The 230,686-nt window shown below is 70.6% G+C and carries 192 protein-coding genes, 2 tRNA genes, 14 pseudogenes and 1 riboswitch (1 of these 209 cut by a window edge); of the genes and pseudogenes, 126 read left to right on the top strand and 82 right to left on the bottom strand.

Annotated elements, in window-relative coordinates:
- Positions 1-791, top strand: the 3' portion of a protein-coding gene (locus E4N62_RS36095) for a hypothetical protein (RefSeq protein WP_230221327.1). Its footprint begins 724 nt before the window's first position; 791 of the gene's 1,515 nt are visible here — the last part of the coding sequence; the start codon falls outside the window, past its left edge; its stop codon occupies positions 789-791.
- 261 nt (positions 792-1,052) lie between these two features.
- Positions 1,053-1,580 (top strand): hypothetical protein, encoded by a 528-nt coding sequence (locus tag E4N62_RS36090; RefSeq protein ID WP_230221325.1) that lies wholly within the window; start codon positions 1,053-1,055, stop codon positions 1,578-1,580.
- Positions 1,581-1,586: 6 nt separating this feature from the next.
- On the opposite strand, the gene E4N62_RS36085 is transcribed toward E4N62_RS36090, so the two are convergent.
- On the bottom strand, positions 1,587-2,000 hold the full coding sequence (locus E4N62_RS36085; protein WP_230221323.1) for an ATP-binding protein: 414 nt from the start codon (positions 1,998-2,000) through the stop codon (positions 1,587-1,589).
- Entirely contained in the window at positions 1,993-2,361 is a 369-nt protein-coding gene (locus E4N62_RS36080) for a hypothetical protein (protein ID WP_230221321.1), read from the bottom strand. Before E4N62_RS36080 ends, E4N62_RS36085 begins: the two co-directional genes overlap by 8 nt.
- 347 nt (positions 2,362-2,708) lie before the next feature.
- Here E4N62_RS36080 and E4N62_RS36075 point away from each other — a divergent pair, with 347 nt between their 5' ends.
- Positions 2,709-4,160: a helix-turn-helix domain-containing protein gene (locus E4N62_RS36075; protein ID WP_230221319.1), complete on the top strand. Its 1,452-nt coding sequence runs from the start codon at positions 2,709-2,711 to the stop codon at positions 4,158-4,160.
- 51 nt (positions 4,161-4,211) lie between these two features.
- Here E4N62_RS36075 and E4N62_RS36070 read toward each other — a convergent pair whose 3' ends face one another.
- Together E4N62_RS36070 and E4N62_RS36065 are read right to left on the bottom strand one after the other, a co-directional pair.
- Positions 4,212-4,883, bottom strand: a complete 672-nt coding sequence (locus tag E4N62_RS36070) for a hypothetical protein (RefSeq protein WP_230221317.1) — start codon at positions 4,881-4,883, stop codon at positions 4,212-4,214.
- Between the two features lie 141 nt (positions 4,884-5,024).
- Positions 5,025-5,843, bottom strand: a complete 819-nt coding sequence (locus E4N62_RS36065) for an alpha/beta hydrolase (RefSeq protein ID WP_230221315.1) — start codon at positions 5,841-5,843, stop codon at positions 5,025-5,027.
- A gap of 211 nt (positions 5,844-6,054) precedes the next feature.
- Between E4N62_RS36065 and E4N62_RS36060 the strand changes: the two genes are divergently transcribed.
- Positions 6,055-6,534 carry a hypothetical protein gene (locus E4N62_RS36060; protein ID WP_230221313.1) on the top strand — a complete coding sequence of 160 codons (480 nt, stop codon included), beginning with the start codon at positions 6,055-6,057 and terminating at the stop codon, positions 6,532-6,534.
- Between the two features lie 19 nt (positions 6,535-6,553).
- Here E4N62_RS36060 and E4N62_RS36055 read toward each other — a convergent pair whose 3' ends face one another.
- Positions 6,554-7,876 (bottom strand): hypothetical protein, encoded by a 1,323-nt coding sequence (locus tag E4N62_RS36055; RefSeq protein WP_230221311.1) that lies wholly within the window; start codon positions 7,874-7,876, stop codon positions 6,554-6,556.
- Between the two features lie 192 nt (positions 7,877-8,068).
- A complete protein-coding gene (locus tag E4N62_RS36050; RefSeq protein ID WP_230221308.1) occupies positions 8,069-8,308 on the bottom strand; it encodes a helix-turn-helix domain-containing protein in 240 nt (79 codons plus the stop codon).
- Between the two features lie 241 nt (positions 8,309-8,549).
- Between E4N62_RS36050 and E4N62_RS36045 the strand changes: the two genes are divergently transcribed.
- The 3 genes from E4N62_RS36045 to E4N62_RS36035 all read left to right on the top strand — a co-directional run bounded on the left by E4N62_RS36045 (position 8,550) and on the right by E4N62_RS36035 (position 11,250).
- The gene (locus E4N62_RS36045; RefSeq protein ID WP_230221306.1) at positions 8,550-9,668 is read left to right on the top strand and encodes a hypothetical protein; all 1,119 of its coding nucleotides are present in this window, start codon (positions 8,550-8,552) and stop codon (positions 9,666-9,668) included.
- A 104-nt stretch (positions 9,669-9,772) separates the two neighbouring features.
- Positions 9,773-10,375, top strand: a complete 603-nt coding sequence (locus tag E4N62_RS36040) for a TIR domain-containing protein (RefSeq protein ID WP_230221304.1) — start codon at positions 9,773-9,775, stop codon at positions 10,373-10,375.
- Between the two features lie 2 nt (positions 10,376-10,377).
- The gene (locus E4N62_RS36035; RefSeq protein WP_230221302.1) at positions 10,378-11,250 is read left to right on the top strand and encodes a macro domain-containing protein; all 873 of its coding nucleotides are present in this window, start codon (positions 10,378-10,380) and stop codon (positions 11,248-11,250) included.
- 42 nt (positions 11,251-11,292) lie between these two features.
- Here the strand turns inward: E4N62_RS36035 and E4N62_RS36030 are convergent, their stop codons facing one another.
- On the bottom strand, positions 11,293-11,646 hold the full coding sequence (locus tag E4N62_RS36030) for a hypothetical protein (RefSeq protein ID WP_230221300.1): 354 nt from the start codon (positions 11,644-11,646) through the stop codon (positions 11,293-11,295).
- 132 nt (positions 11,647-11,778) lie between these two features.
- Here E4N62_RS36030 and E4N62_RS36025 point away from each other — a divergent pair, with 132 nt between their 5' ends.
- Entirely contained in the window at positions 11,779-12,105 is a 327-nt protein-coding gene (locus tag E4N62_RS36025; protein WP_230221298.1) for a hypothetical protein, read from the top strand.
- Positions 12,106-12,169: 64 nt separating this feature from the next.
- On the opposite strand, the gene E4N62_RS36020 is transcribed toward E4N62_RS36025, so the two are convergent.
- Both E4N62_RS36020 and E4N62_RS36015 read right to left on the bottom strand, forming a co-directional pair.
- On the bottom strand, positions 12,170-12,559 hold the full coding sequence (locus E4N62_RS36020; protein ID WP_230221295.1) for a hypothetical protein: 390 nt from the start codon (positions 12,557-12,559) through the stop codon (positions 12,170-12,172).
- A 443-nt stretch (positions 12,560-13,002) separates the two neighbouring features.
- Positions 13,003-13,485, bottom strand: coding sequence for a GNAT family N-acetyltransferase (locus E4N62_RS36015; protein ID WP_230221293.1), 483 nt, complete (start codon positions 13,483-13,485; stop codon positions 13,003-13,005).
- 22 nt (positions 13,486-13,507) lie between these two features.
- On the opposite strand from E4N62_RS36015, the gene E4N62_RS36010 reads away from it, so the two are divergent.
- Positions 13,508-14,362: an exodeoxyribonuclease III gene (locus E4N62_RS36010; RefSeq protein ID WP_230221291.1), complete on the top strand. Its 855-nt coding sequence runs from the start codon at positions 13,508-13,510 to the stop codon at positions 14,360-14,362.
- A 57-nt stretch (positions 14,363-14,419) separates the two neighbouring features.
- Here the strand turns inward: E4N62_RS36010 and E4N62_RS48270 are convergent, their stop codons facing one another.
- Complete coding sequence (locus E4N62_RS48270; protein ID WP_268270198.1) at positions 14,420-14,911, bottom strand: zinc ribbon domain-containing protein; 492 nt, start codon at positions 14,909-14,911, stop codon at positions 14,420-14,422.
- Positions 14,912-14,974: 63 nt separating this feature from the next.
- On the opposite strand from E4N62_RS48270, the gene E4N62_RS36000 reads away from it, so the two are divergent.
- From E4N62_RS36000 to E4N62_RS35985, 4 genes are all read left to right on the top strand, one after another.
- The gene (locus E4N62_RS36000; protein WP_268270197.1) at positions 14,975-15,271 is read left to right on the top strand and encodes a transposase; all 297 of its coding nucleotides are present in this window, start codon (positions 14,975-14,977) and stop codon (positions 15,269-15,271) included.
- A 72-nt stretch (positions 15,272-15,343) separates the two neighbouring features.
- Entirely contained in the window at positions 15,344-16,201 is an 858-nt protein-coding gene (locus E4N62_RS35995) for an IS3 family transposase (RefSeq protein ID WP_230221284.1), read from the top strand.
- 197 nt (positions 16,202-16,398) lie between these two features.
- Positions 16,399-16,938 carry a SigE family RNA polymerase sigma factor gene (locus E4N62_RS35990; RefSeq protein WP_230221282.1) on the top strand — a complete coding sequence of 180 codons (540 nt, stop codon included), beginning with the start codon at positions 16,399-16,401 and terminating at the stop codon, positions 16,936-16,938.
- On the top strand, positions 16,938-17,762 hold the full coding sequence (locus E4N62_RS35985; RefSeq protein ID WP_230221280.1) for a hypothetical protein: 825 nt from the start codon (positions 16,938-16,940) through the stop codon (positions 17,760-17,762). The genes E4N62_RS35990 and E4N62_RS35985 overlap by 1 nt, the downstream gene beginning before the upstream one ends.
- A gap of 58 nt (positions 17,763-17,820) precedes the next feature.
- Here the strand turns inward: E4N62_RS35985 and E4N62_RS35980 are convergent.
- Positions 17,821-17,943, bottom strand: a pseudogene (locus E4N62_RS35980) (response regulator transcription factor); the annotation flags it as partial.
- Positions 17,944-18,016: 73 nt separating this feature from the next.
- Between E4N62_RS35980 and E4N62_RS35975 the strand changes: the two are divergent.
- Entirely contained in the window at positions 18,017-18,280 is a 264-nt protein-coding gene (locus tag E4N62_RS35975) for an integrase core domain-containing protein (protein ID WP_230221278.1), read from the top strand.
- A 477-nt stretch (positions 18,281-18,757) separates the two neighbouring features.
- Here the strand turns inward: E4N62_RS35975 and E4N62_RS35970 are convergent, their stop codons facing one another.
- The 3 genes from E4N62_RS35970 to E4N62_RS35960 form a co-directional block, all read right to left on the bottom strand.
- Positions 18,758-19,015, bottom strand: a complete 258-nt coding sequence (locus tag E4N62_RS35970; RefSeq protein ID WP_230221276.1) for a hypothetical protein — start codon at positions 19,013-19,015, stop codon at positions 18,758-18,760.
- Between the two features lie 252 nt (positions 19,016-19,267).
- Entirely contained in the window at positions 19,268-19,561 is a 294-nt protein-coding gene (locus tag E4N62_RS35965; RefSeq protein WP_230221274.1) for a hypothetical protein, read from the bottom strand.
- Between the two features lie 768 nt (positions 19,562-20,329).
- Complete coding sequence (locus tag E4N62_RS35960; RefSeq protein WP_230221702.1) at positions 20,330-20,956, bottom strand: MerR family transcriptional regulator; 627 nt, start codon at positions 20,954-20,956, stop codon at positions 20,330-20,332.
- Positions 20,957-21,180: 224 nt separating this feature from the next.
- On the opposite strand from E4N62_RS35960, the gene E4N62_RS35955 reads away from it, so the two are divergent.
- Genes E4N62_RS35955 through E4N62_RS35940 form a run of 4 tightly spaced genes read left to right on the top strand, consistent with a single transcriptional unit; the run spans position 21,181 to position 24,966 of the window.
- Complete coding sequence (locus tag E4N62_RS35955) at positions 21,181-22,740, top strand: NAD(P)/FAD-dependent oxidoreductase (protein ID WP_230221272.1); 1,560 nt, start codon at positions 21,181-21,183, stop codon at positions 22,738-22,740.
- The gene (locus tag E4N62_RS35950) at positions 22,737-23,672 is read left to right on the top strand and encodes an alpha/beta fold hydrolase (protein ID WP_230221270.1); all 936 of its coding nucleotides are present in this window, start codon (positions 22,737-22,739) and stop codon (positions 23,670-23,672) included. Before E4N62_RS35955 ends, E4N62_RS35950 begins: the two co-directional genes overlap by 4 nt.
- Positions 23,669-24,676 (top strand): SDR family oxidoreductase, encoded by a 1,008-nt coding sequence (locus E4N62_RS35945; RefSeq protein ID WP_230221268.1) that lies wholly within the window; start codon positions 23,669-23,671, stop codon positions 24,674-24,676. The genes E4N62_RS35950 and E4N62_RS35945 overlap by 4 nt, the downstream gene beginning before the upstream one ends.
- Complete coding sequence (locus E4N62_RS35940) at positions 24,667-24,966, top strand: hypothetical protein (RefSeq protein ID WP_230221266.1); 300 nt, start codon at positions 24,667-24,669, stop codon at positions 24,964-24,966. The genes E4N62_RS35945 and E4N62_RS35940 overlap by 10 nt, the downstream gene beginning before the upstream one ends.
- A gap of 136 nt (positions 24,967-25,102) precedes the next feature.
- Here E4N62_RS35940 and E4N62_RS35935 read toward each other — a convergent pair whose 3' ends face one another.
- Entirely contained in the window at positions 25,103-28,453 is a 3,351-nt protein-coding gene (locus E4N62_RS35935; RefSeq protein WP_230221264.1) for a S41 family peptidase, read from the bottom strand.
- Positions 28,454-28,718: 265 nt separating this feature from the next.
- Between E4N62_RS35935 and E4N62_RS35930 the strand changes: the two genes are divergently transcribed.
- From E4N62_RS35930 to E4N62_RS35920, 3 genes are all read left to right on the top strand, one after another.
- Positions 28,719-29,324 (top strand): TetR/AcrR family transcriptional regulator, encoded by a 606-nt coding sequence (locus E4N62_RS35930; RefSeq protein WP_230221261.1) that lies wholly within the window; start codon positions 28,719-28,721, stop codon positions 29,322-29,324.
- A 169-nt stretch (positions 29,325-29,493) separates the two neighbouring features.
- Complete coding sequence (locus E4N62_RS35925; protein WP_230221259.1) at positions 29,494-31,800, top strand: MMPL family transporter; 2,307 nt, start codon at positions 29,494-29,496, stop codon at positions 31,798-31,800.
- Between the two features lie 250 nt (positions 31,801-32,050).
- The gene (locus E4N62_RS35920; RefSeq protein ID WP_230221699.1) at positions 32,051-32,542 is read left to right on the top strand and encodes a DinB family protein; all 492 of its coding nucleotides are present in this window, start codon (positions 32,051-32,053) and stop codon (positions 32,540-32,542) included.
- 56 nt (positions 32,543-32,598) lie between these two features.
- Here the strand turns inward: E4N62_RS35920 and E4N62_RS35915 are convergent, their stop codons facing one another.
- Positions 32,599-32,970 carry a cupin domain-containing protein gene (locus E4N62_RS35915; protein ID WP_230221257.1) on the bottom strand — a complete coding sequence of 124 codons (372 nt, stop codon included), beginning with the start codon at positions 32,968-32,970 and terminating at the stop codon, positions 32,599-32,601.
- A 178-nt stretch (positions 32,971-33,148) separates the two neighbouring features.
- A complete protein-coding gene (locus E4N62_RS35910; protein ID WP_230221255.1) occupies positions 33,149-33,613 on the bottom strand; it encodes a hypothetical protein in 465 nt (154 codons plus the stop codon).
- 59 nt (positions 33,614-33,672) lie between these two features.
- Between E4N62_RS35910 and E4N62_RS35905 the strand changes: the two genes are divergently transcribed.
- Positions 33,673-34,203 (top strand): hypothetical protein, encoded by a 531-nt coding sequence (locus E4N62_RS35905; protein WP_230221252.1) that lies wholly within the window; start codon positions 33,673-33,675, stop codon positions 34,201-34,203.
- A 21-nt stretch (positions 34,204-34,224) separates the two neighbouring features.
- On the opposite strand, the gene E4N62_RS35900 is transcribed toward E4N62_RS35905, so the two are convergent.
- A complete protein-coding gene (locus E4N62_RS35900; RefSeq protein WP_230221250.1) occupies positions 34,225-35,100 on the bottom strand; it encodes a hypothetical protein in 876 nt (291 codons plus the stop codon).
- Between the two features lie 247 nt (positions 35,101-35,347).
- Between E4N62_RS35900 and E4N62_RS35895 the strand changes: the two genes are divergently transcribed.
- Positions 35,348-36,229, top strand: coding sequence for an intradiol ring-cleavage dioxygenase (locus E4N62_RS35895; protein ID WP_230221248.1), 882 nt, complete (start codon positions 35,348-35,350; stop codon positions 36,227-36,229).
- Here the strand turns inward: E4N62_RS35895 and E4N62_RS35890 are convergent.
- A complete protein-coding gene (locus E4N62_RS35890) occupies positions 36,213-37,010 on the bottom strand; it encodes a histidine phosphatase family protein (RefSeq protein ID WP_230221697.1) in 798 nt (265 codons plus the stop codon). The two genes, E4N62_RS35895 and E4N62_RS35890, sit on opposite strands and share 17 nt — an antisense overlap.
- A gap of 114 nt (positions 37,011-37,124) precedes the next feature.
- Positions 37,125-37,469, bottom strand: coding sequence for an SsgA family sporulation/cell division regulator (locus tag E4N62_RS35885; protein ID WP_230221246.1), 345 nt, complete (start codon positions 37,467-37,469; stop codon positions 37,125-37,127).
- A gap of 286 nt (positions 37,470-37,755) precedes the next feature.
- Here E4N62_RS35885 and E4N62_RS35880 point away from each other — a divergent pair, with 286 nt between their 5' ends.
- From E4N62_RS35880 to E4N62_RS35855, 6 genes are all read left to right on the top strand, one after another.
- The gene (locus E4N62_RS35880) at positions 37,756-38,835 is read left to right on the top strand and encodes an energy-coupling factor ABC transporter permease (protein WP_230221244.1); all 1,080 of its coding nucleotides are present in this window, start codon (positions 37,756-37,758) and stop codon (positions 38,833-38,835) included.
- Position 38,836: 1 nt separating this feature from the next.
- Positions 38,837-39,598, top strand: a complete 762-nt coding sequence (cbiQ, locus tag E4N62_RS35875) for a cobalt ECF transporter T component CbiQ (protein ID WP_230221242.1) — start codon at positions 38,837-38,839, stop codon at positions 39,596-39,598.
- Positions 39,586-40,383, top strand: coding sequence for an energy-coupling factor ABC transporter ATP-binding protein (locus E4N62_RS35870; protein WP_230221240.1), 798 nt, complete (start codon positions 39,586-39,588; stop codon positions 40,381-40,383). Before cbiQ ends, E4N62_RS35870 begins: the two co-directional genes overlap by 13 nt.
- A gap of 143 nt (positions 40,384-40,526) precedes the next feature.
- Positions 40,527-41,000, top strand: a complete 474-nt coding sequence (locus E4N62_RS35865; RefSeq protein WP_230221238.1) for a MarR family winged helix-turn-helix transcriptional regulator — start codon at positions 40,527-40,529, stop codon at positions 40,998-41,000.
- Between the two features lie 155 nt (positions 41,001-41,155).
- Positions 41,156-41,614: an organic hydroperoxide resistance protein gene (locus E4N62_RS35860; RefSeq protein ID WP_230221236.1), complete on the top strand. Its 459-nt coding sequence runs from the start codon at positions 41,156-41,158 to the stop codon at positions 41,612-41,614.
- 104 nt (positions 41,615-41,718) lie between these two features.
- Positions 41,719-42,960: a serine hydrolase domain-containing protein gene (locus E4N62_RS35855; RefSeq protein WP_230221234.1), complete on the top strand. Its 1,242-nt coding sequence runs from the start codon at positions 41,719-41,721 to the stop codon at positions 42,958-42,960.
- Positions 42,961-43,328: 368 nt separating this feature from the next.
- Here E4N62_RS35855 and E4N62_RS35850 read toward each other — a convergent pair whose 3' ends face one another.
- From E4N62_RS35850 to E4N62_RS35830, 5 genes and pseudogenes are all read right to left on the bottom strand, one after another.
- Positions 43,329-43,604: a DUF1876 domain-containing protein gene (locus E4N62_RS35850; protein ID WP_033532019.1), complete on the bottom strand. Its 276-nt coding sequence runs from the start codon at positions 43,602-43,604 to the stop codon at positions 43,329-43,331.
- Between the two features lie 213 nt (positions 43,605-43,817).
- Positions 43,818-44,018 (bottom strand): annotated as a pseudogene (locus E4N62_RS48915) (hypothetical protein); the annotation flags it as partial.
- Complete coding sequence (locus E4N62_RS35840) at positions 44,015-44,368, bottom strand: DUF6247 family protein (protein WP_230221232.1); 354 nt, start codon at positions 44,366-44,368, stop codon at positions 44,015-44,017. The gene E4N62_RS35840 and the pseudogene E4N62_RS48915, both read right to left, overlap by 4 nt.
- A 96-nt stretch (positions 44,369-44,464) precedes the next feature.
- Positions 44,465-45,310 (bottom strand): DMT family transporter, encoded by an 846-nt coding sequence (locus E4N62_RS35835; RefSeq protein ID WP_230221230.1) that lies wholly within the window; start codon positions 45,308-45,310, stop codon positions 44,465-44,467.
- Positions 45,307-45,840 carry a YbaK/EbsC family protein gene (locus tag E4N62_RS35830; RefSeq protein ID WP_230221228.1) on the bottom strand — a complete coding sequence of 178 codons (534 nt, stop codon included), beginning with the start codon at positions 45,838-45,840 and terminating at the stop codon, positions 45,307-45,309. Before E4N62_RS35830 ends, E4N62_RS35835 begins: the two co-directional genes overlap by 4 nt.
- A gap of 289 nt (positions 45,841-46,129) precedes the next feature.
- Between E4N62_RS35830 and E4N62_RS35825 the strand changes: the two genes are divergently transcribed.
- Entirely contained in the window at positions 46,130-46,789 is a 660-nt protein-coding gene (locus E4N62_RS35825) for an alpha/beta hydrolase (protein WP_230221225.1), read from the top strand.
- Between the two features lie 74 nt (positions 46,790-46,863).
- Here the strand turns inward: E4N62_RS35825 and E4N62_RS35820 are convergent, their stop codons facing one another.
- From E4N62_RS35820 to E4N62_RS35810, 3 genes are all read right to left on the bottom strand, one after another.
- On the bottom strand, positions 46,864-48,633 hold the full coding sequence (locus E4N62_RS35820; protein ID WP_230221223.1) for a penicillin-binding transpeptidase domain-containing protein: 1,770 nt from the start codon (positions 48,631-48,633) through the stop codon (positions 46,864-46,866).
- A gap of 338 nt (positions 48,634-48,971) precedes the next feature.
- Positions 48,972-50,606, bottom strand: coding sequence for a penicillin-binding transpeptidase domain-containing protein (locus tag E4N62_RS35815; protein ID WP_230221221.1), 1,635 nt, complete (start codon positions 50,604-50,606; stop codon positions 48,972-48,974).
- Positions 50,607-50,813: 207 nt separating this feature from the next.
- Complete coding sequence (locus tag E4N62_RS35810; RefSeq protein ID WP_230221219.1) at positions 50,814-52,553, bottom strand: dolichyl-phosphate-mannose--protein mannosyltransferase; 1,740 nt, start codon at positions 52,551-52,553, stop codon at positions 50,814-50,816.
- A gap of 205 nt (positions 52,554-52,758) precedes the next feature.
- Here E4N62_RS35810 and rsmI point away from each other — a divergent pair.
- The 14 genes and pseudogenes from rsmI to E4N62_RS35745 all read left to right on the top strand — a co-directional run.
- Positions 52,759-53,610, top strand: a pseudogene (gene rsmI, locus E4N62_RS35805) (16S rRNA (cytidine(1402)-2'-O)-methyltransferase).
- Positions 53,611-53,920: 310 nt separating this feature from the next.
- Complete coding sequence (locus E4N62_RS35800) at positions 53,921-54,337, top strand: hypothetical protein (protein ID WP_230221216.1); 417 nt, start codon at positions 53,921-53,923, stop codon at positions 54,335-54,337.
- A gap of 66 nt (positions 54,338-54,403) precedes the next feature.
- Positions 54,404-55,279 (top strand): TatD family hydrolase, encoded by an 876-nt coding sequence (locus E4N62_RS35795; RefSeq protein WP_230221214.1) that lies wholly within the window; start codon positions 54,404-54,406, stop codon positions 55,277-55,279.
- 155 nt (positions 55,280-55,434) lie between these two features.
- Positions 55,435-56,517, top strand: coding sequence for a ubiquitin-like domain-containing protein (locus E4N62_RS35790; protein WP_374117146.1), 1,083 nt, complete (start codon positions 55,435-55,437; stop codon positions 56,515-56,517).
- Complete coding sequence (locus E4N62_RS49795) at positions 56,514-56,744, top strand: transglycosylase family protein (RefSeq protein WP_374117145.1); 231 nt, start codon at positions 56,514-56,516, stop codon at positions 56,742-56,744. Before E4N62_RS35790 ends, E4N62_RS49795 begins: the two co-directional genes overlap by 4 nt.
- 252 nt (positions 56,745-56,996) lie before the next feature.
- Complete coding sequence (rsmA, locus tag E4N62_RS35785; RefSeq protein WP_230221212.1) at positions 56,997-57,875, top strand: 16S rRNA (adenine(1518)-N(6)/adenine(1519)-N(6))-dimethyltransferase RsmA; 879 nt, start codon at positions 56,997-56,999, stop codon at positions 57,873-57,875.
- Positions 57,876-57,936: 61 nt separating this feature from the next.
- Positions 57,937-58,866: a 4-(cytidine 5'-diphospho)-2-C-methyl-D-erythritol kinase gene (locus E4N62_RS35780; RefSeq protein WP_230221211.1), complete on the top strand. Its 930-nt coding sequence runs from the start codon at positions 57,937-57,939 to the stop codon at positions 58,864-58,866.
- Positions 58,867-58,933: 67 nt separating this feature from the next.
- Entirely contained in the window at positions 58,934-60,355 is a 1,422-nt protein-coding gene (locus tag E4N62_RS35775) for an acyltransferase (RefSeq protein ID WP_230221208.1), read from the top strand.
- 239 nt (positions 60,356-60,594) lie between these two features.
- Entirely contained in the window at positions 60,595-61,374 is a 780-nt protein-coding gene (locus E4N62_RS35770) for an MHYT domain-containing protein (protein ID WP_230221695.1), read from the top strand.
- Between the two features lie 136 nt (positions 61,375-61,510).
- On the top strand, positions 61,511-63,526 hold the full coding sequence (locus E4N62_RS35765; protein WP_230221206.1) for a nitrate- and nitrite sensing domain-containing protein: 2,016 nt from the start codon (positions 61,511-61,513) through the stop codon (positions 63,524-63,526).
- A gap of 341 nt (positions 63,527-63,867) precedes the next feature.
- On the top strand, positions 63,868-65,682 hold the full coding sequence (locus tag E4N62_RS35760) for an ABC-F family ATP-binding cassette domain-containing protein (RefSeq protein ID WP_230221204.1): 1,815 nt from the start codon (positions 63,868-63,870) through the stop codon (positions 65,680-65,682).
- Between the two features lie 265 nt (positions 65,683-65,947).
- Positions 65,948-67,750, top strand: coding sequence for a PQQ-binding-like beta-propeller repeat protein (locus tag E4N62_RS35755; protein ID WP_230221202.1), 1,803 nt, complete (start codon positions 65,948-65,950; stop codon positions 67,748-67,750).
- Positions 67,751-68,236: 486 nt separating this feature from the next.
- Positions 68,237-69,781: a PQQ-binding-like beta-propeller repeat protein gene (locus E4N62_RS35750; RefSeq protein WP_230221200.1), complete on the top strand. Its 1,545-nt coding sequence runs from the start codon at positions 68,237-68,239 to the stop codon at positions 69,779-69,781.
- 292 nt (positions 69,782-70,073) lie between these two features.
- Positions 70,074-70,751: pseudogene (locus tag E4N62_RS35745) on the top strand (LuxR C-terminal-related transcriptional regulator); the annotation flags it as partial.
- A 44-nt stretch (positions 70,752-70,795) separates the two neighbouring features.
- Here E4N62_RS35745 and E4N62_RS35740 read toward each other — a convergent pair.
- The 4 genes and pseudogenes from E4N62_RS35740 to E4N62_RS35725 all read right to left on the bottom strand — a co-directional run.
- Positions 70,796-71,821 carry a serine hydrolase domain-containing protein gene (locus E4N62_RS35740; protein WP_268270228.1) on the bottom strand — a complete coding sequence of 342 codons (1,026 nt, stop codon included), beginning with the start codon at positions 71,819-71,821 and terminating at the stop codon, positions 70,796-70,798.
- On the bottom strand, positions 71,781-71,972 hold the full coding sequence (locus E4N62_RS35735) for a hypothetical protein (RefSeq protein WP_230221198.1): 192 nt from the start codon (positions 71,970-71,972) through the stop codon (positions 71,781-71,783). Before E4N62_RS35735 ends, E4N62_RS35740 begins: the two co-directional genes overlap by 41 nt.
- Before the next feature lie 70 nt (positions 71,973-72,042).
- Entirely contained in the window at positions 72,043-72,243 is a 201-nt protein-coding gene (locus E4N62_RS35730) for a DUF397 domain-containing protein (RefSeq protein WP_230221196.1), read from the bottom strand.
- A gap of 5 nt (positions 72,244-72,248) precedes the next feature.
- Positions 72,249-72,827 (bottom strand): annotated as a pseudogene (locus E4N62_RS35725) (DUF5753 domain-containing protein); the annotation flags it as partial.
- Between E4N62_RS35725 and E4N62_RS48910 the strand changes: the two are divergent.
- From E4N62_RS48910 to galK, 10 genes are all read left to right on the top strand, one after another.
- Positions 72,748-73,152, top strand: coding sequence for an ATP-binding protein (locus E4N62_RS48910; protein ID WP_308186092.1), 405 nt, complete (start codon positions 72,748-72,750; stop codon positions 73,150-73,152). The pseudogene E4N62_RS35725 and the gene E4N62_RS48910 overlap by 80 nt on opposite strands.
- Before the next feature lie 32 nt (positions 73,153-73,184).
- A complete protein-coding gene (locus E4N62_RS35720; RefSeq protein ID WP_230221192.1) occupies positions 73,185-74,063 on the top strand; it encodes a hypothetical protein in 879 nt (292 codons plus the stop codon).
- A 151-nt stretch (positions 74,064-74,214) separates the two neighbouring features.
- A complete protein-coding gene (locus E4N62_RS35715) occupies positions 74,215-74,454 on the top strand; it encodes a DUF4351 domain-containing protein (RefSeq protein WP_230221190.1) in 240 nt (79 codons plus the stop codon).
- Positions 74,455-75,029: 575 nt separating this feature from the next.
- Positions 75,030-75,542, top strand: coding sequence for a GntR family transcriptional regulator (locus E4N62_RS35710; protein WP_230221188.1), 513 nt, complete (start codon positions 75,030-75,032; stop codon positions 75,540-75,542).
- Positions 75,539-76,486, top strand: a complete 948-nt coding sequence (locus E4N62_RS35705; RefSeq protein ID WP_230221185.1) for an ABC transporter ATP-binding protein — start codon at positions 75,539-75,541, stop codon at positions 76,484-76,486. The genes E4N62_RS35710 and E4N62_RS35705 overlap by 4 nt, the downstream gene beginning before the upstream one ends.
- Complete coding sequence (locus E4N62_RS35700; protein WP_230221183.1) at positions 76,483-77,517, top strand: ABC transporter permease subunit; 1,035 nt, start codon at positions 76,483-76,485, stop codon at positions 77,515-77,517. The genes E4N62_RS35705 and E4N62_RS35700 overlap by 4 nt, the downstream gene beginning before the upstream one ends.
- Before the next feature lie 122 nt (positions 77,518-77,639).
- Positions 77,640-81,023, top strand: a complete 3,384-nt coding sequence (locus E4N62_RS35695) for a S8 family peptidase (protein WP_230221181.1) — start codon at positions 77,640-77,642, stop codon at positions 81,021-81,023.
- Positions 81,024-81,207: 184 nt separating this feature from the next.
- Positions 81,208-82,269 (top strand): galactose-1-phosphate uridylyltransferase, encoded by a 1,062-nt coding sequence (galT, locus tag E4N62_RS35690; protein ID WP_230221179.1) that lies wholly within the window; start codon positions 81,208-81,210, stop codon positions 82,267-82,269.
- Positions 82,266-83,267 carry a UDP-glucose 4-epimerase GalE gene (gene galE / locus E4N62_RS35685; protein WP_230221177.1) on the top strand — a complete coding sequence of 334 codons (1,002 nt, stop codon included), beginning with the start codon at positions 82,266-82,268 and terminating at the stop codon, positions 83,265-83,267. The genes galT and galE overlap by 4 nt, the downstream gene beginning before the upstream one ends.
- Before the next feature lie 175 nt (positions 83,268-83,442).
- The gene (gene galK / locus E4N62_RS35680; RefSeq protein WP_230221175.1) at positions 83,443-84,603 is read left to right on the top strand and encodes a galactokinase; all 1,161 of its coding nucleotides are present in this window, start codon (positions 83,443-83,445) and stop codon (positions 84,601-84,603) included.
- A 36-nt stretch (positions 84,604-84,639) separates the two neighbouring features.
- Here the strand turns inward: galK and E4N62_RS35675 are convergent, their stop codons facing one another.
- Positions 84,640-85,083, bottom strand: coding sequence for an N-acetyltransferase (locus tag E4N62_RS35675; RefSeq protein WP_230221173.1), 444 nt, complete (start codon positions 85,081-85,083; stop codon positions 84,640-84,642).
- 261 nt (positions 85,084-85,344) lie between these two features.
- Here E4N62_RS35675 and E4N62_RS35670 point away from each other — a divergent pair, with 261 nt between their 5' ends.
- Complete coding sequence (locus E4N62_RS35670) at positions 85,345-86,121, top strand: response regulator transcription factor (protein WP_230221171.1); 777 nt, start codon at positions 85,345-85,347, stop codon at positions 86,119-86,121.
- Here E4N62_RS35670 and E4N62_RS35665 read toward each other — a convergent pair.
- Complete coding sequence (locus E4N62_RS35665) at positions 86,080-86,577, bottom strand: MarR family winged helix-turn-helix transcriptional regulator (RefSeq protein WP_215455947.1); 498 nt, start codon at positions 86,575-86,577, stop codon at positions 86,080-86,082. The genes E4N62_RS35670 and E4N62_RS35665 overlap by 42 nt on opposite strands.
- Before the next feature lie 154 nt (positions 86,578-86,731).
- On the opposite strand from E4N62_RS35665, the pseudogene E4N62_RS35660 reads away from it, so the two are divergent.
- From E4N62_RS35660 to E4N62_RS49785, 5 genes and pseudogenes are all read left to right on the top strand, one after another.
- A pseudogene (locus E4N62_RS35660) lies at positions 86,732-87,549 on the top strand (trans-aconitate 2-methyltransferase).
- The gene (locus tag E4N62_RS35655) at positions 87,546-87,914 is read left to right on the top strand and encodes a glyoxalase (protein WP_230221169.1); all 369 of its coding nucleotides are present in this window, start codon (positions 87,546-87,548) and stop codon (positions 87,912-87,914) included. The pseudogene E4N62_RS35660 and the gene E4N62_RS35655 overlap by 4 nt, the downstream one beginning before the upstream one ends.
- A gap of 83 nt (positions 87,915-87,997) precedes the next feature.
- A complete protein-coding gene (locus E4N62_RS35650) occupies positions 87,998-88,864 on the top strand; it encodes a PaaX family transcriptional regulator C-terminal domain-containing protein (RefSeq protein WP_230221167.1) in 867 nt (288 codons plus the stop codon).
- Between the two features lie 452 nt (positions 88,865-89,316).
- On the top strand, positions 89,317-90,561 hold the full coding sequence (locus tag E4N62_RS49790; protein ID WP_374117144.1) for a glycosyltransferase family 4 protein: 1,245 nt from the start codon (positions 89,317-89,319) through the stop codon (positions 90,559-90,561).
- Between the two features lie 156 nt (positions 90,562-90,717).
- Entirely contained in the window at positions 90,718-91,359 is a 642-nt protein-coding gene (locus E4N62_RS49785) for a hypothetical protein (protein ID WP_374117143.1), read from the top strand.
- A 244-nt stretch (positions 91,360-91,603) separates the two neighbouring features.
- Here E4N62_RS49785 and E4N62_RS35640 read toward each other — a convergent pair whose 3' ends face one another.
- Together E4N62_RS35640 and E4N62_RS35635 are read right to left on the bottom strand one after the other, a co-directional pair.
- Entirely contained in the window at positions 91,604-92,281 is a 678-nt protein-coding gene (locus tag E4N62_RS35640) for a TetR/AcrR family transcriptional regulator (protein WP_230221165.1), read from the bottom strand.
- Positions 92,278-93,309, bottom strand: a complete 1,032-nt coding sequence (locus E4N62_RS35635; protein ID WP_230221163.1) for a fatty acid desaturase — start codon at positions 93,307-93,309, stop codon at positions 92,278-92,280. Before E4N62_RS35635 ends, E4N62_RS35640 begins: the two co-directional genes overlap by 4 nt.
- Before the next feature lie 380 nt (positions 93,310-93,689).
- On the opposite strand from E4N62_RS35635, the pseudogene ppc reads away from it, so the two are divergent.
- A pseudogene (ppc, locus tag E4N62_RS35630) lies at positions 93,690-96,420 on the top strand (phosphoenolpyruvate carboxylase).
- A 168-nt stretch (positions 96,421-96,588) separates the two neighbouring features.
- Here ppc and E4N62_RS35625 read toward each other — a convergent pair.
- The 7 genes from E4N62_RS35625 to E4N62_RS35595 all read right to left on the bottom strand — a co-directional run bounded on the left by E4N62_RS35625 (position 96,589) and on the right by E4N62_RS35595 (position 102,323).
- Positions 96,589-97,122, bottom strand: coding sequence for a hypothetical protein (locus E4N62_RS35625; protein WP_230221161.1), 534 nt, complete (start codon positions 97,120-97,122; stop codon positions 96,589-96,591).
- A 78-nt stretch (positions 97,123-97,200) separates the two neighbouring features.
- The gene (pth, locus tag E4N62_RS35620) at positions 97,201-97,803 is read right to left on the bottom strand and encodes an aminoacyl-tRNA hydrolase (RefSeq protein WP_230221158.1); all 603 of its coding nucleotides are present in this window, start codon (positions 97,801-97,803) and stop codon (positions 97,201-97,203) included.
- A gap of 74 nt (positions 97,804-97,877) precedes the next feature.
- Complete coding sequence (locus tag E4N62_RS35615; protein ID WP_230221156.1) at positions 97,878-98,471, bottom strand: 50S ribosomal protein L25/general stress protein Ctc; 594 nt, start codon at positions 98,469-98,471, stop codon at positions 97,878-97,880.
- Positions 98,472-98,706: 235 nt separating this feature from the next.
- Positions 98,707-99,681: a ribose-phosphate diphosphokinase gene (locus tag E4N62_RS35610; RefSeq protein ID WP_230221154.1), complete on the bottom strand. Its 975-nt coding sequence runs from the start codon at positions 99,679-99,681 to the stop codon at positions 98,707-98,709.
- A gap of 109 nt (positions 99,682-99,790) precedes the next feature.
- On the bottom strand, positions 99,791-101,239 hold the full coding sequence (glmU, locus tag E4N62_RS35605) for a bifunctional UDP-N-acetylglucosamine diphosphorylase/glucosamine-1-phosphate N-acetyltransferase GlmU (RefSeq protein ID WP_230221152.1): 1,449 nt from the start codon (positions 101,237-101,239) through the stop codon (positions 99,791-99,793).
- A gap of 136 nt (positions 101,240-101,375) precedes the next feature.
- Positions 101,376-101,448 (bottom strand) — tRNA-Gln (locus E4N62_RS35600).
- Positions 101,449-101,462: 14 nt separating this feature from the next.
- A complete protein-coding gene (locus E4N62_RS35595) occupies positions 101,463-102,323 on the bottom strand; it encodes a hypothetical protein (protein WP_230221150.1) in 861 nt (286 codons plus the stop codon).
- 168 nt (positions 102,324-102,491) lie between these two features.
- Here E4N62_RS35595 and E4N62_RS35590 point away from each other — a divergent pair.
- Positions 102,492-103,849, top strand: a pseudogene (locus E4N62_RS35590) (sensor histidine kinase).
- Between the two features lie 216 nt (positions 103,850-104,065).
- Here E4N62_RS35590 and E4N62_RS35585 read toward each other — a convergent pair.
- Positions 104,066-104,560 carry an SUKH-3 domain-containing protein gene (locus E4N62_RS35585; RefSeq protein WP_230221148.1) on the bottom strand — a complete coding sequence of 165 codons (495 nt, stop codon included), beginning with the start codon at positions 104,558-104,560 and terminating at the stop codon, positions 104,066-104,068.
- Between the two features lie 117 nt (positions 104,561-104,677).
- On the bottom strand, positions 104,678-105,178 hold the full coding sequence (locus E4N62_RS35580; protein WP_184893165.1) for a YwqJ-related putative deaminase: 501 nt from the start codon (positions 105,176-105,178) through the stop codon (positions 104,678-104,680).
- A gap of 324 nt (positions 105,179-105,502) precedes the next feature.
- Between E4N62_RS35580 and E4N62_RS35575 the strand changes: the two genes are divergently transcribed.
- The 3 genes from E4N62_RS35575 to E4N62_RS35565 all read left to right on the top strand — a co-directional run bounded on the left by E4N62_RS35575 (position 105,503) and on the right by E4N62_RS35565 (position 110,450).
- Positions 105,503-106,489, top strand: coding sequence for an SMI1/KNR4 family protein (locus tag E4N62_RS35575; RefSeq protein ID WP_230221146.1), 987 nt, complete (start codon positions 105,503-105,505; stop codon positions 106,487-106,489).
- Positions 106,490-106,496: 7 nt separating this feature from the next.
- Positions 106,497-109,328, top strand: a complete 2,832-nt coding sequence (locus E4N62_RS35570; protein ID WP_230221144.1) for an SUKH-4 family immunity protein — start codon at positions 106,497-106,499, stop codon at positions 109,326-109,328.
- A 261-nt stretch (positions 109,329-109,589) separates the two neighbouring features.
- Positions 109,590-110,450: a DivIVA domain-containing protein gene (locus E4N62_RS35565; protein WP_374117142.1), complete on the top strand. Its 861-nt coding sequence runs from the start codon at positions 109,590-109,592 to the stop codon at positions 110,448-110,450.
- A 253-nt stretch (positions 110,451-110,703) separates the two neighbouring features.
- Here E4N62_RS35565 and E4N62_RS35560 read toward each other — a convergent pair whose 3' ends face one another.
- From E4N62_RS35560 to E4N62_RS35550, 3 genes are all read right to left on the bottom strand, one after another.
- On the bottom strand, positions 110,704-112,287 hold the full coding sequence (locus E4N62_RS35560; RefSeq protein WP_230221691.1) for a cation acetate symporter: 1,584 nt from the start codon (positions 112,285-112,287) through the stop codon (positions 110,704-110,706).
- Between the two features lie 107 nt (positions 112,288-112,394).
- The gene (locus tag E4N62_RS35555) at positions 112,395-112,643 is read right to left on the bottom strand and encodes a DUF485 domain-containing protein (protein WP_230221142.1); all 249 of its coding nucleotides are present in this window, start codon (positions 112,641-112,643) and stop codon (positions 112,395-112,397) included.
- A gap of 446 nt (positions 112,644-113,089) precedes the next feature.
- Positions 113,090-113,473, bottom strand: coding sequence for a hypothetical protein (locus E4N62_RS35550; protein WP_374117141.1), 384 nt, complete (start codon positions 113,471-113,473; stop codon positions 113,090-113,092).
- Positions 113,474-113,880: 407 nt separating this feature from the next.
- Here E4N62_RS35550 and E4N62_RS35545 point away from each other — a divergent pair, with 407 nt between their 5' ends.
- Together E4N62_RS35545 and E4N62_RS35540 are read left to right on the top strand one after the other, a co-directional pair.
- Positions 113,881-114,669, top strand: coding sequence for an ABC transporter ATP-binding protein (locus tag E4N62_RS35545; RefSeq protein WP_184893186.1), 789 nt, complete (start codon positions 113,881-113,883; stop codon positions 114,667-114,669).
- Entirely contained in the window at positions 114,666-117,245 is a 2,580-nt protein-coding gene (locus E4N62_RS35540; protein ID WP_230221139.1) for an ABC transporter permease, read from the top strand. The genes E4N62_RS35545 and E4N62_RS35540 overlap by 4 nt, the downstream gene beginning before the upstream one ends.
- 94 nt (positions 117,246-117,339) lie before the next feature.
- Here the strand turns inward: E4N62_RS35540 and E4N62_RS35535 are convergent, their stop codons facing one another.
- Positions 117,340-118,806 (bottom strand): DUF2079 domain-containing protein, encoded by a 1,467-nt coding sequence (locus tag E4N62_RS35535; protein ID WP_230221137.1) that lies wholly within the window; start codon positions 118,804-118,806, stop codon positions 117,340-117,342.
- A 376-nt stretch (positions 118,807-119,182) separates the two neighbouring features.
- On the opposite strand from E4N62_RS35535, the gene mfd reads away from it, so the two are divergent.
- The gene (gene mfd, locus E4N62_RS35530; RefSeq protein ID WP_230221134.1) at positions 119,183-122,716 is read left to right on the top strand and encodes a transcription-repair coupling factor; all 3,534 of its coding nucleotides are present in this window, start codon (positions 119,183-119,185) and stop codon (positions 122,714-122,716) included.
- 124 nt (positions 122,717-122,840) lie between these two features.
- Positions 122,841-123,560, top strand: a complete 720-nt coding sequence (locus E4N62_RS35525) for an HNH endonuclease family protein (protein ID WP_230221132.1) — start codon at positions 122,841-122,843, stop codon at positions 123,558-123,560.
- A 36-nt stretch (positions 123,561-123,596) separates the two neighbouring features.
- Here E4N62_RS35525 and E4N62_RS35520 read toward each other — a convergent pair whose 3' ends face one another.
- Positions 123,597-124,334 (bottom strand): hypothetical protein, encoded by a 738-nt coding sequence (locus E4N62_RS35520; RefSeq protein WP_230221130.1) that lies wholly within the window; start codon positions 124,332-124,334, stop codon positions 123,597-123,599.
- Between the two features lie 237 nt (positions 124,335-124,571).
- Between E4N62_RS35520 and E4N62_RS35515 the strand changes: the two genes are divergently transcribed.
- The 15 genes and pseudogenes from E4N62_RS35515 (at position 124,572) to E4N62_RS35445 (ending at position 142,453) form a co-directional block, all read left to right on the top strand.
- Entirely contained in the window at positions 124,572-126,602 is a 2,031-nt protein-coding gene (locus E4N62_RS35515; protein WP_230221128.1) for an N-6 DNA methylase, read from the top strand.
- A 207-nt stretch (positions 126,603-126,809) separates the two neighbouring features.
- Positions 126,810-127,418: a hypothetical protein gene (locus E4N62_RS35510; RefSeq protein ID WP_230221126.1), complete on the top strand. Its 609-nt coding sequence runs from the start codon at positions 126,810-126,812 to the stop codon at positions 127,416-127,418.
- Between the two features lie 102 nt (positions 127,419-127,520).
- A pseudogene (locus E4N62_RS35505) lies at positions 127,521-128,983 on the top strand (protein kinase).
- A 137-nt stretch (positions 128,984-129,120) separates the two neighbouring features.
- A complete protein-coding gene (locus E4N62_RS35500; RefSeq protein ID WP_230221124.1) occupies positions 129,121-129,792 on the top strand; it encodes a SurA N-terminal domain-containing protein in 672 nt (223 codons plus the stop codon).
- 153 nt (positions 129,793-129,945) lie between these two features.
- A complete protein-coding gene (locus E4N62_RS35495) occupies positions 129,946-130,863 on the top strand; it encodes a nucleoside triphosphate pyrophosphohydrolase (RefSeq protein WP_230221122.1) in 918 nt (305 codons plus the stop codon).
- A gap of 1 nt (position 130,864) precedes the next feature.
- A complete protein-coding gene (locus E4N62_RS35490) occupies positions 130,865-131,356 on the top strand; it encodes a hypothetical protein (RefSeq protein ID WP_230221120.1) in 492 nt (163 codons plus the stop codon).
- Positions 131,357-131,440: 84 nt separating this feature from the next.
- Entirely contained in the window at positions 131,441-132,763 is a 1,323-nt protein-coding gene (locus E4N62_RS35485; RefSeq protein WP_230221118.1) for a cytochrome P450, read from the top strand.
- Between the two features lie 195 nt (positions 132,764-132,958).
- Positions 132,959-133,984 carry a transglycosylase family protein gene (locus E4N62_RS35480; protein WP_230221116.1) on the top strand — a complete coding sequence of 342 codons (1,026 nt, stop codon included), beginning with the start codon at positions 132,959-132,961 and terminating at the stop codon, positions 133,982-133,984.
- Positions 133,985-134,166: 182 nt separating this feature from the next.
- Positions 134,167-134,367: riboswitch (cyclic di-AMP (ydaO/yuaA leader) on the top strand.
- 4 nt (positions 134,368-134,371) lie between these two features.
- The gene (locus E4N62_RS35475) at positions 134,372-135,055 is read left to right on the top strand and encodes a transglycosylase family protein (protein WP_230221114.1); all 684 of its coding nucleotides are present in this window, start codon (positions 134,372-134,374) and stop codon (positions 135,053-135,055) included.
- A gap of 423 nt (positions 135,056-135,478) precedes the next feature.
- Positions 135,479-136,774 (top strand): phosphopyruvate hydratase, encoded by a 1,296-nt coding sequence (eno, locus tag E4N62_RS35470; RefSeq protein ID WP_230221689.1) that lies wholly within the window; start codon positions 135,479-135,481, stop codon positions 136,772-136,774.
- Positions 136,775-136,927: 153 nt separating this feature from the next.
- Complete coding sequence (locus E4N62_RS35465; protein WP_230221111.1) at positions 136,928-137,410, top strand: septum formation initiator family protein; 483 nt, start codon at positions 136,928-136,930, stop codon at positions 137,408-137,410.
- A 58-nt stretch (positions 137,411-137,468) separates the two neighbouring features.
- Positions 137,469-138,020: a DUF501 domain-containing protein gene (locus E4N62_RS35460; RefSeq protein WP_230221109.1), complete on the top strand. Its 552-nt coding sequence runs from the start codon at positions 137,469-137,471 to the stop codon at positions 138,018-138,020.
- Positions 138,017-138,958: a Ppx/GppA phosphatase family protein gene (locus E4N62_RS35455; RefSeq protein WP_184893215.1), complete on the top strand. Its 942-nt coding sequence runs from the start codon at positions 138,017-138,019 to the stop codon at positions 138,956-138,958. The genes E4N62_RS35460 and E4N62_RS35455 overlap by 4 nt, the downstream gene beginning before the upstream one ends.
- A gap of 481 nt (positions 138,959-139,439) precedes the next feature.
- The gene (locus tag E4N62_RS35450) at positions 139,440-140,822 is read left to right on the top strand and encodes an NAD(P)/FAD-dependent oxidoreductase (RefSeq protein WP_230221107.1); all 1,383 of its coding nucleotides are present in this window, start codon (positions 139,440-139,442) and stop codon (positions 140,820-140,822) included.
- A 329-nt stretch (positions 140,823-141,151) separates the two neighbouring features.
- Positions 141,152-142,453, top strand: a complete 1,302-nt coding sequence (locus E4N62_RS35445; protein WP_230221105.1) for a class I SAM-dependent methyltransferase — start codon at positions 141,152-141,154, stop codon at positions 142,451-142,453.
- A gap of 82 nt (positions 142,454-142,535) precedes the next feature.
- Here E4N62_RS35445 and E4N62_RS35440 read toward each other — a convergent pair whose 3' ends face one another.
- Both E4N62_RS35440 and E4N62_RS35435 read right to left on the bottom strand, forming a co-directional pair.
- Complete coding sequence (locus E4N62_RS35440) at positions 142,536-145,076, bottom strand: ABC transporter permease (protein ID WP_230221103.1); 2,541 nt, start codon at positions 145,074-145,076, stop codon at positions 142,536-142,538.
- A gap of 116 nt (positions 145,077-145,192) precedes the next feature.
- Complete coding sequence (locus tag E4N62_RS35435; protein ID WP_230221101.1) at positions 145,193-145,963, bottom strand: ABC transporter ATP-binding protein; 771 nt, start codon at positions 145,961-145,963, stop codon at positions 145,193-145,195.
- A 512-nt stretch (positions 145,964-146,475) separates the two neighbouring features.
- Here E4N62_RS35435 and E4N62_RS35430 point away from each other — a divergent pair.
- A tRNA-Leu gene (locus E4N62_RS35430) sits at positions 146,476-146,558 on the top strand.
- Between the two features lie 538 nt (positions 146,559-147,096).
- On the top strand, positions 147,097-147,978 hold the full coding sequence (locus tag E4N62_RS35425; RefSeq protein WP_184893225.1) for a Bax inhibitor-1/YccA family protein: 882 nt from the start codon (positions 147,097-147,099) through the stop codon (positions 147,976-147,978).
- 107 nt (positions 147,979-148,085) lie between these two features.
- Here E4N62_RS35425 and E4N62_RS35420 read toward each other — a convergent pair whose 3' ends face one another.
- On the bottom strand, positions 148,086-148,316 hold the full coding sequence (locus E4N62_RS35420; protein ID WP_033524870.1) for a DUF4287 domain-containing protein: 231 nt from the start codon (positions 148,314-148,316) through the stop codon (positions 148,086-148,088).
- Positions 148,317-148,419: 103 nt separating this feature from the next.
- Here E4N62_RS35420 and E4N62_RS35415 point away from each other — a divergent pair, with 103 nt between their 5' ends.
- A complete protein-coding gene (locus tag E4N62_RS35415) occupies positions 148,420-148,731 on the top strand; it encodes a hypothetical protein (protein ID WP_184893227.1) in 312 nt (103 codons plus the stop codon).
- Between the two features lie 67 nt (positions 148,732-148,798).
- Here the strand turns inward: E4N62_RS35415 and E4N62_RS35410 are convergent, their stop codons facing one another.
- The 3 genes from E4N62_RS35410 to E4N62_RS35400 form a co-directional block, all read right to left on the bottom strand.
- Positions 148,799-149,581 carry a hypothetical protein gene (locus E4N62_RS35410; protein WP_230221687.1) on the bottom strand — a complete coding sequence of 261 codons (783 nt, stop codon included), beginning with the start codon at positions 149,579-149,581 and terminating at the stop codon, positions 148,799-148,801.
- A 296-nt stretch (positions 149,582-149,877) separates the two neighbouring features.
- On the bottom strand, positions 149,878-151,095 hold the full coding sequence (locus E4N62_RS35405) for an acetyl-CoA C-acetyltransferase (RefSeq protein ID WP_230221098.1): 1,218 nt from the start codon (positions 151,093-151,095) through the stop codon (positions 149,878-149,880).
- Positions 151,096-151,623: 528 nt separating this feature from the next.
- Positions 151,624-152,718 (bottom strand): SGNH/GDSL hydrolase family protein, encoded by a 1,095-nt coding sequence (locus tag E4N62_RS35400; RefSeq protein WP_230221096.1) that lies wholly within the window; start codon positions 152,716-152,718, stop codon positions 151,624-151,626.
- A 159-nt stretch (positions 152,719-152,877) separates the two neighbouring features.
- On the opposite strand from E4N62_RS35400, the gene E4N62_RS35395 reads away from it, so the two are divergent.
- On the top strand, positions 152,878-154,272 hold the full coding sequence (locus tag E4N62_RS35395) for a cystathionine beta-synthase (protein ID WP_230221094.1): 1,395 nt from the start codon (positions 152,878-152,880) through the stop codon (positions 154,270-154,272).
- Between the two features lie 472 nt (positions 154,273-154,744).
- On the opposite strand, the gene E4N62_RS35390 is transcribed toward E4N62_RS35395, so the two are convergent.
- Positions 154,745-155,194 (bottom strand): hypothetical protein, encoded by a 450-nt coding sequence (locus tag E4N62_RS35390; RefSeq protein ID WP_230221092.1) that lies wholly within the window; start codon positions 155,192-155,194, stop codon positions 154,745-154,747.
- A gap of 170 nt (positions 155,195-155,364) precedes the next feature.
- Here E4N62_RS35390 and E4N62_RS35385 point away from each other — a divergent pair, with 170 nt between their 5' ends.
- From E4N62_RS35385 to E4N62_RS35375, 3 genes are all read left to right on the top strand, one after another.
- Entirely contained in the window at positions 155,365-157,002 is a 1,638-nt protein-coding gene (locus E4N62_RS35385; RefSeq protein ID WP_230221090.1) for an aromatic amino acid ammonia-lyase, read from the top strand.
- Positions 156,999-157,862 (top strand): MurR/RpiR family transcriptional regulator, encoded by an 864-nt coding sequence (locus E4N62_RS35380; RefSeq protein WP_230221088.1) that lies wholly within the window; start codon positions 156,999-157,001, stop codon positions 157,860-157,862. The genes E4N62_RS35385 and E4N62_RS35380 overlap by 4 nt, the downstream gene beginning before the upstream one ends.
- A gap of 122 nt (positions 157,863-157,984) precedes the next feature.
- Complete coding sequence (locus tag E4N62_RS35375; RefSeq protein ID WP_230221085.1) at positions 157,985-158,554, top strand: hypothetical protein; 570 nt, start codon at positions 157,985-157,987, stop codon at positions 158,552-158,554.
- 54 nt (positions 158,555-158,608) lie between these two features.
- Here E4N62_RS35375 and E4N62_RS35370 read toward each other — a convergent pair whose 3' ends face one another.
- The 7 genes and pseudogenes from E4N62_RS35370 to E4N62_RS35340 form a co-directional block, all read right to left on the bottom strand.
- A complete protein-coding gene (locus E4N62_RS35370; protein WP_230221083.1) occupies positions 158,609-159,970 on the bottom strand; it encodes an APC family permease in 1,362 nt (453 codons plus the stop codon).
- 96 nt (positions 159,971-160,066) lie between these two features.
- Entirely contained in the window at positions 160,067-160,780 is a 714-nt protein-coding gene (locus E4N62_RS35365; RefSeq protein ID WP_230221081.1) for a lipoprotein, read from the bottom strand.
- A gap of 107 nt (positions 160,781-160,887) precedes the next feature.
- Complete coding sequence (locus tag E4N62_RS35360; protein ID WP_184893246.1) at positions 160,888-161,262, bottom strand: hypothetical protein; 375 nt, start codon at positions 161,260-161,262, stop codon at positions 160,888-160,890.
- 393 nt (positions 161,263-161,655) lie between these two features.
- Positions 161,656-161,883: pseudogene (locus E4N62_RS49780) on the bottom strand (roadblock/LC7 domain-containing protein); the annotation flags it as partial.
- A gap of 161 nt (positions 161,884-162,044) precedes the next feature.
- On the bottom strand, positions 162,045-163,082 hold the full coding sequence (locus E4N62_RS35350; RefSeq protein ID WP_374117140.1) for a hypothetical protein: 1,038 nt from the start codon (positions 163,080-163,082) through the stop codon (positions 162,045-162,047).
- Complete coding sequence (locus tag E4N62_RS35345) at positions 163,079-163,477, bottom strand: hypothetical protein (protein ID WP_009327980.1); 399 nt, start codon at positions 163,475-163,477, stop codon at positions 163,079-163,081. Before E4N62_RS35345 ends, E4N62_RS35350 begins: the two co-directional genes overlap by 4 nt.
- Positions 163,478-163,801: 324 nt before the next feature.
- Positions 163,802-165,223 carry a diaminopimelate decarboxylase gene (locus tag E4N62_RS35340; protein WP_230221685.1) on the bottom strand — a complete coding sequence of 474 codons (1,422 nt, stop codon included), beginning with the start codon at positions 165,221-165,223 and terminating at the stop codon, positions 163,802-163,804.
- Between the two features lie 158 nt (positions 165,224-165,381).
- Here E4N62_RS35340 and hutU point away from each other — a divergent pair, with 158 nt between their 5' ends.
- The 4 genes from hutU (at position 165,382) to hutI (ending at position 171,257) form a co-directional block, all read left to right on the top strand.
- Positions 165,382-167,100, top strand: a complete 1,719-nt coding sequence (hutU, locus tag E4N62_RS35335) for a urocanate hydratase (protein WP_308186077.1) — start codon at positions 165,382-165,384, stop codon at positions 167,098-167,100.
- 275 nt (positions 167,101-167,375) lie between these two features.
- Complete coding sequence (locus tag E4N62_RS35330) at positions 167,376-168,581, top strand: allantoate amidohydrolase (protein ID WP_230221078.1); 1,206 nt, start codon at positions 167,376-167,378, stop codon at positions 168,579-168,581.
- Positions 168,578-169,918 (top strand): formimidoylglutamate deiminase, encoded by a 1,341-nt coding sequence (locus E4N62_RS35325; protein ID WP_230221076.1) that lies wholly within the window; start codon positions 168,578-168,580, stop codon positions 169,916-169,918. Before E4N62_RS35330 ends, E4N62_RS35325 begins: the two co-directional genes overlap by 4 nt.
- Positions 169,919-170,042: 124 nt before the next feature.
- On the top strand, positions 170,043-171,257 hold the full coding sequence (hutI, locus tag E4N62_RS35320; RefSeq protein ID WP_230221073.1) for an imidazolonepropionase: 1,215 nt from the start codon (positions 170,043-170,045) through the stop codon (positions 171,255-171,257).
- A gap of 39 nt (positions 171,258-171,296) precedes the next feature.
- On the opposite strand, the pseudogene E4N62_RS35310 reads toward hutI, so the two are convergent.
- Positions 171,297-173,311 (bottom strand): annotated as a pseudogene (locus tag E4N62_RS35310) (ricin-type beta-trefoil lectin domain protein).
- A gap of 243 nt (positions 173,312-173,554) precedes the next feature.
- On the bottom strand, positions 173,555-174,457 hold the full coding sequence (locus E4N62_RS35305) for an RNA polymerase sigma factor SigF (protein WP_215457863.1): 903 nt from the start codon (positions 174,455-174,457) through the stop codon (positions 173,555-173,557).
- 247 nt (positions 174,458-174,704) lie between these two features.
- Here E4N62_RS35305 and E4N62_RS35300 point away from each other — a divergent pair, with 247 nt between their 5' ends.
- The 4 genes from E4N62_RS35300 to E4N62_RS35285 all read left to right on the top strand — a co-directional run bounded on the left by E4N62_RS35300 (position 174,705) and on the right by E4N62_RS35285 (position 178,038).
- Positions 174,705-175,073, top strand: coding sequence for an STAS domain-containing protein (locus E4N62_RS35300; RefSeq protein WP_230221066.1), 369 nt, complete (start codon positions 174,705-174,707; stop codon positions 175,071-175,073).
- A gap of 390 nt (positions 175,074-175,463) precedes the next feature.
- Positions 175,464-175,979, top strand: coding sequence for an ATP-binding protein (locus tag E4N62_RS35295; protein WP_230221064.1), 516 nt, complete (start codon positions 175,464-175,466; stop codon positions 175,977-175,979).
- Between the two features lie 169 nt (positions 175,980-176,148).
- Positions 176,149-176,886, top strand: coding sequence for an LPXTG cell wall anchor domain-containing protein (locus tag E4N62_RS35290; RefSeq protein ID WP_230221062.1), 738 nt, complete (start codon positions 176,149-176,151; stop codon positions 176,884-176,886).
- 87 nt (positions 176,887-176,973) lie between these two features.
- Entirely contained in the window at positions 176,974-178,038 is a 1,065-nt protein-coding gene (locus E4N62_RS35285) for a hypothetical protein (RefSeq protein ID WP_230221681.1), read from the top strand.
- A gap of 211 nt (positions 178,039-178,249) precedes the next feature.
- Here the strand turns inward: E4N62_RS35285 and E4N62_RS35280 are convergent, their stop codons facing one another.
- A complete protein-coding gene (locus tag E4N62_RS35280; protein WP_230221060.1) occupies positions 178,250-179,755 on the bottom strand; it encodes a peptide MFS transporter in 1,506 nt (501 codons plus the stop codon).
- Positions 179,756-180,233: 478 nt separating this feature from the next.
- Between E4N62_RS35280 and E4N62_RS35275 the strand changes: the two genes are divergently transcribed.
- Both E4N62_RS35275 and E4N62_RS35270 read left to right on the top strand, forming a co-directional pair.
- Positions 180,234-180,911: a response regulator transcription factor gene (locus E4N62_RS35275; RefSeq protein ID WP_230221057.1), complete on the top strand. Its 678-nt coding sequence runs from the start codon at positions 180,234-180,236 to the stop codon at positions 180,909-180,911.
- A 208-nt stretch (positions 180,912-181,119) separates the two neighbouring features.
- A complete protein-coding gene (locus tag E4N62_RS35270; RefSeq protein WP_230221055.1) occupies positions 181,120-182,388 on the top strand; it encodes an ATP-binding protein in 1,269 nt (422 codons plus the stop codon).
- 185 nt (positions 182,389-182,573) lie between these two features.
- On the opposite strand, the gene E4N62_RS35265 is transcribed toward E4N62_RS35270, so the two are convergent.
- Positions 182,574-183,116, bottom strand: coding sequence for a GtrA family protein (locus tag E4N62_RS35265; RefSeq protein WP_230221053.1), 543 nt, complete (start codon positions 183,114-183,116; stop codon positions 182,574-182,576).
- A 270-nt stretch (positions 183,117-183,386) separates the two neighbouring features.
- On the opposite strand from E4N62_RS35265, the gene E4N62_RS35260 reads away from it, so the two are divergent.
- From E4N62_RS35260 to E4N62_RS35245, 4 genes are all read left to right on the top strand, one after another.
- Positions 183,387-184,547: a 5-(carboxyamino)imidazole ribonucleotide synthase gene (locus E4N62_RS35260; protein WP_230221051.1), complete on the top strand. Its 1,161-nt coding sequence runs from the start codon at positions 183,387-183,389 to the stop codon at positions 184,545-184,547.
- Positions 184,544-185,077, top strand: coding sequence for a 5-(carboxyamino)imidazole ribonucleotide mutase (gene purE, locus E4N62_RS35255; protein ID WP_230221049.1), 534 nt, complete (start codon positions 184,544-184,546; stop codon positions 185,075-185,077). The genes E4N62_RS35260 and purE overlap by 4 nt, the downstream gene beginning before the upstream one ends.
- 43 nt (positions 185,078-185,120) lie before the next feature.
- Positions 185,121-186,305, top strand: coding sequence for a dipeptidase (locus tag E4N62_RS35250; protein ID WP_230221047.1), 1,185 nt, complete (start codon positions 185,121-185,123; stop codon positions 186,303-186,305).
- A 164-nt stretch (positions 186,306-186,469) separates the two neighbouring features.
- On the top strand, positions 186,470-187,771 hold the full coding sequence (locus tag E4N62_RS35245; RefSeq protein WP_230221044.1) for a dipeptidase: 1,302 nt from the start codon (positions 186,470-186,472) through the stop codon (positions 187,769-187,771).
- Positions 187,772-187,907: 136 nt separating this feature from the next.
- Here the strand turns inward: E4N62_RS35245 and E4N62_RS35240 are convergent, their stop codons facing one another.
- Positions 187,908-188,267, bottom strand: a complete 360-nt coding sequence (locus E4N62_RS35240; RefSeq protein ID WP_230221042.1) for a VOC family protein — start codon at positions 188,265-188,267, stop codon at positions 187,908-187,910.
- Positions 188,268-188,377: 110 nt separating this feature from the next.
- On the opposite strand from E4N62_RS35240, the gene E4N62_RS35235 reads away from it, so the two are divergent.
- Complete coding sequence (locus E4N62_RS35235) at positions 188,378-188,884, top strand: CGNR zinc finger domain-containing protein (RefSeq protein ID WP_230221040.1); 507 nt, start codon at positions 188,378-188,380, stop codon at positions 188,882-188,884.
- Between the two features lie 154 nt (positions 188,885-189,038).
- Here the strand turns inward: E4N62_RS35235 and E4N62_RS35230 are convergent, their stop codons facing one another.
- Positions 189,039-190,382, bottom strand: a complete 1,344-nt coding sequence (locus E4N62_RS35230; RefSeq protein ID WP_230221038.1) for a UDP-glucose/GDP-mannose dehydrogenase family protein — start codon at positions 190,380-190,382, stop codon at positions 189,039-189,041.
- A 230-nt stretch (positions 190,383-190,612) separates the two neighbouring features.
- On the opposite strand from E4N62_RS35230, the gene E4N62_RS35225 reads away from it, so the two are divergent.
- The 4 genes from E4N62_RS35225 (at position 190,613) to E4N62_RS35210 (ending at position 193,403) form a co-directional block, all read left to right on the top strand.
- On the top strand, positions 190,613-191,770 hold the full coding sequence (locus tag E4N62_RS35225; RefSeq protein ID WP_268270192.1) for an acyl-CoA dehydrogenase: 1,158 nt from the start codon (positions 190,613-190,615) through the stop codon (positions 191,768-191,770).
- Between the two features lie 164 nt (positions 191,771-191,934).
- Positions 191,935-192,279: a helix-turn-helix transcriptional regulator gene (locus E4N62_RS35220; protein WP_230221033.1), complete on the top strand. Its 345-nt coding sequence runs from the start codon at positions 191,935-191,937 to the stop codon at positions 192,277-192,279.
- A 4-nt stretch (positions 192,280-192,283) separates the two neighbouring features.
- Positions 192,284-192,721, top strand: a complete 438-nt coding sequence (locus E4N62_RS35215; protein WP_230221031.1) for an SRPBCC domain-containing protein — start codon at positions 192,284-192,286, stop codon at positions 192,719-192,721.
- Positions 192,722-193,037: 316 nt separating this feature from the next.
- Positions 193,038-193,403 (top strand): four-helix bundle copper-binding protein, encoded by a 366-nt coding sequence (locus tag E4N62_RS35210; RefSeq protein WP_184893288.1) that lies wholly within the window; start codon positions 193,038-193,040, stop codon positions 193,401-193,403.
- A gap of 99 nt (positions 193,404-193,502) precedes the next feature.
- Here the strand turns inward: E4N62_RS35210 and E4N62_RS35205 are convergent, their stop codons facing one another.
- On the bottom strand, positions 193,503-194,780 hold the full coding sequence (locus tag E4N62_RS35205; protein WP_230221029.1) for an LCP family protein: 1,278 nt from the start codon (positions 194,778-194,780) through the stop codon (positions 193,503-193,505).
- A gap of 135 nt (positions 194,781-194,915) precedes the next feature.
- Positions 194,916-196,277 (bottom strand): LCP family protein, encoded by a 1,362-nt coding sequence (locus E4N62_RS35200; protein WP_374117159.1) that lies wholly within the window; start codon positions 196,275-196,277, stop codon positions 194,916-194,918.
- Between the two features lie 222 nt (positions 196,278-196,499).
- Between E4N62_RS35200 and E4N62_RS35195 the strand changes: the two genes are divergently transcribed.
- Positions 196,500-197,528, top strand: coding sequence for a glycosyltransferase family 2 protein (locus tag E4N62_RS35195; RefSeq protein ID WP_230221025.1), 1,029 nt, complete (start codon positions 196,500-196,502; stop codon positions 197,526-197,528).
- A 104-nt stretch (positions 197,529-197,632) separates the two neighbouring features.
- On the opposite strand, the gene E4N62_RS35190 is transcribed toward E4N62_RS35195, so the two are convergent.
- The 4 genes and pseudogenes from E4N62_RS35190 to E4N62_RS35175 form a co-directional block, all read right to left on the bottom strand.
- Positions 197,633-199,198, bottom strand: coding sequence for an LCP family protein (locus E4N62_RS35190; protein WP_230221023.1), 1,566 nt, complete (start codon positions 199,196-199,198; stop codon positions 197,633-197,635).
- 430 nt (positions 199,199-199,628) lie between these two features.
- Positions 199,629-201,380, bottom strand: coding sequence for an LCP family protein (locus E4N62_RS35185; RefSeq protein ID WP_230221021.1), 1,752 nt, complete (start codon positions 201,378-201,380; stop codon positions 199,629-199,631).
- A gap of 244 nt (positions 201,381-201,624) precedes the next feature.
- Positions 201,625-202,819, bottom strand: a pseudogene (locus tag E4N62_RS35180) (LCP family protein).
- A 237-nt stretch (positions 202,820-203,056) separates the two neighbouring features.
- The gene (locus E4N62_RS35175; RefSeq protein WP_230221019.1) at positions 203,057-203,812 is read right to left on the bottom strand and encodes a TIGR03089 family protein; all 756 of its coding nucleotides are present in this window, start codon (positions 203,810-203,812) and stop codon (positions 203,057-203,059) included.
- Positions 203,813-203,932: 120 nt separating this feature from the next.
- Here E4N62_RS35175 and E4N62_RS35170 point away from each other — a divergent pair, with 120 nt between their 5' ends.
- Together E4N62_RS35170 and E4N62_RS35165 are read left to right on the top strand one after the other, a co-directional pair.
- Positions 203,933-205,387: a peptidoglycan recognition protein gene (locus E4N62_RS35170; protein WP_230221679.1), complete on the top strand. Its 1,455-nt coding sequence runs from the start codon at positions 203,933-203,935 to the stop codon at positions 205,385-205,387.
- A 201-nt stretch (positions 205,388-205,588) separates the two neighbouring features.
- The gene (locus tag E4N62_RS35165; protein ID WP_184893301.1) at positions 205,589-206,671 is read left to right on the top strand and encodes an NDP-sugar synthase; all 1,083 of its coding nucleotides are present in this window, start codon (positions 205,589-205,591) and stop codon (positions 206,669-206,671) included.
- A gap of 217 nt (positions 206,672-206,888) precedes the next feature.
- Here E4N62_RS35165 and E4N62_RS35160 read toward each other — a convergent pair.
- The 4 genes and pseudogenes from E4N62_RS35160 to E4N62_RS35145 all read right to left on the bottom strand — a co-directional run bounded on the left by E4N62_RS35160 (position 206,889) and on the right by E4N62_RS35145 (position 211,040).
- Positions 206,889-207,887, bottom strand: a pseudogene (locus tag E4N62_RS35160) (DNA-3-methyladenine glycosylase).
- Between the two features lie 169 nt (positions 207,888-208,056).
- Entirely contained in the window at positions 208,057-209,355 is a 1,299-nt protein-coding gene (locus E4N62_RS35155; RefSeq protein ID WP_230221677.1) for a coenzyme F420-0:L-glutamate ligase, read from the bottom strand.
- Between the two features lie 74 nt (positions 209,356-209,429).
- Positions 209,430-210,389, bottom strand: a complete 960-nt coding sequence (cofD, locus tag E4N62_RS35150; RefSeq protein WP_230221016.1) for a 2-phospho-L-lactate transferase — start codon at positions 210,387-210,389, stop codon at positions 209,430-209,432.
- A 117-nt stretch (positions 210,390-210,506) separates the two neighbouring features.
- Complete coding sequence (locus E4N62_RS35145) at positions 210,507-211,040, bottom strand: cysteine dioxygenase family protein (RefSeq protein WP_230221014.1); 534 nt, start codon at positions 211,038-211,040, stop codon at positions 210,507-210,509.
- 627 nt (positions 211,041-211,667) lie between these two features.
- Here E4N62_RS35145 and E4N62_RS35140 point away from each other — a divergent pair.
- From E4N62_RS35140 to E4N62_RS35130, 3 genes are all read left to right on the top strand, one after another.
- Entirely contained in the window at positions 211,668-211,931 is a 264-nt protein-coding gene (locus E4N62_RS35140) for a WhiB family transcriptional regulator (protein WP_003975777.1), read from the top strand.
- A gap of 201 nt (positions 211,932-212,132) precedes the next feature.
- Complete coding sequence (locus E4N62_RS35135; RefSeq protein WP_230221012.1) at positions 212,133-215,762, top strand: glycosyltransferase family 2 protein; 3,630 nt, start codon at positions 212,133-212,135, stop codon at positions 215,760-215,762.
- Complete coding sequence (locus E4N62_RS35130; protein WP_230221009.1) at positions 215,759-217,261, top strand: DUF5719 family protein; 1,503 nt, start codon at positions 215,759-215,761, stop codon at positions 217,259-217,261. Before E4N62_RS35135 ends, E4N62_RS35130 begins: the two co-directional genes overlap by 4 nt.
- 186 nt (positions 217,262-217,447) lie before the next feature.
- On the opposite strand, the gene E4N62_RS35125 is transcribed toward E4N62_RS35130, so the two are convergent.
- Positions 217,448-217,903 carry a metallopeptidase family protein gene (locus E4N62_RS35125; RefSeq protein WP_230221675.1) on the bottom strand — a complete coding sequence of 152 codons (456 nt, stop codon included), beginning with the start codon at positions 217,901-217,903 and terminating at the stop codon, positions 217,448-217,450.
- Positions 217,904-218,248: 345 nt separating this feature from the next.
- On the opposite strand from E4N62_RS35125, the gene E4N62_RS35120 reads away from it, so the two are divergent.
- From E4N62_RS35120 to E4N62_RS35080, 9 genes are all read left to right on the top strand, one after another.
- Entirely contained in the window at positions 218,249-218,671 is a 423-nt protein-coding gene (locus E4N62_RS35120; protein WP_086804662.1) for a DUF3499 domain-containing protein, read from the top strand.
- Positions 218,672-218,919: 248 nt separating this feature from the next.
- Complete coding sequence (locus tag E4N62_RS35115) at positions 218,920-220,536, top strand: L-lactate permease (protein ID WP_230221007.1); 1,617 nt, start codon at positions 218,920-218,922, stop codon at positions 220,534-220,536.
- A 117-nt stretch (positions 220,537-220,653) separates the two neighbouring features.
- Entirely contained in the window at positions 220,654-222,018 is a 1,365-nt protein-coding gene (locus E4N62_RS35110; protein WP_230221004.1) for a phosphomannomutase/phosphoglucomutase, read from the top strand.
- A gap of 230 nt (positions 222,019-222,248) precedes the next feature.
- The gene (locus E4N62_RS35105) at positions 222,249-222,419 is read left to right on the top strand and encodes a Trm112 family protein (RefSeq protein ID WP_230221002.1); all 171 of its coding nucleotides are present in this window, start codon (positions 222,249-222,251) and stop codon (positions 222,417-222,419) included.
- Between the two features lie 99 nt (positions 222,420-222,518).
- A complete protein-coding gene (locus tag E4N62_RS35100) occupies positions 222,519-223,646 on the top strand; it encodes an SIS domain-containing protein (protein ID WP_230221000.1) in 1,128 nt (375 codons plus the stop codon).
- 106 nt (positions 223,647-223,752) lie between these two features.
- Positions 223,753-224,904, top strand: a complete 1,152-nt coding sequence (gene manA, locus E4N62_RS35095) for a mannose-6-phosphate isomerase, class I (protein WP_230220998.1) — start codon at positions 223,753-223,755, stop codon at positions 224,902-224,904.
- Between the two features lie 199 nt (positions 224,905-225,103).
- The gene (locus E4N62_RS35090) at positions 225,104-226,081 is read left to right on the top strand and encodes a cation diffusion facilitator family transporter (RefSeq protein ID WP_230220996.1); all 978 of its coding nucleotides are present in this window, start codon (positions 225,104-225,106) and stop codon (positions 226,079-226,081) included.
- A gap of 353 nt (positions 226,082-226,434) precedes the next feature.
- Entirely contained in the window at positions 226,435-227,892 is a 1,458-nt protein-coding gene (ahcY, locus tag E4N62_RS35085; RefSeq protein WP_184893324.1) for an adenosylhomocysteinase, read from the top strand.
- 147 nt (positions 227,893-228,039) lie between these two features.
- Positions 228,040-228,654, top strand: coding sequence for a hypothetical protein (locus tag E4N62_RS35080; protein WP_230220993.1), 615 nt, complete (start codon positions 228,040-228,042; stop codon positions 228,652-228,654).
- Between the two features lie 20 nt (positions 228,655-228,674).
- Here the strand turns inward: E4N62_RS35080 and E4N62_RS35075 are convergent.
- Positions 228,675-229,665: pseudogene (locus E4N62_RS35075) on the bottom strand (RDD family protein).
- Positions 229,666-229,823: 158 nt separating this feature from the next.
- Here E4N62_RS35075 and E4N62_RS35070 point away from each other — a divergent pair.
- The coding region (locus E4N62_RS35070; protein WP_230220991.1) for a stage II sporulation protein M at positions 229,824-230,686 on the top strand (863 nt) is incomplete at its 3' end.

Genomic DNA, 230,686 nt, shown 5'->3' with positions numbered 1-230,686 from the left:
AGGTTGACCCTGTTGCACAGCCGGCTGATGCCTCATCGTTGCCTGTAGCCGTGGTCGGCATCTCGGATATCGTTCCGGCACCCGTAGGATCTTTCGCGCTCGCAGAAAAACTTGACATGAGCGACGAGGAACTCGCTCAGTTCAATACGAACGTCTACTCTCAAACCGCCGGGTACTCATCCTGGTTTAAAGAAAATGAAGCGGTGCCCGTCGACTCGCAGGATTTTAGCCCCATTGCGACCATCACGCTAAGCGGCAATCTTCAAGAAGAGGTTCGCATCACAAATATGAAGGTTATCAAGGAGTGCGGACCGCCCCTTGGCGGCACGTATTTCAGCCCTTTTAGCCAAGGGTCACCTGATAATCTCAGCATTGGATTCAACCTTGACGAGGGTGACCCCATTCCCCAGGACACAAGTAGTGAACCTCGAGGCACTGGCGAAAGTTTCTTCAATTCTCATCCTATTACGCTTGAACCTGGAGAAAAGGAAACACTTAGTCTCGGATTCTTCTCACAACAATACTTTTGCGAATTCACCCTTCGGCTGTTCGTCGCCACATCGGGAGGATCGATATATCAGGATATTGACGCTAGCGGGAAGAATCGAGATCTCGAGAACACTTCTACGCCATTTTCTCTTACGGCTCTACCGTCAGGTAATTCGAATACAGCACATCGCGGCTGGGGGAGAGTCTACGGAATGGCTGACTGGCTCGATGAGAATGATCAATTCCATCGAGAGTGGGTGCGGGTCGATCCCAAGTCAGGCAAATACGCAATCCCTGATTAATCGGGAGACTTCATGACGAGGAATCGGTTGGTTGCTCTGGTGGTCTCCCTATGTGTTGTAACCTCTGTCGTTACGCTATCCATCTTGGTTTTCTTTTCGTCAGATTCCACTAACACGAGGGATGACGATTCCTCGGCTCAGAGTGGTGAGCCGAGTAGCGCTTCCTGTACCGATCAGTCATGTGGGTCGCTTGGTGATCGCAACGGGGACTTCGACGGAGACGGCAAGCAAGACAAGGCAAAGCTCGTTGCAGTCGACAAGATGCTTGAAGAGAATGCGATCCAAGTTGACATTGAGTTCGGCAACGGCAAGAAGCACAGTCAGCAGTTGGTCCAAGATGGCACTCTCACGAATCCCAACTGGCTGGGTGTCAGCGATGTCAACAACGATGGTCAAGACGACCTCTTCGTGACTGGCCTGTCCGGAGGCACAGCCATTCTCATCTGGCACTTCGAGTACCGAGATGGAAAGTTCCGCTCTCTTCGTGGCATGGGCGATGACTACTGGTTCAACCATGGAACTTTGGGAAATTCGACGGGTATCACTTGCCAGGAGCGCAACAACCAAGCGGAACTGGTATTCGTGACCCTGAATTCCGAGTGGGATTCTTCAACGAAGAAGGAGCTCTACACAGGGAAGAAGACGGTCTACCGAGCCAACGGCGAGGGAGAGTTCCGTAAGGCTTCCGAGGAAGATCTCACCTATCCTCGCTCCAGCGGTGGTTGGCCATCCGAACTGGCCCAGTACGAGGGGCTCAATTGCCCGGGTCTCGCATATCCCGAATGGTGAACCCTCTCACCCCAGCCCCACCCGACACCACACCACCTTGCCGCCGCTCAGCGGCTGGAAGAATCCCCACTCCTTGGCGAGACTCTCCACAATGATCAACCCCCGGCCGTTCTCGGCCTGGGGGCTGACAGTCCCCTTGCGGACTGGCGGTTGGTAGAAGCCGTCTGCTACCTCGACGACCAGCTCGCCAGGCATGTAGATCAGCGTCAGCGAGATGCGCGCCACCGGAGCGCCCAGAGTCTCCTCGGTGATGAGCACTGCGTTCGTCACCAGCTCGCTGACGCACAGCTCCACCGTGTCGATCCGCTCCGGCACCAAGCCCCAGGCGCTAAGGACATCACGGGTGTGGCGACGAGCCCAGGGGGAGGCGTCCCGCTGAGCGGCAAGCTCCAGCCGGCTGACAAGTCGTCGGTTACTCACGGCCCGCCTCCTGGCTCTGAGGTGCGGTCTCCTCGAACGGCTCGACCAACCAGAGCTGGCCGCCAATCTCGCGTTCGACCTCGTCCTTCATGATCTCCGCCAAGACCGGGATCTGGTGGAGGTGTTCGGGCGAGGGCATGACGACGTGGGTCACGTTCTTCGCGCGGCAGTGGGTTACAACTTCCGCCCACGCCTTGAGTTGCTGCCACTGGGCCTCGACGAACACGTCTGCGAGAACCAGTCCGTTGTTCTCGGCGAAGACCACCAGGTCTCGTTGGAGACGTAGAACGTCGTCGATGCCGAGCCCCGGCAGCACCCGGAGGTAGCCGTAGGCAAGTCGTCGGGGTGAAGCGGGTCGCATGGTCGGCTCCTTGCCCCGTCCGCTGGACGGGTGGGAAAACGGGGGACTACCGAGCCTGCTTAGGTCTCCCACCTGCGCCAACTACGGCCACGCATACGCTGGAATACGTCCAGCGTATTGCCGCCCACGGGCCCCGTATGGCAATACGCTGGGTTGGGTAAAACCAGTGGCAACAGGGGCGGGAGTACAGCGGTATGGCACCACAACCACCAGCCCGCTTTTGCCAGTGCGGTACCCGCCTGGCCAGGGATAACGCCGGAGATCGCTGCGGGGCCTGCGCCCGCCAGGAGCGCGGTTCAGCCGGCCAACCACCCGTTCTCCCTGCCGAGTTCTGGCAGCACCCGCAGATGCGCGAGGCCCTGGAGAGCTGGCACTTCGGGAAGGTTCTGTACGCCTACCGCACCCATTCACACCACGAACGCCCCATCTCCCAGGGAGCCGTCGCCAACTGGCTCGGCTTGACCCAGGCGCAGCTCAGCCGCATCGAGAACGGTCCAGCCCCGCAGGACCTATCCAAGCTCATGAGTTGGGCGCATAGCCTCGGCGTTCCGGCCGAGCTACTTTGGTTCAAGCTCCGAGGTATCGAACGTCAGTTCGCCGCTCCCGCGAATCCGCGGGAAGAGACCGACCGCCCCAAGCCAGAGCAGTCGTCCCAGACCCAGGGCTCGACGCTGCTTCCCGTCGTGGTCGACGGACAGACCGTCTTCGTACCCATCGACGCCTCCACGCTGGCGACCAGCGGCCTCGGCAGCCTGTCGGCAATCCCAGCCGACAGCACCACGAGCGCAGAACACGAGGCCATGAGTCCGCTTCACCGTAGAACCCTGCTCAGCGGCATTGCCGCTGCTGCCCTCCCGGGTCTGGGCCTGGAAGAACTCCAGCGAGTAGCCAGCTCCCTGGACGATTCCCGCCGCTACCAGGGCGGCCCGATCGTCGACTACTTCCGCACCCAGCTGGATTACGCCAAGCGCGACGACGGGCGCTTGGGCCCCAAGAAGACTCTGCCGGTCGTCCTCGGGCTGCTCGGTGCCATTGAGCGGCACGCCCGCGATGTGAAGCCGCGGGCCCGTCGCGAGCTGCTGTCGGTCGGGGCGGATGGTGCCGAATTTACCGGATGGCTGTACCGCGACATCCACCAGCCCGGACAGGCCGGCTTCTGGTACGACCGAGCCATGGAGTGGGCTCAAGAAGCCGACGACGCCGCTATGCAGGGGTATGTTCTGCTCAAGAAGTCCCAAATGGCCTACGATGACCGTGATGCCCTGCGGGTGCTCACTCTGGCCCAGGCAGCTCGTCACGAGCGGTGGCAGTTGCCGACACGCGTCCATGCGGAGGTCACCCAGCAAGAGGCCCTCGGCCTGGCCATGACCGGCGAACCGCTGGACGCCGTCAAGCAGAAGCTCGACGAATCGCGCAGCCTGCTGACCGAGGTGCCCAGCGACGACCCGAACCCGCTCGGGGCGTACTTCGCCGAAGACACCCTCATGCTCCGCAACGCCGTCACGTACACCGAGGCGGGCAAGCCGAGCATGGCCGTGGACCTGTTCGGCGAGGCGATCTCCTCCGGGACGCTGTCGCGGCGTGACACGGGGTTCTTCACCGCGCGGCGGGCGGCTGCTGTGGCGCTGTGTGGCGAGCCCGACGAGGCCGCCGAGCTCGGCCGAGCCTCTGCTGAGGTGGCGCACACCATGAAGTCAGAGAGGACTCTGCGCGTCCTCGGTGAAGTCCTGCACACCTTGGATCGCTGGAGTAGCCGGCCCGCGGTACGAGACTTCCGCGAAGCTCTGCGGGCTTCGTGAGGGTCGCGCATCCTGGCTGGGCCGGGTGAGGGCCGGTATTAGAGCGCTCAATTAACCGTCGACAACACTGAAGTCATAGGATTCAGACCCGTCGACACCCCAGTCGGTAGTTACGTCGGCAGTAAGTCGGTACTTCCCGACCTCGTCAAGGCTGTCACCAAAATTGAACATGGTGATTCCGCCCGAGCGGCAGGCGCCACTCCTCTTAGTTTGAATCGATTCCTCCTGCCGATACAGCGTCCACTGAACATAGCAACCGTTCCTAAGTTGACCGCTCGAGTCGAAAACGTCCGTATTAGCTCCTGGTCTAGATCCTTTGCTCCATGTATCCACACCCACTTTCCCTTTCTCGCCCATCTCGATGTTGATGATCAGCGGGCCTGCATGCTCGGATTCGGTTGGGGACGGCTCTTGTATAGCTTCGTTCTTTTCGACGCTCGTGCGTGTTGGAACTGGGCTTGTTGGATCCTCTGTAGTGGGGGTCTCGCTGTTGGTTTGCGGAGGGTCACTCAGGCTTTGTGGGGCTGAGGGCGAAGGAGAATCTGACGTCTCATCGAGTGCTGAGGCTGAGGCCCCAGGAGGCTTAGCCTCAGCACCCTCCGATTCACTGAAAATAGCTCCAAGGGATGCCTTACCCGTCACAAAGGCGAAGATTGTCACCACGGCGGAGACTAACCCGATCCAGAGCACCCATCGACCGAAGTGTTTCTTGATCTTCTCCACGTACGCCTCAATGCTCGAACTAAAGTACGGCCGTCTCCGCCGGTGCAAGACTCTGCTCGGCGGGCAGAATATACGCCTTGCCGCCGCCAGGAGCGACCCGAATAAGGTTTTTCGGCGTCCGCGAGCACTCACCGGGACTGACTACGCGGTCCCGGTGATCCACTCCGCCACCGTCCGAATCACGAAGGCTTGCCACTCCTGGCTCTGAGGGTTGAGGTACTGCGGGTCGTCGTGGACAGCGAAGCCGTGCTGTGCGCCCTCGATCTCGACCAGTTGGCACGGTGCCCGGAACTGGGAGACAGTCGACTTGGACGATTCGAACGGTACGAGGGTGTCCTTGGTGCCATGCACGATGAGGGTCGGCGCCTCGACGTCGCCGAGAGCTTCATGGGGACGGAGCCAGAAGACCTCGTTGAAGATGGGCCGTCCGTGCTTGAGCGTCGGCGTGAACTGGATGAAGCCTTCCGAGGCCAACTGCTGTGCTGTCTCGTCCTGGAGGTAGTCGTTCTCCCAGAACGGCCGGCTGTCGATGGTGCGCTTCTTGTAGTCGAGCTGGGGGTTGAAGAGCACCAGGCGGGAGAGCTCGTCGGGACGCTGGGCGGCGTAGTACGCGCAGATACCGCCGCCGAAGCTGGCTCCAAGCAGTGTGACCTCCGCGGCTCCGGTTGCCTCGCGGACGTACGCCAAGACAACCCGAATGTCGTTGAGGATGGCGGACAAGGTGAGCTCTTCCTGACGACCTTCGCTCTCGCCGTGGCCGCGGAGGTCGAAGCGCATTGAGGCCACACCGGCCTCGGCCAGTCCGGTCGCCAGCCGTGTGAAGAAGCCGCCTTCCTCGCGGGTGACGCCTCCACCGTGGACGAGCACCACGGCCCGGGAGGTTGGTTGCTCCGGCGTGACCAAGGTACCCGCCAGGTGGAGACCGTCGAGGGTCCGGACCGTCACGTCAGTTGATGGCATGGGGCAAGCGTAGGGACTGCGGAGTCATCGCGACCAGATGGAGCGCCCGCGTGGTGCTTGGGTGGTTCGGGGGAAATACGCGGGGCGGATGGCCAGGCTCTCTATTAGACCACCACGAAACGTTTCGCACAGGACATCTCAGGTTGGGGGAAATTTTGACGAATTCGCCTTGATGTTTTAGAATGTAAACTATTAATTAAGGTAACTAAAGATGAATGAAGAACTTAATAACCAGGCGAGTCCCTCGGCGTCATCCGGCTTTTCGGGCCTACTGATCGCCGTTAGTCTTTTGGCAATCCTCTACTTTGTGGGAAATTGGATCCATGACAGCTTTTTTGCGGAAAATTCGAAGACGCGCGGCAGCGGCGCTACGCATCAGGAGGACTATTCGAATCCTTGGTGGAGCGGAACAGATTATAAACAAGTTTGCACTGTTCATACAGCCCCTGAAGATACATACTGCAATATCATGGCAGTAACTGTGCAGAACGAAAGAATCACAACTCTCGTCTTGCCTGATTCGCTTGGGCGCAATAGTGAAAGTGTGTTCATTTCCACTAATGACTGTGGTAAATCGGATTACGAGCCCGGAGGTTCAGAGCTAGAGAGCTCCCTGGCAGGTAAAGGAAAGCGATACTGCTACATGCAGGAGCTAGGCGGCGGTAGAGAGTGGCAAGTTAACGAGCTATAAACGGAATCTGAGCACTCTTTTAGATGCTCCAAACCTCCTGCTCCTCCAAAACGTCTGGCACTTCATAGTCACGCGCTGCCGGATGGAGCTGGAGGATCTGCCGTAGCGTCACCAAAGCCCGGTAGGCATCGCGCATAAGCTTGACCTGTTCCTTGAACAGCGAAACGTTATACTCGTCGGGCCTGATCGTGTGAGCGTTCGGGTTCCGCTTCTTGCGGATTTCCTTCAGCGTCTTGATGGCGTGGTCGATCAGCTCGGGGTTCTCACACCGAACCTTCGCCTTGATCCACTCGTCGAGGATTCGGATGGTTCCCCGCTGTGTGACGACGGTGCGCCCCTTCTTGTCGGTCTGCTCGTCCTCATACGGAACCTCGTTCTGGAAGAAATACCGGTTGATGTTGTCTGAGAGCATCTTGTCGAGGACGCCTGCGAAGTTGGCCAGTTCACGGCCCGTCGGACGGATCAGGTAGCCGAAGTCATTGGGCCAGTTCTCAGTGTAGGTGTTCCGGAAGAGCAGCGGTCGCCCGATGTGCTGCGCGAGAGCGTTGATCTGCTCCATCTCTTCCAGGAACGCCCTGAACAGGGAGAGTTTCTCGTGCCAGTCACCCAGAATGCTCGACCGCAAGTAGTCGGGGTGTGGAGCGAACTTTTCCCTGTCGTCCTCCTGCTTGGCCTTCCAGATCTGCTGATGCTCGGGAGAAAGTGAAGACAGGTATCGGCGAAATACGACAACGCCCCATCCGTCGTCTTTTTGTAGCGCCAGGCCGAATGACTCAAGCAAGATCTGATCCCGCTCGGGCATGGTTGACTGCCCGAAGTGGTCATCGTGGATGCTGATCCTGCCGCTGATGTCGAAGTTGTAGTAGTAGCGCGGGTCGTTGCGGTACGACTCCAGAATCGAAAGATCGAAGAAGTGGTATCCGAGGGCGGGATACCCGAGGGCAAGTTCGAGGCTGTACGGCCGGTCTCGGTATGTGTCGCGGTCTACAACCGACTCAAGGTGACCAACCGTGGGATAGAGACACGCGCCAGCCAGGTCGTTGGTTGCCAGCTTTTCAAGCTGCTTTTCTTGCGGCTCCGGCTCGAATGCCAAGATATGGGGGTTGGGGTGCCGGTCACCGTAGTTGACGTAAAGGCTGCCCGCTTCGACCAATGGCCGCAGGAGCGCTCGGAGGTCGTCCAGTTCCGATTCAAGGGCGTGCACCGGAAGACCGTTGAAGTCGTGCGACTGCACATAAAACTCGGTGGCCAGAGCCAGGAGATACTCTGGGGTCACCTTCTCGTCAGCTGATGACTTCCGGAAGAGCTTCGAGAAGGCGGACATTGCCGATCTGAAGATCACGGGCACCTCAAGGTTTTGGCGCGTAGGCAGAGCCGCCCAATAGACGACGGCCCGAGGAAATTCTACTGCGCCACAGGTGGGGCGATGCCGGCGTATTTCTAGGAGGCCGAAGTCGGAACACCGCCACCGCCAGCGTCGCTCGGTGCCTTGAGCTCCCGCGCCAAGTAGCGACCGTAACGGTGATGCCCGACGTCAGCTCCACACCCCCAACCGTTCCAGCACCACCCGCAACGGCACTCCGAGCGCCCGTGCCACATGGCGAAGCTCGATCACATCAAGCCGTCGTTCCCCAGACTCGTACTTGCTGACAAACGACTGCGGCACGTCCAGCTCGGCGGCGACCTGCACCTGGGTCAGCCCTGCCTCACGGCGCAGCTCCCGCAGCAAGGTACAGAGCCGTTGGTACTCGGCCGAATAGATCGACTTCTCCACGGCCACAGCGCACTGCCGGGCTTGCAGATATCCCAAAATCGGATATCTTCTGATTGCCCTGTTCCGAGACGGAGGGGAGGTGATGGCCATGCTGCGCGCCAGCGGAGGCAGCGGCGGCACGAAGCGCTAGAAGCGCCGTGCGCCAGGCCAGGGAAGGCCCCGAGTCGTACCTAGCGACTCGGGGCCTTCCTCATGCTAACCATTGCCCTGAGCTGCACGTTTGCTATAATTGATCTTGTATATGTCAAGTCCGCTCGAGCGCCTATACCAGACCAAACTTGCACTCCTCGCGACCGTCGTCACGGTGGTTGGTATAGCTCTGATGCTCCTCGCCCACTGGGTGAGCGGCAACGCGGCCGGCGCCTGGCTTGAGAACCTCCCCGTGATGGAGGTCGGTTCGGCCCTCTTCACTACCGGGCTCATCGCCATCTTCTTCGAGTACATCGACCAGGTGGACGCCGAGGCCCGTGCCAACCAGCGTCTCCGCAAGGTGCTGTCCGAGGAAGCACCAGCCATCCGGGACGCGGTGGTCGACGGCTTCGCCTTCGCGCCGGAGTCCCTGACGAACGTGGCCTCCCAGAAGACGCTCGACCGCATCGTTGAGAACACCTTGAGCATCCGCCTTGGAGACCAGGAGCTTGCCGCCGACGCCTACCGCGACTTGAAGGAGCAGATCATTGGAGCCCGGCAACGCTGGGAGGATGCCCACGTCGCTGTAGCGCTCGCGCCCTGGACCAAAGGGCCGGCCGAAGGCCAAGGCGCGATGTTCGTCGCCACTATCCGTTGGGAGTACCGCTTCGTACCGTCAAGTTCAGTGCTGCGCTTCTCCTGTGTCTCTGATCTGGACGCGTACCGGGACTTGTTGGCTGATCCAACTTCCGCAGCGGAGTGGTACTTCCCGCCCGTAGACGGTCTCGACGCCTCGTCACCCGAAGTCTTCGAGTTGGTGCAGATCGCTGTCAACGGCAAGCCGCAGAAGGTACGTCGGAGTGTGCGTAAGGAGGGGCAGGTCTTCACCTGCAACCTCGGAGGGGAGGTGAGGACCGAGGAAGAGATCACCGTCTCGTACACCTACCGAGTGTTGGTCCAGCAGCACGGACACGTGTTGCACCTCGACCTCGCCCAGCCCACCAAGGACTTCAGGGCTGAGCTTTGGTACGGCGATTGCGGTATCCGCCGCATGAACGTCTTGGACTACCTCTCCGGACCGCGACAGCCGCGGTACACCCACCTCTCAGCGTCGAGCCCGTCACCGAGCGTCGAAGTTGCTTACGAGGGCTGGACGTTCCCCAAGGGAGGTGTGGCGTTCGTGTGGGTGTTGGAGGGGGAGATGCAGACGGTCACCAGTCGACAGAAGTGATCACGAACGGTCATGTCGAGGTAGAGGTCTAATCCTCTTTGCCCGTTCGCGCCCTGACGGAGCGTGAGTGATTGTCAGTCTGAAGGGCTACTCTTGTGGGGTAGTTGACCGAGGGCACGGGGCGAAGCGACCGTCCCTTTGTGCAGCGACTCTGTACATCGCTCGCCAGAGCTCTGAAGGGGATTCATGTGGCCTACCGGAACAAGACCTACGTTGCCTTCGCAAGTGAGGACATCCGCTCGTACTATCTAATGAAGGCGTGGCGTGAGAACGAGAACATCGATTTTGACTTTTTCGACGCGCACGACATCAATACGGCACTGGATACGAGCCAGCCGGAGACAATCCGCCGTCGCCTCGGTGAGCGGCTCTCCAACACTAAACAGACCGTCGTGCTCTTGAGTAGTACTACCAAGCCAAAGGCTGGCAGGTCGTCAAGCTTTCTCTACTACGAGATCGAGGCGATCAAGCGGCGTAACCTGCCGGTGGTCTTTGTGAATCTGAATCAGTCTCGGACGGTCGAGTCTTCTAAGATTCCGACTATGCTGAAAGAGCACTACTCCATCAACGTGTCTTTCCAGCCCGTAATTATTAAGTACGCTTTGGATGAGTATGTGGAGGCTTTCAAGAAGAACTTGACTGCGGCCGACCCTAAGACGACACCACACTACTACAAGGAACACGTTTACAAGAATCTCGGGTTGTAGCGGTGCGCAATAGCCTTAGACTACTGTTCGGCACCCAGCGCGGAATTTCGCTGCTTTCGCGAAACGCGTTGGGTGCCTTCGGTTTGGCATCTGCTCTTCTGCAAGTGACGCTAGCTCTCTGGGCAAGCATTGACCTTACAAGCCGTGATCGGTGGGTGATACTTCTCTCGCTATTGGGATTTTCGCTAGCATTTGGAATCATCCGCGCGTGGCCGCAACGCGTAGTGACTCGATCCTTTGACAATCCAGACATCAAGGTTCGAGTGATAGTCGGAGATCTCTTCGAGCACCAAACACATCTAGTTATCGGTTTCAATGACCTCTTTGACACCGATACGACAAACAGCGTGGTGATCAGTCAGACGAGTGTTCAAGGTCAGTTTCAGGACAAGTTTTACGGAAACGATCTAGTACGGCTCGATGCTGACCTCGCGACTGCTCTTGCGTCGCAGAGCGTTACCGAGACTGAAGACATCTCAGCCAAGCCTGTCGGCAAGCGTGACCGCTATCCGATTGGCACCGTTGCCGTCCTCGGTGATCCTGCGCGACACTTTTTCTGCGTTGCCTACTCTAAAATGGGAAACAACCTCATCGCTAACTCGAACGTGGACTTCTTGTGGCAGAGCCTTGGCGCCGTATGGGAAGCTGTTTATGTTCGAGGCCAGCGGAAAGAGGTCTCCATTCCGATAGTTGGGTCTGAGCTGGCACGAGTCGCCTGCCTTAACCGGGAGAGTCTGCTTAAGATGATTCTGCTGTCTTTTGTCGCTCGCTCGCGGCAAAGCGTCGTTAGCAAGCAGCTCACCATTGTCATCCACCCCAAGGACTACTACCACATCAACATGTTTGAAGTGGCGGCTTTTCTGCGAACGCTATAGTGCTTGCCGAGCCGTCCGAGCCATTGCGAGACTACTTGGGGTCTAGCTGTCTGAAGTCTTTCCTCGACGTCCGCGAGTGGCGGCACCGTCCGCCGGCGTCTCGCTTGGAGCGGTTGTCGCTGAGGTACCGAGTACTTTCTCGATGGCCGCACGTTGCTCTTGAAGCTGACGCTGTTGTTCCTCGATTCCAGCCATGGCTTTGCTGCGGACTTCTGGATCCCCGAGAATCTTCTCGGTCCAGTCTCGTAGTGCCTCTTCGCCAAGTTGGTTGATCGTGTGTCCTGTGATGCCTCTCAATGCCTCTATCTGGGCACGTAACTCCTGGCTGATCCGTGGCGCAAAGACCTTTTTCTCGGCTTCTTCGCCCTGGCCCTCTGGTTGTTGCTGTTCACTCATTGAATAACCCTCCTTTGGTTCTTAGTGAGTATCCAGTCTTATTTAAAACCTCGGGCGGAAATGAGTCAATGGCTTATCCTGGTCGCGAACTTTCACCTTGATTTCGTTTCACTGTGAGCGCATAATGGGAGCATGGATAGAAAAGAGTTAGAAGAAGTCTTGAAGGGGTTCGAGGAGCGGATTAGCGACAATCTTCGACAAGAAATGGATGACAAGCTCGACCAGTTTGCTATGTCACTCATGAAGCACATGAATGAGCGGTTCGATGTTGTTGACCGTCGCTTCGAAGCAGTAGACCAAAAGATTGACAAAGTGCAGTCCAGCGTCGACGAAGTTCACGGAATGCTTGAAGTGGAACGTGACGAACGCACGGTCATAGCTCATCAGCTTGACCGTCATGAGGATTGGATTGAGCGAGCTGCGCGAAAGCTCAACATCGACTACGACCAAGCGGCGTAGCGACGAGGACATGCAAGACGACCGCCCGTACGGAGCGGCCATCTTTGGTTCCTGACGGATCGAGCTATCGCTCCCGCCCGTGCCGGTCTCGCATCTTCACGCCTCGCTTGAGGAGGTTGTTTCGGATGGTGTCGGCTGTCACCTCAAAGCGTTCGCCGACTCGCGCCAGCGATAGGCCCTGCTGGTAGAGGTGTGCTGCCGTGTCGACTTGTTCGGCGGTGAGCTTGCGATAACGAGTTTTTACGCTGTGGCGCTTCAAGATGTCGCCGACGGTGCGGCGGTTGATGCCGAAGCGTCGTCCCAGCTCGTAGACAGAGGCTCCGGCTCTGTACGCGGTGATGAGCTCCTGAGCTTGGTCGCCCTTGATCTGCTTGGCAGTTCGGGGAGTGGCACGCCGCTTGCGTTGCATGGTTGGGCTGGAGGGGTCTGGTAGCTTACGCAGCAGCGCCTCCAAGGCGCCTACCTGGGCTTTTACGTTCCAGTGGGGTCGGGTGGGGTCCACGCACAGATCAGAGCCCCCAGTGGTGAAAACCACTGGGGGCTCTGACGTGTTGTCAGGACGAGGCGTCGGCGTTCGGGTCCAAGAGGCGGCGGACCGTGCCGGGCTCGTGGAGGCCGAGGTATGTGTGGTCCGAGAGACGGACCAGGGAGCCGGAGTCGAAGTGGCGGTTCGAGACGGCGCGGTTCTGCGCCGGGCTGAAGAGCCGAACCAGACGGTGTCCCCTGGGGCCGTCGGGTAGAGCGACAGCTTCAGGTGGCAGGTCGTGGGCGACGCGATGAGGGTCCCTCCCTCTCGAACGAAGCCGAGAGTGGGGGAGTTGACGGACGGTCCGGTGCCGGCGGGCGCACCATAGGGGCCCGGCATCCCGGTGGGCACCGGGATCTACGGGCCCGGCGTCAGGGGTGGAGCGGCTTGGCGAAGCAGAGGCTCAGCTCGTGGAAGCGGTAGTGGCCGAACTTCGCGCAGGGCTCGTAGCCGCTGGAGGTGTAGAGGGCCACGGCCTCGGGCTGCTTGGAGCCGGTCTCCAGGACCATGCGGGTGCGGCCGCCGGCGCGGGCGTCGGCCTCCAGTTCGCTCAGTAGGCGACGGGCCAGACCCAGGCCCCGGGCGCCGGGGGTGACGTACATCCGCTTGATCTCGGCGTCCCCGTCCTGGTACCCCTCGTCATTGGTGTCCTGGCTGCGCCAGCCGCCCGTGGCGACGGGGCTGTCGTGCTCGTCGTAGGCGATCAGGTACAGCCCGGCCGGGGGGACGAAATGCGCCGGGTCCATGGGGGTGGCGTCGCCCTCGTCGCCGTAGCGGACGCTGTACTCGGCCTGGACCTCGTCGTTGAGCTTGACGGCGTCGGGGTGGTCGAAGGGGACCCGGCGGATAATCATGTCAAGCATCGTACATCTATGCATGCGATGCTCCATATCTGGACCTTGTCCAGGGTGCGGGTATCGTGCCCGGGTGCTGACTGTGACCTCTGTGAATGTGAACGGGCTGCGGGCCGCCGCGAAGAAGGGCTTCGTGGAGTGGCTCGCCGGGACCTCGGCCGACGTGCTCTGCCTCCAGGAGGTGCGGGCCGAGCCGGAGCAGCTCCCCGCCGGGGTGCGGCAGCCCGAGGGGTGGCACGTGGTGCACGCCCCGGCCGCCGCCAAGGGGCGCGCGGGGGTGTCGCTGTACAGCCGTCGTGAGCCCGACAGGGTGCGGGTCGGCTTCGGATCGGCCGAGTTCGACGGCAGCGGGCGGTACGTCGAGGCCGATCTGCCCGGTGTCACCGTCGCCAGCCTCTACCTTCCCTCCGGCGAGGTCGGGACCGACCGGCAGGACGAGAAGGTCCGGTTCATGGACGAGTTCCTCGCCTACCTGAAGGAACTGCGCGAGCGTGCGGCCGCCGACGGGCGCGAGGTCGTCGTCTGCGGCGACTGGAACATCGCCCACCGGCCCGCCGACCTCAAGAACTGGCGGGCGAACCAGAAGAACGCCGGGTTCCTGCCCGAGGAGCGGGCCTGGCTCGACCGGGTCTTCGACGAGGCGGATGGGGGCTATGTCGACGTCGTGCGGGCGCTGCATCCCGATGCCGAGGGGCCTTACTCGTGGTGGTCGTACCGGGGGCGGGCCTTCGAGCGGGATACGGGTTGGAGGATCGACCTTGCCGTTGCGACCCCGGGGCTTGCGAGCAAGGCAGTGAAGGGGTTCGTGGAGCGGGCCGCGAGCCATGACGAGCGGTGGTCGGACCATGCTCCAGTGACGGTCGTCTTCGGCATGTGACACGGAGCGTGAGGGCGGGCCGGCATGGGCACGCCCCCACACGCGACGCAGGGCGGATCAGGGACGCGTCCTGACCGTGAAGGTCAAGCGGGAGGTGTCAGGTCCGGCCAGCCGCTCGGGCCCGCCGCCCGACCGCCCCTTGGCGACGGTGACGCGAACTGCGTCGCTCAGGAGTCGCTCGCGTGTCACCTCGCCGTCCACGGCGAACGCCTCGCGATAGCGGCTGACGGCGTACTCGTCGAGCCAGCTGGCACGCATGGCTGCGGGCGCGGGACACGTCGTGCCGCGAGCACTGGCGCGGCAGACGTAGTCGCCGTAGTCGTAGGCCTTCCGTGTGGCGAAGTACATGCGGCCACCACACCCGGCACAGTGTGCGACCCCGATGAGGAGCGACGTCTCCCGACGTTTGGCGCGAGTACCGTTCGAGCGAGCGTCGAGGGCATCCTGGAGGGCCTGGAACTCCTCTTCGGTGAGCACCGGAGGGCCGATCAGCACGGGTGCGCCGCTGGCGTCACGAACCGTCTGGCCCCTGTGCACCCGGTGACCCATCAGTGCCGGGGTGACCTTTCCCTCGTAGCGTTGAGGCTGTGACTGCAGGGGAAGTTGAGAGTCATGGCGGAGAAGCGACAGTCGTACGATGCCGAGTTCCGTGAGGGGGCTGTGCGGATCGTGACTGAGACGGGGAAGACGATCGCGCAGGTAGCGGCCGATCTCGGGATCAAGGAGACCACCCTGGGCAGCTGGGTGGCGCGGGCCCGGAGGGCCAGCGGGGACGGGACGCTGGGCGAGCTGGAACGCGAGGAGCTCGTGCGGCTGCGCCGGGAGAGCGTGGAGAACCGCAAGCGGATCAAGGAAGTTGAGATGGAGCGTGATGTCTTCAAGCGTGCCATGGCTCTCTGGGTGAAGTGACCGAGAACGAACCGGAGGCGCTGGTCGCCTTCATCGGTCGCCAGAGAGCCGAGCACAACGTGCCCCCATCGGATGTCCTGTCGCCTGCTCGGGGTGAGCGAGGCGTGGTTCTACAAATGGCGGCGACGTTCCGCGGAGCCGACGGAACGTGAGGTCAGGCGCGTGAAGCTGGAGGAAAGGATCAGGTACTTCTTCCGCGCGTCGGGCGAGACGTACGGGTCGCCGAGGATCACGCTGGATTTGTGGGAGGAGGGCTGGCAGGTGTCGGTGAACGCCGTCGCCGAGATCATGGCCGAGCTCGGCCTACAGGGGCGCAAGCCCCCGCGTCGGCGGAAGTCACTGACCCGGCAGGGCAAGCGGAAAGCCGCCCCTGACCTGGTGCGTCGTCGGTTCGACGCTGTCGCTCCGGATCTGCTGTGGTACGGCGACATGACCGAGATCGAGACCGGCGAGGGCAAGATCTACTTGGCGACGGTCATCGACGCGTTCTCGCGGCGCTGTCTCGGCTACGCGATGGGCGAGCATCACGACGCGGCCCTGGTCGGGGCGTCGTTGAAGATGGCGGCCGTGACACGTGGCGGCAGCTTGGATGGGACGATCTTCCACAGCGACCGCGGCGCGGAGTACACGTCCGAGGCGTACAACAAGCTCTGTGACTGCCTGGGCGTGGTGCAGTCCATGGGACGGGTGGGGTCCGCGCTGGACAATGCCGCCGCGGAGAGTTTCAACTCGCTGATCAAGGTCGAGTACATCCACCGCCGACAATTCGCGACCCGGACCGAGGCCCGCCTGAAGATCGCCACATGGATCACTGGGTTCTACAACCCGCGACGAAGGCACAGCGCGGCCGGCGGCCTACCGCCCGAGGAGTTCGAAAGAATCATCGCCGAAGCGCGCGAGCGACACGGCCAGATAGATCAGACTGCATAACCAAGGTCTCTACGGAACCAGGGGGTTGACAGGCCTGCTGTGGCTGCCGCGGAAGGTGCCGGTGCGGCAGGCGTGAGGCCACGGCCGCGCGGGCCTGCCGCACAATCTCCGGGCCCGAGGCTCGAAAAAAATCCTCCGCGCGGCGGTGCAACGCAATCCGATCCTCATGGACTCCTTCAACCATCTAGGAGGTGCCCATGTTGGATCGGAAAGAGGCTCGGGACGCGGAGTTCAAGAGCTTCGTCGTCGGCCGCTGGCCACGGTTGCTGCGCACGGCTTTCCTGCTCACGGGGGAGCAGCATGCCGCGGAGGACCTGGTCCAGTCGACGCTCGAACGGGCCTATGTGGCCTGGCGCAGGGTCGGCGCGGCCGACGACCCCGACGCGTACGTACGGCGCGTGATGATCAACGCGCACGCCCGCAGGCACCGCAGACGCCTCAAGGAGTTCCTGGCGCCGAAGGACTACTCGGGCCTCACCCACGAGCTGCCCGACGCCGACGACCGCATCGCGCGGGCGGACGACCGCGGCGCGCTGCTGACGGCGCTCGCCGCACTGCCCGCGCGCCAGCGGGAGGCGGTGGTCCTGCGGTACTGGGAGGACCTGAGCGAGGCGCAGGCGGCGGAGGCCATGGAATGCAGCGTCGGCACGGTGAAGAGCAACACGGCGAGGGGGATCGCGAAGCTCCGCGCCCTGCCGGGACTGGCCGAGGCACTCACGAACGGAGGGCGGAAGTGATGAGCGCGGACAGGGAGACGAACCACGACATGACGTACGACGAGGCGCACACGGACATCACCCTCCTGCTGGCGGACGCGGCGGACGAGGTCGAGGTCGGCGCGGCCCCCTATCAGGCGGTGGTACGGGGAGGGAGGCGCCGCAAGACGCGCCGCTGGGCGGTGGCCGCCGCGGCCGCGGCGGTGATCGCGGGGTCCACGGGGACGACGCTGGCGCTGGCGGGAGGCACGGGCGGCGGGCACGGGGCGGGGCAGGTGGCCGCGCGGCCCTCGGCGGGGACGGCGAAGCAGAGTCCCGAACGGCGGGTGACGACTCTGGCCAGGGGCACGGACCACGGCAGGAAGTGGAAGGTCGACGCCGCCGTCTGGACCGCGCCGAAGACCACGGCGAAGGCACGCGCCCAGCTCGCCGAGATGGCCCTGTACGGGGAGAAGCCGGTCGATGTGGAGAAGGCCTCGGACCTGGTGGGCGAGAGCTGGCACTTCGTGCACCAGACCGTGGAGGGCAAGCCGTCGACGGTGATCCTGAGAGCATTCAAGAAGGACGACGTGGTCGCGGGCAAGGATCTCGAGGCGTACCCGAGGCCGTTGGACACCGACCGGGTCGACGCCCCGCATCGCCTGGTGATCGGCCAGATCGCCCGGACCGTCCAGGAAGTCACCTGCACCTGGGACGACGGCACGAAGACCCGGGTGGAACGGGCCCCTGCGGGGGCCGGCGACTTCAAGAACCTGATCCGCGAGGTGGACGGCTCCCCGAAGGACTGGTTCGTGTGCCTGGGCCCGGACGGAGTGAACTACAAGAAGGCGGAGGCCACGGGGTGAGGTGAGCGATGCGGGCAGGGCGGCGGCAGGGGTCACAACCCCCGCCGCGGCAGCAGGGTCACAACCACCCCTGCTGCCGCGCCTCCCGCATCGCCTCCATCCGGTTGCGGGTGCCTGTCTTGCCGATCGCGGAGGAGAGGTAGTTGCGGACCGTGGACTCCGAGAGGTGGAGCTTGGCCGCGACGATCTTCCACAGCGACCGCGGCGCGGAGTACACGTCCGAGGCGTACAACAAGCTCTGTGACTGCCTGGGCGTGGTGCAGTCCATGGGACGGGTGGGGTCCGCGCTGGACAATGCCGCCGCGGAGAGTTTCAACTCGCTGATCAAGGTCGAGTACATCCACCGCCGACAATTCGCGACCCGGACCGAGGCCCGCCTGAAGATCGCCACATGGATCACTGGGTTCTACAACCCGCGACGAAGGCACAGCGCGGCCGGCGGCCTACCGCCCGAGAAGTTCGAAAGAATCATCGCCGAAGCGCGCGAGCGACACGGCCAGAAAGATCAGACCGCATAACCAAAGTCTCTACGGAACCAGGGGATTGACACACTGCCCAACAGGTGTCCTTCGCCATGGTCGCGACCAGCACGTACATCGAACTCATTCATGTAGGCCCGTCTCCCTGACAGACGGTGGGCCGTCCTCGGTCTCTGCGTTCCTCAGGATGTCGATCGATCCGGCTCAGAAGACCTACGGCCACGGGCACGCCGCAAAAGATGCCTCGCCAACAACACCACCCAGGCCACCATCGTCAACGTCGCAGCAATCCTCACCCAGGGGGCGCTGCCACTGCTAGCCGCCGTCCACCCACAGAACACGATGCTCAAGCACATCCCACCCGGGCCGTCAAAGAACTCGCTCCTCGGGTTTCGTGACATCCCCACCTTCCTTCTGCTCTCGCAAGTCTCGGCCCCGGCCACTCCCACTGCGAGGAACCTTTCCACCGCCGCATGAGGACCGGGGCAGGGGAGCTGCCACGCCGGTACAGGCAACTCAGCGAGGCGGCCCTGGTCGTCGGTGCCGTCCCTCGGGTGGGGGCACCCGGAACATCGCCCGCCGTAGCCGGCCGGGCAGAAGGGCCCGCCCGGCCATGACCAGTCCGATGCCCAGCATGGTGCCTCCGATGGCGACGCAGCCGGAAGACAGCCAGCCGATGTTGTTCTCATCGGCCCAGCCCCCGAGGGCTGCGGCGACGAGGAAACCCAGCAGGCACGCGGCACCGATCAGGGCATACCACCAACGAGAGAGCACAAGTTCACCCCTGTATGCGCCTCGAGCGGGTTCGCTTGGCAGCGGACCCTGACTGTCCACGGTGAGTTGCCCAGCGTCGACGCAGCCAGTCACCGATCTCCCCGATGCCGACCAGGAACGCCGAGGAGGCGGCGCATGCCGTGAGGGAAGAGGTCTGGCCGACGGCGTGGCCAAGGAGCCACAGAGCCATGGCCAGCAGCAGCCACCATGCTGCGAGGGAGCAGGCTTGCCGCACCAAGCGTGTACGGCCGGTCATCGGGTGGCCCTGGTCCGCTGGGTGGCGACGATCACCACGATGCATCCCGTGAGCGTCACCACCATTGCCAGGCCCGTGGCGGCCTGGGTGATCAAGGGCGAGGCGTCGGCCAGGCGGGGAATGGCGTTGAGCGGCGCAGCGGCGTAGAAGGCGAGAAGCGCCAGGCCGCGCGGGCGCATCGGGTCCAGACGAGGACGCAGCCGCTGTGGAATACGGCCGATGAGGAGAGCGACTCCAGCGGGCAACAGAGTGACAGAAAAGGCGGCCAGGCTTATCCACTGCCAGAGCATGGGAACCAGGGCTCCTGTCGGGGGTGAAAGTGATCACCTGCGGCGGAGCGCGGTGAGCATGAGGAAGCCGATGGTAAGAGCGGCCAGGCCGAGTACAAGGACAGGGAAGCCGGGACCGGGCAGCACGTAAGCGCAGCTCCTGCAAGGAAGAGCAGTGCTCCCACGACTACCAAGGCCATGCCGGTACACCGTTTGGCAGCAAGAGTCACGACGGTGGAGTCCTCCGGACAACGTCGACGAACGGGCACACAGCCCCCTTGAAACGCCGACCAGACTTCCCGGCACACCCCACATCGAGCTTGACGTGGTCTTTACAGACTATCCACCACAACCGACCTCTGACCAGAGCGCTCCCTGCCACTCGCAGCTCGCCCAGCCTGTGCTTCGGCACCCGCTGGACTGCCGCGCGGCAACGAAATTCGACCCGTCAACCTCATGACCCTGATGCAAGTGCGGAGGCACATCGCGTTGCTCCCCAGTCACGATGAGGGAATAGCCCAGCATCGGAATACTGCCTCTTCACCAGTTGCCGGGCGTCGCAGAGCAGAAGGGACTTCCGAAACACGCCCTAGGCTTGGGCATGTCGGCGCTCCGTGGAGTGTCGGCCACACCCCGGGATTGGTCGCACAGTCGCCGGGGCCTTTTCGCTCTCACTCTCAGATGTCGAACTCGTAACCTTGTGCGGTTAGGGAAAAATACCCCTGATGGGGTGAATATGCCTACAAGATGACGCCTTGTGGGGTGGACGAACTCATGGCCCGCAGCCTCCTACGGCTGCTCCCGCAGTCGCCGGTCCAGCGCCAGAGAGAGCTCCGCCTCGGCCACGCTCTTCGCCAAGGGCCGTAGGCGGGCGAGGTCTTCGGTGGTGCGGCCCGGCTGGGTCAGGATGAGGTCGGTGAAGAGGGCGGCCAGGGCCTCGGCGTGTTCGCGGACGCGGCGGCCCGCGCTGAGCACGTCGGCGAGGGGGACGCCCTCGCGGACCAGCGCGGCCGAGACGTCCAGGAGGCGGCGGCTGATGTGGACGATCTCACCACCGTCGGTGCCGAGGTAGCCGAGGTCGAGGGCGGCGGCGAGGTTCTCCGAGGTGGCCTGGTCGCCGAAGTGGTCGGCCAGTTCCTCGGGGGTGAGGCGGACCGGGGTCTCCTCGGTGGGGGCGCCGAGGCCCAGCAGGTCGCCCACGTCGCGGCCCTGGTCGAACGCCTCGGCCAGCTCCGCTATGCCGCTGAGGGTGTGGCCGCGCTCCAGCAGGGCCGCGATCGTGCGCAGCCGGGCCAGGTGCGTGTCGTCGTACCAGGCGATGCGGCCCTCGCGGCGGGGCGGCGGGATCAGTTTGCGCTCCCGGTAGAAGCGCAGGGTGCGTACGGTGATGCCGGCCGCCTCGGCCAGCTGTTCCATGCGGTACTCGTGCCGCTCACCGTCTGCTGCCGGGTCTTCCGCCGTGTCTCCTGCCGCTGCTTCTGCCACCCGCGCAGCCTATGTCGTACCGCTGGTAACTCCAGAGGGCCCAACCCCTACCCATCGGTACGGTCCTGCCCTACGCTCCCCATTGCGCCAGTGATTACTGGCGCGGACATGGTGCGAACGCGGTGTGCGCACGCGATGAGGCGTGGAGGTACCGGATGGGCGGGCACAGGGGCGGGAACGGGCCGCATGTGCGGGTGGCGGTGATCGGCTCCGGGTTCGGCGGGCTCGGGGCGGCCGTACGGCTGCGGCGTGAGGGGATCACCGACTTCGTCGTCCTGGAGCGGGCGGGGTCGGTCGGCGGCACCTGGCGGGACAACGACTATCCCGGGTGCGCCTGCGACGTGCCCTCCCACCTCTACTCGTTCTCCTTCGCCCCCAACTTCGAGTGGCCGCGCGCCTTTTCCGGGCAGGAGCACATCCGGGCCTATCTGGAGCACGTGACGGACGTCTTCGGGCTGCGGCCGCACATCCGCTTCGACTCCGAGGTGCTGCGGATGGCCTGGGACGGGGAGCGGCTGTGCTGGGACATCGAGACCAGCGGTGGGTCGCTCTGCGCCGACTTCGTCGTCTCCGCGACCGGGCCGCTGTCCGATCCGAAGCTGCCGACCGAGGCGGAACTGCCGGGGCTCGGGTCCTTCCCGGGCAAGGTGTTCCACTCCGCCCGCTGGGACCACGGCTACGACCTGCGCGGCAAGCGGGTCGCGATGATCGGTACGGGTGCCTCCGCGATCCAGATCGTGCCGGCGATCCAGCCCGAGGTCGGCCGGCTGACCCTCTTCCAGCGGACCCCGCCCTGGGTGCTGCCCCGCGTCGACCGCGGCGTCAGCGGGGCCGAGAAGTGGCTGCACAAGCAGCTGCCGTTCACCGCGCAGGCCCGGCGCGGACTGCTGTGGGGCGTACGGGAGTTGCAGGTGCAGGCCTTCACCAAGCGGCCGAACCAGCTGGGGCTGGTGGAGCGGATGGCGAAGCGGCACATGGCCCGGACGGTGAGGGATCCGGAGCTGCGGGCCCGGCTCACCCCCGACTACCGCATCGGGTGCAAGCGCATCCTGCTGTCCAACACCTACTACCCGGCGCTCACCCGGCCCAACGTCGAGGTCATCGCGTCCGGGCTGTCCAAGGTCGACGGCTCCACGCTCGTCGCCGCCGACGGGTCCGCCGCCGAGGTCGACGCGATCGTCTTCGGCACCGGGTTCCACGTCACCGACATGCCCATCGCCGACCGGGTGGTGGGCGCAGACGGGCGCACGCTCGCCGAGTCCTGGGCGGGCGGGGGGATGCGGTCGCTGCGCGGGGCCTCCGCGGCCGGGTTCCCGAACTGGATGACCATCATCGGACCCAACACGGGTCTGGGGAACTCCAGCATGATCCTGATGATCGAGTCCCAGCTGAACTACATGGCCGACTTCGTACGGCAGTTGGACGTGCTGGGCGGCCGGGTCGCCCTCGACGCCCGGCCGGACGCCGTCGACGCCTGGAACGAGCGGGTGCAGAAGCGCATGGAGCGCACGGTGTGGAACACCGGCGGCTGCACCAGCTGGTACCTCGACGCGAGCGGTCGCAACACGACCGTCTGGCCGGGTACGACCACCGAGTTCCGCGGCGCGACCCGGCGGGTCGACCTGAGCGAGTACGAGGTGGTGCGGGCCGCCCCGCCGGGTACGGAGAACAGCGGCGGGGCGACGGACACGGAGAAGGTGGGGGCCGGAGCGTGACCCGACTGACCCATGTGAAGCACGGGCCCTACGCGCCACCTGTCGCCGTCCGGGAGTTGGCGGCCGTGTCCGCCGACGGGGCGCGGCTGCACGTCGAGCTGCACGGTCCGCAGGATGCGCCGACGGTGGTGCTCGTCCACGGCTGGACCTGCTCGACGGCGTACTGGGCGGCGCAGGTCCGGGACCTCTGCGTCGACCACAGGGTCGTCGTCTACGACCAGCGCGGGCACGGGCGCAGCCCCGCGTCCGCCGTGTGCAGCGCGGACGGTCTCGCCGACGATCTGGAGGCGGTGCTCGCGGCGACGCTCGCGCCGGGCGAGAAGGCGGTGCTGGCCGGGCACTCCATGGGCGGGATGACGCTGATGGCCGCCGCCGGCCGACCGGGCTTCCAGGAGCACGCGGCGGCGGTCCTGCTGTGCAGCACGGGCAGTTCGCAGCTGGTCGACGAGTCGCTGGTCGTGCCGCTGCGGCCGGGGAGGGTACGGACCTGGCTGACCCGGAAGGTCCTCGGCTCCCGGGCGCCGCTCGGGCCGGTCACACCGATCGCCCGACGGATCCTCAAGTACGCGACGATGGGCCCCGGTTCCTCGCCCGTGATGGTCGAGGCGTGCGCGCGGATCGTGCACGCGTGCCCGACCAGGGTGCGGCACGCCTGGTCGCACGTCCTCGCCTCGCTCGATCTCGACCACGGCGTACGGGCGTTGACGGTGCCGACGGCCGTGATCGTGGGCACCGCGGACCGGATGACGCCGCCCGTGCACGCGCGGGCGCTGGCCGCAGCGCTGCCCGACTGCGTGGGCGTGAGCGAGCTGACCGGGGTCGGACACATGGCGCCGGTGGAGGCGCCGGAAGCGGTCACCGCGCGCATACGCGAGCTGGCCGCGCTGTACGTACGTGCCGGGCGGGACGAGTTGGAGGAGGCGGGCGCATGAGCAACGGCAGCACCCTGGAGGGGCGGGTCGCGGTCGTCACCGGGGCCGCGCGGGGCGTCGGGGAACTCCTCGCGCGCAAGCTCTCGGTGCGGGGGGTGAAGGTCGCGCTCGTCGGCCTCGAACCGGACGAGCTGAAGCGGGTGTCGGAGCGGCTGTACGGCGAGAGCCAGTACTGGCACGCCGACGTGACCGACCACGAGGTCATGACGCGGGTCGCGGCAGAGGTGAAGGAGCGGTTCGGGCGGGTCGACATCGTCGTCGCCAACGCGGGCGTCGCCACGGGCGGGCCGTTCGTGGACTCCGACCCCGACTCCTGGCGGCGGGTCATCGAGGTCAACCTCGTCGGATCGGCCGTCACCGGGCGGGCGTTCCTGCCGGCGCTGATCGAGAGCCGGGGGTATCTGCTGCAGATCGCCTCCCTCGCGGCGATCACCCCGGCGCCGATGATGACGGCGTACTGCGCGTCCAAGTCGGGTGTCGAGGCGTACGCGCACTGTCTGCGCGCCGAGGTCGGGCACCGCGGAGTCGGGGTCGGGGTCGGGTATCTGTCCTGGACCGACACGGACATGGTGCGCGGGGCCGACACGGAGGAGGCGATGCGGGAGTTGCGGGAGCGGCTGCCGTGGCCGGCGGGGAAGACGTATCCGCTGGGGCCGGCCGTGGACCGGCTCGTCGCCGGGATCGAGCGGCGGTCCAGCCATGTGTACGGGCAGTGGTGGCTGCGGGGGATGCAGGGTGTGCGCGGGTATCTCCCTGGGCTCATCGGGACGTTCGCGCCGCGCGAGGTGCGACGGATGGAGCCGCGGCTGCGCGGGGTGGCCAAGGGGCTGGTGGGGGCCGGTGGCGCCGCGGACGAGCGGACGCGGGGGTCGGGGCCACGGAGCCGGAATAGCTCTGGGTCACCGAGCGTCACTGATCGAAATGCGTGGGATGTCCGTGCGTGTTTGTCTGGTCGAGGCCCGATCCCCTCACCCACAAACGGGAGTGAATCCACATGGGCATGAAGGACCAGTTCCAGGACAAGGCTGAGCAGCTGAAGCGGAAGGCCGGGCAGTCGCCCGAGGAGCGGCAGCGGGCTCAGCGGCCTGGTGAGCGCGCGTCCGAGCGTCAGCCCCAGCAGGCGCAGCGCGAGCACGACCGGCCCCAGCGCGAGCACGGGCAGCCGCAGCGCGAGTCCGGCCGGCCCCAGCGCGAGCACGGGCAGCCGGAGCGCGGCGCGCGGCGCCGTGACGAGGAGTCGGAGCGGCTGATGCGGGACGAGGAAGACCGCGTCCGCCAGGACTTCGACGCGTAACTCCCGCACCCGGCCCCGGCCGTGTGAGACGCGGGGCACTCTCCTTGAGCGGAGGGTGCCCCGCGTTCGCGCGTTCCGGGGCGTCGGCCAGGCGTGGCGAGGGCCGTCAGGGCGTTCCGTCAGGACGTGGTGCCCTTTACGGGATCGCCCTCGGCGGCAGTGGCGGGCGGGCCCTGTTCGGGACGTTGCCGTAGTCCGGAGGGTCCGCCGCGGGGTGGGTCTTCAGGAGGTCCAGGGCCAGGTTCACCGCCGCCTCCAGCTGGGTGTTGCGGCCCTCGGCCCAGTCCAGGGGGGTGCGCAGGGTCTCCAGGTCCGGGGTGACGCCCCGGTTCTCGACGGTCCAGCCGTACGCGTCGAACCAGGCGGCGTTCATCGGGACCGTGATGACCGTGCCGTCGCCGAGCTGGTGGCGGCCTGTCATGCCGACGACGCCGCCCCAGGTGCGCAGGCCCACCACCGGGCCGAGGCCCAGGAGTTTGAACGCGGCGGTGATCATGTCGCCGTCGGAGGCGGTCGCCTCGTCGGCCAGGGCGACGACGGGACCGCGCGGGGCGCTCGACGCGTACGACACCGGCTGCGCGTTCCTCGTCAGGTCCCACCCGAGGATCTTGCGGGTCAGCTTCTCCACCACCAGTTCGCTGATGTGGCCGCCCGCGTTGCCGCGCACGTCGACGATCAGGGCGGGCCGGGAGACCTCCATGCGCAGGTCGCGGTTGAACTGGGCCCAGCCGGAGCCGCCCATGTCCGGGATGTGCAGGTAGCCGCAGTGGCCGCCGCTCAACTCCCGTACGGCCGTACGGCGTTTGGCCACCCAGTCCTGGTAGCGCAGGGGCCGTTCGTTGAGGAGGGGGACCACGGCGACGCGGCGGGAACGGCCGGCCGCCGTCTCCGGGTCGGCGAGGTCCGAAGGGACCTCCCCGGAAGGGGGCTGTGCGAAGGTCAGCTCGACCGTCGTGCCGCCCGCGCCCACCAGCAGGGGGTACGGACCCGTCGTCGGGTCGACCGGGCGGCCGTCGACATGGGTGAGGGCCGCGCCCTCCCGGATGCCGGTGCCGGCCAGGGGCGAGCGGGCCTTGGAGTCGGAGGAGTCACCGGGCAGGATGCGGCGGATCGTCCACGCGTCGTCCCGGCGGACGAAGTTGGCGCCCAGGAAGCCCTGGCGGCGCTGGTAGTGGGGCGGGCCCTCGTTGCGGCGCGCCGGGGAGACATAGGCGTGGGAGGTGCCGAGTTCGCCCAGCACCTCGCGCAGCAGGTCCGCGAACTCGTCGGGGGACGCGACCCGTTCGACCAGCGGGCGGTACTGGTCGAGGACCCCGTCCCAGTCGATGCCGCTCATCCTCGGGTCCCAGAAGTACGCGCGGATCAGCCGACCGGCCTCCTCGTACGCCTGGCGCCACTCGGCGCCCGGGTCGACCTCGTGCGGGATGCGCCGCAGGTCGATCCAGACGGTCGAGTCGCCGTCGCCGGACTCGGTGGAGGGGACGGCCCGCAGGTCGCCCTCGTCCACGACGACGAGCCGTGAGCCGTCGCCGCTGACCGCGAACCAGTCCAGGTGGTCGACGAGTTCGGACCTCTTCGCCTTGCTGATGTTGAAGTATTCGAGCGTCGGGCGGCCGGTCATGTCGTCCGGGTTGGCGAAGGTCTCGCCCAGGGCGCCGGAGATCGGCCAGCGCAGCCACACCAGGCCGCCGCCCGCGACCGGGTACAGCGCCGAGTACTTGGAGGCGGTGACCGGGAACGGCGTGACCCGGTTCTCCAGGCCCTCGGTCTCCACGGTCACCGTGCCGTCGGTGTTCTCGTCCTCGGTGGGGTCCATGCCCCCGGCGACCGGCCGCCCGTCGGGGTTCAGGGCGAAGGGGGAGGGCGTGGCGGAGGAGAGCGGGACCAGGTAGGGGCGGCAGCCGAGCGGGAAGGACAGGTCGCCGGTGTGTACGTCGTACACCGGGTCGAAGCCGCGCCAGGACAGGAAGGCGAGGTAGCGGCCGTCGCTGGTGAACACCGGGTTCTCGTCCTCGAAGCGGCCGTTCGTGACGTCGACGACCACCCGGTCCTTCATCCGGGCCATCTTGATCTGGCGCAGGGTGCGGCCGATGCCCGGGTGGGACCAGGTCAGCCAGGCGCCGTCGGGGGAGAAGGCGAGATCGCGGACGGGGCCGTTGAGGGAGGTGATGAGTTCGGTGACCTCGCCGTCCGACTCCTCGGTGCCCCCGGTGGCCGCCGCCTCGTCGGGCACGGTCAGCAGGAGCACACGGCCGTCGTGCGAGGCGACGGCGAGGCGTTCGCCGCGCGGGTCGGACACCAGTTCCAGGACGCGGCCCAGGCCGCCGGAGGCGAGGCGACGGGACTCGCGGGCGCCGGTGGCCCCGGGCAGGTGGGCGATCTCGATCGCGTCCTCGCCGTCCGCGTCCGTCACGTACGCCACCCGGCCGCCGGAGCCCAGCATCTCCGGCAGCCGGACGCGGACGCCCGGGGTGTCGGCGATGGTCCGGGCCGGGCCGTCGCGGTGGGTCAGCCAGTAGAGGCTGCCGCGGACGACGACCGCGCTGGCCCGGCCCGTGTCGTCCACGGAGATGCCGTCGACGTGCTGGGCGGCCGGCACGTGGTACGGCCGCCGCCCGGTGCGCGCACCGCCGAGCCGTACGTCGAGGCGACGCGGCACGGCGTCGCCGGCGAGGTCGTCGACCAGCCACACCTCGCCCGCGCACTGGTACACCACCCGGGTGCCGTCGCTCGACGCGTGCCGGGCGTAGAAGGCGTCGTGGTCGGTGTGGCGGCGCAGGTCGGAGCCGTCGTACGCGCAGGAGTAGAGGTTGCCGACGCCCTCGTGGTCGGAGAGGAAGGCGATCCGGCCGCCGACGAACAGGGGGGAGTGCAGATGCCCGTCGAGGTCGGCCAGCAGCCGCTCGCCGTGCAGCCAGAGGCGGCCCGTGGCCCCGCCCCGGTAGCGCTTCCAGGAGGCCGGTTCGTGCGGGGGTGTGCCGGTGAGCAGTAGGGTGCGGCGCTCGCCGTCGATCTCGGCGGACTGGATGTCGGAGACCGGGCCCCAGGGCAGTTTGCGGCCGGGGTCGCCGTCGATGCCGACCTTGTAGGCCCAGGTGAAGTGCGAGAACGGCTCGCCGTGGGAGGCGACCGCCAGGATGTCCGAGCGGCCCTCCCGGTCCGGGGGTGTCCAGCCGCGGACCTCGGTGTCGGGGCTGCCCCAGTGGGTGAGTCGGCGGGCGGGGGCGCCGCCGTCCACCGGGGTCAGATGGATCTCCGGGAGGATGCTCCGCCAGCTCGTGTACGCGATGTGCCGGCCGTCGGGCGAGAAACGCGGTGTGGCGACCTTCGTACGGTCGACGGTGAGCCGCCAGGCGCGGTCCGAGCCGTCCAGCGGGGCCAGCCACAGGTCGTCCTCGGCGACGAAACAGAGGCGGTCGCCGCTGAGGTGGGGGTGGCGGAGGTAGCCGGGGTCCCGGCCCGTTCCTTGCTCGTAGGTGTCGCTCACCCACCCATGCTTTTCCGGCCGGGGGGCACCGGCAACTTCAACCCGGGCGACCCGGCGACTGCTACGGGGTGACCCACCGACTCCCACCGGGTGACCCATCACGCGAACGAAACGGTTTCGTTTTCTTTGGTCTTCGGGGTATCGTCTTAAGCGTACGAAACCGTTTCGTTCGTGAGGCGGGGTGTCCGTCCGGGGTCATCCGTGGGATGCCGCCCGGCCGGTAGCCTTGTCGTCTCGAACGCGTAACCGCAGCAAGGGGAGTGGGATGACTGAGACCGCGACGGCGCGCCGCAGTCGGATCACGCCCGAGCGCGAGGCCGAGCTCTACGCCGCCGTCCTCGACCTCCTCCGGGAGGTCGGCTACGACGCCCTCACCATGGACGCCGTGGCCGGCCGCACCCGGTCCAGCAAGGCCACCCTCTACCGCCAGTGGGGCGGCAAGGCCGAGCTGGTCGCGAGGGCCATGCGGCACAGCAAGCCGGGCGCCGACATCGGCTCCATCGACACCGGGTCCCTGCGGGGCGACCTGCACGCCCTGGTGATGAGCACCGATGACTGCGCCATGGAACAGAACAACGCGCTGATGCGGGGTCTGGCCATGGCCGTGCACGGAAACCCCGACCTGCTGAAGGCCTTCCGTGAAGTGATCATCGAGCCGGAGATGGTGGAGATCCGCCGTGTGGTGCAGCGCGCCGTCGACCGGGGCGAGGTCCGCCCGGACAACCCCGCCATCGACTACGTGGTGCACATGTTCGTCGGCGCCTTCGTCGCGCGGGGCATGATCGAGGACCGGCCGCCCACGCAGAGCTTCCTCCGCTCGTACCTGGACGCCGTCGTCCTCCCCGCCCTCGGCGTCTCAACCTCCCGGTAGCTCACCGCGGTTCGCCGCGCAGCCCCACCTGACCCACCGCTCATGTCGTCGGGCTGATCACCCCTGCCCCGCCACGCCCTGCCGCCACGCCCTGCCGCCCCTCCCCACGGCACGGGCCGATCCGTCCTGCCCTTCGCACGTCCACGACTTGAACGGGAGTACCGCCCCCGTGGCCACATTCCTCTACAAACTCGGTCGACTCGCCTTCCGGCGACGACACTTCGTCGTCCTGATCTGGGTGGCACTGCTGACGCTCGCGGGCGTCGGCGCCGCCTCCGCGCCCGCCGCGGGTTCGTCCTCCTTCTCCATCCCCGGTACGGAGGCCCAGAAGGCCTTCGACCTGCTGGAACAGCGCTACCCCGGGATGAGCGCCGACGGCGCCACCGCCCGCGTCGTCTTCAAGGCGCCCGAGGGCGAGAAGATGGCAGACGCCGCCAACAAGCGCATCGTCGAGAAGACCGTCGGGGAACTGCGCGACGGCTCCGAGGTCGTCGCCGTCAGCGACCCGTTCACCACGAACGCGGTCAGCCGGGACGGGACGATCGCCTACGCCTCGGTGACGTACAAGGTCCCGGCCATGGAGCTGGAGGACGCCTCCAAGGAGTCCCTGGAGGCCACCGCGCACAAGGCGCAGGACGCCGGGCTGACCGTCGAGATGGGCGGTGACGCCCTGCAGCCCGAGCCCGAGACCGCCGTCGCCGGCGAGATCATCGGCCTGGCCATCGCCGCCGTCGTCCTCGTCGTCACCCTGGGCTCGCTCGTCGCGGCCGGGCTGCCGCTGCTGACGGCGGTCATCGGCGTCGGTATCGGTGTCGCCACCATCACCGCCCTCGCGAGCGCGCTCGACCTCGGCGACACCACCTCCACCCTCGCCCTGATGATCGGCCTCGCGGTCGGGATCGACTACGCGCTGTTCATCGTCTCCCGCTACCGCTCCGAACTGGCCGAGGGCCGGGAACGCGAGGAGGCGGTCGGCCGGGCCGCCGGCACCGCCGGCTCGGCGGTGGTCTTCGCCGGGCTCACGGTCGTGATCGCGCTGGCCGGTCTCGCGGTCGTCAACGTCCCGATGCTGACCAAGATGGGTCTGGCCGCGGCGGGCACGGTCGTCGTCGCGGTCCTCATCGCCCTCACCATGATCCCGGCACTGCTCGGCTACGCGGGCCGCAAGGTCCGGCCGGCCGGCGAGAAGGGGAAGAGCGGTCGCGGGCTGTTCGGACGGGGTGGGCCGAAGGGCTCCACGGAGGGTTCCGCCGACGGCTCCGCCGAGGACGCCGCCGCGGTGAGGCCCAGCCTGGGCACCCGTTGGGCGAGCTTCGTCGTCCGCCGCCCCGTCGCCGTGCTGCTGCTCGGCGTGGTCGGCCTGGGCGCGATCGCGCTGCCGGCCACCCAGCTCGAACTGGGTCTGCCCGACGACGGTTCGCAGCCGACGTCCACCACGCAGCGCCGGGCGTACGACCTGCTCTCCGAGGGCTTCGGGCCCGGCTTCAACGGCCCTCTGATGGTCGTCGTCGACGCCCGGGACAGCGCGTCCCCGAAGCAGGCCGCCACCGCGGTGACCGACGGGATCAAGGGGCTCGACGACGTCGTGACGGTGACCCCGGCGACGTTCAACAAGGCCGGGGACACCGCGATGATCACGGTCGTCCCCGAGTCCAAGCCGTCCTCGACGCAGACCGAGGACCTGGTGCACGCCATCCGGGACGCGGGCGCCGACGTGGCGACCGACACCGACGCCAAGGTGCTGGTCACCGGCGCCACCGCGATGAACATCGACTTCTCGCAGAAGCTCACCGACGCGCTGGTCCCGTATCTGGCGCTGGTGGTGGGCCTCGCCTTCCTCCTGCTGATCGTGATCTTCCGGTCGATCCTGGTGCCGCTGAAGGCGGCCCTCGGCTTCCTGCTCAGCGTGCTCGCCGCACTCGGCGCCGTGGTCGCGGTCTTCCAGTGGGGCTGGCTGGCGGGACTCATCGGGGTCGAGGAGACCGGCCCGATCATGTCGATGATGCCGATCTTCATGGTGGGTGTCGTCTTCGGCCTGGCGATGGACTACGAGGTCTTCCTCGTGACCCGGATGCGCGAGGCGTACGTCCACGGTGAGAACCCGAACCAGGCCGTCGTGACCGGCTTCCGGTACAGCGCCCGGGTGGTGGCGGCCGCCGCGGCGATCATGATGGCCGTCTTCGCCGGCTTCATCGGCTCCGGCGAGTCGATGATCAAGATGATCGGCTTCGGGCTCGCCATCGCCGTCTTCTTCGACGCGTTCGTCGTCCGCATGGCCATCGTCCCGGCCGTCCTCGCCCTGCTGGGCGACCGGGCCTGGTGGCTGCCGAAGTGGCTCGACCGCGCGCTGCCCAACGTCGACGTCGAGGGCGAGGGCCTGCGGGCACACGACGACGCGGCGGGGAAGCCGGCCGAGGACGGCAAGGACCACGAGGGCGACAAGGGCGACGAGGACAGGTCGCTGGTCCGCGTCTGACGCGGAAGGCCCGCGCGTCTGACGCGCGGGTGACGGAAACGGCGGCCGCATCGGGGATACCGAGGGACGGCCGTCGGCAGGACCGTCGGTGAGGGCCCGTGGGGACGGGCGCCCTCACCGGCTTCCGAGGGCGATGGGGGCGGGTGCGGCGTGCTTCGACGGTGGCTTCACCACCCACCAGGGACGGTAAGCATGACGGGTGACCGAAGAGAACGAACGCCCTGAACGCATCGAAGACCTCGACGACCGTATGGGTCCGCCGCACCGCGGCACAGAACGCGAGACGCTCCGCGCGTTCCTCGACTACCACCGTGCGACGCTCGCCATGAAGTGCGCGGGGCTGACGGACGAGGAACTCCGCCGGCGGTCGATGCCTCCGTCCACGCTGTCCCTGCTGGGTCTCGTGCGGCACATGGCGGAGGTGGAACGCGCCTGGTTCCGGCGGGTGTTCGAGGATCACGACGCGCCGATGGTGTGGTCGAAGGAGATCGATTTCCAGGCGGCGTACGACGCGAGCACCTCGACGCGGGCGGAGTCGTTCGGGGCGTGGGAGGCGGAGGTGGAGACCTCGCGGCGCATCGAACGGGAGGCGGAGTCCCTGGACCTCGTGGGCCACCAACCGCGCTGGAACGAGGAGGTCTCGCTCCGCATGGTCATGATCCACGTCCTGCTGGAGTACGGCCGCCACAACGGCCACGCGGACTTCCTGCGGGAAGGGGTGGACGGGGTGGTGGGGGCGTGAGGGCGCGGGTGGCAGGGTGCCAGGACCACATCACCTCGCCCCCCACGCCCTGCATGTCAGCTGAGGATTTCGGCCGCCTTGGTCATCGGCCCACCCGCGTCACCGGTGTTGAGCGTGCCCGCCGGTTCGAACAACAGGATCGCGGTCTCCTCGTCGGCCACGGGGCAGTGTTCGACTCCACGGGGAACCACGAACAACTCGCCCGGGTCCAGCACCACATCCGCATCCCTGAGTCGGATGGTGAGGCGCCCGCTGATGACCAGGAACAGTTCATCGGTGTCGTCGTGGGTGTGCCAGACGAATTCACCCTTCAGCTTGGCCAGCTTGACCTCGTAGTCGTTCAGCACAGCCACTTTCTTCTGCGACCACAGCTCACTGAACTGCGACAGCTTGTCAGCGAGGTTGACAGGAACAGCAGGCACGGGCATACGGCATCCTTCCTCAAGGCCGGTCGACCGGGAGCGATCTCCCAGGCCCTCCGGCCGGTCTCACGAGCCTGCCGCGCTCGGACCGCGTCGGTCTTGTACGTTCCTGACATGGGCGGAGACCGCCACTCGTGGCACCACACCCGCGCGTTACAAGCGCACTCGCCCTGGCTCTGCAGTGCTAAAGATGCTGCTTGGCGGTACTGATGAGGAGGGCGATGGCGTCCCGGGTCCGCACCCGGCGGGCGTCGAACTCCGGTCTGCTGTCGGTCTTGAGGACGGCGGTGACGTCGGCGAGGACGGCCTCGGCGGTCCGGCTCAGTTCGTCGTCGGGCGTGAGCATCTGCACGCGGAACAGCGCTTCCTGGGCGGCGGACCGCAGGTCGTACGCGCGGACGCGGACCGTGTCGGGGTCCTCGGGCGGGGGCTGTTCGTGCTCGCAGAACCACAGGTGGACGAGGGAGCGGCGGTAGTTGAGAAGGGCGCCGGCATACACGGAGTAGGCGTCGAGGCGCTCTTGGCGGAGCTTCTCCCGGCGGGTGAACGCGTGGGTCCGGTCGGTGGCGCGCTGCTGGTAGGCGAGGGTCAGGCCCGACCCGAGCAGGGTTCCGAGCACGGCTATGCCACTGGCGATGATGGTCTCCACACCCCAAGCTGATCACGCGGCGGTGCTCGCCGACAGACGGGGCGGGAAGGGGCTGGGCGGTGGTGAAGGGGGTCCTGGAGAGGTTGCGGCAGGCATTCCTGAGGTTCGACCGGGGGCTCGGCGGGGCGGAGCCGCCCCCAAGGGCGCAGGTGTTCCTGGCCCGGCATCCGGTGGGCACCGGAACGGCCTTCGGCGTGCTGGTCGGAGGTCTGGCCGCATGGGCCCTGGCCGCGTTCCACGATCCGGCGCGGCTGCTCCAGGCGGCGGTGATCGGGCTGTGCGGGGGCCTGTTCATCTGGCTCTTCTGCCGTTTCGAACGCCGCCGTCAGGCCCACTACGCGCGCGCCGGAGGCTTCCGCTGGGACCCTCCCCGGTCGCCCGTCCGGGACGATGACACCCTGCCGCTCTGGTACGAGGGCCTGCTCTGGCTCAGCCACTGGACCGTCTGCCTCGTGCTCCTCTGGCTCCTCGGCCGACTACGGAACGAGCCCTTCACCTGGGTCCAGAGCGCGATCTGTGCCGGTGTCCTCGTGGTCGGCGGCTGGGCCGTACACCTGAGCAAAGAGCGTCGCCGTCGAAGAGGACGTTGACCAGGGGACAGAGCCCCAGGGTCACTCCTCGGCGAACACCTCGGCGGCGGAGGTGGCCGTGATCGCGCGGGTGAACCAGAGGTTGAGGGTGTCGAGGTCGTGGCAGGACGTGATGCGGTCGCGGTCGGCGGCGGACACGGGGACCTCTCGACCGTCGAGGAGGAGAAGGATGTACTCGGCCTTGCCCTTGGCGCGGCCTTCCTCCCGGATCTCCTCGGAGATCGGCGACGTGAAGAACGAGAGGTCGGTCATGAGAGCCCTCCAGGTCTTGGCGGCCGGGGATTCGCCCAGCCCCTGAGATGTCAGTTCAACGAAGATCGTCGCGGTGTCCGGATCGCGGGCTTCGAGGCCCTTCAGAGCGTCTACCAGTACTTTGAGTATGGCATCGGCCTGTGGCTCACGGCGGTGCAGGACTGCGGACAGCACGGTCAGCGGGATGTCCCGGCGAGCTTGGACCGGATCGTCGATGACCGGCACGTCGGCAGGTCCCAGGACGAGAGGGCGCAGGGTGAGGGAGGGCCACTCGGGCGGCCCGAAGTCGACGGTCTCCGACGCCCAGGCAGCTGTATTCCGGTTGTCGCACACCACGAGGAGGACCGCGGGCATCTCGTACTTCGCGTGCAGGTGCGCCAGGTAGTACGCCCAGTTCCTTTGTTCGTCGGGCACCTTCTTTCCCTGAGCCTCTACGGCCAGAAGGAATGTGCCTCGCTTCGTCTCGATGTTCAGCAGTGTGTCCACCCGCCGTTCCAGCGGGCGGTTTTCCGTCAGATCGGTGCAGAGCGGCGTGGCTGAGATCGGGCCGTCGAAGGGGATGCCGAGCGCCCGGACGGCTCGGGTGAAGACGCCGGGGTCATGCTGGAAGATCCGGTGCATGGCCTCATGAGGGGAGCTGACCATAGGGGTGCGCCCGTTCCTTTCATCGCACGTGAACGGGAGCATATGACGGGCAACTGTGCCAATTGGTGGGTCAGTTGTTGGAATTCCCTCATAAGGGTGGAGCCCTCTCGCCGGTTGACCGAGAGTGGCCGGGTGTCATCGAGCTCGCACAGCAACGCCCAGGCGGAGACCTGGGAAGCTCACAGGAATCGCCCATAGCATCACGCTCATTCCATGACGGGAACATTCGGAAAGCGCGGTTCCGCAGATGAGTACAGGACCCAAGGGCAGCGGTCACAGTCACGGGCACCATCACGGGCACGACCACCAGCACGACGACGAGTTCGACAGAGGGCTCTCCCGCGACCTGCCCGTGTTCGCCCGCCGCCGCATGATCAGACTGCTGGCAGGCGCGAGCATGGTCCCGCTGGTGGCGGCCTGTTCCTCGGACGGCTCCGACAGCGGTTCCGCCTCCGACCCGGCCTCATCCGCCCCCTCCTCGTCCGGTACCACCGGTACCGACTGCGAGGTCATCCCGAGCGAGACGGAAGGCCCGTACCCCGGCGACGGCTCGAACGGCCCCAACGTCCTGGAGGAGAGCGGTGTCGTCCGGCGCGACATCACCAAGAGCTTCGGCTCGTCGAAGGGCGTGGCCGAAGGCATCCCGCTGACGATCACACTCACCGTCGTCGACCAGTCCTCCGGCTGCGACGCCCCGAAGAAGGGCGCGGCCGTCTACCTGTGGCAGTGCGACCGGGAAGGCCGGTACTCCCTCTACTCCGACGGCGTCACCGACGAGAACTACCTGCGCGGCGTCCAGGAGACCGACGACGAGGGCCGGCTCACCTTCACCTCGGTCTTCCCCGGCTGCTACCCCGGCCGCTGGCCCCACCTCCACTTCGAGGTCTACGACAGCCTCGCCGACGCCACCGCCACCAAGAACATCGCCGTCACCTCGCAGCTCGCCTTCCCCAAGGACGTGTGCGACACCGTGTACGCAACGGACGGCTACGGCGACAGCGGCCAGAACCTCGGCGAGCTCTCCCTGGAGACCGACATGATCTTCAGCGACGGCTACGACCAGCAGCTCGCCACCATGGAGGGCAGCACCGACAAGGGCTACACCGCCACGCTCACGGTGCCGGTGTAGCCGCGGCCGGGGAGCCGGTCGGTCCCGGCTGTTCGAGGTGCCGCGTGTCACCCCACCGCGCCGGCCGCAACCGCCGTCCGTCGTTGTCCCACCGCGAGACCGAGGCGTTGGGGACGGGCGGCAACCCGTCCGGTGCCGTCGCGCCGAGCCCCGCGCACACGAGACGTACGGCGACGGCGATCGCGTCGTGGGCGACCAGGAGGACCCGGCGGCCGGGGGCGACGCGGTCCAGCTCGCCCACGAGGTCCCGCACCCGCAGCACCGCATCGGCCAGCGCCTCACCGCCCGGCGGACGGTAGAACCAGTCGCCGGTCCGCGCCCGCCGCGCCGCCTCCTCGGGCGCGCGGGCCCGCAGCGCGGCCGGCGGGTGCATCTCGAAGACCCCCATCTCCCGGTCCCGCAGCCGCTCGTCGACCAGCAGCGGCGGCGGGACCACACCGGGGTGCCCCGCCATCAGCTCCCACGTCTGCCGCGCGCGCACGTACGGCGAACACACCACCAGGTCCGGACCCGGCACGCCGTCGTCGTCGCCGCGCGCGAGCCCCGCCAGCCACCCGCCCAGCGCCCGGGCCTGCGTGCGGCCCAGGTCGGAGAGGGGGACGTCCGCGCCCCGGCCCGGCAGCGGTTCGGTCGACCCCGTCCGCTCGGCCTCGGCGTACGCGACGTTCGCGGTGCTCTGCCCGTGCCGTACGACCCACAGCGAGGCCAGGGTGTACGGCGGCGCCAGCGCTTCACCGGGGACCGCCCTGCTCCCGGGGTCCCTGGCGTCGTTCGTCCGCATTGTCATGCGTCCCCCCATGCTTGCGGTGCTCGCGGCGACCGGGGCTCGGCGTCGGTCGCCGTAACGACTACGCCGTCATGGGCTACCCCCCCGCGGCAGTGCAGGACGCTTCGCTCAGTGCGCCACCGGCGTGGCCGTGTACGTCCGTCGCAGGAAGCGGATCAGTGCCTTGGTGTCGAACTGCATCACCGCCACCCCTCTCGCGGAGTGGAACTCCATGACGGCCTGCACCCGCCCGCAGGGCCAGATGCTCACGGGGCCGGCGGTGGTGGGGGTGCGCAGCCCGCGTTCGAGCAGCGCACGGGGGAAGGCCCATTCGTCGGGGCCGGGCAGGCGCACGCGTACGGCGGAGGCGTCGGTGTCGGGGTCGTAGCGGAGGACGACCGGAACGGTGTCCCGGTCCTCGGGGGAGTCCGTGACGACATGGGCCCGCGCGTACTGCTCGACAGTGACGGACATCGAACGTCTCCTCGCACTGAGTGACGCAAGCGGAAGCTGTGAATCCGCTGTCCGCTCGCTTCTCCAATGTCGCATACTTTCGGCCGCGCGCCCCCGGAAGCCCTGGAAGGGGCACGGCGAGGCGGCTGTAAGAGCCACGATGTTCGGCGAGCCATTGGCTAATCGGCTGGTGCATGCTCTTGCAAGAGACTCGCAATAAGGCTCTATCATCGTAAGGTTCCAGCCAGCGCGTCCCCACTCGGTGGCCCGGCCTCCGGCCAGGCCTACCAGGAGAGCGAGCCCTCGTATGCATGTCCCCGACGGATTCATCAACGCCCCCGTCTCGGCTGTCGCCGGAGTCGTCGCCGCCGGTGCGGTCGCGGTGAGTCTGCGCGGTGCCCGGCGCGAGTTGGACGAGCGGACGGCGCCCCTCGCCGGACTCGTCGCCGCGTTCATCTTCGCCGTGCAGATGCTGAACTTCCCGGTCGCGGCCGGGACCAGCGGACATCTGCTCGGCGGGGCCCTGGCCGCGATACTCGTGGGCCCCTGTACAGGGGTCCTGTGCGTCTCCGTCGTGCTCCTCATGCAGGGCGTCCTCTTCGCGGACGGCGGTCTCACCGCCCTCGGCGTGAACATCACGATCATGGGCGTGGTCACCTCCGTCGTCGGCTACGCCCTCTTCCGCGCGCTGGTCAGGATCCTGCCCCGCAAGCGGCGTTCGATCACCGTCTCGGCCTTCGTCGCCGCTCTGGTCTCCGTGCCCGCCTCGGCCGCCGCCTTCACCCTCGTGTTCGCGATCGGTGGCACCACGGACGTGCCGATCGGCTCGGTGCTCACCGCCATGGTCGGCGTCCACACCCTCATCGGCATCGGCGAGGCCGCGATCACCGCGGCCACGGTCGGCGCCGTCGTCGCCGTACGCCCGGACCTCGTGCACGGCGCCCGGGGCCTGACCGCCCCGCTCAAGCTCCGGGTGAACGGCGAGCTGGTGGACGCCCCCGCCGCCGAGCCGGCCACCACGCCCGCGACCGCGCCCGCCGCCGCCCGCTCGACCCGCAAGCTGATCCTCGCCGGCCTCGGCACCTCCCTCCTGCTCGCCGGTGTCGTCAGCTTCTACGCCTCCGCCAGCCCCGACGGCCTGGAGAAGGTCGCCGCCGACAAGGGCTTCGACGCCAAGGCCGAGGACCACGCCTCCGCCGACTCCCCGCTCGCCGACTACGGCGTCGAGGGCCTCACCGACGCCCGCCTCGCCGGCGGCCTCGCGGGCGTGATCGGTGTCGGCGTCACCGTCGTCGCCGGCACCGGGATCTTCTGGGCCGTACGCAAGCGGCGCGGCGGCGAGGGCGAGGCCGCGTCGTCCCCCACCTCCGTGCCCGAGAACGCCTGACATGGGCGCGGGCCACGTCCACAAGCTCTACCGGCACGCGCACTCGCCCGTGCACGCCCTGCCGCCGCACACCAAACTCGCGGCCGTCTTCGCCTTCGTCATCGTCGTGGTGTCGACGCCGCGGGAGGCGATGTGGGCGTTCGGGCTGTACGCCGTGCTGCTGGGCGTGGTCGCGTACGTGGCGCGTGTCCCCTACGGGTTCCTGCTCCGGCGCTTGCTGATCGAGGTCCCGTTCGTCGCGTTCGCCGTGCTGATGCCGTTCGTGGCGCAGGGCGAACGCGTCGAGGTCCTCGGGATGTCGCTGAGCGTCAGTGGGTTGTGGGGCGCCTGGAACGTCCTCGCCAAGGGGACGCTGGGCGTCGCCGCCTCCGTCCTCCTCGCCTCCACCACCGAACTCCGCGCCCTCCTCCTCGGCCTCCAACGGCTCGGACTGCCGCCGCTGCTCGTCCAGATCGCGTCCTTCATGATCCGCTACGGCGACGTCATCACCGACGAGCTGCGGCGGATGCGGATCGCGCGCGAGTCACGCGGGTTCGAGGCGAGCGGCGTACGGCACTGGGGCGTGCTCGCCAAGACCGCCGGGGCGCTGTTCATCCGCTCGTACGAGCGCGGCGAGCGGGTCCATCTGGCCATGATCAGCCGGGGGTACGCGGGCACCATGCCCGTCATCGACGAGGTGACCGCGTCCCGGGCGCAGTGGTCGTACGCCTTCGCCCTCCCGGTCGCCGCGCTCGTCGTCTGTCTGCTGGGATGGAGCCTGTGACCGTGTCCGAACCCCTCCTCGCCCCGTCCCTCGAAGTCGCCGGGCTCGCCTTCGCCTACCCCGACGGCCACCAGGCCCTCTTCGGGGTCGACTTCACCATCGGACGCGGCGAACGCGTCGCGCTGCTCGGGCCCAACGGAGCCGGCAAGACCACCCTCGTCCTGCACCTCAACGGCATCCTCACCGGGGGCGCGGGCACGGTGACCGTCGCCGGGATGCCCGTCGGCAAGCGGCACATGGCCGAGATCCGGCGGAAGGTCGGCATCGTCTTCCAGGACCCCGACGACCAGCTCTTCATGCCGACCGTGCGGGAGGACGTGGCCTTCGGGCCGGCGGCGGCGGGCATGACCGGGGCCGAGCTGGAGGCCCGGGTGGACCGGGCGCTCGATCGGGTCGGCATGGCGGAGTTCAAGGAACGGCCGCCGCATCACCTCTCGTTCGGGCAGCGGCGGCGGGTGGCCGTGGCGACGGTGCTCGCCATGGAGCCGGAGATCCTCGTCCTCGACGAGCCGTCCTCCAACCTCGACCCGGCGTCGCGGCGCGAACTGGCCGACATCCTGAGGTCGTTGGACGTCACGGTCCTCATGGTCACGCACGACCTGCCGTACGCGCTCGAACTGTGCCCGCGGTCGCTGATCCTCAGCGAGGGGGTGATCGCGGCGGACGGCCCGACGGGTGAACTCCTGGTCGACGAGGACCTGATGCGGGCGCATCGGCTTGAACTGCCGTTCGGGTTCGATCCGCGGTCGGTGAAGGGAATGTCGCGCAGTTCCCCGCGCCCCTGAAAGACCGGACCCTCACGGTCCTGAAGGGCAACGGTCGGGCGGGGGCCTGAAACGGCTGGGGCGGAGCCCCGGCTTCTCAGGGGCGCGGGGAACTGCGCGAGCAACCCCCACCGGCGCCGCGGACGAATACGGCGTCCGCGACAATGGACCCCGTGACGAACCAAGCGGATGCGCCCCGGCACGGCTCACTGCTCCTCGACGAGCAGTTGTGTTTCGCGCTCTACGCGGCCCAGCGCGCGGTCACCGCCGCGTACCGCCCGCTGCTCGACGAACTCGGCCTGACCTACCCGCAGTACCTGGTCATGCTCTCCCTCTGGGAGCACGGGGAGACCAGCGTCAAGGACCTGGCGGGCACCCTGCGCCTCGACTACGGCACGGTCTCGCCGTTGCTGAAGCGGCTGGAGTCGGCCGGCCTGCTGCGCCGGGAGCGGTCGCCGCGCGACGAGCGCTCCGTGCGGATCGCCCTCACCGGGCGCGGCGAACAGCTCCGCGAGCGCGCGGCCGCCGTCCCCGCCACCCTCGCCGCCGCCACCGGACTGCAGGGCCCCGAGGTGACCCGGCTGCGTGAGGAGCTGTGGCAGCTGACGGCGCGGGCGACCAAGGCGGCGGGCCGCTGAGCCCGGTCGGCATGGCAGACGGCGACCTTGTGTTACCTATGGTTACTACCCCCTGGTAACCACATTTCCCCTACCGACCGGTACCTTGTGCACGATGTATTCGTGCGCGCCTGTCCTGGGGAGGCCACGCGCTCGTCCCGGGGGAGGCCAGGGGAATGACTGACGACACCGCGGTGGAGACCCGCACCGACACGCGTCCGACGAAGATCATGTACGTCGCCGAGGCCACCGCGCACGGCGGTCGTGACGGCTACATCAGCAGTCAGGACGGCCAGATCGACCTCAAGGTCGCGATGCCGCCGGCGTTGGGCGGCGACGGCGACGGCACCAACCCCGAGCAGCTGTTCGCCGCCGGGTACAGCTCCTGCTTCCACAACGCGCTGGTCCTCGTCGGCCGCCGCGCGGGCTACGACCTGACCGGCTCCACCGTCGCCGCGAAGGTCGGCATCGGCCCCAACCAGCAGCGCGGCTACGGCCTCGCCGTCGCCCTCAGTGTCTCCCTCCCGGTCATCGACCAGGGCGTCGCGGCCGAGCTCGTCGACGCCGCCCACCAGGTCTGCCCGTACTCGAACGCCACCCGCGACAACATCGACGTCACGATCGTGCTGGGCTGAGCCGGGCTCCACCGCGCCCCGGGCGGGGGAATCCGGGGCCGTGCGTGTACGTTGCACCCGTCGCCGTGACGAACGCGGCGAGTGAACGGACAGGGAGCACCGACGTGGACGTGAACGGTACGGTCGCCGAGGGCTTCGAACCGGTCAGGGCCGCGTTCGTACGCAACTTCGAGGCGCTGGCCGAGCGGGGCGCGGCGGTCGTCGTGTACCGCCACGGGCGCAGGGTCGTCGACCTGTGGGCCGGGACCCGGGACGTCGACGGCACCGAACCCTGGCGGCGGGACACCGCCCAGATCGTGCGCTCGGCGACCAAGGGCGTCGCCGCCGCCGTACCGCTGATGCTGGCCGAGCGCGGTGAACTGGACCTGGACGTACCCCTGGGCCGGTACTGGCCGGAGTTCAAGGCGCACGGCAAGGACCGGGTGCTGGTGCGGCACGTGCTCAACCACCGGGCCGGGCTCCCCGTCCTCGACCACCCCCTCACCCCCGCCGAGGCGCTGGACCCGCGCCGGGGCCCCGAGGCCGTCGCCGCGCAGACGCCCGCGTGGGAGCCCGGCACCGCCCACGGCTACCACCCCCTCACCTACGGCTGGCTGCTCGACGAACTGGTCCGGCGCGTGACCGGCCGGGGCACCGGCGAGTGGATCGCGTCCGAGATAGCCGCCCCGCTGGGCCTCGCCGACGACCTGTGGCTGGGCCTGCCGGACTCGGTGGCGGCGACGGGTAGGGTCGGCCGCGCCGGACGCCTGGAAGCGGCGCCCGAGCCCACCGGCGGCCTCAGGGTCCGCGCCAAACGGTCGGTCACCGAGGCCTACGACGACCCGGACTCCCTCACCCGGCGGGCCTTCGCCGCGATCACCCCGTTCCCCGACCAGAACGACCCCGCGTACCGCGCGGCCGCGCTCCCGGCGACCAACGGCATCGCCACGGCCGACGGCCTGGCCCGCTTCTACGCGGCACTCGTCGGCGAGGTCGAGGTCGAGGCCGAGGGCGCGGGCGCGGTCGGCGGCGAGACCGACGGCGCGGACGGCGGTGAGGTCGGTGGCGTACGGCTGTTCGGCCCGGCGACGCTGGCGGCGGCCCGCGCGGAGGAGTCCTCCGGCCCCGACCGCGTCCTGGTCGTCAACACCCGCTTCGGCCTGGGCTACATGCTCCACGGGACCGCCTCCCCACTGCTGGCCCCGACCTCCTTCGGCCATCCCGGCCGCGGCGGCCCCCTTGGCTTCGCCGACCCCGAGTCGGGCATCGCCTTCGGCTACGTCACCAACGGCTACCGCAAGACGGTGACGGCGGACCCGAGGGCGCAGGCGCTGGTGCGGGCGGTGCGGGAGGCCCTGAAGGGCTGACAGCTGTAGGGGAGAGGCCCCCGCCCTCGACACGGGGCGTACCTCGCGCTACGGCGCGGGCAGACCTCGCGGAGGGCGGCCGCCACGGTGAGCGGCCGGACCGGCCCAGGGCTCCCCCGTGGCGTCCTGGCCCGATCCCGGAGATTCGGACGACCGCCCTCCGCGGCGGCGCTCACCAGGATGCGTCGAATTTCCCCGCGTGTCGTTGGCAGACGGTCCACAGGGAGGAATCGTGCCTGTTGGGCGCCTTGGGCCCGGACCGACGGAGCCCCGACCGACGGGGGTCGGCCGGGGTGGGGTCGCGTCGCGCCGCCGGTCGCCTGCCGGGCGCCTCCTGCTCGCCGGCCGGGCGCCAGTCGACCGCCCGCTCAGAGGGCTATCGGGTGGGACGTCCTGCCCGATGCCTCGTCTATCTCGTCGTGGGCCTTGGTGAGGAGCTTCATGGCGAGCTCGTTCAAGGCCCTGGCCCCGGCTATCTCCTCGCCGACCCGGGGCTGATTGGCGTCGGTCTGGTGGCGGCTGGCGTAGCCGTTGGCGCGTACTTCCTTCCCGTCGGGGAGCCGTACGAGGGCCGCCGCCCGTGTGCGCTGATCGTCCTCCTGGAACTCCAGCTCGATGTGCCATCCGACAGCGGTTTTCATCATGACGATCACCTCCGGAACCGCTCTTTCCAGAGTGCTCCTCCCCGCCGACGGATGCACGACCTGCGCCTGCCCCGCCCGACGCCCGCCCCTTCGTCCGCAGGGCATCGCTCACCAGTCCGTGCGCCGCCGCGAGACCGATGGCTACAGTGCGTCGAACGGCGGAACGACCCGGACGATGATGATCAACGGATCGCGCGGGGCAACCAGGAACTAGAACCACCCGTCGGCAGCGTCCATACGGCGCAGACCACCTGGTCGGGGGCCGTTCCCGAGGTCGCTGACATCAACGCCGACCCTGGCGAGGTCGACGAGTTGGCCGGCCAGACGCTCCACTTCCGCGACCACGTGAGTGGGGATTCCGCCCGCTACGTGGTCGTGATCGGGGTCGTACTCCCAGCGCCAGTCAGCCTTCACCGGGCCGGGAAACCGATCGCCCTGTGGGCCGCGTCCAGGATTCGCCCGATCTCACCGGCGGCCCGCCGTGCCTGGGCCGCGTCGCCCAACTCGGCGGCGTCTTCCCAGCGACGGAACTCTGCCGCCATCTCAGGCTGGCGCTGGATGTGAACGTAGACGGCCCACTGGGTCACAAACCGCTGGAGCGGCGCCAGATCGGAGCCTTGTCGGGACTGGTCGGCCGCATGGTCCAGCTCCCGAGTGAAGGCAGGCAGCGCGGCAGGCGCGATCTGCCTGATGGCCTGCCGCAGCGCGGCAACCGTCGCAGGGGGTTGCGGGACGAGCGGTTGCCCAGCGGCGGAGGTGGTCATGGATGCTCCCATGGGCGCGATTTTGATCCCATGCGTCAGCGTATCGGGCACGATGACGTTCTCACCGCTCGAACGAGTGAGGCAGAAGCGATACAGCTACCCGGCCCGCAGCATCAGCCCGATCCCCACCACCAGTAGTCCCGCAGCCACCAGGCGGGGCGCTCCGAACCGTTCCTTGAAGAGCACCGCGCCGATCGCCGCCCCCACGATGATCGACGACTCCCGCAGGGCCGCGATGGGTGCCAACTCGGCCTTCGTCTGGGCCCACAGGACCAGCCCGTACGCCGCCACGGACAGCGCGGCGCCGAGGAGGCCCACACCGGCGTACGGTCGGAGGCGCGCGACCGTCTCTCCGCGCCACCGCCAGGCCGCGTACGCGGGGATCGCGAGCCCCTCCAGCGCCATCAGCCAGGCGATGTAGGCCATCGTGGACCCGGAGGCCCGGACACCGAGGCCGTCCACGACCGTGTACGCGGCGATCGACAGGCCGGTGGCCAGCGCCGCCCCGATCGCCGCCCAGTGCGGCCGGCCGCCGCGCAGTCCCCACAGCGCGACGCCCGTCAGCCCGGCGCAGCTCAGCAGGATCCCGGCCGTCGCCCAGCCGTCCGGCACCTCGTCCGCGAAGACCGCGGCGAGGACGGTGACGACGAGGGGCGCGGAGCCGCGTGCGATCGGGTACGCCTGGCCGAAGTCGCCCAGCCGGAAGGACGTCATCAGCAGCACGTAGTACACGAGGTGAATGACCACCGACGCGATCAGGTACGGCCACGCGGCAGGCTCCGGGAGCGGCACGAAGGGCACCATCGCGAACCCGATCAGCGCGCCGCCGCCGGCTATCAGCGTGAACCCGACGAGCTTGTCCGTGATCCTGTGCGCGATCGCGTTCCAGCTGGCGTGGGTCACGGCGGCGAGCAGCACCGCCGCGGTGACGAGCGGCGTCACGCGTCCGGCTCGCCGGCGGCGGCCGCGGTCTCCCGGACGTCCACCAGGGTGGCGCCCGCGTGTGCGATCAGGGCCCTGGGCTCCATGGGGAAGACGGTGTACGGCGTGCCGGCCGCCGCCCACACCGTCGCGTGCGCGAGGAGCGAGCGGTCCGCGAGGACGCGTGTCCTCGTCCGGTGCCCGAAGGGCGGGACCCCGCCGATCGCGTACCCGGTCGTCTCGCGTACGACGTCGGCGCGGGCGCGGGCGACCTTCGTGGCGCCGAGCTCACGCCGGACCAGCTCCACGTCGACGCGGGAGGCGCCGTCCATGAGCACCAGCACGGCGACGCCGTCCGCCGCGAAGATCAGCGACTTGCAGATCTCGCTCAGCTCACAGCCGAGGGCGGCGGCCGCCTCCGCCGCGGTGCGGGTGGCCTCCGGGAAACGGCGGATGCGGTCGTGCAGTTCGTCGAGGCCCAGGGTGGTGAGTGCCTCGGTGAAGAGTGGGTGGGCTCCGGAGTCGGTGGTGTCCTGTGCGTCGGTGGTCATGTGCGGCACGGTAGTGGTGGGTGTAGTGGGCATGCGAGTGGGTTGTCGGGGTGCGTCGTCGGTGCGGGGCCGGTGGGGCTTCTCGCGCAGTTCCCCGCGCCCCTGAGAAGCAGGGGCTGCGCCCCGTGCTCCTCAGGCCCGTGGGGCCTGGTTCTCAGGGGCGCGGGGAACTGCGCGACCAGCCCCCACCCACCCGCACCCGACAACGCACCAGCCCCGCCACCCGAGAACTCATCCAGCAACAGAGACGGCACTGGACCGACTGATCCGTTTCGCTGACGATCGGGGGATGACAGAAACCCCACCCGCCGACGACACCCGCGCCTTCCTCATCCTGCACGGCTGGCAGAACCACCGCCCGCCCGCCCACTGGCAGCACTGGCTGGCCGACCGCCTCACCGACCTGGGCCACGAGGTCGCCTACCCGCAGCTCCCGGAGGCGGACGACCCGGACCTGGAGCGCTGGCTCGCGGAACTGGACGCGCTGCTCGGCGAGTTGGCGGGGCGGCGGATCACGGTGGTCTGCCACAGCCTGGCCTGTCTGCTGTGGCTGCACGCGGTCGCCCGGGACGGCATCCTGTCCGGCCCCGTCGACCGCGTCCTCCTCGTGGCCCCGCCGTCCCCCGAGTTCGCCCTGAAGCAGCCGGAGATCGCCGAGTTCGCCCCGCCGCCGCTGACCCCGGAGCGGCTGGCCGCGTCGGCCACGTACACCCGGGTCGTCGGCAGCGACAACGACCCGTACTGCCTGCCGGGCGCGGCCACCGCGTACGCGAGCCCCCTCGGCCTGCCCGCCGATGTGCTGCCCGGCGAGGCCCACCTCAACCCGGACTCGGGTTACGGGCCCTGGCCGTCGATGCTCGACTGGTGTCTGCGGCCGTCGTCCGACCCGTACGAGGAGATGCCGATCCAGGAGCGCTCCGTGCAGCGGACGGACGCCGCCGGCGGTTGAACCGCCCGCCCACCTGGCTGCCCGCCCGGCCGGCCGCCGGCCGGTCTCGCCTCGCGTCTCGTGCGCGCCGTCGCTCAGCCGCCACTGCCCGCCTTGAGCAGCGCGGCCACGATCGGGCCCGCCGACTCGCTGCCGTGGCCGCCCTGCTGGACGACCCCGGCGGAGGCCAGGTCGCCCTTCCAGGCGGTGAACCAGCCGTTGGGCTTCTTCTGGCCGTCGACCTCGGCCGTTCCGGTCTTGGCGCCGTAGTCGGGCCCGAGGCCGGACATCGTCTCGGCCGCCGTACCGGCCGCGGCGGTGTACTGGAGGAGTTCCCGCAGCTGGGCGCGGACCGTCTCGGACATGGGCCGGGAGGCGGTGGCCAGGGTGCGGTCGTCGACGGACGGTGGGACCAGGTAGGGCTGCTTGAAGACGCCCGTCTTGGCCGTCGCGACCACCGACGCCATGTTCAGCGGGTTCATCCGCACCCCGCCCTGGCCGATGAGCGAGGCCGCCATCGGGGCGGCGCTCTGCACCGGCACCGCGCCGTCGAAGCTGGAGACGCCGATGGCCCAGTTGTTCAGTCCGAGCCCGAAGACCTGCTGGGCCTCCTTGGTCAGGGAGTCGTCGTCCAGCTTCTTCGCCTGGGAGATGAAGGCGGTGTTGCAGGAGCGGGCGAAACTCGCCTTGAACGTCCCGCCCTTGATCTCGAACTTGTCGTCGTTCTGGAACTTCCAGCCGCCGTACGACGAGTACTTGGGGCACGGGTGGCCCTTGTCCGCCGAGGCCAGGCCCTTGTCGATGAGCAGGGCCGACGACACGATCTTCATCGTGGAGCCGGGGGCCAGCGAGCCCTGGAACGCCACGTTGAAGCTGCTGGAGTTGGCCGCGGCCAGGATCTCGCCGGTCGAGGGGCGCATCACGACCACCGACGCCCGCTTCGTGGCCGCCACCTTCTCCTCGGCGGCGGCCTGCAGCACCGGACTGAGCGTCGTCCTCACCTCTCCCGGGGTGCCCTCGCTCAGCTCCAGCAGCGTCCTGTCGGCGGCCTTCTCCTTGGTGGACCTGGTCGACTTGCTGGACTTGGTGGAGTTCGCGGACCTGGCGGAGTCCGTGGGCTCGGCGGAGGACTTGCCGTCGGGCCCGTCCTCGGCCGGGTCGGCGCGGACGATCCGCAGCTCGACCCCCGCCTTGCCGCCCGCCTTCTTGCCGTACTTCTCCCGTAGACCGTCCAGCACCGAGCCCAGCGACGGGTACTTCTCGGTCGTCAGCTCGCCGCCGTCCCGGTCGAGGGCCTTCACCGGGGGAGTGCCGGCCTCGCCGGTCACCAGCCGGTCGCCCTCGGCGAGTTCGGGGTGGACGACGGACGGCTGCCAGTCGACGACGGGTTCGCCGTCCTTCTTCGCCCGTACGACGGTGAGGGCGGACTTGTAGGTCAGCGGCTTCTGGGTGCCCTTGAAGGAGACCGTGCCCTTCACCGTGAACGGCACCTCGTCGCCCGCGCGCTTGCCTCGGGTGAGGGTGACGTCCTTGATGTGGGCGTCCTTGGTGAAGCCGGTCAGCGCCGCCGTGGCGGCCGCCGAGTCGTCGGTGGCGGCGGCGGCCTTCGCGACCGTGCCCTTCTGCCAGGCCGTGAGGAACGTGGTCGCGGCGGTGCGGACCTCGGCGGCGGACAGGGGGCCGCTCTTCACGGCCTTGCCGTCGGCCGAGCCGTCCTCGGCGGCCGCGCCGGCGCCGAACACCGTGTACACGGCCATCGCGCCGCCGCCGAGGGCCGCGACCGCGACTCCGCCCAGCACGAGGTGCCGCCGTGACCTTCCCGACTTCGCGGTCTTCCGCTCGTCGACACGCCTTCTCTTACCCACGCTCCGACCTTCCGCTGCCCCCGGCTGCCTCTCGTTCCTCAACGAGAACCACCACACTAGAGTCCCGAGGATCACTCCGTGGGCCGGGCCGCTGTTAACCGCGGGCCCGGTGAGGCTTCTCGCGCAGTTCCCCGCGCCCCTGAAAGACCAGGCCCCGCCGGGTTGAAAGCGGAGGTCGCGCGAGGCTGAAAAGCGCGGGGCGCGGCCCCGGCTTTTCAGGGGCGCGGGGAACTGCGCGATCAGCCCCCACGCACCGCACCCCGCAACGATTCCGCAACCTCGACCGGCGCGAACCGTAGATCACCCCAGGCCCGGTGATGTGGCCACCCGAGCCACACTCACCCCCCGGCCCGAAGCACATCCACCACGATCGGACCGGCCGCCTCACCTCCGCGGCCACCCCCCTCCGACATCGCCGCCGCGGCCACATCCCCACGGAACCCGGTGAACCAACTGTCCGCCACCGCCTGCCCGTCGATCTCCGCGGACCCGGTCTTCGCCCCGATGTCCCCGCTCAGCCCGGCCATGACGGTCTTCGCGGTCCCCTGCGTCGCGGTCAGCCTCATCATCTGCTTCAACTGCGACGCTGTACCGGCCTTCAACCCCTCCGCCGTGGCCAACTCCCGCTCGTCCAGCTTCGGCGACACCAGATACGGCTGCCGGAACCGCCCCGTGATCGCCGTGGACGTCACCGACGCCATGTTCAGCGGGTTCATGAGCACGTCGCCCTGCCCGATCGCGTTGGCGGCCCGGTTCGGCCCGCCGGACGGCGGCACCTTGCCGTCCATGGAGGCGATGCCCGTCTTCCAGTCGTCCCGGCCGATCCCGAACCGTTCCTGCGTCTCCTCGGTCAACGACGCGTCGGTCAGCGGCTCTTCGTCGATCAGCTTGATGAAGGCCGTGTTGCAGGACCGCTCGAAGCTGTTGGCGAGCGTGGCGTTCGCCGTCTCGTCGGCCTTGAGACCCGGCAGGTTCTTGAAGGTCTGGCTCTGCCAGGTGGCCGTGTCGGGGCAGGGGGCGGGGCCGTTCATGGAGGTCACGCCGTTGTCGATGAGCATCGCGGCGGTGATGATCTTCATGGTGGAGCCGGGCGGCAGTTCGCCCTGGAAGGCCGCGTTGAAGCCGTCGCTGCGGTTGTTGGCGACGGCCAGCACCTGCCCGGTGCTGGGCTGCAGCGCGACCACCGACGACTCCCCGAACTTCTTGACCGCCTTCTCGGCCGCCGCCTGCACCCCCGCGCTGATCGTGGTCTCCAGCTTGCCCGCCTTGCCCTCGGCGAGGGTCAGCAGGGTGGTGTCGCCCGCGTTCGTGGTGGTGTGCCGGATGCCCAGTTCGACGCCGGGGGTGCCGCCCGCGTCGGGGCCGTACCGTTCCCGCAGGGTGTCGAGGATCGGCCCGAGGGAGGGGTACTTCTCCTTGGTCAGCACCTTGCCGTTCCGGTCCACGGCCTCGATGGGCGGCGCCGCCGCCTCGCCGAGGAACAGGGTGTCGCCGGCCTTCAGCTCGGGGTGCACGACGGACGGCCGCCAGTCGATCAGGGCCCGCCCGGTGGTCTTCCCCCGTACGACGGTCAGCCGGCTCTCGTAGGCGAGCTTCTTGCTCTTGCCGTCGTACGACACCGTGGCGGCGACGGAGTACGGGACGGTCCTGTCCCCCGAGCCGGTGGGTTTGCCCGGCTCGATCCTCACGTCCGCGATCCGCGCGGCGTCGACGAAGCTGCCGAACACGGCCTGCGCGGCCACCGCGTCGTTCGTGTACGAGGAGGCCGTGGCCGCGTCCCCCTTCTCCCAGGCGGCGAAGAACTTCTCCGTGGTCTGCCGCACCTCGTCCTCGCCGGGCGGCCCGGTGCGTTTCTCCACGCCCCCGCCGTCCCTGTTGAGCGCGGTCACGATGTTGTACCCGCCGTACCCGGCGCCCCCCACCATCGCGGCGAGCACCCCGCCGACCATGGCGACCTTGACCCCCTTGCGCATGACGCGTCCCCTTCCCCGTTACCCCGTAGTGGCTTCCCGTCCGGCCCCGAACACCCTTTGAACACGTTCAGAAACCGCTTGCCGAGGCTCACTGTAAACACGGGGGAGTAACGCGTGGGAACAATGCTTCCTGTGTGTGCCCTGATTGTTAGCCGTACGGATCCGAAGGCCCGCTTTCAGGCCGTAGTGCTCACATATCCGGCCACGCTAGACCCAGGTGTCCATCCACATCCGCGACCGCCAGTTGTCGATGGGGATCGGTTCGCCCGTGTACAGGGGCCAGAAGTAGATGAAGTTCCAGGTGATGAGGAGGAACAGGACGCCGGCGGCTGCCGCGCCCGCTACTCGGCGGCGTTCCGGGGCGCCGGGTGGGCCGAGGATCGCGCCGATCATCATCGTGACCGCGAGGCAGAGGAAGGGGAGGAAGACGACGGCGTAGAAGAAGAAGATCGTGCGTTCCTGGTAGAGGAACCAGGGGAGGTAGCCGGCGGCGATGCCGCAGGCGATCGCGCCCGCGCGCCAGTCGCGACGGAAGAACCAGCGCCACAGGACGTAGACGACGGCGAACGCGGCGGCCCACCACAGCAGCGGCGTGCCGATGGCCAGGACCTCGCGGGCGCACTTGTCGGCGGTGTCGGCCGCGCAGCCGTCCTTGCCGGGCGACGGGGACTCGTAGAAGTACGAGACCGGGCGGCCGAGGACGATCCAGCTCCACGGGTTCGACTGGTACGTGTGCGGGGACGACAGGCCGACGTGGAACTCGTAGACCGCGTGCTCGTAGTGCCACAGGCTGCGCAGCCAGTCCGGCAACCAGCTGAACCAGCCGCCCTTGCCCTCGGTCGCGGCCCAGTTGCGGTAGTAGCCGCCGGAGCCGTCGTCGGGGGAGAGGATCCAGCCCGTCCAGGACACCAGGTAGGTGGCGATCATCACCGGGACCGTGGACAGGAACGCGAGGCCCAGGTCGCGCTGCATCGTCGCGATCAGCGGCCGACGGGCGCCGGCGACCTTGCGGGCCGCGTAGTCCCAGAGCACCGTCATGATCCCGAAGAACACCATGAAGTACAGGGCGTTCCACTTGGTGCCGAGCGCCAGGCCCAGGCAGAGGCCGGCCAGCCAGCGGTACGGGCGCCAGCCGAGGCGGGTCGTCTCGGCGATGAGGGAGTTGGGGCGTACGATCCCGTCGCCGCCCGGGGGGAGGGCGGCGGCCAGCCGTGCGCGTGCCCGGTCACGGTCGATCGCCAGGCAGCCGAACGCGGCCAGCACGAAGAACATCAGGACCTGGTCCAGCAGCGCCGTGCGGCTCATCACGAAGTGCAGTCCGTCGACGGCCATCAGCGCGCCCGCGACGCAGCCGAGGAACGTCGAGCGGAAGATACGGCGGCCGATCCGGCACAGCATGAGGACGGAGAGCGTGCCGAGCAGGGCCGTCATGAAGCGCCAGCCGAACGGGTCGAAGCCGAACATCAGCTCGCCCAGACCGATCACGTACTTGCCGACGGGCGGGTGCACGACGTACGCCGCGTCCGTCGGGATCGGGACGTTCCCGTTGTTCTGGAGGATCAGCTCGTTGGCGTTCTTGGCCCAGTTGACCTCGTAACCGCGGTGGACGATCGCCCACGCGTCCTTGGCGTAGTACGTCTCGTCGAAGATCACCGCCCTGGGGCTGCCCAGGTTGTGGAACCGCATCAGCCCGGCGAGCAGCGTGACCAGCAGGGGACCGCCCCACGACGACCAGCGGACGAGGCGGGCCGCGACCTCCTCGCGCACGCCGAGGACGGCCCAGAAGCGCGGGCCGGGGCGGGTGTACGGGGGCACCAGCCGGGTGCGGACGTCGCTTCTCGGCGCCGCCGTGTAGCCGAAACGGCGCAGGCGGTGCTGCCACGACGGCCGCGGGTCTTCGGTGGCCTGGTCCTGCCGGGTGTCCGTGGAGGACGCGGTACTGGTCACCGCGCCATCGTAGGGAACACGGCTGTGGGAGTCCCGTGGGATCGGGATGTGGCCGGGCGCCGAATGGGTCGGGGGCGTGGCAGGCAGGGCGACCGCGGGTGGGTTGTGGCTGGTCGCGCCCACGCGGCGGAGCCGCATATCGGTACAGCCCCGCGCCCCCTTCGGGGCCGCGCCCCTCAGGGGCGGGCCCTGGGAGGATGGGGAGGTGACTGGAATTCTTGTGCTGGCAGGTACCCCCATCGGTGAGATCACGGACGCGCCGCCCCGGCTCGCCCAGGAGTTGGCCGGGGCGGATGTCGTCGCCGCCGAGGACACGCGGCGGCTGCGGCGGCTCACCCAGGCGCTGGGGGTGCAGCCGGGCGGGCGGATCGTCTCCTACTTCGAGGGCAACGAGGCCGCGCGTACGCCGGAGCTCGTCGAGGCGCTGGTGGGCGGCGCCCGGGTGCTGCTGGTCACGGACGCGGGGATGCCGTCGGTCTCCGACCCCGGGTACCGGCTGGTCGCCGCCGCCGTGGAGAAGGACATCCGGGTCACCGCCGTACCCGGCCCCTCCGCCGTCCTCACCGCCCTCGCGCTGTCCGGGCTGCCCGTCGACCGGTTCTGCTTCGAGGGGTTCCCGCCGCGCAAGGCCGGGGAGCGGCTCGCCCGGCTGCGCGAGGTCGCGGAGGACCGGCGCACGCTCGTGTACTTCGAGGCGCCCCACCGGCTGGACGCCACGCTCGCGGCGATGGCCGAGGTGTTCGGCGCGGGGCGGCGGGCCGCGGTGTGCCGTGAGTTGACCAAGACGTACGAGGAGGTCAGGCGGGGGCCGCTCGGGGAGCTGGCCGAGTGGGCGGCGGACGGGGTGCGCAGGGGAGATCACCGTGGTGGTCGAGGGGCGCCGGAGAAGGGGCCGGAGGAGCGCGGAGGAGTTGGTGCGGCGGGTGCGGGTGCGGGAGGAGGCCGGGGAGCGGCGCAAGGAGGCGATCGCCGCGGTCGCGGTGGAGGCGGGGTGCCGAAGCGGGTGGTTTTCGACGCGGTGGTGGCCGCGAAGCGGGATGTGGGCCGGGGCGCCTGAGGGGCGGGGGTGCGGGTTCGACGGCGGGTGCGGGTGGGTGGGGGCTTCTCGCGCAGTTCCCGCGCCCCTGGAAAGCGGGCTGCGCCCTGCTTCTCCGGCCCACCCCCGCACCCGACAACCGGTCGGACCCATGCCGCGGCAAAGCCGAGCAAAGCGCAGCCCTCCTACGGACGGGCTTCCCACAAGGGGAGGCCAAATGCCCTTCAACAGTCGGCAGATGGGGTGCCCTCCAGGTCCGTGAAGGCGTCCACTGGGTGGTGAGGACGTACACGTCACGTCCCCACCGTCCAGCGGACAAGAGGAGCTGGCAATGACCGAGATCGCAGAGCGCGCGATGCTGCGCGACACCGCCACCGCCGTCGTTCACGAGTCGTACGCCTTCGCCTGCATGCGGTGCGGGTACGGCTGGGAGCAGTCGTACGAGATAGAGCACCACAACGACGCCCAGGGGCGTGACTTCGTGATGTACGTGGCCGACGGCACGGTCGTGCCGTCCCCGCTGTCCCGGCCCACGTGCCAGAACTGCGACGGTCATGTCGTCCGGATCATGCGGGCGGGCCAGGTGTCGTCGGTGCGGGACGCCGAGCGTCGCCGGCATCTGCCGAAGCCCCGCCCGGCGGCGGACACCGACACCCCGGCGGCGGCGGAGTCCCGGGAACAGCCGCAGGACCACCACCACTGGCACCTGTCCGACCTCCTGCACCCGTTCCACCGCAAGGCGAGCTGACCTCCCCCGGCGCGCCTGTAGGGCATGCCCCGATCGTGCGATTCATGCGATTCGTAGGATCGGGGCATGCCCTCGAACGACAAGAACGCCGCGCCCCCGCTCCCCGAACCCCTCCGGGTGCCGGTCGCCGATTCGCACACCCATCTGGACATGCAGTCCGGCACCGTCGAGGAGGGCCTCGCGAAGGCCGCCTCCGTGGGAGTGACGACGGTCGTCCAGGTCGGCTGCGACATCAAGGGCTCGCGCTGGGCCGCCGAGACGGCTGAGCGGTACGAGGCCGTGCACGCGACCGTCGCGCTGCACCCGAACGAGGCGCCGCGCATCGTCCACGGCGACCCGGACGGCTGGTCCCGCCAGGGCGCACGGACGCCCGGCGGGGACGCGGCGCTCGACGACGCCCTCGCCGAGATCGACCGGCTGGCCGCGTTGCCGCAGGTCAAGGGTGTCGGGGAGACGGGGCTCGACTACTTCAGGACCGGGCCGGAGGGCAAGGCCGCCCAGGAGCGGTCCTTCCGCGCGCACATCGAGATCGCCAAACGGCACGGCAAGGCGCTGGTCATCCACGACCGCGACGCCCACGACGACGTGTTGCGGATCCTGAAGGAGGAGGGCGCTCCCGAGCGGACCGTCTTCCACTGCTACTCCGGCGACGCGGAGATGGCGGCGGTCTGCGCCGCGCACGGCTACTTCATGTCCTTCGCCGGCAACATGACGTTCAAGAACGCCCAGCCGCTGCGCGACGCGCTCGCCGTCGCGCCCCTCGAACTCGTCCTCGTGGAGACCGACGCGCCCTTTTTGACCCCCGCGCCGTACCGCGGACGGCCCAACGCGCCGTATCTCATTCCGGTCACGGTTCGGGCGATGGCCGCGGTGCGGGGCATCGACGAGGAGGCGCTGGCGACGGCGATCGCGGCGAACACGGCGAGGGCGTTCGATTACTGAGGGGTCACGTTCCGTAGGCCGTCCGGGGGCCCCAAAAAGATGATCAGTGGCCCGTGTCGCGACACTGAGTGACCGCGTTGCTTTGGAGGGTGACCGGAGTCCGCTAGGTTCACGTCGCCCGACCCGGACCCGGATCCCCTCTGGAGCGTGTCGTCGTGAGCCATGCGCAGTCGCCGCAGTCGCCGTACGAGGCCGAGACCCTGCCCTACGGGGTGCACCCGGACCACCACCCTGACGACCGCCCGGACTACCCGGACACCTACCGGCCCGCCTACGAGGACCGGCTCGCCCAGGAGGCCGTGGGAGAGCGGGAGGAGGGAAGCGGTGGCCGGAGCGGATCCCGGCGGGCCGTGCGGCGTCGGCGGGCGGCCGACCGGCCCGGTTCGCTGCGGCGGCTGGTGCCGCAGGCCCTGGTGGTGGCCTTTCTCGCGGGGGGCACCTCCGCGTTCGTGGCGAAGGACAAGGCGATCGAGCTGACCGTCGACGGGCGGCCCCGCACACTGCACACCTTCGCCGACGACGTCACCGAACTGCTCGCCGACGAAGGGGTCGCCCTCGGCGCGCACGACGTCGTCGCGCCCGCCCCTGGTACGCCGCTGAGCAGCGGGGACGAGGTCGCCGTGCACTACGGGCGTCCCGTGGCCCTCACCCTCGACGGGCAGCGGCGCAAGGTGTGGACGACCGCCCACACGGTGGACGGGGCGCTTCAGCAGCTCGGGGTGCGTGCGGAGGGCGCGTACGTGTCGACGTCGCGCTCCCGGCGGATCGGGCGGGCGGGGCTGGAGCTGGACGTCCGTACCGAGCGCACCGTCACGATCCTGGCGGACGGGCGGGCGCGGACGATCCGTACGAACGCGGCGACCGTGGGGGAGGCCGTGGAGCAGGCCGGGGTCACCCTGCGCGGGGAGGACACCACCTCGGTCGCGTGGTCGAGCTTCCCCCGGGACGGGCAGACGGTGACCGTGCTGCGGGTGACCGGGTCCGAGGAGGTCCGGGAGGTGCCGATTCCGTTCCGGGTCCGCCGCACCGAGGACCCCTCGCTCTTCCGGGGCACGGAGGTCGTGGAGCGGGCCGGGCGTCCGGGGGTGCGGCGGGTCACGTACGCGCTCCGGGCGGTCAACGGGGTGCGGCAGCGGCCGCGGCTGGTGCGGACGGAGGTGGTTCGTGAGCCGCGGGAGCAGGTGGTGAAGGTGGGGACGAAGGCGATGCCGACGTCCGTGGCGGGGCGGAGGGGTTGAACTGGGGCGGTCTCGCCGCGTGCGAGTCGGGAGGGCGGCCGAACGCGGTCGATCCTTCCGGGACGTACGGGGGGCTGTACCAGTTCGACACCGGGACATGGCGGAGTCTCGGGGGGAGCGGGCGGCCCCAGGACGCCGGCGGCGGAGCAGACGATGCGGGCGAAGAAGCTGTATGTGCAGCGGGGGCGAGTCCGTGGCCGCATTGTGGGGCGCGGCTTCGGGGGTAGGGCGCGTGGGGTTCGGGGCGCCGGGTCCGTCGGCGGGTGCGGGTGAGTGGGGGCCGTTCGCGCAGTTCCCGCGCCCCTGAAAAGCAGGGGCTGCGCCCGTGCTTTCATCCGCCGCAGCCCCGCCGTTTTCCAGGCACGCAGGGCCTGGTCTTTCAGGGGCGCGGGGAACTGCGCGAGAAGCCCCCACCGGGCCGCACCCGACAACGAACCCGGCGTCCCGAGCCATCAGGCGGCGCCCCGTACCCTGGTGCCGTGAGCAGCCCCTCCCCCGACGCCCTCCTCGGCCCCGCCGACATCCGCGAACTCGCCGCCGCGCTCGGTGTGCGTCCGACCAAGCAGCGCGGCCAGAACTTCGTGATCGACGCGAACACGGTTCGCCGCATCGTGCGGACCGCGGACGTCCGCCCGGAGGACACCGTCGTCGAGGTGGGCCCGGGTCTCGGCTCGCTCACCCTCGCCCTGCTGGAGGTGGCGGACCGGGTCACGGCCGTCGAGATCGACGACGTCCTCGCCGCCGCGCTGCCCGCGACGATCGCCGCCCGCATGCCCACCCGCGCCGCCCGCTTCGCCCTCGTCCACTCCGACGCGATGGACGTGACGGAACTCCCCGGCCCCGCCCCCACCGCCCTCGTCGCGAACCTCCCCTACAACGTCGCCGTCCCCGTGCTGCTGCACATGCTCGAGACCTTCCCGACCATCGAGCGCACCCTCGTGATGGTCCAGGCCGAGGTCGCCGACCGGCTGGCCGCCGGGCCGGGCTCGAAGGTCTACGGCGTGCCGTCGGTGAAGGCCAACTGGTACGCGGAGGTCAAGCGGGCCGGGGCGATCGGACGGAACGTCTTCTGGCCGGCGCCGAACGTGGACAGCGGGCTCGTCTCCCTGGTCCGCCGCACGGAGCCGATCAAGACCACCGCCGCCCGGCGGGACGTGTTCGCGGTCGTCGACGCGGCTTTCGCCCAGCGGCGCAAGACCCTGCGGGCCGCTCTCGCCGGGTGGGCCGGTTCCGCGGCCGCCGCCGAGGCCGCCCTCGTCGCCGCCGGGGTCTCCCCGCAGGCCCGCGGCGAGTCCCTGACGGTCGAGGAGTTCGCCGCCATCGCCGAGAACCGCGTCACCGAGGGAACCGTCGCATGACGGACCACAGGGTTCACCCCAAGGTCCACCACAAGGCCCACCCCGAGGAGTGCCCCAAGCCGTGAGCGTCACCGTTCGCGTTCCCGCCAAGGTCAACGTGCAGCTCGCGGTCGGCGGCGCCCGGCCCGACGGGTTCCACGACCTGGCCAACGTCTTCCTCGCCGTCGGGCTGTACGACGAGGTCACCGCCACCCCCGCCGACGAACTCACCGTCACCTGCGAGGGCCCCGGCGCCGAGCAGGTCCCCCTGGACCGCACGAACCTCGCCGCCCGCGCCGCCCTCGCGCTGGCGGCGCGGCACGGCATCGAGCCCGCCGTCCACCTCCACATCGCCAAGGACATCCCCGTCGCCGGCGGCATGGCCGGCGGCAGCGCGGACGCGGCCGGCGCGCTCCTCGCCTGCGACACACTGTGGGGCACGAACGCCTCGCGCGCCGAACTTCTCGACATCTGCGCCGAGTTGGGCAGCGACGTGCCGTTCAGCCTGGTGGGCGGGGCCGCCCTCGGGACCGGGCGGGGTGAGCGGCTCCAGACCCTCGACGTGGGCGGGACCTTCCACTGGGTGTTCGCGGTCGCCGACGGCGGTCTCTCCACGCCCGCCGTCTACCGCGAGTTCGACCGGCTCCACGAGCACGACGACGTCCCCGAGCCCGTCGCCTCCCCGGTGCTGCTCGACGCGCTCGCCAAGGGGGACCTGGACGCGCTCGCCGCGTTCCTGCCGGGCTCCAACGGCCTCCAGCCCGCCGCCCTCTCCCTCTTCCCGAAGCTGTCCGACACCCTCGCCGAGGGCCTCGCGGCCGGCGCGCTCGCCGCGCTCGTCTCCGGCTCGGGCCCGACCACGGCCTTCCTCACCCGGGACGTGGAGTCGGCCCGCGCCGTCGCCGACGGGCTCCTCGCGTCCGGTACGTGCAAGGCCGCGCGCGTCGCCGCCTCACCCGCGCCGGGAGCCACCGTGGTCCAGAGGGCCGCGGATCAGGACGGACAACCGTAGGTACTCAGACGTGACTTGAGTACGGGAGCGCTGCCGCCCACCCCGGCGCCCGCGCGACCGTACTCCCATGACCGCAACAGCCGGCGCAACAGCCGGCGCAAGGGCCGCCGCGAGCGCGAGCGTGAGTGCGCGTGAACTCGCCGCCGCCACCCCGGCCGACAGGGACCGCTACGTCGACCTGCTCCGCGTCGCCTCCCTCGGCACGGTCGTGCTCGGGCACTGGTTGATGGCCGCGGTCACGACCGGCGCCGACGGCCAGGTGGAGGTGGGCAACCTCCTCGCCGTCGAGCCGAAGCTCCAAGTCCTCACCTGGGCCTTGCAGATCATGCCGGTGTTCTTCTTCGTCGGCGGCTTCTCCCACGCCCTCTCCTACCGTTCGCTCAGCCGCAGGTTCCCGGACGGGGGTTCGGTCTACCCCGCCTTCCTGCGCGCCCGCCTCCAACGGCTGCTCCGCCCCACCATGGTCTTCATAGGGGTGTGGGGCGCCGCGGCCGTTCTCCTCCATCTGGCGGGCGTCGGCGGCGGATTGCTCGACGTGGCGCTGCGGCTGGTCACGCAACCGCTGTGGTTCATCGGGATCTATCTCGCGATGGTCACCTTCACCCCGCCGCTGCTGAAGCTGCACGAGCGGTTCGGCTGGGGCGCGTTCGGGGCGCTCGTCGCGGCCGCCGCAGTCGTGGACGTACTGCGGTTCGTGCTGGACGTGCCGTTCGTCGAGTTCCTCAACTTCGCCTTCGTGTGGCTCGCGATCCATCAACTCGGGTTCCTGCGCGCCGACGGACGGCTGACCCGGCCGTATCTGCTCGCCGGTGCCGGGCTCGCGGGGGCCGCGCTGCTGGTGGCGTACGGGCCGTATCCGCTGTCGATGGTCGGGATGCCGGGCGAGAAGGTGTCGAACATGGCGCCGCCGACCTTCGCGCTGCTGTGCCACGGGCTGTGGCTGGTCGGCGCGGTGGAGTGGGTGCGCCGACCCGTCGCTCGGTGGCTGGAGCGACCGAAGGTGTGGCGCACGGTCGTGGCGGCCAACGGCATCTCCATGACCGCGTTCCTATGGCATCTTTCGGCCATGCTCGGGGTGTACGGCGTGCTGCTCGCCCTGGACGTCGACCTGCCGACGCCCGCGACGGGCGCCTGGTGGGCCCAACTGCCCCTGCGGATCGGGGCCGCGGCCGTTCTCACGGCGGTTCTCGTCGCCGCCTTCCGGCGCTTCGAGCGGCCCGCGGCCCGCCCCTCCGAACCGTCTCGGCCGAGCGGCTTGAGCAGTTTCCGCAGGTCGGAGGCGTATTCGGGGCCCGCCGCGGCCCTTGGGGCGACGCTGTGTCTGTTCGGGGTGCTGGGGCTCTCCATGGTCGGGTTCGGCGGGCTGTTCGAGGGGCGTACGGCCCTGTTGATCGCCGTCCAGGTCAGTGCTCCGGTGGCCGTGGCCATGACGCTCGCCGGATGGGCGCTGGTGGAACTTATTGGTCGTGGCGCACGGTCAAGTGCCTGACCCGAGTGGCTCGGTGGAGGAAATGTGCAGGTCATGCAATGGTTTGTCATACCCTTCAGTTTGTAACTCACGCCACAGTACTTTAATCTTCACAGAAGTGCCCTTTGGTCCCCTTCGGGTGATTCGCCGGTCATCTTCGAGTGGCATGATCTCGATCCCCGGTGACTTGTTACCGGTGGTACTTCCCGTGCGCGTGGTGTCGTCCCCGCGGCGGGCGAGAGGGGTTCCTCATGGAACACATGGACCACATCGACCACTTCAGTGCCGGATGGGTCACCCCCGTCCTCTCCTACGTCATGGCCTGCGTCGGCTCCGCGCTCGGACTGCGCTGCACCGTCAGGGCACTTGAGGCCGAGGGGGCCTCCAAGCGGAACTGGCTCACGCTGGCATCGTTCGCGATCGGCTCGGGCATCTGGACCATGCACTTCGTCGCCATGATGGGCTTCGGCGTGCAGGGCACCCCGATCCGCTACGACGTCCCCATGACCGTCCTCAGCCTGGTCATGGCGATCGCCGTGGTCGGCGCCGGTGTCTTCACCGCCGGTTACGGCCGCTCCCGGGTCCGCGCGGTGGCCTTCGGCGGCCTCGGAACCGGCCTCGGCGTGGCCGCGATGCACTACACCGGCATGGCCGCGCTCAACCTGCACGGCGAGGTCGGCTTCGACCCTTCGCTGGTCATCGCCTCCGTGGTGATCGCGGTCGTCGCCGCGACCGCCGCGCTGGCGTTGACGCTGGTCGTGCGCGGCGGTGTCCTCGCCGCGATCGCCGCGCTCGTGATGGGGCTGGCGGTGAGCAGCATGCACTACACCGCGATGTACGCCGTGAGCATCGATCTGGCGCCCAGCACGGCACAGTTGTCGGGGGCGACGGCCACCGAGTTTCTGTTTCCGCTGGCCGTGCTGCTGGGGTCGTTCCTCTTCCTGACCTCGGCGTACGTGGCGTTGTCGCCGACGGGGAAGCGGGCCGAGTCCTCCTTCGCCGACGAGCTGTTGCGTGAGGTCGAGCTCTCCACGGCGTGAGTCTTCCGCTCGACGTTCAGTGAGTACCTGCGCGCCCGTGGGGGCTGGTCGCGCACTCCCGGCGGAGCCGCACATCGGCAACGCCCCGCGCCCTTGACGGGGCGCTTGATCCTCCCCTCCCCTTGCGAGGTCCCCAATGAAAATCTTCCACGCGACCACCCGGCTGCTGCGCCCCAGATCCGTGCGGGCCAAGATCGTCGCCCTGTTGATGCTGCCCGTCATGTCGCTGATGGCGTTGTGGAGCTACGCCGCCGTGACGACCGTCGCCGCCATCGGCGACACCGAGCGGGCCAAGGACGTCAACAGCGAACTGCTGGCGCCGGTCGCCGCGTTCGTGACCGCGGTGCAGAGCGAGCGGACGGCCGCGATGCGGTACGCCGCCAAACCCGGCGAGACGGGTCTCGACGACCTGAGGGCCGACCAGCAGACCACCGACAAGGCAGTGACGGCGCTCCGCGCGGGCCTCAACTCCTCCAGTTCGGACGCCGCCCTCATCGACCCGGCACTGCCCGACCGACTGGAGAACCTCGAAGCCGACTTCAGCGACCTCGCCGCCCTGCGCGCGGGCGCCACCGGGGCGGCCGGAAAGGACGCCAGGACCACGGTGTCGACGGCGTACACCGACTACTCCGCCGTCATCGACCACGCCTTCGCCGTGACCGGCGCGCTCACCAGTGAGCAGGGCACCGACGCGACCTCCGAGGCGCGGGTCGTCCTCGAACTCTCCCGGGTCCGCGACGCCGTGGCCCGTGAGCAGGCGCTGCTGGCCGCCGCCACCGCGTCCGGGACGCTCGGCAAGGAGCAGTACGCGCGGTTCGTGGGCGCCGTCGCCACCCGGCGCGAACTGCTGCGGCCGGCCGTCTCCGACCTCAAGGCCGAGCACCGGCCCGCCTACGACGTGCTCCTCGACAGCGACCACTACGCCGCCCTCGTCAAGGTCGAGGACGGGGTGACCGACGCCGGACCGGGACCGGTGTCGACGGCCGTGCTCAAGGACTGGGACGCCTCCTCGACGGCCGTGCTGAAGGGCCTGGCGGCGGCCGAGGAGGACGCGGGAACGGGCGCGGCGGCCAAGGCGGACGTCTTCGGCTGGGACAACCTCGGCGCGTCCGGCGTCGCCGTCGTCCTCGGTCTCGCCGGTGTGCTCCTGTCGCTGCTGGTCTCCGTGGGCGTCGGGCGCGGCCTCATCGTCGAACTCCTCGACCTGCGCAACTCCGCCCTTGAGGTCGCCGGGCGCCGGCTGCCGCAGGCGATGCGCAAGCTGCACGCCGGGCAGGGCGTCGACATCGACGCCGAGGCCCCGATGCGCCGCCTCGCCGGTGACGAACTCGCCCAGGTGGGCACCGCGCTCACCGCCGTGCAGCGGGCCGCGCTCAAGGCGGCCTCCGAGCGCGCCGAACTCCTCAGCGGCATCTCCGGGGTGTACGTCAGCCTCGCCCGCCGCAGCCAGGTGCTGCTCCACCGGCAGCTCGACCTGCTCAGCGTCATGGAGCAGCGCCAGCAGGAACAGCAGAACCACGCCGAGCTGTACGACCTGTACCGCGTCGACTACCTCGCCACCCGGATGCGGCGCCACTCCGAGTCGCTGCTCATCCTGTCGGGGATCGCGCCCGGCCGGGGCTGGCGCGACCCGATCGCCCTGACGGACGTCCTGCGGGCCGCCGTCGCCGAGATCGAGGACGCGACCCGGGTCGAGGTGTGGGCCGTACCGAAGGTGTCGCTGAACGGAGGTTCCGTCGCCGACGTCGTCCACCTCCTCGCCGAACTCGTGGAGAACGCCGCCGCGTTCTCCCCGCCCTCCACCAAGGTCCAGCTGCGCGCGGCCCGGCTGCGGGACGGCATCCTCATCGAGGTCGAGGACAGCGGCTTCGGCATGAACGAGGAGGCGATGGCCGAGGCCAACCGCAAGCTCCGGTCGGAGCGGGTCGACCTCCTCGACGCCAAGCAGATCGGCCTGTTCGTGGTGAACCGGCTCGCCGAGCGCCAGGGTCTGCGCGTCGAATTGCGGCAGTCGACCAACGCAGGCGTCGCCGCGGCCGTCTTCATCCCCGAGAACCTGGTCCGCGACGACATGCCCGTGCACCGGGAGCCGGCCGGCCACGGCCGCTCCACGGACCCGGGAACGGCGCTGATCCAGCAGCGGCGGAGGTAGGCCGCACAGGACCGCCGTGCGCCCCGGGTGGTGGTTTCCCCGGGGCGCACGGCCTTTCGTGGGGGGTGGCGTCCTGGTGACATACGGTGATGATTATGACGCGTACACGCCAATTGGGAATCCCTCGGTCCCGGTAGGGGACCGCGGGTGCGTTGTCGGGTGCGGGTGTGTGGGGGCTGATCGCGCAGTTCCCCGCGCCCCTGAAGATTCAGGCCCTGCCGGGCCCACCGGACCCGCACCCGACCGCCACCGCGCTCCCCCTCCCTCAAGGCGCCGCCCGTCACACCCGTGCGCCCCGCCGACTACCCTGGAGGGTCGATCGTCCCCGTGGCAGGAGAGTAATGGCCGTCAACCTGGTCAATGTCGAGAACGTCAGCAAGGTGTACGGCACCCGCGCCCTGCTCGACGGGGTCTCGCTCGGCGTCTCCGAAGGGGACCGGATCGGCGTCGTGGGGCGGAACGGGGACGGCAAGACCACCCTGATCCGGATGCTCGCCAAGCTGGAGGAGGCCGACACCGGACGGGTCACCCACTCCGGCGGCATCCACGTCGGCGTGCTCACCCAGCACGACTCCCTCGACCCCACCGCCACCGTCCGGCACGAGGTCATCCGCGACCTGGCCGACCACGAGTGGGCGGGCAACGCCAAGATCAGGGACGTACTGACGGGGCTCTTCGGCGGGCTCGACCTCCCCGGCTTCCCGCAGGGGCTCGACACCGTCATCGGCCCGCTCTCCGGCGGTGAGCGGCGGCGCATCGCGCTCGCCAAGCTGCTCATCGAGGAGCAGGACCTGATCGTCCTCGACGAGCCCACCAACCACCTGGACGTGGAAGGCATCTCCTGGCTCGCGAACCACCTGCGCGAGCGGCGCTCCGCCCTCGTCTGCGTCACCCACGACCGGTGGTTCCTCGACCAGGTCTGCACCCGGATGTGGGACGTGCAGAAGGGCTCCGTCTACGAGTACGAGGGCGGCTACTCCGACTACGTCTTCGCCCGCGCCGAGCGGGAGCGGATCGCCGCCACCGAGGAGACCAAGCGGCAGAACCTGGTCCGCAAGGAGCTGGCCTGGCTGCGGCGCGGCGCCCCGGCCCGTACGTCCAAGCCCCGCTTCCGGGTCGAGGCGGCCAACGAGCTGATCGCCGACGTACCGCCGCCGCGCGACACCAGCGAGCTGATGAAGTTCGCGTCGTCCCGGCTGGGCAAGACCGTGTTCGACCTGGAGAACGTCACCGTGCAGGCCGGTCCGAAGGTGCTGCTGAAGCATCTGACCTGGCAGCTCGGGCCGGGCGACCGGATCGGCCTCGTCGGCGTCAACGGCGCCGGCAAGACCTCCCTGCTGCGGGCCATGGCGGAGGCCGCGCGCAGCGAGGGGGAGAAGCAGCCGGCCGCCGGCCGGGTCGTCACCGGCAGGACGGTCAAGCTCGCCTACCTCTCCCAGGAGGTCGCCGAGCTGGACCCGAGCCTGCGGGTGCTCCAGGCCGTGCAGCAGATCCGCGACCGCGTCGACCTCGGCAAGGGGCGCGAGATGACCGCGGGACAGCTCTGCGAGACCTTCGGGTTCAACAAGGAGAAGCAGTGGACGCCGGTGGGCGACCTCAGCGGTGGTGAGCGGCGGCGGCTGCAGTTGCTGCGGCTGCTGATGGACGAGCCCAACGTCCTCTTCCTCGACGAGCCGACCAACGACCTCGACATCGAGACGCTCACGCAGCTGGAGGACCTGCTCGACGGGTGGCCCGGCTCGATGATCGTGATCTCCCACGACCGGTTCTTCATCGAGCGGACGACGGACAAGGTGTTCGCGCTGCTCGGCGACGCGACGCTGCGGATGCTGCCGCGCGGCATCGACGAGTACATCGAGCGGCGCCACAAGATGGAGGAGGCCGCGGCGGCGTCCGCCGGGGTCGCGGTGAAGCCCGCCGCCGAGGCCGCGTCGCAGAAGAGCGCCGCCGACGCCCGCGCCGCGAAGAAGGAACTCCAGAAGATCGAGCGGCAGTTGGACAGGGTCTCCGAGAAGGAGGCGAAGTTGCATGCGCGGATTGCCGAGAACGCGACGGACTTCTCGAAGGTGGGGGAACTGGACGCCGAGTTGAGGGCGTTGCTCGCCGAGAAGGAAGAGCTGGAGATGCGATGGCTCGAACTGGCCGATGACGCCTAGTCGACGCCCTGTCGGCCGATCCGGGCGGCCCCCCGCCGTTGGGGCTCGTGTTCGACGCCAAGGCCCCGCGCATGTCCCGTGAAGGGGGCGTGAAGGAGCGTAACGGGGGCATCACGGGCCGGTTCTCCCTTGGGTACAGGGGAGCGACCGGCCCCATGTGCGAGCACGCCGCAGTGATAGAAAGAGCCGTCTGAGAACAGTCTGAGAAGCGATACCACGCGGTCACACGGGTGGCTCGAAAGCAGCGAACAGGGGGAAAGCGCTGATGGTTCAGCCGCCCGATCAGCCGCCGCAGGGCGGTTACGGAGTACCGCAGAATCCACCACCGCCGTCGCAGCCGCAACAACCGCAACAGCCGTACGGCTACCCGCAGACGCCCCCGCCGCAGGGCCCACCCGCACCGGGACCCGGCTACGGCTACCCGCCCCAGCAGCCGCCCGCGCAGCCGGGCCCGTACACCCAGCCCGGTCCGTACGGCCAGCCGCAGCAGCCCGGCCCGTACGCGCAGCCCGGCCCGTACAACCCGGCCTCGCAGGCCGGTTACGGCTACCCGCAGTCGCAGTACGCGGGCGCGCCCACACCCCCGCCGGTCGGTGGCGGCGGCGGTGGCTCGAAGAACCCCTTCAAGGGCCGGCCCGCGATGGTCGTCGGTGCCGCCGTGGCCGCACTGCTCGTGGTCGGCGGCGCCGTGTTCGCCGTGACGAAGATCGGGGACGACGGCGAGAAGAAGCCGGTCGCCAAGGAGAGCACAGGCCCTTCCGAGGACGACAAGCCCTCGGACGCGCCCTCCGCGCCCGTCAACCAGGGCGACGGCCGCGGCGACGGCGGCGAGGACCTCGACATCTCCGACCTCAACGCGGACCGCGAGGACGGCGAGGCGAAGGTGCTCTGGTACAAGAGCGCTCCCGACGCCCCCGGTTCCGGCGCGAGCGCCCCCGGCCTGTGGGTCACCGACAAGGTCGCCGTGAAGCCCGCGTACAAGCAGCTGTTCGCCTACAACGTGGGCGACGGCGACCCGGCCTGGGACCCGATCGAGTTCCCTGGCAAGATCTGCGCGGTCACGCCGCAGAAGACCTCCGACGACCGGGCCGTGGTCGCGTACCAGAAGAGCACCGCGAAGAACGCCGACTGCGACCAGCTCCAGCAGATCGACCTGAACACCGGCGACAAGGGCTGGTCGGCCCAGCTGGAGAAGGGCGACCTGTTCGACAGCGCCCACAGTGTCTCCCTGGCCGTCGCCGGTGACACGCTCGTCGTCGGCCGCTCGCAGTCCGGGACGGCGTATGACATCGACACCGGCAAGAAGCTGTTCGACAAGAAGTCCTACGGCCAGTCCTGTTACCCGTCCGGGTTCGCGGGCGGCGCGCGGCTGGTCGTCGTCTCCTCCTGCGCGGTGACCACGGACAAGGAGCACGACGAGGTCCAGGAGCTCGATCCGCGCACCGGCACGGCCAAGTGGACGCGGAAGATCCCCAAGGGCTGGAAGGTCGAGAACGCGTACTCCGTGGACCCGCTCGTCCTCTACCTCACCAACGAGGAAGAGAACACCTGGAACATCTCCACCTTCAAGGCCGACGGATCGACCCGTTCGCAGGTCGACTCCGACGCCTCGTTCGCCCCCGACTGCGACGGCGGGATCCTCAGCGGGGACCTCGCCGGCTGCACCGGTGTCGCGAGCGACGCGAACACGCTCTACCTGCCGATCGAGGAGAAGGACGGCACGAACGAGATCGTCGCGCTGAACCTGGCCACCGGCAAGGAGAAGTGGCGCGTCAAGTCGCCCTCCGCCGACGCGGTGATGGAACCGCTGCGCACCGAGGGCGGGAAGCTGGTCGCGTACGTCGAGCCGTCGTCGGACGCGGGCGGCCGGATCGTGTCGCTCCCGACCACGGGCGGCACCCCCAAGGCCACCACGCTGCTGCGGATGCCGGCGAGCGCCGCGGCGATCGAGGGCTCCTTCTACGCGAAGGCCGTCGACTACGTGGACGGGCGCTTCTACATCTCCTCGACCCTCCTGAGTGGTGCCGACGAAGCGAAGGAGAAGTTGATGCTGGCCTACGGCAAGTGACAGCCCCGCTCGTCCTCCACCCGACCACCGAGATCCGCTCCGAGGTATCCACGTCATGACGCAGCCGCCGCCCCCGCCGAACCAGCCCCGGGCCCGCCCCCGAACCAGCCCCGGGCCAGTCCTGTCCAAGGACCAGCCGCCCGCCCAGCCAGCCGGCCCAGCAGCCGCCGGCGCAGCCCCGGCCCCGGGTGAGCAGCCCCGCAGAGCGCCCGCCGCAGGGCGGTTTCGGCGCGCCCACCCCGCCGCCGTGGCGGCTTCGGCGCCCGACGCCCCGCCGCAGGGCCCGCCCGCGCAGGCCCGGGCTACGGCTACCCGCAGACGCCCCCGCCGCAGCAGCCCGGCTACGGCTACCCGGGCCAGCCCGGTCAGCCGGGTCAGCCGGGTCAGCCGGGTGCCTACGGTCACCCGCAGCCCGGCCCTTACGGCCAGCCCGCGCCCGGCCCCTACGGGCAGCAGCCGTACGGCTACCAGCCGCAGACCATGCCGATGCAGCCGCAGGTGGGGTACGCCCCGGGCGGCCCGGGCGCTCCCGGCGGCAAGAAGAAGGTGAACTCCGCGGCGATCATCATCACCGCGGCGGTCGCGGCCATCGCGCTCATCGTCGGCGGCGGCGTCTACATCGCCACATCCAAGGGCGACGACGACAACGGCAAGAAGGACACCGCCAGTTCGGAGGGCACCTCCGGCGGCAAGGACGACACCAAGGGCGACGACGACGGCGGTGCCTCCTCCGGCGGTTCGTCGTCCGGTGGCGTGGAGATCCCGACCACGGCGCAGGAGAAGGCACCGTCCAGCCCCGGCGCGAAGATCCTCTTCCAGGTGCCGGCGCACGAGGTCAAGGAAAAGCTCCAGATCGACAGCGTCAAGGGCTCCTGGCTGACGAAGACCACGTACGCCAAGTCCGCGCTCAACAAGATCGTCGGCTACCAACCGGACAGCGGCAAGACCAAGTGGACGCTGGACCTGGCCGGTCAGACCTGCGCGGGCTCCCGTGAGATCACCACCGAGGGCATCGCCGTCGTGGTGACCGAGTCGGCCAAGCGCAAGAACAACGACGACCGCCAGCCCTGCACCGAGATCACCGCGTTCAACGTCGAGACCGGCAAGGAGGTGTGGACCAAGAGCGCCGACCTCAGCGGCAGCAAGGTGCCGTTCGGCGAGGTCACCATCTCCGGTACGACGGTCGCCGCGGCCGGCGGCTACTCCGGTGGCGCCGCGTTCGACGTCAACTCCGGCAAGGTGCTGTGGTCGCCGAAGGCCGGCGAGTGCACCGACGAGGGCTACGCGGGCGGCGCCCAGCTGATCGCGGTCCGCAAGTGCGGCGACTACGGCAGCGAGACCTTCGAGATCCAGCTCCTCGACCCCAGGTCGGGCAGCGTCAAGTGGACGTACAAGGTGCCCTCCGGCATCCAGCGCGCCAAGGTCATCTCCACCAACCCGGTCGTCTTCGGCGTGGTGACCGGCAGCGACGTCCCGCTGACCGGCACGACCGACATCTTCTCCCTGGACGACAAGGGCAAGCTGCGCGCCAAGATCTCCATCCCGGACGAGAAGTACGACTACGAGTGCCCGGTCCGCGGTGTCTGGGCCTGCAAGGGCATCTACGTCGGCAACGACAAGGTGTACATGCCGACCAAGAGCCACGACGGCACCGGCGCCTACAGCTCCACCAACGAGATCGTCTCCTTCTCGCTGGCGACGGGGAAGTCCACCGGTGACCGCGTGGACGCGGGCGACGACCACGAGCTGTTCCCGATCCGGATGGACGGGCCGAACATCATCGCCTACAAGGACGGCCCCTACGACAAGGGCGCCCAGATCGTCTCCATCGACGGCAAGACGCTGAAGCAGACCAAGCTCCTGGAGACCCCGGCCTCCGAGTCGGTGCTCCGCGCGATCAGCGCCATGACGCCGACGATGAGCGAGATGCTCTACACCGACGGACGCTGGTTCATCGGCTCGGAACTCGTCAGCAAGCCGTACTCGGACGACGAGAAGGAGTACACGGCGCTCGGCTTCGGGGCGAAGTAACCCCACGCGCCCCCTCGGCCTCGTTCCGCGGCCCCGCCCCAGCTCAGGGGCGGGGCCGTGGACGTATCCCTCATCACGCTCGAATAGGAGGGAATTTCGGTAATCCGGGGCACTTCTCTCCCGTAGGGGGAGCGCAACGTCGAACAAGCGTGTAGCTTCCGGGGGCATGAAGAGCGGGCGTCGACCAGCGCGTCGACGGGAAGTCGGGGGGCTTCTGTCCGCGAGGTCCGGTGGGCGGCCATAGTGGGCAACCATCTGGGGGACTGTGGGGGACTGGGGGTGGGGTGGCTCGATGGGAGTGCGGCTCATGGTGGTCGACGACCACCGACTGCTGGCCGAGGCGCTGGCCTCGGCCTTGAAGCTGCGGGGACACCGGGTGCTCGCGGCGGCGGCGCCCGCGGCGGGCGCGGCGGAACTGGTGATCACCAGGGCACCGGAGGTGTGCCTGCTCGGCACGGCGACACCGGCCGAGCCGGGGATGTTCGACCCGGTGGTGAAGATCAAGCGGGAACGCCCGCAGGTGGCGGTACTGGTCCTCGGCCCGGTGCCCAACCCGCGCGGCATCGCGGCGGCGTTCGCCGCGGGAGCGTCCGGCTACGTCCGCCACGACGAACGCATCGAGGGCGTCGAGCGGGCCATCATGAAGGCCAGGGCGGGTGAGGCGGCGGTGGCGCCGCAGCTGCTGCAGAGCGCGTTCGGCGAGCTGCTGAACCCCGCCGCCCAGCCGGACGACGAGGGTCAGCGGCTCTTGCAGATGCTGACCCCGAGGGAGGTCGAGGTCCTGGTCCGCGTCGCCGACGGCGAGGACACCCGCCTGATCGCGGCGGGCATGGGCATCGCCCCGTCGACGGCCCGCACCCACGTGCAACGGGTCCTGATGAAGCTGGGGGTGGGCTCCCGCCTGGAGGCGGCGGCACTGGCGGCCCGGACGGGGTTGCTGGACCGGGCGGGACCGGTGCGGCAGGGGCCGGGGCGGCGGGGTAGAGGGCCGCTGCCGCGTGGCCCGGTGTCCGGCTACTTCTTGGCCTGTCCGCACAGAGCGTGGTCGATGAGGTCGGTGATGCCCTGGATCTGCCGTGCGGCGGTCTCCTGGTCGCCCGGCCGGCTGTGGACGGCGACGGTGACGGAGGTACGGCCGTCGGCCGTCGTCCCGGGCCACGTCAAGGACCCGAAGTTGCTGCCGCTGTGGCCCCAGTAGCCGCCGCCGCACGTCAACGGCGTCCACGCCAGCCCGAGTCCGTAGCGCGACCCCGGCACCTCGCCGGGCACGTCCGGCACGGCGACGGTACGGCGCATCTCGGCGAGCTGGGCGGGGGCGAGGAGCCTGCCGCCGAGCAGCGCGGAGAAGAACCGGTTGGTGTCGGCGGCCGTACTGATGATCGACCCGTCGGCGTCCCCGTCGAAGGGGAGGTAGGCGAGGGTGGTGTCGGTCATCGGGGCGTCGTCCCCCGGCTCGAACTGCTGGTAGTTACGGGCGTGGGGGCGGGGGAGCGTCGGATCGTCGCCCGGCGCGTAGGTGCGCGTGAGCCGCAGCGGCCGCAGGATCCGCTCGCGCACCTCCTCCTCCCACCCCCTCCCGGTGACCGCCTCGATCACCATTCCGGCGAGGATGTAGTTGGTGTTGCTGTACTCCCAGCGGGCGCCGGGCTCGAAGACGGGCGGGTGGGTCATGGCGAAGGCGACGCGCTGCCGCGAGGTGTACGTGGTCGACCGGTGCTTCAGATACCCGGCGGCGCTCAGCTCGGGCACGACGTCGGCGATGTAGTCGGGCAGCCCGCTGGTGTGCTGCAGCAGCTGCCGCACGCTGATCAGGTCGCCGTCGTTCCCGTTGCCCTTCACCACCCCGGGCAGCCACCGCTCCACCCGGTCCTCCAGCGACAGCCGCCCCTCCCCGACGAGCTGCAGGAGGACGGTCGCGACGTAGGCCTTGGTGGTGCTGCCGATACGGATGTACCCGGCGGGGGGTACGGGCGCGCCGGTACGGAGATCCCCGACCCCACTACGGGCGCCCGTGACCCCGGGGCCCGTCCAGCCGCACAGCGACCCCGGTCACGCCGCTGTCGCGCAGGGCGTCGGCGTCGCGTTGGAGGGGGTCCCCTGTGGCCTGCGCACTGGCCGGGGTGAGGGTGGTGAGTAGGGCGAGAGCCAGGGCGACGAGAACGGTCGGGGTGGTACGGGGGGAGGCGGTCATGAGGACACGGTAAAAACGGGTGCCCCCTACCAGCCATCCGGCGAGCCCCCGCGTGTCGCCGGGGCTTACCTCACTTGTCGTACGAAACCCGCCGTCCTTTATGTGGCGGAGGAGCCCGGCGAGGGGTGGGGGCGGTGTGGAGGTGGGTGGCGGGGGTGTCGGATTCGCGCAGACCGAGCAAGTGGGTGGATATGGCAGCCAGTTCGATACAGGTATTGCCTTCGCCGCCTCCGGAGAACGAGGACCTTTGCCAGCGCGGCGCGTGATTCATGCAGCTCACAGCTCCTTCATCAGGCGGTGGATGAAGTCCCGTGACGCAACGGGATCCAACGACGCGCACTCCACCTTACGGAAGAGTGTTCGGAGCTGTTTCAGCTGTGCTTCCGCATCGATGAACAGGGTGCCCGTGGGCGAGTCGCGCAGCACTGTGTCCAGTTGGGGCACCGGGCCACTCAGATGCATCATCGAGGCGGCGGCACCGGCAAAGCCGTCTTGGTCGAGGGGGATGACACGCACCGCCGCGTGCCCCTGCTCGATCTCGTCCAGGATGCGGCGGAGTTGGACGACCGAGGTCTGCCGGTCAGCCACTCGGACCCGAAGCGCGATTTCGTGGACGATCGTCTCGTACGGCAGCGGATGCTCGCCCTCGATGACCGCGCGTCGGCGCATCCGGTGTTCCACCCGGGGAGACAGCTCGCTCTCGGGTAGTTCCGGACGTGTGTAACTGAAGACCGCTCGTGCGTAGTCGGCGGTTTGGAGCAGCCCGGGCACGTAGGTGATAGCGACCTCCCGCAGGAACGTCGCATGGTGCTCCGCTTCCGCCACGTCCAGGTTCACCTGGGGCAGGACGCCTCGCCGGCTGATCCTCACCGCGCACGGCCTGACCGCGCTCCTCGACCCCGCCGAACTCCTCGCCACGGAACTGATCGCCAACGCCGTGCTCCACACCAAGGGTCCGGCGGCCCTGCGCGTCCGCTGGTCGGGCAACGCCCTGTGGATCGGAGCCGGGGACGCCGACCCCGAACCGCCGGAACCCACATGCCGCTTGGCCACGCCCCACACGGAGACCGGACGGGGCCTCGCCCTCGTACGCGCGTGCACGGACATCTGGGGCTGGCAGCCGTCCTCCCGGTTCGGCCACCCAGGCAAATACGTGTGGTGCGAACTGATGACCGCGTAGCTCGTTGAGCATCCCGACAGAAAGGAGATCCGATGGTCAGCTCGCCCCACGAGGCGCTGCATCGCATCTTTCAGAAGGACCCCTCGCTGCTCACCCGCACCCTGCAACGGGTGTTGCACGTGCCCTTCCCGGAGCCGCGCGAGTTCGCCGCCATGAATGTCGACCTCACGGAGATCGAACCGGTCGAGCGGCGCGTGGACACGCTGTTACGGGCGGAGACCGACGAGGGGACGTATCTCCTGGTCGTCGAGTCCCAGGGTAAGAAGGACGAGGCCAAGCAGCGCAGTTGGCCGTACTACCTCAGCTACCTGTATGCGAAGTACCACTGCGACCCGGTGTTGATCGTGATCACCCAGAGCCGTGCCACGGCGCGCTGGGCGGCGCAGCCCATCCATCTCGGAGTGCGTGGACGTCCCTCTCTGACGGTACGGCCGCTCGTGCTGGGCCCGGACAACGTACCGGTCATCGCGGACGAGCGGGCGGCAGAGCGGGACGTATCTCTCGCGGTGCTCTCGGCGATGACGCATGGCAAGGGCCCCAAGGCTGCCGCCATACTGGAATCCCTGGTGGCCGCCCTGCATACCATCGACGCGGAGAGCGCCGCGGTCTTCGTGCAGTTCGTCGACTCGTGCCTGAAGGACCCCGAGGCACAGCAGATCTGGAGGGACCTCATGACGGATACGCAGTACTTCTGGCGACACCCACTCGCTGAGCAGACGCGTGAGGAAGGCAGGGAGGAAGGCCGGATCCAGGCCCAGATCGAGATGATCTTCAAGACCCTCGAATGGCGCGGCATCCCGGTGTCGGACCAGGTCCGCGAACGAGTCACCGACTGTCCTGACCGGGCCCAGCTCATGATCTGGGCGGAACGAGCCCTTCGGGTGACCGCCGCCGAGGATCTGTTCCGCTGATCGGGTAGTGCGTACGGGGGTCGAGCGCCTGTGCTGGGCAGCGGCCCCTTGCCCCTGCCCTGCACAGTCGGAAGGGCTACTCCGGGCGTTCGCGGAACTCGTCGAGTCGGGCTTGGTGGATGACCGGGCGAGGAAGGCGCGGAAGGAACTCATGATGCCGGTGAACTACTTCTTCAAGAACCCGGTCGCGGTGAAGCTGCGGGAGGAGGGCCGGGTCGAGGAGCGGATCGCCAGCGTCCTGCGCACGCTCGACCGGCGGCACATCGACGTACCTGACTCCGTCCGACAGCGCGTACGCAACTGCACCGACCCCGACCTCCTCCAGATCTGGGTGGACCGCGCCTACGACGTCACCGACGCCGCCGAGTTGTTCCACGACGACCAAGCCTGACCCGGCCGGCGTCTTCGCTCACTGGTGCGTCCTGGACGTGGGCGCATCAGCGGCAGTGTCCGCCGCCGCGGTCTTCGAGGCGGCGGCGCCATCCTCGGGCTGAGTGAGGCCTTCGACGGCCCCCGGCGCGAGACGTGTCGTCAGAGACCCGTCGGTGACACCCGCGACACCCGCCAGGCACGTGGCCGCGGACGCGGACGCGCATCGGTGGACGGGTCCGTCATCACCCTTGTACCAGGACGTCAGCCAGAAGACGTAGCGGCCTTTCGGCAGGTCGTCGACGACGTCGGTCAGGTCTGATCCTGGGTTTCGCGTGACCGTTCGACGCTGTCGGCCGGGGAGCGGGCGTGGTGCCCGGCCGGTTCGGCGCGCACCCGACGCCGCCTCGCGGACTTCGAACCGTCCCACGATTCATTGCAGCGGATCCCCTGAACATCCGCCGATCCCCCCGGCGTTGACCCTCGCCGCGCGCCATGGCTTCCTTCGCGCCCTCCTCGGTGCCCCGACCTGTGGGCTTTGACAGGTTCGCGATCTGTGCTCCATCATCAAATCACTAGTCGACTAGTGAATTGGTGGTGAAGGGGTTGGAGTTCCGCATCGACAGGCGGAGCGGGGTCGCCGCCTATCAGCAGATCGTTCAGCAGACCAAGCAGGCGCTGCGGCTCGGCGTACTCGGGCCCGGCGACCAGTTGCCCACGGCCAAGTCGGTGGCGCAGACCTCCGCGGTCAACCCCAACACCACGCTCAAGGCGTACCGCGAACTGGAGCGGGAGGGGCTGGTCGAAGCGCGGCCGGGGCTGGGCACGTTCGTGAGTCAGTCGCTGGCCCGTCCGCAGGCGCCGGTGGATTCGCTGCTGCGCGGCGAGCTGGAGAGCTGGATGGACCGGGCCCGCGAGGCGGGTCTTGAGCAGGACGACGTGACCGCTCTGGTGACGTCGGTGATGGAGGAGCGGTACGCCGGGACCGGGCCTGCCGCCGAGCACGAGGGACCGACGGGCCCAGTGGGACCGGCAGGAACCACAACACCAGCAGGAACCACAGCATCCGCAGGAACCACAGGAACCACGGGGACAAGGGGACACGCATGACGAGTTACGAGACGGGCTACGGGGGGCCGGCGGACACGTCCGCGATAGAAGCACGCGGGGTGGGCCGGAAGTACCGCCGGGGCTGGGCGCTGCGGGACTGCTCCTTCCGGCTGCCGGCCGGGCGGATCTGCGGTCTGGTCGGTCCCAACGGGGCCGGCAAGACCACGCTGATGGCCATCGCCGCCAACCTGCTGGAGCCGACCACCGGCACCCTGCGCGTCTTCGGCGCGGTCCCGGAGTCCGCGGAGGCCACCCGGCGTACCGCGTTCCTCGCCCAGGAGAAGCCCCTGTTCCGGCGCTTCACCGTCGCCGAGACCCTGCGGATGGGGCGAGAGCTGAACCCCGGCTGGGACCAGCGGGCCGCCGAGGACATCGTCCGCGCGGGCAATGTGCCCCTCGACGCGAAGATCGGCACGCTCTCCGGCGGCCAGCGCACCCGGGTGGCCTTCGCCGTCTCCTTCGGCAAGCGCCCCGACCTGCTGCTCCTCGACGAGCCGATGTCCGACCTCGACCCGCTGGTGCGCCATGAGCTGATGGGCACCCTGCTGGCCGAGGCCGCCGAGCGCGGCACCACCGTGCTGATGTCCACCCACATGCTCGCCGAGCTGGAGAACACCTGCGACTACCTGCTGGTCATCGCGGGCGGCCGGTTGCGTCTGGCCGGTGAGGTCGACGAGCTGCGCACCTCCCACGCCGTGCTGACCGGGGTCCACTCCGACGGGCGGACGCCCCCGGAGCTGGCGTACCACACCGTGGTCGAGACCCGCACCAGCGGACGGCAGTTCACCTCACTGATACGCCCCGACGGGCCGCTCACCGGCGGCCCCTGGGAGGCGAGCACCCCGAACCTGGAGGAGCTCCTGCTCGCCTATCTGCGCTCGCCCGAGGCCCCGCCGCTGATCAGTCCCAGTTCCTACGTCGCCCCGCAGGTGGTGGCGGCATGAGCGCGATGACCGGCACCGGCAGCGCCTCCTACGACCCCGCCGCCGCAGAAGCCGGCCGTGGCCGTGGCCGTGGCCGTGACCGCGGCCGCGGCCTCCGGCTCAGCGGCATGAACTGGCTCGTCTGGCGTCAGCACCGCGCCGCCTACTGGACGCTGCTGGCCGCCGCCGCGGTCACCGTCGCGGTGCTCGTCCACCAACGCCAGCAGATGATCACGTACCTCGACGGGTACGGCTATCCCCACCTCACGTCCGGCTGGGAGGACAAGTTCGACCAGCAGCCGCTCAACGCGGCCGCTGGTCTGCTCGGGCTCCTGCCCGTCGTGATCGGCGTGCTCCTCGGTCCGCCCCTGCTCGCCGGCGACCTGGAGAGCGGCACCGCCAAGCTGGTCAACGCGCAGTCCGTGAGCCGCGTCCGTTGGCTCGTCACCAAGCTCGGTATGACCGCGCTCGTGGTCGTGGTGTGCGCCACGGCGGTCTCCGCCGCGTTCACCTGGTGGTGGTCGCCGGTGAAGTCGACGTCCTACGTCCTGACCTGGGCCGAAGCCGGCGGGTTCGACAACAGCGGACCCGTGCCCGTGGCGCTCACCCTGCTCACCGTCTTCGGTGGTGTGGCGATCGGCATGCTGCTGCGCCGGACCCTGCTGGCCATGGTCGTCACCCTGGGCTTCGCCGTCGCGCTGCAGGTGGTGTGGTCGTACGTCCGGACGTCCCTCGGGAACGTCGTCACGGTCACCAGCCACAACGGTGTGGGTGAGAACACCCAGCCGAGCCTGCCCGACAACGCCTACGTCCTGGACGAGGCCTACCTCACGGCCTCCGGCGACCTCATCGGCTGGGGCAGCTGCGCCGAGGCCACGGAGAAGGCCCGCGAAGCCTGCCTGGACAAGGCACAGGTCGTCGGCTGGTCGGTCGACTACATCCCGTTCTCCCAGATGGCGTCCATGCAGTGGCTCGGTGCCTCGATCCTGCTGGCCCTGACCGCCGGCATCGCGGCGTTCGTCATCCTCTGGGGTCGCAAGCGCCTCGTCTGACCGTCCGGCCAGGCGCCTCGTCCGACCCGAATCCTCCCGGAAGCACGCAGTCTTCCGCCCCCACGCGGTCTTCCGCCCTCCCACGCGGCCGAGCGGCCACAGCGTCGCTCGGCCGCGCCCTCATGCTGCCCCGAGCCGGCGAGCACATCGCCATGAACCATGTCGAAAGGCCCAAGTTGACGTCCCGCAAGCGCAGGAAACGAATGGTCACCACCGTCCCGTCGGCGGCCGCCCTGGCGGCGGCGCTCGGCGCCGGGCTGCTGGTGAGCACGTCCGACAGTGCCGAGGCCGCCCGGCCGGGGGCCCCGGCCGGCGCCCCCGCGAGGACCGTCACCCTCGTCACCGGCGACAGAGTGACCCTCGACGCCGAGGGCAAGGTCACCGGCGTGGTGGCCGCCGAGGGCCGCGAGGGGATGGCCTTCCGCGTCCAGCAGGCCGAGGGCCACGCGTACGTCCTGCCGCGCGACGCCGAACCGCTGATCGCGAACGGGACCGCCGACCGGCGGCTGTTCGACGTGACGCGGCTGGTGAGTTCGCGTTACGACGACGCCCGCCGCTCCGACCTGCCGCTGATCGTCACCTACGACAAGGGCACGTCCCTGTCGGCGAGCACGTTCCGCAGCGCGGGTGCGACCGTCCGGCGGGATCTGCCGAGCATCAACGGTGACGCCGTACGCGCCCGTAAGTCCGAGGGCTCCGCGCTGTGGGAGACCCTCACCAGCGCGACCGGTTCCGCGAAGGTCAGGAAGATCTGGCTGGACGGGAAGGTGAAGGCGACCCTGGACAGGAGCGTGCCGCAGATCGGCGCGCCCGCGGCGCACACGGCGGGATACGACGGCAAGGGCGTCGAGGTCGCCGTCCTCGACACCGGCATCGACGCCGGCCACCCGGACCTCAAGGACCGTATCGACGCGGTGAAGAACTTCTCCGCGGCCGCGGACACCGTCGACCGCGCGGGTCACGGCACCCATGTGGCCTCGACGATCGCGGGCTCCGGGGCCGCGTCCCCCACGGGCGCGAAGTACGCGGGCGTCGCGCCCGGCGCCCGGCTCCTGGTCGGCAAGGTGCTCGACGACTCCGGCGAGGGCGACGACTCCGGCGTCATCGCGGGCATGCAGTGGGCCGTGGCACAGGGCGCCAAGGTCGTCAACATGAGCCTGGGCGGCACCGACACCCCCGGTATCGACCCCGTCGAGCAGGCCGTCAACGACCTGTCGGCCAGTTCCGGCGCCCTGTTCGTCATAGCCGCCGGTAACGAGGGCCCGGGGGAGGGCACCATCGGCTCCCCCGGCAGCGCGGCCGCCGCGCTCACCGTCGGCGCGGTCGACCGCCGGGACGCCATCGCCGAGTTCTCCAGCCGAGGTCCCACGGCCGACGGCTTCCTCAAGCCCGATGTCACCGCGCCGGGCGTGGACATCGTCGCCGCCAAGGCCGCCGAAGGCGACATGGGCGACCCCGCCGCCGACGGCTATGTCTCCATGAGCGGTACGTCGATGGCGACCCCGCACGTGGCGGGCGCCGCGGCGATCCTGGCGCAGGAACACCCGGACTGGACCGGCCCGCAGATCAAGGCCGCCCTCACCGCCTCCGCGAAGCCGACCGACGCCACCTCCGCGTACACACAGGGCACCGGCCGGGTGGACGTCGCCAGAGCCATCACCCAGCAGCTCACCAGCAGTCCGACCGCGCTGGGCTTCGGGACCCAGGCGTACCCCCACACCGACGACCAGCCGATCACCAAGGACGTCACCTACCGCAACGCGGGCATCGAGCCGGTCACCCTCGACCTGGCCACCGAGGCCTACGGCAACGACGGAGAACCGGCCGCCGAGGGCCTGTTCACCGTCTCGCCGCAGCGGCTCACCGTCCCGGCGGGCGGTGAGGCGACCGCCACCGTGACCACCGACACCCGCGTGGGAACGGCCGAAGGCAGCTTCGGCGGCTCGCTGACCGCCACCACCGCCGACGGCACGACGACCGCGCGCACCTCCCTGGGCGTGGTCCGCGAGGTCGAGTCGTACGACCTGACCATCAAGCACCTCGACCTCAAGGGCAAGGCCCTCGGCGACGCCTCGACGAGTATCTACGGCCTGGACAACGACATCTGGACGGATGCCTCCGACGAGAAGGACGGCGAGGTCACCATCCGTCTGCCGAAGGGGCGTTACGCCCTGGAAGGCGTGCTCCGCACCGTCAGCACCGGAGGGTCCGTGCTGCTGCACCCGAAGTTCGCGCTGACCAAGGACACGACCCTGGTCATGGACGCCCGGAAGACGAAGCCCGTCAGGATCACCGTGCCGGACGGCGCGGCCAAGCCCGCGGGCGCGATGTTCTTCCTCCACGTCGACGTCAACGACAAGCCGTACACCTCCGTGTACGACGTCCCCTCCTTCGGCAGCATCCGCGTCGGACAGCTCGGCGCCCCGGCCCCGGCCGCCGAGGTGTCCGCGATGTACCACGGCATCTGGACCCACAAGGCCGTCAACTACCGGCTGGCCTGGAACCGTACGGGTGACCTGTCCGGCTTCACCAAGAACGTGAAGCGCGCCCAGCTCACCAAGGTCAAGGTCGTCGTCGGTACGCCCGTCAAGGGCAGGACCACGACCATCAACGCCGCACCGCTGATGTACGGCGGCTTCTACAACCCGCACTCGACCGAGGGCCGTCTGCCGCTGACCGGCACCGACTACGTGCTGCCCAACGGAATCAAGTGGTTCTACCAGGCCTCCCAGTACGGCGCCCCCGACGCCGAGGGCGAGCCGACGTGGGAGAGCACGCAGGCATCCATCCCCCGGACCTACGTGGCGGGCAAGATCCACACCCAGCGGTTCAACGTCGGCGTCTTCGGTCCGTCCCTCCCCTCGGGCCCCCTCTCGGCCGTGCTCGACCGGCCCGAAGCGGTACGCGTCGGCGACACCTTCTCGGCGTACGTCCCGCTGTTCTCCGACGGCGCCGGCAACCTGGGGACCTCCGACCACACCAAGGCCAGGAGCTCGCTCCACGCCGACGGCAAGAAGATCTTCGCCGTGAACGCCCCGCTCGACGGCGACGCGTACACGGTCCCCGCGGGCAAGCGCACCTACAGGCTCGCCGTGGACGTCTCCCGCGACCCGGCACGGTTCGCGGTCAGTACCCGGACGACCGCCACCTGGACCTTCGCCTCGGCCCACGTCTCCGGCGACACCCCCGAGCGGCTCCCGCTGACCGTCGTCCGCTACACGCCCAGCCTGTCGACGGCCAGTACCGCCAAGGCCGGTACGACCCTCACCGTGCCCTTCAGCCTCCAGGGCGCGGCCACCAAGGCCGCCACGCTGCGCAAGCTGGCCTTCACCGTCTCCTACGACGACGGCAGGACCTGGAAGAAGGCCCCCGCCGTGAACGGCAAGCTGCTCAAGCTGCGCAGCCCCGCCGAGCCCGGCCCCGTCTCCCTCCGCGTCGCCCTCACCGACGCCGACGGCAACACCCTGACCCAGACCATCCACCGCGCCTACCGCACCACCCAGTAGACGACAACGACGCGGTCGGCCCCCGCCGGGCAACGGCGGGGGCCGACTACGTCGCGCCAGGATCGGCGGCGAAGCACGATAGTCGGGATCTGGTGATCTTTGTTTGTTTGTGATGGTGACGAACGTCGGAACCTGTGCTTTGATGTGTTTGGTTCTGTTTGATGGGTGGGATGGGGAGTCCGGCGTGAAGAAGACCTCGACCCGGCTGGCCGACGGTCGTGAGCTGATCTACTACGACCTGCGCGACGACACCGTGCGCGACGCGGTGGACAAGCGGCCCCTGGAGCGCACCGTCACCACCTCGGAGGTACGCCGGGACCCGCTGCTCGGCGACTCCGTCGCGATCGCCTCGCACCGCCAGGGCCGCACCTACCACCCCCCGGCGAACGAGTGCCCGCTCTGCCCCTCCGAGGGCGACCGCCTCAGCGAGATACCGGACTCCTCGTACGACGCCGTCGTGTTCGAGAACCGCTTCCCCTCGCTCGCCGGTGACTCCGGCCGCTGCGAGGTCGTCTGCTTCACCTCGGACCACAACGCGTCCTTCGCCGACCTGACCGAGGAGCAGGCCCGCCTCGTCCTGGAGGCCTGGACCGACCGCACCGCCGAGCTGTCCCACCTCCCCTCCGTCGAGCAGGTGTTCTGCTTCGAGAACCGCGGTGCCGAGATCGGCGTGACCCTGGGGCACCCCCACGGGCAGATCTACGCGTACCCCTTCACCACCCCCCGCACCGCGCTGATGCTGCGCTCCCTCGCGGCCCACAAGGACGCCACCGGCGGCGAGAACCTCTTCGACGCCGTCCTGGAGCGGGAGCTCGCCGACGAGCGGATCGTGCTCCAGACCGAGCACTGGGTCGCCTTCGTGCCGTACGCGGCGCACTGGCCGTACGAGGTGCACCTCTACCCGCGCCACCGGGTGCCGGACCTCCTCGGCCTCGACGAGGGCGCGCGCTCAGAATTCCCCAAGGTTTATCTGGAACTCTTGAGGCGCTTCGACCGGATCTTCGGCGAGGGTGAGCCTCCGACCCCGTACATCGCGGCCTGGCACCAGGCACCGTTCGGCACGCTGGAGGAGTTCGAGGGCGTCCAGCGCGAGGACTTCGCGCTCCACCTCGAGCTTTTCACCATCCGCCGCACCACCGGCAAGCTGAAGTTTCTCGCGGGTTCCGAATCCGGCATGAACGTGTTCATCAACGACGTGCCGCCGGAGCGCGCGGCCGAGCGACTGCGAGAGGTAGCGAGTTCATGAGTGGGCAGCAGGACGGGCAGCAGGGCGGGAAGCACCGCGGCAAGTACCTGGTCACCGGTGGCGCGGGGTACGTCGGCAGCGTGGTCGCCCAGCATCTGCTGGAGGCGGGCCACGAGGTCGTCGTCCTCGACAACCTCTCGACCGGCTTCCGCGAGGGCGTCCCCGCCGACGCGTCCTTCGTCGAGGGGGACATCCGCGACGCCGGCAAGTGGCTCGACGGCTCCTTCGACGCCGTCCTGCACTTCGCCGCGTTCTCGCAGGTCGGCGAGTCCGTCGTGAAGCCCGAGAAGTACTGGGACAACAACGTCGGCGGCACCATGGCCCTGCTCGCCGCGATGCGCGAGGCGGGCGTGCGCAAGCTGGTGTTCTCCTCCACGGCCGCCACCTACGGCGAGCCGGAGACCACCCCCATCGTCGAGTCCGCGCCCACCAGGCCGACCAGCCCGTACGGCGCCTCCAAGCTGGCCGTCGACCACATGATCACCGGCGAGGCCGCCGCCCACGGCCTGGGCGCCGTCTCCCTGCGCTACTTCAACGTGGCCGGCGCGTACGGCACCTGCGGTGAGCGCCACGACCCCGAGTCGCACCTCATCCCACTGGTGCTCCAGGTCGCCCAGGGCAGGCGGGACGCGATCTCCGTCTTCGGCGAGGACTACCCGACCCCCGACGGCACCTGCGTCCGCGACTACATCCACGTCGCCGACCTCGCCGACGCCCACCTGCTGGCGCTGGACGCCGCACAACCGGGCGAGCACCTCATCTGCAACCTGGGCAACGGCAACGGCTTCTCGGTGCGCGAGGTGATCGAGACCGTCCGCCGGGTCACCGGGCACCCGATCCCCGAGGTCGTCGCCCCGCGCCGGGCCGGCGACCCCGCCACCCTGGTCGCCTCCGCCGACACGGCCCGCGAACGGCTCGGCTGGAACCCGTCGCGCGCGGACCTCGCGGAGATTGTGGCGGACGCGTGGGAGTTCACACAGGCGCGCGCCGCCCAGTAGTGCACGCGGGGCGTGTGCCCGGTGGTTCGCGCGGGCGTGGGCGGAGCGGTACGGGTCGCCCACGCGCCGAAGCGGCGCGGGCCCGCCCCCGTTCGCGCCAAGTAGTGTGCCGGCTCGGCCAGTTCATCGGCCGAGCCGGTTCGTCGGTCCAGCAAGGAAAGGTCAGGGTCACGGGATGAGCGAGGCTGTCGTCGTCGCCGGGCGGTTCGAGGAGCTCTACGGGGCGGCGCCGGAGGGAGTGTGGGCCGCGCCGGGCCGGGTGAACCTCATCGGCGAGCACACCGACTACAACGACGGCTTCGTCATGCCCTTCGCCCTCCCGCACACCACCGTCGCGGCCGTCTCCCGGCGCACGGACGGCGTCCTGCGTCTGCACTCCGACGACGTCGAGGCAGGCGTGGTCGAACTCTCCCTCGACGCACTCACCCCGGAGGCCGACCGCGCCTGGACGGCGTACCCGTCCGGTGTGGTCTGGGCCCTGCGCGAGGCGGGCCACACGGCGGTGACCGGAGCGGACGTGCACCTGACGTCCACGGTCCCCACGGGCGCCGGCCTCTCCTCCTCGGCGGCCCTGGAAGTGGTCGTCGCCCTCGCCCTCAACGACCTCTACGACCTGGGCCTCAAGGGCTGGCAGCTGGCCCGCCTGTGCCAGCGCGCGGAGAACGTCTACGTCGGCGCCCCGACCGGGATCATGGACCAGACGGCCTCCGCGTGCTGCGAGAGCGGCCACGCCCTGTTCCTCGACACCCGGGACCTCTCCCAGCGGCAGATTCCCTTCGACCTGGCCGCCGAGGGCATGCAGCTGCTGGTCGTCGACACCCAGGTCAAGCACTCCCACAGCGAGGGCGAGTACGGCAAGCGCCGGGCCGGCTGCGAGAAGGGCGCGGCCCTCCTAGGCGTCGACGCGCTGCGCGACGTCGCCTACGACGAACTGGACGCGGCCCTGGACCGCCTCGGCGACGACGAGGAGGTCCGCCGCCTGGTCCGCCACGTGGTCACCGAGGACCAGCGCGTCGAGCGCGTGGTCTCCCTCCTCACGTCCGGCGAGACCCGCGCGATCGGCCCTGTCCTGGTCGAGGGCCACGCCTCGCTCCGCGACGACTTCCGGATCTCCTGCCCCGAGCTGGACCTCGTCGTCGACACCGCCCTCGCCGCCGGCGCCCTCGGCGCCCGGATGACCGGCGGCGGCTTCGGCGGCTCCGCGATCGTCCTCGTCGACGCGACCGACGCGGACGCGGTCACCAAGGCGGTGGAGGAGGCTTTCGCCGACGCCGGCTTCACGGCCCCGCGCGTCTTCGTGGCGGTCCCGTCGGCCGGAGCGCGCCGCATCTCCTGACCCTCGGTGCCGATCGGCGCCAGGCTCGCGCCGAGTTCAGCCGAGCCTCTTCGTGAGCGTGTACTCCGTGATCCCCGGCGGATAGTCGGGGATCACGCACACGACCTCGTAACCGAGCCGCTTGTAGAACTCCGGCGCCTGGAAGTCCCAGGTCTCCAGACGGCAGGAACGGGCGCCCCGTTCCCGGACGGCGATGTGCTCGGCCTCGGAGAGGATGCGCGAGCCCAGGCCCCGCCCCCGGTGGCGCTCGTCGACCCAGAGATAGGTGACGTGGAGCCAGGTCGTCCAGGTGTGGCCGACCAGACCGCCCGCGAGATCACCGGCCTCGTCCAGGATCCATACGTGGAGCGGGACTTCGCGTTCGCCGGGGGTGCCGCGCAGGTCACGGAGGATCGGCGAAGCGGCCGTATTGGTGCTGCGCAGCCGGGAAAGCAGCAATTGGCTTCGATCCCTGTCGACTTCTGTCTCCATACGAAACATGCGGCACACGATAAACGCGCTGGACAACCAGTTCTGCAAATTACCTTCCGCTCCTGCCCCCCGGCCGTACTCTGATGAACAGCGCCGGTGGGGGCCGGTGCTGATCAGGGGGCGAGACAGTCGGGTACGACGCCCGGAGTGGGGGTAGCGGTCCAGCACGGCGGCGGCCGTGCGGCTGCGACGCCCCGTCCCAGGTGTAAACCGGGGCACGCTCCGCGCGCCGTACTCGCGCCGGTCGTCCCCCGACCAGTGGGGGTTTCAGTGGTTCGCATCCGAGTCCTGGTCGTCGACGACCACCGTATCTTCGCCGAGTCGCTCGCGGCGGCGCTGGCCGCCGAGCCGGACGTCGACGTGTCCGCGGCCGGCAGCGGCCCCGCGGCGCTGCGCTGTCTGGACCGCGCGGCGGCGGAAGGGCGCAAGTTCGACGTGCTGCTGGTCGACGCCGACCTGGGGGGTCATGCCCAGGTCCCCGGCGCGCGGCCGACCGCCGTACCCGCGCCGGACGGCGGCGAGGACGGTCTCGTGGACGGCATATCGCTCGTCGCGGGCGTGCGTTCGGGACAGCCGAGCGTACGGATCGTCGTCCTCGCAGAGAAGGACGATCCGCGCAGGGCCGCGCTGGCCCTCCAGGCGGGCGCGTCCGGCTGGGTCGCCAAGGACTGCTCGCTGTCCCGGCTGCTCACCGTCATCCGGGGCGTGCTGCGCGACGAGACGCATCTGCCGCCCGCGCTGCTCACGGGCGTCCTGCGGGAGTTGACCGCCGCGCGCAAACACCGCACGGAGAGTGAGCGGCTCGTCGAGTCCCTCACCCCGCGTGAGCGTGAAGTGCTCCGGTGCATGGTGGCGGGGCTGGGGCGCAAGGCCGTCGCCGAGCGCCTGTTCCTCTCCCCGCACACCGTCCGCACCCATATGCAGAACGTCCTCGGAAAACTGGGCGTCCACTCCACCCTCGCCGCCGTGGCCCTCGCCCGGCGGGCGGGTGTGGGCCCTGTCGACCTAGCCGGGGATGTTGTCGAACGGGGCGGTCAGCTGGCGTAGGAGGCCTGCCAGTTCACCGCGTTGGGCGCGGGTGAGTTCGGCCAGGATCGCGCGTTCCTGGTCGAGGAGTCCGGCGAGCGCCTGGTCCGCCCGGTCCCGGCCCTCGTCCGTGAGCCGTACGAGCACGCCCCGGCGGTCACTGGGGTCGGGCAGCCGTTCGACCAGGCCCTTCTTCGTCAGCCGGTCGATGCGGTTGGTCATCGTGCCCGACGTCACCAGCGTCTGGGTGAGCAACTGACCCGGCGAGAGCTGGTACGGGTTCCCCGCCCGCCGCAGCGCCGTCAGCACGTCGAACTCCCACGGCTCCAGCTGGTGCTCCGCGAACGCCAGCCGGCGCGCGCGATCCAGGTGCCGGGCCAGTCTGCTCACCCGGCTGAGTACTTCCAGCGGCTCCACGTCGAGGTCGGGGCGCTCCCGGCGCCACGCTGCGACCAGCCGATCGACCTCGTCCTCCATGGCGATCAGTGTAGTGGTTGTGTCGATGTGAAGTCTCTTGAGGTCAAGATGATTAGGTCAAAGTCTCTTGACTTCGAGATATGTGCGGTCGAGAGTGGGGAGTGCCGTCCGGCAGCTGCGTGATGACGAGAGTCACGACGAGGAGGACATCCCCATGCCCGCCACCAGCCCCACCTGGGACCCCCAGCAGTACCTGCGGCACGCCGGCCACCGCGCCCGCGCCTTCGTGGACCTGCTCGCCCACGTCCCCGACCCGCCCGCCGCGCACCCCGCGTCGCCGACCTCGGCTGCGGCCCCGGCAACGTCACCCGCCTCCTCGCCGACCGCTGGCCCACCGCGCGCATCACCGGGTACGACAACTCGCCCGAGATGCTCGACCGGGCCCGGGCCGACCACGAGGGGCCCACCCCGGGCGGCGGAAACATCGACTTCGCCGGGGTGGACGTCCTTGCCTGGTCGCCCCCGGAGCCTTACGACCTGATCGTCAGCAACGCCACGTTCCAGTGGGTTCCCGGGCATCCCGCCCGCTTCCCCGCCTGGGTCGACGCGCTCGCCCCCGGCGGCACCTTCGCCTTCCAGGTCCCCGGGAACTTCGACTCGCCCAGCCACCGCCTCATGCGCGAACTGGCGCACTCCGCCCGCTGGAAGGACCGCCTCGGCGACACCCTCCGCCACCACGACGCGGTCCACGCCCCCGTCGCCTATCACGCCGCCCTCGCCGACCTCGGCTGCGAGGTCGACGCCTGGGAGACGACGTACGTCCACCTCCTCCAGGGCGAGGACCCGGTGCTCGACTGGGTCCAGGGCACGAGCCTGCGTCCGATCCTCACCGAGCTGGGGCCGGACGCGGCGCCCTTCGTCGCCGAGTACCGCACGGCCCTGCGCGAGGCGTATCCGCGCACGGCGCACGGCACCCCGTTCCCGTTCCGCCGCATCTTCGCCGTCGCCCACAAGCCTAAGACGCCCCGATGATCACCGCGGTCGACCACGTCCTGCTGGCGGCACCGCCGGGCACGGAGGACCGGCTGCGGGAGTACTACGTGGGCGTCCTCGGGATGGCGGAGATCCAGAAGCCACCCGCACTCGCCGTACGGGGAGGGTGCTGGTTCGCGGCAGGGGATGTGCTGCTGCATCTGGGGGTGGAGGCGGGATTCCGGCCGCCGCGGAAGGCCCACCCGGGGCTGCGGGTGCGGGGCATCGACGCGTTCGCCGCGCGGCTGGCCGCGCGCGGGGCCGTCGTGATCTGGAACGAGGACCTGCCGGGGTACCGCCGCTTCCACTCCGAGGACCCGGTGGGCAACCGGTTGGAGTTCCTGGAGCCGGGCCGGCCGGGCTGATTGACGGGGCGCGCCCCGTCAGGGGCGCGGGGAACCCTTCCTCGCCCCTGACCCGGCCCCAACTACCCCCGTACTCTTGCGCTGTGGAGGACGAGATCCCGGGTGCCGAGGTCGGCGACGTGCCGCAGTTGCGGCCGCAGTCGCTGGTGCTCTCCTTCTTCGGCAATCACGTGCTGGACCGGGCGGAGAGCGGCCTCGGCGTGTACTCGGGGAGCATCATCGACGTGCTCGGCCGGGTCGGCACGGGCGAGCAGGCCGTGCGGTCCACGCTCACGCGGATGGTCAACCGGGGGCTGCTGAGACGCCAGCGCGAGGGCCGGCGGATGTTCTTCGGCCTCACCCCGCACGCCGAGGACATCCTGCGCGACGGCGGCCGGCGCATCTGGCGCGACGGCGCGGTGAACGAGGACTGGGACGGCACCTGGACCCTCCTCGGCTTCTCCCTCCCCGAGTCCTGGCAACGCCAGCGGCACGACCTGCGCTCCCGGCTCACCTGGTCCGGGTTCGGTGCCCTGTACAGCGGACTGTGGATCGCCCCGGGCCGGGTGGACGTCCGGGAGATCGTCTCGGAACTCGGGCTGGACGCGCACGTGAAGGTGTTCCACGCGCGGGCCGACGCGTTCACCGACGTCGGACTGATGATCCGCGAGAGCTGGGACCTGGAGACCCTCGCCGCGCGGTACGTGGCCTTCGACAAACGGTGGAGCACCGCCGGCGTCGCCGAGGCCGACCCCATCGCCACCCGGCTGCGCCTCGTCGCCGAGTGGCTGCGCGTCATCCGTATCGACCCGCGCCTGCCCGTGCGGCATCTGCCGGCCGAGTGGCCCGCGCGGCAGGCCCAGGACACGTTCCGGCGCATCGCCGAACAGACGGCGGGCCCGGCCGGGCGGATGGCGGCGGACGTTCTGCAAACGACCCCGCTGCGACCCGCGCCGCTCGAAATGCCATAGCCGAAAAACGGATTTCTGTATTCCGTGCCGACCGCCGGTTCCCGGTGCCTCCGGTGCGGGAGTGGCTGATATTGTTCTTTGGCTTTCCTTTGTGATGGATATATTCTCAGTTCACTTTTGTTGTCTCCCGCCGGATGTTCGGGGAAGCGGGAGTTCGTGCTGTGACCAGGGGGATCTGGGCCAGTGGTGATCTGCTGAGCCGCTCGGCGCGTTTGACGGGGTTTGTGACGCGCGCCACATAGGCTTTTTTGTCGTCCGGTCGGGATTTCGTTTCCGCGCCTCTTCTCGTGGATTACCCGATCGGCCGATTTCCGCTGCGCCGAATCATTCATTTCTCGATTGTCGACCACGTATCACGCATACAGCCGTGCCCGCGCGCAGCCCTTGCCCGACCAGCAGGGGTGCGGGCGCGATGCTGCCCGCCCTCGGGCGGTTTCCAGGGGGAAAAACATATGAAGATCGCGTTCCTGATCAACAATGCCTTCGGTATCGGAGGCACCATCCGCTCGACCGCCAACCTGTCCGCCGCGTTCGCCGACCGGCACGAGGTGGAGGTCGTCAGCGTCCACCGCTCCCGCGACGAACCCGCCCTCCCGTTCGACCCGCGCGTCCGTCTGACCTCGCTGATCGACCTGCGGGAAGGCGGCCCCGGATTCGAGGGCGACCACCCTCTCACCCGGCGGCCCGGCACGATGTTCCCGTACACGGGGGCCACCGGGAACCTGCCCTACACCGGCCTGCAGGACGAACGCATCGGCGGCTTCCTCGCCGACACCCAGGCCGACGTCGTCATCGCCACCCGCCCCGACCTCAACGGCTACCTCGCCCGCGACGGCCGGCGCGGCTACCTTCGGATCGGCCAGGAACACCTCAGCCTCGACCAGTACCGGGAACCGCTGCGCGGCGACCAGAACCGGGCGATCGGCGGACTCGACGCCTTCGTCACCGTCTCCGAGGCCGACGCCGCCCAGTACCGCGCCGCCCTGCCCGACGTCGGCACCACCATCGTCTGCGTCCCCAACGGCGTCCGGGCCCCCGCCGTGGAGCGGTCCACCCTGGACTCCCGGGTCATCGTCGCCGCAGGCCGGCTCATCCCCATCAAGCGGTACGACCGACTGGTGAACGCCTTCGCCAAGGTCGCCGCCGACCACCCCGGCTGGACCCTGCGGATCTACGGACGCGGCCCGCAGAAGGAGAACCTGCGCGAGCTGATCGACCGCCTCGGGCTGCACGACCGGGTGTTCCTCATGGGAGCGGTCTCCCCGATCGAGACCGAATGGGCCAAGGGCGCCGTCGCCGCCGTCTCCTCCGACATGGAGTCCTTCGGCATGACCATCGTCGAGGCCATGCACTGCGGCGTCCCGGTCGTCGCCACGGACTGCCCGCACGGCCCCGGCGAGATCATCACCCACGGCCAGGACGGCCTCCTCGTCCCGCTCGACGGGGACGTCGACGCCTACGCCGACGCGCTGAACCGCGTCGTCACCGACGAGGCCCTGCGCGAACGACTCGGCAAGGAGGCCCTCGTCAAGGCCGAGACCTACGCCCCCGCCGCCGTCGCCCAGCGCTACGAAACCCTCTTCGAGGAACTGACCAGGTCCCGGCGGCGCGGATGGGACGGCGCCGCCCGGCTGAAACGGCTCGCCGCCCGCGCCGTCCGGCCCCGCCCACGAAGGCCGCCCCGCCGCCGAGGCTGACGGGAGCGCTCCACGCCCACGCCCGCCGTACACGCCCGCGCCCTGGCCGACGGCGGCCTCACCGTCCTCCTCGACCCGGCCGAGCTGCCTTCCGGGCCCCTCGACTTCATCGCCCGGCTGCGCCGCGACCCCGGCAAGCGGCAGGTCAGGGTGCCGGTGCTGCCGAGCGCCGACGCGCCGGACACCGTGGTGCGGGCGACCCTGCGCCCCGCCGAGCACACCCTCGCCGAGGGCCGCTGGGACTGCTACGTCGCGCCGCGCGGCTCGAACAAGCGAGTGCGGCTGGGCGCACGGCTGGTGGAACAGGCCGCGCTGGTCGGTCGGCGGCCGTGGGCGGACCAGCGGGGGGTCGGGGCGTGGATCCCGTATCCCACTGTCGACGGGTTCCTCGCACTGCGGACGTGGCTGCGGCCGGCGCACGCGGAGATCGACGCGGTGGAGGTGGGGGAGGGGACGGTGACCGTGACCGGGACGGTTCTGGGGGCCGCCGAGTCCGTGACCGGCGTGGTCTCGGAGGGTGCCGTGGTGCGGGTGGTGTCGCGGGGCGACAGCGCGTACGACTTCGGTGTGCCCGTGTGGGCTGTGGGGGAGCGGGGGTTCCGGTTCACCGTTCCGTACGGCGAGCTCCTGGGGCGGCGGAGTGTCGAGCACGATCTGTGGGATCTGCGGCTGGGGACGTGCCGGTGGGGCGGATCGGGGGTGATGTGGTGGAACGGCGGAAGACCGATCTGGTGCCTGGGCAGGTGTTCGAGCATGGTGAGCGGGGGTGGACGCGGGTGCGGCCGTATTTCACCGTGAACAACGAGCTGGCGCTCAGCGCGAAGGATGTGGACGGGGGCGCCCGGTAGCTCGGGGTGCGGGAGCGATGGCGGGTGCGGGTGGGTGGGGGCTGGTCGCGTTTGGTTCCCCGCGCCCCTTGAGGGGCCTACGGCCACTCAGGGCGAAAGCAGGGGCGCAGCCTGCCAGGGGCGCGGGAACCGCGCGAGAAGCCCCACCGGACCCGTACCCGACCGCGTACCGCCCCCACCACGCACCCCCCGGCTCAAGACTTCCGGTGGCCGATCAGCCGCGGCTTCTGGTTCAGGCCGTCCAACCCGTGCCACGCCAGGTTCACCAGATGCGCCGCCACCTCCGCCTTCTTCGGCCGGCGGACATCCAGCCACCACTGGCCGGTCAGGGCGACCATCCCGACCAGCGCCTGCGCGTACAGCGGCGCGAGCTTCGGGTCGAAGCCCCGGCTCTTGAACTCGCGGCCGAGAATGTCCTCCACCTGCGTGGCGATGTCGGAGATCAGCGACGCGAAGGAACCCGTCGACTGCGGGATGGGCGAGTCACGGACCAGGATGCGGAAGCCGTCCGTGTACTCCTCGATGAAGTCCAGGAGCGCGAACGCGGCCTGTTCGAGGAGTTCACGCGGGTGCCCGGCCGTCAGCGAACTGGTCACCATGTCCATCAGCCGACTCATCTCGCGGTCCACCACCACCGCGTACAGCCCTTCCTTGCCGCCGAAGTGCTCGTACACCACCGGCTTGGACACCCCGGCCTTCGCCGCGATCTCCTCCACCGACGTGGCCTCGAAGCCCTTGGCGGCGAACAGCGCGCGCCCGACCTCCAGCAACTGCGCACGGCGCTCGGCGCCCGTCATCCGGGTGCGGCGAACACGCCGCGGCTTGTCATTGCTCGGGGTGCTGCTGGAGTCGGTCGCCACGGCGTCAATCATGCCGCCTCGGCGGGTGCCTTCCGCTGCCGGGAGCCGTCCTCGCCCGTCTTGCGCCTGGAATCGATACGCGAGCGTGACGGCCAGCGGACGTCGTACGCCCAGCCGCACACCTCGAACCACCGGATCAGCCGAGCCGAGGAGTCCAGCTGGCCGCGCTCCACCCCGTGCCGGGCGGAGGTGGGATCGGCGTGGTGGAGGTTGTGCCAGGACTCGCCGCAGGAGAGAACCGCCAGCCACCAGACGTTGCCCGAGCGGTCGCGGGACTTGAAGGGGCGCTTGCCGACCGCGTGGCAGATCGAGTTGATCGACCAGGTCACGTGGTGCAGCAGCGCCACCCGGACGAGCGAGCCCCAGAAGAACGCGGTGAACGCGCCCCACCAGGACATCGTCACCAGACCGCCGATCAGCGGCGGAAGGGCGAGGGAGAGCATCGTCCAGTAGATGAAGTGGCGGGAGATCGCGCGGAGCGCCGGGTCCTTGACCAGGTCCGGGGCGTACTTCTCCTGCGAGGTCTGCTCCTCGTCGAACATCCAGCCGATGTGCGCCCACCACAGGCCCTTCATCAGCGCGGGGAGCGTCTCGCCGTAGCGCCACGGCGAATGGGGGTCGCCCTCGGCGTCGGAGAACTTGTGGTGTTTGCGGTGGTCGGCCACCCAGCGCACCAGCGGGCCCTCGACGGCCATCGAACCGGCGATCGCCAGCGCGATCGTCAGCGGGCGCTTGGCCTTGAACGAGCCGTGGGTGAAGTGCCGGTGGAAGCCGATCGTGATGCCGTGGCAGCCCAGGTAGTAGAAGAACACCAGCAGGCCGAGATCCAGCCAGCTCACGCCCCAGCCCCAGGCCAGCGGCACGGCCGCGAGGAGCGCGAGGAAGGGGACGGTGATGAAGAGGAGCAGCGTGATCTGCTCGATCGAACGCTTCTGCTCGCCGCCCAGCGTGGCCGACGGCGCGGGGGAGTCGGTCGGTGCGGAGCCTGGAGAACCTGGCGCATTCGGCGCGTCTTCGATCACATCGGGCCTTGAGCTCATGGGCGTCCCCTGGGGGGTCGAGGGTGGAGAGAGGGGGAGGTGCCTGCGGCACAGCATGCGAGGGGCACCTGTCGGCTTTCCCTACGGTTCCGTAACCTACGGCATCGTAAGTATGGCAGTGCGGTGCCGGTCGGCAAGGGTCCGCCCGGCTGCGCGTCCAGGTGTAACCAGCGGGCCCGATGGACAGGTGGCACTGAGTGCCGCAAAAGTGGCACCTGTCGCCGAGGGCGCCCAGGTGGACGCCTATCCTGGACTCGTTCGGACAGCGCGGTCCGCTCTGAATCCTGTCCCGCGGCCAGGCCCCACCACGACGGCCGGGCCGCCGGGCCCCCACCCGGGTTCCCCTCAGCCGAGCTTCAACACTGCAAGGAGCCGCACCTGTGAGCAGTGCCGACGACCAGACCACCACGGTCAGCAGCGAGCTGCGCGCCGACATCCGGCGCCTGGGTGACCTACTGGGCGAGACCCTCGTACGCCAGGAGGGCCCCGAACTCCTGGACCTGGTCGAGCGCGTCCGCCGCCTGACCCGCGAGGACGGTGAGGCCGCCGCCGAACTGCTGCGCGGCACGGAGCTGGAGACCGCGGCCAAGCTGGTCCGCGCCTTCTCCACCTACTTCCACCTCGCCAACGTCACCGAACAGGTACACCGGGGCCGCGAGCTGAGGGCACGGCGTGCCGCCGAAGGCGGTCTCCTCGCCCGTACGGCCGATCGCCTGAAGGACGCAGACCCCGAACACCTGCGCGAGACGGTCGGGAACCTCAACGTCCGCCCGTCTTCACCGCCCACCCCACCGAGGCCGCCCGCCGCTCCGTCCTCAACAAGCTCCGCCGCATCGCCGCGCTGCTGGAGACCCCCGTCATCGAGTCCGACCGCCGGCGCTACGACATCCGGCTGGCCGAGAACATCGACCTGGTGTGGCAGACGGACGAACTCCGGGTCGTCCGCCCCGAGCCCGCCGACGAGGCCCGCAACGCCATCTACTACCTGGACGAACTGCACGCGAACGCCGTCGGCGACGTCCTGGAGGACCTCACCGCCGAACTGGAACGCGTCGGCGTCACCCTCCCGACGCCACCCGCCCCCTCACCTTCGGCACCTGGATCGGCGGCGACCGCGACGGCAACCCCAACGTCACCCCCCAGGTGACCTGGGACGTCCTCATCCTCCAGCACGAACACGGCATCAACGACGCCCTCGAACTCATCGACGAACTGCGCGGCTTCCTCTCCAACTCCATCCGCTACACGGGTGCCACGGAGGAACTCCTCGTCTCCCTCCAGGCCGACCTGGAGGCACTGCCCGAGATCAGCCCCCGCTACAAGCGCCTCAACGCCGAGGAGCCCTACCGGCTCAAGGCCACCTGCATCCGGCAGAAGCTGGAGAACACCAAGGAACGCCTCGCCAAGGGCATCCCGCACGAGGACGGCCGCGACTACCTCGGCACCGCCGAACTCCTGCGCGACCTCACCCTCATCCAGACCTCCCTGCGCGAACACCGCGGCGGCCTCTTCGCCGACGGCCGGATGAACCGCACCATCCGCACCCTGGCCGCCTTCGGCCTCCAGCTCGCCACCATGGACGTCCGCGAACACGCCGACGCCCACCACCACGCCCTCGGCCAGCTCTTCGACCGCCTCGGCGAGGAGTCCTGGCGCTACGAGGACATGCCCCGCGAGTACCGCCACAAGCTCCTCGCCCGTGAGCTCCGGTCGAGGAGGCCGCTGGCCCCCACACCCGCGCCGCTGGACGCCGCCGGCGCCAGGACCCTCGGCGTGTTCGAGACCGTGAAGAAGGCGCTCACCGTCTTCGGCCCCGAGGTCATCGAGTCGTACATCATCTCCATGTGCCAGGGCGCCGACGACGTCTTCGCCGCCACCGTCCTCGCCCGCGAGGCCGGACTCATCGACCTCCACGCCGGCTGGGCCAAGATCGGCATCGTCCCGCTGCTGGAGACGACGGACGAGCTGAAGGCCGCCGACACCATCCTCGAAGAGATGCTCGCCGACCCGTCCTACCGGCGGCTCGTCGCCCTGCGCGGAGACGTCCAGGAAGTCATGCTCGGCTACTCCGACTCGTCGAAGTTCGGCGGCATCACCACCTCGCAGTGGGAGATCCACCGGGCACAGCGTCGCCTGCGCGACGTCGCCCACCGCTACGGCGTACGACTCCGCCTCTTCCACGGCCGCGGCGGCACGGTCGGCCGCGGCGGCGGCCCCTCCCACGACGCGATCCTCGCGCAGCCCTGGGGCACGCTGGAGGGCGAGATCAAGGTGACCGAGCAGGGCGAGGTCATCTCCGACAAGTACCTCGTCCCCTCCCTGGCCAGGGAGAACCTGGAACTGACGGTCGCCGCCACACTCCAGGCCTCCGCCCTGCACACCGCCCCCCGCCAGTCGGTGGAGTCCCTCGCCCGCTGGGACGCGGCCATGGACCTCGTGTCGGACGCCGCGCACGCCGCGTACCGCAAGCTCGTCGAGGACCCCGACCTGCCGACGTACTTCCTCGCCTCGACACCGGTGGACCAGCTCGCCGACCTGCACCTCGGCTCACGACCCTCCCGCCGCCCCGGCTCGGGCGTCTCCCTCGACGGACTGCGGGCCATCCCCTGGGTCTTCGGCTGGACCCAGTCACGGCAGATCGTGCCCGGCTGGTTCGGCGTCGGCTCCGGCCTGAAGGCACTGCGCGAAGCGGGCCTGGACACCGTGCTCGACGAGATGCACGAGCAGTGGCACTTCTTCCGCAACTTCCTCTCCAACGTCGAGATGACGCTGGCCAAGACGGACCTGCGAATCGCCCAGCACTACGTCGACACCCTCGTCCCCGACGAGCTCAAGCACGTCTTCGACACGATCCGGGCCGAACACGAGCTGACCGTGCGCGAGGTACTGCGCATCACCGGCGAGGACAAGCTGCTGGACGCCAACCCCGTGCTGCAGCAGACCTTCTCCATCCGGGACGCCTATCTCGACCCGATCTCGTATCTCCAGGTCGCCCTGCTCAAGCGTCAGCGGGACGCTGCCGCTTCGGGGGAGGCCGCGGACCCCTTGCTGGCGCGGGCGTTGCTGCTCACGGTGAACGGGGTCGCGGCGGGGCTGCGCAACACGGGGTGACTTCGGGGGGCGTTCGCGGCTGACCGGTTCGGTGGGGGCTGGTCGCGCAGTTCCCGCGCCCCTTGAGGGCCTACGCCCTCTCGGGCCGAAAAGCACGGGCGCAGCCCCTGCTTTCAGGGGCGCGGGAACTGCGCGAGAAGCCCCCACCTGCCGTCAGCCGACAACCCCTCACAGCGCAACCCACGCCGCCGTGATCAGCGCGACACCCAACCCGCCCAGCACCCACGCCGAGCGCACCATCCGCAGGCCGCCGGCCACCACCACCGCCGCCAGCAGCAGCGCCCCGCCCAGCGGCACCCAGGCGTGCAGCAGGCCCGCCGGGCCCGTCCGTACGACATCGCTGCTGCCCGGCTTCACGACCACGGTGTACGTCCGACCCGTCTCCACCGCCACGGACCGCTCGATGTCGACCCGATCGCGGGCCTGCGAGCCCGTGGAGACCGGCTGGTAGGGCCCCCAGCAGGTCTCGTCCCGGCACTCGGACACGGTCAGCGTGCCCTGCTCGCGCCCCTTGCTCAGCATCACGTGCTGGGCGCAGCCCCAGGACCCCCACACCCCGGCGATCAGAATCACCACCGCGGTCACACTCATGGCCACCAGCCGCCCGTACCGCAGCGCGGCGGACGCGCCAGCGCCGCTCGGGCGCGCACGGTGCCGCGAACGGTGAGCGGGGGCTTTCCTGTCGGGCATGGCCGGGATCATTGGCCATGGCACAGCGGTCGGTCAACTCCCGCAGGCCAGCACGCGATGACGGGCGAAACGGGATATATGCGGACCAGGTCAGGAGTTGTACGTCCCCTGTGCCCGCTCCAACCCCTCGATCACCAGACACTCCACCGCGTCCGCCGCCCGGTCCACGAAATAGTCCAACTCCTTGCGCTCCGTGGTGGAGAAGTCCTTCAGCACGAAGTCCGCGACCTGCATCCGACCCGGCGGACGACCGATCCCGAACCGCACCCGGTGGTAGTCCGACCCCATCGCCTTCGTCATCGACTTCAGCCCGTTGTGACCGTTGTCACCACCGCCGAACTTCAGCCGCAGCGTGCCGTAGTCGATGTCCAACTCGTCATGGATCGCGACGATGTTCCCCACCGGCACCTTGTAGAAGTCCCGCAACGCGGTCACCGGCCCACCCGACAGGTTCATGTACGACATCGGCTTCGCCAGGATCACCCGACGGTTCCCCGGCCCCGGCGGCCCGATCCGCCCCTCCACGACCTGCGCCTGCGCCTTCCCGGCCCGCTTGAACCTCCCCCCGACCCGCTCGGCCAGCAGATCGGCCACCATGAACCCCACGTTGTGCCGGTTCGCCGCGTACTCGGGCCCGGGATTGCCCAGCCCGGCGATCAGCCAGGGGGCACTCGGATCGGTCGTCACGTCCATCTCTCCTTGATACGCGCCAGCCGCCGCCCCCCGAAGGGAAGCAGCGGCTGACGAGCCGATGACGGAGCCGGGGCTCAGGCCTCCGCGGCCGCGTCGCCCTCGGCGGCCTCCTCCGAGGGCTCCTCCGCCTGCGCGGCCAGAACCTGGAGAACGACCGTGTCACCGTCGACACCCAGCTTGGTACCCGACGGCAGCGGGATGTCCTTGGCCAGCACGGAGTCACCAGCCGCCAGACCCTCGACGGACACCGTCACCGACTCGGGGATGTGCGTGGCCTCGGCCTCGACCGGCAGCGCGTTCAGGACGTGCTCCAGCAGGTTGCCACCCGGGGCCAGCTCACCCTCGGTGTGCACGAAGATCTCGACGTTGACCTTCTCGCCACGCTGAACCAGCTGCAGGTCCACGTGCTCCAGGAAACCCTTGATCGGGTCACGCTGCACGGACTTCGGGATCGCCAGCTCGCTGGTCTTGCCGTCGATGTCCAGGGAGATCAGGACGTTCGGCGTACGCAGCGCGAGCAGCAGGTCGTGACCCGGCAGGGTCAGGTGCAGCGGGTCGGAACCGTGACCGTAGAGAACGCCGGGAACCTTGGCGTCACGGCGGATACGGCGGGCGGCACCCTTGCCGAACTCGGTACGCGTCGACGCGGTGAGCTTCACCTCGGACATGATCACTCCTCGTAGAACTGGATGCGATGGGGGTCCCCCCGCTCGAGCGAAGTCGAGAGTGGGGGAGGTCACCCGGCCACGAACGGCCTGCTACGAAGAGCGCGTCGATAACGGACAGCCGCACCACCGTCCTGAGACGGAAACGCGTACGGCCTCCCTCGCCGAGCAACTTCCGCAGTCTACTCGGAGAGGAAGGCCGTACCCAAAACGATCTACGACGTGATCTACGACGTCTCTACTGCTCGTCGAACAGGCTCGTCACCGAACCGTCCTCGAACACCTCACGCACCGCGCTCGCGATCGTCGGCGCGATCGACAGCACCGTGATCTTGTCCAGCTCCAACTCGCTCGGCGTCGGCAGCGAGTTGGTGAACACGAACTCACTCACCTTCGAGTTCTTCAACCGATCGGCCGCCGGACCCGACAGCACACCGTGCGTCGCCGTCACGATGACGTCCTCCGCACCGTGCGCGAACAACGCCTCCGCCGCCGCGCAGATGGTGCCACCGGTGTCGATCATGTCGTCCACCAGGACACACACGCGACCCTTGACCTCACCCACGACCTCATGGACGGTCACCTGGTTCGCCACGTCCTTGTCACGCCGCTTGTGCACGATGGCCAGCGGCGCACCCAGACGGTCGCACCACCGGTCCGCCACCCGCACCCGACCCGCGTCCGGCGAGACCACCGTCAGCTTGTCCCGGTCCACCTTCGCGCCCACATAGTCCGCGAGCAGCGGCAACGCGAACAGATGATCGACGGGCCCGTCGAAGAAACCCTGGATCTGGTCCGTGTGCAGATCCACGGCCAGAATCCGGTCCGCACCCGCCGTCTTCATCAGATCCGCGATCAGACGCGCCGAGATCGGTTCACGACCACGGTGCTTCTTGTCCTGCCGCGCGTAACCGTAGAACGGCACGATGACGGTGATCGAACGGGCCGAGGCACGCTTCAGCGCGTCGATCATGATCAACTGCTCCATGACCCACTTGTTGATCGGAGCCGTGTGGCTCTGGATCAGGAAGCAGTCCGCACCTCGCGCCGACTCCTCGTAGCGGACATAGATCTCACCGTTCGCGAAGTCGAAGGCCTTCGTCGGGACGACCCCGACACCCAGCTGCTGGGCGATCTCCTCGGCAAGCTCGGGGTGGGCGCGGCCGGAGAAGAACATCATCTTCTTCTCGCCGGTCGTCTTGATCCCGGTCACAGCACTGTCTCCTCAGAGGTTCTCAGCCAGGCGCGCGCAAGCCGCTCGCCAGCTGGGGTGCGGGTGTGCATGTATCACGGTACGACGTCCTTGGCGCACCTGTTTCCAGTCAGCTTTCGCTCTCGCCCTCCCGGGACGCAGCCTCGGCAGCCTTCGCCGACACGCTCCCCGGCCGCTTGCGCGCCACCCAACCCTCGATATTCCGCTGCTGGCCACGGGCCACGGCCAACGAACCGGGCGGCACATCCTTCGTGATCACGGACCCGGCGGCGGTGTACGCACCGTCCCCGACCGTGACAGGCGCCACAAACATGTTGTCCGAACCCGTCTTGCAGTGCGAGCCCACAGTCGTGTGGTGCTTGTTCTCACCGTCGTAGTTCACGAACACGCTCGCCGCGCCGATGTTCGAGTACTCACCGATGGTCGCGTCACCGACGTACGAGAGATGCGGAACCTTCGTCCCCTCACCGATGGTCGCGTTCTTGGTCTCGACATACGTGCCGATCTTCGACTTCAGCCCGAGGCGGGTACCGGGCCGCAAGTACGCGTACGGCCCCACGCTCGCCTGCGGGCCGACCTCGGCACCGTCCGCCACCGTGTTGTCCACGCGCGCACCCGCCCCCACCGTGGTGTCCTTCAGCCGGCTGTTCGGGCCCACCTCCGCACCCTCGGCGACGTGCGTGGCCCCCAGGAGCTGGGTGCCCGGGTGGACGACCGAGTCCTGCTCGAACGTCACCGTCACGTCGACCCAGGTGGTGGCGGGATCGATCACGGTCACCCCGGCGAGCATGGCCTCCGTGAGCAGCCGGTCGTTCAGGATGCGACGCGCCTCCGAGAGCTGCACGCGGTTGTTGATCCCCGCGATCTCCCGGTGGTCACCCGCGACGGAGGCACCGACCCGGTGCCCGGCCTCACGCAGGATGCCGAGGACGTCGGTCAGGTACTCCTCGCCCTGGCTGTTGTCCGTCCTGACCTTCCCGAGGGCGTCCGCGAGCAGCTGGCCGTCGAACGCGAACACCCCGGAGTTGATCTCACGGATCGCGCGCTGCGACTCGGTGGCGTCCTTGTGCTCCACGATGGCCGTCACGGCACCGGAGGCGCCGTCCCGCACGATGCGGCCGTAACCGGTGGCGTCCGGGACCTCGGCGGTCAGCACGGTCACCGCGTTGCCGTCGGCGGAGTGGGTGGCGGCCAGGGCCCGGAGGGTGGCGCCGGTGAGCAGCGGGGTGTCACCGCAGACGACGACCACGGTGCCGTCGACGACGCCGCCCAGCTCCTCCAGGCCCATCCGTACGGCGTGACCCGTGCCGTTCTGCTCCGCCTGGACGGCCGTGCGTACGCCGGGGTCGGCCTCGGTGAGGTGCGCGGTGACCTTCTCGCGGGCGTGCCCCACGACGACGACCAGGTTCTCGGGGTCCAGCTCGCGCGCGGCGGCGAGGACGTGGCCCACCAGGGAGCGGCCGCAGATGCTGTGCAGAACCTTGGGTGTGGCCGACTTCATACGGGTGCCCTCACCCGCTGCGAGTACGACGACGGCTGCCGGGCGGGTTGCGCTCACGGGGATGCCCTTCGGCTGTGAATGTGTGGGGTGTGGACATCCGCAGGATACCGGGGCATTGCGAGGGGGAAATGTGAGCGGGTCCTGACCGTGGTGCTTGGGTCAGGACCCGAACTGAGGTCGCGTGTGCGGTGAGCTCCCCCGCAAGGATTCGAACCTTGTCCTGCTAGATCCAAAATCTAGTGTGCTGCCAGTTACACCACGGGGGACAGCGCCTCAGACCTTACCGGAGACGCTCCTGCGCCTGCGCCACGATTCCCTGCCACCAGCCTTCGATGCGGTTGTACAGATGGGCGCTTCTGGCCACCGTGACGACCAGGCAGCCGTGGTAGTCCTCACCGGTGTTCTTGCGGACGGTCTTCGGGTTGTGCCTCTTGAGCGTCGGCCTTGCGAAGACCGACGTGTCGACCTGCACCAGCTCGGCCCAGTACCGGTGCGCGGCCTCGACGTCCGCAGACTCGTGGATGAGCACTCGGTAGCGCGGCCGCTCGCGATCGACGTCCAGGAGGTCCAGCCACGCGAGGTAGGTTTCGATGACGCCTGGGTCGCTGTTGACGAACGTGACGCGCTCGCGGCGGTCGTAGGACTTGCTCTTCGCGCCCTCGGCCCAGTACAGGGCGACGCCGACCATGAAGAGCTCGCGAGCCGACAGGGTCTGGACATCTTGATGCGCCGCGTGCTTGCTCTCCGAGCGCGCCTCGTTCTCAGCGGCACGGAGGCGGGCCAGCCCCTCGTGCATGAGTGCCTGTCGCTCTTCAGGCGTGTAGCGAGGCTGGGGCTTCGGCAGGTCTCGCACCCAGAGCGAGATCGAACTTCGCGAGCAGCCGAGCTCCAGTTGGATCTGGTCGTACGTCCAGCCCTGGAGCCGCAGCTCTCTCGCCTTCGCCTTGAGGTCGTCCTTGGCGTTGGGGCGCTTGGTCCACTCCGGTGGGGGTTCGCCCTTGACGAGTCGGTTCAGCAGGTCGTTGTTGAAGATCTTCAGCTTGTCGCGGATCTGCCGGAGGCTGTGGCCCTCGCGGCGCAGGGCCACGGCCTGGTCGCGGAGGGTCTCGAAGTCGGCGTACTTGCTGTGGGGATGTGCCATGGGCATACCGTCCGGGTGGAATCAGGGGTTCCGGGATCGAACGGCGGGCGATTCAGCAGTTCGAGGGAAAGTGGGTGGTTTCGCTTCTGTTCGAAGGTGGGGCGTGGTGTGGGCCACTACGGGAAACTCGCCGGAAAAGCGGGGGCGCTCGAACGTAGGCTTGGGTGTATGACCACGACGGGGGAAGACCACACCGCGGCCGGGACGGGGGACGGGGCCGGACCGTGGTGGTGGGACCGGCGGCGGAGCGCGGTCCTCGACGGCGGGCTGGCGCTGGTGTCGGCGGTCGAGTGTTCGATCCAGGGTGTCGAGTTCGCCCGTAACGCCGCCCTGCCGGAGGCCGTCGGCGTGCTGTTCGGCGCGCTGGCCGGCTCCGTGCTGCTGGTGCGGCGGCTGTGGCCCGTCGCCGTCGTGCTGGTCTTCATCGCCGTGGCGCCCGCCCAGATGGGCTATCTGATGGGGCTCGTCGGGCTGTACACGCTGGCGGCGTCGGAGGCGCCGAGGCGGATCATCGGGGCGTTGTCGGGGATGGCGTTCGCGGGTGTGTTCATCGTGTGGTTCGTCGAGGCGACGCGGAGCAATCTGCAGGGGGACGGGGCGGTCGGCGGCGGGGACGCGTTCGCCGTGTTCCTCGCGTCGACGATGGCGATCGGGCTGACCGCGCCGCCGGTGCTGCTGGGGCTGTACGTCGGGGCGCGGCGGCGGTTGATGGAGAGTCTGCGGGAGCGGGCGGATTCGCTGGAGCGGGAGTTGCAGCTGCTCGCGGAGCGCGCGGAGGAGCGGGCCGAGTGGGCTCGGGGGGAGGAGCGGACCCGGATCGCGCGGGAGATGCATGACGTCGTGGCGCACCGGGTGTCGTTGATGGTCGTGCACGCGGCCGCTCTCCAGGCCGTCGCGCGGAAGGATCCGGAGAAGGCCGTGCGGAACGCGGCGCTGGTGGGGGACATGGGGCGGCAGGCCTTGACCGAGTTGCGGGAGATGCTCGGGGTGTTGCGGTCGGGGAGGGTTCTCGTCGATGGCGCGGGTGCGGCCGGGGTCGGCGTCCGCGTCCGGGGCGGTGCCCGCGCCGGTGCCTCTGGCGGCGGTGGGGGCGGCGGCCGCGGCGGCGGCGGGCCGAGAATGAGGCGGCGGAGGGGCCCAGTCTGGCGGAGCTGGAGGTGTTGGTGGGGCAGTCGGCGGCCGCGGGGATGGTCGTCGAGTTGTCGGTGGAGGGGAGGTGCGGGTGTATGCGGCGGAGGTCGAGCAGACGGCGTACCGGGTGGTGCAGGAGGCGTTGACGAACGTCCACAAGCATGCGGCGGGGGCGAAGACGCGGGTGCGGCTGGCGCATCGGGCGGCGGAGATCGCGATGCAGGTGGAGAACGGGCCGCCGCCGGAGCCAGGGGGCGGCGGGGGCGGCGCGGTTGCCCAGTGGGGGAACGGGTTGCTGGGGATGAAGGAGCGGGTGGCCGAGCTGGGGGTGTGTTCGTGTCCGGGCCCACGGATGCCGGGGGTTTCGGGTGTCCGCGGTGATTCCGGCGGCGTAGGGGTGGGGAGCTGAGTGCCGGGGTTGTGGGCACCCGGGGTGCTCAGGGTGCCCGGCGGCTGTGGTGGGGCGGGGGCGGGTTCCGCTGCTCGGCGGTTACGAGGTGCCGCTGCGCCCACCCTCCCCACTCTCGGCTTCGCTCGAGCGGGAGGCGCCCCATCGCCCCAGCGGCACGATTGCCCGCAGCGAGGTGCGAGGTCCGCAGTTGCGTATGGGTTCAGCTGGCTGTCAGGCGGGTGGGGGTCGTGCCGGTGAGGAGGGTGGTGAGGGCTGTGTCGATGGTGGGGCCCAGGTACCAGTCGCCGGTGTGGTCGAGGGCGTAGGTGCGGCCCTCGGTGTCGATGGCGACGAGGGCGCGGGTGGCGGTCTCGTGGCCGAGGGGGCAGACCTCGGTGTCGAGGGCGCGGCCGAGGTCGCCGAGCGTGCGGGCCATGTGGAGGCCGTGCAGCGGGTCGAGGTGCAGGTCGGCGGGGGCGAGTCGGCGGCCGGGTCCCTGGGCGGTGAGGCGGAGGCCGCCGAACTCGGCCCAGGCCTCGACCGCGGCCGGGAAGACCGCGTGGCGGTGGCCGGCGGGGGAGGTGTGCTCGCGCAGGGTGTCGGCCCAGATCTCGGCCTGCTTTATGCCCCAGCGGCCCGGCTGCCATCCGGCGGCGCGCAGGGTGGCGTCGACGGGGACGGAGAAGCGCGTGGTGGAGGTGCGGTCTGTGTGCATCTGCCCTTTGTTCGTCGGTGGTTCGTGGGGTGCGTCGGGGGCGGTCGTTCGTGGCTGGGTTTCGTGGTTTCGCGCCCTGGTCGTGTGTTCTGACGCGATCTTCGCGGTGCCGGGCTCCTAGGGCTCCTGGGTCGGGTCCACGATGCGGACGCCGAAGTGGGCGCTGAGGGCCGCGCAGGAGCGGCAGGGCGTGGCGAACGCGCCGTGCAGGGGGTCGCCGTCCTCGCGGATGTGGCGGGTGGTGAGCTTGGCCTGTTTGAGGGCCTTGCGGGCTTCGCCGTTGGACATGGGTCTGCGGGCGGCGCGCTTGCTGCGGGCCGCGTCGGCGCCGGTGATGTGGCGGGAGATGAGGATGGCCTCGGCGCAGCGGCCGGTGAAGCGGTCGCGCCGGTCGGTGGCGAGGGAGTCGAGGAACTCCTGGACCAGGGGGTGCAGGGGTGGCGCGTGGTCGCCGCGGGCGGCGGTGCCGGTGAGGGTCTCGCCGCGTACGGAGAGGGCGGCGGCCACGGTCGGCAGGATGCCGTCGCGGCGGTGGAGGAGGGCGGGGGCGTGCGGTTGTTCCGCGGTGCTCCAGCCGATGCGGGGGTCGCCCGATGGTCCCGCCTGCGTCGCGCTCATGATCGTGATCCCCTCCTATTGCATCCCCCGCCAGGGGACACAGAGTGCCAAACGGCGTGGCCGGTGCGGAAGCTGGGGCGGGACGACACGCCCGGTCTTCGGCGTTGCGTGAGGGTGGTGTGACGGCTGGTCACGGAAGCGGAGGCCCGATGACCGGTGTCGCCGTACCGCTTAGGCTGTCGACAACCGCGATCCGTTCGGTCTTGCGATCGAGGGCGGACAGAACAGGCCGTACCAGGGCCTTTTCTGCTGTCGGAGAGCAGTACGACACAGCAACAACCCAGCCAGAACAGGTCTCACAGAACGCCGCAGGGGGCTACCGCCATGACGACAGGTCGGCTCGGGCAGCAAGCCGCGCCGCCGAACGCGGCCTACGCCGGGCAGGTCGTGCAGTTTCCGGACCCGGTCCGGGCGGCGCGTCACCCGAGGGGTGTCCGTGTTGACGCGCACGGCTATCCGGACTTCTCGCCCTACGCGCGTGCCGCGGCGGAGATCGCCGATCCCCCGGAGGGCTTCGGCGTGGACGAGCTTCGGTTGACGGACTATGTGTCCGCGAACGCGGCGCTGGCGGCGTCCGGGCACGAACTGTGGGACACGATCCCGCCGGTGGCGACGCCGCACGGCTGGACGTGGCATCACGCGCCGGGTGGCCGGCGGCTGGAGCTGGTGCCGGTCGAGGTGAAGGCGCTGTTGCGGCACCACGGTGGTATCGCGACGGCCCGCGTCGACCAGCACAAGCGTGGTACGCGGCCGTTGCAGGAGACCCGGCCGGCGCACTTCGGGCTGCCGAAGTCGTCGGCGGTGGCGGTGACCGAGACGCAGGTGCAGGGCGTCGAGGAGGATCTCGGGTACCGGTTGCCGGGCGCGTACCGGTCGTTCCTGAAGGCGGCGGGCGGTTGCGCTCCCGTGGGGGCGGCGCTGGACGCGGAGTTGGGGCTGCTGGTGGACCAGCCGTTCTTCACGGTGCGGGACGAGGCCGCGGTCAACGACCTGGTGTACGTGAACAAGTGTCTGCGGGACCATCTCACCAAGGACTATCTGGCCGTGGCGTTCGCGCAGGGCGGGATCCTCGCGGTGAAGGTGAAGGGCGACCGGATCGGGTCGGTCTGGTTCTGCGCGTACGACGACGCCCGTGATGTCGATCCGTCGTGGCCGCCGGCCGCGCGGGTGGAGCGGTTGCTGCTCCCCGCCGGTGAGGACTTCGACGCGTTCCTGTCCCGGCTGGCGGGCAATCCGCCGGAACTGGAGACGGTGGCCAACCTGATGGTGGACGGTGGCTTCGCGCGTGCCGTGCCGGTCGCGGGGGAGTGAGTTTTCGATGGTGACGTTCGCTCAGGCGCAGGAGCGCGCCGAGGAGTGGATCAACGGTGATCTGCCGGGCTACCAGCACCGTGAGGTGCGGGTGCGGGAGTTCGAGCTCGGGTTCGTGGTGTGGGCGGAGGACCGGGCGGACGGCCCGCGTTCCGACGGTGGCGCGCAGCGGCTGGTGATCGCCCGGGACAGCGGGGAGGCCACGCTGTGGCCTTCGCTGCCGGTGGGTGAGGTGATCCGCCGGTTCGAGGAGGAGTACGGCCGTACGGAGGCCGCCCCGGCCGCCGCGCCGGCGCCTGCGGCCCGGGTGGACCTGAACCAGACGTCGTTCCTGCTGACTCCGCCGGAGTGGTTGCAGGACGCGGCGGACCGGATGGGGATTCCGGACCACCGCACCGGTGCGGGTGCGAGTTCGGGGGTCGGCTCCGGGGCCGGTTCTGGTTCTGGTGCGGGTGCGTCCGATGGGGGCGGGTCCCATCCTGCGGCCGCCGCGGGTGCCGTCGATTCCGGTTCGGGTACGGGTGGTTCCGGTGGCGCGGGTGCCAGCGGGGTGTCCGGGAACGGTGGTTCGCTGCCCGAGACGATGGCGGGGCCGGTCGGCCAGTCGCCGTCGGCCGGTCGTGGGGCGTCCGACGCGCCCGCCGACGCCACGCCGTGGCCGGCCGCGGCGTCGGCGGACGACGAGGTGCGGGACGCGGTGCCGCCGAGGGACGCCGAGCCGCATGACGCGGAGCCCGACGGGGCGACCCCTTGGGCCGGTACGGACACCAACGCCGGAGCCGAGGACGACCGTTCGGTGCCGCTGCCGGACACCGTGTTCGCGCCCCAGCTGTCCGAGGTGAGCGACGCGGACGACGCCCCGCCGCCCAGTGCGCCGCCGGAGGCCAGGACGGCGCTGATCTCCGGCGGCAGCCAGCTCCCGCGTACGACGGTGGCGCCGGCCCTCGGTGTCCCCGGTGCCGACTCGGGCGCGCCGGGCGGCCCCGCGCAGCCGTCGCAGCAGCCTCCGTCCGGCCCGGGGACCCCGCCGCCGGGCGCGCCGCAGTCGTACGGCTATCCGCAGGGGCCCGGTGCTCCCCAGGGACCCGGTCCGCAGGGGCCCGGTACGCCGCCTCCGGGGCCCTCGCTCGCGCCCCACGCCGGTGACATCGCCGACGCCGCCACCAGCAAGGCCGCGCCGCCGCCGCGCCGGGGCGGTGCGGCCGGTGCGCCGCCGCCTCCGCCCGGGACCCCCGGCACGCCGGGTGCGCGTCCGGGCGCCACGCCTCCGCCGCAGTCCGGTCCCGGTCTTCCGGGCACCCCGGCGGGCGGGTACGTGCCGACCCAACTGGTCTCCGCCCTCGGACCGGACGGTCCGGGGGGCCCGGGGGCTCCCGGTCAGCCGGGTGCGCCCGGTGCTCCTGGTGCGCCGAATCCGCCCGGTGGTACGCCCGCCGGTGGTGTGCATCACGCGGCGACGATGCTGGCCGGGCCCGCCGTGGGCGGACCGGGCGCGCCGCTGCCGCCGGGGCCCCCTGGGGCTCCGGGCCAGCCGGGCACTCCGCACGCGCCCGGTGCCCCTGGTGCGCCGAATCCGCCCGGTGGTACGCCCGCCGGTGGTGTGCACCATGCGGCGACGATGCTCGCCGGGCCCGCCGTGGGCGGTCCGGGTGCCCCCGGGGCTCCGGGGACGCCGCCGGGGGCCCCCGGTCCCGTGCACCACGCCGAGACGATGCTGGCCGGGCCGCCGCTCGGTGGTCCCGGGGCTCCGCAGCCGCCCGGTCCGCCCGGGATGCCGCCGGGTGCTCCCCACGGGATGCCCGGTCAGCCGGTGCCGCCGATGGGCTCCCCGCCGGCGTACGGCTATCCGCAGCCGCCCGCCGGTCAGCCGACCGTGGGCCCCGGCTACCAGGCCGTCCTGCGCTTCCGGGCGCCGGACGGGTCCGAGCAGCAGGTGATCCGGCGTTCCGCGCCGGGCACGCCGCACCCGGAGTGGCAGATCTTCCACGAGCTGCGCGGGATGAACATCCCGCCGGAGGCCGTGCTGGAGCTGCACACGGAGCTGGAGTCGTGCGAGCTGCCCGGGGCGTACTGCGCGCGGATGATCCGTGAGCAGTGGCCGAACGCGCGCATCACCTCCATCGCCCCGTACGGCAAGGACCACGCGAGCCGGCAGCAGGGTATGGCTCAACTCCTCGCTCACCAGGGCGAGTTGCACCAGGTCGCGGACGGTCCCGCGCGGCCCGCGCCGGTGCGGGCGCCGTTGCCGCCGGTGCAGCCGGCGCCGCCGGTCCCGCCGGAGGTGATCGGGCAGGAGCTGGCGGCGGCGTTCGGGCCGGGGGTGTTCCGGTTCGACCAGCAGGCGGTGTCGCGGCAGGGCGTTCCGCCGGTCGTGGCGCACACCCTGGTCGTCGCCGGGCTGCCGGTGGACATGGGCCCCTTCTTCTGGGCGCAGGCCCAGCCGGGGCGTCCGGTGCCGACGCTGGCGGAGCTGGCGCAGGAGCGGGGGGTGCAGCCGGCGGCCGACGCGGGCTCGTACCTCGTCATGGGCAGCGACTTCGGCAAGGCGCTCTGTGTGCAGTACGGCACGGCGAACATCGTGGCCGTGCCGGTGGAGGCGGGGCCGGGCGGTGCGCCCGTACCGCCGCAGTTCGTGAACACGGGTCTGCCCGAGTTCGCGCGCTGTCTGGCTCTGCTCGGGCGGATGTGGCGGCTGCGGTTCGGTCTCAACCAGGAGCAGGCGGGCCGGTGGACCGTCGACTTCCAGGCGCAGCTCGCCGCCCTCGACCCGGCGGCGCTGGCGTCGCCGGAGAGTTGGTGGTCGGTGCTGCTGGAGGAGATGTGGGACGGGTTGCTGTGACCCGTCGCGGCTGAGTTCCACGTCGGCCGCCCGCCATCCGCGGGACGCGAGGGCCCGGCCCGGACACGTAGGTGATCCGGGCCGGGCCCTCGCGCGTGTCCGGGGCGAGGCCCTGTGGATGGCTGGGGCGGTCCTGTGGATGTCTGGCTGTCCGCTCCCGTGACCTCGCACGGAGTGTCGCGTTATGAACCCTTTGGTCCGATCCATCAAGATGTGGCGCGAAATCATCATTTCGTGTGCGTCCGGCGGAGAGGGCCCAGCATGAGCAGCGCACCGACGGCACCCCATGACTTCGAGTTCGACGTCGTACGGCGTGGCTACCGTCCCGAGGAGGTCGACGCCCACGCGGCGGCCCTCTCCCGGGACCGTGACGCCGCCTGGGAGCGGGCCGCCCGGCTGACCGTGCTGGCCCGGGAGATGGGCGCGGACCTCGACGTGCTGCGCGAGACGGTCGCCGGGCTCGCCCCGCAGACGTACGAGGCGCTCGGCGGGCGGGCGCGGGAACTGTTCGAGCTCGGTGTCGCGGAGGCCGAGGCCGTCAGTGAGGGCGGGCGCGAGGACGCCCGGCGGATCGTCGCGGACGCGGAGGAGACGGGGAAGCGGCTGCGGGGGGCTGCGCAGGCGTACGCCGACAAGGTGCGGGACGAGGCCGAGGAGCGGGCCCGGCAGGTGCTGCTGGCGGCTCAGGCCGAGGCGGACGAACTGCGGATCGAGGCCCGGCGTGGGGTGAAGGAGGGGCGGGCGAGGCGTTGGCCGCGCTGCGGAGACGCGGGAGCGGGCGGAGGGATGCTCGCGGAGCTCCAGAAGGAGTACGACGAGCGGGTGGCCGGGATCGAGCGGGAGGTGGCCGAGCGGGAGGCCGCGTTCGACGAGGGGCTGGCCGAACGGGTCGCGCGTGCGGAGGCGGAGCTTGCCGCGGCCGAGCGGGGGTTCGCCGAGGCGGAGGCCGATGTGGCGCGGATGGGGGAGGAGGCGGAGGAGCGGGCCGCGGAGGCGTTGGCGGAGGCTCGGCGGCGGGAGGAGTGGGTGGCGGGAGACCGAGGGTGCTGCGGGAGCACGGGGAGAGGTGGGACGACGTTCGGGCGCACATGGACTGCATCCGGGAGAGTCTGTCGGCTCTGACGGAGTAGGGCGGCGGGGACGGGGGCGCGGCGGCGTTGGTGGGTGCGTTGGTGGGTGCGTTGTCGGGTGCGGGTGGGTGGGGTTCTCGCGCCCACGCGGGCGGAGCCGCACATCGACCCAGCCCCGCGCCCGTGAAGGGGCGCCCGGCACCCGGGGGGTTTCAGGGCAGTCGGAGATCCGGCCGACCCCGAGAAAAGCCCCTGGTGCCCGGCGGTTTCGGTGTGGTCGGAGAGGCGGCACCGGCCACCCCGTGTCAGTCGCCCCTTCGTGTCGCGCCTGCCAGGATCCAGCCCTCCACCGCTTCGTACTGGCGGCGTTGTTCCTCTGCCTTGGGGCGGCCCGAGAGGGTGGTGCCCAGCCAGCCGAAGGCGAAGCCCAGGGGGATGGAGACGAGGCCCGTGGTGGTGAAGGGGAACCAGTTGAAGTCGGCTCCGGGGAAGGCCGAGTGGGGCGAGCCGGAGACCAGGTTGGTGCCGGTCATGAGGACCAGGACCGAGAGGGAGCCGCCGATGAGGGTGTACATCAGCCCCGTACGGGTGTAGCGGCGCCAGAAGAGTCCGTAGACGAGGGCGGGCGCGATGGCGGAGGCGCCCAGGCAGAACGAGAGCGTGACCAGCGGCTGGAGGTTGCGGTGCTGGACCATCGTGGCCAGGACGATCGCCGTGACGCCGACCGCGCACGCCGAGAGCCTGGCGACGGTCATCTCGCGGCGGGGCGTGAGCGGTTGGCCGGCGCGGGCCGCGAAGACGTCGTGGGCGAGGGAGTTGGCGCAGGCGAGGATCATGCCGGCCACGGAGGCGAGCAGCGTCAGGAAGACCGCCGTCGTGACCGTGGTGAAGAGCAGGGTCTCCGCCGTGGACACCTCCGTGCCGAACGCCGCCATCGACCCCAGCAGATAGGCCGTGTTGCCCTGGGGGTCGGCCGTCGCGATCACCTCGCGGCCGATCAGCGCCGTCGCGCCGAATCCGATCACGGAGATGATCAGGACGAAGAGGGCCACGGAGGGGACCGCCCAGGACAGTGAGCGGCGGACCTGGCGGGCGCTGTTCGCGGTGTACATGCGCATGGTGACGTGCGGGAGGCAGGCTCCGCCGAGGACGACCGTCAACTGGGCGCTGATCATGTCGAGTTCGGGGTGTGGGCCGCCGGAGAACTGCAGGCCGGAGTGGAGGTAGCCGGTGCCGATACCGCTCTTCTCGGCCGCCGCGTCGAGCAGCAGGCCGGGGTTCCAGTCGAACTTGTGCAGGATCAGGACGGCGACGAGCGCGCCCGAGCCGAGCAGCATCACGATCTTGAGGATCTGGATGAGGGCGGTGCCCTTCATGCCGCCGATCGCCGCGTAGCCGATCATCAGCGCGCCGACCACCACCACGACACCGGTCTTCAGGCTGTCGCTGGAGAAGCCGAGGATGAACGCCAGCAGGTCCCCGGTGCCCGCGAGTTGGACCAGCATCATCGGCATCAGCGCGGCGATCGTGACCACGCAGGCGACGACGCGGACGGAGCGGCCGGGCATCCGCCGGGCCAGCGCGTCGCCCATGGTGAACCGGCCCGCGTTGCGCAGGGGTTCGGCCAGCAGGAACATCAGCAGCATCAGGGAGAGGGCCGTGCTCAGGGCGAGGACGACGCCGTCGTAGCCGAAGAGGGCGATCACGCCGCCGGTGCCCAGCACCGTCGCCGCCGAGATGTAGTCGCCGGCGATGGCGAGGCCGTTGCGCATGGGGGAGAGCGAGCCGTAGCCGGTGTAGAACTCGTCGAGGTCGTCCCGGTCGGGGCCCGTCATCACGCACAGGAGGAGCGTGATGGTGGCGACCGCCGTGAAGCCGACGAGCGACATGGCCTGCGCCGACCCGCTGAACTCGGCGAGTCCCGCGGCCGTGGTCGAGGGGACGGCCGTCGGCGCGGGGACGGTGGTGGTGGCGGTGGTGAGGGCGGTGGTGGCGGTCATCGGACGGCCCCCCGCCTCGCGTCGACCGCCGCCAGTTCGCGGATGCGGTCGGCCAGCGGGTCGACGCGCAGGCGTGCGGTGTGCTCGTAGAGCCAGATGGCGAGGCAGGTCACCGGTACCTGGAGGAGGCCGAGCAGCAGGCCGGTGGAGAGTCCGCCGCTGACCTCGCTCGTCATGAACGAGGGGGCGAACGCGGACAGCAGGAGGAACAGCACGAAGTAGCCGAGAGCCGTCAGTGTCGCCACCCGTCGCTGCCAGCGGTAGGCGCCGCGCAGTACCCGCAGGTCGCTGTGGTGGCCGGGGAGGGATGGCGCGGGGCGTCCTGGGCCGGCTGCTGTTCCGGTTCCTGGGGGCCCAGGGATAGGTCGGGTACGAGGGGACGAGTACGAGGGGACGAGGTGTGCGGCGCGTACGGGCGATGCTGCGGGGACGGGCGCGGGGTTCGGTGCGGGGGTGACGAGAACGGGTCGGTCATCCCTTTGGTCTCCTTGCGCGGCTCGGGTCCGGGTGCGGACCGCAGGGAGGGGGGCGGGCGTGAACGCTACTCGTGGGTTCGGTTGAACGCGAGCCTTTCGACAAACTGATCGGTCGGTATGCGCTTACTTGGAGGATCTGGCCCTGACCTGGGGTGTTACCCGGATTAACTCAGGTTTTTTGAACGACGGTCAGGAGTGAGCTGCGCCTCAGCGCCTCAGGGGTTGCCTGGCAGCGGAAACCTCCGAGGTATCAGCGTCAGTAGCACCCACAGGGCCGCCGTCGCCGCGCACGCCGCGCCCAGGTGGACCGCGTGGACCGCGTACGCGATCGCGTGGCGGTACGGTTCGGCCGCCGCTCCGGTGCCGAGGCCGTGGGTGACGGCGTCGAGGTTGCCCGAGCCGCCCAGCCGGGACGCCGGCACCCCGTTCGCGACCGCCCCGAACACCGCCGCGCCCGGCAGGAGCATCAGCAGCGTCGGTTGCCCGGGTTCGCCGGGGTGGGGGAGGAAGGCGAACGAGAAGAGGGTGAGCGCGGCGACGGCCGCCCGCCTGGTCGTCGCCCGTCCGATCGTCGTCCACCAGATGCCTTCCCCTTGCACCTATCCGCCGCCGACCAGCACGCCCTTGACCCTCACGCCACGGCAGGGTGCAGCCTGGTCGCACCGGAGGGGACGCAGGGAGGAGGTGAACCCCGAGACGGTCTCCTCCCCAGGGGCGAGATCCCTTAGGGGTACCTCCGTACTACTGCTGGGGGCCGGTTCGTACCGCCGGAGGACGAGACGGGACGCCGTCCGTCCTTAATCTGGCTTTACGCCGCTGGGGGGCGGCGTACCGGACCCGCGGGGGTGGGGTTTACCCCCGCAGAAGACTGCGCTGGGCACCAGCGCGCCGGGCCCCGTCCGGGGGCCAGACTCATCGGCATACCAAGTCGAGCCGCTCCTACGGCTCACCCGGATCGTCCACCGAAGCGGCGTAACCATCCGCTGCACGACTTAGGAGACATACCGTGACATCGGCTGTGACCATCACCAGGCACGGGGGTACTGGAGGGACTACGGCCGTTGCCGCGCGGGCGCGGCAGGTCGTGAAGGCGTACGGGTCCGGTGAGACCCGCGTCGTCGCCCTCGACCACGTGGACGTGGACATCGCGCGGGGCCAGTTCACCGCGATCATGGGCCCCTCGGGGTCCGGCAAGTCCACCCTCATGCACTGCCTCGCCGGACTCGACACCGTGACCTCGGGTCAGATCCATCTCGACGACACCGAGATCACCGGGCTCAAGGACAAGAAGCTCACGCAGCTGCGCCGGGACCGGATCGGGTTCATCTTCCAGGCGTTCAACCTGCTGCCCACGCTGAACGCGATAGAGAACATCACGCTCCCCATGGACATCGCGGGGCGCAAGCCGAACAAGGAGTGGCTGGGGCGGGTCGTCGACACCGTCGGGCTCTCCGACCGGCTGAAGCACCGGCCCACCCAGCTCTCCGGCGGCCAGCAGCAGCGCGTCGCCGTGGCCCGCGCCCTGGCCGCCCGGCCGGAGATCATCTTCGGTGACGAGCCGACGGGCAACCTGGACTCGCGGGCCGGCGCCGAGGTGCTGGGCTTCCTGCGCCGGTCGGTCGACGAACTGGGCCAGACCATCGTGATGGTCACCCACGACCCGGTGGCCGCCTCGTACGCGGACCGGGTGCTGTACCTGGCCGACGGCCGCATCGTCGACGAGATGTTCAAGCCGACCGCCGACGCCGTGCTGGACCGCATGAAGGACTTCGACGCCCGGGGGCGTACGTCATGACTGTCATGAAGACCTCGATGCGCAACTTCTTCGCGCACAAGGGACGCATGGCCCTCTCCGCCATCGCGGTCCTGCTGTCGGTGGCGTTCGTGACCGGGACCCTGGTCTTCACCGACACGATGGGCACCACGTTCGACAAGCTGTTCGCGGCCACCTCCTCCGACGTCACGGTCAGCGCCAAGGGCGCCTCGGACAGCGGTGAGACGCAGTCCGACAACGGCAAGCCGCCGGTCATGCCCGCGTCGGTCGTGGACAAGGTGGGCGGCGCGGACGGCGTGAAGTCGGCCGAGGGCACCGTCTTCTCGACCTCGGTGACGGTCGTCGACGCCGACAAGGACAACCTCTCGCCCACCAGCGGCGCCCCCACCATCGTCGGCAACTGGAACGCCAACGACGCCCGCACCATGAAGATCGCGTCCGGCAACGCGCCGCGCGGCCCCGACCAGATCGTCGTCGACGCGGACACCGCCGACAAGCACGACCTGAAGCTCGGCGACCAGATCGGCGTCATCAGCGCCGTCGGCACGCACGAGGCGAAGGTCTCCGGCATCGCCGAGTTCCAGGTCACCAACCCGGGCGCCGCGATCTTCTACCTCGACACCGAGACCGCGCAGAAGGCCCTCGTCGGCGAGAGCGGCGTCTACACCAACGTCAACATCACCGCCGCGAACGGCTTCACGGACGCGCAGGTCAAGAAGAACGTCGCCGCCGAACTCGGCGGCGCCTACAAGGTGCAGACCGCCAAGGAGATCGCGGACGCCAACGCCAAGGACGTCGGCGAGTTCATGGGCGTGATGAAGTACGCCATGCTCGGCTTCGCCGGGATCGCCTTCCTGGTCGGCATCTTCCTGATCATCAACACCTTCTCGATGCTGGTCGCCCAGCGGACCCGGGAGATCGGCCTGATGCGGGCCATCGGCTCCAGCCGCGGCCAGGTCAACCGGTCGGTCCTCGTCGAGGCCCTGCTCCTGGGCGTGTTCGGCTCGGTCCTCGGTGTGGCCGGCGGGGTCGGCCTCGCCGTCGGCCTGATGAAGCTGATGAGCGCCACCGGCATGAACCTGTCCACCGACGACCTGACCATCGCCTGGACCACCCCGGCGGTCGGGCTGCTCCTCGGCATCGTCGTCACCGTCCTCGCCGCCTATGTGCCGGCGCGGCGGGCCGGCAAGGTCTCCCCGATGGCCGCCCTGCGCGACGCCGGCGCCCCGCTGGACGCCAAGGCGGGTCTCGTCCGGGCCGTGATCGGACTGCTCCTGACCGGTGCCGGCGGCTACTGCCTCTACCTGGCCTCCGCCGCCGACAAGGCGAGCGAGGGCTCGATGTGGCTCGGCGGCGGGATCGTCCTGTCCCTCGTCGGCTTCGTCGTCATCGGCCCGCTGCTCGCCGGCGCGGTGGTGCGGGTGCTGGGCGCGGTCCTCCTGCGGGCCTTCGGACCCGTCGGCCGCATGGCCGAGCGCAACGCGCTGCGCAACCCCCGCCGGACGGGCGCCACCGGCGCCGCCCTGATGATCGGTCTCGCCCTGGTCGCCTGTCTCTCCGTCGTCGGCTCCTCGATGGTGGCCTCGGCCACCGATCAGCTCGACAAGACGGTCGGCACGGACTTCATCATCCAGTCCGACACCGGCCAGCTGATCACCCCGCAGGCCGTGCAGGCAGCGAAGTCCGCCGAGGGCGTCAAGAGCGTCACCGAGTACAAGTGGACCCAGGCCGACTTCACCACCCCCGACGGCAAGACGCTGGAGAAGACGGCGATCACCGCCGCCGACCCGAGCTACGCCACGGACCTTGCCACCGAGGTCGTCGCGGGCAGGCTGGCCGACGCCTACAAGCCCGACTCGATGTCCGTCCACGAGAAGTTCGCGAAGGACCACGACGTCGAGCTCGGCTCGAAGATCGCCGTCGCCTTCAAGGACGGCCGCACCGCCGACCTGACCGTCCGCGCCATCACCAGCAGCGACGTCGTCATCGACGCCGGGGCGATGTACGTCGCCATCGACACGATGGCGACGTACGTCCCGGCCGAGAAGATGCCCCTCGACCAGCTGCTCTTCGCCTCGGCGAAGGAGGGCCAGGAGGCGGCCGCGTACACGTCCCTCAAGGACGCGCTGCACGACTACCCGCAGTACGAGGTCCGCGACCAGACGGACTACAAGGAGGCCCTGAAGGGCCAGATCGACCAGCTCCTCAACATGATCTACGGCCTGCTCGCCCTGGCGATCATCGTCGCGATCCTGGGAGTGGTGAACACGCTGGCGCTGTCGGTCGTCGAGCGGACGAGGGAGATCGGCCTGATGCGGGCGATCGGCCTCTCCCGCCGCCAGCTGCGCCGCATGATCCGCCTGGAGTCGGTCGTCATCGCCCTCTTCGGCGCGCTCCTCGGCCTGGGGCTGGGCATGGGCTGGGGCGCCACCGCGCAGCAGCTCCTCGCCCTGGAGGGCCTGAAGGTCCTCGACATCCCGTGGCCGACGATCATCGGGGTCTTCATCGGCTCGGCCTTCGTGGGCCTGTTCGCCGCGCTGGTCCCGGCGTTCCGGGCGGGCCGGATGAACGTCCTGAACGCCATCGCCACCGAATAGCCACCGGTTGCCACCCGGCACGGGGGAGCGGGAGGACCGGGGGAGAGCCCGGCGCCCGGAGGCGGAAGCCTCCGGGCGCCGGGCTCCATCCGTGTCACGAGGACGGGGGCGTGGTGGCGGGGGACGTGCGCTTCAGGAGCACGTATCCCTGGATGACGCCCCGCAGGACGTACGTGTCGCGCGGGTGCAGCTGACGGGCGTACGCGGGGACGTCCTTCACCCAGCCCGAGCGGTTGTTGATGACGATGTAGTCGGGCGCGAGCCCCTTCGCGCGGCCGATCCAGAAGACCCGGCAGCGGGACGTCAGGCGGGCTATCGGGCCGATGTTGGCCTCGACGGTCGCGCCGTCGGGGATGGTGTCGAGCATCTTGTCGACCGCCCCGACCTCGGCGGGCACCCGATAGGCGTCCGCCTTGGTCAGGTTGCCCAGCGGCAGCGCGGTCGTCAGCGCGAGCGAGGCCGCGAGGACGGCGGCGGGCAGATGCAGCGCGTACGAGCGCAGCCAGGGCCGGGAGCTGTGGCGGGCGGCCGGGAGGGCGTCGACGAGCGCGAGCGTGATGATCGGCATCAGGACGGCGCTGTAGTGCCAGGCCGTGCCCCAGTAGTTGTCGTCGGAGGAGACGAACCGCCAGCCCAGGGTGGGCAGGACGGCGAGGAGGATCGGGGAGCGCAGGGCGAGCAGTCCGCTGGTCGGGATCAGCAGCCAGAGAACGGTGCGGATCTTGACGTCGAGGCCGTCGAGAGGGCCGGAGCCGCCGACCTTGGCCAGGTAGTCGGAGGCGCCGGCGGTGTTGAAGGCCGGGATGATCAGGGTGAACGTGAGCAGCGTGGCGACCGCGCCGAACGACGCGACGCCGATGGCGTACGGCACCACGCGGGACGCTCCCTCCCGCCGGGCCCGTAGCGCGACGACCACCGCGATCGCCGCGAGCGTCAGCCCCTGGTCCTCCTTGACCAGCACCAACGGCAGTCCCCACAGCAGCGCCGCCCGCCAGCGCCGCCGCAGCAGCGCCTCCAGGGAGAACGCGATCAGCGGGACCGCGAAGCAGATCTCGTGGAAGTCGAAGTCCACGGCGTTCTGCAGCCCCCACGACAGCCCGTACGCCACCCCGAGCGCGAGCCCCCGGGCCCGCCCGAGCATCCGTGTGGCCGCGCGGGTCACCGGCACCGCCGACAGCGCGAACAGCGCGGCCTGGATCACCAGCAGGGTCACGGGGGACGGGAACACCCGGTAGAACGGCGCCAGCAGCATGGTGACCGGGCTGAAGTGATCGCCCAGGACGTTGTAGCCCGGCCCCTTCAGCTCGACGATCGGCGCCTGGATGTGCGCGTACGCCCGCACGGCCTGCTCGTAGATGCCGAGGTCGTACGAGCGGGTCCCCAGCCGCAGGTACCGCCCGACCGAGACCGTCGCGTACGCCGCGAACAGCAGGGCCGCGAGCACGTACGGCTCCCGGCCCGCGAGGGAGAACCGCCGACCGGGGCCACCGGGCGCGCCCGAAGCCGTGACCGGCGCGGGTATGAGCGCCGACGGATTCGTGGAGGGGGCGCTCGGAACCATGGGCACTCACGTTCGGGTGGGGGTAGGGGTGCCCTATGAGGGTAGGCGGCCGGAAAACCGCCCTGGAAAGCGGAGGGCGCAGCCCCTGCCTCTTGAGGGGCGCGGGGAACTGCGCGATCAACCACGACGCACCCGCACGTACCCACGCACAGGGGCTGAGCCCTGGGGGTCGAAGGGGCGCAGCCCCTTCTGGATGGGACGGGTAGGGGCGGCGGGGGCGAGCCAAAACCCGTCCACACCCCCCACACCGCTCGTCGTACCCTGGACACCCCCGGCCGTTCACACGAGTCCGGGCGTTCGTGTTGCCCCCGGCAGCCGATCCGCAGCCCAATCCGCCGCCCCACAGCCGAGCCCACCCGGACGGGAAACGACCCGAATGAGCCTCCACGGTCTGCTAGACGCCGTAGTCAAGGACGCCCCCCTCGCGGAAGCGATCAGGGCGGCGTCCGACGGCCACCGCACCCACATCGACCTGGTGGGCCCCCCGGCGGCCCGCCCCTTCGCCGTGGCCGCCCTGGCCCGCGACGCCGGCCGCCCCGTGCTCGCCGTGACGGCGACGGGCCGCGAGGCCGAGGACCTGGCGGCGGCCCTGCGCTCCCTGCTGCCCCCGGACGGCGTGGTGGAGTACCCGGCCTGGGAGACCCTCCCGCACGAGCGCCTCAGCCCGCGCAGCGACACCGTGGGCCGTCGTCTGGCCGTCCTGCGGCGTCTGACCCACCCCCGCCCGGACGACCCGGAGACCGGCCCGGTGTCGGTGGTGGTCGCGCCCATCCGCTCGGTCCTCCAGCCGCAGGTCAAGGGCCTCGGCGACCTGGAGCCGGTCGCGCTGCGCACCGGCGAGACGGCGGATCTGAACCGTACGGTCGAGGCTTTGGCGGCAGCCGCGTACTCCCGGGTCGAGCTGGTCGAGAAGCGTGGCGAGTTCGCCGTGCGCGGCGGCATCCTGGACGTCTTCCCGCCCACCGAGGAGCACCCCCTGCGGGTGGAGTTCTGGGGCGACGACGTCGAGGAGATCCGGTACTTCAAGGTCGCCGACCAGAGATCGCTGGAGGTGGCCGAGCACGGCCTGTGGGCTCCGCCCTGCCGTGAGCTCCTCCTCACGGACGACGTGCGCGCCCGCGCCCGCGACCTCGCCGAGCGCCACCCCGAGCTGGGTGAGCTGCTGGGCAAGATCGCCGAGGGCATCGCCGTCGAGGGCATGGAGTCCCTCGCCCCGGTCCTCGTCGACGACATGGAACTGCTGATCGACGTCCTGCCGAAGGGCGCGATGGCGATCGTGTGCGACCCGGAGCGGGTGCGCACGCGCGCGGCGGACCTGGTGGCCACCTCGCAGGAGTTCCTCCAGGCGTCCTGGGCGGCCACGGCCGGCGGCGGTGAGGCCCCCATCGACGTCGACGCGGCCTCCCTGTGGTCCATCGCGGACGTCCGCGACCGGGCCCGTGAGCTGGACATGATGTGGTGGTCGGTGTCGCCGTTCGCGGCGGACGAGGAGCTGTCGGCCGACACCCTCAAGCTGGGCATGCACGCCCCCGAGACCTATCGCGGCGACACCGCGAAGGCGCTCGCGGACACCAAGGGCTGGCTGGCGGACGGCTGGCGCACGGTGTTCGTGACCGAGGCACACGGCCCGGCGGCCCGTACGGTCGAGGTGCTCGGCGGCGAGGGCATCGCGGCCCGGCTGGAGGCCGAGCTGGGGGAGATCGCCCCGTCGGTCGTGCACGTGGCCTGCGGCTCCATCGACTACGGCTTCATTGACCCCGCGCTGAAGCTCGCGGTGCTCACCGAGACCGACCTGTCCGGGCAGAAGGCGGCCGGCAAGGACGGCGCCCGGATGCCCGCCCGCCGCCGCAAGACGATCGACCCGCTCACCCTGGAGGCGGGCGACTACATCGTCCACGAGCAGCACGGTGTGGGCCGCTACATCGAGATGGTCCAGCGGACCGTGCAGGGCGCGACCCGCGAGTACCTGGTCGTCGAGTACGCCCCCGCCAAGCGCGGCCAGCCCGGCGACCGCCTCTACATCCCCACCGACCAGCTGGAGCAGATCACCAAGTACGTCGGTGGCGAGGCGCCCACGCTGCACCGGCTCGGCGGCGCCGACTGGACGAAGACCAAGGCGCGCGCGAAGAAGGCGGTCAAGGAGATCGCCGCCGACCTCATCAAGCTCTACTCCGCGCGGATGGCGGCGCCCGGTCACGCGTTCGGCGCGGACACGCCCTGGCAGCGGGAGCTGGAGGACGCCTTCCCCTACGCGGAGACGCCCGACCAGCTGACGACGATCGCCGAGGTCAAGGAGGACATGGAGAAGACGGTCCCGATGGACCGGCTGATCTGCGGCGACGTCGGCTACGGCAAGACGGAGATCGCGGTCCGGGCCGCCTTCAAGGCGGTCCAGGACGGCAAGCAGGTGGCCGTCCTCGTGCCCACGACCCTGCTGGTGCAGCAGCACTTCGGCACCTTCAGCGAGCGGTACTCGCAGTTCCCCGTCAACGTCCGGGCCCTGTCCCGCTTCCAGACGGACACCGAGGCCAAGGGCACCCTGGAGGGCCTGCGCGAGGGTGCCGTGGACATCGTGATCGGCACCCACCGCCTGTTCTCCTCCGAGACCAAGTTCAAGGACCTGGGCCTGGTCATCGTCGACGAGGAGCAGCGCTTCGGCGTCGAGCACAAGGAGCAGCTGAAGAAGCTGCGCGCCAACGTGGACGTGTTGACGATGTCCGCGACCCCGATCCCGCGCACCCTGGAGATGGCGGTCACGGGCATCCGCGAGATGTCCACGATCACGACGCCCCCGGAGGAGCGCCACCCGGTCCTGACGTTCGTCGGCCCGTACGAGGAGAAGCAGATCGGCGCGGCGATCCGCCGTGAACTCCTGCGCGAGGGCCAGGTCTTCTACATCCACAACCGGGTGGAGTCCATCGACCGGGCGGCGGCCCGGCTGCGGGAGATCGTCCCCGAGGCGCGGATCGCGACCGCCCACGGCCAGATGTCGGAGCAGGCCCTGGAGCAGGTCGTCGTCGACTTCTGGGAGAAGAAGTTCGACGTCCTCGTCTCCACCACGATCGTGGAGTCGGGTATCGACATCTCCAACGCGAACACGCTGATCGTGGAGCGCGGGGACACCTTCGGCCTGTCGCAGCTGCACCAGCTGCGCGGTCGCGTCGGCCGGGGCCGCGAGCGCGGTTACGCGTACTTCCTCTACCCGCCGGAGAAGCCGCTGACCGAGACGGCCCACGAGCGGCTCGCGACCATCGCCCAGCACACGGAGATGGGCGCCGGTATGTACGTGGCGATGAAGGACCTGGAGATCCGCGGCGCGGGCAACCTCCTCGGCGGCGAACAGTCCGGCCACATCGCGGGCGTCGGCTTCGACCTGTACGTCCGCATGGTCGGCGAGGCCGTCGCGGACTACCGGCGCCAGCTGGAGAGCGGCGGGATCGAGGAGGAGCCGCCGCTGGAGGTCAAGATCGAGCTGCCGGTCGACGCGCACGTCCCGCACGACTACGCGCCGGGCGAGCGGCTGCGGCTCCAGGCGTACCGGGCCATCGCCTCGGTCAACACCGAGGCCGACATCGCCGCCGTGCGCGAGGAACTCGTCGACCGGTACGGCAAGTTGCCCGAGCCGGTGGAGAACCTGTTGCTGGTGGCCGGGCTGCGCATGCTGGCCCGCGCCTGCGGCGTCGGCGAGATCGTCCTCCAGGGCACCAACATCCGCTTCGCCCCGGTGGAGTTGCGGGAGTCGCAGGAGCTGCGCCTGAAGCGGCTGTACCCGGGTACGGTCATCAAGCCGGCCGCCCACCAGGTGCTGGTGCCGCGCCCGAAGACGGCGAAGGTGGGCGGGAAGCCGCTGGTCGGACGGGAACTGCTGGGCTGGACCGGAGAGTTCCTGGCGTCGATCCTGGGGTCGTAGGGGTCGATCCTGGGGGCGTAGGGTTCGGGCACCCGTCCCCCCGGCCGGCCGCGGTGTCGAGCCGGGGGGACGGGGAACCCTCGCAGGACCGCGTGCGAGCACAGACAGAGGAAAGGGGTGTCGCGTGGTGCGTCTGAGGGGTGGGGTCGCCGCCGTCGCTCTCGTGCTGGTCGCCGCGACCGGCTGCGAACTGGACAACGCGGACGGCTCGGCCGGCCCGCAGGAGGTTCCCGGCGGGGGCGGTGCCGCGTTCGCCGCCGCGGAGGCGCTGACCGTCAAGGGCCGGGCGCCCAGGACCGGTTACGACCGTGACGAGTTCGGCAGCCCCTGGGCCGACACCGACTCCAACAGCTGTGCCACCCGCGACGACATACTCAAACGCGACCTGGACGAGGTGAGGTTCCGGGACGACGACTGCACGGTGGTCTCCGGGGTGCTCGACCCGGACCCGTACACGGGGGAGGACGTGCCGTACGTCCGGGGCCGCAGCAGGGTCGACGTGGACCACATCGTGGCCCTTTCCGACGCCTGGCAGAAGGGCGCCCAGCAGTGGGACGACAGCAAGCGCATCGCGCTGGCCAACGACCCGCTGAACCTGCTCGCGGTCGACTCCGGCACCAACCGGGGCAAGGGCGACGGTGACACGGCCACCTGGCTGCCGCCCAACAAGGCCTACCGCTGCACCTATGTGGCCGCGCAGGTCGCGGTGAAGGCGAAGTACGGCCTGTGGGTCACCTCCGCCGAGCAGGACGCCATGAAGCGGGTCCTGCGCACCTGCCCCGAGCAGAAGCTGCCCACCGGCGGCAACCCGACGAAGGCGCCGGCCCGCTTCCACGCGGACTGACGCCTCGGCGGTGCCGCCTCACGGAGGCGGGACGAGTCAGCTGAAGTCCTCGTCGAGGTCGATGACCTCGCCCTTGGGGGCCTTGGCCGGCACCGGCTCGTCGAAGTCGGTGAAGACGAGGTCACCGGGCTCCTTGGCGGACTTGCTCACGACCCGCAGCAGGTACGGCTCGCCCTCGGTGGCGACGTACAGGGTGTAACGGTCCTTGCCGTCCTTCTCGTTCAGGGTGAAGGCAGGGGTGCCGTCGACCTCGGCGGTCTTGCCGCGGGTGGCGTCGGAGTCGACGTCCTCGAAGTCGGCGAGGACGGTGTCGAGGTCGCAGAAGCTCGCGATGTCCTTGGAGTCCGCGGCGGTCGCGGACGTCTTGGTCCACTTGCCGGCCAGCATGTCGACGACCATGTCGGCCTCCTCCTTGGAGGAGTCCTTCGACTGGGCGCGCAGGAAGGCCTCGTCGTACTTCATGTAGAGGGTGTCGCCGACCTTGATCAGCTCGGCCTGGCCCGCGCCGCCGATGCTCATGGTGCCGGCGCAGTCGCCCTTCTTGTTCATCGCCATGTCCATCTGGACCGTGCCGCCGGCGGACTCGTCCTCGATCTCGCCCTTCATCCGGAGCGAGTCGGCGTCCGAGGTGGCCTTCACGGCCTTGTCGGCGATCTCGCCGCCGCTCAGGCCCGGGAAAGGACCGTCGGCCTTGTCGTCGCCGGGCAGACAGCCGGTGAGCGAGAAGGTGGCCGCGGCGGCGATGCAGAGAGCGGCGAGAGCGGTGCGACGCATGGGAGTTCCCCCTGGGAATCGATGGGTGAGCGGAGCGGCGGGCGTCGGTACACAGCGCGCAGACGTGTGATCGCTTGGATCGGGCGGTCCGCCGTTCGATGGGTCAATAAGAGCAGAGCCTGTGAACCGAGTCAACACGGTTCATGGGATCCAGCTTGTTCACGGCGTGAAGGGGTAGATCTTGCGTACGTCGGTATGCTCGACGTCACACCACCAGGTACGAGGGGAGCCGGGCGCGTGCAGGGGAACCAGACAGAGGTCACGGCCGCGGACATCGCACGGCTCGCCGGGGTGGGTCGCGCCGCCGTCAGCAACTGGCGCCGTCGGCACGCCGACTTTCCCAAACCGGTCGGCGGCACCGAGACCAGCCCGGCGTTCGCGCTCAGCGAGGTCGAGGAGTGGCTGCGCGACCAGGGCAAACTTGCCGAGGTGCCCCTGAAGGAGCGCGTCTGGCAGCAGGTCGCCGGCCACCCGGAGGGCCCCGTCACCGCCCTCGTGCACACGGGCTGCGCCCTGCTCCTCCTCCACGAACGTCCCCTGGCCTGGCTGGAGCTGAGCGCCGTCGCCGACGACGGGGAACTGGCCCGGCTGCTGCCCGAGCCGCTGGGGGAGGTTCTCACCCCGCGCTTCGGACCGGCCGGTGAGCCCGCCGTACCCCGGCCGCTGCCCGCGGAGCTCCTGCCCTCGATCCCGCTGCTGCGCGGCGCCACCGAACTCGCCGCCGACCTCGGGGCGCGGCAGACCTTCGAGTTCCTGCTCGCCCGGCACCTCGACGCCAACCCGCGCCAGTACACGCTCACTCCGGGCGAACTGGCCGAGCTGATGGCCGAACTCGCCGGACCCGCCCGGTCGGTGCTCGACCCGGCCTGCGGCACCGGCGCCCTCCTGCGGGCCGTCGCCGCCCGCCCCGGCCAGGAGCTGTACGGCCAGGACAGCGCCGGCGAACTGGCCGCCCTCACCGCGCTCCGCCTCGCCCTGCGCACCGGCGGCACCGTCCGCACCGCCCCGGGGGACAGCCTCCGCGCGGACGCGTACGAGCACCTCAGGGCCGAGGCCGTCCTGTGCCACCCGCCGTTCAACGAGCGCAACTGGGGCCACGACGAACTCGCCTACGACCCGCGCTGGGAGTACGGCTTCCCGGCCCGCACGGAGTCCGAACTCGCCTGGGTGCAGCACGCGCTGGCCCGTCTGGAGGACGGCGGCACCGCCGTGCTGCTGATGCCGCCGGCCGCCGCGAGCCGCCGCTCCGGGCGCCGGATCCGCGCCGACCTGCTGCGCCGGGGCGCCCTGCGCGCCGTGATCGCCCTGCCGGTCGGCGCGGCACCCCCGTACAACATCCCGCTGCACCTGTGGGTGCTGCGCAGGCCCGGCAGGGCGGCCGTGCCACCGCGGCTGCTGCTCGTCGACACCGGACGGCTCGTGCCCGAGGGGCGCGGCGGGTTCGACTGGGCGGCGGTGCGCGCCGCCGTGCTCGACGCCTGGCGGCCCTTCGACCGCGCGGGCGAGGCGGTGGAACGGCCGGGGCTCAGCCGTGCGCTGCCGGTCATCGACCTGCTCGACGACGACGTGGACCTGGCCCCCGCCCGGCACCTGCCGCCCCCGGCCGCGGGCGGCGGCGCCGAGGAACTGACCGCCGTACGCGCACGCCTCGGTGAGACCCTCCGGCTGACCGCCGACCTCACACCCCCGCTCCCCGAGGAGGCGCCGCCCGCGCGCTGGCCGCTCACCACGGTCGGCGAACTCGCGCGCGGGGGAGCCCTGCTGCTGCGCACCGGCGGGAACGGCCCCCACGCGCGCGTGCTCACCGACCACGACGTCCTGGCCGGCACGGCACCCTCCGGAACGCTGCCCGAGACCGCCGGCGAGGCGCCCGTGCTCGTGGCACCCGGCGACATCGTCGTCCCCGTCCTCGGCGGCGGCGGGATCGCGCGGGTCGTCGACGAGGACACCGCGGGCGCCGCCCTCGGCCGCAACCTCACCCTGCTGCGGCCCGACACGGCGGCGCTCGACCCCTGGTTCGTCGCCGGGTTCCTGCGCTCGACCGCCAACAGCCGCCAGGCCAGCAGCTACGCCTCCACCGCGACCCGGCTCGACGTCCGCCGCCTCCAACTGCCCCGCCTGCCCCTGGAGCAGCAGCGCCGCTACGGCGAACGGTTCCGCGCCCTCGCCGCCTTCGAGGACGCCCTGAGGCAGGCCGGCCGCCTCGGCGAACGCCTGGTGCGCGGCATGTACGACGGCCTGACGGACGGCACGGTCGCCCCGGACTGAGCCGGCGCACGGCCCACCCCGCGCCGCCAACTCCCGAGCACCGCCCGTTTCCACGCCCAACGGACGGAACCGCTCCGGCCCGGGTCGGCGTGACCAGCACTGCGGTACTACAACGGTTGTCCACAACCCTGGACCTCATGTCGCGGTCGACCGATACCCTCGAAACGACATCGCACGTCCACTCTCACCAGGCCCTCAGGAGCAGCCATGCAAGGCCACGGCTACGCGCCGACACCGCCCCCCGGCCCCGATCAAGGGGGCCAGGTCACACTCCGTGTGATCTTCGTGGTGGTCGCGGTCATGAGCTGTGGTCTGCTCGCCTGGGCCTGCCTGCTGCGGCTCGCCTCGGTCACCCGCAGGCCCCGCGACTGGTGGCTGTTCGCCCTGGCGCTCGTCCACATCGTCGTGACGCTGTACATCATCGGCACCGACCCGGGCAAGGACGAGTTCACCACCTGGCGCGGTGACGTCGGCATGGGCCTGCTCCTCGGCGGACTCGCGGCGATCGTCGCCTACTACCTGTACGCGGACATACGTCACTTCAGCCACGCCCGTACGGCCCCGCCGTCGCCGTTCGCCCAGACCACGGCGTACTCGGGCCAGACCGGGTACACCACCCAGCCCTCCGGCTACAACCCCCAGCAGTCCGGCTACAGCTACCCGCCGGTCCAGGTCCCCAGCCCTACACCCCGGCCCCGCCGGTCCCGCAGCCGCCCGTGCAGCGGCCCCGCCGCAGCACCAGCGGGCCCCGGCCCCGCAGCGCCCCGGGCCGGCCCGTATCGACCAGGTGCGCGCCGAGCTGGACGAGCTCAGTGACTATCTCCGCAACCACGAGGGAGACAGGTGACCCAGGGGCAGCGGACCGGCCGCCTGATCACCGGCCGCTACGAACTGTCCACGCTCATCGGACAGGGCGGCATGGGCCAGGTCTGGACGGCCTACGACCAGCGCCTCGACCGGCGGGTGGCGGTGAAGCTGCTGCGCCCGGACAAGGTCGCGGGCCAGGAGGCCGACGAACTGCGCCGCCGCTTCGTGCGGGAGTGCCGCGTCACGGCCCAGGTCGACCACCCCGGCCTGGTGACCGTGCACGACGCGGGCAGCGAGGGCGAGGAGCTGTTCCTCGTCATGCAGTACGTCGACGGCGCCGACCTCGCCGACCACCTCGCCGAGCACGACCCGTACCCGTGGCAGTGGACCGTCTCGGTCGCCGCCCAGCTGTGCGCGGTGCTGTCCGCCGTGCACGCGGTGCCGATCATCCACCGCGACCTCAAGCCGCGCAACGTCATGGTCAAGCAGGACGGCACGGTCACCGTGCTCGACCTGGGCGTCGCCTCCGTCATGGACACCGACACCACCCGCCTCACCCACACCGGTTCGCCCATCGGCAGCCCCGCCTACATGGCCCCCGAACAGGCCATGGGCGGCGCGGTCGGCCCCTACACCGACCTGTACGCCCTCGGTGTGCTGATGCACGAACTGCTCAGCGGGAACGTCCCGTTCACCGGCTCCACCGCCCTCGGCGTCCTCCACCGCCACCTCTACGAGCCGCCGGTCCCGGTCCGCCGACTGCGCCCCGAGGTCCCCGAGAACCTGGAGGCCCTGGTCCTCCGGCTGCTCTCCAAGGACCCGCAGCACCGCCCGTCCTCCGCCCAGGAGACATACGAGCAGCTCCTCCCGCTGCTGCCCGCGCGCGGTATGCCCACCGGCTCCCCACTCGACCCACGCGCCCCTTCCTGCGCCCGCACGCCCCTGGCCGGACCGCGCCCGCATCCCGCGCCCCAGCCGTCCGCCGCGCCCGACCCCGCGCCCGCGGCCGACAAGCCCGACGTGGTGGCGCCGTCGACGAGGTCAAGCGCCTCCTCGGCGAGGGCCGCATCACCCAGGCCGTCGACATCCTCGGCGCGATCCTCCCGGCCGCCGCCGCCCAGCACGGCGAGCACTCACCCGTCGTCCGCACCCTGCGCAAGCAGTACGCGGCCACGCTGATGGACGACGGCCAGTACCGCCGCGCCCTGCCCGAGCTGCGCCGCCTCGCCGACGAGCGCGCCGCCGAGGCCGGCCAGGCCGACACCCAGGCCCTGCGCTACCGCTACGACTCCGCCCAGTGCCTCGAACAGCTCGGCGAACCGGCCGCCGCCCTCGCCGAGTACCGCTCCCTGCTGCCGTACTACGAGAACCAGTACGTCGGCGGCGACCCCGAGCTCTCCCTCGACGTCCGCCGCCGCATAGGCCACCTGCTCCTCGCCCTCGGCGACCGCGGCGCCGCCCACGAGACCCTGGGCCGGCTGCTGCTCGACGTGGAACGGCTGCGGGGACCGGGCCACCCGCTGGCGGGCGAGGTGCGGCGCACCCTGCAGTGGCTGGGGCAAGTGCGGGGCTGAGCCGGACGTGGCACGAGGCGGTGCCGGAAGTCGACGTGAATCGTTGGTCGAATGGCTGGCCGAGAGCAGGGCCACTGCCTACCATCGATCACCGCAAGACTTTGTGCTCCGCCGCACAATCTCCTCGGGAGGCTCACTTGCACCGCCGCCGTCGCACCGCGCTCCTCCTTACCGCCGCGCTCACCGCCGCGGGCCCGCTCCTCACGGCCTGCGGAGGCGCCGCGCATCCCGGCGCGGCGGCCGTCGTCGGCGACGACCGGATCACCGTCGCGCAGCTGGAGACCCGGGTGAACGAGGTGCGCGACGCCCAGCGCGCCGCGAGCAAGGACGACAGCCAGTACCAGCAGGCCGTCGCCCAGACCAGCGCCCTCACCCGCAACACCCTGAACGGCATGGTCCTGGAGAAGGTCCTCGACCAGGCGCTGAAGGACGCGGGCGTCACCGTCACCCGCAAGGAGGTCCAGCAGTACCGTTCCGGCCTGGAGACGGAGGCCGGCGGCGCCGAGGCCCTCGAAGCGGCCTACCTGCAGCGCTACAGCGTCGCCCCCGAACAGCTGGAGGAGAGCCTCCGCAGCGACGTCGAGGTACAGAAACTCGCCGCCGCCCTCGGCGCCGACCTGAACAGCCCGGAGGGCGGCACGGTCTTCTGGAAGGCCCTCTCGTCGGCCTCCGAGAAACTCGACGTCGACCTCAACCCCCGCTACGGCAGCTGGGGCGTCGACAAGGCCTCCGGCCGCGTCGGCCTCCTGGAGGCCAAGACCCCGTGGCTGAAGGAAGTCACGGGAGCGGGGTCGCAGGAGTCGGCGTAGCGCTGGGCGAAACCGGTGCTTCGGGGGCCGTCGGCGGCGTGGGTTACGTTCGTGGGGTGAACGCACACCGCCCCGACGGCGACCCCGCCCCCACGGCCCCGAGACGTCGTCCCCGACCCCGGCCGAGTCGTCCTGCTCACCACCAGCCACCGGGTGGCGCCCGGCCTGCTGTCCTGGCCCGCGTGGCAGGCACTGCACGGGGCGGACCGGGTCCTCTGCGCGGACGAGGCGCACCCGCAGCTCCCCTATCTGCGCGAGGCCGGCGTCACGGTCGAGCGGGCGACCCCGACGGCCGAGGAACTGGTCGACGCCTGCGCCGACGGCCGCACCGTGGTCGTGGTGGCCACCGCCGAGGGCGAACCCCGCCTCACCGACGGCCTCGCCCGCCTCGCCGGCTCGGGCCGCCTCACGATGCCGTCCCTGGAGCTGCTCCCCGCCTCCTACGACCTCCCCGGCGCGCGCCTGCTCGACCTCGTCCAGGTCATGGACCGCATCCGGGCCGAATGCCCCTGGTCCTCGCAGCAGACCCACAAGGGCCTCGCCAAGTACGGCATCGAGGAGGCGTACGAACTCGTCGAGGCCATCGAGGAGGGTGACCGCGAGGAACTCCGCGAGGAGCTGGGCGACGTCCTCCTCCAGGTCGTCTTCCACGCCCGTATCGCCGAGGACGACCCCGACGCCCCCTTCTCCATCGACGACGTCGCCGCCGGCATCATCACCAAGCTCATCCACCGCCACCCCCATGTCTTCGGCGACGCCACGGCCACCACCCCGGAGGAGGTCAAGGCGCACTGGCTGCGCACGAAGGCGATAGAGAAACGCCGGGAGTCCGTGACCGACGGCATCCCCCTGGGCCAGCCCGGCCTCGCCCTCGCCGCCAAGCTCGCCTCCCGCGTCCGCACCGCCGGCCTCGCCGTCCCGCCGCCCCAGGGCCACGGCATCGGCTACGAACTCCTCACCCTCGCCGCCCGCGCCGAGGCCGAGGGCATCGACCCCGAGGCGGCCCTGCGGGCAGCGTCCCGCGCCTACCGCGACGCGATCCGAACCGCGGAGGGCCTGGACACGGACTGACATGACCCGGAGCGACGAACCTCCCGACCTGCTGTGGGACGAGGTGAAGGAGAACTTCGACCCCGAACTGATGGGCGGCTTACCGGACCTGCACGTCCCGAACACCTCGGCACGGCACTGGCAGGCGCTCCTCGATCTCGTCGCACACAGGGGCTGGCGGCACGAGTACCTGGAAGGCACCACGCCCCTGGCCGTGCCGAGCGCCGCCCGCGCACTCGCGCGACCGCCCGGCGCCGAATGCCCTCAGCTGAGGGTGTGGCCGACGGAGGGCATACTCGCGATCTTCCGATTCCTCTCGGACGAGGAGATCGACTTCGACATGGACCTGCGGGAGATCCAGGGCCAGGACCGGCTCGACGCGTTCTGTGGGTTTCTGTGTGACCTCGGCCGCCACCTCGGCAAGCCGGTCGTGATGTGCCCGGAAGGGGCGTACGACCACCCGGTGCTCGGGTTCGACCCCGTGCTCGGCCGCGTCCGCGTGCTGGGTGACTGAGGCCCGTCGACCCCCGCGGGGCGCGCGGACGACAAGACCCTGGCCGGGAGGGAGGTCGCCCGGGGTGCCCGCTACCGTCGACGGGTGACCGAGCAGCCCGTACCCAACCCCACCGGCACTCCCGCGGCACCCCCCGCGCCCGACCTGTTCACCTGGGAGTTCGCCACCGATCCCTACCCGGCGTACGCCTGGCTCCGGGAGCACGCGCCGGTCCACCGGACCCGGCTTCCCAGCGGTGTGGAGGCCTGGCTGGTCACCCGCTACACCGACGCCAAGCAGGCCCTCGCCGACGCGCGCCTGTCGAAGAACCCCGCGCACCACGACGAGCCCGCCCATGCCAAGGGGAAGACCGGCATCCCCGGTGAGCGCAAGGCCGAGCTGATGACCCATCTGCTCAACATCGATCCGCCGGACCACACGCGGCTGCGCCGCCTCGTCTCCAAGGCGTTCACACCCCGCCGCGTCGCCGAATTCGCCCCGCGGGTCCAGGAGTTGACCGACCAGCTCATCGACCGCTTCGCGGAGACGGGCGAAGCCGACCTCATCCACGACTTCGCCTTCCCCCTGCCCATCTACGCCATCTGCGACCTGCTCGGCGTCCCCCGCGAGGACCAGGACGACTTCCGGGACTGGGCGGGCATGATGATCCGGCACGGTGGCGGCCCGAGGGGCGGTGTCGCCCGCTCGGTCAAGAAGATGCGCGGCTATCTCGCCGACCTCATCCACCGCAAACGGGAAGCCCTCACCGAGCACCCCACCGCCGGCGAGGACCTCATCTCCGGCCTCATCCGTGCCTCCGACCACGGCGAGCACCTCACCGAGAACGAGGCCGCGGCGATGGCGTTCATCCTGCTCTTCGCCGGCTTCGAGACGACCGTCAACCTCATCGGCAACGGCACCTACGCGCTGCTCACCCACCCCGAGCAGCGCTCCCGCCTCCAGACCTCCCTCGCCGCGGGGGAGACCGCCCTGCTCGAGACCGGCGTCGAGGAACTCCTGCGCTACGACGGCCCCGTGGAACTCGCCACCTGGCGCTTCGCGACCGAGCCCCTCACTCTCGCCGGGCAGGACATCACCCCCGGCGACCCCGTCCTCGTCGTCCTCGCGGCCGCCGACCGCGACCCGGCCCGCTTCGAGGACCCCGGCACCCTCGACCTCTCCCGCCGTGACAACCAGCACCTCGGTTACGGCCACGGCATCCACTACTGTCTCGGCGCCCCCCTCGCCCGCCTCGAAGGCCAGACCGCGCTGGCGACGCTCCTCACCCGCCTCCCGGATCTCCGACTCGCGGTGGATCCGGCCGATTTGAGATGGCGTGGAGGGCTCATCATGCGGGGATTGCGCACGCTTCCGGTGCAATTCACCCCGCAGGGGCGGTTCGTGGACGGGCGCGTGAACGGTACGTAGTAGTACCCGGGCAGCCCGTAGCACTACCGCATTCCATGGCGAAAAATGACGCTCGCTCAACTCTGTGATCTGCACGTGATCTGCGCTGCATTAACTTGTGACAACTGATCGACTGCGGCTACGTTCACACGTCAGTGCGAAGAGGTCATCACTTCCCTTCGTACCGGTCACTGCTGTCGTGTGAAAGGCAACCGCATGCTCTCCGGGAACGGTCGTCACCGTCGCCCCCGTCAGGCACCCGCCCTCCTCGTCGCGGCCGGAGTGACCGGCTCGGCCATCGCCATCCCGCTCCTCGGTGCCACCGGCGCGAGCGCGGCCAGCGGAACCACCTGGGACCAGGTGGCGGAGTGCGAGAGCGGTGGCTTTTGGAGCGCCGACACCGGGAACGGGCGCTACGGCGGCCTCCAACTCACTCAGGCGAACTGGGAGAAGTACGGCGGCCTCGACTACGCGACCAGCGCCGACCAGGCCAGCCGTTCGCAGCAGATAGCCGTCGCCGAGAAGGTGCTCGCCGACCAGGGCGTCGGTGTCTGGGCCACGTGCGGTCTGCTGCACAACCTCGGCGGCGACTCCGGTTCGGCCGACGTGGACACGGGCGTCGCGGACGACTCGGCGAAGTCGGGTGATTCCTCCGAGTCCTCCAATTCCGCCGATTCCTCCGACTCCTCCGGTTCTTCGGATTCTTTGGGTCCGTCCGCTTCAGCAGGCTCGTCTGATTCGTCCGCTTCGGCCGGGAAGGCCGACGGCTCCGACTCGGCCGGCTCGACCTCCGGCGACGCCGACGGCTCCACCAGGGCCGAGGTCGGCACGGGCGACTCCGCGAACTCCGAGGGTGCAAAGTCGGACAAGTCGTCACAGGGTGAGAGCTCTTCGGCTGATGAGAGCGAGACCGGCACCGGCCGCCACCGCGGCGCCAGCGCCGACGAGAGTGCCGGCGCCGACGCGGAGGCCGCCACGGACGCGGCCGAGGGCTCCCGCGCCGCCGACCCCACCCCCTCCGGCCGTCACGCCTCCCGTGGCGGCGACACGGCGCGGGCGGCCGCGGACGGCGCGTACACCGTCCGTGCGGGCGACAGTCTGACGCGGATCGCCGACTCGCTGGACCTGGCCGGCGGGTGGCGCGGGCTGTACGCCGAGAACGAGGGCACGGTCGGAACCGACCCGGACCTCATCCTTCCCGGTCAGACCCTCGAAGTCGGTGCCGAAGCGGGCGAGAAGTAGCGAGAGTTCGGGTCACCGTTCGCCCCTGAATGTCCGTTTTGATCTCCGTGGGAGATGAATCACAGACCCCCTGATCGTCTTTGAAATTCGGGCAATCACCTGTTTACGGTCGTGACCGCTCGCCACAGCGGGCCCCTGCGGTCGGTACGCCGAATCCTGCCAACGGCCGCAAGGAACAGTCGTCGCGTCAAGCGCCGTAGGCAGGAGCGGGGGACCCAAGGTAAGTGCCGGGTCCGGTGGTTGCGGCCCTTCGGGGGCGCACGCATCGGAACCGGCTAGGGGTGAAGCCGTGCCACGTGAGCCGAGAGGCGAGCGGGCGCGGCCGGGCAACTCAACCGGCCCGAACCCGACAGCTCACCTCGCAGGCGTCGGTGAGGGGATCTCTCCATGCTGTTTTCCAGCAAGGGCAAGCACCGTCGTCCGTCCAAGGCCGCCCGTGCCGTCGCCGTCGCCGGTGTCACCGGCGCCGCCGCCATCGCCGCCCCGCTGATGGCCGCCGGCAGCGCCTCCGCCGCCACCGCCTCCGAGTGGGACGCCGTCGCCCAGTGCGAGTCCGGCGGCAACTGGTCCATCAACACCGGCAACGGCTACTACGGCGGCCTGCAGTTCGCGGCCTCCACCTGGGCCGGCTACGGCGGTACGCAGTACGCCTCCACCGCCGACCAGGCGACCAAGGCCCAGCAGATCGCGATCGCCGAGAAGGTCCTCGCGGGCCAGGGCAAGGGTGCCTGGCCGGTCTGCGGCAAGGGCCTGTCCAGCGCCTCGTACGACGGCGCCGCCGCCTCCTCGAACTCCGGCTCCTCGCGGAAGAGCACCCAGGAGAGCAGCGAGAAGAGCACCGAGGACACCCGGGCCTCCCGTTCCTCCGAGCGCGCCACCGTCGAGACCCCGACCGGCAAGAAGGTCAAGAAGGGCGACGGCGAGTACAAGGTCGTCACCGGCGACACCCTCAGCGCCATCGCCGAGAAGAAGAACGTCAAGGGTGGCTGGGAGAAGCTCTTCGAGCTGAACAAGGACATCATCGACGACGCCGACTTCATCTACCCGGGCCAGCAGCTCCACCTGAGCTGACCCCCGGTGTAGGCGACGGCCACCGCACGCCTGCCGCCCCCACGGTCGCCCCTACGGCCGGGCAGGCGGGGCGGGTTCGGCCGGGCCGAGAAATCGGGCCGCTTCCCGGCTGAACCACAGCCCGCTCACATCCGTGTCCTCCATAGTGAAGACCTCGTGAGGGCCGTCCCCCCCGTCCCCACGGGCTCCCCGCTCCGGTGCGCATTCCCCGTACGCACCGGGCGGGGCTTTCATGCGCGCGCGGCCCCTCCGGCCCCTTCCCGTTCACCTTCTCGCCCACCCCCCTTTGTTCCGGGCAGAAACAATAGGTACCGTCTGTCTGTCCACGGGACGGTCGGTCGGCTGCCGACGCGCCCGGGGCGGTTAGGCTCTAGTCGCAAGGCCCGCGGGCCCCGCACTTCCGCGTCACATCCCATGAAGGAGATGCTCGTGCCGTCCATCGACGTCGTCGTAGCCCGGGAAATCCTCGACTCGCGAGGCAACCCCACCGTCGAGGTCGAGGTCGGCCTCGACGACGGCAGCACCGGTCGTGCCGCCGTCCCGTCCGGCGCCTCCACCGGTGCCTTCGAAGCCATCGAGCTCCGTGACGGCGACCCCAACCGCTACCTCGGCAAGGGTGTCGAGAAGGCCGTCCTCGCCGTGATCGAGCAGATCGGCCCGGAGCTCGTCGGCTACGACGCCACCGAGCAGCGCCTCATCGACCAGGCGATGTTCGACCTGGACGCCACCGACAACAAGGGCTCCCTCGGCGCCAACGCCATCCTCGGCGTCTCCCTCGCCGTCGCCCACGCCGCCTCCGAGGCCAGCGACCTGCCGCTCTTCCGCTACCTGGGCGGCCCGAACGCGCACCTGCTGCCCGTTCCGATGATGAACATCCTGAACGGCGGCTCGCACGCCGACTCCAACGTGGACATCCAGGAGTTCATGATCGCCCCCATCGGCGCGGAGTCCTTCTCCGAGGCCCTGCGCTGGGGCGCCGAGGTCTACCACACCCTCAAGAAGGTGCTGAAGACCAAGGGCCTGTCCACCGGCCTCGGCGACGAGGGCGGCTTCGCCCCGAACCTGGAGTCCAACCGCGCCGCCCTGGACCTCATCCTCGAGGCCATCAAGGAGGCCGGCTACACCCCCGGCGAGCAGATCGCCCTGGCGCTCGACGTCGCCGCCTCCGAGTTCTACAAGGACGGCGTCTACACCTTCGAGGGCAAGGAGCGCTCCGCCGCCGAGATGACCGAGTACTACGCCGACCTCGTCGCGTCGTACCCGCTCGTCTCCATCGAGGACCCGCTGTTCGAGGACGACTGGGCCGGCTGGAAGACCATCACCGACAAGCTGGGCGACAAGGTCCAGATCGTCGGCGACGACCTCTTCGTCACCAACCCCGAGCGCCTCGCCCGCGGTATCGAGGAGGGCTCCGCCAACGCCCTGCTGGTCAAGGTCAACCAGATCGGTTCGCTGACCGAGACCCTGGACGCCGTCGAGCTGGCCCAGCGCAACGGCTTCAAGTGCATGATGTCCCACCGCTCCGGCGAGACCGAGGACGTCACCATCGCCGACCTCGCCGTCGCCGTGAACTGCGGCCAGATCAAGACCGGCGCCCCGGCCCGCTCGGACCGCGTCGCCAAGTACAACCAGCTGCTGCGCATCGAGGAGATCCTCGACGACGCCGCGGTGTACGCCGGCCGCTCCGCCTTCCCGCGGTTTCGCTCTGCGAACCAGTAAGCACAGCAAGGGCTGAGCCACCTCGAAGAGCTGAGCCGTTGAGGGCCCGGCCCGAGCCAGTCGTACGTACGTCCCCGTACCGGTCCCGTACCGTGTGCGGGGACGTACGCGCGTGCGCGCGGCAGAAGGCAGAAGCGGAAGGGGAAGCGGGACATGGCCGTGAAGGACCGGGACCGGGACCGTTTCTCCACCGCGACCCGGCTGAAGGTGCTCGGTGAGCAGACGGCCGCACGGGTCTACCGCTCCCAGGCCAAGCGCCAGGTCCGCCGCTCCCGGCTGACCGGCCGGGCCGCGCTGCTCGCCCTGGTCCTCTGCTCGATGATCGTGGCGCTCGCCTATCCCATGAGGCAGTACGTCTCCCAGCGCGCCGAGATCGCCGACACGCAGCGGGAGCGGGAGGAGGCGCGCGAGCGGGTCGAGGAGTTGCGCGACCTCAAGGCGCGCTGGAAGGACGACGCGTACGCCGAGCAGCGCATCCGCGAGCGGCTGCACTATGTGATGCCGGGCGAGACCGGTTACACGATGATCGACCCGGACGCGGCGAAGCAGTCCCGTACGACCCAGGGGGCGGCCGACCGTCCCTGGTACACCAATGTCTGGGACGGGGTCGACAAGGCCGACGCCGCCGACAGCTGAACGGCCACCTTCGTGACCGTCAACCGATGAGCCACACCGAGGACTTGAGTAGCAGGTTATGCAGACCCCTCCGCCGCCCACCCCGCGCACCGAGCCGACCGACGCCGACGTCGAGGCCTTCCAGCAGCAGTTGGGCCGCCCGCCGCGCGGGCTGCGCGCCATCGCGCACCGCTGCCCCTGCGGACAGCCGGACGTCGTCGAGACGGCGCCGCGCCTGCCGGACGGGACGCCCTTCCCCACGACGTACTACCTGACGTGTCCGCGCGCGGCCTCCGCGATCGGCACGCTGGAGGCGAACGGCGTGATGAAGGAGATGACGGAGCGGCTGGGGACCGACCCGGAGCTGGCCGCCGCCTACCGGGCCGCGCACGAGGACTACATCGCCCGCCGTGACGAGATCGAGGTCCTGGAGGGCTTCCCCAGCGCGGGCGGCATGCCGGACCGGGTGAAGTGCCTGCACGTCCTCGTCGGCCACTCGCTGGCCGCCGGTCCCGGCGTCAACCCGCTGGGCGACGAGGCGATCGCCATGCTGCCGGAGTGGTGGGCCAAGGGCCCGTGCGTCGTGCCGGCGTCGGCGCCCGAGAAGACCGAGCAGGAGGAGGACCGGTGACCCGGGTCGCCGCCGTCGACTGCGGTACGAACTCCATCCGGCTCCTCGTCGCCGACGCCGACCCGGCCACCGGTGAGCTCGTCGAGCTGGACCGGCGGATGATCATCGTGCGGCTGGGCCAGGGCGTGGACCGTACGGGACGGCTGGCCCCCGAGGCGCTGGAGCGGACCTTCGCGGCCTGCCGTGAGTACGCGGCCGTCATCAAGGAGCTGGGCGCCGAGCGGATCCGTTTCGTGGCCACCTCCGCCTCCCGGGACGCCGAGAACCGGGAGGACTTCGTGCGCGGGGTCTTCGACATCCTCGGCGTCGAGCCCGAGGTGATCTCCGGCGACCGGGAGGCCGAGTTCTCCTTCACCGGCGCCACCAAGGAGCTGACGGGCCGCACCGACCTCACCACGCCGTACCTGGTGGTGGACATCGGCGGCGGCTCCACCGAGTTCGTCGTCGGCGACGGGCGGGTGCGCGGCGCCCGCTCGGTGGACATCGGCTGCGTACGGCTGACCGAGCGGCACCTCGTCCGGGACGGGGCGGTCGTCGACCCGCCGGGGCCGGAGCAGATCGCCGCGATCCGCGCCGACATCGAGGCGGCCCTCGACCTCGCCGAGCGGGACGTGCCGCTGCGCGAGGCGCACACCCTGGTCGGGCTGGCGGGTTCGGTCACCACCCTGTCCGCGATCGCCCAGGATCTGCCCGCGTACGACTCGGCGGCCATCCACCACTCGCGGATCGCCCACGACCGGGTCCGCGAGATCACCGAGTGGCTGCTGCGGTCCACGCACGCCGAGCGGGAGGCGGTCCCGTCGATGCATCCCGGGCGGGTGGACGTGATCGCGGCGGGCGCCCTCGTCCTGCTGTCGATCATGGAGCGGATCGGGGCGACGGAGGTCGTGGTGAGCGAACACGACATTCTGGACGGCATCGCCTGGTCCGTGGCGTAGTTCCGGGGTGGCCGCCGGGTCCTCCCGGCGGCCCACGGGCGCTTGTGAGCAAGTGTTTACTACTCGCCGGTAGCCCTCGCTTGAGCTGTTCGGATAACGTATGAGCGCGTCCGAGGGGTGCTCCGGCATCTCTCGCCGACCCGGCGCCGACAAAGTTCGTGAAGTTCTTCACAAGAGAATCGCCCCTGTTGAGCGATGTTTTGAGGCTCCGCAGAGCGTTCCGGGGCTCCAAGGGGTCAACAGGGTGCCCCCGAAGGGTTTTCGCGGGGGTCTCGTCCGTGTGAAACGGAAGGGTGGTCCAGGACCCCCGAGAGGCCGGAACGGCAGTTCACGCGGCCTTGACAACGGTCAAACCCCCCGGCCGGTCCCCTGGTGGGCGGTGGGTCCGGCCAGAGGGGTCGCGGAGTGTAGCAGAGGGCGTGGAGAAGCTTGTGAAGGGGCGCACGAGCGACCCCCGTATGGCGGGTACATACTCGATGGCATGAGCACCACGGAGCGTCCCAGGATCCTCGTAGTAGGCGGTGGGTACGTAGGCCTGTACGCAGCTCGGCGCATCCTCAAGAAGATGCGCTACGGCGAGGCGACCGTCACGGTCGTCGACCCCCGGTCGTACATGACCTACCAGCCCTTCCTCCCCGAAGCCGCCGCCGGCAGCATCTCCCCCCGGCACGTCGTCGTCCCGTTGCGACGCGTGCTGCCGAAGGCGGAGGTCCTCACCGGTCGGGTCACCACCATCGACCAGGACCGCAAGGTCGCCACGATCGCCCCGCTGGTCGGCGAGGCGTACGAGCTGCCCTTCGACTACCTGGTGATCGCGCTCGGCGCGGTCTCCCGCACCTTCCCGATCCCCGGCCTCGCCGAGCAGGGCATCGGTATGAAGGGCATCGAGGAGGCCATCGGCCTGCGCAACCACGTCCTCGAGCAGCTCGACAAGGCCGACTCCACGACCGACGAGGACGTCCGCCGCAAGGCGTTGACCTTCGTCTTCGTGGGCGGTGGCTTCGCGGGTGCGGAGACCATCGGCGAGGTCGAGGACATGGCCCGCGACGCCGCGAAGTACTACAAGAACGTGTCCCGTGAGGACATGCGCTTCGTGCTCGTCGACGCCGCCGACAAGATCCTCCCCGAGGTCGGCCCGAAGCTCGGCAGCTACGGCAAGGAGCACCTGGAGGGCCGTGGGGTCGAGGTCTACCTCAACACCTCCATGGACTCCTGCGTCGACGGCCACGTCGTGCTGAAGAACGGCCTGGAGGTCGACTCCAACACGATCGTCTGGACCGCCGGCGTCAAGCCGAACCCGGTCCTCTCCCGCTACGGCCTGCCGCTCGGCCCGCGTGGCCACGTCGACGCCCAGCCGACGCTCCAGGTCACCGGCACCGACTACATCTGGGCCGCCGGCGACAACGCGCAGGTCCCGGACGTCGCCGCCCGCAAGGCCGGCATCGAGAACGCCTGGTGCCCGCCGAACGCGCAGCACGCGCTGCGTCAGGCCAGGGTCCTCGGCGACAACGTGGTCTCCGGTATGCGGGGCTTCCCGCAGAAGGAGTACGCGCACTCCAACAAGGGTGCGGTGGCGGGCCTCGGCCTCCACAAGGGCGTCGCGATGATCGTCATGGGCAAGATGAAGATCAAGCTCAAGGGCCGCCTGGCGTGGTACATGCACCGTGGCTACCACGGTCTCGCCATGCCGACCTGGAACCGCAAGATCCGGGTCTTCGCCGACTGGACGCTCGCGATGTTCCTCAAGCGCGAGGTCGTCTCCCTCGGCGCGATCGAGACTCCGCGCGAGGAGTTCTACGAGGCGGCGAAGCCGGCGCCGGTCGCTGTTGCGAGCAAGACCGGGGAAAAGGCCAAGGCCTCCTGATTTCCTGACCCGTCCGAAGGGCCTCCCGCCATCCGTGGTGCGGGGGGCCTTTTGGCGTGCGCGGCAGGGGTGGGGGTTCGGTTTCGTGGGCGACCGCGGGCCCGGTGGGGCTTCTCGCGCAGTTCCCCGCGCCCCTGGAAAGCAGGGGCTGCGCCCCGTGCTTTCGGGCCCGCAGGGCCTGGTCCTTCAGGGGCGCGGGGAACTGCGCGACCAGCCCCCACGCACCCGCGGCCGAACAACACACCTCGCACAGGGAATACGACGCAGCCTCCCTGGTGATTACCGTGGCGTTGGACATTCCGGGATCTGTTGTCACGGAGGTGTGCGCCATGCAGGACGCCGCGTCGCGGCTGAAGACCCTGTTCGAGCAGTTGTCGGGGGCCCCGCTCCCGGTCCGCCTGCGGGCCTGGGACGGATCGACGGCGGGACCGCCCGAGGCCCCCGCCCTCGTCGTACGCAACCGCAGGGCCCTGCGCCGAATGCTGTGGAAGCCCGGCGAACTGGGCCTGGCCCGCGCCTGGGTCGCCGGTGACCTCCGGGTCGAGGGCGACCTGTACGCCGTACTGGACCTGGTGGCCGCACACGTGTGGGAGCGGGACGAGCCCGCCCGGAGCCTCCCCGACGTCCTGCGCGACCCCCGGGCGCGGACGGCCGTCAAGGAGCTGCTGAAGCTGGCCGGCCCCGCCGTCCTGGTCCCGCCCGCACCTCCCCGCGAGGAGGTCCGCAGCCGCCACCGGCACACCAGACGCACCGACAGACGTGCCGTCAGCCACCACTACGACGTGGGCAACGACTTCTACGAGGCCGTCCTCGGCCCGTCGATGGTGTACTCCTGCGCCTACTGGGCCGCCTCCGACGGCACCACCACCCTGGAGGCCGCCCAGCACGACAAGCTCGACCTCATCTGCCGCAAGCTCGACCTGCGCCCTGGGCAGCGGCTCCTGGACGTCGGCTGCGGCTGGGGCTCGATGGCCGTGCACGCCGCCCGCGAGTACGGCGTCCGTGTCGTCGGCGTCACCCTCTCCCAGGAGCAGGCCGCCTACGCCCGCAAACGCGTCGCCGACGAGGGCCTCACCGACCGCGTCGAGATCCGTGTCCAGGACTACCGCGACGTCGTCGACGGGCCCTACGACGCGATCTCCTCCGTCGGCATGGCCGAACACGTGGGCGCGGACCGGTACCTGGAGTACGCCGAGGATCTGTACCGGCTGCTCGCCCCGGGCGGGCGGCTGCTCAACCACCAGATCTCCCGGCGGCCGCGGCGCGACGAGAGCGCGTACTCCGTCGACGGCTTCATCGACGCGTACGTCTTCCCGGACGGCGAACTCGCCCCGATCGGCACCACCGTCACCCAGATCGAACGCGCCGGGTTCGAGGTCCGCGACGTGGAGTCCCTGCGCGAGCACTACGCCCTGACCCTGCGCGCCTGGGTCACCAACCTCGAAGCCCGCTGGGCGCACGCGGTCGCCCTGGTCGGCCCCGGTCGCGCCCGGGTCTGGCGCCTGTACATGGCCGCTTCCGCCCTCGGCTTCGAACGCAACCACCTCGGCGTCAACCAGGTACTGGCCGTACGGCCGCCGGAAGGGGGTGCGTCGGGCCTCCCGCTCAGGGCCCGGACCTGGGGGGCCTGAACGCCCGGACGGGGGCGCGTACGGCCATGTACGCGCCCCCGTCCGTATGTCTCCCGCCGGGCTCCCGCTGTCTCCCGTGCGGCTACTCCGACTTGATCGCGGCCAGCATGTTCAGCTTCGCCGCGCGGCGGGCCGGCCACAGGGCGGCCAGGATGCCGACGGTGGCGGCGAGGAGGAGGAAGACGGCCATCCGGGCCCAGGGGACGACCAGTTCGTACGTGGGCATCCGGCTGGCGATCAGCTCGCCGGCGGCCCAGCCGAAGAAGACACCCAGGCCGATCCCGAGGACACCGCCGAAGAGGGAGATGACCAGGGACTCCAGACGGACCATCCGCTTGATGCCCCGCCGGTCGAGACCGATCGCCCGGAGCATGCCGATCTCCTGCGAGCGCTCGAACACCGACATGGCGAGGGTGTTGATCACGCCGAGGACGGCCACGATCACCGCCATCGCGAGCAGGCCGTACAGCATGTTCAGCATCAGCGTGAACATCTGCGCGATGTCGTCGGAGAGGTCCTGTCCGCTCTGGACCTTGATCGCCGGGTTCTCGCCGAGGGCCTTCTCCAGCCGGTCCTTGGTGGCGTCGGAGGCGCCTGCCGAGGTCTTGACCATGACCATCATGTCCGCCGGTTCCGCGCCGGCCGGCAGCCGCTTCGTGAGCGTCGCGTTGTCCAGCAGGATGCCCCGGATCAGCTCGTTGCTCTCGTAGATCCCGGAGACGGTCAGCTTCTCCTTCTCGCCGCCCTCGAACCCGGCGGTGAACTCGGAACCGGCCTTCCAGCCGCGCCGCCCGGCGGTGTCCGCGTCCACCACGACCTGCCCGCCGCCGACCTTGAACGTCCCGTTGTCCAGCGGCAGGTTGGTGAGCTTGCCGATGGCCGTGCCGTTCACGCCCGTGAGGTACTCGGTCTCGTTCCCGATCCGGGACTCGGCGTTGCGCAGCGGTGAGACGGCGGTGACTCCCTCGGTGGTGGAGAGCTTCTTCTCCACGTCCGGGGAGAGGTAGTTGCCGTTGGCCATCGAGACGACGTAGTCCGCCTTGATCGCGTCGGCGGCCATCTTGCCGATGGCTGTCTGGAGGCTGCCCGCCATCACCGTCATCCCGGTGATCAGCGTCAGGCCGATCATCAGCGCCGAGGCGGTCGCGGCGGTGCGGCGCGGGTTGCGTACGGAGTTCTGCCGGGCGAGCTTGCCGGAGATCCCGAACACCCGCATGAGGGGCGCCGCGGCCGCGATCAGCGGGCGGGACAGGAGCGGGGTGAGGACGAAGACACCGATGATCAGCAGCACCGCGCCGATGCCCATCGGCGCCTGCCCGTCCGAGCCGTCCATGGTGGTGGCGTACAGCACGGTGGCCACGCCCGCGCCGGCGAACAGCGCGCCGATCGTGTTCCGTACGACCAGCGACTTGGTCGTCGCCTTCGCGTGCACACTGCTCATCGCCGCGACCGGCGGGATCTTCGCGGCACGGCGGCCCGGCAGCCAGGCCGCCAGCATCGTGATCAGTACGCCGACGAGCAGCGCGGTGGCGACCGTGCCGGGGGAGACCACCAGCGGGCCGGCGGGGACGGTCTCGCCGAGGCTGCTGATCAGCGCCCGCATCCCGGCGCCGATCCCGACACCGGCGGCCAGGCCGGTCACCGCGGCGACCAGGCCCACCACGAACGCCTCGATCAGCACGGAGCGCGTCACCTGACGGCGGGAGGCGCCGACCGCGCGCAGCAGCGCCAGCTCCTTGGTGCGCTGGGCCACCAGCATGGTGAAGGTGTTGGCGATGATGAACGTGCCCACGAACAGGGCGATCCCGGCGAAGACCAGCAGCGCGTTCTTCAGCCCGCTCATCTCGGCGGCGATCTGCGTGGCCTGGTCGTCCGCGAGCTGCTGACCGGTGGTGGTGCGGACGGAGTCCTTCGGCAGGACGTCCTCGACGGACTTCTGCAACTGGGCCTGGCTGGTGCCGGCCGCCGCCGTCACGTTGATCGTGCCGAACTCGCCCTCCATGTGGAAGAGCTTCTGCGCGGTCGCCGTGTCGAACAGGGTGAGGCTGCCACCGGCGGCGACATTGCCGTCGTCCGTCGTGAAGATGCCGCTGACGGTGGGGGTGAGGACCGGGCCGTCGACGGACAGCCGCACGGTGTCGCCCACCTCGTACCCGGCCCGCCTCGCGGTCTCCGAGTCGATCGCGACCTCGTCCGCGCCCTTCGGCGCGCGGCCGCCGTCCCGGATGGGGTACCGGGGATCGTCGGTCCCCCAGTAGTTTCCGCCCTGCGACTGGAAGCCGCCGCCGATCAGCTTGCCGTCCTTGCCGGCGAGGGCGGTGAACCCGCTCACCACACCGATCGCCGACTCGGCGCCGGGCGCCCGCTCGACCTTCTCCAGCACCTCGGGAGTCAGCTTGGGCTGGTCGGCGACGGTGTCGCCCTCGTCCGGCTGGTACCCCGGCCGGATCGCGACGTCCACCTGGTCGAAGCCCTTGGCCGAGCTCTTCTGCAGCGCGTCGGAGATGGTGTTGGTGAAGACGAGCGTGCCGGACACGAAGGCCACGCCGAGCATCACCGCGAGCACGGTCATGAGAAGCCTGGCCTTGTGCGAGAGCACGTTGCGCAGGGCGGTACGGAACATGAAGGGGTCCTGGGGTCGGGGCGGGCAGGCCGGAGCGGGTGTGGGTGTGGATGTGTGCGCGGGTGCGCGGTGCGCGGGATGCGCGCGGGGGATGTGAGCCAGGGTGGCGAACTCCCTCAGCTCGTACGCCCCTTGGTGTCGAACCTCTTCATCCGGTCCAGCACCAGGTCCGCCGTCGGCTCGTGCAGCTCGTCCACGATGCGCCCGTCGGCGAGGAAGATGACCCGGTCCGCGTATGCCGCGGCCACCGGGTCGTGCGTCACCATCACCACCGTCTGCCCCAACTCCCGTACGGAGTTGCGCAGGAAGCCCAGCACCTCGGCGCCCGAGCGCGAGTCGAGGTTTCCGGTGGGCTCGTCCCCGAAGATGATGTCCGGCCGTGAGGCGAGCGCCCGCGCCACGGCGACGCGCTGCTGCTGGCCGCCGGAGAGCTGGGCGGGCCGGTGGCTCAGCCGGTCGGCCAGGCCCACCATCCGAATCACGGTGTCCAGCCACTGCTTGTCCGGCTTTCGGCCCGCGATGTCCATCGGGAGGGTGATGTTCTCCAGCGCGGTCAGTGTCGGCAGCAGGTTGAACGCCTGGAAGATGAAGCCGATCTTGTCGCGGCGCAGCTTGGTGAGCTGCTTGTCCTTCAGCGAGCCCAGTTCGGTCTCGCCGATGCGGACGGAACCGGCCGAGAAGGTGTCCAGGCCGGCCACGCAGTGCATCAGCGTGGACTTGCCGGAACCCGAGGGGCCCATGATCGCGGTGAACTGGGCCTGCCGGAAGTCGACGGTGACCTGGTCCAGCGCGACCACTCGGGTCTCGCCCTGTCCGTAGACCTTCGACAGTTCCGTGGCGCGGGCGGCCACGGCGGTGGACCGGGCGGCGAGAGGGGTGGTGGTCACGGGTGGAACTCCTGTCGGGACGACGGCGTTTGGGGTGTGCGGGAACGGCCGGGCGGGGGCCGGGCGACGGGCCGGTTCGTGGCGCGTGCCGAGGGCATGCCGGGGCCGTTCGCTGCTCGTTTCGTGGAGGGCTCCATCGTCTCGGCGCGGGGGCGCCGTGTAGTCAGCCGCTGTTCCGGTTCCGGGGGCCGACTTCTGACTGACCGGCAGGCGTCGCGTCATACCTGGGAATGACGGCGGGCTCCGACCCGAGTGGCGGGGCCTGACCGACACGAGTCACCGCGTCACCGCGCGTGTCACACGAGGGACCGCTCGTTCGGGCGGTGAAATTCCGTCATTCCGCACACGGGCGGTCTTGCCGTCCGTAAGGCTATTGGCAAGTGCGGATGGCGTGTTCCGTGGGCTGATGCACCCTCAGACGTCAATAAAATAAGACAACATCGGTCCGCTCTTCGACTGTTCGGGGGAAGCGTCCCGATAGGCTCGGGACCTCAGCGCGGAGCCCATGGCCTGCCCGGATGGTGGAATGCAGACACGGCGAGCTTAAACCTCGCTGCCCCTCGCGGGCGTACCGGTTCAAGTCCGGTTCCGGGCACCTCCGATCAAACCGGCCCATTTCCTCCCAAACCCCCACACACCTCCCAGGCCAAGGTGCGCCCCGCGCTCGCCGCGCCACCCGTCGTCCGGCATTCCCCGGCCGACGCCGGAGCAGCCGCCTCACGCACGCGGTCACCCCCTCTCCTTGCTCTGGCGATCACGGCGATGTCCCCGCCCTGCGGCCCTCACCACCGGAGGTCAGGAGTCACCACCGGAGGTCAAGCCGGCGCCCACCGCCGACGGCGGCTCGGGGCCCGGCACCGTCACCGTCAAGGAGAGCGACAAGGCCTTCAGTACCAGTGGGTGTCGACCTTGGGTGCGGGTCGGGTGACCCGGGGGGCGCGGCAAGTCTCTGGGAGGTCACGGGGTGTAGCGGCGTGGGGTCGGGTTGAGGGGTGGGGCGGGGAATCATGGGGACGCGTAGCGTGTTCGATGTCAGGGCAGGGGAAAAGATCCTTCCCAAGCACTAGGGTCAATCCTTTGCCTACCTATTACTCTTGAGCCAAGGCCACGCAGGGTGGCCATGGAGGAGTGAAATGAGGAGCAGCAACCCGGTCTTCTCGCGACGGGGGTTCAGCCGCGACAACGGCTACGCGGGCTTCAACACCGCGCCGCAGGCCGGGGGAGCAGCTGTCGGCACCCAGGGCAGCCCCTACGCCCAGCAGGGCGGCAACCCGTACGCGACGAACCCGTACGCCCAGCAGGGCGTCCAGCACGGCACCCCGCCGCAGGCCCCGGCCCGCACGGGCGCCATGACCATGGACGACGTCGTCATGCGCTCGGCCATGACGCTCGGCACGGTCGTCGTCGGCGCGGTCCTCGCCTGGGCCCTCCTGCCGGTGTCGCCCACGAGCTACGGCCTGGCCATCGGCGCCGCGCTCATCGCCTTCGTCCTGGCGATGGTGCAGTCCTTCAAGCGCAAGGCCTCGCCCGCGCTGATCCTGGCGTACGCCGCCTTCGAGGGCGTCTTCCTCGGCGTGCTCAGCGAGATGTTCAACGCGCAGTGGAGCGGTGCGCCCTTCCAGGCGGTGCTCGGCACCATGGCCGTCTCCGGAGCCACCCTCCTGGTCTACAAGGCGGGCTGGATCCGGGTCACCGCGCGGTACGCCCGCATCGGTATGACCATCGCGATCGCCTTCATCCTGGTCATGGCGGTCAACCTGCTGCTCGTCGTCTTCGGGCTCGCCCCCGACGGCGGACTGCGCAGCATGGGCCCGCTCGGCGCGATCGTCGGCATCCTGGCGATCCTGCTCGGCGCGTTCTTCCTGACCCTGGACTTCAAGCAGATCCAGGATGGCATCGCCTACGGCGCCCCGCGCGAGGAGGCCTGGCTGGCCGCGTTCGGCCTGACCATGACCCTCGTGTGGATCTACATCGAGATGCTCCGCCTGGTCGCCATCTTCAGCGGCGACGACTAGGAGTGACGAGCGCGGCCGGGACCGACCCCAGCCGCCTCCCCCTCGTGGACTCGTGGAAGGGCCCCCGAACCTCGCGGTTCGGGGGCCCTTCGTAGTTCTCGGCGGCTTCACCGGAGCTTCCGCGCGGCCCTCCTCAGGTCGTACTCGTGAATGATCGCTTTGGCGTGGCCGTACGCGAGGTCGTACTCGTGCCGGAGCCAGCTGACCTTCTCCTCGAAATTGAAGAGAGCGGGGCCTTCGTCGACTTTGCGGATCCAGTCGGAGACTTCACGACCGGTGCAGTGGGGGATGCGGGCGAGCAGGTTGCGATGGGTCTCCTCGGAGAAGACTTGGGACATCGGCGCCTCCGGACGAAAGGGAATGTAAGCCGGTCCTTCAGGTCACGTTGCCTGAGTGGCGGCCTGTTGGCAACAGTCCGGCGGAGGCGCGTACTCTCGCGGCGTGCTTGATACGACGCCGTTGACCCGTGCCGTGGATCATTTCGCCGACCGGCTGCGGGCGGCCCCGCAGAGCCGGCTCCAGCGGAGCGCCGCCGCGGAGGCGCTGGCGCTGGCCAGGGAGTTGGCACTGCGCGCCCAGCGGTTGGAGACGCCCGAGGGGCCGTTCCACGAGATGCCGGACGTGGGCATGTTCGCGGCGGCCGACCAGGTGACCGTCGCCGGAAACGATCTCGCGCTGGTGCTGGGGGACGAGGACGCGCTGGCGGAGGCGGTGGCCCTGGTGGAGGAGGCTCAGCGGCGGGCCGGGGTGTGAGGGGCTCGCGTGGCTCCCTGCGCCCCTGAAGGGCGCTGCGCCACCCGGCGGCGTGAGAGGTGCCGCCCTACAGCGACGCGATCACCCTGTCCGCCAGGATGTAGACCATGTCCTCGCCGCACTCGAAGGTGAGCGTGTAGGCGCCGGAGATGCCCGAGCCGCCCAGGAGGACGGGGACGTCGCCGGTCTGGAGGGCCGTGGCGAGGCGCTCGGCGGTCTCGCGGTGGCCGGGGGTCATGCACAGGGTGGTGCCGTCGGCGAAGACGTAGACGTCGAGGGTGCCCAGCGGGCCCGGACGGACGTCGGCCAGCTCCGTGCGGGACGCGGCGAGGTCCTCCAGGCAGGCGACCGTGCGCTCGTGGTCGTTGGTGACGGGTGACTGCACCGGTACGAAATCGGGGTGCGAGGGGTGACGGCGACGGGCCGCGGCCAGCTCGGCGGAGTCCCCGGCGTAGTCGTCGCTCTCCAGGCCGGTCTCGATCACCGGCTCCAGGTGCTCCAGGCCCGCGAAATCGGACTGCCGGGGCAGGAACAGGTCGCTCTCGGGCAGACCCAGCAGCGGAGGCGTGTCGGTCACGTCACGGGACTCCTGGGCGGCCCAGAAGGCCCGGGCCTCGGCGAGCTCACGCTCCCTCTCCTCGGCGAGGGCCTCGGCGACGGCGGCGCGTATCTCCTCCGTGTCGGCCGCCGGACGGGCGGCCGGCACCAGGGCGCGCGTCCCGGCGGCCCGGCTCTCGGCCAGCTCGGTGCGCAAGGCAGCGACCTGTCGGCGCAGACCCATAAGGGTGCGCAGGACGGCGACGCCCACGGCGGCGGTGGCGGCCGTGGTGAGCAGCAAGGCGATCGGCATAGCGCTCACTGACGTACTCCCGGTTCAAAGTCGACCCCCGACTTCCTACATCAGCTTGAAGGGCGGACTAACCAGCTGTCAGTGCGTAACGTCACGAAACGGGCATGAAACTTGTCCCGGTGTTTGGTGCTGAAGCGGCTCTGACCTGCGTAAATCGCTCTCCGGGGGGAGATAGGTCACATCCTGGGGGAGATTGGATCACAAAACGGCCCGGAGCCCCACGGTTTCCGGGGACTCCGGGCCACGGCATCACCGTGCGCGTCCGTGTGGTCACGGCCGCGCACGGGGCCGCTCGGTCAGCTGAGGCGCTCGATGACCATCGCCATGCCCTGGCCGCCGCCGACGCACATCGTCTCCAGACCGAACTGCTTGTCGTGGAACTGGAGGGAGTTGATGAGCGTGCCGGTGATGCGGGCGCCGGTCATGCCGAAGGGGTGGCCGACGGCGATGGCGCCGCCGTTCACGTTCAGCTTGTCCAGCGGGATGTCCAGGTCGCGGTAGGAGGGGATCACCTGGGCGGCGAAGGCCTCGTTGATCTCGAACAGGTCGATGTCGTCGACGGTGAGACCCGCGCGGGACAGGGCCTGCTTCGACGCCTCCACCGGGCCGTAGCCCATGATCTCGGGGGAGAGGCCGGAGACGCCCGTGGAGACGATCCGGGCGAGCGGGGTGAGCCCGAGGTCCCGCGCCTTGGTGTCGGACATGATGACCAGGGCGGCGGCGCCGTCGTTCAGCGGGCAGCAGTTGCCGGCGGTGACCAGGCCGTCCTCGCGGAAGACCGGCTTCAGGCCCTGTACGGCCTCCAGGGTGACGCCGGCGCGCGGGCCGTCGTCCTTGCTGACGACCGTGCCGTCGGGCAGCGTCACCGGGGTGATCTCGCGCTCCCAGAAGCCCTTGCCGATGGCCTCCTCGGCGAGGTTCTGCGAGCGGACGCCGAACTCGTCCATCTCCTGCCGGGTCACGCCCCACTGGCGGGCCAGGTTCTCGGCGGTCTGCCCCATCGAGATGTACGGGTCGGGGAGCAGGCCGTCCTCGCGCGGGTCGTGCCAGGAGGCGCCGACCGACTTGGAGACCGCCTCCGTGCGGGCCTCGGCCTCGGCGAAGAGCGGGTTGCGGGCGGTGGGGATGTCGCTGGTGCCGCGCGCGCTGCTGCTGACGACCTCGACGCCGGCCGAGATGAAGACGTCGCCCTCGCCGGCCTTGATGGCGTGCAGGGCCATGCGGGAGGTCTGGAGCGACGAGGAGCAGTAACGGGTGATCGTGCAGCCCGGCAGGTGGTCCATGCCCAGCTGTACGGCCACGATGCGGCCCAGGTTGTGGCCCTGCTCGCCGCCGGGGAGGCCACAGCCGAGCATCAGGTCGTCGATGTCCCTCGGGTCCAGCTCCGGGACCTTCGCGAGGGCGGCCGCGACGATGGTGGCGGTCAGGTCGTCGGGGCGCAGGTCCTTCAGCGAGCCCTTGAAAGCGCGGCCGATGGGGGAGCGGGCGGCTGAGACGATCACGGCTTCGGGCATCACGGCTCCATTGGCATGCGACGGAAAGCGGGGCTGTGGGGGAAGTTACCCGTACGTATGGTCCGGGTCACGGGCAAGAGGGTGTGACGCCGACCGCACTTTTCTAAGCGCTTGCTTTGTGGGGTGGGTGCGCGGGGTGCCTTCGGGCGCGTTGGGGGTTGGGGTGCCTGTGACCGGGCGACTGGAGGTGCTTCGTGGTTGCTCGCGCAGTTCCCCGCGCCCCTAAAAGATCCGGGCCCCGCGGCGGCTCTGAAAGGCGACGGCGCCGGGCCGAAGGAAACTGACGACTGGAGGCGGGCTGCGAGGCGAGTAGCGGCGGGCTGCGAGGCGAGTGGCGGTGGACCGGGAGGCGAGCGGCGGCGGGCTGAAAGGCGAGGGCGGTGGGCTGAAGGGCGATCGGCGGCGGACACAAAGCCGTCCGGCGGCGGGGAAAAGCCAGGGGCGCAGCCCCGGCTTTTCGGGGGCGCGGGGAACTGCGCGAGAAGCCCCACCGAACCCGCACCCGCCGACGAACCCGCACCCCCCGGGCTATGAGGCGCCCGGTTGGGCCTCCGCAGGGGTGGCCGGGGTCGGGTCCGTTGCCGGTACCCGCCGGCGACGGCGTCGCTTCAGCAGGGCCCACGGCCCGCGCGGCCCCGTCGGCATCGCCGCCGTGACCTCCGTACCGGCCTCCGACGCCGCCTCCGCGGCGGCCCGGGCCACCGGCAGGAAGCCCTCGCGGCGGCTGACGTCCGGCCGCTCCTCCTCCGCCGGCCACAGACCCAGCGCCGCGCACACCGTCGGCAGCACGGCCATCGCCGCGGTCGCGTACCCCTCGGCGGAGGGGTGGTAGTTGTCGGGCCCGAACAGCTCCCGGGGGTTCTGTTCGAACTCGGGGCCGAGAAGGTCGCCCAGCGACACGGTACGTCCGCCCTGTTCGACGGTTCCGATCGTCTGGGCGGCCGCCAGCTGCCGCGAGGCCCGGCGGGCGAGCCAGCGCAACGGCTGCTGCACGAGCTCGATCGTGCCGAGGTCGGGACAGGTGCCCACCACCACCTCGGCCCCGGCGGTCCGCAGCCGCCGTACGGCCGCGGAGAGGTGGCGCACGGAGCGGGTCGGCGGCATCCGGTGGGTCACGTCGTTCGCGCCGATCATGATCACGCAGACGTCGGGCACCTGGGCCGGGTCCTCCAGGACCAGCGCCACCTGCCGGTCGAGGTCGTCCGACTGGGCGCCCGGCAGCGCGACGTTGCGCAGCAGCACCGGGCGCTCCGCGACGGCCGCGAGCCCGGAGGCGATCAGCGCGCCCGGGGTCTGCCGGGACCGGTGGACCCCCTGGCCGGCGGCGGTGGAGTCGCCGAGCATGACGAGCCGGAGCGGGGGATCGTCGGGGACGTCGTATGAACTGCCGTACGAGCCGTAGCCGTACGCGCGGCCGTACCGGCTGCCGTGCGTGTGGCCGTACACGCCCTCCGCGCTCGGCGGGTGCGGGCTGTGCCCGTTGCCCACGACCCGCTTGGCCATCCGCACCTCGGCCAGCAGCACACCCGCCGCCGCCGCACCCAGCAGCCCGATGCCGCCACCGCCGTACGCCGCGCCCGCCGCGATGCGGCGGGCCACCCTTGCTCTGGACATGCTCGTCATGCGTCGCCGCCACCTCCTCGTACCCGTACACCCACTCCTTGCCCCGTATCGGCCCTCGGCCAATCCCGGCGGAAGGTGAACAGGGAGGAGAACAGTGAGGACGGGGCTTAGGCTGGCTGGACATTACGACCATCCCTTTTTGCGGCTCCGGAGACAACGGTGCAAATCCACGACTCGATGATCAGCCTCGTCGGCAACACCCCGCTGCTGAGGCTCAACAGCGTGACCGAGGGCATCCAGGCGACCGTCCTGGCCAAGGTCGAGTACTTCAATCCCGGCGGTTCCGTGAAGGACCGCATCGCGCTGCGCATGATCGAGGCGGCGGAGAAGAGCGGGGAGCTGCGGCCCGGCGGCACGATCGTCGAGCCGACCAGCGGAAACACAGGTGTGGGCCTCGCCATCGTGGCCCAGCAGAAGGGGTACAAGTGCATCTTCGTGTGCCCCGACAAGGTGAGCACCGACAAGATCAACGTGCTCCGGGCGTACGGCGCCGAGGTCGTCGTCTGCCCCACGGCGGTCGACCCCGAGCACCCCGACTCGTACTACAACGTCTCCGACCGGCTGGTCCGCGAGACGCCCGGTGCCTGGAAGCCGGACCAGTACTCCAACCCCCACAACCCGCTCTCCCACTACCACTCGACCGGCCCTGAGCTGTGGGAGCAGACGGAGGGGCGGATCACCCACTTCGTGGCGGGCGTGGGCACCGGCGGCACCATCTCCGGCACCGGCCGGTACCTGAAGGACGCCAGCGAGGGCCGCGTCCAGGTGATCGGCGCCGACCCCGAGGGTTCCGTGTACTCCGGCGGGTCCGGGCGGCCGTACCTCGTCGAGGGCGTCGGTGAGGACTTCTGGCCGACCGCGTACGACCGGACCGTCGCCGACGAGATCGTCGCCGTGTCCGACAAGGACTCCTTCCAGATGACCCGGCGGCTGGCCAAGGAGGAGGGCCTGTTGGTGGGCGGCTCCTGCGGCATGGCCGTCGTCGCCGCCCTGGAGGTCGCGAAGCGGCTCGGCCCGGACGACATCGTGGTCGTCCTGCTGCCCGACAGCGGGCGCGGCTACCTGAGCAAGATCTTCAACGACGAGTGGATGGCCGACTACGGCTTCCTGGAGGACGAGGGACCGAGCGCGCGCGTCGCCGACGTCCTCAGCCACAAGGAGCACGGCGCCATTCCGTCCCTCGTCCACATGCACCCGGACGAGACGGTCGGTCAGGCGATCGAGGTGCTGCGCGAGTACGGCGTCTCGCAGATGCCGATCGTGAAGCCGGGCGCCGGCCACCCGGACGTCATGGCCGCCGAGGTCGTCGGGTCCGTCGTCGAACGCGAGCTGCTGGACGCCCTCTTCACCCAGCGTGCCTCGCTCGACGACCCGCTGGAGAAGCACATGTCGGCGCCGCTGCCGCAGGTCGGCTCCGGTGAGCCGGTGGGCGACCTGATGACCGTGCTCGGGTCGGCGGACGCGGCCATCGTGCTGGTCGAGGGCAAGCCGACCGGTGTGGTCAGCCGACAGGACCTGCTCGCGTTCCTCGCCAAGGGCGGGGTCAAGCAGTAGGGCTGCTGCCGGCCGCGCCGGGCTACGGGAGCGGCCGCTGTCTGAGGGAGGGCCCTTCTGCCTGAGGGGAGGGGCCGCTGCCGACGGGTGGGGCGCCTGATTGGGGGAAAAATCCCGGGAAGGGCCCTTCTTCGTCGAAGAATTGCGCGAGTCGAGGGTTTGACTTCGCAGAAGTGGTACGAGCGCGTCACGTCCGCGCAGCACCCGCTTAACACGGGTCCGGCACATTAGTGGGTGTCGGCAGGGCGGGAGCGGCTCCCCGCCCCGGCCGGCAACCGAAACGGCGTCAAGGACCTCCGGAGCGGCTCCCGGACCTCCATGGACGCCAAGGACGCGCCAGCCCGGTCCTGACCCGGCCCGCGTCCCTCGCGGGGACCGCCGTCGTCCCGCCCCCCGTCACACGGGGGTGCGGCGGTCCCCGCGCATATCTCCTCCGCCTTCTCCGGGAACGCGCTCCGGGAACGCGGGGAGGTCACCCTTCCCAGTCCGATTCCCCGCTCTTGCCCCGGCGCCTGCCCAGGGTCGGTGAGTTGCGCAGGGCCCAGGCCACGTTCACGCCGACGATGCCCGCCCAGGTGACGAACAGGCCGGGCAGTTCGGCCACTCCGCCCCCGATGCCGGACAGGGGGATGGCGGCGACGAGGGAGACCACGCCGAAGCCGTAGCGTTCGCCCCAGCTGTCGGTGGACCTGTCGGGGGAGCGGCTGCCACGGGCCACCACCATCTGCTGCTCGGCCACCTGACGCCGGACCCGGCGGTCGACCGCGCTGTCGATGCGCTGGTCGACCTTCTCCAGGAACGAGTCGACGAGCGCGGACTCGTAGTCCTCGCCCAGTTCTCTGCGGGCGTGCAGGGTGGCGGCGAGTTCCTTCTTCAGCTCGGTTTCGCCGAGCTGCGCGTCACGGGCATCCATACCGGTCATGCTCTTCACGGTAGGGAGCCGGGAGCCGTCCGGCACTGGGGTTAGCCCCCCAGTCGTCGTACGGCTCTCCCCGTTTCCCGTCCGGCCGCCCTTGCCCGGCCTGCATAGTCTCATGCAGAGTTCTCGGTGTCTGAATATGCGGTTCCGCCGGAGCTGAGGAGGCTACGGGTATGTCCTCTCGGATCATGGGCGTGACGGACGTCCCCGCCGCCGTCACCGCGCAGGCCGCGCGGGCCGGGCAGGCCGGGCAGGCCGCGCCGGACGGGCGGGCCGGGCTCGTCGTCCTCGACGGGTGTGCGCTGGGGGTCGCCGACGTCGTCCGGCTCGCCGACGGTGTCGTACGGCCGGTGCCCGACGGCGCGGCCGTGCGGCGGGTCGAGGAGTCCTGGGAGGCCGCCCGGCTGATCGCGGCGGCCGGGCGCGTGTACGGCCGTTCCACCGGGGTCGGTGCCAACCGCACCGAGGACGTGCCCACCGAGGCCGCCGCCGAGCACGGCCTGCGGCTGCTGCGCAGTCACGCCGGGGCCATCGGGGAGGAGCTGCCCGCCCGGCAGGTGCGCGCCATGCTCGCCGTACGCGCCAACCAGCTGCTCGCGGGCGGCGCGGGGCTCCGGCCGACCGTGGTCACCGCGCTCTGCGCCGCGCTGGAGAGCGGGGCCCACCCCGTGGTCAACGAGTTCGGTTCGGTGGGGACGGGCGACATCGCGGCCCTGGCCCAGGTGGGGCTGGCGCTCGCGGGGGAGCATCCGTGGCGGGTGCCTGGGGTGCCGGAGGCGCGGTCGGAGCATGAGGGCGGGCCGGGTGCCGGCGTGCCCGAGGCGCAGCCGTTGGACAACAATGACGCCCTCGCGCTGATCAGCAGCAACGCGCTCACGCTCGGGCAGGCCGCGCTCGCGCTGCACGAGTTGCGCGGGCTGATCGCGGCCACGCAGGTCGTCGCCGCGCTCTCGCTGCTCGCCGTGGACGGCTCGCACGAGGCGTACGCGGCGCCCGTGCACGTCGCGCGCGCCCACCGGGGGTCGCGCGAGGTGGCCCGGCGCATGCGGGAGCTGATCGGGGCGGCCGAGCGGCCCACACCCCCGCTGGGGCGGATCCAGGACCCGTACGGCTTCCGGTGCCTGCCGCAGATCCACGGCCCCGCGCTGGACGCGGCGGACGCGCTGGAGGGCGTCCTGGAGGTGGAGATCAACGCGGCGGCGGAGAACCCGCTGATCATCCCGGAAGACATGGCCGCGTACCACCACGGCGGCTTCTACCAGGCCCAACTCGCCCTCGCCCTCGACCACTTCAGGCTCGCCGTGACCCAGGTGGCCCGGCTGTCGACCTCCCGGCTCTCCTCGCTCAACGAGCCCGCGTACACCCGGCTGCGGCCCTTCCTCGCCGACCACGAGCCCGCCTCCTCGGGCGTGATGATCCTGGAGTACGCCGCCGGGGCCGCCCTCGGTGACCTGCGGGCCTTCTCCGCGCCCGCGTCGCTCGGCCACGCCGTACTCTCCCGGGGCGTCGAGGAACAGGCCAGCTTCGCCTCGCTCGCCGCCCGGCAGACGCTGCGGGCGTGCGGCGCGTACCGGCTCGTCGTCGGCTGTGAACTGGTCGCGGCCGTACGGGCGTTGCGTCAGCGGGACCTGCGGCCGGACCCGGGGCTGCCGGTCGGACGCGCGCTGGAACTCGCGGAGGCCGTGCTCGACCCGGACCCGGCCGACCGGCCGCTGACGGCGGACGTGGGCGCGGCGGCCGTACTGCTCGATCGGTTCACCCAGATCTGGACGGACGTCCAGGCGGACCCACTGAGGGGGAGCGCGTCATGAGCGCGGACAAGGGCACGGGCGGCGTGACGGATGGTCCCGCCGCGCGGCTGCAGACGCTTTTCGAGGGGCACCGGCTGACGCCCACCCAGCGGCGCATCGCCCACAGCATGGTGCGACGGGCGGCGGACGTGCCGTTCCTGTCGAGTGTGGAACTGGCCGAGCTGGCAGGGGTGAGCCAGCCGTCCGTGACCCGGTTCGCGGTGGCGCTGGGCTTCGACGGCTACCCGGCGCTGCGCCGGCACCTGCGGGACGTCGGGCCCGCCGAGCCGGCCCCGGACACCACCACGTACAACGAGTACCAGCAGGCCGTCGAGGCCGAGATCGAGAACCTGCGGCATCTGGCCGAGGTGCTCGCCGACCCCGCCCCGGTGGCCCGGGCCGGGCGGCTGCTCGCCGCGTCCCGGCCGCTGCCGGTGCTCGGACTGCGGGCGGCGGCCTCCCAGGCGTACGGGTTCGCGTACTTCGCCGCCAAGGTCCACCCCGACGTACGGCTGCTGCACGAGGGCGGCAGCATGCTCCACGACCGCATCGACGCGGCCGTGCGCGGGGGCGCGACCGCGCTGCTCTGCTTCGCGCTGCCCCGGCATCCCCGCGAGGTCGTCGAGAGCCTGGCGTACGCCAAGGAGGCCGGGCTCTTCGTCGTCACGGTCGCCGACTCCGCCTTCGCGCCCGTCGCCAAGGTCTCCGACCTGCTGCTGCCCGCCGCCGTCGGCACCGGGCTCGCCTTCGACACGGCCTGCGCCCCCATGCTGCTGGGCCGGGTGCTCCTGGAGGCCATGTGCGACGACCTGCCGGAGGCCCAGGCCCGGCTGGAGGAGTTCGACGCGAGGGCCGCGACCAGGGGACTGTTCGTGGAGTAGTCCGCGTCGTGGAGCAGTCCGCGCGATCGGCCGAGGTTCGCGATTCTCAGGCGCGTTTCACGTTCTCCCGCTAGCGTGCCCGCGACTGTCGTACGACCTGGGGTTCATGGGAGGCGGGGAGCATGGCGCGCGGAGGGCAGGGGCTTGCTCGGGTGGCCGTCGTGGTGCGGGCCGGGGCGGCGCCGTTGTGGTGGCTGGGGGTGCTCGCGGCCGGGATCGGTGTCCTGCCGTCCGGGCTGACCGGGCGGCGGATCGGGGTGCTGGCGGGGGCCGCCGTGTTCATCGTCGCGGCCGCCGCGGTGGCGTGGGTGGGGCGCGGCCGGTATCTCGCGCCCGCGCGGGAGGCCGTGCGCGCCGGCAAGCACGATGTCCTCCAGGACCGTGCCGTGACGCTGCGCGCCTGGCGCCGGGGCCACCGCTGGTGGCTGCTGCTCGGCTTCGCGGCCGCCCTGGGCTCCTCCTTCGCCCTCCCTGCGGCGGGCGGCCTGCTCCTCGCCGGCCTCGGCACCGGCCTCCGGCTCAGGGCCGTCTGGCTCGGCCGCCGCGAACGTGCCGCCGGGCAGCTCTTCTGGGTCCGGGTGGACTGGCTGTCCGCACGGGCCGGCCGCCCCACGGGCAAGCGGGTGCCCGGCTACCGGCTCACGGGCATCGAAGCGGGCGACGCGGCACCCGGGGGCGGCCGCCGGGCGTAGGCCCGCCGCCCGACGCCGCGGGGCTCCTGGGCTCGCCCGGGGGCGGGGCGGGGGCTATTCGCCGCGCGTGCGCAGGACCAGCTTGTTCACTGCCCACAGGGCGATGCCGATGGCCAGGAGCACGCCCGCGCGGATGTAGACGTCGGCCGGGCGGTCGGCCAGCGGGCTCGCCAGGATCAGGGCCGTCAGGGCGCCGAGCACCGGCAGGGCCGTCGGCGTCCGGAAGTGGGCGTGGTCGACGCGGTCACGGCGCAGGACCAGGACCGCGATGTTGACGACGGCGAAGACACAGAGCAGCAGGAACGCGGTGGTGTCGCCGAGGCCCTCGATCTCGCCGGTGGAGACCAGGCCGATCGCGAGGAGGGTGACGAAGACGATGCCCACGACGGGCGTACGGCGGCGGGGCAGGACGCGGGCCATACCGGGCGGGAGGATGCGCTCGTTGGCCATGCCGTAGCAGAGGCGGGAGGCCATCATGATGTTGATCAGGGCCGAGTTGGTGACCGCGAAGAGGGCGATCAGGGCGAAGAGTTCGGGCGGGAAGTCCACCCCGCCGGCCTTCACCACTTCGAGGAGCGGACCGCTGGAGCCCTCCAGGGTCCCGGCGTCGACCAGCAGCGACGACACCAGGGCCACCAGCACGTAGATCGTGCCCGTCACGGCCACCCCGATGAAGATCGCGCGGGGGAAGGTCCGGGTCGGGTTCTTCGTCTCCTCCGCCATGTTCACCGAGTCCTCGAACCCGACGAAGGCGAAGAACCCAAGGGCCGTGGCGCCGAGCACGCTGGTGAGCAGGGCGTATCCCGTGCCGCTCGCCTCGAACTCGGTCAGCCGGGACGGCTCGCCGTCACCGCTCAACACCGCCCAGGCGCCGATCGTGAGGATGATCAGCAGGCCGGTCAGCTCGACCAGGGTCAGCACCACGTTCGTCTTCACCGACTCCGAGACGCCTCGCAGGTTGAGGGCGGCCAGCAGGACGATGAAGGTGATGGCGACGAGGGTGGGCGGCAGGGCCCCGTTCGTCAGCTCGTCGAGATAGTCACCGCTGAAGGCACGCGCGGCGGCGCTCGCGGAGGACAGGCCGGAGCACATCACCATGAACGCGACGATGAACGTCAGGAAGGGAACCCTGAACGCCTTCTGCGTGTAGAGCGCCGCCCCGGCCGCCTTCGGGTACTTGCCGACCAGTTCGACGTACGACGCCGCCGTCAGGATCGCCACCACGAAGCCGATCACGAAGGGCAGCCAGAGCGCTCCCCCGACCTTCCCGGCGACCTTGCCCGTGGTCGCGTAGATGCCGGTGCCGAGGATGTCGCCGATCACGAAGAGGATCAGCAGCTTGGGGCCGAGCACCCGCTTGAGGCCGGTCTCCTCGGCGGGCGCGGGTGCCGCGGCGGTGCCTTCGGCAGTGGACAAGAGAACCTCCCCCGGTCGGTGATCCGTCCGGGGGACTCATGCCCGGTCGCGGCCCGTGGATGCCTGCGCGACCGGACCTCGGGGCCGGGAGGACGATCAGGTCGTGCTCAGTGTCCGCTTGGCCAGCTCGTACGCCGGGAGCATCTGCTCGTGCTCCTGGGTGTCGAGGCCGCCGAGATGGACGACGACGGGCCCGTCCGGGGTCACGGCGATGAAGGCCCCCTCCTTCTTGGTCTCGTCCAGCGCCTCACTGGTGTAGAGGTACTCGACCTCGGTGCCCCGCACGTCGGAGTCGGAGGTGAACTCGCTGTACTTCGCCTCGCTCGTGTCCCCCTCGGCCGCCACGAACTCCTTGAGCAGCGCCTCCGCGTCGTCCTCCTCGGCGCCCTTCTCGCCCGTCCAGACGCGGATGAAGCCGATGTTCCCGGCCGGCTTGGCGTCGATCTCGCACGCGGCGGTGAACGGGCCCTGCCGGAGCAGCCCCTCGGCCAGGTCGGCCGCGAGTTCGTCCTCCTCGGAACCGCCGCCGGCGCCGGGCGTGCCGGTCTCGACGGCCTCCGGCCGCCACTTCTCGGCCGTGTCGAACGTGACCGGGAGGGGGCAGGCGGAGCCGGCCGCGCCGACACTGCCGCCGCTCTTCGCGGCCTCCTCGGTGCCGGCGGCGGTGTCCTTCCCTTCGGCGGACACCGCGCCGCTGGTGCTCGCCGACGGCTTCGCGCCGTCGTCCCCCGCCGGCTCCGAGCAGCCCGTCAGCACCCCGGCCAGCAAGGCCAGCTGCGCCGGCACCGTCCCCCGTACCGCTCTTGCCACGGTCACCCTCCCCTTGTCGTTCGAGGTCGGACACGGTAGCCGAGGCGTGCGCGGGCGGCGCTCCCCCGGGTGGGGGGGGCGCCGCCGGAGCCGTCGGATCAGGGCGGTCAGACCTCCAACTCGGCCTCGATCCGCCGCAACTGGTGCCGGGCCATGGCCAGGTTGGCGCGCTTGGCGTCGAGCACCAGATAGAGGAAGAGGCCGTTGCCGCCGCGCCCGGTGATCAGGCGGATCAGGTGGTACGCGTCGGTCAGGGTGATCAGGATGTCCTCGATCTCGCCCTTGAGGCCGAGGTGTTCCATGGTGCGCAGCTTGGCGCGGACGACGTCGGTGTTCCCGGCGGCGGCGACGGTGAGGTCGAACCCCTTGCTGCCGCCGATCGTGCCCAGTGCCATGCCGCTGGTGTAGTCCACGAGGGCGGCGCCGGTCGCGCCCTCGATGGTCGCGAGGGCCTCTTTCAGCGCGGTCTCGGTGTTGGTCATGGTGTGCGGTGTCCTTTCAACTCTCACTGGTGGTAGGTGTGTTGGGAGTGGTTCGGGGGTGGGGCGTGGGGTGGTGGCGCGAGGCGTCCGGCGGGGCATCGTCGACCTGACCGTGGCCTTGGCCGGCGCCTGGGGCGAGGTCGCGGCCGTGGTCGCGTCGGCGCCAAGTGCGCCGCTGGTCCTGGCCACGGACCGGGCCGGGTTCCTGGTGACTGCCCTGGCGCCCGTCGCGGCCTGCTCGTCGGGCCGTGGCAGGGCATCCACCAGTTCGCCGATCCGGCCGCCCGCCCGGCGGCCCTCCAGGTGCAGCCGGCCCACGTTGACGCGGTCCTGGGTCAGCAGCGTCAGTACGGCGGAGGAACCCGCCGCGTACGTCGCCACATAGCCTTGGTCGCCGCGCAGCAGCAGTTCACGGAGATCGCCCCGCCCGGCGGCGTCCGTCATCCGTACGGCGACGCCGAGCGCGGCCGCGGTGAGCGCCGCCAGGCCTTCGGGTTCCACGCCAGGGGTGTCGTGGGCGAGGACCAGCCCGTCCACGCTGGCCGCCAGCGCGCCGGTCAACTGGGGTACACGGGCCCTCAACCGATGCAGTTCGTCGAGGACTTCGGCCTCCGCGGCCATGAGCAGTCTCCTCTCGGCGGGACGCTCCCGCTGCCGCTCAAAGGGCCTCCAGCGCATCCCTGAGCCTTTGCAGTAGAGCCACGTCGGGGTCGGGGGTGGTGAGCGGCCAAGGTGGGGTGAGGGGCGGCGCCTCGACACCGGCCGTGAGCCCGGCCGACGTGTCACGGCCGGTGTCGGACGGTGCGGGTGCCCGGGGACGACCGGGGTGAGGTACCCGGGGGCGGGTGAAGCGAGCGGGCGCGAACGGCCGGGGTCGGCCGGTGGGAGCCGGTGCGGGCGAGTGGCGCGGGGTGGTCTGACCTCGACTGGTGGTGCCGTGGGGTGGTGGAAGCAGTCGGCCGAGGGAAGCGGTGGAGTGGTGGAGGTGGTGGTGGAGGAATGGTGGAGGGCCCGGGTCTGGTGGGGCCCGGGTGGAAGGGAAGGGCCGGCCGGAAGGTGTGGCAGCCGATGGTGGACGCCTGCCCTGCGGGAGCCGGCGGTGCCGGGGCCGGGCCGCGTCGGGCCGTGGATATGAGGCCGGCCGCCGCCAGTCTTCGCACGTCCACGAGGGTGTGGAAGGCGGGGCGCCCCAGGCTCCGGGAGATCTCGGCGGCCGTGCGGAAGCCGTCGACCTGCCCGAGCACGGCTCCCTGCCGGGCCGGGACCGGCGGTGCGTCCAGGCCGACCGCTCTGACCAGCGGAGCCTCGTCCGTCGCCGGATCGGGCCAGATGCGGTGCAGGAGGTCGCGGCGGCGCCGGGCCTCACGCTCCACGGCGGCCACCGGCACCGGCCGGATCGGCCCCAGCCAGTGCGCGGCACCGTAACGGAAGCTGGCCGGCGCGCTGCTCGGGCCGAGGACGAAGTACGCCGCGTCGAAGAGCGCGCCCGAGTGGCACAGCTCCAGCGCGCCCCGGGCGACCCGGCCGCTGTCCACCAGGAACCGCCCCACCCGCAGCCCCGCCCCGGCCGTGTCGACCGCCTCCCGCCAGCCGTCGGAGTCCAGGATGCCGCCGGTGGCGAGCAGGACGTCGAGGCCCGGGGAGCGGGGGCTCTCGGCGTGCACGACCTTCCCCTCGGACAGGTACAGCGACCCGCTCTCGCGCAGCAGGACGCCGGTGGCCCGCTCGGCGGCGAGCCGGCTCAGCATCGGGGAGACGGCCTGCCGGAAGTGTTCTCCGCGCACGGGCAGCGGGGGCGCCGGTGTGGTGATCACGCTCATGCCAGCACCAGCCGTCCGGCCATCTCGCCGAGCCGGATCCGGGCCAGCGCGAGGTTGCCGTCCGTACGCGCCAGCCACAGGTGCAGGAACACACTGCTGTCGAACGTCGTCCGCACGAACCGCAGCACGTGGTACGTGTCCCGGTTGCTGACGATCAGGTCCTCGACCGGCAGATCCGCCCCGGACCAGTCGGAACCCTCCTCCGGCGCGAACGCCCGGTGCTCCGCCGCGAGCCGCGCGAGCTCCGCCGCCTCCGCCGCGGTCGTCTCGTGGTCACCGCCGGGTGCCTCCCCGACCGTGCCCAGCGCCAGTCCGCTGGTCCAGTCGACCACCGCGGCGCCCAAGGCACCGGGCAGCCTCATGGCTTCCACCAGACACTCGTCGATTCCGGGCACCGTGGCTCCCCTCCTGCCTGCGGTTCGGCTGAGTGACGCAGACGCTACGCAACGTGTGCGCGAGGGGTGAGAGATCTGGCATTTTCCAGCGGAACATGCGGACAGGTGACTAAGGTGGGTCGACTTGCCTGCTTTTCACCGCTGTTGGGCCCGGGAGCAGGCCCGGCGCGCTGAGGTGGACCTATGCGGCCGACCTGCATGGCGGGCGCGGACGGAACGCCGCGCATCCACCATTCTGAGGGGCGCGAGGGGCGTGCGAGAGGGAGCTTCTGCGAACTCGGGGCGCGAGCAACTCCTTCACGGGCGCGAGCCGACAGGTGCCGATCAGAGCCTCAGCAGTCCCGACCGCTCCGCTCCCCCCGCCTCGGCCACGATCTCCTCCACGGTCTGCGCCCGCCGCACCACCGCGAAACGCATCTGCCCCTCCCCGGGCGCGTACCCGTAGATCCCGGACCGGGGCAGGGAGTTGTACGCGTAGTGGTGCGCGAAGTAGTACGCGCCGGTGTCCAGCGCGGCCGCGTAGTCCCCCGGCTCGAACAACGGCAGCGAACGCCCCTCCGCCAGCAGGTCCCCGGCGAAACAGGCGGGCCCCGCCACGTCCTGCGGCACCGCCGGGCCCTCCTTCGCGCGGCCCTTCGCGTCGTACGCGGCGATCCGCAGCGGCCAGGACCCGGGCGCGTACACCGTCCGGGTCGCCACCTGCACCCCGGCGTGGGTGACCGCGATGGCCCGGCCGCCCGCGCTCTTCGTGTACTCCACCCGGGCGACGACCGTCCCGTGCTTCGCCAGCAGCGACCGCCCGAACTCGGTCACCAGCCCGTACCGCCCGTCGAACAGCCCCGGCACCGCCTCCGCCAGCAACCGTGCGTACTGCTCGTACGTCGGTGTCGCCGCCTCCGACGCGAAGTTCACCGGCAGCCCGCCGCCGATGTCGATCGTGTCGATCTGCCGCCGCCCGATCCGCCGGTTGATCTCCTCCGCCAGCTCGTACGTCTCCGTGATCCCCCGCGTCATCAGCGACAGCGGGATCCCCTGCGACCCGGTGTGCGCGTGCAGCCGGCTCAGCCACGGCCGCTCCAGATACGCCCGTACAACCCACTCCCGGGCGCCTTCGTCCCGGAGTGCCACCCCGAACTTCGAGGTGGCCGTCGCCGTGGACAACGCGTCGATCGCGCCACCGCCGACCTGCGGGTTCACCCGGATGCCGACGGGCGAGCGGGTGGTGGCCGACCGGACGAGCGCGTCGATGCGGTCCAGCTCCTGCGGGTTGTCCGCGTTGACGGCGATGCCCAGCGCCAGCGCCTCCCGCAGCTCGGCCGGCGTCTTGGCGGGGGAGTCGAGCACGGTCAGCGTGGGCGGCACCCCGGCCGCCCGCGCCAGGGCCAGCTCCCCGGCGCTGGCCACCTCCGCGCCGATCCCCGCCTCGCGCAGCAGCCGCAACACGGGCACGAGCGGCGTCGCCTTCACCGCGAACGCGTGCAGCACCGGCGTCCCCGGCGCCGTCACCGCGTCGAAGGCCCTGCGCAGCGCCCCGGCCGACGCCCGGATCCCGGTCACGTCGAGCAGGGCGACGACCGGCTCGCCGGGGCCCAGCAGCCCCTGCTCCACCGCCGCCCGTACCGCCTCGTCCCGTCGCGCGACCCGCTCGCCGTCGGTGTCGAACAGCCGCAGCGTGCGCTCGGCCTCCTCCTCGTCGTGCAGACCGCCGGGCCGCTCCCCTTCGGTCCCGTTCGTCACGTCTCCCATCTCTTCCCCCGTCGTCGTGTCGTCGTCCGCACCCATAGGGCCAGTGTGTCCAGCCAAACATCCACGGCGCGCCGCCGCTGGCCCTACCGGCGTATTGACTAGCTCTATTCAGCAAGTCAGGATGTGAATAGTTGCTGTATAGAGCTGGAGGCAGACCCGTGTCAGGACCCCGCCCGCCCGTCTCCCACCGCCGCCCTCAGCCGAGGCCCTACGGGCCGCCCCCCGGTCTTGTTCGAGCCCCGCGCGGTACGGAACTCAGCGCCCTGGGCTGGCAGCAGGAAGCCGCCCTGCGCATGCTCCAGAACAACCTCGACCCCGAGGTCGCCGAGCACCCGGACAAGCTCGTCGTCTACGGCGGCACGGGCAAGGCCGCCCGCGACTGGCGCTCCTTCGACGCCATGGTCCGCACCCTGAGGACGCTCAAGCAGGACGAGACCATGCTGGTCCAGTCCGGCCGCCCCGTCGGCGTCATGCAGACCCACGAGTGGGCCCCCCGCGTCCTCATCGCCAACTCCAACCTCGTCGGCGACTGGGCCAACTGGGAGGAGTTCCGCCGGCTGGAACAGCTCGGGCTGACCATGTACGGGCAGATGACCGCCGGTTCCTGGATCTACATCGGCACCCAGGGCATCCTCCAGGGCACCTACGAGACCTTCGCCGCCGTCGCCGCCAAGAAGTTCTCCGGGACCCTCGCAGGGACGATCACCCTCACCGCCGGCCTCGGCGGCATGGGCGGCGCCCAGCCCCTCGCCGTGACCATGAACGACGGCGTCGCGCTCTGCATCGACTGCGACCCCCGCGCCATCGAGCGCCGCATCGAGCACCGCTACCTCGACGTCAAGGCCGACTCCCTCGACCACGCCCTCCAGCTGGCCGTCGAGGCCCGTGACGCCCGCCGTCCGCTGTCCATCGGCGTGCTCGGCAACGCCGCCGACCTGGTCCCGCAGCTCCTCGCCATGGGCGCCCCCATCGACATCGTCACCGACCAGACCTCCGCCCACGACCCGCTCGCCTACCTGCCCGTCGGCGTCGACTTCGACGACATGGCCTCGTACGCGGCCAAGGACCCGGCCGGCTTCACCACGCGCGCCCGCGAGTCCATGGCCCGGCACGTCGAGGCCATGGTCGGCTTCCAGGACGCCGGGGCGGAGGTCTTCGACTACGGCAACTCCATCCGGGGCGAGGCCCAACTCGCTGGCTACGAGCGGGCGTTCGCCTTCCCCGGTTTCGTCCCCGCCTACATCCGGCCGCTGTTCTGCGAGGGCAAGGGCCCCTTCCGGTGGGCGGCTCTGTCCGGCGATCCCGCCGACATCGCCAAGACCGACAAGGCGATCCTCGACCTCTTCCCCGAGAACGAGTCCCTGCATCGCTGGATCAGGATGGCGGGCGAGCGCGTCCACTTCCAGGGCCTCCCGGCCCGCATCTGCTGGCTCGGCTACGGCGAACGCGACAAGGCCGGCGAGCGCTTCAACGACATGGTGGCCTCCGGAGAGCTGGCCGCGCCGCTCGCGATCGGCCGCGACCACCTCGACTGCGGCTCCGTCGCCTCCCCCTACCGCGAGACCGAGGCCATGCTCGACGGTTCCGACGCGATCGCCGACTGGCCGCTGCTGAACGCGATGGTCAACGTGGCCTCCGGGGCGTCCTGGGTGTCCCTGCACCACGGCGGTGGCGTGGGCATGGGCCGCTCCATCCACGCCGGCCAGGTGACCGTGGCCGACGGCACGAAGCTGGGCGGCGAGAAGATCCGCCGGGTACTGACCAACGACCCCGGCATGGGCGTCATCCGGCACGTGGACGCCGGGTACGACATCGCGGAGTCCGTCGCCGACGAGCGGGGCGTACGGGTGCCGATGCGCGAGGGTGGCGACGCGTGACCCGAAGTGAGGGCGGACGAAGCGGAGACTCCCCGGTGGGGGTTGATGCCTCGTCGCCGACTGCGGGCCCGGCTGTGCCCACCCTCCCCCACTCTCAACTCCGTTCGAGCGGGGGCACCCCCATCGCCCTGCGGAACGACTGCCCACAGCCTGTACGGGGAAGTGACCGGTCCGACGGGGTGCAGCCTGAGGCGGCCGGCGGCGGCCACCGGCCGGCGGCCGTGCCCGGTGGCGGTGGTGCGCAGCCCGTCGCCGGTGGGGCCTCCTTTCATACGATGTGGCGGGAGCTTCGGCCCATCGGCCGCCACTCCGAGTCCGGGGGATACCGCCGGTTCGCGTGGACCGGGGCCGACGCAGAGTGCCGGGCCTGGTTCGAGGAGCAGGCCCGGGACCGGGGGTTGGACTACGAGGTCGACCGCAACGGCAACCAGTGGGCCTGGCTCGGCGATCCCGCCGCCGGGGACGCTGTCGTCACCGGGTCCCATCTCGACTCCGTGCCCGACGGCGGCGCCTTCGACGGCCCTCTCGGCGTCGTGTCGTCCTTCGCCGCGCTCGACGAACTCCGCGCCCGGGGCGCCCGGTTCGACAAGCCGCTCGCCATCGTCAACTTCGGCGACGAGGAGGGCGCCCGGTTCGGGCTGGCCTGCGTGGGGTCCAGGCTCGCCGCCGGGCACCTGACCGTCGAGCAGGCGGGCCGGCTGACCGACGCGGACGGGGTCACTCTGCCGCGGGCCATGGAGGCGGCCGGGTACGACCCGGAGGGCATCGGACCGGATCCGGAACGGCTCGCACGGATCGGCGCGTTCGTCGAACTCCACGTCGAGCAGGGCCGGGCCCTGGACCTCTCCGGCGACGCCGTCGGCATCGCCAGCTCCATCTGGCCGCACGGCCGGTGGCGGTTCGACTTCCGCGGCGAGGCCAACCACGCGGGCACCACACGGCTCGTGGACCGCCGGGACCCCATGCTGTCGTACGCGGAGACCGTGCTCGCCGCCCGCCGTGAGGCCCGGCTCGCCGGAGCCGTCGCCACCTTCGGCAAGATCTCCGTCGAGCCGAACGGCGTCAACGCCATCCCCTCCCTCGTACGCGGCTGGCTCGACTCCCGTGCCGAGGACCAGACGACGCTGGACACGGTCGTCGGGGCGATCGAGGAGGCGGCCCGTGATGTCGCCCACGAGCACGGCGTCGAACTGGACGTCGTCCGGGAGTCCTTCACCCCCGTCGTCGAGTTCGAACACGCCCTGCGGGACGAGATCGCCCGCATCCTGGGCCGGGACACGGCCGACCTGAAGGTGCCGGTGCTCGGGACCGGCGCCGGACACGACGCCGGGATCCTCTCCGGGACAGTCCCGACCGCCATGCTGTTCGTACGCAACCCGACGGGCGTCTCGCACTCCCCGGCCGAGCACGCCGCCGAGGACGACTGCCTGGCCGGGGTGACCGCGCTCGCCGACGTACTGGAAGGGCTGGCCCGCAGGTGACGGAGACGACCTACTGGCTCGAACACGCCTGGCTCGGCACCGACGTCGAGCCGGGCGTGACCCTCACGGTCACTACCGAAGGCCGCGTCGGCGCCGTGCGCACCGGCACGCCCACCCCGCCCCCGGGCGCGGTCGTCCTGCTCGGCCTGACCCTGCCCGGTCTCGCCAACGCCCACAGCCATGCCTTTCACCGGGCCCTGCGCGGCACCGTCCAGGTCGGCTCGGGAACCTTCTGGACCTGGCGCGAGGTCATGTACCGGGTGGCGGACCGGCTGACCCCGGACACCTATCACGCCCTCGCGCGGGCCGTGTACGCGGAGATGGCGCTGGCCGGGATCACGGCCGTGGGCGAGTTCCACTATGTGCACCACGCCCCCGGAGGCACCCCGTACGCCGACCCGAACGCCATGGGTGAGGCGCTGATCGAGGCCGCCGCCGAGGCGGGCATCCGGATCACCCTCCTCGACACGGCCTACCTCTCCGCCGGCTTCGGCAAGGCCCCCGACCCCCACCAGCTCCGCTTCTCCGACGGCACGGCCGAGGCCTGGGCCGAACGCTGTTCAGTTCTCAAGGACCGGGATCACGCGCGGATCGGTGCGGCCGTGCACTCCGTACGGGCCGTGCCGGCGGGACAGTTGGCGACGGTGGCGCGGTGGGCCGAGGAACGGCGGGCCCCGCTCCATGTGCACCTGTCGGAGCAGACGGCGGAGAACGACGCCTGCCACGCGGCGCACGGCTGCACCCCCACCCGGCTCCTCGCCGACCACGGTGTGCTGGGCCCCCGCACCACCGGCGTCCACAACACCCACCTCACCGACGAGGACATCGCCCTCCTCGGCGGCAGCGGCACCGGCACCTGTATGTGCCCCACCACCGAACGGGACCTCGCGGACGGCATCGGACCGGCCGTCGCCCTGCAGCGCGCGGGCTCCCCGCTCTCCCTCGGCTCCGACAGCCACGCCGTCGTCGACCTGCTCGAAGAGGCGCGGGCCATGGAGCTGAACGAGCGGCTGCGGACCCGTACGCGTGGACACTGGACGGCGGCTGCCCTGCTGCGGGCGGCCTCGGCCGACGGCCACGCGGCGATCGGCTGGGACGACGCCGGCGCCCTGGAGACGGGAGCGCTCGCCGACTTCACGACGATCGCGCTCGACTCCGTCAGGACAGCGGGGCCGCCTCCACGACTCGGCGCGGAGACGGCTGTATTCGCCGCGTCGGCAGCAGACGTGTCGCACACGGTGGTGGGAGGTCGGCACGTCGTACGGGACGGGGCGCACGCGCTCGTACCGGATGTGCCGAGAGCCCTCGCGGACGCCGTCGCCGCACTGCGCGGATGAACCCCGGCGGCACGAGCGAGCGACCCGCCCCGAACCCGACTCAGCCCCCGAACCCGACTCCGCCCGCGAACCCCACTTCGCTCCCGAACCCGACCCGACCGCCGACCAGGCAACCAAGGACGCCATGAGCAGCCCGACGACCGACAGCCCCGCCCACTCGGCGAGCACCGCCAGCACGCTCATCACCAACATCGCTGCCCTGGTCACCAACGACCCCTCCCTCGGCGACGGTTCCCCCCTCGGACTGATCCAGGACGCGGCCGTCGTCATCGACGGTGAACGCATCGCGTGGACCGGTGATCAAAGCAAAGCACCCGCCACTGACAATCGCGTCGACGCCGGTGGGCGGGCGGTGATCCCGGGCTTCGTGGACTCCCACTCCCACCTCGTCTTCGCGGGCGACCGGACCGCCGAGTTCAACGCCCGGATGTCCGGCCGGGCCTACAGCGCGGGCGGCATCCGCACGACCGTCGCCGCCACCCGCGCCGCCACCGACGAGGAACTGGAGGCCAACCTCACCCGCTACCTCCGCGAGGCCCTCCGCCAGGGCACGACCACCTTCGAGACCAAGTCGGGCTACGGCCTGACCGTCGAGGACGAGGCACGGGCGCTGCGCATCGCCGCGCGTCACACGGACGAGGTGACCTACCTCGGCGCCCACATCGTCTCCCCGGATCACGCCGAGGACCCCGCCGCCTACGTGGCCCTCGTCACCGGCGAGATGCTGGACGCCTGCGCCCCGTACGCCCGTTGGATCGACGTCTTCTGCGAGAAGGGCGCCTTCGACGGCGACCAGGCCCGCGCGATCCTCACGGCAGGCAAGGCCAGGAGCCTGCACCCGCGCATCCACGCCAACCAGCTCTCCTACGGCCCCGGCGTCCGGCTCGCCGTGGAACTGGACGCGGCCAGCGCGGACCACTGCACCCATCTCACCGACGCCGACGTGGACGCCCTCGCGAACAGCCGTACGGTCGCCACGCTGCTCCCCGGCGCCGAGTTCTCCACCCGCGCCGAGTGGCCGGACGCCCGGCGCCTCCTCGACACGGGCGTCACCGTCGCCCTCTCCACGGACTGCAACCCCGGCTCGTCCTTCACCTCGTCCGTCCCCTTCTGCGTCGCGCTCGCCGTGCGGGACATGGGGATGACGCCGGACGAGGCCGTCTGGTCGGCCACGGCCGGGGGCGCGAGGGCGCTTCGCCGCGACGACATCGGACGCCTCACGCCGGGCGCGTACGCCGACCTCGCGCTGCTGGACGCGCCCAGCCACGTCCATCTCGCCTACCGGCCGGGAGTGCCCCTGGTCACGGCCGTGTGGCGCAGGGGCGTCCGCGTCGTCTGACCGGTCCCGGACCGCCCTGGACGCCTTCTGGGGACGGTCTCAGGAAGGGGCCGGTCCGGCCCCGGCCCGCCACCGCTGTCCGTCGCGCCCCGACGCCACGGTGAAGCCGACGGAACCGAGCGCGTCCGGCGTCACGGCGAACTGCCCCGCGATCGCCGGGCGGATCACCCCCCGGGAGTCGACCTCGAACCTGAGGTTGTCGCCGTTGTCCCCGTCGAGCGAGTCGCACTCCCAGATGCCCACGCCGTCGTCGACCGCGCCACGGCTGTCCAGGCACAGGTCGGGATCGGCGAACGACTGGAGGGCGGCCCGCCCGGAGTCGAGCCGCCAGCGCTGGGTGGCGCGTGAGGAGCAGTTGGCCGTGACGACGTCGGTGCCCTTCGCCAACTCGCCCCGGATGTCCAGGCACAGCCCCGAGGCGACATTCACCACCTGCGTGTAGGCGCCGCTCAGCGGCCCTCCGTACGGTGGCGACGGCGTCGGTGAACCCGTGTCGGACGGACTCGGGCTCGGGCTGCGCGTCGGCTTCTCCTTTCGCGGGGGCTTCGAGGGACTCGCGGTTTCCGAGGGGTCGGGGACGGTTTCGGGCTCGGCGGGACGGTCGGGGCACCGCGCCCGGGGAGGAACGGCGGACGTGGTGCCGGAGCCCTCGTCGTCGGACGACGAGCCGACCGACCCCGAGAACACCAGGAAGGCCAACAGCGGCGCCAACGCCACGCCGAGCGCCACCGAGGTCAACGCGACCCGACGCGACGACGACCACGTGGAGCCCGGGGCCCCGGCTTCGTCCTCCCCACCACTCGGACGCAACGACCGGCTCCAGCCCACACTCCGGACCGCTCCACCGCCGCTCTCCGCCGGCCCCGCCACCGACTCCCGCACCGGTCCAGGGCCCGCCCCCTCCCCGCACCGCCTCGGCCATCGATGCCGGACCCGAGCCACGCCCCGTCCGACCCGGCCGACCCGTCCGGGGCAACCGCTCCCGCGCCACTCGCCGCGCGCTCCCCAGCCCAGACATCGGATCCGCTGCCCGAACCCGGAACGGCACCCGAACCCGAACCCGAACCGGCACCGGCACCGGAACTGAAATCGGAACGGGAACCAGGGCCGGCAGGGATGGCGGCCCAAGCCTCGGCCGCAGCTGCTGAGCCCGTCTCCGTTCCCGCCCCGGCGGAGCCCTCGGCCCGCGTCCCGGTCGCGCCCCGCGTGTACGCCGTACCGCCCCACGGCAGCAACCCCTCCGCGAGGGTCGTGCGCGGGCTGTCGCGCAGGGCGCACAGCTCCTCGTACGCGCCGGCGCAGTGCGGGCAGTGCTCCATGTGGGCCTGCAGATCGGTGCTGTGGCGAGGAGTGTCGGGCCGTACGGACTCCTCGATCAGCCGGCGGAAGTCCTGGCAGCGCGGGTCGTCCGAGGCGGCCAGCCGCACGCGCGGACAGGCCTGGCGCAGGGCGTGGAGCGCGGACTCCCGCTTGTACGTGACGTCGTCGGCGGTGAGGCCGAGCAGAACGGCCGTACGGTCGTCCGGTTCCCGCTCCACGACGCCGTACCAGATGAGGCCCTGCGGCCGGGGCGGCAGCTGTTCGAACGCCGCGAGCAGGGGCGGGACTCGGCCTCCGGGGCCCGTCGTGTCCAGCACGGCCCGCAGGGCGGGGGCGAGACCGGTCGCACCGCCGTCGGTGGCCCAGCCGGCGGCGACCCGCGCGGTCAGCAGGAGCAGCCGATGGCGCCAGGGGACGGTCGGTTCGACACCCCGGGCCGTCTCCTTGGCGGCGACCGTGAACGCCTGGGTGGCCAGCTCCCGTGCCGCGGACTCGCTCGCGGCGCACAGCCGGGCGTAGGAGAGGACCGAGGGGTGGTGGCGCTCGCGCAGTTCGCGCAGGGCCGCGTACGCGGTCGGTGAGTCGGAACGTAACAGCGTGGTGAGGCGGGTGTCGGACGCGTTCGCGTACCGGTGCTCGGACCCGTCGTCAGGGCGTGCGCCCGGCGCGCCGGTGTTTCGGTGGTCCTCATGGCCGTCGTCGCCGCCGGGGCGCTCGTCCCGAGCCCGAGTCATCCTCGTGCCTCCTCCTCGCACCCCCGTGTGTCCACCCGTCGGCTTCTGGCATACCGAACAGTCTGACGCGTGACCATAGTGGCTGAAGGTGAACCGAGGGGAAGGGGTTTCTTGCAGTAAGGGGTGGGAGGGGAGGAGACAGGGGTCGCGCCGGGAACGGTTCGGCCGGGTACGTCAGGAGTGTCGCAACTCCCACCGCACCCGGCCGACTTCGCTCTCCGTCGCGACGGACGGTTCGGACGGTCACTCCTCCAGCGTCAGCCCCTTGCGCAGACGCACCAGCGTGCGCGACAGCAACCGGGACACGTGCATCTGGGAGATGCCCAGTTCGTCCCCGATCTCGGACTGCGTCATGCCGGCCACGAACCGCAGCGACAGGATCTTCCGGTCGCGCGGCGGCAGTTCGGCGATCAGCGGCTTCAGGGACTCGACGTACTCGATGCCTTCGAGGCCGTGGTCCTCGTAGCCGATCCGGTCCGCCAGGGCGCCCTCGGAGTCGTCCTCCTCGGGCTGGGCGTCCAGCGACGAGGCGGTGTACGCGTTGGACGCCGCCATGCCTTCGACGACCTCGTCGTTCGTCAGCCCGAGGCGCTCCGCCAGCTCTCCCACCGTCGGAGCGCGATCGAGCTTCTGAGCGAGCTCGTCACCGGCCTTGGCCAGGTCGAGTCGGAGCTCCTGGAGTCTGCGCGGCACCCGCACGGACCAACTCGTGTCGCGGAAGAAGCGCTTGATCTCGCCGACGATCGTCGGCATCGCGAACGTGGGGAACTCGACGCCCCTGCTCAGTTCGAAGCGGTCGATCGCCTTGATGAGGCCGATCGTGCCGACCTGGATGATGTCCTCCATGGGTTCGCTGCGCGAGCGGAACCGGGAGGCGGCGAACTTCACCAGAGCCAGGTTGAGTTCGACCAGGGTGTTGCGGACGTACGAGTACTCGTACGTGCCTTCCTCAAGGGATTCGAGCCGCTCGAAGAGGGTCTTGGACAGGGCTCGTGCGTCCACCGGTCCCACCTCGTCGTACGGGGGGATCTCCGGGAGGTCGGCGAGCGCGTCGCCCGGATGATGGGCGAGGTCGTCCTGCGTCTCTTCCGGGGCGGATGCCGACGTCGCCCTCTGGGTATGCGATTCGTCGAGCCGGGGTGACATGATGTCCTCCATCGTTCTCGGCATATGGCCGCCGATGCCAATACGTGCACTGCGGTGTGCGGCGCCTCCAAAGCCGGCCGTGTCGATTGGTGTCACTACTAGCCCTACCCGGTTTCCCGAGGTCGTCGCAAGTGCCTCCTGTGGCGAAATGTCCCTTTGTGGGCGATTGTTCGGGTGTCGGAGAGTGTGGAGAAGGCGTAGTGTTCGAGGGCGAGTCAGCAGTCACGACGGTCGGGAGAGAGACGGCATGGACCGTGGGACGGTCGGCAGCGCACAGTCGGGCCGACTACGGGTCGAGGTGCGGGAAGAGGGCCCCAGCGCCGTCGTGACCCCGGCGGGTGAGCTCGATCACCACACCGCCGATCTGTTGCGTGAGCCACTCGAGAGCTGCCTGGACAAGGGGTTCACCCGTCTGGTGGTGGACTGCTCACGCCTGGAGTTCTGCGACTCCACCGGGCTCAACGTCCTGCTGGGCGTGCGGCTCAGGGCGGAGGCGGCGGGCGGCGGCGTCCACCTGGCGGGCATGCTCCCGGCGGTGGCGCGGGTCTTCGAGATCACCGGGGCGGACGCGGTGTTCACCGTCCACGACAGCCTTGAGGCCGCCCTGGGTGACTAGGCCGCCGACCGGCCCGCCCGTGACCTCCGTCACGGGCGCCGTCGACCGCGACGGTCGACGGCGTCGGCTCGGCGGCCTTCGCCGCTCGTACGTTCCGGGGCGTACCCCAGGTGTCGCACGCCGACCGTCGGGTTATTCGCGTCACAGGTTCTGTGCCGAAAACGTGGGTGTTCTGACGGTTCGCTCGGGCAGGAGACATCCTGGACGCGTCGGTGGTGACCCGGATACGACCGGGTCACGGCCCGGTGGCACGGGTGCACCGCGAGGTGTGACGGAAGTACGGATGGCGCAACAGATGACAGCAGTGAACGGCATGCACCGCGGGTCTTCGTCCCGCACCCTTGATAAGTCCTGAATCGTGAACTGGTGAATCGGTGAGGTGAAGCGCTGATGAGCACCACCCGGCCTTTCTCGCCGGGCGACCGCGGCCCGGAACCGGGTGCCGGCGGCGCTTCCGGGATGCCGGGCGGGGATCCGCCCGAGGCCCCCGCCGCGAGCCGACTTCCCCGTCGACTCGGCTTCGAGGGCGAGAGCGGCGTGGTGCCGCTCGCCCGTGACTTCACCCGCCAGGCGCTGTACGCGTGGGGGTGGCTGCCGGCCGCCACCGCGGACCAGCGGGCCGCGGCCGAGGACGTGCTGCTGGTCGTCTCCGAACTGGTCACCAACGCCTGTCTGCACGCCGGGGGCCCGGCAGAATTGCGCATCGGGTACGACAACAAGGTGCTGCGCATCGAGGTGTCCGACCGGGGGACGGGCAGCCCGGCGCCGCGCACACCGCATCGGGCCGGACGGCCGGGCGGACACGGGATGTTCATCGTGCAGCGGCTCTGCCTGGACTGGGGGGTCGTACGGGCCCCCGGGGAGTCCGGGAAGACGGTGTGGGCGGAGCTGGGAGCACCCGCGTAGCAGCCACCCGCGTGGTGGCCGCGCCCTCCCTCTCGTGAACCGCGGGGCCGCCGTTGAGGCGTGCGCCGAAGCCGTCGACACGCATCCGAACACATCCGACACTTGCGCGTGTCTTCCTTCTCCAAGGGCCCCGGCGTACCTTGAGCCGCCGATCTGATGTTCCGTCAGAATGTGGGGTGCCGAGGTGTCGTACCGGACGTACCAGAAACGAACCGCCGCGCTCGCGACCCTCGCGGCCCTGGCCGGCTCGGCGGTGCTGATGGCCGCCCCGGTGGCCCATGCCGAGGTCGTGGACGTCGAGTACAACTGCAAGACGCCGATCGGGGACAAGTCCGCGGTGTCGCCGATCGACATCAAGGGCGTCGAGAGCGGCGACGGCTACAAGATCACGATGTCGTGGCAGAAGGGCGTCTCGTCCAGCCCGGTCGAGCTGGGCAAGGGCGCGATGACGCCGAGCGCCACGATCGAACTGGGCGGGGCCGAGAGCGGCACGCTCACGGTGACGGGGCCGGCGAACCAGGAGGCGATCCCGGCCAACACCCCGATCAAGATCAACGACCTGAGCGGCACCTACACCCCGAAGGAGACCGGCAAGGTCGAGTTCACGGCGGGTGTGCTCACCATCAAGGCCCTCGGCACGGTGACCACCTGCACGCCGGGCAACGATCCCGGGCCGTCCCTGACCCTCGACGTCACCGCCGCGGGCGGTTCGGGGAGCGGGGCCGACACGGGTGGCTCGGGCGGGTCGAGCACTACGGGTGGTACGGGTGGTTCGGGCGGCGAGTTGCCGCAGACCGGGCCCCTGGACTCGGCGGTCGCTCTCGGCACGCTCGGCGGCACGGTGCTGCTCGCGGGCACGGCCGGAGTGCTGTGGGTGACGCGCAGGAACCAGGCGGTACGTCGCTGACGGGAGCCGAACGTGATCAGTAGGCGGCGGAGGCGGATCCCGGCGTCGTGCGTACGGGTGCTCACAGTGACGGTGCTCGCCCTCGCGATGGGGCTTCCGGCATCCCTCGCGGATGGCCCCGCACAGGCGCAGGCGCGGGCGGCCGCGGGGGAGCAGACCGTGAAGCTGTCCAAGTCGGAGGCGGGGACCGGCGGTTCGGTCACCGTGACCGGCAGCGGCTGGCGGCCGAGGGCGATCCTGATGGTGCTGATCTGCGGTCGGTCGACGCCGTCGACGGGGGTGCCCGGGGGCACCGACTCCTGCGCCAACGCCGACGGACGGGCCGTCACCGTCGACGACAAGGGCGCGTTCCGCCGGGAGTTGCCGGTGGCGGAGCCCTCGGTGCCGTGCCCGTGCGTCGTGCACGTCTCCACCATCACCGGCCCCAAGGCCGAGGCCGACGCGGCGTTCCGGGTCGCGGGGCACTCGGTCGAGCCGCTGCCGCGGGAGGCGGCCGGCGGCCGGCTGTCCCTGCTGGCGGACGGCCGACTGACGGGCTCCAGCGGCCTGTTGACCTGGTTCGGTGCACCGCCCGCCCGTGAACTGGTCCTCACCGTCGGCAACGTCGGCACCTCCCCGGTGAAGGACCCGGTGTTCCAGGTGGGCACCTCCCACGGCGTGTTCGCGCCGCGCTGGGAGGAACAGCGGTGGCGCGGCACGGTCCGGCCGGGCGGCGAGGCCCGCATCACCCTGCCCGTCGACCTCGCGGCCGGGGCCCACGGGGACTACACCGTCTCCCTCAAGTACGGCGGCAGGGTCCTCACCGAGCAGACGTGGAGCGTGGGCCGCCCCTGGGGCGTCACCCTCTTCTGGCTGATGCTCTGCCTCGTCGTGCCCGCCGCGCTGTTCCGGATCGGCATGGCGGTGGTGGACCGCGTGCGGCCGGGGCGCGAGGCTCCCGCGCGGAAACGCCGAAGGCGCCGCCTCGCCGCCCTCCCCGCCTGGCTTCCCAGGCCGCCTCCGTCGACCGCCGCCCACGCCCAGCCCCGTACCCCACCACCCCCACCACGCACGACATCCGCGCCCCTGCCGTGGTTCACCCCCGACACGGACATGCAGACGGAGGCTTCGAAGGCCGCGGCGGGCCGCCGAACCCGAAAGGGTGACACCTGAGCTCGCTGCGGCAGCCCTGAACCCATGGGCGGCGACTGGGCTTCACCGAAGAAGAAGTCCACCGTCCGCTGCGGCTTCAAGAACTTCCCTAGGGGCGGCGGAGTGGAGACGCGGAGGAAGTAGCCCTCACGAACGGCTCGTGCGCGTCATGCGTCGCGGGGCCCGGTACGTCTCGTTTCCGGGCGAGCCGGGCCCCGCGAAGCCGTCGATCTCAGTGGACGTCGCCCATCAGCCGCTTGACCTTGCCGCGGTACAGGAACAGTGCGGCACCGGCGATCGCCGCCAGCGTGGCCTCGACGGCGACGAAGCCGCTCCGGTCGAGGTTGACGCCGCCGACGGCCGGGTTGGAGAGCAGCGCGGTGACCGAGTCGCCCGCGGTGACCGCGAGGAACCAGACTCCCATCATCTGGGAGGCGTACTTCGCCGGTGCCATCTTCGTGGTGACCGACAGACCCACCGGGGAGAGCGTCAGCTCACCGAGGGTCTGGACGAAGTAGATCGCGGCGATCCACGACGCGGCGGCCTTCTGCCCGTCCCCGGTGATCGCCAGCGGGGCGAGGAAGAGGAAGAAGGACGCGCCGATCAGCAGCAGCGCTGTGGCGAACTTGGCGATCGTGCTGGGCTCCTGGCCCCGCCGGTTCAGCCACACCCACAACCAGGCGAAGACGGGCGCCGCCGCCATGATCATGACCGGGTTGAGGGACTGGTACCACGAGACCGGGAACTCCCGGCCGAGCACGCTGTTGTCGGCCGACTCCTTGGCGAAGATCGCCAGGGTGGAGGCGCCCTGGTCGTAGATCATCCAGAAGACCGCAGCGGCGACGAAGAACCAGATGAACGCCGACATCTTGGACTGCTCGACGGAGTCCAGGGCACGGTCCCGCTTGATGCGGGCGATGACCCAGATCGGGATGATCAGGCCGATCGCCGTGAGCGGGATGATCGCCCAGTTGAGGGTGTAGAGGCCGGCGAAGCCCACGACGGCGTAGAAGATCACCGGAACGGCCAGCCACAGCAGACCCTTGCGCAGGATGGCCGACTTCTCCTCGGAGGACATCGGCGTCGGGACGATCTCGCTGCGCTCGCTCAGATGGCGGCTGCCGATCAGGAATTGCGCCAGACCCAGTCCCATGCCGAGCGCGGCCAGAGCGAACCCGAGGTGCCAGTTCACCTTCTCGCCGACGGTGCCGATGAGCAGCGGCGCGGCGAAGGCGCCCGCGTTGATGCCGATGTAGAAGAGGGTGAAGCCGCCGTCCCGGCGCGGGTCGTCGGGGCCGTCGTAGAGGTGGCCGACCATCGTCGAGATGTTGGCCTTCAGCAAACCCGAGCCGATCGCGACGAGCGCCAGGCCGATGTAGAAGGTTCCGGCCGACGGCAGGGCCAACGTCAGGTGCCCCGCCATGATGACCAGGCCCGCGAGGGCGACCGTCCTGCGAGGGCCGAGGAAGCGGTCCGCGACCCATCCGCCGGGCAGGGTGAGCAAGTACACCAGTGACGCGTACACCGAGCCGATGGTGATCGCAGTCGCCGCGCCGAGGTTCAGGCCGCTCGGGGCCACCAGGTACAGCGGGAGAAGAGCCTTCATTCCGTAGTAGGAGAATCGCTCCCACATCTCGGTCATGAAGAGTGTGGCCAGTCCGCGGGGGTGGCCGAAGAAGGTGCCCTCGGTGCCGGGGGTTCCCCGGCCGGCCGAGTCCTTCGTCAGGCTGGACGCCATGGTTGTTCCTTGCAGTTCGGGACGGCGCACGTGGGGGCGCGCCCACAGGTGGTTCCGCACATGAAAGAGACCTTCAGCGCATATATGCCGCCAAAGGTCCCCGCATGTAGCTACAGGCGTTCCGTCACCATACGCCAGGAGGACGCAGGATCCGGAAGGCCTTGAGAGTCGAATCACGGGTAAGAAAGCCCTGGTGATCGCATATTCGAAGGTCGGTCGGGGGTTCAGGTCGTGCAGGCGCAGGAAGGGGACGCGCAGGGCGCGGCGCGGCGACGCACCGTTCACGGGACCGGCGCGGGATCCTCGTCGGACCCGGCCGCCATCTCCACGCGGTGACGCGGATCTTCACCGGTGACGGACGAAACGCCCAGTGCAGTGGATCATGCCCCGGGAGAGTAAGAGAACCGTTGGACAAAGGTGTGAATCGTGCTTCCCGATCACCCTCCACCTGCGGTTCTCGGCGGACTACCATCACCCCATGACCCGTGTACTGCTCGCCGAGGACGACGCGTCCATCTCGGAGCCGCTGGCCCGCGCACTGCGTCGGGAGGGGTACGAGGTGGAGGTCCGCGAGGACGGCCCCACCGCGCTGGACGCCGGAATGCAGGGTGGCGTCGACCTGGTCGTCCTGGACCTGGGGCTGCCCGGCATGGACGGCCTGGAGGTCGCCCGACGGCTGCGGGCCGAGGGCCACACCGTGCCGATCCTCATCCTGACCGCGCGCGCGGACGAGGTGGACACCGTCGTCGGCCTCGACGCGGGCGCCGACGACTACGTCACCAAGCCCTTCCGGCTCGCCGAGCTGCTCGCCCGCGTGCGGGCCCTGCTGCGGCGCGGTTCGACGGAGCCGGCGCAGCCGCCCGCCACCCATGGCGTGCGGATCGACGTCGAGTCCCACCGGGCGTGGATGGGGGACGAGGAACTCCAGCTCACGGCCAAGGAGTTCGACCTGCTGCGGGTGCTCGTGCGCGACGCCGGCCGGGTCGTCACCCGTGACCAGCTGATGCGCGAGGTCTGGGACACGACCTGGTGGTCCTCGACGAAGACCCTCGACATGCACATCTCCTGGCTGCGCAAGAAGCTGGGCGACGACGCGGCGAATCCGCGGTACATCGCGACGGTGCGCGGGGTCGGCTTCCGGTTCGAGAAGAACTGACCCCTGCCGAGGGCTGAGCCGGGCGTCTCACGGCACGGCACGGCTCGGGTGCGGGGTCGTGGGGCGGGCCGCGGGCACGTCGTGGCCGGTCGCGCAGTTCCCGCGCCCCTGACGGGGCTTCGCCCCCGGCACCGCCCCCGCTCCGCGGCGGGCGCCGGGTGCCGCACAATCAGAGGTCCAGGAACACCCGCCCGCCCGGAGGGCAACCGTGCGTCGCCGTCTCATCCAGTCCACCCTCGCCGTGGTCCTCGTGGTCATCGCCGTCTTCGGCGTCTCCCTGGTCATCGTCGAGACCCGGACGATCAGCAACAGCGCCGAGGAACGCGTGGAGTCCGAGGCGGTCCAGCTGACGAGCATCGTGGACAGCCGGATCATCAGCGACGAGAGGATCACCGCCGAGGTCCTCCGGGACCAGGTCGGCGACGAGCGCTACGCCCGTATCGAGATCCCCGGCCAGTCCACGATCGAGATCGGCGAGAAGCCCGTCGGCGACGTCATCAGCCACCAGGCCACCGGCGAGAAGGACGAGGTCGTCACGGTCGAGGAGTCCCGCTCGGCGGTCAGCCGCGAGGTCGGCCGGACGCTGCTGATCATCGCGGCCGTCGCCCTGCTGGCCGTCATCGCGGCCGTCGTCCTCGCCGTACGCCAGGCCAACCGCCTCGCCTCCCCCCTCACCGACCTCGCCGAGACCGCCGAACGGCTCGGCTCCGGCGACCCGCGCCCCCGCCACAAGCGCTACGGCGTCCCCGAGCTCGACCGGGTCGCCGACGTGCTGGACGCCTCCGCCGAACGCATCGGCCGCATGCTGACCGCCGAGCGGCGCCTCGCCGCGGACGCGTCCCACCAGCTGCGCACACCGCTGACCGCGCTGTCGATGCGGTTGGAGGAGATCACCCTCACCGACGACATCGACACGGTGAAGGAGGAGGCGCACATCGCGCTCACCCAGGTCGAGCGGCTCACGGACGTCGTGGAGCGGCTCCTGACCAACTCCCGCGACCCCCGCAACGGTTCCGCCGTCTCCTTCGAACTCGACGAGGTCATCAAGCAGCAGCTGGAGGAGTGGCGGCCGGCCTACCGCAGCGCCGGGCGGGCCGTCGTCAGCTCCGGCAAGCGGCACCTCCAGGCCGTGGGCACGCCCGGCGCGGTCGCGCAGGTGCTGGCCGCGCTGATCGAGAACTCGCTGATGCACGGGGGCGGTACGGTCGCGCTGCGCACCCGCGTCACCGGGAACCAGGCGGTGATCGAGGTCACCGACGAGGGGCCCGGCGTACCGGCCGACCTCGGCGCGCGGATCTTCGAGCGGGCGATCAGCGGGCGCAACTCGACGGGCATCGGGCTGGCCGTCGCACGTGACCTCGCCGAGGCCGACGGCGGCCGCCTGGAGATGCTCCAGGCGCAGCCGCCGGTGTTCGGACTGTTCCTGTCGCGCACGCCGGTGCGCACGCCTGCCGGCGAGCACCGGCCGGTCAGGTAGACCGACGGTCACTCGGCACTCGGCACTCGGCGGCGGCACCCGGCGGTCGGTGTGAGGGTTCGCGGACGAGCCGCGGCCTTTCCGGGCCGCAGGACGGCGGCTGCCGGTCCGGTGGGGCTTCCGGGGGCCTCCGGTGGGGCTTCTCGCGCAGTCCCCCGCGCCCCTGAAAAGCAGGGCGTGCTCCCTCAGCGGCGTTTGCCCGTGACCGTCCGCGGGTGGGCGGATTCCGCTTCCAGGAACGATTCCGCGTCGGCCACCGTCTCGCGGGCCGGGAGGGCCCGGAACACCCAGCTGCGGTACGACCAGAACCGGAAGAGGGTCGCGACGCCGATGCCGAGGAACTTGAAGACGTTGGACTGCAGGGGGCTGTCCCAGCCGAAGCCGTACGTGGCCGTGTAGAGGACGCCGTTCTCGATGACCAGGCCGACCGCGCTGAACAGCAGGAACAGTGTCAGTTCCTTCGTGCGGCGGCTCTTGTCGCGGTCCCGGTACGTGAAGTGGCGGAAGCCCACGTAGTTGAACGCGATGGCGACGACCGTGGCGATGACGCTGGCCCGGACCACCTGGAGCTCGGTGGTGTGGCGCACGAGGTTGAACACCCCGAGGTTCACCAGCAGCCCCGCACCGCCCACCGCGCCGAACTTGGCGACCTCACGGACCAGCAGGTCGAGTCGGCGGCGCAGGGCGCCGCGGGGCCTCGTATCAAGCCCCGAGCTGGTACTTCCCATCGTGTGCGGCCCCGTCGCTCGGTTCCGGTCGGTGTCGTGCCGGTGGTCAGCCGGGTCGCTGTCCCGTCCGAAAAGATCTGGATGACCGGAGAAGAATTGATCTTCCGTCGACATCCACTGGTCCAGCCATGCTAACCAGCGCCCCTGGGCCATGCCTGTGCAGAACCTCACAGCCCGGACACGGAGGAGGTCCGGGCCGGTCCAGGGGGAGACGGGCGGGGAAATCGGGCACCCGGGAGTGGCCGATTCCGTGGCCGATACCCTGGGGGCGTGACGTTCCCGGTAGTCGGCATGGTCGGCGGTGGCCAGCTCGCTCGTATGACACACGAGGCGGGCATCCCGCTCGGCATCAGGTTCAAGCTCCTCAGTGACACCCCTCAGGATTCCGCGGCGCAGGTCGTCGGTGATGTCGTCATCGGCGACTACCGCGACCTGGACACGCTGCGTGCGTTCGCGCAGGGCTGCGACGTGATCACCTTCGATCACGAACACGTACCCACCGAGCATCTACGGGCGCTGGAGGCGGACGGCATCCCCGTGCGCCCCGGCCCGGAGGCGCTCCAGCACGCCCAGGACAAGGGGGTGATGAGGGCGAAGCTCGACGCGATCGGAGTGCCCTGTCCACGGCACCGCATCGTCGCGGACCCCGACGACGTGGCCGCGTTCGCCGCCGAGGGCCTCCCCGAGGGCGCCGAGGGCGACGGGTTTCCGGTCATCCTCAAGACGGTCCGCGGCGGCTACGACGGCAAGGGCGTGTGGGTCGTCCGCTCGGCCGAGGACGCCGCCGAGCCCTTCCGCGCCGGCGTCCCGGTCCTCGCGGAGGAGAAGGTCGACTTCGTGCGGGAGCTGGCGGCCAACGTCGTACGGTCGCCGCACGGCCAGGCCGTCGCCTACCCGGTGGTGGAGTCGCGGCAGGTCGACGGCGTCTGCGACACCGTGATCGCGCCGGCGCCAGACCTGGAGGAGGCGCTCGCGCTGCGCGCCGAGGAGATGGCGCTGCGCATCGCCAAGGAACTGGACGTGGTCGGCCACCTGGCGGTCGAGCTGTTCCAGACCCGGGACGGCCGCATCCTGGTCAACGAGCTGGCGATGCGCCCCCACAACTCCGGCCACTGGAGCCAGGACGGCGCGATCACCTCGCAGTTCGCCAACCACGTACGGGCCGTCCTCGACCTCCCGCTCGGCGACCCGCGCCCCCGCGCCCGGTGGACCGTCATGGTCAACGTCCTCGGTGGCGACTACCCGGACATGTACTCGGCGTACCTGCACTGCATGGCCCGCGACCCGCGGCTCAAGATCCACATGTACGGAAAGGACGTGAAGCCCGGCCGTAAGGTCGGTCACGTCAACACCTACGGCGACGACCTCGACGACGTGCTGGAGCGCGCCCGTCACGCCGCCGGATACCTGAGAGGCACGATCACCGAATGAGCCCTGTGAGCCCCGTCGTAGGCATCGTCATGGGGTCGGACTCCGACTGGCCCGTCATGGAGGCCGCCGCGCAGGCCCTCGACGAGTTCGAGATCGCGTACGAGGTCGACGTCGTCTCGGCGCACCGGATGCCGCGCGAGATGATCGCGTACGGCGAGGAGGCCGCGGACCGGGGCGTCAAGGTGATCATCGCGGGCGCGGGCGGTGCCGCCCATCTGCCCGGCATGCTCGCGTCCGTGACCCCGCTGCCGGTCATCGGCGTGCCGGTGCCGCTGAAGTACCTCGACGGCATGGACTCCCTGCTGTCGATCGTGCAGATGCCGGCCGGTGTGCCCGTCGCGACGGTCTCCGTCGCCGGCGCCCGCAACGCCGGCCTGCTGGCCGCGCGCATCCTCGCCGCGCACGACGAGGAACTCCTCGGCCGTATGCGGGAGTTCCAGCAGGAGCTGAACGACCAGGCGACCGAGAAGGGCAAGCGCCTGCGCACCAAGGTCGAGGGATCGGGCGGCGGCTTCGGCTTCGGGAAGTAGACGTAGGGCAGACGTGACCGACATGACGGGGGACACGGGGGAGATGACCATGACATCGCTGGAGGCGGCCCGGGAGCTGCTGCGGGAGTTCCCGGTCGCGGACGGGCACAACGACCTGCCCTGGGCGCTGCGTGAGCAGGTCGGCTACGACCTGGACGCGCGGGACATCACCGGCGACCAGAGCGCCTTCCTCCACACCGACCTGGCGCGGCTGCGCGCGGGCGGGGTGGGGGCGCAGTTCTGGTCGGTGTACGTCCCCTCCGACCGGCCGGGCGCCGTCACCGCGACCCTCGAACAGATCGACTGCGTACGGCGGTTGCTCGACCGTCACCCCGCGGAGCTGCGGGCCGCGCTGACCGCCGCCGAGATGGAGGCGGCCCGCGCCGAGGGCCGGATCGCCTCCCTGATGGGTGCCGAGGGCGGCCACTCCATCGACAACAGCCTCGCCACGCTGCGGATGCTGTACGCCCTCGGCGTCCGCTACATGACGCTCACCCACAACCACAACATCGCCTGGGCCGACTCCGCGACGGACGAGGCGGCCGTCGGCGGCCTCACCGACTTCGGCCGCGCGGTGGTGCGGGAGATGAACCGCGAGGGGATGCTCGTCGACCTCTCGCACGTGGCCGCGACGACGATGCGGGACGCGCTCGACGCGTCCGTCGCCCCGGTGATCTTCTCCCACTCCTCCTCGCGGGCCGTCTGCGACCACCCCCGCAACATCCCGGACGACGTCCTGGAGCGGCTCCCGGCCAACGGGGGAGTGGCGATGGTGACGTTCGTCCCGAAGTTCGTGCTCCAGGCCGCCGTCGACTGGACGGCCGCCGCCGACGAGAACATGCGGGTCCACGGTCTGCACCACCTCGACACCACCCCCGAGGCGATGGCGGTCCACCGCGCCTTCGAGGAGCAGAACCCCCGTCCGGTCGCCACGGTGGCCACGGTCGCGGACCATCTCGACCACATGCGCGAGGTCACCGGCATCGACCACCTCGGCATCGGCGGCGACTACGACGGCACGGCCTTCACCCCGGAGGGCCTCGGCGACGTCTCCTGCTACCCGCACCTGATCGCCGAGCTGCTCGACCGGGGCTGGTCGCGGACCGACCTGGCCAAGCTGACCTGGCGGAACGCGGTCCGGGTGCTGGGCGCGGCGGAGGACGTGGCCCGGGACCTCCAGGCCCGCACAGGCCCGTCCCACGCGACGCTGGAACAGCTGGACGGGTGACGCCGGACGGGTGACGCCGGGCGCCGCCCGGGTCTCACCCGGGTGGCGTAGCGGCGGCCCCGCGACGGCCGTTCAACCCGAACGCCCCACCCACCAGGAAGGCGGGCGGCCTCCGTGCCACGGTGACGAGTACTGCGATCACCCAACGGCTACGGAGGTTTGCCATGGCAGATCTGCAGGACGAACTGCAAGCCGCGGGGGAGGCCGGCGAACTCGACACGCCCCCCGACCCCACCCGCGCCGAGCCCGCGCGCAAACGAGACCGGCGCCCACCGGTGGCGGAGCCGATAGCCCCCGGCGCCGACGGCCACCCCGACGATGGCGAGGCGGACGACGTCCGCCCCCATGGCCCGACCGACGTCCGCCGCGGTGGAGCGGACGTCCCCGGGGCCCCTGACGGCGAAGCCGTCGTGGTGGCCGGACCCGCCGCATCCCCGTCCCCCTCGCCGTCCTCGCCCTCCTCGGAGCTGGCCGAGGCGGACGCCTTCCTCGTCGCGCACCCCGTCGCCGACGGCTACAGCGGACTGCCGTGGGTGCTGCGTCAGCTGCCCCGCTACGACCTGGAGCTGGGCGAGGGCGGCGTGGACACCGACGTGCCGCGCATGCGCAAGGGGCACATCGGCGCGCTGTTCTGGTCGCTGCACCTCCCGGAGGGCCTCGCGGGCGAGCGGGCCGTGGGAGCCACGCTGGAGCAGCTGGACCTGGTCAGGACGGTCGTCGACGCCCACCCCGAGGGCCTGCGGCTCACGCACAGCGCCGGCGAGACCACCGACGCCCGCAACTGCGGTCGGGTGGCCGTCCTGCTGGGCCCCGCCGGAGCCCCGGCGATCGGCGACTCCCTCGCCATCCTGCGCTCCCTGCACGCGCTCGGCCTCAAGGCCCTCACCCTCGCCGGCGCGTCCTGGGCGGGCGAGTCCGGGCTGAGCAGGTTCGGCGAGGAGGTGGTCCGCGAGATGAACCGCATCGGCGTTCTCGCCGACCTCTCCGGAGCCTGCGAGGAGACGGTCCGCCGGGCGCTCGCGGTCTCCCGCGCCCCGGTGGTGTGCACCCGCTCGGCGGCCGCCGCGCTGCGGTCCCACCCGGCCAACCTCCCCGACGACATCCTCGCCGCGCTGGGCGAGGCGCGGGGCCTGTGCATGGTGCCGCTCACCGCCGAGCAGACCGGTCCCTCGGTCCGCGACGTCGCCGACCACCTCGACCACGTCCGCGCGATCGCCGGCCCCGAGTGCGTCGGCCTCTCCGGCACCTACGACTCCGGTGCCGCCCACCCGCGGGACCTCACCGACGCCTCGTGCTACCCCCGCCTCGTCGCCGAACTCATGCACCGGGGCTGGTCCGAACCCGACCTCGCCCTCCTCACCTGGGGCAACGTCCAACGCGTCCTGCGCACCGCCGACTTCACCGCGAGGGCGGCACGCGACCGCCGGGAGGCCTCGACGGCGAGGATCGCGGAACTGGACGGCTGACGGGGGCCGCGCCCCTGAATGGGGCGCAGCCCTCTTTCAGGGGCGCGGGGAACTGCGCGACCAGCCACGAACGACCCGCAGCCGCCGAACCCGCCCTGCGCCCCTCCCCCTACCGCGAACTCGGCAGCAGCGGAGCTCAAGCGCGGCAAAGACAGAACGGATGCCCCGCCGGATCCGCGTACACCCGGAAACCCCGCTCACGATCCGCCGCGTCCAGCACCGTCGCCCCCAGCGCCAGCACCTCCTTCTCCGCGGCGTCCATGTCCTCCACGTTCAGGTCGAGATGGAACTGCTGCGACCGCTCGGCCGAGGGCCACTCGGGCGCCACGAACCCCGGCGCCTTCTGGAACGCCAGCCGCGCACCCCGCCCGGCACCTCCAGATCCACCCAGTCCCTCCCCGCTGACCTTCCCACCCATCACCTCGTCGTAGAACCCGGCGAGGGCGGCCGGGTCGGGACAGTCCAGAACGACGACATCCAGCGTGGCGATGGCCATGGCCTTCTCCTTGCTCGTTCTCTGCTCTTCCGCACATCTGTGGTTGCCTGAAGAAAAGGGTAACCAGTAACGGTTACCTTACGCACCCCATTAAGAGGTAACCTCCCGTCATGAGTGAGAGAGCGTCCGCCCCCGGCGGCCTGGCACTCGTCGAGAGCCTGGTCAACACGCTGGACCTGGAGACGGGCGCCGACAGCCTGGAGACCCCGGAGGCGCGCGCAGGCCTGGGCCTGGCGGCGGACGAGGACCTCACGTCCGTGCGCGAGCTGCGGGAGTCCCTCCGCGCGACCCTGCTGGCCCACGCCGGTCACGCCCCGCACCGGCCGGTGACGCCGCTGGGCACCCTCCTGGCCGCGGCACCGCTCGTCGTCGCGGTCTCCGCCGAGGACGGCTCGGCGAGCCTGCGCCCCGCCGTCGACCCGGCCCCCCTGCTCTCCCGCGTGGCCGCGGCCGTCGCCGAGGCCCTCACGGCGGGCACCTGGCAACGCCTCAAGGCCTGCCAGGCACCCGACTGCCACTGGGCGTACTACGACCGCAGCCCGGCAGGCCGCGGCCGCTGGTGCTCGATGCAGGTGTGCGGCGCCCGTGCGAAGATGCGCCGCTACCGAGCGAAGTGAACGCTTCGGCCCCGGCGAAGTAAGCGCTTCGCCCCCGCCGGGCGCCGGAACGTGGACAATAGGAAAAGACGCCGTTCCGGCCGACTGAGCCTCGGCCGGAACGGCGTCACCTTCCGCTGCCCTCCGCGGGGGCCCGAGCCCCGTCGGCGCGGCCCTACGCGGTCGGCCGTCCCATCGCCCGGTACGTCCACCCCGCACGGCGCCACAGCTCAGGGTCCAGCGCGTTGCGGCCGTCCAGCACCAGCCGCGTCGACGCGACCTCGCCCAGCTCCGCCGGGTCCAGCTCGCGGAACTCGCTCCACTCGGTCAGATGCAGCACGATGTCGGCGCCGCGTACGGCCTCCAGCGCGGTGTCGGCGTACCCGAGCGTCGGGAAGAGCCGCCGCGCGTTGTCCATGCCCTTGGGGTCGTAGACGGTGACCTGGCCGCCCTGGAGGTGGATCTGCCCGGCCACGTTGAGGGCGGGGGAGTCGCGTACGTCGTCGGAGTCGGGCTTGAAGGTGGCGCCGAGCACGGCGACCCGCTTGCCCAGGAAGGAGCCGCCGCCCAGTGCCTGCCGGGCCAGCTCCACCATCTGACCGCGCTGGCGCATGTTGATGGAGTCGATCTCCCGCAGGAACGTCAGGGCCTGGTCGGCGCCCAGCTCACCGGCGCGCGCCATGAACGCCCGGATGTCCTTCGGCAGACACCCGCCGCCGAAGCCGATGCCGGCGCGCAGGAACTTCTTGCCGATCCGGTCGTCGTGCCCGATGGCCTCCGCCAGCTTGGCGACATCGCCCCCGGCGGCCTCGCACACCTCGGCCATGGCGTTGATGAAGGAGATCTTGGTGGCGAGGAAGGAGTTCGCGGAGGTCTTCACCAGCTCGGCCGTCGGGAAGTCGGTGACGACGAAGGGCGAACCCTCCTCGACCGGCGTCGCGTACACCTCACGCAGCAGCTTCTCGGCCTTGTCGCTCCGCACACCCACCACGATCCGGTCGGGGTGCAGCGTGTCGTTCACGGCGAAGCCCTCGCGCAGGAACTCCGGGTTCCAGGCCAGCTCGGCTTCCGCCCCGGCCGGCGCGTGCTCGGCGAGATAGGCGGCCAGCCGGTCGGCGGACCCCACCGGCACGGTCGACTTGCCGACGACGAGGGCCGGGCCCGTCAGATGCGGGGCGAGCGAGGCGAAGGCGGCGTCGACGTACGACATGTCGCAGGCGTACTCGCCGTGCCGCTGCGGGGTGTTCACACAGACGAAGTGGACGTCGCCGAAGGCCGCGACCTCGGCGTAGTCGGTCGTGAAGCGCAGCCGCCCGCTGGACCCCTCGATCCCGGCGACGTGCTTGCGCAGCAGCTCCTCCAGGCCCGGCTCGTACATCGGGACCTCACCGCGCCGGAGCATGTCGATCTTCTCTTCGACGACATCAAGCCCGAGCACCTCGAACCCCAGCTCGGCCATGGCCGCGGCGTGTGTCGCGCCGAGATAGCCGGTGCCGATCACGGTGATCTTGAGGGCCATGGGTGCTCCTGGGGTGTCCGGCCGAGGGGGGTGTGCATGCCCGCACAGCCGCGTGCGGGCATGCACGTGAGCATAGTCGGGGGCCTGTTCGAGTCCTTGACCGGGCAGATTCCCCCGGAGAGGGGTCGAGGCCCGTCGCCCCTGTCGTCAAACTCACGTACCCGTGGCGTGGCCGGACCTTTAAAATTTGAGTTACTTAACGGTAGTTAGCGTCAGGAGCGTGAGAGACCTTGGCCGGATCGGCTGATTTCGACCTGTACCGCCCGTCCGAGGAGCACGACATGCTCCGTGACGCGATCCGTTCCCTCGCCGAGGCGAAGATCGCGCCCCACGCCGCCGCCGTGGACGAGGAGGCCCGCTTCCCGCAGGAGGCGCTGGACGCGCTGGTCGCGAACGACCTGCACGCCGTGCACGTGCCCGAGGAGTACGGCGGTGCCGGCGCCGACGCGCTCGCCACGGTCATCGTGATCGAGGAAGTGGCGCGCGCCTGTGTGTCCTCCTCCCTCATCCCGGCCGTCAACAAGCTCGGCTCGCTGCCGGTGATCCTCTCCGGCTCCGAGGAGCTGAAGAAGAAGTACCTGGGCCCGCTCGCCAAGGGCGACGCGATGTTCTCGTACTGCCTCTCCGAGCCGGACGCGGGCTCCGACGCGGCCGGGATGAAGACCCGCGCGGTCCGTGACGGCGACCACTGGATTCTCAACGGCGTCAAGCGCTGGATCACCAACGCGGGCGTCTCCGAGTACTACACGGTCATGGCCGTCACGGACCCGGAGAAGCGCTCCAAGGGAATCTCCGCGTTCGTCGTCGAGAAGTCCGACGAGGGCGTCTCCTTCGGCGCACCGGAGAAGAAGCTCGGCATCAAGGGCTCCCCGACCCGCGAGGTCTACCTCGACAACGTCCGCATCCCCGCCGACCGCATCATCGGCGAGGAGGGCACCGGCTTCGCCACGGCGATGAAGACCCTGGACCACACCCGCATCACCATCGCCGCCCAGGCCCTCGGCGTCGCCCAGGGCGCCCTCGACTACGCCAAGGGCTATGTCCAGGAGCGCAAGCAGTTCGGCAAGCCGATCGCCGACTTCCAGGGCATCCAGTTCATGCTCGCCGACATGGCCATGAAGATCGAGGCCGCCCGCGCCCTGACCTACCAGGCCGCCGCCAAGTCCGAGCGCGGCGACAAGGACCTCACCTTCCAGGGCGCCGCCGCCAAGTGCTTCGCCTCCGACGTCGCCATGGAGGTCACCACGGACGCCGTCCAGCTCCTCGGCGGCTACGGCTACACCCGCGACTACCCGGTCGAGCGCATGATGCGCGACGCCAAGATCACGCAGATATACGAAGGCACGAACCAAGTGCAGCGGATCGTGATGGCCAGGAACCTTCCCTAGCAGGTTCTTGCGGGTCAGGTGCGGGTGCGGGCTGACAAACGGCCGATGACCCGCGCGAACGGCGCAGCCCCCGGCGTACGGTCGGGGGCTGTTTCCGTGCGCCGATCAGCACCTTCCTCATGTATGCCCTTGCGGTTATATAACGCTAGGTGCATATTGAGGGTGTGTCCCTGCCTTTCGATGCGCTGGCCGATTCCACGCGGCGGCGGATGCTCGGGCTGCTGCTCGGGCGTCCCCGTCTCGTGGGTGAGATCGCCCATGAGCTGGAGATGAGTCAGCCTCGGGTGTCCAAGCATCTGCGGGTGCTGCGTGAAGCCGGGCTGGTCACGGTACGGGCGGAAGCGCAGTGTCGCTGGTACGAGCTCCGTCCGGAGCCGTTGGCCGACCTTGACTCCTGGCTCGCTCCGTATCGTCGGCTCTGGACGGAACGCCTGGATGCGCTGGAAGGGCACCTGGACAGGATGCCCGACGTCCCCGAGGAGCCGTGTCAGGCGGCTGAGGAGCAGTGAAGAGATGAGCGCGACCAGGACCATCACCGTCGACGGCCGACCTGCCCTGCGATTCGAACGTCATCTGAAGCACAGCCGGGAGAAAGTCTGGTCGGCCGTCACCGACCCCCGCCATCTGAGCCAGTGGTACCCGATGCGGGTGACGGAGCTGGAGCCCAGGGTCGGCGGTCGGATTGCCCTCGACGATGGCGAGGGCGCGGTCTACACGGCCACCGTCACGCACTTCGAGCCGCTGCGGCTGTTCGCCTTCGACGAGCACGCCCCGGACGGCGAGAAGCGCGAGTACGACGACCACCTCAGGATCGAGCTGCGCGACGAAGACTCCGGTTGCCTGCTGGTGTTCACGCATGTCCTGGCCGACCCCTCGATCGCCGACGGCGCCTCCGGAGGCTGGGAGGCATGTCTGGACGAGCTCACGGCGAGGCTCGAAACGGCCTGGTAGTGCTTCGTCACGCTGGGTGGCTCGGTTGTTCGCGGGCGACTTCCCGAGGTGAGGTTGGGGGAAGTGGAGCGGCTCCGGGGTGAGTTGGCGGGTTCGTTGCCGATGGCCGGCGTGCACGGTCGTTGCGCGCCTTCGTAACCCCTCCGGCGCATTCCGTGCTCGGCCCCCGGCGCCCGCCGAAGGCCGTTGTCGTACGGGGCTGATGGGGCGGACTGTTTCCGTCCGCCCGATGGCGGTCGGGGGCGGGGAGGCGTAGGACGGAAGGTGCGGCGGTCCGGCCCCGGATCCCGTTCTCCCACCACCCCCAGGAGGAGCCATGACGCAGCAGGCCGGGAACATGACCGCGATGAGCAAGGAGATGCAGGACTGCGTCAACGCCTGCATGACGTGCCACAGCGTGTGCGAGGAGACCATGAGCTCCTGCATGCAGGCCGGCGGTCAGGCCCAGATGCAGATCATGCGCGCCCTGATGGACTGCGCCGAGATGACCCGTATGTGCGCGGACATGATGATGCGCCGCTCGCCGCTGTCCGCCGAGATGTGCGCGATGTGCGCCCGCGCCTGTGACATGTGCGCCGAGGCGTGTATGTCCATGCCGGACGATCAGCAGATGATGCGCTGTGCCGAGGCGTGTCGCCGCTGCTCGGAGACGTGCCGGACGATGGCGGGCGCGACCGCCTGACGCGTCGCGCGAGACGTCCGCACGACCCGAACGCACCAACGACCGAGGGGCACCCCCCATGGATCAGGGGGGTGCCCCTCGGTCACGCCGGCCGTCGGGTCAGTTGCTCGACACCGTCACCGTCTCGTCGTTCTTCAACTGCTCCACCAGCTGCTTCACCTTCGCGGTGTCCCACTGGAGGTTGCCGTTGGCGGAGTTGCCGGAGATCGGCATGTTCATCGACTTGCCGTCGCCGCCCGTCACGCCCTTCATCGCCCAGAACATGTCGGCCAGGTCGAACAGGCTCATGTCCTCGTCGACGATCAGGGTGTCCAGACCCGCGCTCATCGTCGGGTACAGCTTGAAGGGGTTCAGCACCGTGCTCGGCGTCGCCGTCTGACTGGCGAGGGCCGCGAGGAACTTCTGCTGGTTCTTCGTACGGTCCAGGTCGCTGCCCGCGAGGGCGTAGCGGGTCCGGACGAACGCGAGGGCCTGCTCGCCGTTGAGGTTCTGCTTGCCCGCCTCGAAGTCGGCACCGGACTTGGTGTCCTTCATGCCGCCCTTCGGGATCTCGATCTCGACCCCGCCGACCGCGTCGACGATGTTCGCGAAGCCGGCGAAACCGATCTCCACGTAGTGGTCGATGCGCAGTCCCGTGTTGGCCTCGACGGTACGCACGAGCAGCTCGGGCCCGTCCTCCGCGTACGCCGCGTTCAGCTTCACCTGACGGCCGGTGCCCTTGTAGGTCTTGCCGGACTCCGAGCCCACGAACGTCGGTATCTCCACGTTCGAGTCACGGGGCAGCGAGATCAGCGTCGGGCCGCCCGAGCCGGTGTGCAGGATCATCATCGAGTCCGTGCGCTTGCCGTCGGCGGACCCGGTGTGGAGTTCCTTCTTCTGCTCGTCGGACAGGCCCGCGCGGCTGTCGGAACCGACGATCAGGTAGTTCGTGCCCTCGCCCTCGGACGGCCGGTCGATGACCTTGGAGAGGTCGACCTCGCGGTTCAGCTTGGAGTCGGCCCAGAAGTAGGTGCCGATCGTCGTGGCGAGCAGTACGACGGTGACCGTGATCGCGGTCAGCTTGATGCGGCGCCCCCAGTTCGGTGTGCCGCGTTCGCCCCGGCCACCGCCGTGGCCGCCGCCGCCCACGCCGCCGGCGCCGTAGACCTGGCCGGTGTTGTAGTCGCTGTTGTAGCCGCCGCCGTACTGCTGCTGGTCGGGGCCGCTGTTGCCGTAGCCGTCACCGTACGAGTCGCCGTACGACGGCTGCTGGGGCACGCCACCCTGAGGGGGTGCCGACGGGCCGCGACGGACCTGGCGCATCACGCGCGGTCCCTCGGGCTGGGCGTAGTCGCCGCCGCGGTTGTTGCCGGACCATCCCTCGGGCCAATCGTTCATGCGCCCCAGTGTGCCGGGTCGGGCTGTGTCCTTTACAAGGGTCGACGAAAAACCAGGGCAGTGCTGTTGCCAAGCTGACACAAATCGCACTCAAGTCGAACAGTGATGGGTCCGCCCAGGCAGTGTCGGCCCTCCTCAGGCGCAGGTCACCTGGTCGCCGCGTACCACTCCCGACTCGCCGCGCTCCGGGTCCTCGGCGCGTACCTTGCGGACGCCCTTGAAGTCCGTGCCGGCGACCACCTTCATGACAGGGCCCTGCGCGCGGACCGGGCGGAGCTGCGAGCCCGGGAGGGCGGCCGCGAGGGAGCGGGCGGAGCGGTCCCAGCGGGGGTCGTGGAAGACCAGGGTGCGGGTGGCGTTCGGCTGCGCGGCGTTGACCGGGGTCCTCGTGGTGCGGAAGCCGGTGGCGGCCAGCTGGCGGTCGACCTTCTTGCCGAGGCCCGGGACGGCGGTGCCGTTCTCGACCTGGACGCGGATCTGCTGCGGGGCCACGTCGACGAGCGCGTAGGAGCCGCGCGCCTTGTAGGGGGCGAGGGGGCGGTCGTCGCGCAGGGCGTCGAAGAGGCGGGCGGCCTTGGCGTCGTCCCACTTCAGGGTCGAGCCGACGCCCTCCACCGCGTACCCCATGCGCCCGATGGGCACGGTGGTGAACTCCGACGAGGCCGGGGTGAGGTTGCGCATCGCGCGGCCGAGGTCGATCAGCTCACCGGTGCCGAACTCCTTGTCGGCGCGGACGGAACCGAGGACGGCCTGGGTGATGTCGCGGAACTTCATCGGGTTGAGCAGCACCCCGGAGGAGGTGGCCTGGGACATCAGGGACGCCATGAACCGCTGCTGGCGCTTCATCCGGCCCAGGTCGGAGGAGCCGTCGGCGTGCCGGGAACGGACGTACTGGAGGGCCTCGCCGCCGTCCAGCTCATGGGTGCCCGCGTCCAGGTCGAGGCCGGTGTAGGAGTCCTTGAGGGGGCGCGTGGTGCAGATCTCGACGCCGCCGAGGACGTCGACGGTCCGCATGAAGCTGGTGAAGTCGACCTCGACGTAGTGGTCGATCTTCACCTTGGTCATGTGCTCGACGGTGCGCACGGTCAGCTGCGGCCCGCCCTCCGCGTAGGCCGCGTTCAGCTTGATCGGGTGGGAGCGTGAGACCTTGCCGGTCGCGCGGTCGGTGTGCTCGGGCGTCTCGGCGTACGAGTCGCGCGGCAGGCTCACGACGCTCGCGCGCTCCCTGTCCTCCGAGATGTGCACGATCATCATCGTGTCCGTGCAGTGGCAGGGGGCCCCGCCCAGCCGGTACCTGCGCCGCTCCTCCTCGCTGATCCGGTCGCGGCCGTCGGTGCCGACCAGCAGCACGTTCATGCCGTGGCCCGCCTCGGGGCGGTTCTTCATGTCCTTGAAGGCGTCGACCCGCTTGATCTCGCCGTCCAGGCGGGTCACCACCGCGTGCCCGATGCCCGCGGCGGCCAGCACCACCACCGAGAGCGTGGTCACCGCCCGCATGGCCCAGCCCCGCCGCCGGGGGCGCACGGGGGGCCGGGGCTGCTGCGGACGGGCTGGACGGCGGGGCGGTGTGGACACGGGGGACACCTCCGCGAGACCGGTCAGGGGAAGGGGGAGAAGTCAGAGAACCTTGAGCACCGTAGGGTCCCGGCCTCCGCGCCCCGCGCACGCGCCCGGGCGGCGCGCGTTCGTGTCCCCCGTTCGCGGTAACGTGAGCCCCCTATGAACGCCAAGCCCGACGTGCAGCTCCCCGCCGTGTCCGTGATCATGCCCGTCCTCAACGAGGAGCGGCATCTGCGCGGAGCCGTCCAAGCGATCCTCGCGCAGGAGTACGCCGGCGAGATGGAGGTCGTGATCGCCCTCGGTCCGTCCACGGACCGCACGGACGAGATCGCCGCCGAGCTCGTACGCGAAGACCCGCGCGTCCACACGGTCCCGAACCCCACCGGCCGGACGCCCGCCGCCCTCAACGCCGCGATCAAGGCCTCCCGCCACCCGATCGTGGTCCGGGTCGACGGCCACGGCATCCTCTCCCCGAACTACATCGCCACCGCGGTCCGGCTCCTGGAGGAGACCGGCGCGCAGAACGTCGGCGGCATCATGCACGCCGAGGGCGAGAACGACTGGGAGCACGCGGTCGCCGCCGCGATGACCTCGAAGATCGGCGTCGGCAACGCCGCCTTCCACACGGGCGGCGAGGCGGGTCCGGCCGAGACGGTCTACCTGGGTGTCTTCCGGCGCGAGGCGCTGGAGCGGCAGGACGGCTACAACGTGGAGTTCATCCGCGCCCAGGACTGGGAGCTGAACTTCCGGATCCGTGAGGCGGGCGGCCTCATCTGGTTCTCGCCCGAGCTGCGGGTGTCGTACCGGCCCCGCCCCAGCGTGAAGGCGCTCGCCAAGCAGTACAAGGACTACGGGCGCTGGCGGCACGTCGTCGCCCGCTACCACGAGGGCTCCATCAACCTGCGCTACCTCGCCCCGCCGGCCGCGGTGTGCGCGATCGTGGCCGGCACGCTGCTGGGCGTCCTGGTGAACCCGCTGGGCTTCGTCGTCCCCGGCGGCTATCTCGCGGCGATCGTCGCGGGCTCGATCCCGGCGGGCAAGGGGCTGCCGCTCAAGGCCCGCCTACAGATCCCTGTCGCCCTCGCCACCATGCACATGTCCTGGGGCTTCGGCTTCCTCACCAGCCCCCGGTCCCTGGCGAAGAAGGTCATCGCGTCCCGCCGCCCCGCGGTGCTGACCGAGGGCTGAGCATCCCGTACGGACGAGCAGGGCCCCGCACGTCGATGACGTGAGGGGCCCTGCTCGGCTACGGACGGCTCGCTGCCCGGCTCAGGTACGGGCGGTCGGCGCGGTCACCAGGTGAACCCCGGATCGACCTTCATGCACGCCTTCTTGTTGGCGCCGTTGAGGGCGTCCGCCGACTCGGGAGTCGTGTCGTCCTGCTTCTCGGCCTGGTACGTCTTCCCCTCCCGCCAGTCGGCCCCGACGACGAGCGTGACACCGCTGACGTTCGTGGACTTCTCCACCTGGCCCAGTGGGATGCCGAGGGCCTTGGCGACGGCCTGGGCGTCGCCCTCCAGCTCGGCGCTCGGGAAGCGCACGACCGTCTTGTCCTCGGCGGTCGCGGTGGTCGCGTCGGACGAGGACTTGGCGAAGCCCTCCTCGACGAGCAGCTGGGACACCGTGTGGGCGCGGCCGGCGACCGGGGCGAGGGTGGAGGTCATGGTGCCGTTGACCACCAGCACCCCGATCTCGTCCTTCGCCGCCGCCGGGTCGTCGGACGTCGCGTCCTCGGTGGCGGCCTTCTTCTTGTCCTTGCCGTCCAGGGAGATGTCCTCGCGCACGAGCCGGAACAGCTTCTCCGCGTCGCCCTCCTTGGGGACGACGCGCGCGCCGGCGTACGTGTACGGCATCGTCGTCATCGTGATCCGGGCGGGCTCGACCTTGCGCAGCTCCATGCTGAGGTCGTAGAGCTTGGCGACGTCACCGAGGCCCTCGTCGACGGTGAGCGCGTCGGTGGCCTCCTCGGCGAGCCTGCGCAACTTGTTCGGGTTGGTGATCGTGGCGTTCTCGCGCAGCTCGCGGACCATGGCGTTCATGTACTGGTGCTGGGCCTTGGCGCGCGCGATGTCGCTGCCGTCCTCGAAGCCGTACCGGGTGCGCAGCCACTGCAGGGCCTGCTTGCCCTTGATGTACGTGGTGCCCTTCTCCAGCTTCAGCCCCGAGCCCTTGCCGTCGCTGGTGTGCGAGTAGATGTTGGCGTCCACACAGACGGGCACGCCGCCGATCGCGTCGGCCATCGACACCACGCCGGAGAAGTCGACCATCATGAAGTGGTCGATGCGGATCCCGGTCAGCTTCTCCCAGGTGGCGACCGTGCAGCCGGGGCCGCCGCGCTCCAGCGACTGGTTCGTCATCACATGGGTGAGCGCCTCGTACACCTCGCCGCTGTCCGGGTCGGTGCACTTGGGGATGTCCAGCAGGGTGTCGCGGGGCATGCTGACGACCGACATGTTGGTGCGGTCGGCCGACAGGTGCAGCAGCATCTGGACGTCGGCGAGCGCCGGCCCGTTGAAGTTCTCCTTGGCGCCGCCGAGCTTCTGGTTCTCGGCGGTGTCCCGCGCGTCCGAGCCGATCAGCAGGATGTTCAGCGGGGTCTGGCCGGCCGCGTTCGGCGTCGGCTCGGCGATCTTCGTGTCGCCGAGGTTCAGCTTCTCCTTCTTGATGTTGCCGTTGAGGTGCTGGTAGTAGAGGTAGCCGGCACCGGCGGTGCCGAGTATCACCACCGCCAGGACCGTCGCCGACCAGCGCAACACCCGTCTGCGCCGGGGCCTTTCGGGGGCCTTCGCGCGCCCCCGGCCACCGCCACCGCCACCGCCACCGCTGTCGCGGCGCTTCCGTCCGGCCTGCTCGGGCACCCTGACGTCCGTGTCGCCGTCCGAGCCGGACGCCTCGCCCCTCGGATTCGGGTCCCCGTCCTGCGGATCCAGGTCCCCGTCCTGCTCGCCGGGTTCCTCGACACGCGGTCGCCCCCGTCCCCGCGCACGTCGCTCCGTACCATCTCCCTGCCCTCCCCACCCTGCCGTGGCGGGGCCGTCCCCGCCTCCTGTTGGACCGTCGAGAACCCAACCGGGATGTACTCATGTTCTGTTGAACGCGTCATGTGTTCCGACCGGATGACATGTGGACACGGGTCGGCGGCGGCACGTACCGCCCCACGGCACTTTCGACGACATTCAGAACCGACCGGGCGGGCGCGTCGTCGCGCCCGCCCGGTACAACACCGGATCTCTCGGCTGTCCTGTACTGCTCGCGTCCGGTAGGACGCGCCACGACCCCCTCAGGTCATCAACTGGCGCACTTTTCCTTGTCCGCGGTGTCCTTCTGGACGTCCAGATCCGCCGCCGAGCCGCCGCTGAGCGGCACCCCGGCTCCCTTGAAGTCCTCGCCCAGGGTCAGCACCATCGAGGGCAGGCCCTGGGAGTTGGTCTCGCTGTTGCCCTTGCCGGGCTTCAGCGCGGACGCGGACAGACCCATCAGGTCGGCCAGCTTGCGCGCCTGGTCGGCCTGGTCGGGGTCGTACGCGAGGGTCGTCTTCGTCAACGTCTTGTCGGCGTTGCCGAGTTGGCTGGACTTGGTCACGCCGACATCATTCTGCAGCCAGTTGAGAGTGGCCTGTGCGCTGCCGGCCTTGGCACCGCCGTTGTAGACGCTGACCCGGACCTCGGAGGCGTCGGCGCGCGAGCCCTTGAGCTTCGCGGCCTCCTTCTCCTTGGCCTGCTTCTTCACCTCGGTGAGCGAGACGTCGTTCCTGATGGTCTCGAAGAGCTGCTCGGCCTTGCCCGGGGTGGGCAGCACGGTCGCGCCGTCGGTGTTGTCGATGACCGGCACGGTGGTGAAGGTGATGTTCTTCGTCTTCACCTTGCCGACCTCCTGACCGAGCGAGGCCAGCACCTTGATGTCGGAGATCTTGGAGTCGACCGACAGCGCGCTGGTGGCGGCCTCCGCGAGGTCCAGCACCTTCGTCGGGTCGGTCAGCGTGTCCTTGGACTTCATCTGGCGGATCATCGAGCTGAGGAACTGCTGCTGCAGCTCGATCCGGCTCAGGTCGCTGCCGAGGCCGACGCTGTAGCGGGTGCGCAGGAACGCCAGCGCCTCCTCGCCCTCGATGGTGTGCTTGCCCGCGGTGAGGTCCAGCTTGGACTTGGAGTCCTTGATGTCCTTCTCCAGGCACACCTCGACACCGCCGATGGCCGTGGAGAGCGTCTTCACCGCGTTGAAGTCGGCGACCATGAAGTGGTCCGACTTGATGCCGGTCAGCTCCTCCACGGTGCGCATCGTGCAACTCGGCGTGCGGCCGTACTGGCCGAGGCTCGTGTTGAACCGGACGTTCGGCGTCCCCGCGATGTTCTTCTTGGAGCCGTCCTCCTGCGTGGTCAGGCAGTCGGGGACGTCCACGATCATGTCACGCGGGATGCTCATCGCGGTCGCGTTCGTGCGATCCTTGGAGACGTGCAGCAGGATCGTGGTGTCGGCGTGGCCGACGCTGTCCTTGTCGCCGTAGCTCCCGTTGCCCGCGCCGGTCCGCTTGTCCGTGCCGATCACCAGCAGGTTGATCGCCCGGTCCTTGCTGAAGCCGCCGGTGCTCGCGCCGTCGTCCGAGATCTTCTGGATGTTGTCGTTGAGGTGCTGGTAGTAGAGGTAGGCGGCGCCGGTCACGCCGACCAGTACGAACGCCAGCGTGCCGCCCGTCCACACCAGTATCCGCTTGCCCGTCGACTTCTTGGGCTTCGTCCTGCCCCGGCCGCCCCGGCGGCCCGGCAGCGGGTCCTCCTCGGGCGTGCTCCGCCGACGCCGGGGTCCCGGCAGCGTGTCGGGGATCTCCCGGGTGTCCGTGCCCGCCGACGCGGAGCGCGCGGACGTTTCGCCGCCCGCGGCCCTGGCCCCCGCCGCCGCGGGCGTGGCCCGGCGCGGCCTCGGCACCGCCGACTGCGGTGCGGAAGGGGTCAGTCGCAGTTCGTATTCACCGGTGCTCGGGTTGAGTACCCACTGGTCTGCGGGGTCGATGTCGTCCGCCCGCCCACGGCCTTGCGCGTCCACGGTTGTCTGATTCCTCCGTCGGGGCCACGCGGCGTCTTCCCCCTCAAAAGACGCTCGGGTCTCGCTGCAAGTGGTGCGTGACCGGAAGGCCTGACACACCGGATCGCTCACATTAGCCGCACGATCAGGTGTCCAGCGACGGCGGTGACAAATTGCACGTCCCTACAACCGGGCAATTCGCCCATTTCCTAGAGCATTTGTTCCTTGTGTTGACGTGCGCTTTACACGCTGAACCCCTCCGGAGTCATCCGCAGTCCTTCTCGGCGGCCGTACTGCCGCGGAAAGTCGGTACGGGATCGGGTGTCCCGGAGAGGCTTCCCGAAAGCTCTTCCGTATGCCCTTCCCTTGTCCCCTCGGGGAGTTCGCGGGCCACCGCCACGGGCGCGTCGGCGCGCAGCCGCGCGAAAAGGCTCCGTGCCGCCGGCTCGACGAGCTCGTCACGATTGGCGTCGTACGCATACGACTTCCGGGGAACGGTCAGGAATTGCACCTTTTCCATGGGGATCGTGCGCAGGCCGCGCACCAGGTCGTAGAGTCCGCGCAGACTCGCCAGTCCCGGGTCCGTGGTGAGCGACGAGGTGGCCGCGTCGAGCACCGGATACAGCTTCACGGGATTCAGCAGGACGTCATTGCCGCGTACCTTCGCCGCCAGCGCCGCGAGGAACCGCTGCTGCCGGTCCATCCGTTCCGTGTCGCTGCCGTCACCCAGTGACTTGCGGGCCCGCACATATCCCAGTGCCTGTTCCCCGTCGAGTTTCACCCTGCCCGCGGGCAGCCGTAGGCCGGCCTGTTTGTCGTGAATGGGTTCGGTGAGGCACACCTCCACCCCGTTCACGGCGTCGACCATCTCCTTGAAACCGGTGAAGTCCACCACGATGTGATGGTCGATCCTGATATCGGTCATGCGCTCGACCGTACGAATCGTGCAGGCCGAACCGCCGCTCTGGAACGCGTAGTTGAACATGGTGAACACCGGTTCGGTGTGACTGCCGTCCGGCCGCCGGCAGCTCGGCACGTCCACCATCAGGTCCCGGGGCAGCGACACCGCGGTCGCGCTGCGCCGGTCCGCCGCGAGATGCAGCAGGATCGTCGTGTCGGACCGCTCGGTGCCCGAGTCCCGCCCGTACTCGCCGTTCTCGTCCCCCGACCGCGAGTCCGACCCGATGACGAGGATGTTCTGCGCGCCTCCGACCAGCGCCGTCGGCCGCTCCTTCTCGTACCGCGCCAGCTCGTCCGCCGCCGTACGGTCCGAGGTGATGTTCCCGTCCAGCTTCTGGTACGCCGCCCACCCCACCCCCAGGGCGCCGCGACCACCAGGACGGCACCGCTGCCGACCCACCGCGCCCACCGACGCCGACGGCGACGCCGGGGTCGAGCCCGGTGGGCGAACCGCCCGCACCGGGCCCCAGCCCGCGCGCCTGCCCTCCGACGTCGTCCACTTCCGGCCACCCTCACGGCGTACGAGCGAGTCGTTGCTCCTACGACGATGGCGCGGGCGGGAGCAGGGGCGGCCGGGGCTAGGCCGAATGGGGACGGGGCGGTGCCTTGTGGCTGATGGGCATGGGCAGCCGTGCCCTGAAGGGGCGCGGGGAGCTGCGCGAGCGACCACGACGAACCCGCACCCGCCTGCCGTCCTCACCCCCGCGGCGTCAGCGCGCACAGTCACCGAGAACACGTCACCGCGAGACCGAAGTGACCCGCTCGCTCTCGATCCGCTTGGCGAGCGCGTCCTCGCCCAACCGCTCAAGATGGCGGCACAGCACCACCGACCCCCCGCTGGCGAGCGGCCCGTACAACCCCGCGGTCAGCCCCTCCCACGTGTCGTACCCCAACCCCGACAGCAACCGTGAGCCCGGCCCCGTCAGCCCCAGGCCGGAGGCGTCGGTCCGGGCCCGCTCCACGACCTCCGCCCCGCTGAACTCCCGCCCGGCAACGACCAGCGCCGCGTCCTCGGGATCCACCGGCGCGTACGCCACGAACCGGTCCCCCTGAGACGGCACCTCGACGGCGTAGTCCGCGAAGCCGGCGGGCGCCTGCGGGAACCGCCCCCCGAGCGGCCGCAGCGCGAGAGCGATCCGCTCCCCGGAGCACGCCCGGGCCGCGTCCAGCGTGTCCGGTCCGCTCACCACGACGTCGGCCGTCGCCGGGTCCCCGCCGACCTCGGCGATCACCCCGACCGACGAACACGCGAGCAGCCACACCGCCGTCTGCCAGTGCGCCGGCAGCAGCAGCGCGACCCGGTCGCCCGGCTCGGCGGACAACTCGCCCTGGAGGAGGTTCGCGGTCTTGGCCACCCAATTGGCGAAGGTGGCCACGGACAATTCGACCCGCTCGCCCGTGGCGTCGTCGTAGAAGGTCACCAGCGGGCGCGCGGGATCCGCGGCCAGCGCGGATCGCAGCAGGTCGGCAGGGGTGCGGTCGGTGGTGTTCATCCGCGTAAGGGTACGCGGGGACCGCCGCGCCCGTGGTTCCCGGCGGACCCGAGAGCTAACCGGTTCGGCGGAGCGGAGCCGACGACCCGTCAATCCCGCAATGGACAGATATGTATGACTATGTCCAGGATCGGACGCATGCGTAGATCACGATTCCTCGCGTCCTCGATCGGCGTCACCTGCGCCGCGGCACTTGCCCTCCCGGCGGCCCTCCCGGCGACGGCGTCCGCGGCGATCCCGACGGACTCGTCCTCCGCGGCGGTCCACACCCCGGCGCGATCCTCGACCCCCACCCGTCCGCTCTCGCTCTCCCCCGCGGCGGGCAGCACCCAGTCGCTCCCCTCGTCCCCTCGAGCGGACCGCAGCCTCGGCCCGGCCGCCCCCGAACAGGGCCTCGGCAAGCGGGACGTGCGGTCGTTCTCCCTCGTCGGCGTCGTCTGGGACAACCCGGACGCCGAGCTGGAGGGCCGCGTCCAGGTCCGTACCCGTGCGACGGACACCGCCCGCTGGTCCGGCTGGCAGGACGTCGAGACGCACAACCACGAGCACGCCGCCGACCCGGACACCGCCGAACGCTCCTCGGGCCGGGTGCGCGGCTCCACCGCTCCGCTGTGGGTCGGCGACTCGGACGGCGTCGAGGTGCGCGTGCGCGCCGAGACCCGGGGCCGTACGGCCGCTCCGGGCGTCCAGTTGCTCCCGGACGGCCTACGTCTGGAGCTGGTCGACCCTGGCGTCGGCGCCCCCGTCGGCGCGGCGGGACCGGCCGCCGTGACGGGTGCCGCGCACATCGCGGAACCCCCGCCCGTCGGCACCGTGGACGCCCCCACGCTGGGCGCGCTGACCGTCGAGTCGGCCGCCGCCTCCGCTGTGAACGCTGATCTCGCGCCACTCGGCTCCACCGCGATCCCGGCGCTGTCGCGCAAGGAGACGGTGGAACGGCTGGCGACTTCGGCGTCCGGGGCGAAGCCGTACATCGGGCCGCGTCCCCGCATCGTCACGCGGGCCGGCTGGGGAGCCGACGAGAAGCTGCGCGAGCGCGACTTCCGCTACACCAAGCGGGTTGACGTGGCCTTCGTGCACCACACCGCGTCGGGCAACAACTACAAGTGCACGCAGGCCGCTTCCGTCATCCGCAGTATCTACCGCTACCACGTCGTGAGCAGCGGCTGGCGCGACATCGGCTACAACTTCCTCGTCGACAAGTGCGGAAACATCTACGAGGGACGCGCGGGTGGTGTCGCGAAGGCCGTCATGGGTGCCCACACCCTCGGTTTCAACACGAACAGCATGGGTGTCGCGGTCATCGGCAGTTTCAGCAGCACCAAGCCGCCCGCTGTGACGGTCAAGGCGATCGCGCAACTAACAGCCTGGAAACTGGGTCTTTACGGAGCGAACCCGAAGGGGAAGACATACCTCACCTCGGGTGGCGGCAATCTCTACCCAAAAGGCAAGAAGGTACGACTGAACGTGATCTCCGGCCACCGTGACGGGTTCGCGACCGAGTGCCCGGGGGGGCGCCTTTACGGAAAGCTCGGTACGGCCCGCTCGGAGGCGGCCCGCTTGCAGGGCCGGTGACCGGCCGGAGGTCACGCGGACACGAGACACAGCACAGGTCGAGGGTGCGCTCGTCGCGCCCTCGACGCACACCACCGTTGACGTGCCTCATGGCACGTCAACAGCCATACGCACGGCCGCGAAGGCGCCATGGAACGGTCTGCATACACTGGCCGGTCGAATGACAGTTCGGCCGGTCCCGGCAGGAAGCAGAGACGACAGGTGACAGAAGCGATCCTCCTGGTCGGCGGCAGAGGTACCAGGCTGCGTCCGCTCACGGTGCACACTCCCAAGCCCATGGTCCCGGCGGCCGGAGTCCCCTTCCTCACCCACCAGTTGGCGAGAGCCAGAGCGGCGGGCGTGGACCACATAGTCCTCGCCACCTCCTACCTCGCCGAGGTCTTCGAACCCCACTTCGGCGACGGCTCGGCCCTCGGCCTCCACCTCGAGTACGTCACGGAGGAGGAGCCGCTGGGCACGGGCGGCGCGATCCGCAACGCCGCCTCGCACCTCCACTCCGGCCCCGAGGACCCCGTCCTCGTCTTCAACGGCGACATCCTCACCGGCCTGGACATCCGCCGCCTGGTCGCCACCCACGGGTCCACCGGCGCGGATGTCTCCCTGCACCTCACCCAGGTGACCGACCCCCGCGCCTACGGCCTCGTCCCCACCGACGAGACCGGCCGGGTCCTGGCCTTCCTGGAGAAGCCCCAGACCCCCGAGGAGATCGTCACCGACCAGATCAACGCGGGGGCGTACGTCTTCCGCCGCTCGGTCATCGACACGATCCCTGCGGGCCGCCCGGTCTCGGTGGAACGCGAGACGTTCCCGGACCTCCTCGCCGCGGGCGCCCACCTCCAGGGCATGGTCGACTCCACGTACTGGCTGGACCTCGGCACCCCCGCGGCCTTCGTCCGGGGCTCCGCCGACCTGGTCCTCGGCCGCGCCCCGTCCCCCGCGGTCCCGGGCCGCTGCGGCGACCGGCTGATCCTGCCCACCGCCCGGGTCGCGGGCGACGCCAAGCTGACCGGCGGCACGGTGGTGGGCGAGGGCGCGTTCGTCGGCGAGGGCGCCCGGGTCTCCGGCAGCACGGTCCTGGCGGGCGCGGTCGTCGAACCCGGCGCCGTCATCACCGACTCCCTGATCGGCGCCCGCGCCCGCATCGGCGAACGCTCCGTCCTCACGGGCACGGTCGTCGGCGACGGCGCGATCATCGGCGCCGACAACGAACTCCGCACGGGCGTCCGAGTCTGGTGCGACGCCCAAATCCCCACGGGAGCGCTCCGCTTCTCGTCGGACCAGTAACTGCCGGGTGCGTTCGTCGTCTGCGGCTGAGTGGGGGGTTGGTCGCGCAGTTCCCCGCGCCCCTTTCGGGCTTCCGGCCCTCAGGCCGAAACGCACGGGGCGCAGCCCCTGCTTTTCAGGGGCGCGGGGAACTGCGCGACCAGCCCCCACCGGACGGACGTCTGGGGGTCGAAGGGGCGCAGCCCCTGAGGAGGGACGGGTAGGGGCGGCGGGGGCGCTACAACTTCCCGATGTCCCACCGAGGCATCTGCGGCACCCTCCGCCCCGGCACCCGCCCCGACAACAGAATCAACCGAGCCGCCCGATGCCGCTGCCCCGCATACGGCTCCAACAACGACAACATCACCGAGTCGTCCGCATCCCGATCCCCGCCAACGCGAACCCCACGATCCCCGGCAGATGCAGATCCCCCGTGGTCACCTCGTCCGCCGCCCCGTGACTGCGCTGCACGGTCTCCGCCGAGGTCCACGGCCCGATCCCCGGCACCACCTCCAACCGCGCCCGCGCCTCCACCGGCGACATCCCCACGGCCTCCTCCAGCCGGCCCGCCACCCGCACCGCCCGCAGGATCGTCGACGCCCGCTTGTCGTCGACGCCGGCCCGATGCCACTCCCAGGACGGGATCAGCGCCCACTCCCGGGCCCCCGGCATCACACACATCCGCCCCGGCGCGGGCCCCGGTGCCGGCTCGCCGAACTGCCGTACGAGCAGCCGCCAGGCCCGATACGCCTCGTCCGTCGTGACCTTCTGCTCCAGAACCGACGGAATCAACGACTCCAGCACCAGCCCGGTCCGCGTCAGCCGCAACCCGGGCCGTCGCCGCCACGCCATCGCCACGATCCGGTGCCGGGGCGCGAAGGCCCCGGGCTGGTCCGACGCGCCGAGCATCGTGGGCACCTGGTCGAGCAGCCACTCGGCCCCAGGCCCCCAGGCCTCCGCCTCGACGACCCCGCCCGCAGCGCGACCCGCAGCGTCCCGGCGCCGACCGGCGTACGACTGGTTCGCCACACGGACCCGTCCGGCATGGCGCGGAAGGTCGGATCCCCGGGCCCCGACGCAGCGGCCCCAGCACGAGCCCCAGATCGAGCGCCCCCTCGGGCACCCAGGTCCGCCGCCGCCCTGTCACGGCCCCCTGCCGGGGCACCCCACCGGGCACGACGACATGCCCACCCCGCACGGTCGTACGAGTGGGCCGCTGAGGAAAACGTCCGGCCACGAAGAGGTCCTAGGTAGTGAAGGGCGCCCTATGAGCGTAGGGGTGTTTCAGGGGCGGGAGGAACCGCGCAGCGGTGAAGCCCAAGGGGCACGGGGAACTGCGCGAGAAGCCCCACGCACCCGCACCCGCACCCGAGCCACCGCGAACCATGGGCGCCCGGCCCCACCTCTCACCGAACCGTGATGAACGCGCCCGCATCCCGCTCCCCGAGCCGGAGGCGCCCCGCCGCGTGCCCCACGGCCACCGCCCCCATCGGATCCCACTCCGCCGGCAGCCCCAGCACCTCCCGTACGACATCCCGGCAGAACATCGTCGACGACACCCACGCGGACCCCAGCCGCTCCCCGGCCAGCGCGACCAGGAAGTTCTGCACGCCGGCCCCGGTGGCGACGACGAACATCTCCCGCTCGGCCGCGTCCCGCCGCGCGTCCCCGTAGACGTGCGAGCCGTCCATCACCAGACACGGCACCACCAGATACGGCGCGCTGCGCAGCACGTCCCCGCGCCGCACCCGCTTCGCGATGGACTCCTCGCTCTTGCCGTCCCGTCGCAGATCCGCGATCCACGCGTCCCGCATGGCGTCGAGCAGTCGCACCCGCGACTCCTCGGACTCCAGCAGCACGAACCGCCACGGCGTCGTGTGGTGCGGCGCCGGCGCGGTCACGGCCGCGGCCACGGCCCGCCGCACCGCGCCGGGGTCGACCGGCTCGTTGGTGAACGCCCGGACCGTACGCCGCTGGGTCACCGCCAGCCGTACGGCCTCGGAGGTGCCGAGCCGGAACATGTCGTCCGCCGCGCCCCGGACCAGGGCCCGGGTCCCCTCGCCGGCGTCCTCGGCCACCACCTGCGCGAGCCCTCGGACAACAGCGACGGGCAACCCGGCGGCCTTGCCCTTCACCAGGTCACCCGCGCCGGCCAGCTCGTCGGCGGTGGCGACGACGGTCGCGCTGAGCGGATTGCCGTGCGCGTCGGTGCCGCCGCGCAGGTCGTCGAGGACCCGCACCCCGGCCGCGCCGATGGCGACGTCCGTCAGCCCGCTGCGCCAGGGTCGTCCGAACGTGTCGGTGACCAGGACCCCGACCTCGACGCCGAGCGCGTCCCGGATGCCGTCCCGGATCGCCCGCGCGGAGGCGTCGGGGTCCTCGGGCAGCAACAGCACGGTCCCGGAAGGGGTGTTGGAGGCGTCCACCCCGGCGGCGGCCATGACCAGCCCCTGCCGGTTCTCCACGATCCGCAGCGGCCCGCGGCGGGCCACCACCCGCACGGTCTCGGCGTCGATCGCGGCCTCCCGGTCGGCCGCCTCGACCACCCGCCCCTCCGCCTTGGACACGATCTTGGAGGTGACGAGCACCACGTCCCCGTCGGCCAGCCGAGGTTCGGCGGCGGCGATCAGCTTGGCCAGATCGTCCCCCTGCTGGACCTCGGGGATCCCGGTCGGTGCCCAGACCCGGTAGGCGGGACCGGGCAGACCGTCCGAGGCCGCCCGACCCTCTCCGCCCGCATCCCCGAGCCCGCCGCGCAGCCCGTCGTTCAGCCCGTCGTTCACGCTCCGCGCACCTCCTCCGCCAGCGCCAGCGCCTCACGCGCCATCTGCGTCGTCGCGTCCACATCGGTCATCATCAGCGGCACGGCCCGGCACCGGATCCCGGCCGTCTCGACCCGCTCGACGACGCCCGCGTCCACCGTGTCGACGAGCCAGCCGTCCAGCAGCCCGGAGCCGTAGTGCTCGGCGACGGCGGCGGCCGTGGACTCGACGCCGACGGCGGCGAGGACCTTGTCGGCCATACCGCGCACGGGCGCGTCGCCGACGATGGGGGAGAGGCCGACGACGGGGACCCCTGCCTCGGCGATCGCCTCCCGGATGCCGGGCACGGCGAGGATGGTGCCGACGGAGACGACGGGGTTCGACGGCGGGAAGAGGATCACGTCCGCCTCGGCGATCGCCTCCAGGACCCCGGGCGCCGGCTTCGCCTGCTCGGCGCCGACGGGCACGATCGCCTCGGCCGGCACGGAGGCCCGCAGCCGTACCCAGTACTCCTGGAAGTGGATCGCCCTGCGCTCGCCGTCCTGCTCGACGGCGACATGGGTCTCGACGCGGTCGTCGGTCATCGGGATGAGCCGCACGCCCGGTTTCCACCGGTCGCACAGCGCCTCGGTGACGGCGCTCAGCGGATATCCGGCGCCGATCATCTGGGTCCGCACGATGTGCGTGGCGAAGTCCCGGTCGCCGAGCCCGAACCACTCGGGACCGACGCCGTACGCCGCGAGCTCCTCCTTGAGGTGGAAGGTCTCGTCGGCCCGGCCCCAGCCCTGTTCCTCGTCGATGCCGTCGCCGAGGGTGTACATCACCGTGTCGAGGTCCGGGCAGACCTTCAGCCCGAAGAGGTGGATGTCGTCCCCGGTGTTGCCGATGACCGTGATGTCCGCGTCCGGCACGGCCCGCTTCAGACCGCGCAGGAACCGGGCACCACCGATGCCGCCTGCCAGAACCACAATGCGCATGGCACTCAGTCTCGCAGGCGGGTACGACAACGGGTCCCCCGGCCGCGATCACGGCCGGTTCCGCGCCGTCCCGGTGAGAGACGGGCCCCGCGGGCTCGGCGGGGCCCGGGTGACCGCTCAGGCCGTGACGGTCGCCGTCCGCGCCGAGCAGGCCTTCGGGTGCATCGGCATGTCCGTCAGGCCGGGGTAGTAGACGTGCAGGCTGACGGCCGGTTCCAGCGTGTCGTTGACGACCTCGTGCGCGTAGCCCGGCGCGAACACCCTCCCCCACTCTCGGCTTCGCTCGAGCGGGGGGACCCCCACCGCGCCCGCGCCGAGCACGCGCGTGCCCCGGTCGGTGCGCTCGGTCAGCGAGCCGTCGAGCACGGTCAGTACGCCGGAGGAGCCCCCGTGGTCATGCAGCCCGGTGCCCTGTCCCGGAACCCAGGACAGCAGCCACACCTCGTACCCGGGGCCGGTCTGCAGCCGGTGGTACCAGCGGGTGGTCGCGTCGTACTCGACGAGGTGCTCCCACCGGGAGCGGTCGTCGGCGAGGGAACGGGCCAGGCCGACGAACTCGGCCACGGTGACGGGGTGTTGGCGCGGCGCCTGGAGGAGGTGCGGTACTTCGAGGAGGTCGCCGGCGATCTGGAGGTCGCTGTCGCTGTTCATGAAGAGAGGTGGTCCTCGACGATGAGTGCGTGCGGGAGGGCTGGGTTTCGCGTGCGGGAACAGCAGCCGAGCCGGGACGGGCTCAGTGGCAGCCGGAGCGGGGAAGGCTCAACAGCTGGGACAGCAACAGCTACAGCGGCAGCGGGCAGCACCGTGGGACCCGGCGGTCCGGGTAGCGGTGAGTGCCAAGTGCGCGAGCATGCCCACAAGCACAGCGGTTCACACCTCCGCTGTCAACTTCGCGTCCGGTATGTGGATGACCGTTCACCTCTTTCGGTACATCCGCGCGGCGAAAGGTTTGTGCTGGGGGAGTCGGGGACACATGGCGCACAACCCGGAACGAGCGAGTCGGATCGGGCCGGAACGAGATCGAACTCCTGGGCGTCTTTCCCCGTAAGGAAGGGTGATCCGGCGAGAACTCCCCACTGCGGCCGCGCTGCTGTCAGGGTTTATGCCGATTTGAACACTTTCCGCATAGCCTTGGTTCCGCAGAGTGAATAAGGGGCTCAATAGCAGATCTCGGCTTGACTCGCCCGTAGCAGCACACTTGTAATTTCACTCGTGTCGTTCAGCCGAAATCGGTAACGGCCGCACGACGGGGACGCGAAAGACGGACGAGGGGCGCACATGACCGAGCTCGTGCAGCAACTGCTGGTCGACGACGCGGACGAGGAACTCGGCTGGCAGGAGCGCGCGCTGTGCGCCCAGACCGATCCCGAGTCCTTCTTCCCCGAGAAGGGCGGCTCGACCCGCGAGGCCAAGAAGGTCTGCCTCGCCTGTGAGGTCCGCTCCGAATGCCTCGAATACGCGCTCGCGAACGACGAGCGGTTCGGCATCTGGGGCGGCCTGTCGGAGCGCGAGCGCCGCCGTCTCAAGAAGGCGGCCGTCTGACCCGTCCCGGAACCCGACCCGTCCCGGGAACTGTCGAACAGAAACAACCGAACATGTCCGGCCCGTCGCGCGTGGGTTGTCCACAGGCGGCGGGCCGCCGTGCTGCTCAGCCGTTAGTGTGGGCCCTCGTCCGAGACGTCCCGCTGTCCTCGCCGGACACAGACGTCCACCACAGTCCACCGAACCGGGGCCCGTACCTCGATGTCCGTGCACAGCCACACCGCAGCCCACCACGACGCTGCCACGCCCGAATTCCCACGTCATGTGGTGACCGCGGTCCTCGTCGCGCACGACGGCGCGCGCTGGCTGCCCGACGCGCTCGCCGGGCTGCTCGGCCAGGAGCGTCCCGTCCAGAGCGCCATGGCGGCCGACACCGGCAGCGCGGACGACTCCGCCCAGCTCCTCTCCGACGCCCTCGGCGCGGACCGCGTCCTGCACCTCGCCCGGCGCACCGGCTTCGGTCAGGCCGTCGAGGAGGCCAACCGGACCGCGGGCGTCCTCACCGAGGACGACCTCGCCTACCTCCGCCGCCCCAGCGGCTGGGACCCGGTCACCCGCAGCTGGCGCGACGACGCGTACGACATGCCCGAGCTCCCCCACGGGGAGCCGGTCCAGTGGCTGTGGCTGCTGCACGACGACTGCGCCCCCGAGCCCGACGCCCTCGCCCAGCTGCTGCGGGCCGTGGAGAACGAGCGCGAGCTGGGCCGTGACGACGTCGCCGTCGTCGGCCCCAAGCTGCGCGGCTGGTACGACCGCCGTCAGCTCCTGGAGGTCGGCGTCACCATCGCCCCCTCCGGCCGCCGCTGGACCGGCCTGGACCGCCGCGAGCAGGACCAGGGCCAGCACGACCACGTCAGGCCCAGCCTCGCCGTGTCCACCGCCGGCATGCTGATCCGCCGCGACGTCTTCGACGAGCTGGGCGGCTTTGACCGCCGACTGCCCCTCATGCGGGACGACGTCGACCTGTGCTGGCGCGCCACCGCCGCCGGACACCGTGTCCTGGTCGCCCCCGAGGCCGTCGTCCGGCACGCCGAGGCCTCCTCGCGCGAGCGCCGCACCGTCGACTGCGTGGGCCGCAGTGCCGCCTCCCCGCACATGGTCGACAAGGCAGGCGCGGTCTACACGCTCCTCGTCAACTCCCGTACGGCACAGCTCCCCTGGGTGCTGCTGCGCATCGTTCTCGGCACCCTGCTCAGGGTCGTCGCGTATCTCGTCGGCAAGGTCCCCGGACAGGCCGTCGACGAGGTCCGGGGCCTGCTGAGCGTGCTGCTGCGGCCCGAGCGGATCATCGCCGGGCGGCGCAGACGAGGCCGTCCGCAGCTGGACAAGGGCGAGCTGCGGCCGCTGTTCCCACCGCCCGGAGCGACCGTCCGGGCCACCGTCGAACAGGCCGCCGGTGATCTGTTCGGCCGTTCCGACACCGAAACCTCCCGGGCCGGACGGCACGGCGGCGCGATCGAGTCCGGCCCCGGCGACGACGACGCCGAGTTCCTCCAGGTCGAGCAGTTCGCCCGGCTCAAGCGCGTCGCACGCGCCCCCGGCCCCGTCCTCTTCGGCCTCCTGCTCCTCGCCTCGCTCGTCGCCTGCCGTGGACTGCTCGGCGGCGGCGCGCTGGCCGGCGGCGCCCTGCTGCCCGCGCCCGCGGACTCCGCCGAGCTCTGGTCGCGCTACCTCGACGCCTGGCACCCGGTCGGCGCGGGCGACGCCGAGGCCGCTCCGCCGTATCTGGCCGTCGTGGCCCTGCTCGCCTCGCTGCTGTTCGGCTCCACCGGGCTCGCGGTCACCGTCCTCCTCGTGGCCTCCGTGCCGCTGGCCGGCTTCACCGCGTACTTCGCCTCCCGCCGCCTGGTCGAGTCCCGGCTGCTGCGCGCCTGGGCAGCGATCGTCTACGCCTTCCTGCCGGCCGTCACCGGCGCGCTCGCGACCGGCCGTCTGGGCACCGCCGTCCTCGCGATCCTGCTCCCCCTCATCGCCCGCGCGGGCGCCGCGGCCGCCGGGCTCACGAACAGCACGGGGGCGCGCGGCAGTTGGCGCGCCACCTGGGCGTACGCGCTGCTGCTGACGATCACCACCGCGTTCACCCCCCTCGTGTGGCCCATCGCGCTGCTCCTCGGCCTCGGGCTCCTGGCCGTGCGCCGCCGCGAGATCACCGCCTACGGCCTGCGCTTCCTCGCCCAGCTGGGCACACCGCTGCTGCTCCTCGCCCCCTGGTCGCTGACGCTGCTGCCGTTCGGGTTCTTCGAGGAGGCCGGCCTGGAGTACGGATCCGGCACGGCCTCGGCGACCGATCTACTCGGCATCAGCCCCGGCGGGCCCGGCACGGTCGGCGGGCTCACGCTCATCGGCGTCGTCCTGGCCGCCCTGGCCGCCCTGCTGCGCGCGGAACGGCAGCCGGCCATCCGGACCGCCTGGACGGCCGCCCTGGTGGCCCTCGTCCTCGCGGTCCTCTCCAACGGCTCCACCTGGGCCGGCCCCGCGACCCTCGTCTACGGCATCGCCCTCCTCACCGCCGCCACCCTGGGCGCCGACGGAGCCCGCCACCGCGTGGCCGAGCAGAGCTTCGGCTGGCGTCAGCCGGTCGCCGTGCTCATCGCGCTGGCCGCCGCCCTCGGCCCGCTGCTGGCCGCCGCCGGCTGGGTACTCGGCGGCGCCGACGGCCCTCTGGAGCGCCGTGACCCCGTCCAGGTGCCCGCGTTCGTCGCCGAGGAGAGCGGTACCCGCGACCAGGCCCGCACCCTGGTCCTCGAGAGCGACTCCACCGCCGAGGTCGGCTACACCCTGGTCCGCGGTTCCGGCGTCCGCCTCGGCGACGCCGAACTCACCGCCGGCGCCGGGGAGAACGAGCAGCTCGACAAGGTCGTCGCCAACCTCGTGGCGGGCTCCGGCGCGGACCAGACCGACGAACTCGGCGGCTTCGCCGTGCGCTACGTCCTGGTCCGGCCCGGCGCGCCCCGCGAGGTCAGCCGCGTCCTGGACGCCACACCCGGCCTGAGCAGGCTCAGCCAGCAGGACGGCAGCGCCCTGTGGCGGGTGGACCGCCAGGTCGCGCGCGTCACGATCGAGGCCTCCTCCGGCGCCCCCCGGGCCGTCGCCGCAGGCCCCGTCGAGGTGCACACCACCATTCCGGCCGGCGGCTCGGGCCGGGTCCTGCGTCTCGCCGACACCGCCGACGAGTCCTGGACGGCCACCCTCGACGGCAAGCCCCTCACCCCGACCACGGTCGACGGCTGGGCCCAGGGCTTCCAACTGCCCGTCGACGGCGGCAGGCTGGACGTCACCTTCGACGCCCCGGTGACCCACACCGGCTGGCTGTGGACCCAGGGCTCGCTCGCCGTCGTCCTCGTGGTCCTCGCCCTGCCGGGCCGCCGCCGGGACGTCGACGACGACCTCCCCGACGAGCCCGTCGCCGTGCCCGCCCAGGACCTCACCGGTGACGGCCGTCGCGCCCGCCGGCTGCGCGCCCAGGCGGAGGCGGAGGCCGAACAGCCCACCGAAGCGGGCCTCCCGTCCCCCGCGGAGGACGTCCCGGCCGGGGCCCCCGTCCCGCAGCAGCAGCCGTACGGGGAGTGGGCGACCGCGGACCAGACAGGCGCCGATTACGGCCACTACGACCAGGCCTACCAGGGCGGCCAGCAGTACCCGGCGGGCGCCTACGACCAGCAGCACTACCAGGCCGACCCCTACCAGGGCGCCCAGTACGACCCGTACGCCACCTACGGCAACCACACGGCCTCGTACGACCAGACGTACGCCCAGGGCTACGACGCGACGTACGACCCGTCGCACCGCACCGGCGCCGACACCGAGCGCCCCGACGGGAGCCAGCAGTGAACCGCCAGACCCTGTCCCTGATCGCCGGCGCGACCGCCCTCGCCGCTGTCACCGGCTTCGCCACGCTCTCCGCGCCCGACGCCTCCGGCGGCGACACCACGGCGAAGGCGGCCGCCCGACTTCCCGTGCAGCGCACGAGTCTGCTCTGCCCCCGGCCCAGCACCTCCGACGTCGCGGAGACGGCGTACACCGCCTTCACCCCCGTCACTGAGGGCACCGGCGAAGAGGGCGGCGCGGAACTCGTCGCGGCGGGCGGGGGATCGACAGCCCCCGACAAGGGCGGCGACAGCGGCAAGGGCAAGGCAGCCAAGCCGGTCATCGAGGTCAAAGAGCCCGGCAAGCCCGTCGCCGACAGCACCGACGGCGGCGACTCGCCCGCGCTGATCGGCACCGCCGAGGGGAAGTTCGCGCCCGGCTGGACGGTCCAGGAGACCACCGAGGTCGCCGCCGGTACCGGCCGCGGTCTGCTCGCCGTCAACTGTGCCGCCCCCGACACGGAGTTCTGGTTCCCGGGAGCGAGCACGGCCGCGGGCCGCACCGACTACGTCCACCTCGTCAATCCGGACGACTCGGCGGCCGTCGTCGACATCGAGCTCTTCGGCAAGGACGGTGCCCTGAAGTCCACGGTCGGCGACGGCATCACGGTGCAGCCCAGCTCCGACGAGCCGGTCCTGCTGTCGACGCTCGCCACGGCGAAGGAGGCCGACCTCACGGTCCACGTCAACGTCCGCAGCGGCCGGGTCGCCGCCGCGGTCCAGGCTCTCGACGACAAGCAGGGCGGCGACTGGCTGTCCGCCGCGGCCGACCCGGCCGGCAGCCTCGTCTTCCCCGGCATCCCGAAGGACGCCGCCTCCGTGACCCTGGTCGCCTTCACCCCCGGCGAGACCGACGCCGACCTGAAGCTCCGCCTCACCTCGCCCAACGGCCCGATCACCCCGGCCGGCAACGAGACGCTGCACGTCAAGGGCGGCATGACCGCCACCGCCGACCTGGGTGACATCACACGCGGCGAGCCCGGGTCCCTCGTCCTCACCCCCACCGGCGACTCGGTCCCGGTGGTGGCCGCGCTCCGGGTCGTCCGGGGCAAGGGCGCGAGCCAGGAGACGGCGTTCATCCCGGCGACCCGCCCGGTCGGCGCGCGCGCCACGGTCACGGACAACCGCGCCAAGGGCACGACCCTGGCCCTCACCGCGCCCACCGCCGCGGCCAAGGTCAAGATCACCGCGTCCGCGGGCAGCGGGGGTGGTGAGGCCGCGACGAAGACCTTCACGATCAAGGCCGGCACCACCCAGAACGTGGAGATGCCCGCCCCGAACGGCCTCAAGGGCGCCTACGCACTCACCGTGGAGTCGACGTCAGGCGGCCCCGTCTACGCCTCCCGCACCCTGGAATCCAAGTTCGACAACATCCCCGCCTTCACCATCCAAACCCTCCCGAACGACCGGGGAACGGTAGCGGTCCCGAAGGCCCACCAGGACCTGTCGATCATGCAGCGCTAAAAAGCGGGGCCTGCGCCCCGTGCATTTCGCCCCTGAGCGGCCGCAGGCCCTCAAGGGGCGCGGGGGACTGCGCGAGAAGCCCCCACCGGACGGACGTCTGGGGGTCGAAGGGGCGCAGCCCCTCGCGAGGACGGGACGGGTAGGGGCGGCGGGGGCGACATCCCTCCGGGCGCACCCCGCCCCCGGTCAGTCCTCCCCGTACCGAGGATCCACAGTCTCCGGATTCAGCCCCAACAACTCGGCCACCTGCTCCACCACGACCTCATGCACCAGCGCGGCCCGCTCCTCCCGCCCCTTGGTGCGAATCTCCACCGGCCGCCGATACACGACCACGCGGGCCGGCCGCCCTTCCCGCGCCCCCACGATCCTCCCGAGCGGCACCGCCTCGTCGTTCCACGCCCCGTCCGACGGCCCGTCGAGCCGCGGCACCTCCAGCACGAGGAAGTCGATGTCGGCCAACTGCGGCCACCGCCGCTCCAGCCGCTCCACGGAGTCCTGCACGAGATCCGCGAACACGTCCGCGCGGCTCGCCGCGAGCGGCACCTGCGGCGGCGCGATCGGCCCGCGCATCCCCCTGCCGTGCCGATCACGGCGGCGGGGCCCGGGTGCGGAGGCGGCGCGGGGCGGTACGAGGTCGTCCATCACCTGTGAAGCGTAGTCCCCGGACGGTCCGCCCGCCCGGCTCCACACTCCCGGCCGCGCCCCCGGACCCGCACCGCTGACCTGCATGTCCAACCGGCGCGCCGTACGGCGGTACTCCGGCGCGCCGGTTGGCATGTCGCCAGATGACCATTCCAGCCAAGGTTGGGCTCGTTTCCGTATCTCCACGAGACCGGCGAGCTCGCGCCAATTGGACTGGTTTGTGCGGGAAATTGATCGCGTTCGGCGTCGTTCGACATTGCGGACGCGCGGTTACTCGCAGGTCAACGCCGTGGGTTCGGAGGGGCGTGTGGGGCGTTTCACAACACGACACGGGGGAGTGACCTGGTGCAGAGTCGTCGCGGCCCGCTCAAGAGTGCGGTACCGTCCAACGTCGTGAGCCCTGTACGTCGCTGTTCGCGCACCGCTTGCGGCCGCCCCGCCGTCGCGACGCTGACGTACGTCTACGCCGACTCGACCGCGGTCCTCGGCCCCCTCGCCACCTACGCGGAACCCCACTGCTACGACTTGTGCGCCGAGCACTCCGAGCGCCTCACCGCGCCGCGCGGCTGGGAGGTCGTACGGCTGCTGGACGCCTCGGCCCCCGCGCGCCCCAGCGGTGACGACCTGGAGGCCCTTGCCAACGCCGTGCGTGAGGCGGCCCGCCCGCAGCAGCGCGCGGCCGAGGCCGGTGGCGGCGCCCGCACGGCCGACCCGATGGAGGTCGCCCGCCGCGGCCATCTCCGGGTGCTGCGCTCACCGGACAACTGAGCACACGCTCCCCGGCGGCCGACCCCCGGACGCGCCCCGCGAACTAGAGCCCCACGAGGGCTCGTTGCCGAGAATCCGCGAGTCCGTGCGGCCGTCCCGTCGCCCTCCGTCCCGTCGTGGCTGTTTCCGATCGCGCCGTTCCGCTCCGTGGTGCGCACCCGTTGACGTCGTGTCGGTACGGACGCGATCATTCCGGGTGCCCGTGCCGTGAGAAGCCACTTCCGTATCGCGGAATCCGGGGAGGCTCCGTGTACGTCCAGCAACTGGAACCCGTGGCCGGTTCACTCGGCCTGTCCGCCCTCGTCGCGACCCTGCCCCTCGTCACCGTCCTGGTCCTGCTCGGCGGTGTGCGACTGAAAGCCCATCTGGCAGGCCTGATCGGCCTTCTGGCGGCCCTTCTTGTCGCCTGGCTCGCCTTCCGCATGCCGCTCGGCCAGACTCTCTCCGGCGCTGCCCAGGGGGCCGCTTTCGGCCTCTTCCCGATCATGTGGATCGTCGTCAACGCCCTGTGGGTGTACCGGATGACCGTCCACACCCGGCACTTCGACATCCTGCGCCGCTCCTTCGGACGGCTCTCCGACGACCCGCGCATCCAGGCGCTCGTCGTCGCGTTCTGCTTCGGCGCTCTCCTGGAAGCCCTCGCCGGCTTCGGCGCGCCGGTCGCCATCTGCTCCGTCATGCTCGTCGCGCTCGGCTTCGAACCGGTGAAGGCCGCCGTGGTCGCCCTGGTCGCCAACACCGCGCCCGTCGCCTTCGGCGCCATGGGCACCCCGGTCGTCACGCTCGCCCAGGTCACCGAACTGCCCCTGGACACCGTCGCGTCCGTGGTCGGCCGCCAGACACCGCTGCTCGCCCTCGTGGTGCCCCTGGTCCTGGTCTGGCTCGTCGACGGGCGGCGCGGGCTGCGCGAGACCTGGGCACCCGCCCTCGCATGCGGACTCGCTTTTGCCGTCGCCCAGTTCATCGCCTCCAACTACGTCTCCGCGCAACTCGCCGACATCGGCGCCGCCTTGCTGGGTGCGGGCGCCCTCGTCGCCGTACCGCAAGCCCGACGGCCCGCCGCCGCGCCCGTACGCGCCGCCGTCCTGACCGGCGTACGCAGCGACGACCTCGACGAGCGGGACCCCCGGCGCGAAGTCCTGCGCGCCTACGCCCCGTACGCGCTGATCGTCGTGATCTTCTCCGTCGCCCAGATCCCGGGGGTGAAGGACTGGCTGGCCGGGGCGACGCGGACGTACGACTGGCCCTTCCTGAACGTCACGGACCCCGCCGGCGACCCCGTGGGAGGCAACGTCTTCACCTGGCCGATCGTGTCCACCGGCGGCACGCTGGTGCTGCACGCCGGTGTGTGCACGGCCGTCGTCCTGGGGGTCCACGCGCGCGTGGCGGTCAGGGAGTGGGCCGCGACGGTCCACGAACTGCGGTTCGCGATCCTCACCGTGACGTCCGTGCTCGCCCTCGCCCACGTCATGAACCTCTCCGGACAGGCCGCCACCATCGGCCACTTCGTGGCCGCGGCCGGCGCGGGACTCGCCTTCCTGTCTCCCGTCCTCGGCTGGTTCGGCGTCGCGGTCACCGGCTCGGACACCTCCGCCAACGCCCTGTTCGGCGCCCTCCAGGTGAGCGCGGCCCGCGAGTCGGGCCTGTCGCCGGAACTGCTCGCCGCCGCCAACAGCTCCGGCGGGGTCCTCGGCAAGATGATCTCCCCGCAGAACCTCACCATCGCCTGCGCCGCCGTCGGCCTCGCCGGGCGCGAGGGAGACCTGCTGCGCAAGGTGCTGCCATGGAGCCTCGGGCTGTTGCTGGTGATGTGCCTGATCGTGGTGGGGCAGAGCACACCCGTACTGGAATGGATGCTTCCCTGAGGGCCCTCCGGCCGGACCGGCGCCGCCCCGGGCGGCCACTCGGAGGTACCACCGTCGGCTGTCGGTGCACCCGGGTAGTTTGGGGTGATCCGGTGGGGACTTCAGGAGGGTGCGGCCATGGCGGCTGATCTGTCGACGATCGTGAAGGCGTACGACGTACGCGGGGTGGTCCCGGACCAGTGGGACGAGCCCCTGGCCGAGCTCTTCGGGGCGGCCTTCGCCCAGGTGACCGGCGCGGACGCCGTCGTGATCGGCCACGACATGCGGCCGTCCTCGCCCGGCCTGTCCCGCGCCTTCGCCCGCGGCGCGGCGGCGCTCGGCGTGGACGTCACCGAGATCGGCCTCTGCTCCACGGACCAGCTCTACTACGCGTCCGGCGCGCTGAACCTGCCCGGCGCGATGTTCACCGCCTCCCACAACCCCGCCCAGTACAACGGCATCAAGATGTGCCGCGCCGGAGCCGCCCCCGTCGGCCAGGACACAGGTCTCGCCGAGATCCGCGAGCTGGTCGAGGCCTGGAGCGAGTCGGGAGCCCCGGCCCCGGCCGCCACACCGGGGACGATCACCCACCGGGACACGTTGGAGGACTACGCGGCGCACCTGCGCGGCCTCGTCGACCTCACCTCCGTCCGCCCCCTGAAGGTCGTCGTCGACGCGGGCAACGGCATGGGCGGCCACACCGTCCCCACCGTCTTCGCGGGCCTGCCGCTGGACCTGGTCCCGATGTACTTCGAGCTGGACGGCACGTTCCCGAACCACGAGGCCAACCCCCTCGACCCGGCGAACATCGTCGACCTCCAGAAGCGCGTCCGCGAGGAGGGCGCCGACCTCGGCATCGCCTTCGACGGCGACGCCGACCGGTGTTTCGTGGTCGACGAGCGGGGCGACGCCGTCTCGCCCTCCGCGATCACCGCCCTGGTCGCCTCCCGCGAACTCGCCAGGCACGGTGGCAAGGGCACGGTCATCCACAACCTGATCACCTCCTGGTCCGTCCCGGAGGTGGTGCGCGAGAACGGCGGCACGCCGGTGCGCACCCGTGTCGGCCACTCCTTCATCAAGGCCGAGATGGCCAGATCCGGCGCCATCTTCGGCGGCGAGCACTCCGCCCACTACTACTTCGCGGACTTCTGGAACGCCGACACGGGCATGCTGGCCGCCCTCCACGTCCTCGCCGCTCTCGGCGGCCAGGACGGCCCCCTCTCCGGCCTCCTCGCCGAGTACGACCGCTACGTCGGCTCCGGCGAGATCAACTCCACGGTCGCCGACCAGTCGGACCGCCTGGCCGCGATCCGCTCCGCCTACGGGAACCGCGAGGACCTCACCCTCGACGACCTCGACGGCCTCACGGTCTCCGCCCCCGACTGGTGGTTCAACGTCCGCCCCTCCAACACGGAACCCCTCCTGAGACTGAACGCGGAGGCGAGGGACGAGACGACGATGGCAAAGGTGAGGGACGAGGTCCTGGCGATCATCAGGTCCTGATCTGGAAAAGCACGGGGCGCAGCCCCTGCTTTTCCAGGGCGCGGGGAACTGCGCGAGAAGCCCCACCGGGCGGACGTGTGGGGGTCAAAGGGGCGCAGCCCCTTGAGGAGGGACGGGTAAGGGCGGCGCGGGCGAAACGGCACCGGCCCCCAACCCCGGCGCCAACCCTCGCACGGCGGTACTCTGACCAGGCCGCACCGCACGAACCCGCCCCCCGAAGGGACCCCGACATGCCGCTCGAAGCCGGCCTCCTGGAGATCCTCGCCTGCCCGGCGTGCCACGCCCCCCTCACGGAGGAGGACGCCGAGCTGACCTGCACGAGCCAGGACTGCGGCCTCGCCTACCCGATCCGGGACGGTATCCCCGTACTCCTCGTCGACGAGGCCCGCCGCCCCGTGTGACCCGCGCGATCACGCTCCCACGCAAGGCGTAACCCCGCACGAGCCGGGAAACCCGGCAAAAGGCGCATCAGGGCACCCGGCGATCGGAGGCTGCCGCCCATGCTCGACGAATCGCTGCTAGACACCCCCGACGCCCTGTCGGAGGCGGACCGCCGCGACCTGCTCCGCGGCGCCGCCGAGGCGGGCGCCCGGGTCCGCACGGCCATCCGTCTCGGCACCGAGGCCGGTATCCCCGACCTGAAACCCGACGGCCGGCCCCGCGCCCTCCTGATCGCGGGCCCCGGCATGGCCTCCGAGGGCGTCGCCGACCTGCTCGGCGCCCTCGCGGGATCCAGCTGTCCCCTCACCCGTCTGCACCCCACCGGCGTGGCCCCCGCGGCGGGCGCCCTGCGCTGGGACCTCCCGGGCTGGGCGGGCTCGGTCGACCTCCTCCTGATCGCCACCGCCGACGGCGCCGAACCCGGCCTGGCGCTCCTGATCGACCAGGCCTACCGCCGCGGCTGCACGGTCGTCGCCGTCGCCCCGCCCCGCACCCCGGTCGCCGAGGCCATGGAAGGCGCCCACGGACTCTTCGTACCGATGGCGACCGGCCCGTACGAGCAGGAGGTGCCCCTCGGCGCCGCCGCCCCCGGCGTGCTGTGGGCGCTGCTCACCCCGATGCTCGCGCTGCTGGACCGCACCGGCCTGGTCGCCGCCGCGCCCGACGCCCTGCAGAAGGTCGCCGACCGCCTCGACCACGTCGCCGAGCGCTGCGGCCCCGCCATCGCCACCTACAGCAACCCGGCCAAGACGCTCGCCGCCGAGCTGGCCGACACCCTCCCGGTGATCTGGACCGAGGGCCAGGCAGCGGCCCCCGTGGGCCGCCGTTTCGCCTCCGCGCTCGCCGAGCTGGCGGGGCGCCCGGCCCTCGCCGCCCAGCTGCCGGAGGCGCTCGCCTCGCACACGGTGCTGCTGTCCGGTCCGCTCGCCGCGAGCGCCGACCCCGACGACTTCTTCCGCGACCGCGTCGAGGAACCGCCCGCCTTCCACGCGCGCGTGGTGCTCCTTCGCGACCGCCCCACCGGCGGCCTCAGCGCCGTCCCCGCCGCCCGCGAGCTGGCCCTCGGCCACGACACCGCGATCAGCGAGCTGGAACCCGAGGAGGGCAGCGACCTGGAGACCCTCGCGGAGATGATCGCCATCACCGATTTCGCCGCCGTTTACCTGTCGCTCGCCTCCGGAGCCTGATCCTCACGGACGCTTCCGGAGCCCGACCCGCGCGGAGCCCGATCCCGACCGGGCCCGACCTCGACCGGGGCCCGGCCGGCTCCCCACGTACGGAGAAACACACACCATGGACCGCCTCGACAACACCGTCCGCCCCTACGCCTGGGGTTCGACCACCGCCATCCCGGCGCTCCTCGGAGTGGCCCCCACCGGCGAGCCGCAGGCGGAGATGTGGATGGGAGCCCATCCCGGCGCACCCTCGCGCACCGGACGCGGCCCCCTCACCGAGGTGATCGACGAGGCACCGGAACGCGAGCTGGGCACCCGGACCGTCGAGAAGTTCGGCCCCCGCCTCCCCTTCCTCCTGAAGCTTCTCGCCGCCGGCGCGCCCCTGTCCCTCCAGGTCCACCCCGACCTCGAACAGGCCAGGGAGGGGTACGAGGACGAGGAGCGGCGCGGCATCCCGATCGACGCGGGACACCGCAACTACAAGGACGCCAACCACAAGCCGGAACTGATCTGCGCCCTCACGGAGTTCGACGGCCTGTGCGGCTTCCGCGAACCGCTGCAAGCCGCCGAGCTGCTGGCCGCCCTCGACGTCGACTCCCTCAAGCCGTACGTCGACCTCCTGCACGCCCACCCCGAAGAGGCGGCGCTGCGCGAGGTGTTGACCGCCGTCCTCGGCGCCGACCCCGAGGAGATGGCCCACACCGTCACCGAGGCCGCGACCGCCTGCACCCGCCTCGGCGGCGCCCACGCCCCCTACGCCGACATCGCCCACCACTACCCGGGCGACCCCGGCGTCATCGCCGCCATGCTCCTCAACCACGTACGCCTGCAGCCCGGCGAGGCCCTGTTCCTGGGCGCCGGGATCCCGCACGCGTACCTGAACGGCCTCGGCGTCGAGATCATGGCCAACTCCGACAACGTGCTGCGCTGCGGCCTCACCCCCAAGCACGTCGACGTCCCCGAACTCCTGCGCATCGTCCGCTTCGAGGCGACCGACCCGGGCGTGCTGCGCCCGGAGGCGTCCCCCGACGGCGAAGAGGTCTACGAGACGCCCATCGACGAGTTCCGCCTCTCCCGCTTCGTCCTCCCCGAGGCCACCGCCCCGCACGACCTCACCCGCGCCACCCCGCAGATCCTTCTCTGCACCGCCGGTTCGGTCCGGGCGGGCGAACACACCCTCGCCCCCGGCGAGTCCGTCTTCGTACCGGCGGACGAGAAGGCCGAGGTGTCCGGCCCGGGCACGCTGTTCCGCGCGACCGTGCTCACGTGACGGCCTGACGTACTCCCGATCCACGACCCCTTCCGGTCCGCGTTCCCTCCCGATCCACGACCCGACGCACCGACGCCGGGCCAGGCTGCAACAATGCCCCCTGCAAAAGGCGGGCAAAGCCCGGCCGGTGACGGACGGAAGCGTGGGTACCCATCCCCACGCACAGGCATATGCGTAGGCGAAGGGACACCTCGGACACATGAGCGCGTCAGGCGGCACCAAGGCGATCGTGGCGGCACTCGCCGCCAACCTCGCGATCGCGGTAGCGAAGTTCGTGGCGTTCCTCTTCAGTAACTCGTCGTCGATGCTCGCCGAGTCCGTGCACTCGCTGGCCGACTCGGGCAACCAGGCCCTGCTGCTCCTCGGCGGCAAGAAGGCCAAGCGCGAGGCGACCGCCGAACACCCCTTCGGCTACGGCCGCGAGCGCTACATCTACGCCTTCCTCGTCTCCATCGTCCTCTTCTCCGTCGGCGGCATGTTCGCCCTCTACGAGGGCTACGAGAAGATCAAGCACCCGCACGAGATCGAGGCCTGGTACTGGCCGGTCGGCGTCCTCGTCTTCGCGATCATCGCCGAGACCTTCTCCTTCCGGACCGCCATCAAGGAGTCCAACGTCCTGCGGGGCAACAAGTCCTGGACCGAGTTCGTCCGCCACGCCAAGGCCCCCGAGCTGCCGGTCGTCCTCCTGGAGGACCTCGGCGCCCTCGTCGGCCTGATCCTCGCCCTCGGCGGCGTCGGCCTCGCCCTGATCACCGGCGACGGCGTCTGGGACGGCATCGGCACCCTCTGCATCGGCGTCCTGCTCATCCTGATCGCGATCGTCCTCGCCGCCGAGACCAAGTCCCTCCTCCTCGGCGAGTCCGCCGGCGCCGAGGAGGTCGAGAAGATCGCGCAGGCCGTCGTCGACGGCGACACCGTCACCCGCGTCATCCACATGCGCACACTCCACCTCGGCCCCGAGGAGCTCCTCGTCGCCGCCAAGATCGCCGTCCAGCACGACGACACGGCCATCGAGGTCGCGAACGCCATCAACGCGGCCGAGGCCCGCATCCGCGAGGCCGTCCCGATCGCCCGCGTCATCTACCTGGAGCCCGACATCTACAGCGAGGCCGAAGCCGCCAAGGGCGCCGACCCCGAGGCCGCGCCCGGCGGCCCGACCGCTCCCGCCGAGCACTGACCCACCGGCCCGTTCGGGCCGTTCCACCAGGCACCGAACACCGGGGCCCGTCGCACGAACGACCGCGACGGGCCCCTGCCCGTTCCCCGCCAAACCGCTCTCTTCGGCTCGATCTGTACGCAGGCGGACTGGGGCAGGCCGAGCCAACCGGTGTAGCTTGGGACGGAGCCAGACGTCGCTGCTGATGGCGGTCGGGCGGTCCCACCGCGGACCGACCGAGGGAGAGAGGGCCTCCGACGGACTGCGCTGCGCGCACGTGGGCATGCCCGTGTCTCCTTCGGGGCACCCCTGTGCCCGCCGCCGCGCAGACCAGCCCTACCCACCCTCGACCCGACACCGAGGAGCAGTTCGCAATGACGACTGTCGACAACCGGCAGGACTTCAAGGTCGCCGACATCTCCCTGGCCGCGTTCGGCCGCAAGGAGATCACCCTCGCCGAGCACGAGATGCCCGGTCTGATGGCGATCCGCAAGGAGTACGCCGAGTCCCAGCCGCTGGCCGGCGCCCGAGTCACCGGCTCCCTGCACATGACCGTGCAGACTGCTGTTCTCATCGAGACCCTGGTCGCCCTCGGCGCCCGGGTCCGCTGGGCCTCCTGCAACATCTTCTCCACCCAGGACCACGCCGCCGCCGCGATCGCGGTCGGCCCGAACGGCACGGTGGACAACCCCCAGGGCGTCCCGGTCTTCGCCTGGAAGGGCGAGACGCTGGAGGAGTACTGGTGGTGCACCGAGCAGGCGCTGACCTGGCCGGACAGCCCCACCGGCGGCCCGAACATGATCCTCGACGACGGCGGTGACGCCACCCTTCTGGTGCACAAGGGTGTCGAGTACGAGAAGGCGGGCGAGGTCCCGGCGGTCGACACCGCCGAGAACGAGGAGCACCGCGTCATCCTCGAACTCCTCAACCGCACCATCACCGAGGGCTCGCAGAAGTGGACCCAGCTCGCCTCGGAGATCCGCGGCGTGACCGAGGAGACCACCACCGGTGTCCACCGCCTGTACGAGATGCAGCGCGACGGTGTCCTGCTCTTCCCGGCGATCAACGTGAACGACGCCGTCACCAAGTCGAAGTTCGACAACAAGTACGGCTGCCGCCACTCCCTGATCGACGGCATCAACCGTGCCACCGATGTCCTCATCGGCGGCAAGACGGCCGTGGTCTGCGGCTACGGCGACGTCGGCAAGGGCTGCGCGGAGTCCCTGCGCGGTCAGGGCGCCCGTGTCATCGTCACCGAGATCGACCCGATCTGCGCCCTGCAGGCGGCGATGGACGGCTACCAGGTCACGACCCTCGACGAGGTCGTCGACAAGGCCGACATCTTCATCACCACGACCGGCAACAAGGACATCATCATGGCCTCGGACATGGCCAAGATGAAGCACCAGGCCATCGTCGGCAACATCGGCCACTTCGACAACGAGATCGACATGGCCGGCCTCGCCAAGATTCCCGGCATCGTCAAGGACGAGGTCAAGCCGCAGGTCCACACCTGGACGTTCCCCGACGGCAAGGTGCTCATCGTGCTGTCCGAGGGCCGTCTGCTGAACCTGGGCAACGCCACCGGTCACCCGTCGTTCGTGATGTCCAACTCGTTCGCGGACCAGACCCTGGCCCAGATCGAGCTGTTCACCAAGCAGTCCGAGTACCCGATCGGCGTGTACACGCTGCCCAAGCACCTCGACGAGAAGGTCGCCCGCCTCCACCTCGACTCGCTCGGCGTGAAGCTCACGACCCTCCGTCCGGAGCAGGCCTCGTACATCGGCGTCGAGGTCGAGGGCCCGTACAAGTCGGACCACTACCGCTACTGATCCGCCCGGCGGTGGGTGCGTCGCACCTCGACGCACCCACCCAGGCAGAAGCACCCAGGCAGGCCCCCGCACCCCCGTGCCGGGGGCCTGCCCGTTCGGCGCCTCAGTCCCGTCGGCCGGACCCGCCCGTCAAGACCCAGGACCCCCATGCCCCGCGGCCGGTATTCGCTCCATGACCCGCACGACCACACCCTCCTCGCCGAGGAACACTTCCACTGCGCGCCCGGCCCGTCCGGCTGGCGCTACGTCTCCCAACTGACCGCCCCCTCCGGCGACCACGCCGGCTCCGTCGACCTGGCCATCGACGAACTCGGCCGCCCCATCCGCCTCGAACTGCATGCCGCGAGCTGGCAGGTCCGCGGCGCAGCCCTCGACGGCGTCACCTGGGTCCGCACCGACCCCACCGGCACGGAGGCCACCGAAGGCAATGTCCGCGCACACGCCTTCACCGGCACCTCCCCGGCGTTCCTGATCGCCACCGCCCGCCTGCTGCGCCTCACCCCCTCCACCCCGGCCACTCGCGTACGCCTCGTCGCCTTCACCGACCCGGTCCTGGCCCCGCGCACCCTCGACCAGTCCTGGGCCTTGATCGAAAGAGAAGCACACGCCACTGACAACGGCCCCCTGATGGTGGACGAATACCAGGTCACAGCCCTGGACACGGGCGAGCGGCACACCGTTCACATCGCGGGCGACGTCGTCCTGGCAGCACCCGGAATCGAGCTGGAGCACCTGGAGACACCGCCGTCCTCGCTCGACTGAGGCGGGACTCGGCGGCGGAGTCAGGCGGGCGGCGCGAACCCGGTGCTCGGCGGCCGCTCGGGAGACGGCGTGCGGCGGCGCGGGGCGGGCGGGATGCCGGGAGCGGCCGGACGGGGTGAGGGTGGGAGTGGGCACGGGTGCGGGACCTGGCACTCCCGCGGGCGGCGCGTACGCGAAGCCGCCGGGGCCCGGGGCCGGGCCACCCGCCGGGGCCGGGCCACCCGCAACCGCACCCACACCAGCACCCGAACCCACCCCGGCCGTGCCCTGGAAGGCATGGCGAGCCTCCCGGGCCTGCCGCTCGTGCACCACCGCCGCCAGATAAGCGCCCGGCGGCACCCCGTAGGGCGCCGGAGCCCCGGTACGGGCCGCGAGGTCCGAGGCGAGACGTTCCGCCATGGCCGCGCCGACGTGCGGATCCAGCTGCCGCATCCGCGTCAGGTACTGGCGGATGGCCAGCCACAGCCCGTCCGGCACGGCGGAGAGGTCGAGCGCGGAGAACTGTCCCGCGAGCCACGGCGGGGGCGGAGACACGAACGCCGCCCGCCCGGCCGGAACCCGCTCCCGCACGACCAAGGTCCCCGCGAACACATCACCCAGCCGACGTCCCCGCGCCGACACGAGCGAGGCGATGCAGGCGACGACCCCGAATGTCATCAGGATCTCGACCACCCCGACCGCCCCGCGTACCAGCGAGTGCCGGAACCGGATCGGACCCCCGTCGTCCCGCACCACCCGCAGCCCGCAGACGAGCTTCCCCAGCGAACGCCCATGACTCAGCGTCTCCACCGCGATCGGCCCGCCCACCAGGACGAGCAGGAAGCTCGCGATGGATATCGCCGTCTGCGCCGCCTCGTCCAGACCGGCCGTCGACAGCACCAGGATCAGGACCACCGCGAGGTAGACGACCACGGCCACGACCAGGTCGAGCAGCACGGCCAGCGCTCGGCTCGGCAGCTTCGCGGGACGCAGTTCCAGCGCCACCGCCTCGCCCGTCACTAGCTCACTCACACCCGTAGTCCCTTCCGGATTCATCCCCTGACCTGCCCCGAGAGTGGCCAGTCTGCCAAGCTGAGGTCATATCGCGCCCCAGTACGACCATTGCGATCAGTAGGACCAGCGCGACAAGCCGGCACGCAGTGCGAGACGGACAAGGAGCAGCACACCCGATGGACCTCGATGTCTTCGTGTCCGCCCATCGTGCCGAGTGGGACCGCCTCGACGCCCTGCTCCGCCGCCAGCGCCGTCTCGACGGAGCCGAGGTCGACGAACTCGTCACCCTCTACCAGCGCACCGCCACCCACCTCTCATTGATCCAGTCGAGCGCTCCGGACCCGCAGCTCACCGGGCGCCTCAGCCAACTGGTGGCACGCGCGCGCAGCGCCGTCACGGGAAACCGGCGCGCTTCCTGGCGCGACGTCACCCGCTTCCTGACCCAAGGCTTCCCCGCAGCGGTCTACCGCTCCCGTCACTGGTGGGTCCCCACAGCCCTGCTCTCCACCCTCGTCGCCGTGCTCCTGGGGTGGTGGATCGGTACCCACCCGGAAGTCCAGGCCGGCATCGCGGCCCCGGACGCCCTCCGCGAGATGACCCGACCCGGTGGTCAGTACGAGACGTACTACTCCAGCCATCCCGCTGCGTCCTTCGCGGCCCAGGTGTGGACAAACAACGCCCAGGCCGCCGCGATGTGCCTGGTCCTGGGGATCTTCCTCGGCCTACCGGTCCTCTGGATCCTGCTCCTGAACATGCTCAACCTGGGCGTCGGCATCGGCCTGATGACCTCGGCCGGCCGCCTCGACGTCTTCCTCGGCCTGATCCTCCCGCACGGCCTGCTGGAACTGACGGCCGTCTTCGTGGCCGCCGGCACCGGGCTGCGGCTCGGCTGGACCGTCATCGACCCAGGGCTCCGCACCCGCCGGTCCGCCCTGGCCGAGGAGGGGCGAGCCGCCCTCGGGATGGCGATAGGCCTGGCGCTGGTCCTCTTCGTGTCCGGCGCCATCGAAGGCTTCGTCACCCCGTCCGGCCTCCCCAC

Origin of the sequence: Streptomyces sp. MNU76 (genome assembly GCF_020982545.1) — a bacterium.
Classification (GTDB): Bacteria; Actinomycetota; Actinomycetes; order Streptomycetales; family Streptomycetaceae; genus Streptomyces.
This window is presented reverse-complemented; position numbering and strand designations above follow the sequence as displayed.

Excerpts from the sequence above, each read along its gene's own strand:
- E4N62_RS36090 (WP_230221325.1), top strand. The coding sequence starts at position 1,053 with ATGCTTGAAGAGAATGCGATCCAAGTTGACATTGAGTTCGGCAACGGC.
- E4N62_RS36080 (WP_230221321.1), bottom strand. The coding sequence starts at position 2,361 with ATGCGACCCGCTTCACCCCGACGACTTGCCTACGGCTACCTCCGGGTG.
- E4N62_RS36075 (WP_230221319.1), top strand. The coding sequence starts at position 2,709 with ATGCGCGAGGCCCTGGAGAGCTGGCACTTCGGGAAGGTTCTGTACGCC.
- E4N62_RS36065 (WP_230221315.1), bottom strand. The coding sequence starts at position 5,843 with ATGCCATCAACTGACGTGACGGTCCGGACCCTCGACGGTCTCCACCTG.
- E4N62_RS36060 (WP_230221313.1), top strand. The coding sequence starts at position 6,055 with ATGAATGAAGAACTTAATAACCAGGCGAGTCCCTCGGCGTCATCCGGC.
- E4N62_RS36045 (WP_230221306.1), top strand. The coding sequence starts at position 8,550 with ATGTCAAGTCCGCTCGAGCGCCTATACCAGACCAAACTTGCACTCCTC.
- E4N62_RS36030 (WP_230221300.1), bottom strand. The coding sequence starts at position 11,646 with ATGAGTGAACAGCAACAACCAGAGGGCCAGGGCGAAGAAGCCGAGAAA.
- E4N62_RS36025 (WP_230221298.1), top strand. The coding sequence starts at position 11,779 with ATGGATAGAAAAGAGTTAGAAGAAGTCTTGAAGGGGTTCGAGGAGCGG.
- E4N62_RS36015 (WP_230221293.1), bottom strand. The coding sequence starts at position 13,485 with ATGATTATCCGCCGGGTCCCCTTCGACCACCCCGACGCCGTCAAGCTC.
- E4N62_RS36010 (WP_230221291.1), top strand. The coding sequence starts at position 13,508 with ATGCGATGCTCCATATCTGGACCTTGTCCAGGGTGCGGGTATCGTGCC.
- E4N62_RS48270 (WP_268270198.1), bottom strand. The coding sequence starts at position 14,911 with ATGGGTCACCGGGTGCACAGGGGCCAGACGGTTCGTGACGCCAGCGGC.
- E4N62_RS36000 (WP_268270197.1), top strand. The coding sequence starts at position 14,975 with ATGGCGGAGAAGCGACAGTCGTACGATGCCGAGTTCCGTGAGGGGGCT.
- E4N62_RS35995 (WP_230221284.1), top strand. The coding sequence starts at position 15,344 with ATGTCCTGTCGCCTGCTCGGGGTGAGCGAGGCGTGGTTCTACAAATGG.
- E4N62_RS35990 (WP_230221282.1), top strand. The coding sequence starts at position 16,399 with ATGTTGGATCGGAAAGAGGCTCGGGACGCGGAGTTCAAGAGCTTCGTC.
- E4N62_RS35985 (WP_230221280.1), top strand. The coding sequence starts at position 16,938 with ATGAGCGCGGACAGGGAGACGAACCACGACATGACGTACGACGAGGCG.
- E4N62_RS35965 (WP_230221274.1), bottom strand. The coding sequence starts at position 19,561 with ATGCTCTGGCAGTGGATAAGCCTGGCCGCCTTTTCTGTCACTCTGTTG.
- E4N62_RS35960 (WP_230221702.1), bottom strand. The coding sequence starts at position 20,956 with ATGGAACAGCTGGCCGAGGCGGCCGGCATCACCGTACGCACCCTGCGC.
- E4N62_RS35955 (WP_230221272.1), top strand. The coding sequence starts at position 21,181 with ATGGGCGGGCACAGGGGCGGGAACGGGCCGCATGTGCGGGTGGCGGTG.
- E4N62_RS35945 (WP_230221268.1), top strand. The coding sequence starts at position 23,669 with ATGAGCAACGGCAGCACCCTGGAGGGGCGGGTCGCGGTCGTCACCGGG.
- E4N62_RS35940 (WP_230221266.1), top strand. The coding sequence starts at position 24,667 with ATGGGCATGAAGGACCAGTTCCAGGACAAGGCTGAGCAGCTGAAGCGG.
- E4N62_RS35930 (WP_230221261.1), top strand. The coding sequence starts at position 28,719 with ATGACTGAGACCGCGACGGCGCGCCGCAGTCGGATCACGCCCGAGCGC.
- E4N62_RS35920 (WP_230221699.1), top strand. The coding sequence starts at position 32,051 with ATGGGTCCGCCGCACCGCGGCACAGAACGCGAGACGCTCCGCGCGTTC.
- E4N62_RS35915 (WP_230221257.1), bottom strand. The coding sequence starts at position 32,970 with ATGCCCGTGCCTGCTGTTCCTGTCAACCTCGCTGACAAGCTGTCGCAG.
- E4N62_RS35900 (WP_230221250.1), bottom strand. The coding sequence starts at position 35,100 with ATGGTCAGCTCCCCTCATGAGGCCATGCACCGGATCTTCCAGCATGAC.
- E4N62_RS35895 (WP_230221248.1), top strand. The coding sequence starts at position 35,348 with ATGAGTACAGGACCCAAGGGCAGCGGTCACAGTCACGGGCACCATCAC.
- E4N62_RS35890 (WP_230221697.1), bottom strand. The coding sequence starts at position 37,010 with ATGCGGACGAACGACGCCAGGGACCCCGGGAGCAGGGCGGTCCCCGGT.
- E4N62_RS35885 (WP_230221246.1), bottom strand. The coding sequence starts at position 37,469 with ATGTCCGTCACTGTCGAGCAGTACGCGCGGGCCCATGTCGTCACGGAC.
- E4N62_RS35880 (WP_230221244.1), top strand. The coding sequence starts at position 37,756 with ATGCATGTCCCCGACGGATTCATCAACGCCCCCGTCTCGGCTGTCGCC.
- cbiQ (WP_230221242.1), top strand. The coding sequence starts at position 38,837 with ATGGGCGCGGGCCACGTCCACAAGCTCTACCGGCACGCGCACTCGCCC.
- E4N62_RS35870 (WP_230221240.1), top strand. The coding sequence starts at position 39,586 with ATGGAGCCTGTGACCGTGTCCGAACCCCTCCTCGCCCCGTCCCTCGAA.
- E4N62_RS35865 (WP_230221238.1), top strand. The coding sequence starts at position 40,527 with ATGGACCCCGTGACGAACCAAGCGGATGCGCCCCGGCACGGCTCACTG.
- E4N62_RS35860 (WP_230221236.1), top strand. The coding sequence starts at position 41,156 with ATGACTGACGACACCGCGGTGGAGACCCGCACCGACACGCGTCCGACG.
- E4N62_RS35850 (WP_033532019.1), bottom strand. The coding sequence starts at position 43,604 with ATGATGAAAACCGCTGTCGGATGGCACATCGAGCTGGAGTTCCAGGAG.
- E4N62_RS35840 (WP_230221232.1), bottom strand. The coding sequence starts at position 44,368 with ATGACCACCTCCGCCGCTGGGCAACCGCTCGTCCCGCAACCCCCTGCG.
- E4N62_RS35830 (WP_230221228.1), bottom strand. The coding sequence starts at position 45,840 with ATGACCACCGACGCACAGGACACCACCGACTCCGGAGCCCACCCACTC.
- E4N62_RS35825 (WP_230221225.1), top strand. The coding sequence starts at position 46,130 with ATGACAGAAACCCCACCCGCCGACGACACCCGCGCCTTCCTCATCCTG.
- E4N62_RS35815 (WP_230221221.1), bottom strand. The coding sequence starts at position 50,606 with ATGCGCAAGGGGGTCAAGGTCGCCATGGTCGGCGGGGTGCTCGCCGCG.
- E4N62_RS35800 (WP_230221216.1), top strand. The coding sequence starts at position 53,921 with ATGACCGAGATCGCAGAGCGCGCGATGCTGCGCGACACCGCCACCGCC.
- E4N62_RS35795 (WP_230221214.1), top strand. The coding sequence starts at position 54,404 with ATGCCCTCGAACGACAAGAACGCCGCGCCCCCGCTCCCCGAACCCCTC.
- E4N62_RS35775 (WP_230221208.1), top strand. The coding sequence starts at position 58,934 with ATGACCGCAACAGCCGGCGCAACAGCCGGCGCAAGGGCCGCCGCGAGC.
- E4N62_RS35770 (WP_230221695.1), top strand. The coding sequence starts at position 60,595 with ATGGACCACATCGACCACTTCAGTGCCGGATGGGTCACCCCCGTCCTC.
- E4N62_RS35765 (WP_230221206.1), top strand. The coding sequence starts at position 61,511 with ATGAAAATCTTCCACGCGACCACCCGGCTGCTGCGCCCCAGATCCGTG.
- E4N62_RS35760 (WP_230221204.1), top strand. The coding sequence starts at position 63,868 with ATGGCCGTCAACCTGGTCAATGTCGAGAACGTCAGCAAGGTGTACGGC.
- E4N62_RS35755 (WP_230221202.1), top strand. The coding sequence starts at position 65,948 with ATGGTTCAGCCGCCCGATCAGCCGCCGCAGGGCGGTTACGGAGTACCG.
- E4N62_RS35750 (WP_230221200.1), top strand. The coding sequence starts at position 68,237 with ATGCAGCCGCAGGTGGGGTACGCCCCGGGCGGCCCGGGCGCTCCCGGC.
- E4N62_RS35735 (WP_230221198.1), bottom strand. The coding sequence starts at position 71,972 with ATGACCGCCTCCCCCCGTACCACCCCGACCGTTCTCGTCGCCCTGGCT.
- E4N62_RS35730 (WP_230221196.1), bottom strand. The coding sequence starts at position 72,243 with ATGAATCACGCGCCGCGCTGGCAAAGGTCCTCGTTCTCCGGAGGCGGC.
- E4N62_RS35720 (WP_230221192.1), top strand. The coding sequence starts at position 73,185 with ATGGTCAGCTCGCCCCACGAGGCGCTGCATCGCATCTTTCAGAAGGAC.
- E4N62_RS35715 (WP_230221190.1), top strand. The coding sequence starts at position 74,215 with ATGATGCCGGTGAACTACTTCTTCAAGAACCCGGTCGCGGTGAAGCTG.
- E4N62_RS35705 (WP_230221185.1), top strand. The coding sequence starts at position 75,539 with ATGACGAGTTACGAGACGGGCTACGGGGGGCCGGCGGACACGTCCGCG.
- E4N62_RS35700 (WP_230221183.1), top strand. The coding sequence starts at position 76,483 with ATGAGCGCGATGACCGGCACCGGCAGCGCCTCCTACGACCCCGCCGCC.
- E4N62_RS35695 (WP_230221181.1), top strand. The coding sequence starts at position 77,640 with ATGCTGCCCCGAGCCGGCGAGCACATCGCCATGAACCATGTCGAAAGG.
- galE (WP_230221177.1), top strand. The coding sequence starts at position 82,266 with ATGAGTGGGCAGCAGGACGGGCAGCAGGGCGGGAAGCACCGCGGCAAG.
- galK (WP_230221175.1), top strand. The coding sequence starts at position 83,443 with ATGAGCGAGGCTGTCGTCGTCGCCGGGCGGTTCGAGGAGCTCTACGGG.
- E4N62_RS35675 (WP_230221173.1), bottom strand. The coding sequence starts at position 85,083 with ATGTTTCGTATGGAGACAGAAGTCGACAGGGATCGAAGCCAATTGCTG.
- E4N62_RS35665 (WP_215455947.1), bottom strand. The coding sequence starts at position 86,577 with ATGGAGGACGAGGTCGATCGGCTGGTCGCAGCGTGGCGCCGGGAGCGC.
- E4N62_RS35655 (WP_230221169.1), top strand. The coding sequence starts at position 87,546 with ATGATCACCGCGGTCGACCACGTCCTGCTGGCGGCACCGCCGGGCACG.
- E4N62_RS49790 (WP_374117144.1), top strand. The coding sequence starts at position 89,317 with ATGAAGATCGCGTTCCTGATCAACAATGCCTTCGGTATCGGAGGCACC.
- E4N62_RS35640 (WP_230221165.1), bottom strand. The coding sequence starts at position 92,281 with ATGATTGACGCCGTGGCGACCGACTCCAGCAGCACCCCGAGCAATGAC.
- E4N62_RS35635 (WP_230221163.1), bottom strand. The coding sequence starts at position 93,309 with ATGAGCTCAAGGCCCGATGTGATCGAAGACGCGCCGAATGCGCCAGGT.
- E4N62_RS35625 (WP_230221161.1), bottom strand. The coding sequence starts at position 97,122 with ATGATCCCGGCCATGCCCGACAGGAAAGCCCCCGCTCACCGTTCGCGG.
- pth (WP_230221158.1), bottom strand. The coding sequence starts at position 97,803 with ATGGACGTGACGACCGATCCGAGTGCCCCCTGGCTGATCGCCGGGCTG.
- E4N62_RS35615 (WP_230221156.1), bottom strand. The coding sequence starts at position 98,471 with ATGTCCGAGGTGAAGCTCACCGCGTCGACGCGTACCGAGTTCGGCAAG.
- E4N62_RS35595 (WP_230221150.1), bottom strand. The coding sequence starts at position 102,323 with ATGGCACATCCCCACAGCAAGTACGCCGACTTCGAGACCCTCCGCGAC.
- E4N62_RS35585 (WP_230221148.1), bottom strand. The coding sequence starts at position 104,560 with ATGCACACAGACCGCACCTCCACCACGCGCTTCTCCGTCCCCGTCGAC.
- E4N62_RS35580 (WP_184893165.1), bottom strand. The coding sequence starts at position 105,178 with ATGAGCGCGACGCAGGCGGGACCATCGGGCGACCCCCGCATCGGCTGG.
- E4N62_RS35575 (WP_230221146.1), top strand. The coding sequence starts at position 105,503 with ATGACGACAGGTCGGCTCGGGCAGCAAGCCGCGCCGCCGAACGCGGCC.
- E4N62_RS35570 (WP_230221144.1), top strand. The coding sequence starts at position 106,497 with ATGGTGACGTTCGCTCAGGCGCAGGAGCGCGCCGAGGAGTGGATCAAC.
- E4N62_RS35565 (WP_374117142.1), top strand. The coding sequence starts at position 109,590 with ATGAGCAGCGCACCGACGGCACCCCATGACTTCGAGTTCGACGTCGTA.
- E4N62_RS35560 (WP_230221691.1), bottom strand. The coding sequence starts at position 112,287 with ATGTCGCTCGTCGGCTTCACGGCGGTCGCCACCATCACGCTCCTCCTG.
- E4N62_RS35540 (WP_230221139.1), top strand. The coding sequence starts at position 114,666 with ATGACTGTCATGAAGACCTCGATGCGCAACTTCTTCGCGCACAAGGGA.
- E4N62_RS35535 (WP_230221137.1), bottom strand. The coding sequence starts at position 118,806 with ATGGTTCCGAGCGCCCCCTCCACGAATCCGTCGGCGCTCATACCCGCG.
- mfd (WP_230221134.1), top strand. The coding sequence starts at position 119,183 with ATGAGCCTCCACGGTCTGCTAGACGCCGTAGTCAAGGACGCCCCCCTC.
- E4N62_RS35520 (WP_230221130.1), bottom strand. The coding sequence starts at position 124,334 with ATGCGTCGCACCGCTCTCGCCGCTCTCTGCATCGCCGCCGCGGCCACC.
- E4N62_RS35510 (WP_230221126.1), top strand. The coding sequence starts at position 126,810 with ATGCAAGGCCACGGCTACGCGCCGACACCGCCCCCCGGCCCCGATCAA.
- E4N62_RS35490 (WP_230221120.1), top strand. The coding sequence starts at position 130,865 with ATGACCCGGAGCGACGAACCTCCCGACCTGCTGTGGGACGAGGTGAAG.
- E4N62_RS35480 (WP_230221116.1), top strand. The coding sequence starts at position 132,959 with ATGCTCTCCGGGAACGGTCGTCACCGTCGCCCCCGTCAGGCACCCGCC.
- E4N62_RS35475 (WP_230221114.1), top strand. The coding sequence starts at position 134,372 with ATGCTGTTTTCCAGCAAGGGCAAGCACCGTCGTCCGTCCAAGGCCGCC.
- eno (WP_230221689.1), top strand. The coding sequence starts at position 135,479 with ATGCTCGTGCCGTCCATCGACGTCGTCGTAGCCCGGGAAATCCTCGAC.
- E4N62_RS35465 (WP_230221111.1), top strand. The coding sequence starts at position 136,928 with ATGGCCGTGAAGGACCGGGACCGGGACCGTTTCTCCACCGCGACCCGG.
- E4N62_RS35460 (WP_230221109.1), top strand. The coding sequence starts at position 137,469 with ATGCAGACCCCTCCGCCGCCCACCCCGCGCACCGAGCCGACCGACGCC.
- E4N62_RS35450 (WP_230221107.1), top strand. The coding sequence starts at position 139,440 with ATGAGCACCACGGAGCGTCCCAGGATCCTCGTAGTAGGCGGTGGGTAC.
- E4N62_RS35445 (WP_230221105.1), top strand. The coding sequence starts at position 141,152 with ATGCAGGACGCCGCGTCGCGGCTGAAGACCCTGTTCGAGCAGTTGTCG.
- E4N62_RS35440 (WP_230221103.1), bottom strand. The coding sequence starts at position 145,076 with ATGTTCCGTACCGCCCTGCGCAACGTGCTCTCGCACAAGGCCAGGCTT.
- E4N62_RS35425 (WP_184893225.1), top strand. The coding sequence starts at position 147,097 with ATGAGGAGCAGCAACCCGGTCTTCTCGCGACGGGGGTTCAGCCGCGAC.
- E4N62_RS35420 (WP_033524870.1), bottom strand. The coding sequence starts at position 148,316 with ATGTCCCAAGTCTTCTCCGAGGAGACCCATCGCAACCTGCTCGCCCGC.
- E4N62_RS35410 (WP_230221687.1), bottom strand. The coding sequence starts at position 149,581 with ATGCCGATCGCCTTGCTGCTCACCACGGCCGCCACCGCCGCCGTGGGC.
- E4N62_RS35405 (WP_230221098.1), bottom strand. The coding sequence starts at position 151,095 with ATGCCCGAAGCCGTGATCGTCTCAGCCGCCCGCTCCCCCATCGGCCGC.
- E4N62_RS35400 (WP_230221096.1), bottom strand. The coding sequence starts at position 152,718 with ATGACGAGCATGTCCAGAGCAAGGGTGGCCCGCCGCATCGCGGCGGGC.
- E4N62_RS35390 (WP_230221092.1), bottom strand. The coding sequence starts at position 155,194 with ATGACCGGTATGGATGCCCGTGACGCGCAGCTCGGCGAAACCGAGCTG.
- E4N62_RS35385 (WP_230221090.1), top strand. The coding sequence starts at position 155,365 with ATGTCCTCTCGGATCATGGGCGTGACGGACGTCCCCGCCGCCGTCACC.
- E4N62_RS35380 (WP_230221088.1), top strand. The coding sequence starts at position 156,999 with ATGAGCGCGGACAAGGGCACGGGCGGCGTGACGGATGGTCCCGCCGCG.
- E4N62_RS35375 (WP_230221085.1), top strand. The coding sequence starts at position 157,985 with ATGGCGCGCGGAGGGCAGGGGCTTGCTCGGGTGGCCGTCGTGGTGCGG.
- E4N62_RS35360 (WP_184893246.1), bottom strand. The coding sequence starts at position 161,262 with ATGACCAACACCGAGACCGCGCTGAAAGAGGCCCTCGCGACCATCGAG.
- E4N62_RS35350 (WP_374117140.1), bottom strand. The coding sequence starts at position 163,082 with ATGAGCGTGATCACCACACCGGCGCCCCCGCTGCCCGTGCGCGGAGAA.
- E4N62_RS35340 (WP_230221685.1), bottom strand. The coding sequence starts at position 165,223 with ATGGGAGACGTGACGAACGGGACCGAAGGGGAGCGGCCCGGCGGTCTG.
- E4N62_RS35330 (WP_230221078.1), top strand. The coding sequence starts at position 167,376 with ATGTGGCGGGAGCTTCGGCCCATCGGCCGCCACTCCGAGTCCGGGGGA.
- hutI (WP_230221073.1), top strand. The coding sequence starts at position 170,043 with ATGAGCAGCCCGACGACCGACAGCCCCGCCCACTCGGCGAGCACCGCC.
- E4N62_RS35305 (WP_215457863.1), bottom strand. The coding sequence starts at position 174,457 with ATGTCACCCCGGCTCGACGAATCGCATACCCAGAGGGCGACGTCGGCA.
- E4N62_RS35300 (WP_230221066.1), top strand. The coding sequence starts at position 174,705 with ATGGACCGTGGGACGGTCGGCAGCGCACAGTCGGGCCGACTACGGGTC.
- E4N62_RS35295 (WP_230221064.1), top strand. The coding sequence starts at position 175,464 with ATGAGCACCACCCGGCCTTTCTCGCCGGGCGACCGCGGCCCGGAACCG.
- E4N62_RS35290 (WP_230221062.1), top strand. The coding sequence starts at position 176,149 with ATGTGGGGTGCCGAGGTGTCGTACCGGACGTACCAGAAACGAACCGCC.
- E4N62_RS35285 (WP_230221681.1), top strand. The coding sequence starts at position 176,974 with ATGGGGCTTCCGGCATCCCTCGCGGATGGCCCCGCACAGGCGCAGGCG.
- E4N62_RS35280 (WP_230221060.1), bottom strand. The coding sequence starts at position 179,755 with ATGGCGTCCAGCCTGACGAAGGACTCGGCCGGCCGGGGAACCCCCGGC.
- E4N62_RS35275 (WP_230221057.1), top strand. The coding sequence starts at position 180,234 with ATGACCCGTGTACTGCTCGCCGAGGACGACGCGTCCATCTCGGAGCCG.
- E4N62_RS35265 (WP_230221053.1), bottom strand. The coding sequence starts at position 183,116 with ATGGGAAGTACCAGCTCGGGGCTTGATACGAGGCCCCGCGGCGCCCTG.
- purE (WP_230221049.1), top strand. The coding sequence starts at position 184,544 with ATGAGCCCTGTGAGCCCCGTCGTAGGCATCGTCATGGGGTCGGACTCC.
- E4N62_RS35250 (WP_230221047.1), top strand. The coding sequence starts at position 185,121 with ATGACCATGACATCGCTGGAGGCGGCCCGGGAGCTGCTGCGGGAGTTC.
- E4N62_RS35245 (WP_230221044.1), top strand. The coding sequence starts at position 186,470 with ATGGCAGATCTGCAGGACGAACTGCAAGCCGCGGGGGAGGCCGGCGAA.
- E4N62_RS35240 (WP_230221042.1), bottom strand. The coding sequence starts at position 188,267 with ATGGCCATCGCCACGCTGGATGTCGTCGTTCTGGACTGTCCCGACCCG.
- E4N62_RS35235 (WP_230221040.1), top strand. The coding sequence starts at position 188,378 with ATGAGTGAGAGAGCGTCCGCCCCCGGCGGCCTGGCACTCGTCGAGAGC.
- E4N62_RS35230 (WP_230221038.1), bottom strand. The coding sequence starts at position 190,382 with ATGGCCCTCAAGATCACCGTGATCGGCACCGGCTATCTCGGCGCGACA.
- E4N62_RS35215 (WP_230221031.1), top strand. The coding sequence starts at position 192,284 with ATGAGCGCGACCAGGACCATCACCGTCGACGGCCGACCTGCCCTGCGA.
- E4N62_RS35210 (WP_184893288.1), top strand. The coding sequence starts at position 193,038 with ATGACGCAGCAGGCCGGGAACATGACCGCGATGAGCAAGGAGATGCAG.
- E4N62_RS35205 (WP_230221029.1), bottom strand. The coding sequence starts at position 194,780 with ATGAACGATTGGCCCGAGGGATGGTCCGGCAACAACCGCGGCGGCGAC.
- E4N62_RS35200 (WP_374117159.1), bottom strand. The coding sequence starts at position 196,277 with ATGCGGGCGGTGACCACGCTCTCGGTGGTGGTGCTGGCCGCCGCGGGC.
- E4N62_RS35195 (WP_230221025.1), top strand. The coding sequence starts at position 196,500 with ATGAACGCCAAGCCCGACGTGCAGCTCCCCGCCGTGTCCGTGATCATG.
- E4N62_RS35175 (WP_230221019.1), bottom strand. The coding sequence starts at position 203,812 with ATGAACACCACCGACCGCACCCCTGCCGACCTGCTGCGATCCGCGCTG.
- E4N62_RS35170 (WP_230221679.1), top strand. The coding sequence starts at position 203,933 with ATGTCCAGGATCGGACGCATGCGTAGATCACGATTCCTCGCGTCCTCG.
- cofD (WP_230221016.1), bottom strand. The coding sequence starts at position 210,389 with ATGCGCATTGTGGTTCTGGCAGGCGGCATCGGTGGTGCCCGGTTCCTG.
- E4N62_RS35145 (WP_230221014.1), bottom strand. The coding sequence starts at position 211,040 with ATGAACAGCGACAGCGACCTCCAGATCGCCGGCGACCTCCTCGAAGTA.
- E4N62_RS35140 (WP_003975777.1), top strand. The coding sequence starts at position 211,668 with ATGACCGAGCTCGTGCAGCAACTGCTGGTCGACGACGCGGACGAGGAA.
- E4N62_RS35135 (WP_230221012.1), top strand. The coding sequence starts at position 212,133 with ATGTCCGTGCACAGCCACACCGCAGCCCACCACGACGCTGCCACGCCC.
- E4N62_RS35125 (WP_230221675.1), bottom strand. The coding sequence starts at position 217,903 with ATGGACGACCTCGTACCGCCCCGCGCCGCCTCCGCACCCGGGCCCCGC.
- E4N62_RS35110 (WP_230221004.1), top strand. The coding sequence starts at position 220,654 with ATGGCGGCTGATCTGTCGACGATCGTGAAGGCGTACGACGTACGCGGG.
- E4N62_RS35105 (WP_230221002.1), top strand. The coding sequence starts at position 222,249 with ATGCCGCTCGAAGCCGGCCTCCTGGAGATCCTCGCCTGCCCGGCGTGC.
- E4N62_RS35100 (WP_230221000.1), top strand. The coding sequence starts at position 222,519 with ATGCTCGACGAATCGCTGCTAGACACCCCCGACGCCCTGTCGGAGGCG.
- manA (WP_230220998.1), top strand. The coding sequence starts at position 223,753 with ATGGACCGCCTCGACAACACCGTCCGCCCCTACGCCTGGGGTTCGACC.
- E4N62_RS35090 (WP_230220996.1), top strand. The coding sequence starts at position 225,104 with ATGAGCGCGTCAGGCGGCACCAAGGCGATCGTGGCGGCACTCGCCGCC.
- ahcY (WP_184893324.1), top strand. The coding sequence starts at position 226,435 with ATGACGACTGTCGACAACCGGCAGGACTTCAAGGTCGCCGACATCTCC.
- E4N62_RS35080 (WP_230220993.1), top strand. The coding sequence starts at position 228,040 with ATGCCCCGCGGCCGGTATTCGCTCCATGACCCGCACGACCACACCCTC.